Annotated in this window: 186 protein-coding genes and 3 pseudogenes (1 of these 189 cut by a window edge); 97 read left to right on the top strand and 92 right to left on the bottom strand. The window is 72.3% G+C overall.

Annotated features, from left to right (window positions below; genetic code table 11):
* Positions 1–236 precede the first annotated feature (236 nt).
* Complete coding sequence (locus tag ACIRD7_RS16705) at positions 237–1,661, top strand: Gfo/Idh/MocA family protein (protein ID WP_403453572.1); 1,425 nt, start codon at positions 237–239, stop codon at positions 1,659–1,661.
* Between the two features lie 5 nt (positions 1,662–1,666).
* Here ACIRD7_RS16705 and ACIRD7_RS16700 read toward each other — a convergent pair whose 3' ends face one another.
* Both ACIRD7_RS16700 and ACIRD7_RS16695 read right to left on the bottom strand, forming a co-directional pair.
* The gene (locus ACIRD7_RS16700; protein ID WP_403453571.1) at positions 1,667–2,179 is read right to left on the bottom strand and encodes a hypothetical protein; all 513 of its coding nucleotides are present in this window, start codon (positions 2,177–2,179) and stop codon (positions 1,667–1,669) included.
* Positions 2,176–4,650: a molybdopterin oxidoreductase family protein gene (locus tag ACIRD7_RS16695; RefSeq protein WP_403453570.1), complete on the bottom strand. Its 2,475-nt coding sequence runs from the start codon at positions 4,648–4,650 to the stop codon at positions 2,176–2,178. Before ACIRD7_RS16695 ends, ACIRD7_RS16700 begins: the two co-directional genes overlap by 4 nt.
* Positions 4,651–4,882: 232 nt before the next feature.
* Here ACIRD7_RS16695 and ACIRD7_RS16690 point away from each other — a divergent pair, with 232 nt between their 5' ends.
* On the top strand, positions 4,883–5,944 hold the full coding sequence (locus ACIRD7_RS16690) for a YihY/virulence factor BrkB family protein (protein ID WP_403453569.1): 1,062 nt from the start codon (positions 4,883–4,885) through the stop codon (positions 5,942–5,944).
* 9 nt (positions 5,945–5,953) lie between these two features.
* Here the strand turns inward: ACIRD7_RS16690 and ACIRD7_RS16685 are convergent, their stop codons facing one another.
* A complete protein-coding gene (locus ACIRD7_RS16685; RefSeq protein WP_403453568.1) occupies positions 5,954–6,682 on the bottom strand; it encodes a FadR/GntR family transcriptional regulator in 729 nt (242 codons plus the stop codon).
* Positions 6,683–6,914: 232 nt separating this feature from the next.
* Between ACIRD7_RS16685 and ACIRD7_RS16680 the strand changes: the two genes are divergently transcribed.
* The 5 genes from ACIRD7_RS16680 to ACIRD7_RS16660 all read left to right on the top strand — a co-directional run bounded on the left by ACIRD7_RS16680 (position 6,915) and on the right by ACIRD7_RS16660 (position 11,614).
* Positions 6,915–8,147: an aminotransferase class V-fold PLP-dependent enzyme gene (locus ACIRD7_RS16680; RefSeq protein WP_403453567.1), complete on the top strand. Its 1,233-nt coding sequence runs from the start codon at positions 6,915–6,917 to the stop codon at positions 8,145–8,147.
* Positions 8,144–9,445, top strand: coding sequence for an ABC transporter substrate-binding protein (locus tag ACIRD7_RS16675; protein WP_403453566.1), 1,302 nt, complete (start codon positions 8,144–8,146; stop codon positions 9,443–9,445). Before ACIRD7_RS16680 ends, ACIRD7_RS16675 begins: the two co-directional genes overlap by 4 nt.
* Positions 9,446–9,447: 2 nt before the next feature.
* Positions 9,448–10,428, top strand: coding sequence for a carbohydrate ABC transporter permease (locus ACIRD7_RS16670; RefSeq protein WP_403453564.1), 981 nt, complete (start codon positions 9,448–9,450; stop codon positions 10,426–10,428).
* The gene (locus ACIRD7_RS16665) at positions 10,425–11,261 is read left to right on the top strand and encodes a carbohydrate ABC transporter permease (protein WP_403453563.1); all 837 of its coding nucleotides are present in this window, start codon (positions 10,425–10,427) and stop codon (positions 11,259–11,261) included. Before ACIRD7_RS16670 ends, ACIRD7_RS16665 begins: the two co-directional genes overlap by 4 nt.
* A gap of 89 nt (positions 11,262–11,350) precedes the next feature.
* Positions 11,351–11,614 (top strand): GlsB/YeaQ/YmgE family stress response membrane protein, encoded by a 264-nt coding sequence (locus ACIRD7_RS16660; protein WP_403453562.1) that lies wholly within the window; start codon positions 11,351–11,353, stop codon positions 11,612–11,614.
* Between the two features lie 104 nt (positions 11,615–11,718).
* Here ACIRD7_RS16660 and ACIRD7_RS16655 read toward each other — a convergent pair whose 3' ends face one another.
* Positions 11,719–12,684: a YihY/virulence factor BrkB family protein gene (locus ACIRD7_RS16655; RefSeq protein ID WP_403453561.1), complete on the bottom strand. Its 966-nt coding sequence runs from the start codon at positions 12,682–12,684 to the stop codon at positions 11,719–11,721.
* A 298-nt stretch (positions 12,685–12,982) separates the two neighbouring features.
* Here ACIRD7_RS16655 and ACIRD7_RS16650 point away from each other — a divergent pair, with 298 nt between their 5' ends.
* Positions 12,983–13,489, top strand: coding sequence for a GNAT family N-acetyltransferase (locus ACIRD7_RS16650; protein ID WP_403453559.1), 507 nt, complete (start codon positions 12,983–12,985; stop codon positions 13,487–13,489).
* 35 nt (positions 13,490–13,524) lie between these two features.
* Here the strand turns inward: ACIRD7_RS16650 and ACIRD7_RS16645 are convergent, their stop codons facing one another.
* From ACIRD7_RS16645 to ACIRD7_RS16635, 3 genes are all read right to left on the bottom strand, one after another.
* Positions 13,525–13,752, bottom strand: a complete 228-nt coding sequence (locus tag ACIRD7_RS16645; RefSeq protein ID WP_403453558.1) for a hypothetical protein — start codon at positions 13,750–13,752, stop codon at positions 13,525–13,527.
* A 139-nt stretch (positions 13,753–13,891) separates the two neighbouring features.
* Entirely contained in the window at positions 13,892–14,311 is a 420-nt protein-coding gene (locus ACIRD7_RS16640) for a CBS domain-containing protein (protein ID WP_403453557.1), read from the bottom strand.
* Positions 14,312–14,324: 13 nt separating this feature from the next.
* Positions 14,325–15,941, bottom strand: a complete 1,617-nt coding sequence (locus ACIRD7_RS16635) for a phospholipase D family protein (protein ID WP_403453555.1) — start codon at positions 15,939–15,941, stop codon at positions 14,325–14,327.
* Between the two features lie 382 nt (positions 15,942–16,323).
* On the opposite strand from ACIRD7_RS16635, the gene ACIRD7_RS16630 reads away from it, so the two are divergent.
* Both ACIRD7_RS16630 and ACIRD7_RS16625 read left to right on the top strand, forming a co-directional pair.
* Positions 16,324–20,595 carry a HAMP domain-containing protein gene (locus ACIRD7_RS16630; protein WP_403453554.1) on the top strand — a complete coding sequence of 1,424 codons (4,272 nt, stop codon included), beginning with the start codon at positions 16,324–16,326 and terminating at the stop codon, positions 20,593–20,595.
* Positions 20,596–20,713: 118 nt separating this feature from the next.
* Positions 20,714–23,089 (top strand): SpoIIE family protein phosphatase, encoded by a 2,376-nt coding sequence (locus tag ACIRD7_RS16625; RefSeq protein ID WP_403453876.1) that lies wholly within the window; start codon positions 20,714–20,716, stop codon positions 23,087–23,089.
* Positions 23,090–23,178: 89 nt separating this feature from the next.
* On the opposite strand, the gene ACIRD7_RS16620 is transcribed toward ACIRD7_RS16625, so the two are convergent.
* On the bottom strand, positions 23,179–24,051 hold the full coding sequence (locus ACIRD7_RS16620; RefSeq protein WP_403453553.1) for a trypsin-like serine protease: 873 nt from the start codon (positions 24,049–24,051) through the stop codon (positions 23,179–23,181).
* Positions 24,052–24,214: 163 nt separating this feature from the next.
* On the opposite strand from ACIRD7_RS16620, the pseudogene ACIRD7_RS16615 reads away from it, so the two are divergent.
* A pseudogene (locus ACIRD7_RS16615) lies at positions 24,215–25,310 on the top strand (barstar family protein).
* Between the two features lie 34 nt (positions 25,311–25,344).
* On the opposite strand, the gene ACIRD7_RS16610 reads toward ACIRD7_RS16615, so the two are convergent.
* The gene (locus ACIRD7_RS16610; RefSeq protein WP_403453551.1) at positions 25,345–26,184 is read right to left on the bottom strand and encodes an endonuclease/exonuclease/phosphatase family protein; all 840 of its coding nucleotides are present in this window, start codon (positions 26,182–26,184) and stop codon (positions 25,345–25,347) included.
* A 368-nt stretch (positions 26,185–26,552) separates the two neighbouring features.
* Between ACIRD7_RS16610 and ACIRD7_RS16605 the strand changes: the two genes are divergently transcribed.
* Positions 26,553–26,987 (top strand): subtilase-type protease inhibitor, encoded by a 435-nt coding sequence (locus ACIRD7_RS16605; protein ID WP_403453550.1) that lies wholly within the window; start codon positions 26,553–26,555, stop codon positions 26,985–26,987.
* A gap of 129 nt (positions 26,988–27,116) precedes the next feature.
* Here ACIRD7_RS16605 and ACIRD7_RS16600 read toward each other — a convergent pair whose 3' ends face one another.
* The 13 genes from ACIRD7_RS16600 to ACIRD7_RS16540 form a co-directional block, all read right to left on the bottom strand.
* Positions 27,117–28,412 (bottom strand): ABC transporter substrate-binding protein, encoded by a 1,296-nt coding sequence (locus ACIRD7_RS16600; RefSeq protein WP_403453548.1) that lies wholly within the window; start codon positions 28,410–28,412, stop codon positions 27,117–27,119.
* On the bottom strand, positions 28,409–29,548 hold the full coding sequence (locus ACIRD7_RS16595) for a branched-chain amino acid ABC transporter permease (protein WP_403453547.1): 1,140 nt from the start codon (positions 29,546–29,548) through the stop codon (positions 28,409–28,411). Before ACIRD7_RS16595 ends, ACIRD7_RS16600 begins: the two co-directional genes overlap by 4 nt.
* Positions 29,541–30,440 carry a branched-chain amino acid ABC transporter permease gene (locus ACIRD7_RS16590; protein WP_403453546.1) on the bottom strand — a complete coding sequence of 300 codons (900 nt, stop codon included), beginning with the start codon at positions 30,438–30,440 and terminating at the stop codon, positions 29,541–29,543. The genes ACIRD7_RS16595 and ACIRD7_RS16590 overlap by 8 nt, the downstream gene beginning before the upstream one ends.
* Positions 30,437–31,240 (bottom strand): ABC transporter ATP-binding protein, encoded by an 804-nt coding sequence (locus ACIRD7_RS16585; RefSeq protein ID WP_403453544.1) that lies wholly within the window; start codon positions 31,238–31,240, stop codon positions 30,437–30,439. The genes ACIRD7_RS16590 and ACIRD7_RS16585 overlap by 4 nt, the downstream gene beginning before the upstream one ends.
* The gene (locus ACIRD7_RS16580) at positions 31,237–32,127 is read right to left on the bottom strand and encodes an ABC transporter ATP-binding protein (protein ID WP_403453543.1); all 891 of its coding nucleotides are present in this window, start codon (positions 32,125–32,127) and stop codon (positions 31,237–31,239) included. The genes ACIRD7_RS16585 and ACIRD7_RS16580 overlap by 4 nt, the downstream gene beginning before the upstream one ends.
* 251 nt (positions 32,128–32,378) lie before the next feature.
* Positions 32,379–33,689, bottom strand: coding sequence for a PucR family transcriptional regulator (locus tag ACIRD7_RS16575; RefSeq protein WP_403453541.1), 1,311 nt, complete (start codon positions 33,687–33,689; stop codon positions 32,379–32,381).
* 225 nt (positions 33,690–33,914) lie between these two features.
* Entirely contained in the window at positions 33,915–35,522 is a 1,608-nt protein-coding gene (locus ACIRD7_RS16570) for a LuxR C-terminal-related transcriptional regulator (protein WP_403453539.1), read from the bottom strand.
* Positions 35,523–35,693: 171 nt separating this feature from the next.
* A complete protein-coding gene (locus ACIRD7_RS16565; RefSeq protein WP_403453538.1) occupies positions 35,694–36,623 on the bottom strand; it encodes an alpha/beta hydrolase in 930 nt (309 codons plus the stop codon).
* Between the two features lie 401 nt (positions 36,624–37,024).
* Positions 37,025–38,317, bottom strand: coding sequence for an MFS transporter (locus ACIRD7_RS16560; protein WP_403453536.1), 1,293 nt, complete (start codon positions 38,315–38,317; stop codon positions 37,025–37,027).
* A 74-nt stretch (positions 38,318–38,391) separates the two neighbouring features.
* Positions 38,392–39,150: a GntR family transcriptional regulator gene (locus ACIRD7_RS16555; protein ID WP_403453534.1), complete on the bottom strand. Its 759-nt coding sequence runs from the start codon at positions 39,148–39,150 to the stop codon at positions 38,392–38,394.
* Between the two features lie 157 nt (positions 39,151–39,307).
* On the bottom strand, positions 39,308–40,132 hold the full coding sequence (locus ACIRD7_RS16550; protein WP_403453533.1) for a class I SAM-dependent methyltransferase: 825 nt from the start codon (positions 40,130–40,132) through the stop codon (positions 39,308–39,310).
* A 248-nt stretch (positions 40,133–40,380) separates the two neighbouring features.
* A complete protein-coding gene (locus tag ACIRD7_RS16545) occupies positions 40,381–41,199 on the bottom strand; it encodes an alpha/beta fold hydrolase (RefSeq protein WP_403453532.1) in 819 nt (272 codons plus the stop codon).
* A gap of 114 nt (positions 41,200–41,313) precedes the next feature.
* Positions 41,314–41,979 (bottom strand): DUF4097 family beta strand repeat-containing protein, encoded by a 666-nt coding sequence (locus ACIRD7_RS16540; protein WP_403453531.1) that lies wholly within the window; start codon positions 41,977–41,979, stop codon positions 41,314–41,316.
* Between the two features lie 235 nt (positions 41,980–42,214).
* On the opposite strand from ACIRD7_RS16540, the gene ACIRD7_RS16535 reads away from it, so the two are divergent.
* Complete coding sequence (locus tag ACIRD7_RS16535; RefSeq protein ID WP_403453530.1) at positions 42,215–42,970, top strand: helix-turn-helix domain-containing protein; 756 nt, start codon at positions 42,215–42,217, stop codon at positions 42,968–42,970.
* Between the two features lie 36 nt (positions 42,971–43,006).
* Here ACIRD7_RS16535 and ACIRD7_RS16530 read toward each other — a convergent pair whose 3' ends face one another.
* Positions 43,007–44,092, bottom strand: coding sequence for a DUF5937 family protein (locus ACIRD7_RS16530; protein WP_403453529.1), 1,086 nt, complete (start codon positions 44,090–44,092; stop codon positions 43,007–43,009).
* Between the two features lie 99 nt (positions 44,093–44,191).
* On the opposite strand from ACIRD7_RS16530, the gene ACIRD7_RS16525 reads away from it, so the two are divergent.
* Positions 44,192–45,433 carry an MFS transporter gene (locus ACIRD7_RS16525; RefSeq protein WP_403453528.1) on the top strand — a complete coding sequence of 414 codons (1,242 nt, stop codon included), beginning with the start codon at positions 44,192–44,194 and terminating at the stop codon, positions 45,431–45,433.
* 40 nt (positions 45,434–45,473) lie between these two features.
* Here ACIRD7_RS16525 and ACIRD7_RS16520 read toward each other — a convergent pair whose 3' ends face one another.
* From ACIRD7_RS16520 to ACIRD7_RS16490, 7 genes are all read right to left on the bottom strand, one after another.
* Positions 45,474–46,169: a DUF1275 family protein gene (locus ACIRD7_RS16520; RefSeq protein WP_403453874.1), complete on the bottom strand. Its 696-nt coding sequence runs from the start codon at positions 46,167–46,169 to the stop codon at positions 45,474–45,476.
* Positions 46,170–46,240: 71 nt separating this feature from the next.
* Positions 46,241–47,365: a PP2C family protein-serine/threonine phosphatase gene (locus ACIRD7_RS16515; protein WP_403453527.1), complete on the bottom strand. Its 1,125-nt coding sequence runs from the start codon at positions 47,363–47,365 to the stop codon at positions 46,241–46,243.
* Positions 47,362–49,527 (bottom strand): FUSC family protein, encoded by a 2,166-nt coding sequence (locus ACIRD7_RS16510; RefSeq protein ID WP_403453526.1) that lies wholly within the window; start codon positions 49,525–49,527, stop codon positions 47,362–47,364. Before ACIRD7_RS16510 ends, ACIRD7_RS16515 begins: the two co-directional genes overlap by 4 nt.
* Complete coding sequence (locus ACIRD7_RS16505; RefSeq protein ID WP_403453525.1) at positions 49,524–49,700, bottom strand: hypothetical protein; 177 nt, start codon at positions 49,698–49,700, stop codon at positions 49,524–49,526. The genes ACIRD7_RS16510 and ACIRD7_RS16505 overlap by 4 nt, the downstream gene beginning before the upstream one ends.
* 142 nt (positions 49,701–49,842) lie before the next feature.
* A complete protein-coding gene (locus ACIRD7_RS16500; protein ID WP_403453524.1) occupies positions 49,843–50,637 on the bottom strand; it encodes an SDR family NAD(P)-dependent oxidoreductase in 795 nt (264 codons plus the stop codon).
* A 122-nt stretch (positions 50,638–50,759) separates the two neighbouring features.
* Positions 50,760–52,178, bottom strand: coding sequence for an MFS transporter (locus ACIRD7_RS16495; protein ID WP_403453523.1), 1,419 nt, complete (start codon positions 52,176–52,178; stop codon positions 50,760–50,762).
* Between the two features lie 122 nt (positions 52,179–52,300).
* Complete coding sequence (locus tag ACIRD7_RS16490) at positions 52,301–53,224, bottom strand: aminoglycoside phosphotransferase family protein (protein WP_403453522.1); 924 nt, start codon at positions 53,222–53,224, stop codon at positions 52,301–52,303.
* 128 nt (positions 53,225–53,352) lie between these two features.
* Between ACIRD7_RS16490 and ACIRD7_RS16485 the strand changes: the two genes are divergently transcribed.
* Both ACIRD7_RS16485 and ACIRD7_RS16480 read left to right on the top strand, forming a co-directional pair.
* Complete coding sequence (locus ACIRD7_RS16485) at positions 53,353–54,042, top strand: GAF and ANTAR domain-containing protein (RefSeq protein ID WP_403453521.1); 690 nt, start codon at positions 53,353–53,355, stop codon at positions 54,040–54,042.
* Between the two features lie 308 nt (positions 54,043–54,350).
* Positions 54,351–54,551 (top strand): hypothetical protein, encoded by a 201-nt coding sequence (locus ACIRD7_RS16480; protein ID WP_403453882.1) that lies wholly within the window; start codon positions 54,351–54,353, stop codon positions 54,549–54,551.
* A 10-nt stretch (positions 54,552–54,561) separates the two neighbouring features.
* On the opposite strand, the gene ACIRD7_RS16475 is transcribed toward ACIRD7_RS16480, so the two are convergent.
* Positions 54,562–55,866, bottom strand: a complete 1,305-nt coding sequence (locus tag ACIRD7_RS16475; RefSeq protein ID WP_403453520.1) for a LuxR C-terminal-related transcriptional regulator — start codon at positions 55,864–55,866, stop codon at positions 54,562–54,564.
* A gap of 169 nt (positions 55,867–56,035) precedes the next feature.
* On the opposite strand from ACIRD7_RS16475, the gene ACIRD7_RS16470 reads away from it, so the two are divergent.
* The 6 genes from ACIRD7_RS16470 (at position 56,036) to ACIRD7_RS16445 (ending at position 61,939) form a co-directional block, all read left to right on the top strand.
* Positions 56,036–56,938, top strand: a complete 903-nt coding sequence (locus ACIRD7_RS16470; protein ID WP_403453871.1) for an NADP-dependent oxidoreductase — start codon at positions 56,036–56,038, stop codon at positions 56,936–56,938.
* A 157-nt stretch (positions 56,939–57,095) separates the two neighbouring features.
* Complete coding sequence (locus ACIRD7_RS16465) at positions 57,096–58,433, top strand: MFS transporter (protein WP_403453519.1); 1,338 nt, start codon at positions 57,096–57,098, stop codon at positions 58,431–58,433.
* A gap of 17 nt (positions 58,434–58,450) precedes the next feature.
* A complete protein-coding gene (locus ACIRD7_RS16460; RefSeq protein WP_403453869.1) occupies positions 58,451–59,110 on the top strand; it encodes a response regulator transcription factor in 660 nt (219 codons plus the stop codon).
* An 8-nt stretch (positions 59,111–59,118) separates the two neighbouring features.
* Positions 59,119–60,525 (top strand): ATP-binding protein, encoded by a 1,407-nt coding sequence (locus ACIRD7_RS16455; RefSeq protein ID WP_403453518.1) that lies wholly within the window; start codon positions 59,119–59,121, stop codon positions 60,523–60,525.
* Entirely contained in the window at positions 60,522–61,499 is a 978-nt protein-coding gene (locus ACIRD7_RS16450) for a TAXI family TRAP transporter solute-binding subunit (RefSeq protein ID WP_403453517.1), read from the top strand. Before ACIRD7_RS16455 ends, ACIRD7_RS16450 begins: the two co-directional genes overlap by 4 nt.
* A 44-nt stretch (positions 61,500–61,543) precedes the next feature.
* Positions 61,544–61,939: a molybdopterin-binding protein gene (locus ACIRD7_RS16445; RefSeq protein ID WP_403453516.1), complete on the top strand. Its 396-nt coding sequence runs from the start codon at positions 61,544–61,546 to the stop codon at positions 61,937–61,939.
* Between the two features lie 19 nt (positions 61,940–61,958).
* Here the strand turns inward: ACIRD7_RS16445 and ACIRD7_RS16440 are convergent, their stop codons facing one another.
* Positions 61,959–62,654: a type 1 glutamine amidotransferase domain-containing protein gene (locus tag ACIRD7_RS16440; RefSeq protein ID WP_403453515.1), complete on the bottom strand. Its 696-nt coding sequence runs from the start codon at positions 62,652–62,654 to the stop codon at positions 61,959–61,961.
* A gap of 262 nt (positions 62,655–62,916) precedes the next feature.
* Between ACIRD7_RS16440 and modA the strand changes: the two genes are divergently transcribed.
* From modA to ACIRD7_RS16420, 4 genes are all read left to right on the top strand, one after another.
* Complete coding sequence (gene modA / locus ACIRD7_RS16435) at positions 62,917–63,732, top strand: molybdate ABC transporter substrate-binding protein (protein ID WP_403453514.1); 816 nt, start codon at positions 62,917–62,919, stop codon at positions 63,730–63,732.
* A complete protein-coding gene (gene modB, locus ACIRD7_RS16430) occupies positions 63,729–64,592 on the top strand; it encodes a molybdate ABC transporter permease subunit (protein WP_403453513.1) in 864 nt (287 codons plus the stop codon). Before modA ends, modB begins: the two co-directional genes overlap by 4 nt.
* The gene (locus ACIRD7_RS16425) at positions 64,589–65,665 is read left to right on the top strand and encodes an ABC transporter ATP-binding protein (protein WP_403453512.1); all 1,077 of its coding nucleotides are present in this window, start codon (positions 64,589–64,591) and stop codon (positions 65,663–65,665) included. Before modB ends, ACIRD7_RS16425 begins: the two co-directional genes overlap by 4 nt.
* A gap of 120 nt (positions 65,666–65,785) precedes the next feature.
* Complete coding sequence (locus ACIRD7_RS16420; protein ID WP_403453511.1) at positions 65,786–66,205, top strand: molybdopterin-binding protein; 420 nt, start codon at positions 65,786–65,788, stop codon at positions 66,203–66,205.
* 41 nt (positions 66,206–66,246) lie between these two features.
* Here ACIRD7_RS16420 and ACIRD7_RS16415 read toward each other — a convergent pair whose 3' ends face one another.
* The gene (locus tag ACIRD7_RS16415) at positions 66,247–66,462 is read right to left on the bottom strand and encodes a tautomerase family protein (protein ID WP_403453510.1); all 216 of its coding nucleotides are present in this window, start codon (positions 66,460–66,462) and stop codon (positions 66,247–66,249) included.
* Positions 66,463–66,606: 144 nt separating this feature from the next.
* Here ACIRD7_RS16415 and ACIRD7_RS16410 point away from each other — a divergent pair, with 144 nt between their 5' ends.
* The gene (locus ACIRD7_RS16410) at positions 66,607–67,485 is read left to right on the top strand and encodes a helix-turn-helix domain-containing protein (RefSeq protein ID WP_403453509.1); all 879 of its coding nucleotides are present in this window, start codon (positions 66,607–66,609) and stop codon (positions 67,483–67,485) included.
* 48 nt (positions 67,486–67,533) lie between these two features.
* On the opposite strand, the gene ACIRD7_RS16405 is transcribed toward ACIRD7_RS16410, so the two are convergent.
* Positions 67,534–68,883 carry a helix-turn-helix domain-containing protein gene (locus tag ACIRD7_RS16405; RefSeq protein ID WP_403453508.1) on the bottom strand — a complete coding sequence of 450 codons (1,350 nt, stop codon included), beginning with the start codon at positions 68,881–68,883 and terminating at the stop codon, positions 67,534–67,536.
* A gap of 214 nt (positions 68,884–69,097) precedes the next feature.
* On the opposite strand from ACIRD7_RS16405, the gene ACIRD7_RS16400 reads away from it, so the two are divergent.
* Together ACIRD7_RS16400 and ACIRD7_RS16395 are read left to right on the top strand one after the other, a co-directional pair.
* The gene (locus ACIRD7_RS16400; RefSeq protein WP_403453507.1) at positions 69,098–69,835 is read left to right on the top strand and encodes a DUF4232 domain-containing protein; all 738 of its coding nucleotides are present in this window, start codon (positions 69,098–69,100) and stop codon (positions 69,833–69,835) included.
* 63 nt (positions 69,836–69,898) lie between these two features.
* Positions 69,899–70,258, top strand: a complete 360-nt coding sequence (locus ACIRD7_RS16395; RefSeq protein ID WP_403453506.1) for a VOC family protein — start codon at positions 69,899–69,901, stop codon at positions 70,256–70,258.
* Between the two features lie 12 nt (positions 70,259–70,270).
* Here the strand turns inward: ACIRD7_RS16395 and ACIRD7_RS16390 are convergent, their stop codons facing one another.
* Both ACIRD7_RS16390 and ACIRD7_RS16385 read right to left on the bottom strand, forming a co-directional pair.
* Entirely contained in the window at positions 70,271–71,200 is a 930-nt protein-coding gene (locus ACIRD7_RS16390) for a carbohydrate kinase family protein (protein WP_403453505.1), read from the bottom strand.
* On the bottom strand, positions 71,197–71,883 hold the full coding sequence (locus ACIRD7_RS16385) for a class II aldolase/adducin family protein (RefSeq protein ID WP_403453504.1): 687 nt from the start codon (positions 71,881–71,883) through the stop codon (positions 71,197–71,199). Before ACIRD7_RS16385 ends, ACIRD7_RS16390 begins: the two co-directional genes overlap by 4 nt.
* Before the next feature lie 57 nt (positions 71,884–71,940).
* Between ACIRD7_RS16385 and ACIRD7_RS16380 the strand changes: the two genes are divergently transcribed.
* The 3 genes from ACIRD7_RS16380 (at position 71,941) to ACIRD7_RS16370 (ending at position 74,263) form a co-directional block, all read left to right on the top strand.
* Positions 71,941–72,591: a TetR/AcrR family transcriptional regulator gene (locus tag ACIRD7_RS16380; RefSeq protein WP_403453503.1), complete on the top strand. Its 651-nt coding sequence runs from the start codon at positions 71,941–71,943 to the stop codon at positions 72,589–72,591.
* A 48-nt stretch (positions 72,592–72,639) separates the two neighbouring features.
* Positions 72,640–73,401: a YqjF family protein gene (locus tag ACIRD7_RS16375; RefSeq protein WP_403453502.1), complete on the top strand. Its 762-nt coding sequence runs from the start codon at positions 72,640–72,642 to the stop codon at positions 73,399–73,401.
* A 112-nt stretch (positions 73,402–73,513) separates the two neighbouring features.
* Entirely contained in the window at positions 73,514–74,263 is a 750-nt protein-coding gene (locus tag ACIRD7_RS16370; RefSeq protein ID WP_403453501.1) for an SDR family NAD(P)-dependent oxidoreductase, read from the top strand.
* Positions 74,264–74,378: 115 nt separating this feature from the next.
* On the opposite strand, the gene ACIRD7_RS16365 is transcribed toward ACIRD7_RS16370, so the two are convergent.
* The 3 genes from ACIRD7_RS16365 to ACIRD7_RS16355 all read right to left on the bottom strand — a co-directional run bounded on the left by ACIRD7_RS16365 (position 74,379) and on the right by ACIRD7_RS16355 (position 77,836).
* Entirely contained in the window at positions 74,379–76,385 is a 2,007-nt protein-coding gene (locus ACIRD7_RS16365) for a DUF1996 domain-containing protein (protein ID WP_403453500.1), read from the bottom strand.
* A 238-nt stretch (positions 76,386–76,623) separates the two neighbouring features.
* Positions 76,624–77,076, bottom strand: a complete 453-nt coding sequence (locus ACIRD7_RS16360; protein WP_403453499.1) for a flavodoxin family protein — start codon at positions 77,074–77,076, stop codon at positions 76,624–76,626.
* 28 nt (positions 77,077–77,104) lie between these two features.
* Positions 77,105–77,836: an anti-sigma factor antagonist gene (locus ACIRD7_RS16355; RefSeq protein WP_403453498.1), complete on the bottom strand. Its 732-nt coding sequence runs from the start codon at positions 77,834–77,836 to the stop codon at positions 77,105–77,107.
* Positions 77,837–77,965: 129 nt separating this feature from the next.
* Between ACIRD7_RS16355 and ACIRD7_RS16350 the strand changes: the two genes are divergently transcribed.
* Complete coding sequence (locus ACIRD7_RS16350) at positions 77,966–78,331, top strand: helix-turn-helix transcriptional regulator (RefSeq protein ID WP_403453497.1); 366 nt, start codon at positions 77,966–77,968, stop codon at positions 78,329–78,331.
* 44 nt (positions 78,332–78,375) lie between these two features.
* Here the strand turns inward: ACIRD7_RS16350 and ACIRD7_RS16345 are convergent, their stop codons facing one another.
* On the bottom strand, positions 78,376–79,257 hold the full coding sequence (locus ACIRD7_RS16345) for a YegS/Rv2252/BmrU family lipid kinase (RefSeq protein WP_403453496.1): 882 nt from the start codon (positions 79,255–79,257) through the stop codon (positions 78,376–78,378).
* Positions 79,258–79,355: 98 nt separating this feature from the next.
* On the bottom strand, positions 79,356–80,954 hold the full coding sequence (locus tag ACIRD7_RS16340) for an FAD-binding oxidoreductase (RefSeq protein ID WP_403453868.1): 1,599 nt from the start codon (positions 80,952–80,954) through the stop codon (positions 79,356–79,358).
* A 73-nt stretch (positions 80,955–81,027) separates the two neighbouring features.
* Between ACIRD7_RS16340 and ACIRD7_RS16335 the strand changes: the two genes are divergently transcribed.
* Positions 81,028–81,627 carry a TetR/AcrR family transcriptional regulator gene (locus tag ACIRD7_RS16335; protein ID WP_403453495.1) on the top strand — a complete coding sequence of 200 codons (600 nt, stop codon included), beginning with the start codon at positions 81,028–81,030 and terminating at the stop codon, positions 81,625–81,627.
* A complete protein-coding gene (locus ACIRD7_RS16330; protein ID WP_403453494.1) occupies positions 81,624–83,228 on the top strand; it encodes a glycerol-3-phosphate dehydrogenase/oxidase in 1,605 nt (534 codons plus the stop codon). The genes ACIRD7_RS16335 and ACIRD7_RS16330 overlap by 4 nt, the downstream gene beginning before the upstream one ends.
* A gap of 11 nt (positions 83,229–83,239) precedes the next feature.
* On the opposite strand, the gene ACIRD7_RS16325 is transcribed toward ACIRD7_RS16330, so the two are convergent.
* Positions 83,240–83,635, bottom strand: coding sequence for a VOC family protein (locus tag ACIRD7_RS16325; RefSeq protein ID WP_403453493.1), 396 nt, complete (start codon positions 83,633–83,635; stop codon positions 83,240–83,242).
* Positions 83,632–84,432, bottom strand: coding sequence for an ArsR family transcriptional regulator (locus ACIRD7_RS16320; protein ID WP_403453492.1), 801 nt, complete (start codon positions 84,430–84,432; stop codon positions 83,632–83,634). Before ACIRD7_RS16320 ends, ACIRD7_RS16325 begins: the two co-directional genes overlap by 4 nt.
* Positions 84,433–84,527: 95 nt before the next feature.
* On the opposite strand from ACIRD7_RS16320, the gene ACIRD7_RS16315 reads away from it, so the two are divergent.
* Entirely contained in the window at positions 84,528–85,262 is a 735-nt protein-coding gene (locus tag ACIRD7_RS16315) for a DUF899 domain-containing protein (RefSeq protein ID WP_403453491.1), read from the top strand.
* 18 nt (positions 85,263–85,280) lie between these two features.
* On the opposite strand, the gene ACIRD7_RS16310 is transcribed toward ACIRD7_RS16315, so the two are convergent.
* Positions 85,281–85,934, bottom strand: a complete 654-nt coding sequence (locus tag ACIRD7_RS16310) for a DUF1326 domain-containing protein (RefSeq protein ID WP_403453490.1) — start codon at positions 85,932–85,934, stop codon at positions 85,281–85,283.
* 161 nt (positions 85,935–86,095) lie between these two features.
* On the opposite strand from ACIRD7_RS16310, the gene ACIRD7_RS16305 reads away from it, so the two are divergent.
* Positions 86,096–86,911: a DUF2182 domain-containing protein gene (locus tag ACIRD7_RS16305; RefSeq protein WP_403453489.1), complete on the top strand. Its 816-nt coding sequence runs from the start codon at positions 86,096–86,098 to the stop codon at positions 86,909–86,911.
* A gap of 4 nt (positions 86,912–86,915) precedes the next feature.
* On the opposite strand, the gene ACIRD7_RS16300 is transcribed toward ACIRD7_RS16305, so the two are convergent.
* Together ACIRD7_RS16300 and ACIRD7_RS16295 are read right to left on the bottom strand one after the other, a co-directional pair.
* The gene (locus tag ACIRD7_RS16300; RefSeq protein ID WP_403453488.1) at positions 86,916–87,554 is read right to left on the bottom strand and encodes a class I SAM-dependent methyltransferase; all 639 of its coding nucleotides are present in this window, start codon (positions 87,552–87,554) and stop codon (positions 86,916–86,918) included.
* 171 nt (positions 87,555–87,725) lie between these two features.
* A complete protein-coding gene (locus tag ACIRD7_RS16295; protein WP_403453487.1) occupies positions 87,726–88,517 on the bottom strand; it encodes a maleylpyruvate isomerase family mycothiol-dependent enzyme in 792 nt (263 codons plus the stop codon).
* Positions 88,518–88,619: 102 nt separating this feature from the next.
* Between ACIRD7_RS16295 and ACIRD7_RS16290 the strand changes: the two genes are divergently transcribed.
* The gene (locus ACIRD7_RS16290) at positions 88,620–89,306 is read left to right on the top strand and encodes a lipoprotein (RefSeq protein WP_403453865.1); all 687 of its coding nucleotides are present in this window, start codon (positions 88,620–88,622) and stop codon (positions 89,304–89,306) included.
* A gap of 67 nt (positions 89,307–89,373) precedes the next feature.
* Complete coding sequence (locus ACIRD7_RS16285) at positions 89,374–89,547, top strand: hypothetical protein (RefSeq protein ID WP_403453486.1); 174 nt, start codon at positions 89,374–89,376, stop codon at positions 89,545–89,547.
* Here ACIRD7_RS16285 and ACIRD7_RS16280 read toward each other — a convergent pair.
* From ACIRD7_RS16280 to ACIRD7_RS16245, 8 genes are all read right to left on the bottom strand, one after another.
* The gene (locus ACIRD7_RS16280) at positions 89,526–90,164 is read right to left on the bottom strand and encodes an SRPBCC family protein (RefSeq protein ID WP_403453485.1); all 639 of its coding nucleotides are present in this window, start codon (positions 90,162–90,164) and stop codon (positions 89,526–89,528) included. The two genes, ACIRD7_RS16285 and ACIRD7_RS16280, sit on opposite strands and share 22 nt — an antisense overlap.
* Positions 90,157–90,510, bottom strand: coding sequence for an ArsR/SmtB family transcription factor (locus ACIRD7_RS16275; RefSeq protein WP_403453484.1), 354 nt, complete (start codon positions 90,508–90,510; stop codon positions 90,157–90,159). The genes ACIRD7_RS16280 and ACIRD7_RS16275 overlap by 8 nt, the downstream gene beginning before the upstream one ends.
* A gap of 83 nt (positions 90,511–90,593) precedes the next feature.
* Positions 90,594–91,373 carry an alpha/beta fold hydrolase gene (locus ACIRD7_RS16270; RefSeq protein WP_403453483.1) on the bottom strand — a complete coding sequence of 260 codons (780 nt, stop codon included), beginning with the start codon at positions 91,371–91,373 and terminating at the stop codon, positions 90,594–90,596.
* Between the two features lie 65 nt (positions 91,374–91,438).
* Positions 91,439–92,578, bottom strand: coding sequence for an alpha/beta hydrolase (locus ACIRD7_RS16265; RefSeq protein ID WP_403453482.1), 1,140 nt, complete (start codon positions 92,576–92,578; stop codon positions 91,439–91,441).
* A complete protein-coding gene (locus tag ACIRD7_RS16260) occupies positions 92,575–94,911 on the bottom strand; it encodes a thioester reductase domain-containing protein (protein ID WP_403453481.1) in 2,337 nt (778 codons plus the stop codon). The genes ACIRD7_RS16265 and ACIRD7_RS16260 overlap by 4 nt, the downstream gene beginning before the upstream one ends.
* A gap of 61 nt (positions 94,912–94,972) precedes the next feature.
* Entirely contained in the window at positions 94,973–108,580 is a 13,608-nt protein-coding gene (locus ACIRD7_RS16255; RefSeq protein ID WP_403453480.1) for an SDR family NAD(P)-dependent oxidoreductase, read from the bottom strand.
* Between the two features lie 128 nt (positions 108,581–108,708).
* Positions 108,709–110,442, bottom strand: coding sequence for a fatty acyl-AMP ligase (locus ACIRD7_RS16250; protein ID WP_403453479.1), 1,734 nt, complete (start codon positions 110,440–110,442; stop codon positions 108,709–108,711).
* A 397-nt stretch (positions 110,443–110,839) separates the two neighbouring features.
* Complete coding sequence (locus ACIRD7_RS16245; RefSeq protein ID WP_403453478.1) at positions 110,840–111,076, bottom strand: hypothetical protein; 237 nt, start codon at positions 111,074–111,076, stop codon at positions 110,840–110,842.
* A gap of 324 nt (positions 111,077–111,400) precedes the next feature.
* On the opposite strand from ACIRD7_RS16245, the gene ACIRD7_RS16240 reads away from it, so the two are divergent.
* The 6 genes from ACIRD7_RS16240 to ACIRD7_RS16215 are packed head-to-tail and all read left to right on the top strand — an operon-like array spanning position 111,401 to position 116,797.
* A complete protein-coding gene (locus ACIRD7_RS16240; RefSeq protein ID WP_403453477.1) occupies positions 111,401–112,951 on the top strand; it encodes a sensor histidine kinase in 1,551 nt (516 codons plus the stop codon).
* Positions 112,948–113,370, top strand: a complete 423-nt coding sequence (locus ACIRD7_RS16235) for a roadblock/LC7 domain-containing protein (RefSeq protein ID WP_403453476.1) — start codon at positions 112,948–112,950, stop codon at positions 113,368–113,370. Before ACIRD7_RS16240 ends, ACIRD7_RS16235 begins: the two co-directional genes overlap by 4 nt.
* Positions 113,367–113,729 (top strand): DUF742 domain-containing protein, encoded by a 363-nt coding sequence (locus ACIRD7_RS16230; RefSeq protein WP_403453475.1) that lies wholly within the window; start codon positions 113,367–113,369, stop codon positions 113,727–113,729. The genes ACIRD7_RS16235 and ACIRD7_RS16230 overlap by 4 nt, the downstream gene beginning before the upstream one ends.
* Positions 113,701–114,333: a GTP-binding protein gene (locus tag ACIRD7_RS16225; protein ID WP_403453474.1), complete on the top strand. Its 633-nt coding sequence runs from the start codon at positions 113,701–113,703 to the stop codon at positions 114,331–114,333. The genes ACIRD7_RS16230 and ACIRD7_RS16225 overlap by 29 nt, the downstream gene beginning before the upstream one ends.
* On the top strand, positions 114,330–115,568 hold the full coding sequence (locus ACIRD7_RS16220; protein ID WP_403453473.1) for a cytochrome P450: 1,239 nt from the start codon (positions 114,330–114,332) through the stop codon (positions 115,566–115,568). The genes ACIRD7_RS16225 and ACIRD7_RS16220 overlap by 4 nt, the downstream gene beginning before the upstream one ends.
* The gene (locus tag ACIRD7_RS16215; RefSeq protein ID WP_403453472.1) at positions 115,565–116,797 is read left to right on the top strand and encodes a cytochrome P450; all 1,233 of its coding nucleotides are present in this window, start codon (positions 115,565–115,567) and stop codon (positions 116,795–116,797) included. Before ACIRD7_RS16220 ends, ACIRD7_RS16215 begins: the two co-directional genes overlap by 4 nt.
* Before the next feature lie 141 nt (positions 116,798–116,938).
* Here ACIRD7_RS16215 and ACIRD7_RS16210 read toward each other — a convergent pair whose 3' ends face one another.
* Positions 116,939–118,471: a helix-turn-helix domain-containing protein gene (locus ACIRD7_RS16210; protein WP_403453471.1), complete on the bottom strand. Its 1,533-nt coding sequence runs from the start codon at positions 118,469–118,471 to the stop codon at positions 116,939–116,941.
* Between the two features lie 175 nt (positions 118,472–118,646).
* Between ACIRD7_RS16210 and ACIRD7_RS16205 the strand changes: the two genes are divergently transcribed.
* Positions 118,647–119,267, top strand: coding sequence for an L-threonylcarbamoyladenylate synthase (locus ACIRD7_RS16205; RefSeq protein WP_403453470.1), 621 nt, complete (start codon positions 118,647–118,649; stop codon positions 119,265–119,267).
* Between the two features lie 122 nt (positions 119,268–119,389).
* Positions 119,390–120,142: a dienelactone hydrolase family protein gene (locus tag ACIRD7_RS16200; protein ID WP_403453469.1), complete on the top strand. Its 753-nt coding sequence runs from the start codon at positions 119,390–119,392 to the stop codon at positions 120,140–120,142.
* Positions 120,143–120,152: 10 nt separating this feature from the next.
* On the opposite strand, the gene ACIRD7_RS16195 is transcribed toward ACIRD7_RS16200, so the two are convergent.
* Positions 120,153–120,596: a GNAT family N-acetyltransferase gene (locus ACIRD7_RS16195; RefSeq protein WP_403453468.1), complete on the bottom strand. Its 444-nt coding sequence runs from the start codon at positions 120,594–120,596 to the stop codon at positions 120,153–120,155.
* A gap of 152 nt (positions 120,597–120,748) precedes the next feature.
* Between ACIRD7_RS16195 and ACIRD7_RS16190 the strand changes: the two genes are divergently transcribed.
* Together ACIRD7_RS16190 and ACIRD7_RS16185 are read left to right on the top strand one after the other, a co-directional pair.
* Positions 120,749–121,549 carry a DUF899 domain-containing protein gene (locus ACIRD7_RS16190; protein ID WP_403453467.1) on the top strand — a complete coding sequence of 267 codons (801 nt, stop codon included), beginning with the start codon at positions 120,749–120,751 and terminating at the stop codon, positions 121,547–121,549.
* Between the two features lie 2 nt (positions 121,550–121,551).
* Positions 121,552–122,781, top strand: a complete 1,230-nt coding sequence (locus ACIRD7_RS16185) for an MFS transporter (RefSeq protein WP_403453466.1) — start codon at positions 121,552–121,554, stop codon at positions 122,779–122,781.
* 57 nt (positions 122,782–122,838) lie between these two features.
* Here the strand turns inward: ACIRD7_RS16185 and ACIRD7_RS16180 are convergent, their stop codons facing one another.
* Positions 122,839–124,272: an MFS transporter gene (locus ACIRD7_RS16180; RefSeq protein ID WP_403453465.1), complete on the bottom strand. Its 1,434-nt coding sequence runs from the start codon at positions 124,270–124,272 to the stop codon at positions 122,839–122,841.
* On the bottom strand, positions 124,269–125,414 hold the full coding sequence (locus ACIRD7_RS16175) for an FAD-dependent monooxygenase (protein WP_403453464.1): 1,146 nt from the start codon (positions 125,412–125,414) through the stop codon (positions 124,269–124,271). The genes ACIRD7_RS16180 and ACIRD7_RS16175 overlap by 4 nt, the downstream gene beginning before the upstream one ends.
* A gap of 151 nt (positions 125,415–125,565) precedes the next feature.
* Between ACIRD7_RS16175 and ACIRD7_RS16170 the strand changes: the two genes are divergently transcribed.
* Complete coding sequence (locus ACIRD7_RS16170) at positions 125,566–126,171, top strand: TetR/AcrR family transcriptional regulator (protein WP_403453463.1); 606 nt, start codon at positions 125,566–125,568, stop codon at positions 126,169–126,171.
* A 69-nt stretch (positions 126,172–126,240) separates the two neighbouring features.
* Here the strand turns inward: ACIRD7_RS16170 and ACIRD7_RS16165 are convergent, their stop codons facing one another.
* Together ACIRD7_RS16165 and ACIRD7_RS16160 are read right to left on the bottom strand one after the other, a co-directional pair.
* Positions 126,241–127,254, bottom strand: a complete 1,014-nt coding sequence (locus tag ACIRD7_RS16165; protein ID WP_403453462.1) for an alpha/beta fold hydrolase — start codon at positions 127,252–127,254, stop codon at positions 126,241–126,243.
* Positions 127,255–127,359: 105 nt separating this feature from the next.
* Positions 127,360–128,238 carry an arginase family protein gene (locus ACIRD7_RS16160; RefSeq protein WP_403453461.1) on the bottom strand — a complete coding sequence of 293 codons (879 nt, stop codon included), beginning with the start codon at positions 128,236–128,238 and terminating at the stop codon, positions 127,360–127,362.
* 214 nt (positions 128,239–128,452) lie between these two features.
* Between ACIRD7_RS16160 and ACIRD7_RS16155 the strand changes: the two genes are divergently transcribed.
* From ACIRD7_RS16155 to ACIRD7_RS16145, 3 genes are all read left to right on the top strand, one after another.
* The gene (locus ACIRD7_RS16155; RefSeq protein ID WP_403453460.1) at positions 128,453–129,313 is read left to right on the top strand and encodes an MHYT domain-containing protein; all 861 of its coding nucleotides are present in this window, start codon (positions 128,453–128,455) and stop codon (positions 129,311–129,313) included.
* A gap of 81 nt (positions 129,314–129,394) precedes the next feature.
* Positions 129,395–130,897 carry a metallophosphoesterase family protein gene (locus ACIRD7_RS16150; protein WP_403453459.1) on the top strand — a complete coding sequence of 501 codons (1,503 nt, stop codon included), beginning with the start codon at positions 129,395–129,397 and terminating at the stop codon, positions 130,895–130,897.
* A 91-nt stretch (positions 130,898–130,988) separates the two neighbouring features.
* Complete coding sequence (locus ACIRD7_RS16145) at positions 130,989–132,026, top strand: LLM class flavin-dependent oxidoreductase (RefSeq protein ID WP_403453458.1); 1,038 nt, start codon at positions 130,989–130,991, stop codon at positions 132,024–132,026.
* On the opposite strand, the gene ACIRD7_RS16140 is transcribed toward ACIRD7_RS16145, so the two are convergent.
* Both ACIRD7_RS16140 and ACIRD7_RS16135 read right to left on the bottom strand, forming a co-directional pair.
* Positions 131,971–143,874 (bottom strand): amino acid adenylation domain-containing protein, encoded by an 11,904-nt coding sequence (locus ACIRD7_RS16140; RefSeq protein ID WP_403453457.1) that lies wholly within the window; start codon positions 143,872–143,874, stop codon positions 131,971–131,973. The genes ACIRD7_RS16145 and ACIRD7_RS16140 overlap by 56 nt on opposite strands.
* A 200-nt stretch (positions 143,875–144,074) precedes the next feature.
* Positions 144,075–146,009, bottom strand: coding sequence for a BTAD domain-containing putative transcriptional regulator (locus tag ACIRD7_RS16135; RefSeq protein WP_403453456.1), 1,935 nt, complete (start codon positions 146,007–146,009; stop codon positions 144,075–144,077).
* A gap of 163 nt (positions 146,010–146,172) precedes the next feature.
* On the opposite strand from ACIRD7_RS16135, the gene ACIRD7_RS16130 reads away from it, so the two are divergent.
* The gene (locus tag ACIRD7_RS16130; protein ID WP_403453455.1) at positions 146,173–146,460 is read left to right on the top strand and encodes a hypothetical protein; all 288 of its coding nucleotides are present in this window, start codon (positions 146,173–146,175) and stop codon (positions 146,458–146,460) included.
* 201 nt (positions 146,461–146,661) lie between these two features.
* A complete protein-coding gene (locus ACIRD7_RS16125; RefSeq protein WP_403453454.1) occupies positions 146,662–147,540 on the top strand; it encodes an alpha/beta fold hydrolase in 879 nt (292 codons plus the stop codon).
* A gap of 14 nt (positions 147,541–147,554) precedes the next feature.
* Here ACIRD7_RS16125 and ACIRD7_RS16120 read toward each other — a convergent pair whose 3' ends face one another.
* Positions 147,555–148,529, bottom strand: coding sequence for a TauD/TfdA dioxygenase family protein (locus ACIRD7_RS16120; RefSeq protein ID WP_403453453.1), 975 nt, complete (start codon positions 148,527–148,529; stop codon positions 147,555–147,557).
* Positions 148,530–148,625: 96 nt separating this feature from the next.
* Positions 148,626–149,855: an RNA-guided endonuclease InsQ/TnpB family protein gene (locus tag ACIRD7_RS16115; protein ID WP_403453452.1), complete on the bottom strand. Its 1,230-nt coding sequence runs from the start codon at positions 149,853–149,855 to the stop codon at positions 148,626–148,628.
* A 28-nt stretch (positions 149,856–149,883) separates the two neighbouring features.
* On the opposite strand from ACIRD7_RS16115, the gene ACIRD7_RS16110 reads away from it, so the two are divergent.
* Complete coding sequence (locus ACIRD7_RS16110) at positions 149,884–150,093, top strand: Arc family DNA-binding protein (protein WP_403453451.1); 210 nt, start codon at positions 149,884–149,886, stop codon at positions 150,091–150,093.
* A gap of 19 nt (positions 150,094–150,112) precedes the next feature.
* On the opposite strand, the gene ACIRD7_RS16105 is transcribed toward ACIRD7_RS16110, so the two are convergent.
* Positions 150,113–151,663, bottom strand: a complete 1,551-nt coding sequence (locus tag ACIRD7_RS16105; RefSeq protein ID WP_403453863.1) for a glycoside hydrolase family 32 protein — start codon at positions 151,661–151,663, stop codon at positions 150,113–150,115.
* Positions 151,664–151,837: 174 nt separating this feature from the next.
* Here ACIRD7_RS16105 and ACIRD7_RS16100 point away from each other — a divergent pair, with 174 nt between their 5' ends.
* From ACIRD7_RS16100 to ACIRD7_RS16085, 4 genes are read left to right on the top strand one after another with little or no spacing between them, the layout of a single operon-like run.
* Positions 151,838–153,247: an extracellular solute-binding protein gene (locus ACIRD7_RS16100; RefSeq protein ID WP_403453450.1), complete on the top strand. Its 1,410-nt coding sequence runs from the start codon at positions 151,838–151,840 to the stop codon at positions 153,245–153,247.
* The gene (locus ACIRD7_RS16095; protein WP_403453449.1) at positions 153,244–154,197 is read left to right on the top strand and encodes a carbohydrate ABC transporter permease; all 954 of its coding nucleotides are present in this window, start codon (positions 153,244–153,246) and stop codon (positions 154,195–154,197) included. The genes ACIRD7_RS16100 and ACIRD7_RS16095 overlap by 4 nt, the downstream gene beginning before the upstream one ends.
* Before the next feature lie 15 nt (positions 154,198–154,212).
* Positions 154,213–155,067, top strand: coding sequence for a carbohydrate ABC transporter permease (locus tag ACIRD7_RS16090; protein WP_403453448.1), 855 nt, complete (start codon positions 154,213–154,215; stop codon positions 155,065–155,067).
* Positions 155,064–156,464, top strand: a complete 1,401-nt coding sequence (locus ACIRD7_RS16085; RefSeq protein WP_403453447.1) for a glycoside hydrolase family 32 protein — start codon at positions 155,064–155,066, stop codon at positions 156,462–156,464. Before ACIRD7_RS16090 ends, ACIRD7_RS16085 begins: the two co-directional genes overlap by 4 nt.
* Here ACIRD7_RS16085 and ACIRD7_RS16080 read toward each other — a convergent pair.
* Positions 156,427–157,491 (bottom strand): LacI family DNA-binding transcriptional regulator, encoded by a 1,065-nt coding sequence (locus ACIRD7_RS16080; RefSeq protein ID WP_403453860.1) that lies wholly within the window; start codon positions 157,489–157,491, stop codon positions 156,427–156,429. The two genes, ACIRD7_RS16085 and ACIRD7_RS16080, sit on opposite strands and share 38 nt — an antisense overlap.
* A 96-nt stretch (positions 157,492–157,587) precedes the next feature.
* On the opposite strand from ACIRD7_RS16080, the gene ACIRD7_RS16075 reads away from it, so the two are divergent.
* The 4 genes from ACIRD7_RS16075 (at position 157,588) to ACIRD7_RS16060 (ending at position 160,659) form a co-directional block, all read left to right on the top strand.
* Positions 157,588–158,418: an aldo/keto reductase gene (locus ACIRD7_RS16075; RefSeq protein ID WP_403453446.1), complete on the top strand. Its 831-nt coding sequence runs from the start codon at positions 157,588–157,590 to the stop codon at positions 158,416–158,418.
* Positions 158,419–158,474: 56 nt separating this feature from the next.
* Positions 158,475–159,083, top strand: coding sequence for a DNA polymerase ligase N-terminal domain-containing protein (locus ACIRD7_RS16070; protein ID WP_403453445.1), 609 nt, complete (start codon positions 158,475–158,477; stop codon positions 159,081–159,083).
* A 3-nt stretch (positions 159,084–159,086) separates the two neighbouring features.
* The gene (gene ligD / locus ACIRD7_RS16065) at positions 159,087–160,115 is read left to right on the top strand and encodes a non-homologous end-joining DNA ligase (protein WP_403453444.1); all 1,029 of its coding nucleotides are present in this window, start codon (positions 159,087–159,089) and stop codon (positions 160,113–160,115) included.
* Between the two features lie 109 nt (positions 160,116–160,224).
* A complete protein-coding gene (locus ACIRD7_RS16060; RefSeq protein ID WP_403453443.1) occupies positions 160,225–160,659 on the top strand; it encodes a cupin domain-containing protein in 435 nt (144 codons plus the stop codon).
* Here ACIRD7_RS16060 and ACIRD7_RS16055 read toward each other — a convergent pair whose 3' ends face one another.
* The 5 genes and pseudogenes from ACIRD7_RS16055 to ACIRD7_RS16035 all read right to left on the bottom strand — a co-directional run bounded on the left by ACIRD7_RS16055 (position 160,660) and on the right by ACIRD7_RS16035 (position 164,909).
* Positions 160,660–162,996, bottom strand: a complete 2,337-nt coding sequence (locus ACIRD7_RS16055; protein WP_403453442.1) for a SpoIIE family protein phosphatase — start codon at positions 162,994–162,996, stop codon at positions 160,660–160,662. It abuts the gene before it with no gap.
* Positions 162,997–163,050: 54 nt separating this feature from the next.
* Positions 163,051–163,509: a peroxiredoxin gene (locus tag ACIRD7_RS16050; protein ID WP_403453441.1), complete on the bottom strand. Its 459-nt coding sequence runs from the start codon at positions 163,507–163,509 to the stop codon at positions 163,051–163,053.
* Positions 163,506–163,886 (bottom strand): DoxX family protein, encoded by a 381-nt coding sequence (locus ACIRD7_RS16045; protein WP_403453440.1) that lies wholly within the window; start codon positions 163,884–163,886, stop codon positions 163,506–163,508. The genes ACIRD7_RS16050 and ACIRD7_RS16045 overlap by 4 nt, the downstream gene beginning before the upstream one ends.
* A gap of 74 nt (positions 163,887–163,960) precedes the next feature.
* Positions 163,961–164,185, bottom strand: a pseudogene (locus ACIRD7_RS16040) (helix-turn-helix transcriptional regulator); the annotation flags it as partial.
* A 73-nt stretch (positions 164,186–164,258) separates the two neighbouring features.
* Positions 164,259–164,909 (bottom strand): TetR/AcrR family transcriptional regulator, encoded by a 651-nt coding sequence (locus ACIRD7_RS16035; RefSeq protein WP_403453439.1) that lies wholly within the window; start codon positions 164,907–164,909, stop codon positions 164,259–164,261.
* 269 nt (positions 164,910–165,178) lie between these two features.
* On the opposite strand from ACIRD7_RS16035, the gene ACIRD7_RS16030 reads away from it, so the two are divergent.
* From ACIRD7_RS16030 to ACIRD7_RS16020, 3 genes are all read left to right on the top strand, one after another.
* The gene (locus ACIRD7_RS16030) at positions 165,179–165,865 is read left to right on the top strand and encodes a response regulator (RefSeq protein WP_403453438.1); all 687 of its coding nucleotides are present in this window, start codon (positions 165,179–165,181) and stop codon (positions 165,863–165,865) included.
* Positions 165,866–165,939: 74 nt separating this feature from the next.
* Positions 165,940–166,920: a non-homologous end-joining DNA ligase gene (ligD, locus tag ACIRD7_RS16025; RefSeq protein ID WP_403453437.1), complete on the top strand. Its 981-nt coding sequence runs from the start codon at positions 165,940–165,942 to the stop codon at positions 166,918–166,920.
* Positions 166,921–167,061: 141 nt separating this feature from the next.
* A complete protein-coding gene (locus ACIRD7_RS16020; protein ID WP_403453436.1) occupies positions 167,062–167,838 on the top strand; it encodes an NPP1 family protein in 777 nt (258 codons plus the stop codon).
* Between the two features lie 17 nt (positions 167,839–167,855).
* On the opposite strand, the gene ACIRD7_RS16015 is transcribed toward ACIRD7_RS16020, so the two are convergent.
* The gene (locus ACIRD7_RS16015) at positions 167,856–168,863 is read right to left on the bottom strand and encodes a DUF5937 family protein (protein ID WP_403453435.1); all 1,008 of its coding nucleotides are present in this window, start codon (positions 168,861–168,863) and stop codon (positions 167,856–167,858) included.
* A gap of 107 nt (positions 168,864–168,970) precedes the next feature.
* On the opposite strand from ACIRD7_RS16015, the gene ACIRD7_RS16010 reads away from it, so the two are divergent.
* A complete protein-coding gene (locus ACIRD7_RS16010; RefSeq protein ID WP_403453434.1) occupies positions 168,971–170,173 on the top strand; it encodes an MFS transporter in 1,203 nt (400 codons plus the stop codon).
* A gap of 17 nt (positions 170,174–170,190) precedes the next feature.
* Positions 170,191–171,126, top strand: coding sequence for a hydroxymethylbilane synthase (gene hemC, locus ACIRD7_RS16005; RefSeq protein WP_403453433.1), 936 nt, complete (start codon positions 170,191–170,193; stop codon positions 171,124–171,126).
* Positions 171,127–171,148: 22 nt separating this feature from the next.
* On the opposite strand, the gene ACIRD7_RS16000 is transcribed toward hemC, so the two are convergent.
* Both ACIRD7_RS16000 and ACIRD7_RS15995 read right to left on the bottom strand, forming a co-directional pair.
* Positions 171,149–171,670, bottom strand: a complete 522-nt coding sequence (locus ACIRD7_RS16000) for a hypothetical protein (protein ID WP_403453432.1) — start codon at positions 171,668–171,670, stop codon at positions 171,149–171,151.
* Positions 171,671–171,858: 188 nt separating this feature from the next.
* Positions 171,859–172,476: pseudogene (locus ACIRD7_RS15995) on the bottom strand (ABC transporter permease); the annotation flags it as partial.
* A gap of 206 nt (positions 172,477–172,682) precedes the next feature.
* Here ACIRD7_RS15995 and ACIRD7_RS15990 point away from each other — a divergent pair.
* The gene (locus tag ACIRD7_RS15990) at positions 172,683–173,474 is read left to right on the top strand and encodes a SigB/SigF/SigG family RNA polymerase sigma factor (RefSeq protein WP_403453431.1); all 792 of its coding nucleotides are present in this window, start codon (positions 172,683–172,685) and stop codon (positions 173,472–173,474) included.
* A gap of 16 nt (positions 173,475–173,490) precedes the next feature.
* On the opposite strand, the gene ACIRD7_RS15985 is transcribed toward ACIRD7_RS15990, so the two are convergent.
* On the bottom strand, positions 173,491–173,832 hold the full coding sequence (locus ACIRD7_RS15985) for an ANTAR domain-containing protein (protein WP_403453430.1): 342 nt from the start codon (positions 173,830–173,832) through the stop codon (positions 173,491–173,493).
* A gap of 159 nt (positions 173,833–173,991) precedes the next feature.
* Between ACIRD7_RS15985 and ACIRD7_RS15980 the strand changes: the two genes are divergently transcribed.
* Positions 173,992–174,789, top strand: a complete 798-nt coding sequence (locus ACIRD7_RS15980; RefSeq protein WP_403453429.1) for a VOC family protein — start codon at positions 173,992–173,994, stop codon at positions 174,787–174,789.
* Positions 174,790–174,810: 21 nt separating this feature from the next.
* Here ACIRD7_RS15980 and glgX read toward each other — a convergent pair whose 3' ends face one another.
* Both glgX and ACIRD7_RS15970 read right to left on the bottom strand, forming a co-directional pair.
* Positions 174,811–176,958 carry a glycogen debranching protein GlgX gene (gene glgX / locus ACIRD7_RS15975; RefSeq protein WP_403453428.1) on the bottom strand — a complete coding sequence of 716 codons (2,148 nt, stop codon included), beginning with the start codon at positions 176,956–176,958 and terminating at the stop codon, positions 174,811–174,813.
* Positions 176,955–177,467, bottom strand: coding sequence for a pep a2 (locus ACIRD7_RS15970; RefSeq protein WP_403453427.1), 513 nt, complete (start codon positions 177,465–177,467; stop codon positions 176,955–176,957). Before ACIRD7_RS15970 ends, glgX begins: the two co-directional genes overlap by 4 nt.
* A 298-nt stretch (positions 177,468–177,765) precedes the next feature.
* On the opposite strand from ACIRD7_RS15970, the gene ACIRD7_RS15965 reads away from it, so the two are divergent.
* The 6 genes from ACIRD7_RS15965 (at position 177,766) to ACIRD7_RS15940 (ending at position 187,505) form a co-directional block, all read left to right on the top strand.
* A complete protein-coding gene (locus ACIRD7_RS15965; RefSeq protein WP_403453426.1) occupies positions 177,766–178,071 on the top strand; it encodes a DUF5133 domain-containing protein in 306 nt (101 codons plus the stop codon).
* Between the two features lie 70 nt (positions 178,072–178,141).
* Positions 178,142–180,136, top strand: a complete 1,995-nt coding sequence (locus ACIRD7_RS15960; protein WP_403453425.1) for an alpha-1,4-glucan--maltose-1-phosphate maltosyltransferase — start codon at positions 178,142–178,144, stop codon at positions 180,134–180,136.
* A gap of 5 nt (positions 180,137–180,141) precedes the next feature.
* Entirely contained in the window at positions 180,142–181,860 is a 1,719-nt protein-coding gene (treS, locus tag ACIRD7_RS15955; RefSeq protein ID WP_403453858.1) for a maltose alpha-D-glucosyltransferase, read from the top strand.
* Between the two features lie 41 nt (positions 181,861–181,901).
* The gene (locus ACIRD7_RS15950; protein ID WP_403453424.1) at positions 181,902–183,263 is read left to right on the top strand and encodes a maltokinase; all 1,362 of its coding nucleotides are present in this window, start codon (positions 181,902–181,904) and stop codon (positions 183,261–183,263) included.
* A gap of 5 nt (positions 183,264–183,268) precedes the next feature.
* On the top strand, positions 183,269–185,485 hold the full coding sequence (gene glgB, locus ACIRD7_RS15945; protein WP_403453423.1) for a 1,4-alpha-glucan branching enzyme: 2,217 nt from the start codon (positions 183,269–183,271) through the stop codon (positions 185,483–185,485).
* A gap of 115 nt (positions 185,486–185,600) precedes the next feature.
* Positions 185,601–187,505 (top strand): AMP-dependent synthetase/ligase, encoded by a 1,905-nt coding sequence (locus tag ACIRD7_RS15940; protein WP_403453422.1) that lies wholly within the window; start codon positions 185,601–185,603, stop codon positions 187,503–187,505.
* Between the two features lie 6 nt (positions 187,506–187,511).
* Here the strand turns inward: ACIRD7_RS15940 and ACIRD7_RS15935 are convergent, their stop codons facing one another.
* Positions 187,512–188,063, bottom strand: a complete 552-nt coding sequence (locus ACIRD7_RS15935; protein ID WP_403453421.1) for a hypothetical protein — start codon at positions 188,061–188,063, stop codon at positions 187,512–187,514.
* 10 nt (positions 188,064–188,073) lie between these two features.
* Positions 188,074–188,676 (bottom strand): hypothetical protein, encoded by a 603-nt coding sequence (locus ACIRD7_RS15930; RefSeq protein WP_403453420.1) that lies wholly within the window; start codon positions 188,674–188,676, stop codon positions 188,074–188,076.
* A 320-nt stretch (positions 188,677–188,996) separates the two neighbouring features.
* Between ACIRD7_RS15930 and ACIRD7_RS15925 the strand changes: the two genes are divergently transcribed.
* The 4 genes from ACIRD7_RS15925 to ACIRD7_RS15910 all read left to right on the top strand — a co-directional run bounded on the left by ACIRD7_RS15925 (position 188,997) and on the right by ACIRD7_RS15910 (position 193,699).
* Complete coding sequence (locus ACIRD7_RS15925) at positions 188,997–190,367, top strand: NAD(P)/FAD-dependent oxidoreductase (protein ID WP_403453419.1); 1,371 nt, start codon at positions 188,997–188,999, stop codon at positions 190,365–190,367.
* Positions 190,368–190,440: 73 nt separating this feature from the next.
* Complete coding sequence (locus ACIRD7_RS15920) at positions 190,441–192,684, top strand: FUSC family protein (RefSeq protein ID WP_403453418.1); 2,244 nt, start codon at positions 190,441–190,443, stop codon at positions 192,682–192,684.
* A 36-nt stretch (positions 192,685–192,720) separates the two neighbouring features.
* A complete protein-coding gene (locus ACIRD7_RS15915; RefSeq protein WP_403453417.1) occupies positions 192,721–192,942 on the top strand; it encodes a hypothetical protein in 222 nt (73 codons plus the stop codon).
* A gap of 301 nt (positions 192,943–193,243) precedes the next feature.
* Complete coding sequence (locus ACIRD7_RS15910; RefSeq protein ID WP_403453416.1) at positions 193,244–193,699, top strand: cyclic nucleotide-binding domain-containing protein; 456 nt, start codon at positions 193,244–193,246, stop codon at positions 193,697–193,699.
* Positions 193,700–193,702: 3 nt separating this feature from the next.
* On the opposite strand, the gene ACIRD7_RS15905 is transcribed toward ACIRD7_RS15910, so the two are convergent.
* Positions 193,703–195,004 (bottom strand): MFS transporter, encoded by a 1,302-nt coding sequence (locus tag ACIRD7_RS15905; RefSeq protein WP_403453415.1) that lies wholly within the window; start codon positions 195,002–195,004, stop codon positions 193,703–193,705.
* A gap of 129 nt (positions 195,005–195,133) precedes the next feature.
* Positions 195,134–195,748 carry a LysE/ArgO family amino acid transporter gene (locus tag ACIRD7_RS15900; RefSeq protein ID WP_403453414.1) on the bottom strand — a complete coding sequence of 205 codons (615 nt, stop codon included), beginning with the start codon at positions 195,746–195,748 and terminating at the stop codon, positions 195,134–195,136.
* Positions 195,749–195,814: 66 nt separating this feature from the next.
* Here ACIRD7_RS15900 and ACIRD7_RS15895 point away from each other — a divergent pair, with 66 nt between their 5' ends.
* Positions 195,815–196,723 carry a LysR family transcriptional regulator ArgP gene (locus tag ACIRD7_RS15895; protein ID WP_403453413.1) on the top strand — a complete coding sequence of 303 codons (909 nt, stop codon included), beginning with the start codon at positions 195,815–195,817 and terminating at the stop codon, positions 196,721–196,723.
* Positions 196,724–196,743: 20 nt separating this feature from the next.
* Here the strand turns inward: ACIRD7_RS15895 and ACIRD7_RS15890 are convergent, their stop codons facing one another.
* Positions 196,744–197,445 carry a TetR/AcrR family transcriptional regulator gene (locus ACIRD7_RS15890; protein WP_403453412.1) on the bottom strand — a complete coding sequence of 234 codons (702 nt, stop codon included), beginning with the start codon at positions 197,443–197,445 and terminating at the stop codon, positions 196,744–196,746.
* 108 nt (positions 197,446–197,553) lie between these two features.
* Here ACIRD7_RS15890 and ACIRD7_RS15885 point away from each other — a divergent pair, with 108 nt between their 5' ends.
* Together ACIRD7_RS15885 and ACIRD7_RS15880 are read left to right on the top strand one after the other, a co-directional pair.
* Positions 197,554–198,771 (top strand): saccharopine dehydrogenase family protein, encoded by a 1,218-nt coding sequence (locus ACIRD7_RS15885; RefSeq protein ID WP_403453411.1) that lies wholly within the window; start codon positions 197,554–197,556, stop codon positions 198,769–198,771.
* 106 nt (positions 198,772–198,877) lie between these two features.
* Positions 198,878–199,111: a WhiB family transcriptional regulator gene (locus ACIRD7_RS15880; protein WP_403453410.1), complete on the top strand. Its 234-nt coding sequence runs from the start codon at positions 198,878–198,880 to the stop codon at positions 199,109–199,111.
* An 18-nt stretch (positions 199,112–199,129) separates the two neighbouring features.
* Here ACIRD7_RS15880 and ACIRD7_RS15875 read toward each other — a convergent pair whose 3' ends face one another.
* Genes ACIRD7_RS15875 through ACIRD7_RS15865 form a run of 3 tightly spaced genes read right to left on the bottom strand, consistent with a single transcriptional unit; the run spans position 199,130 to position 202,424 of the window.
* On the bottom strand, positions 199,130–200,953 hold the full coding sequence (locus tag ACIRD7_RS15875; protein WP_403453409.1) for a sensor histidine kinase: 1,824 nt from the start codon (positions 200,951–200,953) through the stop codon (positions 199,130–199,132).
* Positions 200,950–201,654 carry a response regulator transcription factor gene (locus ACIRD7_RS15870; RefSeq protein ID WP_403453408.1) on the bottom strand — a complete coding sequence of 235 codons (705 nt, stop codon included), beginning with the start codon at positions 201,652–201,654 and terminating at the stop codon, positions 200,950–200,952. The genes ACIRD7_RS15875 and ACIRD7_RS15870 overlap by 4 nt, the downstream gene beginning before the upstream one ends.
* Before the next feature lie 29 nt (positions 201,655–201,683).
* Positions 201,684–202,424 carry a hypothetical protein gene (locus tag ACIRD7_RS15865; protein ID WP_403453407.1) on the bottom strand — a complete coding sequence of 247 codons (741 nt, stop codon included), beginning with the start codon at positions 202,422–202,424 and terminating at the stop codon, positions 201,684–201,686.
* A gap of 59 nt (positions 202,425–202,483) precedes the next feature.
* Here ACIRD7_RS15865 and ACIRD7_RS15860 point away from each other — a divergent pair, with 59 nt between their 5' ends.
* Positions 202,484–202,834 (top strand): DUF488 domain-containing protein, encoded by a 351-nt coding sequence (locus ACIRD7_RS15860; protein WP_403453406.1) that lies wholly within the window; start codon positions 202,484–202,486, stop codon positions 202,832–202,834.
* 22 nt (positions 202,835–202,856) lie between these two features.
* Here the strand turns inward: ACIRD7_RS15860 and ACIRD7_RS15855 are convergent, their stop codons facing one another.
* Complete coding sequence (locus ACIRD7_RS15855; protein ID WP_403453405.1) at positions 202,857–204,530, bottom strand: FAD-binding dehydrogenase; 1,674 nt, start codon at positions 204,528–204,530, stop codon at positions 202,857–202,859.
* Between the two features lie 24 nt (positions 204,531–204,554).
* On the bottom strand, positions 204,555–205,181 hold the full coding sequence (locus ACIRD7_RS15850; protein WP_403453404.1) for a TetR/AcrR family transcriptional regulator: 627 nt from the start codon (positions 205,179–205,181) through the stop codon (positions 204,555–204,557).
* Between the two features lie 145 nt (positions 205,182–205,326).
* Here ACIRD7_RS15850 and ACIRD7_RS15845 point away from each other — a divergent pair, with 145 nt between their 5' ends.
* The 4 genes from ACIRD7_RS15845 to ACIRD7_RS15830 all read left to right on the top strand — a co-directional run bounded on the left by ACIRD7_RS15845 (position 205,327) and on the right by ACIRD7_RS15830 (position 209,405).
* Positions 205,327–205,956, top strand: a complete 630-nt coding sequence (locus ACIRD7_RS15845; protein ID WP_403453403.1) for an alpha-ketoglutarate-dependent dioxygenase AlkB — start codon at positions 205,327–205,329, stop codon at positions 205,954–205,956.
* 132 nt (positions 205,957–206,088) lie between these two features.
* Entirely contained in the window at positions 206,089–207,303 is a 1,215-nt protein-coding gene (locus ACIRD7_RS15840; protein ID WP_403453402.1) for an acyltransferase, read from the top strand.
* Positions 207,304–207,352: 49 nt separating this feature from the next.
* On the top strand, positions 207,353–208,099 hold the full coding sequence (locus tag ACIRD7_RS15835) for an MBL fold metallo-hydrolase (RefSeq protein ID WP_403453401.1): 747 nt from the start codon (positions 207,353–207,355) through the stop codon (positions 208,097–208,099).
* A gap of 40 nt (positions 208,100–208,139) precedes the next feature.
* Positions 208,140–209,405, top strand: coding sequence for a DUF4032 domain-containing protein (locus tag ACIRD7_RS15830; RefSeq protein WP_403453400.1), 1,266 nt, complete (start codon positions 208,140–208,142; stop codon positions 209,403–209,405).
* A 10-nt stretch (positions 209,406–209,415) separates the two neighbouring features.
* Here ACIRD7_RS15830 and ACIRD7_RS15825 read toward each other — a convergent pair whose 3' ends face one another.
* Entirely contained in the window at positions 209,416–210,288 is an 873-nt protein-coding gene (locus ACIRD7_RS15825; protein WP_403453399.1) for a universal stress protein, read from the bottom strand.
* 62 nt (positions 210,289–210,350) lie between these two features.
* Here ACIRD7_RS15825 and ACIRD7_RS15820 point away from each other — a divergent pair, with 62 nt between their 5' ends.
* The 5 genes from ACIRD7_RS15820 (at position 210,351) to ACIRD7_RS15800 (ending at position 217,339) form a co-directional block, all read left to right on the top strand.
* Positions 210,351–210,704 (top strand): VOC family protein, encoded by a 354-nt coding sequence (locus tag ACIRD7_RS15820; RefSeq protein WP_403453398.1) that lies wholly within the window; start codon positions 210,351–210,353, stop codon positions 210,702–210,704.
* A gap of 139 nt (positions 210,705–210,843) precedes the next feature.
* Positions 210,844–212,520 (top strand): FAD-dependent oxidoreductase, encoded by a 1,677-nt coding sequence (locus ACIRD7_RS15815; protein WP_403453397.1) that lies wholly within the window; start codon positions 210,844–210,846, stop codon positions 212,518–212,520.
* Complete coding sequence (locus ACIRD7_RS15810) at positions 212,517–213,956, top strand: ATP-binding protein (RefSeq protein ID WP_403453396.1); 1,440 nt, start codon at positions 212,517–212,519, stop codon at positions 213,954–213,956. The genes ACIRD7_RS15815 and ACIRD7_RS15810 overlap by 4 nt, the downstream gene beginning before the upstream one ends.
* Positions 213,953–214,306: a UBP-type zinc finger domain-containing protein gene (locus ACIRD7_RS15805; RefSeq protein ID WP_403453395.1), complete on the top strand. Its 354-nt coding sequence runs from the start codon at positions 213,953–213,955 to the stop codon at positions 214,304–214,306. Before ACIRD7_RS15810 ends, ACIRD7_RS15805 begins: the two co-directional genes overlap by 4 nt.
* 93 nt (positions 214,307–214,399) lie before the next feature.
* Complete coding sequence (locus tag ACIRD7_RS15800; RefSeq protein ID WP_403453394.1) at positions 214,400–217,339, top strand: ATP-binding protein; 2,940 nt, start codon at positions 214,400–214,402, stop codon at positions 217,337–217,339.
* A gap of 16 nt (positions 217,340–217,355) precedes the next feature.
* Here ACIRD7_RS15800 and ACIRD7_RS15795 read toward each other — a convergent pair whose 3' ends face one another.
* From ACIRD7_RS15795 to ACIRD7_RS15780, 4 genes are all read right to left on the bottom strand, one after another.
* The gene (locus ACIRD7_RS15795) at positions 217,356–218,516 is read right to left on the bottom strand and encodes an SGNH/GDSL hydrolase family protein (protein WP_403453856.1); all 1,161 of its coding nucleotides are present in this window, start codon (positions 218,514–218,516) and stop codon (positions 217,356–217,358) included.
* A 26-nt stretch (positions 218,517–218,542) separates the two neighbouring features.
* Entirely contained in the window at positions 218,543–220,918 is a 2,376-nt protein-coding gene (locus ACIRD7_RS15790) for a glycosyl hydrolase family 95 catalytic domain-containing protein (protein ID WP_403453393.1), read from the bottom strand.
* 62 nt (positions 220,919–220,980) lie between these two features.
* Entirely contained in the window at positions 220,981–222,801 is a 1,821-nt protein-coding gene (locus ACIRD7_RS15785; RefSeq protein ID WP_403453392.1) for an alpha-galactosidase D, read from the bottom strand.
* Between the two features lie 23 nt (positions 222,802–222,824).
* Positions 222,825–224,012, bottom strand: a complete 1,188-nt coding sequence (locus ACIRD7_RS15780; RefSeq protein WP_403453391.1) for an ROK family protein — start codon at positions 224,010–224,012, stop codon at positions 222,825–222,827.
* Positions 224,013–224,229: 217 nt separating this feature from the next.
* Between ACIRD7_RS15780 and ACIRD7_RS15775 the strand changes: the two genes are divergently transcribed.
* The 3 genes from ACIRD7_RS15775 to ACIRD7_RS15765 form a co-directional block, all read left to right on the top strand.
* Entirely contained in the window at positions 224,230–225,471 is a 1,242-nt protein-coding gene (locus tag ACIRD7_RS15775; protein WP_403453390.1) for a serine hydrolase domain-containing protein, read from the top strand.
* 100 nt (positions 225,472–225,571) lie between these two features.
* Entirely contained in the window at positions 225,572–226,939 is a 1,368-nt protein-coding gene (locus ACIRD7_RS15770; RefSeq protein WP_403453389.1) for a CAP domain-containing protein, read from the top strand.
* 65 nt (positions 226,940–227,004) lie between these two features.
* Positions 227,005–227,636: the 5' portion of an AIM24 family protein gene (locus tag ACIRD7_RS15765; protein WP_403453388.1), read on the top strand. Its footprint extends 46 nt past the window's final position; the window shows 632 of its 678 coding nt (coding positions 1–632); its start codon is at positions 227,005–227,007; its stop codon lies beyond the right edge, outside the window.

Here is a 227,636-nt window from a genome sequence, read left to right as displayed (position 1 = left end):
TCCCCTGGCCGGACCTTGCGTCCGCCGCTGTCGCGCTGCCGAATCAGCGCACCGACGGACCCGCCCGACATTGTGTCAGCCACTCGATGATGCTTGATGATGCTCGGAACTGCACTCTATCGAGCACATATTGACATGCACAGTGGAGCCCGCCAGAGTCATGTCCCGACAGTCCCCGCAGTCCCGACAGTGCACCGGCAGTGATGCAAGCCACCCCACCGAGGAGTGTTGCCGTCATGTCCGAAACACCCGCTGTCTCACGCCGCTTGCTTCTGGGCGGAGCCGTCGCCACCGGCGCTCTCGCGGCCGGGATGACCGGCGCGGCACCCACCGCGGCGGCCGCGACGGAACAGCCGCCCCGCCGCCGTCCCGGACAGAAGTCGATGATCGGCGCGCCGTTCGAGGTCCACAGAACCGTCCGGGTCGCGGTCATCGGCCTCGGCAACCGCGGCGGAGGGATGGTCATGGGGTGGGCGGCCGTACCCGGCTGCACCGTGACCGCCGTCTGTGACATCCGCGCCGAGCGCGCACGCAGCGCCGCCGACCGGCTGGTGAGCAAGGGCGAGCCCCGCCCCGCCGAGTACGGCGGTTCATCCGCCTCCTACGCCGAGATGCTGCGGCGTGACGACATCGACCTCGTGTACGTCGCCACACCGTGGGAGTTCCACCACGAGCACGGCAGAGCCGCGCTGCTGAGCGGCAGGCACGCCGTGGTGGAACTCCCCGTCGCGACCGAACTGCGCGAGCTGTGGGACCTGGTCGACACCTCCGAGCGCACCCGGAAGCACCTGCTTCTCGCCGAGAACTGCAGCTACGGCCGCAACGAACTGGCGATGCTGAGGATGGCGCACGCCGGTGTGTTCGGGGACATCACCAACGGCCACGGCGGCTACCTCCACGACCTGCGCGAACTCCTCTTCTCCGACACGTACTACACCGACTCCTGGCGTCGGCTGTGGCACACCCGCAGCACCGCGTCCCTCTACCCCATGCACGGGCTCGCCCCGATCGCGGCGGCCATGGACATCAACCGCGGCGACCGGATGACCACCCTGAGCGCCACCACCACCGCCCCCAAGGGCCTGGCCGACTACCGCGAGCGCTTCGTCCCCCGGGACCACCCGTCCTGGAAGGAGACGTACATCAACGGCGACCTGGTCACCTGCCTCATCGAGACCGAGCGGGGACGGGTCATCCGGGCCGAGCACGAGGTGAGTTCACCGCGGCCCTACAGCAGGATCAACTCCCTCGCGGGCAGCCGCGGGATCGTCGAGGACTACACCGGGCCCGCCCCGACCGGCGCACGCGTCTATCTCGAACCGGACCACGCCGGTCACACCTGGCGCGACTTCGCCGACTACCGCAAGGAGTACGACCACTGGCTGTGGCGGAAGGTCGGCGACGACGCCGCCAACAACGGCGGTCACGGCGGCATGGACTACGTCCTGCAGTGGCGCACCGTCCAGTTGATGCGCGCGGGACTGGTGCCCGACATCGACGTCTACGACTCGGCCGCCTGGTGTTCAGCGGTCCCGCTGAGCGCCGCTTCCCTGGCGAGGAACGGCCGCCCGGTCGAGATCCCGGACTTCACCCGCGGTGCCTGGGCCGGCAAACGGCCCGGACTCGACTCCAGCCCCACGGACATGCCGCCCCTGCGCTGAACCCCTCATGAGGAACCGTTCGCGCTGGTGATCAGTTGCGGGGCCAGCGTCTTGAGCATGGTGTTGGTCCAGCGCAGCTGCCGCAGGGTCTGCGGGTGGCAGGTGCTCGCGAGGGCGAGCAGGTCGCCGTCGCCCGTGGCCTGCGCCGCCTGGGCGAGCATCTCCCAGCTGAGGGAGTTGTCGGTGGCGGCGAGATGGAGCCCGCGCAGGTCGTCCAGCAGGCCGAGGTCGGGCCCGGCGGGCTCGCCGCCCGGGCGGGCCGGGCGCTCCGACATCAGCGGGAGGCCCGGCCGGCCGTCGTGGGACGCGTCGGCGGCGGGCTCCGGCCAGTGCAGGCCGTGAGGTTCGGCGGCGCGGGCGATGCGCTCGGCGTGCTCGTGGGACCAGCGGGCGAGGTCGGTGGCGACGTGGTGGACCTCGTGCTCGGCGGGGTGCCGTCCGGCCGTGGCGAGCAGTTCTCGCTCCAGTGCGCGTTCGCCGTCATGGAGGACGCGCAGCACAGCAGGGACCGCGCTCATGACCGCTCTCCTTCCGGGGCTACGACACTCTGGTGGGCCACGGCCGACGGGCCGCCGGTGGTGGCCGGGGCCGAACGTGGGTCGGTCGGGGCGGAGGCCGCGGTGGTCGGGGCCGGGCTGACAGCGCCCTCAGCCCGCTCGACGAGCGTCAGGCGCGCGGCGGCGGTCTTGAAGAGCGGCTGTTTGGAGACCGGGTCCCAGTCGGTGACGGTGGTCTCGTTCGCGGCCCGGCCGCCGTCCTTGCCGGGGCGGTCGCCCTCCGGGGTGTCCCAGTAGCCGTAGTGGAACGGCAGGAACACCATCCCGTCCCGGATGCCGGTGATCCGCAGGCGTCCGCGGACCGCGCCGCGCGTACTGGTGACTTCGACCAGATCGCCTTCGGCCACACCGTGCCGATGCGCCTCCGGGGCGGAGATCTCCACCCACACCTCGGGGGCGGCGGCGTTGAGTTGCGGGGTGCGGCCGGTCTTCGTACGGGTGTGGAAGTGGTACAGGGTGCGGCCCGTGTTCAGCTGCAAGGGATAGACGTCGTCCGTCGACTCGTGCGGCGGCAGGTACTCGGCCGCCTTCAGGACGGCCTTGCCGTCGGGGTTCAGCGCGCGGTACTCGGTCTCGGACACGGACGCGCCGGTGACCAGGTCCCTGCCGTAGGTCTCGCAGTCCTCCGGGGCGGCCCAGGTGACGCCGCCGGTGTAGAGGCGTTCGGTGCCGTCGGGTGCCGCCTCCGTGCAGGGCCACTGGATGCCGCCGGCGTCCCGTAGCCGTTCGTAGGTCAGACCGGTGTAGTCGCAGGGGCGGCCGCGGCTGCACTCCTGCCATGCCGCGAACGCCGACTCGGCGTCGTGCCAGCGGACGAGCGGCCGGCCGTCCTTGTCGCGGAAGTCCATCCTGCGGGCGAAGTCGAGCAGGATGTCCAGGTCCGGGCGGGCGTCCCCGGGCGGCTCGACGGCCTTCTCGGAGAGGTGGACGGTGCGGTCGGCGTTGGTGAACGTGCCGGTCTTCTCGGCCCAGGTCGCGGCGGGCAGGACGACGTCCGCCAGGTGCGCGGTCTCGGTGGGATAGAGGTCCTGGACGATGGTGAACAGCCGTTCCTGACCGAGGATTTCGCGGATGCGCCTGAGTTCGGGGAGGGAGACGGCCGGGTTGGTGCCGGAGATCCACAGCATCCGGATCGAGCCCTGTTCGGCGTAGCGGAGGATCTGCATGGCCGGAGTGGGCGGGGCGTAGTGCGGGATGCGGGACGGCTCGACGTTCCAGACGCGTGCGAGATCGGCGACGTGGGCGTCGTTCTCCCAGTTCCGGAACCCCGGCAGGTCGCCGTTGGCGCCGCACTCGCGGGTGTTCTGGGCGGTGGGCTGGCCGTTCATCTGCAGCACCCCGCAGCCCGGGCGGCCGAGCATGCCGCGGATCAGCTGGAGGTTGTTCACCTGGCAGGCGGCGGCGGTGGCCTGGTGGGACTGGTAGACGCCCTGGAGCACGGTGGACAGGAGCCGTTCGGCGCCGCCGAGGACCTCGGCGGCTTCGGCGATCCTGGCGGCCGGTACGTCGCAGATCCGGGCGGCCCAGGCGGGCGTGCGGTCGGCGACGCCCCGGGACAGTTCGTCGAAGCCGACGGTGTGGGCGTCGACGAAGTCGTGGTCGATCCGGTCGGTGCGGATGATCTCGTGCAGCAGCGCGTTCAGCAGGGCCACGTTCGTACCCGCGCGAGGCGCGAGATGGACCGTGGCATGTTGGGCGGCCGGTGTCGGACGCGGGTCCACGCACACCAGCCGGGGCGGGTCGCCGCCCGCCAGACGGTCCAGGACCCGCATCCACAGCACCGGCTGGGTCTCGGCCATGTTGTGCCCGAACAGGGCGATGGCATCCGCGTGGTCGACGTCCGTGTAGGAGGCGGGCTGGCCGTCGCACCCGAACGTCTCCTTCAAGGCCTCGGCGGCGGTCGCGGTGCACAGGCGGGTGTTGCCGTCCAGGTGGTTCGTGCCGAGCCCGGCGCGGGCGATCACCGTCAGGGTGTAGTACTCCTCCAGGAACAGCTGGCCGCTGGTGTAGAACCCGAGAGCGCCGGGCCCCTGTTCATCGAGCAGGTGCCGGGTCCGGTCCACGATCTCGGTCATGGCCGTGTCCCAGTCGCAGGGCACCAGGCGCCCGTCCCGGCGCACGAGCGGAGCGGTCAGCCGGTCCGCGGAGTGGTTCGCCTGCCAGGCGAACAGGTCCTTCGGCCCGAGGCGGCCGCGGTTCACCCGGTCCCGCGCGCGGCCCCGCACCCCGACGAGCCTTCCGTCGGCGACGGCCAGGTCCATCGCGTCCCCGTTGGAGTGCAGGAGGGACGCCGTCGGCACCCACCGCTGAACCGCTTCGGCCGTCATGCCGGACTCCAGGAACGAGTCGACCCGCACCGGCCAGGTCGTGTCCCGGTCGTACGGGGTGCGCTCTCCCCATGGCCGCGCGATCCGGTCCACGTCCGCTCGCATCGACGACCTCCGTGATCTCGGCCTCTTGGGTTGACGACGCGGCGGGTACCCGGCGATGTGGACCTGAAAGATCGCCGGATCGCCAGTTGCTGGAGACCGCTGCCGACACCGCGGGAAACATCCCAGGTCAGCCGCGTGCGGCGGGCCCGCCGAGAGACGTCCGACTCCCTGGTTGTTCGGGAATGCCGTGAATGCGTGTATGGAGTGCTCCGCGGCCGGTTACCCGTGCGGAATGGCATGGACGTTGAAAGGGCACGAACGGCGCGGCGGGCACGACGCGGCCGACCAGACGGTCGAGACCGCGCGGGCGCCAGAGGCCGGGCCGGATGAACAGGTGGAGCGGCAGGAGCCGGAGAGTCCCACGGACCTGCCGGGGCGCTCCTGGGGGGCGGTGCTGAAGGGCACCGTGAAGGAGTTCAAGAAGGACGAGCTGACCGACCGGGCGGCGGCACTCACGTACTACAGCATCCTGGCGCTGTTCCCGGCCCTGCTGGCGCTCATCTCGCTGCTCGGGGTCGTCGGGGAGTCCGCGGCGCAGCAGGTGCTGGACAACATCCAGAAGCTGGCCCCGGGCGCCGCGCGAGACGTCCTGACCAGCGCGGTGCAGCAGATGCAGGGCAACGCCGGCATCGGTTCGCTCATGGCCGTGGTGGGTCTGCTCCTCGCCGTGTGGTCGGCCTCCGGCTATGTCGCCGCGTTCATCAGGACGGCCAACGCGGTGTACGACGTCCCCGAGGGACGGCCGGTGTGGAAGGTGCTGCCGGTCCGCGTGGGTGTGACGGTGACCCTCATGGTCATGGCGGTGATCAGCGCGGTGATCGTCGTGTTCACCGGCGGTCTGGCCAAGGAGGTCGGCTCCGCGCTGGGTGTCGGCGACACGGCGCTCACGGTGTGGTCGTTCGCGAAGTGGCCGGTGCTCGTCGTCCTGGTCACGATCATGATCGCGATCCTCTACTGGGCGACCCCCAACGCGAAGGTCCGCGGCTTCCGCTGGATCACCCCGGGCAGCTTCCTGGCCCTGGTGATCTGGATGATCGCCTCGGCCGGCTTCGCGGTGTACGCGGCGAACTTCGGCTCGTACAACAAGACCTACGGCACTTTCGCCGGCGTGATCATCTTCCTGGTGTGGCTGTGGATCACGAATCTGGCGATCCTGCTGGGCCTGGAGTGCGACGCGGAGCTGGCCCGCCAGCGTGCCGTCGCGGGCGGCTACCCCGCCGACAAGGAGCCGTACGTGGAGCCTCGCGACACGACGAAGTGGGACGAGGACGATCGACGACGGCTCGAGTCCTGAACGGAAGACCTAGGTCGGCTCGCCGGGCCCTGAGGCCCGGTCCGGGCCGGCCGTCTCCTCCACCGGCGGTGTGAACGCCCGCAGCCATCGCTCCGTCTGGGCGACGTGCGCCTGCGCCGCGCCGGCCGCGGCGACGGGGTCGCGGTCGGCGATGGCGGTGGCCAGGACGCGGTGGTCGTCGTCGCTCTTCCTGCGCATTTCGGGGCCTTCGGGCAGGGTGAAGACCTGGTACTTGCGGGAGCGGGACCGGAAGACCGCCAGGAGCGAGGCGAGCGTGGGGTTGCCGCCGACGCGTGCGATCTCCGCGTGGAAGCGGTGGTCGAGTTCGGAGGCCTTGGTGGGGTCGCTCGTGGCCTCCATGTCCTCGATGAGCGAGAAGAGCGTGCGCACCGTCTCTGGCGTGCAGCGGGCCGCCGCCTGGGCGGCCACGTGCGCCTCCAGGACGCGCCGGATCTCGTAGACCTCCAACAGGCCCGACAGCGGCAGGAGTTCCAGGGTCAGGGAAAGGCTGCCGATCACGTCCTCGGGCCTGAGCTGGGAGACGTACGTCCCCGAGCCGTGCCGTGGCTCGATCACGCCCAGGGCGGCGAGCATCCGTACGGCCTCGCGCAGCGATCCCCGCGAGACGCCGAGCTCCTCGCAGAGGTCGCCCTCGGGCGGGATGCGCTCGCCCGGACCGAGGCGCCCGGTCGCGATCATGTGCCGTAGGCCGTGGAACGCCCTCTCGACTGCGGACATCCGTCCCCTCTTCCTCCCCTGAACGGGCCCTCGGTCACGCCGCGGTCCCCTCGGAGCACTGTAGCGAGTCCCGGATGTGTCGGATGCGTCTCGCCCGAAAGTCATCTGATGACTTTCACTGTACGACCCTTGTTTCCGCCCCGGAAGCCGTGCAGGATGCCGAGTCATCATATGAGTCCCGGGACGGGAGTCCGTCCTTCCACGGGACCGCCCTGCCCAGATGTGGAGTCCCGTGAGCGAGACCGAGGTGACCACCGCACCGCACCCGCTGCTGCTGGCGGACGGCCGGCCCGCCGACCGGGCATGGTCACTGGACCCTGCCCTCAAGCACCTCAACCACGGCTCCTTCGGGGCCGTACCCCTGGTGGCGCAGGAGCGGCAGGAGCTGCTCCGAGTGGAGATGGAACGCTCGCCCGTGGTGTGGTTCCCGGCGCTCCCCCAACGGCTCGCCGCCACCCGCGTCGAGCTCGCCGACTTCCTGCGCGTCAGCGCCGACGACCTCGCCCTCGTGCCGAACGCGAGCGCCGGAGCGAGCGTCGTCTACGCCGCTCTCACCCCGCGCCCGGGCGGCGAAATCCTCGTCACCGACCACGGCTACGGGGCCGTCACCATGGGCGCCGAGCGGCTCGCCCGGCGCTGCGGCGGCAGGGTCCGCACCGCCCGGGTGCCGCTCGACGCGGACGAGGACCGGGCGTACGAGGCCGTGGCCGGCGAGCTCAGCGACGCCACCGAGCTCGTCGTCGTCGATCAGATCACCTCGGCGACCGCGCGGCGGCTGCCGGTGGAGCGCATCGGGGCGGAGGCCCGGCGCCGGGGCATCCCCGTGCTCGTCGACGGCGCGCACGCCCCCGGACTGCTCGCCGCGCCGCTCGCGGACGCGACGTACGACTTCTGGACCGGCAATCTGCACAAGTGGGGCTGCGCCCCGCGCGGCACGGCGGCGCTGGTCGCCCGCGGTCCGCTGCGCGAGCGGCTCTATCCCCTGATCGACTCGTGGGCCGCGGCCGATCCCTTCCCCGACCGCTTCGACCAGCAGGGCACCGTCGACGCCACCGCCTACCTGGCCGCGCCGACGTCCCTCGCCTTCGTCGAGCGCACGTGGGGGTGGCCCGCCGCCCGCCGCTACATGGACGACCTGGCCGACTACGGCGCCCATGTCATCGGCACCGCGCTCGCGGAACCGACGGGCGCGGTCGACGTCGGCATGCCGGTGCCCGGCATGCGTCTGGTGCGCCTCCCGGACGGCCTCGCCGCCGACCGCGTCGAGGCCGACGCACTGCGCGACCGGGTGGCCCTCGAACTGGGTGTGGAAGCGGCCTTCACCAGCTTCGACGGCGTCGGTTACCTGCGCCTGTCCGCCCACGTCTACAACACCGCCGCCGACTACGAGTACTTCGCCGAGGAATGCGTCCCCGTCCTCAACAGGTGGGCACGAGAGAACACAGGGAAGAGGTCAGCACGATGAGAAGAAGGACGGCAGTTCTCGCGCTCGGCACCGCCGCCGCGATGGTCCTGACCGGCTGTTCCACCATGAGCCCCGAGGCGAGCGGCACCGTCACGCTCAACATGGTCGAGAGCCTGACGAACCCCACCCGCACCGATCTGCTCAAGGACCTCATAGCCGACTTCGAGCAGCAGAACCCCAAGGTCAAGGTCAACCTGGTCTCCCCGCCCACCGAACAGGCCGACCAGAAGCTCCAGCAGATGCTCCAGTCCGGCAGCGGGGTGGACGTCCTGGAGGTACGCGACATCACCGTCGGGCCCTGGTCGAACAACGGCTGGCTCTACGACATGAAGAAGGACCTCGACGGCTGGAAGGGCTGGGAGGCGATGACGGAGAACGCCGTCAACGCCTCGAAGGACGCCAAGGGCAAGACGTACTTCGTCCCGTACGGCTTCTACGGCCTGAGCCTCTTCTACCGCACCGACCTGATCAAGGAGGCGGGCTTCGACAAGCCGCCGGCCACCTGGGCGGAACTGGTGGAGCAGGCCACCGCCATCCACGACCCGGCCAAGCGCCGCTACGGCTACGCCTTCCGCGGCGGCGCCAACTCCAACAGCAACGCGACCGCCGCCATCGAGGCCTACCTCGCCGACCAGGTCGACCCGGCGAACGGCTTCAAGCTCAAGGACGGCCGTACGATCTTCTCCGCGCCCGGGGCGGAGGACGCCATCGAGAACTACCTCAAGCTCTTCAAGCAGGCGTCGCCCAAGTCGTCCGTCTCCTGGGGCTATCCGGAGATGGTCGAGGCCTTCTCCAACGGCTCCACGGCCTTCCTGCTCCAGGACCCCGAAGTGATCGCCACCGTCTCGGAGTCCAAGTCGATCACGAAGGACCAGTGGGGCACCGCGCCGCTCGTGGCCGGGCCCGGCGGCAAGACCGTGCAGCCGCTGGCCACCGCCGGGTGGGGCGTCGCCAAGGGCAGCACGCACAAGGCCGAGGCCGTCAATCTGGTCGAGTTCCTCTCGCAGGGCGAGGCGTCGACGACGTTCACCAAGAAGAACAGCCTGGTGCCCATCCTCAAGTCCGCGACCAGCGACCCCTTCTACAAGACCGGTCCCTGGTCGAGCTACGTCACCATGACCGAGCAGCCCGACAAGTACCTGGTCGTCACCCAGCCCCGAGGCGTGACCTGGTGGGCCGAGTGGCAGCAGAAGGCGGACGCCGACGTGCAGAAGCTGATCCTCGGCAAGACGACGCCCAAGAAGCTGCTCGCCGGGTGGGACGCGTACTGGACCGAGAAGTGGCAGCAGGAGCAGTAGACATGTCCGTCGCTTCCACGACCACAACGAAGACGTCCGCGCCGCACGGTGGGGAGGCCTCCCGCAAGCGGGGCCTCCCCCGGCGGGGCCGACGACGGGAGTTCACCACCCGGCGCGGCCTGAGCATCGCCGCCTTCATGGCGCCGGCCGCGGTCTTCGTGGCGGTCTTCACCTACTACCCCATGGTCGCGGGCGGCCAAATGGCCTTCCGCAACTGGAAGTTGACGGACCTGACCGACACGTCCTGGGTCGGGCTCAAGAACCTCCGCGATGTCTTCGCCGATCCCGCCTGGGGCACCGTGCTGGGCAACACCGCGGTCTGGGTGGTCGGCTCGATCGTCCCCCAGCTGGTGATCGGCTTCGCGCTGGCGCTGTGGCTGCGCCGCCGCTTCCGCTTCCGCGGCCTCTACCAGGCGCTGATCTTCTTCCCCTGGGCGATCTCCGGATTCCTCATCGGCATCCTCTTCCGCTGGCTGTTCAACAGCGAGTTCGGCGTCGTCAACGACCTGCTGCAGAAGGCCGGTCTGATCGACGAGCCGATCGCCTGGCTGGCGGATCCGAAGACGGCGATGGTGGCCGTGCTCGTCGCCAACATCTGGTACGGCGTCACCTTCTTCGCGATCATGATCCTGGCGGCGCTCCAGTCGATCCCCGACGAGCTGTACGAGGCGGCGGCGCTGGACGGCGCGGGCAAGGCGCGCACGCTCTTCCGGATCACCATCCCCTACATCCGCACCACCCTGGCGCTGACCGTGCTGCTGCGGGTGATCTGGATCTTCAACTTCCCCGACCTGATCTTCGGCATGACCGGCGGCGGGCCGAACAACGAGACGCACATCGTGACCACCTGGATGATCAAGATCACTCAGCAGGGCGACTACGGCAGGGCCTCCGCGCTCGGCCTCCTCGTGGTGGCCGCGCTGCTGGTGTTCGCGGTGTTCTTCCTCCTGGCCACGCGTGAGAAGAAAGGGGTGAGGCCGTGACCGGCAAGGAGACAGCGGCCGGCCGGGCCGTCAAGTTCACCTTCCTCGGGGTGTGGCTGCTCTTCACCGTCTTCCCGCTCTACTGGATCACCGTCACCTCGCTCAAGGCACCTGGCGACATCTTCCGCTTCCCGCTCGCCTACTGGCCCGAGCGGCTGTCGTTTGAGAACTACAGCGGCCTGTTCGGCACGGCCGACTTCGGGACCTACCTCACCAACAGCCTCGTCGTCGCCGCCGTGGCGGCGGTGACCGCCACGGCGATCTCGATGCTCTCGGCGTATGTACTGGCCCGCTTCGAGTTCCGCACCAAGTCCGCGCTGCTGATGGCCGCCCTGGTCACCCAGATGATCCCGGCGTTCATCGCGCTGGGACCGCTCTACCTGCTGATGACCGACCTGAAGCTGGTCGACAACCGGCTCGGCCTGATCCTCGTCTACATCGCGGTGTGCATCCCCTTCTGCACGGTGATGCTGCGCGGCTTCTTCGAGAACATCCCGGACGCGCTGGAGGAGGCCGCCATGATCGACGGCCTGTCCCGGTTCGCCGCGCTGTTCCGCGTCCTGCTGCCGGTGATGCGCCCCGGCATCGTCGCCGCGTTCATCTTCAACTTCGTCAACTGCTGGAACGAGCTCTTCCTGTCGGTGACGCTCATGAACAGCGACAGCAACAAGACCGTCCCCACGGCACTGAACGGCTTCATCTCCAGCTTCAACATCGACTGGGGCTCGATGTCCGCGGCGGCCGTGCTCACCATCGTGCCCACGATGCTCCTGTTCGCCTTCGCCAGCCGCCACATCGTCCAGGGCCTCACGTCCGGGGCGGTGAAGGGCTGAGCCGACCGGGCAGCCACGGCACGGAGGACTGAAATCAATTCGAACGGGCACTCGTACGCCACCAACGATTGAGGGGTGGTAAACCGCTCATGGAGATCTCAGGCGTCCTCAGCGCCCTTGTTATCGGCATTGTGATCGGTGTCCTCGGCCGGCTCGTCGTTCCCGGCCGCCAGCGCATCGGCGTCCTTTGGACCATCGCAATCGGCATCATCGCCGCGTTCATCGGAACCGGCATCGCCTCCGGCCTCGACGTCGCCGACACCGACGGCGCCGACTGGGTCGAGTGGCTGTTCCAGATCGCCCTCGCGGCGCTCGGTGTCGTCGCAGTCAGCAAGGTCAAGCTGCGCCGCTGACGGCTTGCCGCGAGCGCGTACGCGCCCACCCGCCTCGCCGGCGGCGGGACTTCCCGCCGCCGGCGAGGTCGTCCCACGCCGTCACACACCTGCTCCCGGGGCCGTCACACACCTGGTCCCGGATCCGGTTGGACAGCCGATTCGATGCCGGCGCGGGCCGCTTCGAGCTGGGCGGCGAACGCGATGCCGAGGAACAGCGCGACGCCGGTGAGGTTGGCCCACAACAGCAGGGCGATGAAGGCGGTCAGCGGCCCGTACACGGCACCGAAGGCACCGCTCTCCTCGACGTACAGCGCGAGCAGCCAGGTGGCAGCCACCCACAGCAGCAGGTGCACGGCCGAGCCGAACGCCAGCCAGGTGTAACCCGGCTGAACCCGGCGGGGCGACCAACGGAAGATCACGGCGGAGGCCACCCACGCCAGTGCGAGCCCCACGGGGATGTCGAGCACACCCCACCACCTCGGCCCGCCGCGCTCCCAGCCGGCTGACTGCGCCACCGCGTCGCCCACGGCCTCGCCGGCGACGAGTACGACGAACCCCAGCACCAGGGGCAGACCGGCGGCGAACGCCAGCACCATCCCCCGCCCGTACTTGCGCGGGAACGGACGGTCGCGCTCGATGCCGTAGATCCGGTTGGCGCCGCGCTCGATCTGACCCATCGCGGAGGCGAGGTTCAACAGCGCGAAGCCCAGGCCGAGCCACAGGGCGAGCGTGCTCCAGACATCGCCGTGCGCGGTGCGCCGGGTCCCCTGGAACGCGTCCTCGACGATCTCGGAGCTGGCGCCCGGCACGATCCGGCCGAGGGTGAGCTCGATGATCCGGCCCACGCCCTCCGTGTGCACCGACGTGGCCAGCCCGACAAGCGCCACGGTGCACGGCACCAGCCCGAGCACCACCTGGAAGGCGAGGGCCCGCGCGTTGGTGAAGCCGTCCGCGTAGCGGAACCGCGCGAAGGAGTCGGTCAGCAACCGCAGCCCGCCGTAGTGGCGCAGGGCGGCGAACGCCTCGTCTCCGGAGAGTTCGTCCCCGATCATGTCCCGGGTCTGCGGGACGTGGACGGCAGTGCCCATGGCGTCAACGCTCCTCGTTCGACGGCTGCTCCCTGTCCGGATGCCCCGGAAACCTTTCCGCCCGATCTCCGCGCAGGCTGCCCGCGCCCCGGGTACGCTGCTGACCGTTCGTGTCGGCAGGAGATCACAGAAACAGGGAGGTGGGGTTGATGACCGCGCTCAAGGCCACCGTGCGCCGTGTCCGGGTCTCCCTCACGTCCCGGGCCGTGGCCTGATCTCGTTCCGTATGTCCCCGCCGGGAGCGTGAGCTCGCGGGGCTCCCACACGAACACCACTGCGAAACGGATCTCCGTCCATCATGCGCAACTGGATCACGCGCGCTGAGGCCAGCGCCGACATCCCCGCCGTCCGTGACATCAACCTGACCGCGTTCGAGACCTCCTTGGAAGCCGACCTGGTCGACGCGCTGCGCGCCGACCCCTCCTGGATCGAGGGCCTGTCCCTCGTCTCCACGGACGACGACGGCCGGCCCGTGGGCTTCGCGCTGCTGACCCGCTGCCACATCGGTGACGTCCCGGCCCTGTGCCTGGCGCCGTGCGCCGTGCGGCCCGAGTGGCAAAGGAGCGGTGCCGGCTCGGCGGCCATCCGTGCCGCCCTCGCCGCGGCCGAGGAGATGGGTGAGCACTACGTCGTCGTCCTCGGGCACCCGGCCTACTACCCCCGGTTCGGGTTCACCCGGGCCTCGGCCCACGGCATCGGCCTGAGCATCGACGTACCCGACGAGGCCCTGATGGCCCTCACCCTGGACGCCGGCCACCCGCTGCCGAGCGGAACCGTGCGCTACGCGGCCCCGTTCGGCATCTGACCCCTCCTCAGCGGCCCGTCCGACGGGCGGGCCGCTCAGCCTGCCCACACTCCGGACAGGTTCAGCACCACGCTCACCGCCGCGACGAGCACCATGCTCAGGCGCAGCCACCGTACGAAGACGTTGCCGTCGTCTCCCGGCCCTGCTTCGGGCGAGTCGTCCCCGGCCCGGTGTGCGGCCAGGAGACACGCGCAGTAGGGGCAGGGCGCGGTATCGGGTCGGGTCTGGTGCGCGCCGTCCAGCGCTACGAACCAATCGTCCATACCCCGGTCAACCCACCTCCCGCCGGGCGGGCAACGCCCCCGGCGGCGTTCGCGGCCGGACCGCAACATCGGGTAGCCGCACGGCACATACCACCGACCACTGCCGGAACGACGTCGGCGACCACCCGTGCCCTACGTCCTACTGGTTCGACCTGGCCGCGCTGACGTCCCCGAGCGCCGACCTCTCGTCCCGTTCGATCGCCATGTCACCGAGGGAGACGATGCCCACCGGGCGGCCGTGCTCGACGACCGGCAGTCGGCGCACCGAGTGCTCGCGCATGAGTTCCACCGCCCGGTCGAGGTCGTCGTCGGGAGTGACGGTGACAAGATCGCCGCTGCACGCCGATGCCACGGTCTTCTCCTCCGGGGCACCGCCCTCCGCCAGCGCGCGGACCACGAGGTCCCGGTCGCTGACCAGACCGCGCAGCTCGTCGCCGTCGGTCACCAGGACGACGCCGATGTTCTGGTCACGCATCGTCCGGGCCACCGCGGTCACCGAGGTCTGTGGTCCCACCGTCACCAGTTGGCTGGTCATGATGTCGCGTACGTGCTGGGCCATGATGTCTCCCTCTTCAGTAGGCGTTGCGGCGCCGCAGTCCGAAGGGCCGGCCGTCCGGGTCGATCAGGAGCCGGTGCAACGGCGTGCAGAGCGTCTTGGTCGTACGCGAAAGGCTCGGCCGGTGATAGGTGCGCAGGCGTCCGGGCGGCCGGGTGCCGCGGCGGCCGTTGTCGTGCCAGGCGTCCAGGGCGGCGGCGCTCGCGGCGAAGGCGTCGAAGGCCTTCGCGGGATCGCAGAGCGGGTCGGGCAGGTGCGGGGCCGGCGGTTCTTCCAGGTCCAGGTGCTCGCGTGCGAGTTCCAGGCGCAGATCCCTGGCGAAGGCGCGGGCGCCGTCCCCGAGACCGGCGGGATCGCGCGGTTCGCGTGGGTCGACGGTCTCGTCCAGCACGGCACAGGTGAGTTCCGAGTCGTGGGTCCAGGAGCGGAGGTTGACGTTGTCCGATCCGACCGAGGCCCACACGTCGTCGATCACACACACCTTGGCGTGTACGTACACCGGAGTCCCGGCGTGGTTCTCCAGCCCGTACACCGCGACGCGTCCGCCGCCGGCCCGGCGCAGCCGGTCCAGGGCGGTGATCCGGCCGATCAGGTTCATGGGGAGGGTGAGCCGGCCGTCCTGTTCGGGGACGGAGGGGATGACCGCGATCAGGCGCAGGCCGGCGTTGGCGCTCAGCGCCTCGGCGAAGCACTCGACGACGTGCGGGGACCACAGGTACTGGTCCTCCAGGTAGATCAGGGAGCGGGCCCTGCCGATCGCCTTGCGGTAGCCGCGGGCGATGCTGCGCTCGCCGTCGGGGGCGAAGTCGTAGCCGCGCAGGAGCCGGTTGGGGTAGGTGCGCAGGACCTGGAGGGTCTGTGTGCCGCGCGGTGAGGGGTCGGGGCCCTGCGGTGGCAGACGGTCGGCCTCCGTGTCCTCGCCGTGGGCGAGTTCCCGCAGGCGCACGAAGGGGCTGCGGGTGAGCGGCGCGGGGTCTTCCCAGCGTTCCCGGAAGACGGTCTCGATGTCGCCGACGGCGGGGCCGTGGATCGCGAGCTGGATGTCGTGCCACGGTGGGTGCGGTCCGTACGCGGCGGCGATGCGCAGCGACTGCCGATCGCCGCGGTGGGTCGCGTCGTCGTTGCGGTTGTGGCACAGGTCGATGCCGCCGACGAACGCGACGTCGAGGTCGGGGCGGTCGACGTGGCGGAGCACCACGAGCTTCTGGTGGTGCGAGCCGCCGGGGCGCACCCGCATGTCGAGCAGGCATTCACCGCCGGCCGCTTCGATCTCCTCGCCGAGGTGGCGGTTCTCCTCCTCGCTGAACTGGAAGCGGTCCAGGTGGGAGCGCCACAGCAGTCCCTTGACGATCACTCCGCGCTCGGCCGCGTCGGCCAGGACCCGGCCGATCTCGCTGCCCGGCCCGTCGAGGCGCTCGTCCGGGTCTCCCCGCCAGTCGGTGAAGAGCAGCAGGTCGCCCGCGCGCTGCGCTCTGATCGCGCGGAGCAGTTCCCGGAAGTACGTCGCCCCGTGAACGAGGGGTCGCACCAGGTTGCCGCGCGACCACGCCACTCCATCTGACCGGCGGCTGTCCAGACGAGTGGCGCTGTTGCCCCGTTCGCCCGGGGCCAGCAGCCATTCGGTGAGTTCCACAGCCCATGCCCTCCAGACAGGGCACACGGGTACCCACTCCGCCCGGCGAGAAGCCCGTGGTCATGGCGTGCGTGGAGGGCCGAGGTCGTCAAGGCCGCCGAAAGCGGCCTCCGCCCGGGCTGCGAGCGGGGGCGGTCAACCCGTCCAAGTACCCTGATTCTCTCGGCGTATACGTCCGCGGTGGCGAGTTCACCGTCTTCCGGGAACCCCTGCGACGGGCTTTTGTTGTCACTCGACAACTGAGTTAACCTTCACCGGATCTTCTCATCCGGCCGAGCCCGTGAACAGCGGAAACCCGGACGGTGAGTGGGCCCTTCACGGGGCCCGGCGCGGTTCCGAGTCCTCGGCTGGAGGGCTCTTGGGGAGCGGAACGAGGGCGGGCATGACGAGCAAGACGATCGAGGCCGTCGACGGGGCCCCTGGCGAGCGGGAGCTGCGGCAGCTGCTGGCCGGACTGACCGCCGTACGGGACGGCGACTTCGGCACCCGGCTGCCGTCCGACGGCGAGGGCCTGCTCGGCGACATCGCCACGGTCTTCAACGGCATGGTGGACCAGCTGTCGGTGTTCACCTCGGAAGTGACCCGGGTGGCGCGCGAGGTCGGAACCGAGGGAACCCTGGGAGGTCAGGCCGAGGTGCCGGGCGTCTCGGGCACCTGGGCCGATCTGACCGACTCGGTCAACGCCATGGCGGGCAACCTGACCACCCAGGTGCGCGACATCGCGCAGGTGGCGACGGCGGTCGCCCGGGGTGACCTGTCGCAGAAGGTCGACGTTCCCGCGCGGGGCGAGATCCTTCAGCTGAAGGAGACCGTCAACACGATGGTCGACCAGCTCTCCGCGTTCGCCGACGAGGTCACCCGCGTCGCCCGCGAGGTCGGCAGCGAGGGACGCCTCGGCGGACAGGCGCAGGTGCCCGGTGTGGGCGGCGTGTGGCGGGACCTGACCGATTCGGTCAACTTCATGGCGGGAAACCTCACTTCCCAGGTCCGCAACATCGCCCAGGTGACCACCGCGGTCGCACAAGGCGACCTCTCACAGAAGATCACCGTGGACGCCCGCGGCGAGATCCTTCAGCTCAAGAACACCATCAACACGATGGTCGACCAGCTCTCCGCGTTCGGTGACGAAGTCACCCGCGTCGCCCGCGAGGTCGGCACCGAGGGACGCCTCGGCGGACAGGCGGACGTGAAGGGGGTGAAGGGCACCTGGCGCGACCTCACGGACTCCGTGAACTTCATGGCGGGCAATCTCACCGCGCAGGTCCGCAATGTCGCCCAGGTGGCCACCGCCGTCGCGCAGGGCGACCTCTCGCAGAAGATCACCGTGGACGCCCGCGGGGAGATTCTGGAGCTGAAGACCACCATCAACACGATGGTCGACCAGCTGTCGGCCTTCGCCGACGAGGTCACCCGCGTCGCCCGCGAAGTCGGCACCGAGGGCAATCTGGGCGGCCAGGCGATCGTCCGGGGGGCCTCCGGGACGTGGAAGGACCTGACGGACAACGTCAATGTGATGGCGTCGAACCTGACCGGCCAGGTCCGCTCGATCGCCAAGGTCGCCACCGCGGTCGCGCGCGGTGACCTGTCCCAGAAGATCACGGTCGAAGCCAAGGGCGAGGTCGCCGCCCTGGCGGACGTCATCAACACGATGGTCGACACGCTGTCCGCGTTCGCCGACGAGGTCACCCGCGTCGCCCGCGAGGTCGGCACCGAGGGACGCCTCGGCGGACAGGCGCACGTGCCGAACGTGGCGGGCACGTGGAAGGACCTCACCGACAACGTCAACTCCATGGCCAACAACCTGACCGGCCAGGTCCGCAACATCGCGCTGGTGACCACGGCGGTGGCGGGCGGCGACCTGTCGAAGAAGATCGACGTCGACGCCCGCGGCGAGATCCTGGAGCTGAAGACCACCATCAACACGATGGTCGACCAGCTGTCGTCGTTCGCCGCCGAGGTCACCCGGGTCGCCCGCGAGGTCGGCAGCGAGGGACGGCTCGGCGGGCAGGCGGAGGTCGAGGGGGTCGAGGGCACCTGGAAGCGGCTGACGGAGAACGTCAACGAGCTCGCCGGGAACCTCACCCGCCAGGTCCGCGCGATCGCCGAGGTGGCCAGCGCCGTCGCCGAGGGCGACCTGACCCGCTCGATCACCGTGGAGGCGTCGGGCGAGGTCGCCGAACTCAAGGACAACATCAACTCCATGGTGGGGTCCCTGCGCGAGACCACCCGGGCCAACCAGGAGCAGGACTGGCTCAAGACCAACCTCGCCCGGATCTCCGGGCTCATGCAGGGCCACCGCGACCTGCCCGTCGTAGCCGAGCTCATCATGGACGAGCTCGCGCCCCTGGTCTCGGCGCAGTACGGCGCCTTCTACGCCGCCGAGGACAGCGTGCGCGGGCCCGAACTGCGACTGGTGGGCTCGTACGGCTACCCCGACGACACCGACCGGCCCGAACGCATCCGGGTCGGACGCTCGTTGGTCGGACAGGCCGCGCGCAACCGCCGTGCCGTCACTGTGGAGGAGCTGCCGCCGGGCTACGTGACCGTCTCCTCCGGCCTCGGGCAGACCGTTCCCAAGGCCTTGGTGATACTGCCCATCGTGGTCGAGGACCTGGTCCTCGGTGTCATCGAGCTGGCGTCCGTCACCCGCTTCACCCAGATCCACCAGGACTTCCTCGCCCAGCTGATGCCGACCATCGGCGTCAACCTCAACACCATCGTGGCCAACGCCCGCACCGACGAGCTGCTGGACGAGTCCCAGCGGCTCACCGCCGAACTCCAGGCCAGGTCGGAGGAGTTGCAGGTCCAGCAGGAGGAACTGCAGCGCTCCAACGCCGAACTGGAGGAGAAGGCCTCCCTGCTGGCCTCGCAGAACCGCGACATCGAGGCCAAGAACCTGCAGATCGAGCAGGCGCGGCAGGAGCTGGAGACCCGCGCGCAGGAGCTGGCGCTGGCCTCGAAGTACAAGTCGGAGTTCCTGGCGAACATGAGCCACGAGCTGCGCACCCCGCTCAACAGCCTGCTGATCCTGGCCCAGTTGCTGGCGCAGAACCCCTCACGCAACCTCACGCCGAAGCAGGTGGAGTACGCGGGCATCATCCACTCGGCGGGCTCGGACCTGCTGCAGTTGATCAACGACATCCTCGACCTGTCGAAGGTCGAGGCCGGCAAGATGGACGTCACTCCGGAACGCATTCCGCTGCGCGAGCTGCTGGAGTACGTCGAGGTGACGTTCCGCCCGATGACGACGCAGAAGAGCCTGGACTTCGCGGTGGCCACCGCACCGGGCACGCCGGCCGATCTGCTCACCGACGGCTCCCGGTTGCGGCAGGTCCTGCGCAATCTGCTGTCGAACGCGGTGAAGTTCACCGAGCAGGGCGGTGTCGAGCTGCGTATCGAACCCGCCGCGGACCGGGAGGTGCCCATGGGCGTCCTCCGCGGCGGTCCGGTGGTCGCCTTCCGGGTCAAGGACACCGGGATCGGCATCCCCCAGCAGCAACTGGAGACGATCTTCGGGGCCTTCCAGCAGGCTGACGGCACGACCAGCCGCAAGTACGGCGGCACCGGACTGGGGTTGTCGATCACCCGGGAGATCGCCCATCTGCTCGGCGGCGCCGTCACGGTCGACAGCACGCCCGGCCAGGGCAGCACCTTCACGCTCTACCTTCCCGTGGCGCGCGCCGACTTCGAGGGCCTGCTCGACGGTGGCGGCCGGCCGGCCGACCAGCGGCACCCCTCCGCCGCCGAGCTGCCGCCGGCCTCCCCGGCGGACGCGCCTTCCGGCAAGGCTCCCGAGCAGCGCAGGCGCCGTCTGCTCGTCGTCGAGGGCCGGACGCGCGGACTGCTCAGCCTGGTCGCCGAACGCGCGGTCGCCGACCTCGCGCCGGACCCGGACAACCCGCTCGGGGCGATCGACATCATCACGGCGGTCGGGGCGCAGGAGGCGGCGAGCACCCTGGCCGCGGAGCCCTGCCACTGTGTCGTCCTGGAGCTCGGCATGCCGGACGACGAGGGCGCGCGTCTGCTGCGGGCCATGGAGGGCGACTCGGCGCTGGCCAGCGTGCCGGTGCTCGTGCACACCGGTCACCACGTGGACCTGGCCCAGGAGCAACTGTTGCGCTCCGGGGCCGACGGCCGCCCGCTCGACTTCCTCTCCAGCCTGGACGAACTGCGCGAGCGCATCACCCTGCACCTGTCCGCGGAGGAACCCGGGGACGTGTTGCAGCTGGTACGCGGCGAGGAACCCCAGCACGCGGTGGCGCAGGTCGTCGACAACGCCCTCGTCGGCCGTACGGTGCTCGTCGTCGACGACGACGCGCGCAACCTGTTCGCGCTCAGCGGTGCCCTGGAGCTGCACGGCTTCCATGTCCTGCACGCCGAGAACGGCCGCAAGGGCATCGAGACGCTGCTCGCCCACAAGGACGTCTCGCTGGTCCTGATGGACGTGATGATGCCCGAGATGGACGGGTACGCCGCCACCGCCGAGATCCGCTCGATGCCCCAGTACGCGGACCTGCCCATCATCGCGGTCACCGCCAAGGCCATGCCCGGGGACCAGGAGAAGAGCCTGGCGTCCGGGGCGAACGACTACGTCACCAAGCCGGTCGACACCAACGACCTCATCAGCCGCGTCCAACGCTGGCTGTCCCTGTGAGGGCCGGCCGAGCCGCCGTGCGCGGCAGCCGACCGTCCGGCGTCCTCGGACGTCCCGGCCGAGGAGCAGGTCAACCGTGAGCGACTCCCATCCTCCGGCAGAGCCGGAGACCGCCGAACTGCTGCCCGCCGACGGGCCTTTCTCGGGTCCTGTCGGCAGGCTGGCGGCGACCGTGGAACGGCTGCGCCGGGAGGTGCGGGCGGCTCAGGCCGAGGCGGACGGGCGTGCCCTGATCGAGCTGGCCAAGGGCATCCTCGTCGAGCGGCTCGGGTGCGGCCCGGCGCAGGCGGCCCGACAGCTCGCCGAGCTCACCGAGCAGGCCCGCCTGACCCCTCTCGAGTTCGCCGTCGAGGTCATCAACGAGGCCTCGCGCGACCGTCTCTCCGAGGTGACCGCCGCCTTCCTCGCCGGCACAGCGGGCCGTACCGAGGCCACCGAGCCGCCGGGCGGCGACTCCTCGGCCGTACGGCTGCGGGCCGCCGAGAGCGGTGCGCTGGCGGCTCCCGACGCCCAGGCTGTCGCCGAGTCGCTGATGGAACACGCGCTGCGTCCGCTCGGTGCGGAGGCGGTGGCCATCTGGGCGCTGGGCGGCGACGGCTCGCTCTCGCTGGCGGGCAGCGCCGGGTTCTCGGTCGGGGAGGCGGAACGCTGGCGGTACGTGCCGCCGGGTGTGGCGACCGTGGCGCGGCGCGGGCTCGGCGATCGGAGCGAGCACTGGATCGGCTCCCTCTCCGAGACCGGCCTGCCCTCCATCGGCCGGCACCAGCACCCCGACGGCGGCCGGGCCGCCGTACCGGCCGGAACGGGCGGCCGGATCCACGGCGTGCTGGAGATCGTGTGGCCCGCGCCGCTGGAGGCGCAGCCCCCGCAGATAGTCCGGCAAGTCGAGGCCCTGGCCGAACTGTGTGCGCACACGCTGGAGACCACGGCGCCGCCGCACCCCGACGGCGACGGGCGGCCCGGCGTCCTGCCGGACGTCACCGAGCTGACGGACCTGGCCGACGGGCTGCACGACCCCGCGCTGGTGCTCGTCCCGCATCTCGACAGCACCGGGGAACTCGTCGACTTCCGCATCCACCACGTCAACAACCGCTTCCTCGACCCGAGCGGCCGGCCCCGGGGCGTCGTCAACGGCTCGCTGCTGCTGGAGGCGTACCCGATGGCCGCCGACGAGAGCGAGCTCTTCGAGCAGATCGAACGGGTCTACGCCACGGGCGAGCCGTTCCGCGCCCGCCGGGTGCGGCTCACCACCCTGGTCGACGACGTCCCGCTGGCGGCGGTCGCCGACATCAACATCAGCCGGCACGGCGGCTGTGTCCTGCTCATCTGGCGGATGGAGGACGAGACCGCACGCCTGGCGAGCCTGCTGCAGCACGCCCAGCGCCTCGGCCGGATAGGCGGTTTCGAGGAGCATCTCCTCACCGGTGAGATCGCCTGGAACGTCCAGCTCTACGGCCTGTACGGCAGGCCCCCCACCAGCGGCCCGATCCCGCTGGAGGAACTGCCCGCCCACGCCCACCCGGACGACGCGGTCGCCATCGGCAGGTTCCTGCGCACGGTGCTGCATCACCGCCGCCCCGCCTCCGTCGCGTTCCGGCTCCAGCGACCCGACGGTGTCACCCGGCACATCCGCGTGGTGGCCGAACCGGAACTCGACTCCGACGGCCGGCTGTTCGTCGTACGGGGCGCCTACCAGGACATCTCCGCACACCACTGGACCGAGGTGGCGCTCGCCGCCACACGTGATCAGCTCGCCCACTCCGAGCAGCAGGCGAGCGAACGCAACCGGCTGGCCCTGCAGTTGCAGCACGCGATCATGCCTCCGGCCCAGGGCCCCCTGGACGCCCCAGGTCTCGAGGTGGCGGTTCGCTACCGCCCCGCGGAGACCCAGCATCTGGTCGGCGGTGACTGGTACGACGCCGTCGTGCTGCCGTCCCGGCTGGTGCTCCTGTGCGTGGGAGACGTCGCCGGACACGGCATAGACGCGGCCACCAGCATGGTCGTCCTGCGCAACGCGCTGCGCGGCCTGGCGGTGACGGGCGCCGGCCCGGCCCAGTTGCTGACCTGGCTCAACATGGTGACCCACCATCTGACCGGGGGCGTCACCGCCACGGCGGTCTGCGGCCTGTACGACCCCGAGCGCCACACGCTGCGCTGGGCGAGGGCCGGTCACCTGCCGCCCGTCCTCGTGCGCGGCACCGAAGCGACTCCGCTGCCCCTGGTGAAGGGCCTGCTGCTCGGCGCCGTCCCCGAGGCGACGTACGAGGAACATCAGGTCCAGCTCGCCGTCGACGACACCTTGCTGATGTACACGGACGGTCTGATCGAACGCCGGGACCGGCCCGTGGAGGAGTCACTGGCCCAACTGCTGGCGGCCGCGCGCACGGTCCGGCCCACGCTGGAACAGCAGTTGGACCGTCTGCTCACCTACAGCAGGTCGGACACGGACGACGACACGTGCATCGTGGGCGCGCGCGTGATCCAGCACGGGTGATCTAGCACGGGTGATCTAGCACGGGTGATCCAGAGAGCCCCGGCCGTCACGAAACGACCGGGGCTCCTCGGCTCTAGCCGGCCCGCGGATTACGGGAGTTGCACGAAGGGGGACAGGAAGGCGCGGGCGCCCGGGGTGTCCAGGCGGTAGGTCACATTCGTCGCGTAGCAGGGGGTGTCGCCGGTGATGGTGGTGGCGGCCAGGATCATCCTGCCGTTGATCGTGGCGAAGTTGGGGCCGCCCGAGTCGCCGTAGCAGGCACCTCCGTTGCCCTGCGGAGCGGTCATGGCCAGCCGTGCCCAGGAGTCGTTGAGAGCGTCGAAGGTGACGGGCGCCTTCATACGGACGCCGCCGCCCGGGTGGGTCTGCCCGCCGGGGCCGTTGACAGCCTCCTGCGTGCCGTACCCGGCGACGAGCCAGTCCGTGGCGTTCAGGGCCCGGGGGCCGAGCGCGCCGAGCTGGTTCTTGGTGGGCAGGGTGGCCGGAGTGAACGTCCAGCGGGCCTTGACCTGCGTTGCGGGCAGTTCGACCACCGAGATGTCGTGGGTGTCGGACGCGGGGCCGGGGAAGTCGGGGTGGCTGTGGGCCGTGCCCTGGACGGCCACGGCCTTGGCCTGGGCGGTCGGATCGCCGAGGTACTTCTTGGCGGCGGCGTCGAGACCGGCCTGCACGTCCTGGTCCAGCGACACGTAGAACTTCACGTTGTCGGGCCAGTCGGTGGTGCAGTGCGCGGCCGTCAGGAACGTGTTCGCGTCGATCATGGTGCCGGAACACACCCAGTCGACCCGGTCCGGTGTCGTGGGATCACCGTCGTTGTCCCAGGTGGCCACGAGCGCGCCGACCTCGGTGCGTTCGGGCGCGGGCGACGCGTTGTACGAGTTGATGGCCGAGGACGGCACCGCCGTGGCGAGCACGGCCGCACAGGCCGCAGCGGTGACGGCGGAGGCACGTATGGCTGACAAAAGAACTGACCCTTCTGCTGGTGAGCGTGGGTGTTCTCCTGCGGGGGGTGCGCACAGTGAAACGCCTGAGCGGGGCCGCGACAAGGGCGTGACCATGGCCTGAGGGTTTTCCCTACGTTCCCTGTGCCGAAAAAGAGCTCCCCCGTCTCCTGCGCGTCCAGGCATGATTCCCACCGGGCACGAGGAGGAGGCGCGACGCGTGCAGGAGCGGTACAGGCTGACGGATACGGGCGACGGCCATGTGTGGGGTGTGTGCGCCGAGGCGGAGGGGCTGTACAGGGAGCCGTCGCGCGGGACGTACGAAATGTTCGGCTGGGTTCCGGCCGGAGCCGAGGTGCGTGGCTGGGTCGGCAACCGGGTGTGGCTGGTGCCCGAGGACACGACACTCGATGCCTGGCTCCTGGAGGACGCCGAGAGCCTGGGGAAGTCCGCGGGATCGGACGGTCTCGTGCTCACGGGCCTGGACGACTACTCAGGCCCCCCCCGAGGGATACCGGGGTGCTGTCCGCCTGCATGACGGAGGACGGTGGCTGGGCTCGTGCCGGGAGTTCGCCCGCGTGCTTTCGCCCGAGGGGGTCGAACCCCCGCTCGTCCTGCGCGGGTTCCTCCCCAGTGATCGGCTCCGCCGGGCGCTGGCGACGGGGACCCGGCGGGCGCTTGACCTGGAGGAAGCCCGGCTGGAGGTGTGGGACGACCGGGGCGAGCCTCTCACCGACCGCCTCCTGCGGCCCAGGGTTCGCTCATGGCGCCCCTCCGCCCGCGGGACGGATCTGATCGATCTGGAGCTCGACGGAGACCTCGCGCCCGTGCCGGGCCACGCCCGCCCCGTCTGGGAGCGCTGGCTGGCCGGCCCGCCGGACGCTCCTGGCGCCTGGGCCGGGCTCGACACCCGGCAGCGCGGTGCCTGGCTCGACCTCGTCCGCGAGCGGGGCTGCCGGGTCGAGCACCAGGACCCGCCGGCGGGGCACACCTACGCGCTGGAGGGCCGCCACGTCACGGACGAACCGGGCCTCTATCTGGCGCTCGGCGAGGCCGTCAACGGGCCGGGCGGCTACTTCGGCGGCTGCCTGGACGCGCTCGTGGACTGTCTGCGCGGCACCTTCGGCTACACCGCCCCCGCAACGCTGCTCTGGCGGGACACCGCGGTCGCGCGCGAGCACCTGTCCCACGCCCTGACGCCGGAGGGCGAGCCGTACGACCTGATCGCCACCGTGCTCGAAGTCCTGGCCGAGGGCGGGATGCGCGTCACGCTCAGGTGAATCGGCGTCCGCCGTCGGCCGTGCGGATACCGGCTCACGTCGGGGCGAGGTCGCTGTGCACCATGTGGTGGTCCGAGACCAGGCTCCGGCGTACGTGGTGGTCGAGCGGCTCGAATCCGCGCAGGAAGATGTAGTCGAACTTGGTCTCCCAGTCGGTGGTCGGCGCGCAGCCGCTGGTCGGCGCGGGCCGGCACCGGGGGTCGGTGTCCGTGGCGAGGGCCCAGATCGGGGCGAGTTCGGGGGCGTCCGGTACGGCGTTGAAGTCGCCGAGGACGATGGCGCGGTCGTAGCGGGCGACATCCGCGGCGAGTACGGCGGTCTGGGCTGCCCGGAAGGTTTCCTGGCGTCGGTGGGCGAGGTGAGTGATGAAGACCCGGACGCGCTGGTCGCCCACCGTGGTCGTGACCGCCATGTACCCGCGGTCCTCGGATCCGCCGTCGGGGTACTCCACGCTGACCCGGTCCGTCATCGGCGCCGCCGACAGGACCGCCTGGCCGTAGCCCCCGGGACTCCACGGCACTCCCCCGCAGCGGCCCCAACTCCGAAGAACCGGCCCGTACTCGACGTCGTACACCAGCCCGTAGAAGGCCTCCAGATAGTGCCGGATCCTCTCGACGTCCCGGACGCACGCTTCTTGCAGCCCGATGACCTGGGGCGCGTAGGTGGCGATCTCCGCCGCCCGGTCGACGTTGCCCGTCTCGCAGGGGTTGCACATGTTCCACGTCATGACCCGGTTCGGTACGACCTCCCCGACGGCGTCGATCGGCAGTGGTCTCGCGAAGAGGCCACCGCTCGGCGCGCTCGGTCCGACGAGCGCCAGGAAGACCACGATCACGGCGCCCGCGAGCAGCCGCGAGCCTCTCTCCACCACCATCGCCTCCTCAACGGACGGACACCGCGTCCGACGTCGCCGAGCACGAGGCTATGAGATGGGGCTGTCAGCAACACGTGAGGTCCGTCGATGTGCCTGATCTCTCGCGGCGACGCGCGCAGACACACTCGCCACATTCAGGCCATTTCGCACCCCGGGCACCTCGGCCACCCCCGCACCCCGCGATCCGAGGGAAAGGCCCCTCACCTCCCCGACATCGCGGACCGCCCGGTCAATCAAGCCAGTGATTCAATAAGCAATTTGGTCCGAATTGAGGTCACGGTCGCGTTCTCTTTTATCCGCCCTGAAACGGAAGCGATATGACGGGTACTTCGAGTTCTTCAGCACCGCAACCAGAAGGGAGACACACCATGCGACCGATGACACGCTGGGCAATGACGGGAGGTCTGCTCACCGCAGCCCTGGCGGGTTCCATGAGTACGCCCGCCCACAGCGCCCCCGCTTCGCTGTACGCCCCCTCGGCCCTGGTTCTCACCACCGGCCAGGGCGAGAACGCCGCCACGGCGACGCCGGCCCGCGCGGTCACGCTGAACTGCGCGTACACCACCACGGGGACGCACCCCGACCCGCGCCGGGCCTGTGCGGACCTGGACCGTGTGAACGGGGACCTCGACCGCCTGGCCACCCTCCGCAGCGATGAGCCGGGACGGTTCTGTACGAAGGAATACCGGCCCGTCGTAGTCACCATCCAAGGGGTATGGCGAGGCACGCGGGTGAACTACGAGCACACGTTCGCCAATTCATGCCTCAAGGAAACCCACGGGGCTGCGGCACTGTCCTTCTGACCAGTGACGGCATCAGCGCCTCGCGCTGAACCGCCCGGTCCACAGGGCAGCGCCCTCGCCGAGAAAATCCTCTCGGCGAGGGCGCCGTGCAATTGCGCGGAATTCACTTACCACCGGAATTACCCGGGGTCAGGGGGTCCGGGACGCGAGGTACTCCTCCACCCCGGGCACGGTGTGCGCGTCCTCGACGTTCACCACCGCGCCCACCGCCTTGGCGTCCGGCTTGTGCACGTACGTCGACCTGCTGGCCGGCTGCGCCTTGTCGGAGAAGTCCTGTGCGGTGCCGAGGCCGACGTCGACGTTGGACTGTGCGCGGTGCGCCTTGACCACGTCCTCGCGGGCCAGGCTGCCCTTCTCGCAGGCCTTCTTCAGGTCGCCGCCCATCAACTGGGCGGCGCTGTAACCGGAGAGCACACCGGCGTCCACCAGGGAGTCCGGGTACTTCTTCTTGTACGCGGCGACCATCTTGCGGACCCCGTCCAGGTTGGAGCTGACGGCGGGCGCGGCGCTGACCACGTTCAGCATGGCGGTGAGGGCCGGCGCGGCCGGCGTCTTCATCAACTGCGGGGCGTAGCCGGGGGCGCTGCTGACGACGGGCACCTTCAGCCCCCGGGAGGCCGCGACCCCGACCAGCGAGGCGGTCTGGGCCGGTCCGGCGCTGATCAGGATCGCCTTCACGCCGTCCTTGCGCAGCGCCGAGACCTGTGCCGACAGGTCGGTGTCGGTCGCCTTGATCTTCTGTCCGACGACCTTCAGGCCCGCCTTCTTCGCGGCCCACTGCGAGCCTTCGAGGGCGTTCGCGCCGTAGTCGCCCTCGAAGTAGACGTGACCGATCATGTCGCCCTTGGCCAGGCCCTTGGTGCGGGTGAGGAAGTCGACGGCGGCGATCATGTCGATGTCGTAGGTGGTGCCCAGGACTTGCACGGACTCCCGGTCGAGCAGGGAGGCCGCCCACGCCTGCGGGAAGGTGAGCACCTTGTCCCGCTCGATGTCGTCGAGGAGGGCGGCCATCACGGGCGATCCGATGACCTGGGGCAGCGCCACGACGTCCGCGGAGATGTCTGCGTAGGCGGTGACAGCCTTCTGGACGTCGTAGCCGTGGTCCTTGACGACGATCTCCACGCGCCGGTCGCAGATGCCGCCGCGGGCGTTGACCTCGTCGGCCCACATCTGCTGCGCCTGAACGATGCTCTTGCCGAGGGTCGCGTAGGGGCCGGTGAGGTCCGTGAGGGCGCCGAGCTTGATGGTCTTGTCGGTGACTCCGGGGCCGGTCTTGACGCCGTCCGCGCTGTCGCCCGCGCTGTCTGAGGAGTCGGCCTTGGAGCTGCATCCGGTGCCGGCGAGCAGGAGGGCGGCGAGGGCCGCGGCCAGGAGCGTCCTGGTGCGCGGTGCGGCGCGGTGCGTGTGGTCGTGCGAGGGCTTCACGGGGTGGGCTCCTTGGCTCGTACGGCTGGCTCGGGTGAGGGTGTCGGGGAGGTGGCGTTCGGGGGTGGCGGGGCCGTCCGGGGGCGGCGCAGTCGGGCGCGCAGGCGCCGGACCAGTCCGTGCAGTCCGTCGGGGGCGAAGAGGAGGATCAGGACGATCGACGCGCCGTAGAGGTAGCGGGCCGCCTCGGTGGGACCGACCGTGCCGTCGGTGGTGCCGGGAGCGGCCACCAGCGGGAGTTGATCGGCGTAACGGGTCATCAGCAGGGGCAGTGCCGTGACGAACACGGCGCCGACGGTGGCTCCGGCGACCGATCCGAGCCCGCCGATGACGATCATGGCGAGGTAGTCCACCGAGAGCACGAGGCCGAAGTAGTCCGGCACGACCCGGCGGAAGGAGAGCGCGAGCATCACCCCGGCCAGGCCCGCGTACATCGACGACACCACGAAGGCCGCCGAACGGTAGCGGGAGACGTCGACGCCCATCACCGCGGCCGCGGTCTCGCTGTCGCGCAACGCCACCAGGGCGCGTCCTGGACGGCCGCGGAGCAGGCCGCGGGCGGTGAACCAGGTGACCGCGAACAGCGCGAGCCCCAGGTACCAGAGCCGTTCCTCGGCGCCGAACGGCACGCCCAGCAGGGTGAGTTCGGAGTCGGCGGAGAAGGAGAAGCCGCCCACTTCCAGCGGTGGCACCGAGCGGCCGTTGAAGCCGCCGGTGACGGAGTCGGCGGTGAGCAGGACGTGGTGGCCGAGGAAGACCAGGGCCAGGGTGGCGACGCCGAGGTAGATGCCGCGCACCCGGCCGGCGACGGGGCTGAACAGTCCGCCCGCCGCCCCTGCCAGCAGGACCGCGAGTACGGCGGCCAGCGGGGTCGGCAGCCCGGGGCCGGGTTCACCGGCCAGCCAGACGTAGCCGTAGGCGCCCACCGCCAGGAAGAAGGCGTGCCCCAGGGAGAGTTGGCCCGCGGTGCCGGACAGCAGGCCCAGGCCCACCGCGCCGACGGCCGCCGCCATCGAGAACAGTCCGATGCGCAGCCAGAACGCGTCGAGGTAGAACGGCAGCGCGCACAGGACGGTGACCGCCGCGATGGTCAGGCCGAGGCGGAGGGCGCGGGCTCGGGAGAGTGGCTCAGACACGGACCGCCGCCTTTCCGCCGAACAGCCCGGTGGGCCGTACGAGCAGCACCAGGACCATCACTGCGTAGGGGGCGACGTCGCCGAACCCCTCGCCCAGGACGTGCAGATCGGACTGGTAGCCGGCGACGAGCGCCTCGGTCAGGCCGATCAGCAGGCTGCCCGCGAGCGCGCCGGGCGGCGAGGCCATCCCGCCGAGGATCGCCGCCGGGAACGCCTTCAGGGCGATCTGCCCCGTCGTACGTTCCAGACCGGGCGCGGGGAACGCGGCGAGGAACACCGCCGCCAGGGCCGCCAGCGCTCCGGCCAGGCACCACGCGAGGGTGCGCACCCGCACCAGCCGTACTCCCATCAGGGCGGCCGCCTCGACGTCCTCGGCCGAGGCGCGCAGCGACAGGCCCCAGTTCGTGTACCGGAACAGGGCGAAGACCCCGGCGATGACGCAGGTGGACACCACGATCGCCGCGATCCGGCTGTCGGCGACGGTCACCGGGCCCAGCCCGCTCACCGCGTCGCCCCAGGGGTCGCCGAGCGAGAGCAGGTCACCGCCGATGCGCCGCGAGAGGTCGGTGAGGATGACGATGTCGACGCCGATGGTGACGATGGTCTGCACATGGGCGGCGTGCGGGTCCGCTCCCCCGCCCGCCTGGAGCAGGAAGCGGTCCATGGCACCGGCCACGGCGGCGGTCGCCAGGACGGAGACCGCGAGGGCCCCGGCGAAGCCGAGGTCGTCGTGGAGTACGGCGGTGAGGTAGCCGCCGAGCAGGAGCAGGGAGCCGTGGGCGAAGTTCATGACGCCGGAGGCCTTGAAGATGATCACGAAGCCCAGGGCGACCAGGGCGTAGACCGAGCCGAGGGCGAGTCCGTTGAACACGTTGTCCAGGAAGGTGGTCATGCCGCGTCCTCCTCTTCGGCGCCGGTGCCGAGGTAGGCGCGCAGCACCTCGGGGTCGCGGCGGACCTCGTCCGGGGTGCCGTGGGCGATGACGCGGCCGAAGTCGAGGACGGTGACCTCGTCGGCGAGCCGCATCACCAGCCCCATGTCGTGCTCCACCAGCACCACGGAGAGGCCGAGTTCGGCGCGTACGGCGTGGACGACCTCCACCGTGCGGGCGCGTTCGGCCGCGTTCATCCCGGCGACCGGCTCGTCCAGCAGCAGGACACTGGGCTCCAGGCACAGGGCGCGGGCGAACTCCACGCGCTTGCGGTCGCCGTAGGAAAGCAGGGTGACGGGGCTGTCGAAGTGCTGGGCGAGTCCGGTGAGTTCGGCGATCTCGCGGGCTCGGGCGAGGTGTTCTCGCTGCTCGCGGCGCGCCTGCGGCAGCCACAGCGCGCTGGCGGCGAACCCTGCCCTGGACAGGGCGTGGCGGCCGAGCATCAGGTTGTCGGCGACCGTGCCCTGGGTGGTGACGATGTTCTGGAAGGTGCGGGCGACGCCGAGGGCGGCGATGCGGTGGGGTGCGAGCCGGGTCAGATCGGCGTCGCCGAGGCGTACGGAGCCCGTGGCCGGGCGGCACAGCCCCGACAGCACGTTGAAGCAGGTGGACTTGCCCGCTCCGTTGGGTCCGATGAGTGCGTGGACGGAGCCTGGGGTCACGGTGAAGGACACCGCGTCCAGGGCGGTCAGCCCGGCGAAGCGGACGGTCACGTCCGTGACGGTGAGTTCGGGTGGTGGTGCGGTGGTACGGACGGTCACGCGGCTCCCTGCCCCTCGGTGGTTCCGGTGGCCTTGGCGACCCCGCTGGTCTCGGTGTCCTCGGGGTCCTCGATGTCCTTCGAGATGTCCGTGGGCTCTGCGGACTCTGTGGGCTCGGTGGACTCTGTGGATTCGCCCAGGTACAGCCGTCGTACGGCGTCCGTGCGGGCGAGTTCGTCGGCGGGCCCGGAGAGCCGGACCTCTCCGACCTCCAGGACGTGGGCGGTGTCGGCGAGGGACAGCGCCATGCCCGCGTTCTGCTCGACCAACAGGACGGCGGTGCCCTGGGTGTTGATCTCACGGATGACCTCGGCGATCCGGTAGACCATCTGCGGGGCCAGGCCCAGGGAGGGCTCGTCGAGCAGGAGCAGGCGCGGCGCGGCCATCAGCGCGCGGCCGATGGCGAGCATCTGCTGCTCACCGCCCGAGAGCAGCCCGGCGGCCTGCCGGGTGCGTTCGGCCAGTCGGGGGAAGAGCGCGAAGACCCGATCCCGGGCCTCGGCCACCTGGTCGGGGCGGCGCCGCCCGAGACCGAGGCCGCCGCTGCGCAGGTTCTCGTCGACGGTGAGCCCGGCGAAGACCCGGCGGCCCTCGGGAACCTGGACGACTCCGGCGCGCACCGCTGCGACCGGGTCGCGCCCGTCGAGTTCCGTGCCGCCGTAGCGGATACGGCCGGCCGTGACCGCGCCGCGGTGCAGGCGCAGGGTGCCCGAGACCGCCCGCAACAGGGTCGTCTTGCCGGCGCCGTTGGCGCCGAGCAGGGCGACGACCGAGCCGTGCGGGACGGTCAGGGACACGGAACGAAGGGCGGACAGGGCGCGCCCGTAGGTCACGTCGAGGCCCTCGACGTACAGGGCGGCCTCTTCGTCCGGTGGTGCTTGCGGCATCACGTCTCCTCGGGTCCGTGCCGTCCGGCACGGGTGGTTCGGGGGGAGGGGCAGCCCACGACAGCACGGGCGCGTGCGGCCGGTACAGGTGTTCGGACGAGGTCGCTGCGCGGTCCCAACGCGGGTGGCCATGGGTTGTGCGGCTGCCCAGGTGCGCAGGCGGGGTGCGGTGCGGACGTAGGCCTACGGGCGGGTAAAGCGGGCGCGGGCAGTCGCGTGGTTGCCGGACGCGATGTGCCGCCCGGGGACGGTCAGCCCCGCAGCAGCCGGCGTGCCGTCAGGGCGAGGCTGATCTCCACCACGTCGACCGGGCGGGCCAGGGAGCGCCCGGTGAGCTGCTCGCAGCGGCGCAGCCGGTTCAGGACGGTGTTGCGGTGGCAGTACAGGCGCTCACCGGCCCGCTGGGCGGAGCCGTCGCAGGCGAACCAGGCGGCCAGGGTGTCCAGCAGCACCTCCCGGTCGGCCGGTTCCAGCCGCAGCACGGGGCCGAGCACCTGCTCGGTGAGGGTCGCGCCCAGTTCGGGGCAGGAGACGACCAGGGCCTCGGGCAGGTGCTCGGCGAGCCGGACGGTGCCGCCCTCGGGCGCGCAGATGCTCAGGGCCAGGTCGGCCAGGCGCCGGGCGTCTCCCACCGCGGCGAGCCCGGCCACGGCACTGCTCACACCGATCCGGCCACCTGCCGAGCCGTCGTCGGGCAGGCCCAGCGCCTTCAGGGGGTCCCGGTCGTTCCCTTCACCGCCCTCCCCGCCCTCGTCCCCCTCCTCGCCGACCAGGACGATGCCGTAGTCCACTTCCACTCCCGAGTGCCAGTGCACGTGCGTGCCGGGTGGTACGGCGGTGGCGCGGGCGCCGGTGGTGAGCTGTGGCCGGTCGCCGGCGACCGCGACGACGACGTAGCGGCCGTACTCCGGCAGGCGCAGCCCCTCGGCGGTCTCGGGCAGGTCGGCGATGCGGCTCGCGCCGTCCAGGAGGGCGGCCGCGAGGAGTCGCACCCGGTTCTCGCGCCGCCAGGCCCGCTGCCGTTCGGCCTGCCGGTAGGCGTCGGCCACGAGGCTGCAGTGCTCGTCGACGAAGTTCCACACGTCGGTCGCCACGTGCACGAGGAGCCGGATGTCCTCCGGCGCCGAGCGGGAGGTCTCCTCGACCAGCCGCTGCCACACCAGGGACCCGCCCAGCCGGAACGCGTGCAGCAGGGCGTCCAGCGGCAGCCCCTGCTCGGCCCGGGTCACGCCGATCCGCCAGGTGCAGCGGTGGGCGGCGTCCCGGGTACCCCGCGGATCGAGCAGCGAGGCCACGCTGTGCCGCAGCGAGCGGTGCACCTCCTCCCAGGTGGCGGCGTGCTCGTTCTCCAGGGCGCTGCGGTAGGCCGGTTCCTGCTCGCTGAGGACCGCGAGCAGGCGGTCGGTCAGCTCCGGCAGGTCGTCGAGCAGGACGCGGGCCGCCCGGTGCAGGACATGCAGCGCGTCCGCGTCGATCAGCGACCGGACACGGCGTGTCCGAGGCTGCGGAACGGGCTTCGGTCCGCTGCGGATCGTCGTCCGTGCGCGTACGGCAGGATGCATCGCGGTCCTCCCCCAACCTCGGCCTGCCGGCGGTGCCCCGGCGCACGCCGGCTCAGCCGGGTCCGGCGGGGTGCGCTGCCGGCGCGGCGGTCGCCACCCAAGTCGTCCTGCCCCGAAGGATGGCATACCGTCCGGTCGGTCCCTAGGGGTGTGCAGCGGCATTCTTCCGAGCGGACGACGGAAATGTCCCGCCTGATACCGCGGTCTCAACCGGCGAGACAGGGCTCAGCGGACCTCCTGGTCGACCATGCGGGCCAGTTCGAGGCGCGAGCGCACGCCGAGGGCGGCGAAGACGTTGCGCAGGTGGTAGTCGACGGTGCGGGTGCTGACGGCCAGCCGCTGGGCCACCTCGCGATTGGTGGCACCCTCGGCCACGTGCCGCGCGATGCGCAGCTGCTGCGGTGTCAGGCAGGACAGCCCTCCGTCCACCCGCGTCCTGGACGCGGCTCCGTTGGCCCGCAGCTCGCCGCGCGCCTGGTCGGCCCAGGCGCGCGCACCGCAGCGTTCGAAGCCGACCAGAGCGGCCCCCAGCCGGCTCCGAGCCTCCCGCAGCCGGCGCCGCCGCCGCAGCCACCGGCCGTACAGGAGCTCCGTCCGGGCGCGTTCGAAGTCGCCGCCCGTTTCGTCGTGCAGGGCGAGCGCCCGCAGGTAGAGGGCGTCGGCACGGTCGTCGGGGGCGAGCAGGGCACGGCAGCGGGCGAGCTGGGCGGCGGCGTGCGGGTCGGCGCCGAAGGCGGCCCACCGGGCGAGGTCGGTGACCGACGTCCGTGCCTCCCGCGGGTGTCCGGCCAGCACCGCGGCCTCCACGAAGCAGGGCACCGCGAGCATCCACACGGCGAAGTGGCCGCGCCGGGGGCCGGGCCCGACGAGCGGGCCGAGCCGGTCGGCGGCGTCCAGGGGGCGCCCGCGGGCCACGTCGGCGCGAGCGACGGCCCACTCGGCCAGGGTCGCCACCTGGGCCAGGCCGTGGCGGCGGGCCATGGTCAGCGCGGCACGGGCGTGCTCCTCGACCTCGCCGGTGTCTCCCTCGATCGAGGCGGCCAGGGCGAGCATCGCGTGGTGACTCGCCGCCGTGTTGCGGTGCCCGGCCGAAAGCGCGGCCCTCACCCCCTCCTCGGCGTGGGCGCGCGCCTGCGCGTGGCGGCCGGCGCGCAGTTCGCCGTAGGCCAGGTACTCCAGGGCCCTGGCCTCGAACGCGGCACTGTCCGCGCTGCGCGCCGCCGCGAGGGCGCGGGCCCCTGCGGCACGTGCCGCGCGGACGTCCCCGAGCAGCAGCGCCGCCGACGCGGCGCGCAACAGCCGCTCGGGCCGGTCTCCGGTGCGCACGGGGTCCTGGACGCGCCGCAGCGGTTCGGCGGCGCGTTCCGGCTGTCGGGCCAGCAGGGCTCTCATACCGTCGATGTAGTCCCGCACGAACGCGTCGCGAGCCCATCCCCGACGAGGCGAGTGGTCGGCTGGGGGCCTCGGCGGGCGGTCGGCGTCTCCTACAGGGCTCGGGGCGGCCGGCATCCCCATGGCTTCGAGTCTGTCCGAACCGGCGGTGTCCGCGCCGTCCAGCGTGCGGAGGCAGGCCGTGAGGTCCCCCGCCGCCCAGGCGGCATCGGCTGCGGAGAGGCGCGCGGCCTCCGCCTGTTCGGGGTCGTCCGTGGCCAGCCGGGACGCGGCCCACAGCAGGCACTCGCGGGCGTCGTCCACCGAGCCGTCGTACAACAGCCGCCTGCCACGGGCGAGTTCGGCACGGGCGCGGTCGGCGACGGACGGCCCCGCGCCACCTTCTCCCTCTCGGCTCCGTAAGCGGGGAGCCGTCCGCACACTGCTCCTGTCTCCGGTCATTCGCTGGACGCTACTTGCGCGTACCGAGGACCGGAAGGCTGACCTCCGCGCCTCCCGGCTGCCAAATCGGCGGCGCCACCTGCGCGTTGGCCGCGTACGGCGGGCGGCCGGACTGTGCGTACGCCCAGCCGTCCGCCGTCGCGGCCGTGCCCCGGCACAACGCCGGTGGCGTCAGGAGGTGTGCGGGCAGTTACCTCGGTACTCCTCGATGGTCAGGCCCGGCCGGGGCAGCGGGCACAGGAACTGCTCGTAGCGGGTGTCGTCGTCGATGAACCGCTTGAGCCAGGAAATGCTGTACTTCGCGATCGTCGTGTTGGACGAGTTGGGCGTGAAGTGGGTCGCCGAGTTCAGCTCCAGGTAGGCCCGGTCCAGCGGGGAGGGGAGGCTGGAGTAGAACGGTTCGGCGTGGGAGGCGACCGGGGCGATGGTGTCGCCGTCGGCTCCGAAGATCAGGGTCGGGGTGGTGATCTCGGGCCAGGTCTTGTCGAGGTTCCACGGGGTCAGCGGAATCGCCGCCTGGAGGGCGGGACGCGACTTGGCGGCCTCAAGACTGCCCCCGCCGCCCATCGAGTGGCCCATGACGCCGAGGCGGCCGGCGTCGATGCGGCCCCGTACCGAACTGCGCTCGGTGAGGTAGTCCAGCGCGGCCAGCAGTTGACGGCCGCGGGAGTCGGGCTGGTCGAGCGTGGTCAGCGTGTCGATGGTGAACACCACGAAGCCCTGTGAGGCCAGGCGCGGTCCCAGCCACGCGATGGACGACTCGTAGGCGGTGTAGCCGGGCGAGACGGCCACCGCGCCGAAGGTGCCGTCGCTGGTACTGGTCGGGTAGTAGATGGTCCCGCCGCCGAATCCGGTGACCGACAGCGAGGAGACGGAGGTCTGCGACACGGCGTAGGGGCCGCGCAGGGCCTCGATGGTGGCCGTGGTGGGGGCTGGGCCGCGCTCGTAGGGGTTGTCCGCCGCGTGGGCACTCGGGCCGGTCAGGGTCCCGAGTGCGACGACCGCGGCGAATGCCGCCGCGGCACCGGCCAGTCGTCCGGTCCGGCGTCGGGGAGCGCCGGGAGCATGCGTACGTGGAGTGCTGTGGGGGTGGAGCTGCACGACGAGTCGTCCTCTCTGTCGTGGCGGACGGCCCGTGCCGGGGCACGCGGGACATGGGGCGTCTGTCGCGTGCCGGTGGCGGGGCACCGCCGTCGGGCTGGCCTGGCCACTGTCGGGGCCGGGCTGCCGCGCGGGGACCGGCAATGTCACCGGTCTTGTGGCGCCCCGCTCCGACCGGACTCGAAGTCACCGGTCTTGTGGCGCCCCGCTCCGACTGGACTCGAACGGTCGTGCTATATCGGGCGTACCCTGACATAGAGGTGGCGGACGAGCGTCACCCGGAACAGGGCGCACGCGATGGCGACTCCCCCGCCCCCGGTCACCGAGCCGGACCCGTCCGCACTCACCTGCGGCAGCGACCGGGTCGGCCCGTGCGCCGTGTGCCATCGCAAGACCCACCGCTACGGGCGCGGCGGATCCCCGCTGTGCCACTGGTGCCTCGGGCCGGTGCGGGAGGAGTGGGGCCCGAACGTGCGCTTCGTCAGCACGCGCGACGGATGAGGGCCGGCGCGCATGGTTCGCAGAGGTGACAGCAGGGCGGGGAGGACGCTCAGCGTCATACCAGCCGCACCGATCCACAAGGTGCCCGTCGCTCCGAACACAGAACCGACCGCTCCGCCCAGAAGGCCACCGAGGGGAATACCGCCCCAGGACACGTATCGAACGGTGGCACTCATCCGGCCCAGTAGCCGGTCCGGTGTCAGGGCCTGTTGGAAGCTTGATTGGGCCACCACGCGGACGACTCCGCCCAGCGAGAGAGACGCGAGCCCGATCGCTGCCGCGTACATGCTCCAGCCCGGTCGCGCCAACGGCATGAGGGCGGTCAACGGACAAGTGACCAGCGACGCGAGCCATATAACCGTTCCCTGCCCGACCCGCTTCGAGACCTTGGTCGCGAGCAATGCGCCCAGAAAGGCACCGCAGCCCATACCTGAAAGAACGAGGCCGATACCGAAGGACTGAAGACCTATCTCCCGCTTCAGAAAGACCAGCAGCATGGTCTGATACATGACCAGGAAGAGGTTGAATATCGCATCCCCGAGCATGATGGCACGCAGGGTCGGGTGCATGAGGACGAACTTCAACCCTTCCTTAACCTCTCGACCCAGTCGCGGACGCTCACTCAATTCCGGCTTCGGTTCCCGTTTACGGATCGCGCTCGCCAGTACTCCCGACATGGCCATCCCGACCGAACTGGCCACCACGGTTGCAGGGGCTCCGACCAGGCCGACCAGCGGGCCCGCCACCGCCGGCCCGCTGATACTGGTCACCGAACGCACTGCCGACAGCTTCGAGTTTCCCTCCAGAAGATTGCCGCGTCCGACCAAGTGCGGGAGATAGCTGACGTACGCGACATCGAAGAAAACCGTCAACACTCCATGGACCAGGGCAACCGCGTAGAGCCACCAGACGGTGAGAAGGTCCGCCCACCACGCCACCGGAATCGTCACCAGGACCAGCGCGCGTATGAGATCCGTGCTGATCATCACCGATCGCTTGCGCATGCGGTCCACCCACGCGCCTGCCGGCAGTCCGACCAGTAGTGAGCCCGCCGTGGTCATCGCGGCCAGCAGTCCGACCTGGAACTCGTCGGCGTGCAAGTCCGCCAGGGCGACCAGAGGCAGGGCCAGAAAGATGATGCGGTCGCCGAACTGGCCGAGCGCGGTGGCGGCAAACAATCGCGCGAAGTCCAACTCACGTAAAAGGCCAAGTCGGGCCGATTTTGACATTCTTCACCCCACTTTCGGATGTGCGAAATGTGCGACGACTACGGGCGGTCGACTCCGAATTCGTAGACCACTTCGCGGCGCGCGTCCGGAATTACCATGTCGGCCGTTTCCACCGGCCGTCCGTCCGTGTCGTAGATGGTCCGCTCGATCTGGAGCACGAGATCACCCACGCTGATCCCGAGGAGGTTCGCCTGCGCCTGGGTGGCACGGGCAGGGCGCGGAATCTCCGTCACGGTGGCGATGACCACGCCGATGGAGCGCATGCGCTCGACGACACCTTTTCCCGCGAGCGGACCTGTCTCGGGAAGAACGACCGGTGTTCCCTTTGTGATGACCATCGGCTCCCAGGACTCGGAAAGCTGGACGGGTTGCCCGTCGGCGAGAAACTCGTAGTGCGTCCGGACGCAGAGATCTCCGGGAGCGATGGCGAGCCGCTCGGCGACGGCGTCGGGGGCGGGGACACGCACCTGACTGTGTGAGTCCCAGGCGTCGGCCCTGCCCCGCTCCCTCAGGTCGGGTCGGCGGGCGGGGCCCTGCCCGCGTTCGCGGTGCCGCGAGCGGACCAGTCTCAAGCGCTCACGGGGCATGCGGACGTAGGTCCCCGAGCCGGCGCGTCCTTCGAGGAGACCATCGATGATCAAACGGTCCATGGCCCGCTGCACGACGTTGCGCCCGACCCCGTACTCCTCGGCAAGCCGCGCCCGGGACGGGAGGCGCTGCCCGATCCCCCACTCCCCCGCGAGGATCCGTGCGCGCAGCACGTCGGCCACTGCGAGGTACGGGGCCTCTCGGGGCATGGGCGATCCTCCGGTTGTCCTGCGCTGCGGCAGCTGGTCGTTCCCAGGGGGCGTTGGCAAGGTACTTCACCTGGGAAAAGCTGCTGGAGTAGCAATAGGCTGCGCGCTCATGCGCCGGCGGATCGCCCGACGCCGTCCGGGCAGGATCGGCACAGGGTCAGCGGGAAGCCGGTTCTTCGGGTTTCCGTCCCCAGACGGTGAGCATGCCGGCGGACAGCGCGGCGCACTCGTCGGAGGCCAGGTACCGCAGGCCCGCGTCGACGGCCGCGTCGTCCACCAGGCCGGTGGCGAGCATCGCCGGTCGGCTTCGCTCCCAGGTGTCCGCCCAGAAACGGCTGATGGGGCTGGCCGGGAGGAGCGGCGGCACGTGGATCTCCGCGCCCACCGCCTCGAGTCCGGCCCCGCGCAGCAGTTGCGGATACGACGGCACCCAGGAGACGTCGGTGCCGATGGTCGCCCGCAAGCCCTGCCACATCGCCCGCATCACGATGGTGTACGGCGTTTCGGGTGTGCGGTCGCTCGTCAGGTCGACCGCGTCGCTGAGCACCAGCACACCGCCGGGCTCGACGAGTTCGGCCAGCGCGGCGATCAGGCGGTCGCGCTCGGGCAGGTGCATCAGCACGAAGCGGGCGTGCACGAGCCGGAAGCGGCCGGCGACGGAGTGCGGGGCGGTGATGTCGGCCTGGAGCACGTCGAGTCCGGGCCGCTCGCCGAGGAAACGTACGTCGCGGTCCACGGCGAGCACGCCGTCCACTCCCCCCTCGTCCAGCAGCCGGCGCGAGACCGTCCCCGTGCCGGCGCCCACATCGAGGCAACGCCACCCCGGGCCGGCCCCCAGTGCCCGCAGCCTCGCCATGGTGATGTCGTCGTAGGCGAGAGCACCGAAGTCGATGCGCTCGCCCTCGCCCGCCTGTTCGGGAGGGAAGACGTCCTCGCCGTAGCGGCCGGCGCCCGGCGCGTCCCCACCCGGTGAGGCCGTCACGTCGCCGCCGGCGTGGTGTCGACGGTGCCGTCGAGCCGGGGGCACTTCAACAGCGGGGCATCGAAGGGAGTCATGTTCCGGACCTCGTCACGCGGCGGGGTGGGGCCGGGTGGCCCGTCCGAGGCCGCCGCCCCCACCGATCCTCCACCGGCCGCCGACCGCACGCCCGAGGCGCGCCGGGCCTGAGCCGATCGGCCCACCCGGTTCCGGGCAGGCCAAGAGGTGGTTCGGCAGCGTGTCGTGGACCGTCACAGGTCCCGGCGGTCCGCCCCGGCCGTCTCACGCACGGCCTCGGCGACGGCACGGAAGTCCTTGCGCAGGATGGCGCCGTGGTTGCCGGCGGTCTTCGCGCTCACCTTGATGTGCGCGTTGCGGGCGGTCACCGCGTCGAGGCCGGCGCGTATGCGCTCCTGCTCGTCTCCGCGGCTTCCGAAGGACGTTCCCGAAGCGACCACGTACCGGACCGGGACGGTGATGTTGTCCAGTACGGGGCCCAGTTCGGACTCGCGGGAGAGCCTGCCGAGCTCGATGTTGCTTTCCGCCTGCTGCTCGGCGCTCATCCGCGGGACCAGGCCCGTCGGGCGCAGCAACGGTGTGAACCAGGCCATCCGCCGGAACAGCTTGCGGATGCGCTGCTCCATCGCCTCGTCCAGCCAGTCGTACGGGAACGCGCCGTCCACCAGGACCGCGCCCACGGTGCGGTCCGGGTTCCGCTCGGCCCAGTGCGCCGCGACCACCGCTCCGTAGGACCAGCCCACCAGCAGCGCCCGTTCCACACCCCTGGCCGCGAGCACGGCGTCGACGTCCCGGACGGCCGCCTCGAAGGAGTAGTCCGCCGAACGCCGCGACTTCCTGCCGCGAGCCCGCTCGTCGTAGGTGATGTGCCGCCATTCCGTGCCCAGTTCGGCGATGACCCGCTGCCAGTATCCCTGGGTGGCGAACTGGCCGTTGAGGTAGACCACGGCAGTGCCTTCGCCGCCGGTGTCGGTGACGGCCAGGGCCGTGTCGTCGACCGGCACCATGCCGGTCCAGTTCGCACTGGTCGCGGGAGTGCTGTGCTTCGTCATGGTGTTCCACCTGTTCGCTTGAGGCGTGTGGCAACTGCTGCGGCTGGGGTGGGCGGCCCTGCGCGTGGAACGCGGGGCCGCCCGGAACGCGTGCGGGTGGCTGGTCCGGCCCGTTCAGAGGCTGCGGGCCGTGATGTCGCCGTGGGAGGTAGTGGCGCGGATCTCGAGTGCGGGGCTGCCGTCGTTCTTGAGGGCGTTGTTGACGCGGCCGTAGCCGGTGCCGGCGTCCAGTGCGGCCGAGACGCCCACGGCGGCGGCGAGCGAGATGTCGCCGGACTGGGTGGTGAGCACGACCGTGCCGCGCACGGCCTCGCCGATCCGGATGTTGCCCCGCGCGGTGGTGATCTCAGCGGGTCCGCCCAGCCGACCGACCTCGACATCGCCGTCGAGCGCGGTGAGACGGACGCTCGCGACCTCGTCGATCTTGATCTGGCGGTAGGCACCTTCGAAGACGACGTCGCCGAGACGGCCGACACCGCGGAGCTCGGAGCCGGCGGTCTTGCCCTCGACGCGGGAGCCGGCCGGGAGCTGGACGGTGACCTCCACGGAGCCGGAGGGACCGAACAGCTTGTTGTCGGGTTCGGGGGTGCGGATGTGCAGGACGCCGTCGGCGTAGTCGACGGTGGTCTGCTCGGCCGTCTTCACGTCACGGCCCTTGGCGGGGTCGGCGGGCAGGACCTCGACGGTGGTGTCGAGGCGGTCGGCGGCGATGAGCTGGATGCGCCCGGCGGGGATGTGCAGGACGGCGGAGATAGGGGCGCGGGTGTCGAACTTCTGCATCGTGCTCTCCCATGTTGGTTCGCTGTTTCCGATGCGGGAAACGCTACGTTGCTTTCCACATCCCGGCAACGCACTCGTTGCATCGGAACGCTATATGTGCAGTTCACAGCACACAAAGTGTTGCAACGACCTACCGTGCAACGCAACGACGATCGCCCGAGTCATTGCAATGGATGAGAAGTGAACGCTATGGTGGCCGCCGGGACCATCACGAAGGATCACCAAGGAGACCGCGATGCCGGGAGGCAGGCTCACCCAGTCCGAACGTCGGCAGATCGCCCTGGGGCTGGCCGACAGCCTCCCGTACGCCGAGATCGCCCGACGCCTCGACCGCCCGACCTCGACGGTCACGCGCGAGGTGATGCGCAACGGCGGTCCCACCGCCTACCGCGCCGACCTCGCCCACCGCGCCACCGAACACCGCGCCCGCCGACGCCGGCCCGCGCCTCCTCGTGGACCGGAGGCAACCCCCCAGCCGCACGGACGCGACGCCGAGGCGGTGGCCGGCTACGAGGAGACGCTCACCACCGTCCTCATGGCCTCCGGCCTGCCGAAAATGCCGGCCCGGGTGCTGACCTGCCTGTTCACCACCGACGCGGGCAGCCTGACCGCGTCCCAACTCGCCCAGCGTCTGGCGGTCAGCCCGGCGTCCATCTCCAAGGCGATCGCCTTCCTGGAGAGCCAGAGCCTCGTGCGCCGGGAACGCGACGAGCGCCGCCGTGACCGCTACCTGGTCGACGACGAGCTCTTCTACCAGGCGACGATCGCCAGCGCCCGCGCCAACGACCAGCTCGTCGAAACCGCGCGCCAAGGCGTCGCCGTCCTGGGCCCCCACACTCCGGCCGCCGCCCGCCTGGAGAACATCGCCCGTTTCCTCGACTTCATCAGCGAGAGCATCACGCGCGCCGCCGAGCAGGCACGCGCGGTCCTGCACACCAGACCCGCGGAAACCTCGGGCGACACCGCCGGAGCGGGCCCGGACCACGGATAGGCGACCCTCCCGGACCGCGAGTCGCCACCTCCCGCCTCAGCGCAGTACGGCCGCCAGCAGGTCCGTGCCCAGCGCCGTCAGGGCGGGCAGATCGAGGCCGTGCCGGACGTAGCGACCGTGCCGCCGGGCCGTGAGCAGCCCCGCGCGGCGCAGCACGGCGAGGTGGCGGGAGACCTCCGGGGGCGAGAGTTCCCAGGTGTGGGCGAGTTCGCCGGTGGTGTGCGGACCGCGGGCCAGGGTGCGCAGCAGTCGCAGCCGCACCGGGTGCGCGAGCGCTTCCAGCCGCAGGGTGACCGCTTCCAGCGAGACCGGCTCCGCCGGGCTCGGCTCGGCCACGGGGTACTGCATCACCGGCTGCCATCCGGGCGCGTGGACCACCGCCAGGTGCGGGCTGCCGAAGACGCTCGGGATGAAGGTGATGCCGTCGCCCTGGGCGGTGGTCGACTTGTCCTGGAGTTTGTCCACGACGATGCAGTCGTCGTCCGGTGCCAGTGTGATCGCGCCGGAGACCGACGTGAGCGCCGCCGCGATGCCCTGGCGCTTCAGCAGGTCGTTCTTCAGGCGCAGGTCGGTGGCGAGTTGCACGGCGACGCCCGTCCACGCGGCGTCGAAAAAGGCCTCGGCGCACTGTTCCAGGGTGCGGCGCACCCGCGCCCGCACCGCGGCCGGGTCCGCGAGGAGGCGTGCGGCGAACGCCTCCTGCCGCGGGCCGCGCGCCTGGGCCAGGTCGAGGGCCCGCTCGCGCGCGGTGGCGTCGGTGAGCGGTGACGGCGTGGCGAGGTGCGCCCGGTTGCCGCCGCAGGTGGTGACGAGCGCGGCGGTCGCGTAGCTCTCGTCATCGATCCGGTCGACGTCGTCCAACTCCTCGGCGAGGGTCGGCCGGGGGCGTGCGGGGAGCAGGAAGTCGGCCTGAGAGGAACGCCAGAGGAACTCCGCCTCCCTGAGCCGCTCGGCCAGCTGCGGACCCAGCCCGGCCCACACCTCGCGGGCCCAGTCGGCGAACTGCGGATGATGTCCGGGTTCGGCCAGCACGTGCAGCATCGCGGTCAGCTCCGCCAACGGAGAGGCGGCGAACCGCAGTCGGTCGGGCGGCAGGCCGCCGATGTCGATCCTCAAGGTCACCCCTCATCATCGCCGACCGTCTCGCCGCCGACGTCGTCGGTTGACGGGGTCCGTCAATTCACGTGCCCGACGGGCCGGCCGGACGCACCGTTTGACGCCATGACGACCACCCTCAAGATCCGGCCGCGCGCCCTCGTCCGTGCCTCCGGCGGCCCCCGCTACGCCGTCGCCCTGGCCGTGGACGCGCTCGGCACCGGCCTGCTGCGCCCCTTTCTGCTGCTCTACGGCGTGCTGGTGCTGAGGCTCTCCGCTCCGGTCACCGGTGTCGCCATGACGGTCGCCGTGGTCGCCGGTCTGGTGTGCATGCCCGCCGTGGGCCGATGGCTGGACCGGGGCGCGCGCAGCACGGTCGTGGCGGCCTCGATGCTCGTGCGGGTGCTGGGCGTGGTGCTGCTGCTGGCCACGCCCGCCGGGCAGGTCTGGCTGTTCGGGGCGGCGGCGCTCTTCCTCGGGATCGGCAACCAGGCCTGGCCGGCCGCCCACGCGGCACTCGTGGCCACGGTGTCCCACGGCCGGGAGCGCGACGCCGCGCTCGCGGGAGGCCGTGCCCTGCGCAACGCCGGACTCGGCGTGGGCGCCCTCGTCGCCACCGCGTCCCTCGCGGGCGGGACCGCCGCGTTGCAGGCGCTGGCGGCCGTCACCGGGCTCGCGTATCTCATCGCGGCGGCCCTGGCGTGGTCGGTCGGCCTGCGCGCGCGTCCTGCCGACGCCCCGGTGAAGGACGCCGAGACCGGGCCCGCACCCCGGATGCGCGCACTGCTGGCCGCCAACGTGATCTACGTCTTCTGTCTCAACGTCCCCGAAATCGCGCTTCCCCTGGTCCTGGTGACGCAGTTGGACGCGTCTCCCATGTGGTCGGCGGCCATCTTCGTGGCCAACACGGTGCTGGTGGTCACCCTTCAGGTCCCGCTCACCGTCGTGCTGTCCCGCTTCCCCCGGCGCAGAGTGCTGGCGCTCGCCGGTGTGGTCCTCGCCGCGTCCTATCTCGGCTTCCTCGCGGCCACTTCGCTGGGACCGGGCTGGGGTGCCCCGGCCGTCGCGGCGGTGTCCGTGGTCTGCACCCTGGGCGAGATCGTCTACGCCGGCAGCGCGACCGCGCTCGTCACCGCCCTAGCCCCGCCGCGCGTCCTGGGACGCACGCTCGCCCGCTTCGAGTTGTCCACGGGCTTCGGCCTCGCCGTCTCCCCCGCCGTCATCACCGCACTCGCACCCCACGGTCCGACCGCCCTCTGGGGCAGCCTCACCGCCGCGACACTCGCGTCCGCCTCCGCCGTGGCCACCGAGAAGGACCGGGCGACGGGGCTCGGTGGCGACTTCGGGCGGGCACGGGCGGGGTCGTAAGGGCCGTCCGCGTACGAACGGCCGGCACCCCTGCCGGCCCTCATCCCCCGGCCGTGGCGCGACGCATCCGGATCAGAGGGGCGGCGCCGATCAGGAGGGCGCACACGCCCAGCGCGACGGGCAGTGCTCCGGCCCACTCCCGGGCCTCCCGCAGCAGCGCCACGCAGGCTCCCGCTCCGACGATCAGGGCTCCCAGCCGGGCCGGTGCCCAGCGGTCGGGGTGGCGCGCTCCCACGCCCTTCACGATGTACGTGGCCAGGGTGCCGGTCAGGTAGGTGGTCGGCGCCGCCGCGCGGCCGGCCGCGACCATGGCCGCCGACTGGATGCCCATCGTCGCCGCGGCCCCGAACTGCAGGGCGTCCCGCGCCGCCCGTCCCGGTGTTCCGCCGATGGCACCCCAGATCACCGCGCCCACGGCCAGCAGGATCACCTCTCCGGCCAGGCAGTACATCACCGGCATGGGCCAGTGTGTGGCCGCGGGCGGGCAGCGGCGGGTGAGCCAGGCGGTGACGACCGCGCCCACGCCGAACCCCGCCAACGCCAGGACGGCTGCCGTGACTCCCGTTTCCTGCTCCCGGCCGACCGCCATGCCGAGCAGGGCGAGGTTGCTGGTCATGACACCGGCGAAGACGCCGTCCAACGCGGTGAAGGAGATGGATTCCACCGCTCCCGATGCCGCCACCAGGAGCACGACGGCGAGGTGGAGGGATCGCCCTGGCTCTGTCGGCGGTCGCATCGGATGCGGGGCGGCTTCCCCTCGCGATTGGTCACTCACGGCGACATAGAGTAACGCTGCGCATCCATCCCTTATCCCTCCCGCGTGTTGATCCTCAGCAGGGAGAGCGCGAGGACGGCCCGGTCGTCGTCGTCGGACGCGGCCGACCAGCGTTCCGCGTCGGTGCGGACGAAGGACACGACCGTCTCGGGGTCGGGTGCGCACTGGCCGGCGAAGCGTTCGCGGAGCCGGTCCAGGACCGGGTAGAACACGCCGTCGGCGTCGCGTGCCTCGCTCACCCCGTCCGTGTGCAGGACCAGCACCTCGGAGGGATCGAGCCGGTGCACCGTCGTGTCGTCCTCGTCCGAATTCAGTCCGCCCAGGCCGAGGGGCAGTCCGGGGGCCGTCATGAGCCGTCGGGCGCCCTGCGGGCCGACCACCAGAGGCGGGGGGTGGCCGCGGTCGACGATCCTCACCTCGTTGCCGTCGGGCGGGAACTCCAGCACCAGGGCGGTCACGAAGAGCTCCGGGTCCCCGTTGTCGCCGGCCGGGCTGTTGCGGGCGATGCTCAGCTCCAGCCGGTCGGCCAGACTGCTCAGGCTGCGCCATTCGTGGGCCGAGACCCGGAAGCTGCCCAGGACCGCGGCCACCGTCTGGACAGCGTCCAGCCCTTTGCCGCGGACGTCGCCGATGATCGCCCGCACCCCGAAGGGCGTCTCGCACACGTCGTACAGGTCGCCGCCGACGAGGGTGCCGCCCTCGCCCGCCTCGTAGAACCCGGCGGCCCGTAACCGACCGAGCGTGCGCGGTACGGGACGCAGCAGGGTCCGCTGCACCGCCTCGGCGACCGAGTTGGCCCGGATCAGGTGCTGCCGGGTCCGCTCCCGCTGCCGGGCCAGCGCGACGCTGGCGATGCCGATGAGGAGCGTGGCGATGTAGGCGGCGACGTGGTGTGCCTCGTCGAAGTGGCCGGGGCGGCGGGCGGCCATCCACAGTTCGAGCCCCAGGCAGACCACCGCCGACAGGGCGGTGCCCCGCGGGCCACGTGTCGCGGCGGCCAGCGGCGGTACGGCGATGAGCATGAAGCTCACCGGTTCGCGGCCCCTGACGATCAGTTCCGCGGCCACGTCCGCGACCACCGCGATCAGGGGCAGCCACCACACCCACCCGCGCGGTGTGGGTGGTCGCAGTTCGGGGCGCAGGGGCGGGCCGGTCATGGTGCGCCCCGTCCTCCGGGCTCGCCGGGGCCGGCTCCGGCCTTCAGGAGCGCGTCGGGCAGGCCGGCCTCGATCCGGGCGAGCTGGCGGGTGAGGCTGCGCAGCCACACGTCCAGGTCGACCAGGGCGGGCAGCGGCAACCCGGTCGGCAGGGTCGGCGCCCGCTCGTCGCCTCGCGGCGGCGGCCGGTCACCCGCGCACAGGGCGGCCAGCCGGTCGGTGGTCTCCGCGAGCGCGCGGGCTCCGGCGTGGGCCCGGTCCGCGGCTTCCCGGGGCAGCGCGGCCGTCGGCAGGTCGAAGCGGGGAAGCCACTGAGCGCCGATCAGGATGAGGTTGGCGGCGATGAGCACGGCGTGCCAGTCGACGCCGGCGGGTGTGTCGCGGCGCGGTTCGCTGCGGAACTGGAGGTACGCGGACTCGGCGAGACGCAGCCGGTGCAGCACGGCGAGCGTCGACGGGGCGGGGACCGAGCCCGGCGGCACAGCCGTCAGCATGTCGACGGTGCCCTTGATCAGGGGAGCGCATTCCCGCAGCAGGCCGGCCATGGTTCGGCGTACTTCTCTGCGGGCGCCGGCCGGCCAGGCGAGCGTCGCGCACAGCAGACCGATGGCGCTGCCGGTCACCACGTCCACGATCCGCGCCTCTGCCATGCGCCAGGAGACCGGCGCGATCTGGGCGAAGGCGGTGGAGACCACGAGCGTGAACAGGGCCTGCGCCCAGGCGAGGCCGAGCAGGGGCCCGACCGAGAAGGCGATCAGCATGGCGGGCGCGAGGATCGCGGCGTAGGCGTCAGTGTGCGTTCCGAGGCCGATCAGCAAGGCACCCGCGGCCACGGCGCCCACGAGGTTTCCGGTGACGGCCTGCCGGATGACCGACCAGGTCTCCACGACGGTGGTCCGGCTGAGCGTCAGCACCGTCAGCAGCACCCAGAAGCCGTGGTTCAGGTCGAGCGAACCGGCGACCAGCCGGGCGGCGGCGAGTGCCACGGCGATCCGTACGGCGTTCTGGCACTGCACCGAACGCAGGGTGATGTTGCCGGTGATCCGCCGCTCCCACAGGCGGGGCGTGGCGGCCCGGGTGTACCAGAACAGTTCCCTCGGCTCGATGGGCGGGGTGCGCCGGCCGTCCAGGGCGACCCGTACGGAGATCTCCAGGATGCGCACCGACTCGGCGATGCTCACCAGCGCCGCCTGCCGGCGCAGTACCGCCACCGGCGGTTCCTGGTCGGCGGACTCCGTCGCCTGGCGGAGGCGCGCCTGCTGGAAGCGGTCGATGGCCTCGTCCATCCGCTGCGGGCCGGGGGCGGCCCGGCCGGTGTGCAGGGCGGCGACGGTCTCGTCGCACAGGGACACCACCTGCGTCAGCAGCGATCCGGAGGCCGGGTCGGCGCGGCTCGTGCCGTGCTCGTCCGCCCCGGGTCTGTACCGGACGAGTTCGTGCAGCTCGTCGTCCTCGACCAGATGGGCCAGTTGTTCCAGCAGTCTGCGGGCGGCGGCCCCCGCCTGCGCCTGGCCGCGCACCGCCCGTCCGGGGCCGGCGGGGCGTTCGGCGGGCGGGAGGCTGGACAGGCGCAGTCGCGCGCCGGCCTCCCTCAGGTCCTGGGGAGTGAGGCTGGTGCGTCCCGCGATGGTGTCGCCCGCCGTCGCGAGGGCCTGGGCGAGAGTCGTCCGGTAGGTCGGGTCCGGTGGCTGGGGCAGCAGGAACAACTCCCCCAGCGCGAGCAGCACCACGCCGAAGGTGAGGCCCGCCAGGCGCAGCCACAGCGTGTCGGGTTCGTACGGCGGGAAGCAGGCGAGGATGTAGAAGAGCTGGAGTCCCGGTGCCGCGCCGGCCGGGCGTGGGCCCGCGATCGCCGCGAAGGCGAGGAGGAAGCCCACGACGAGCATGCCGAGCACGGCCGCCCAGGTCGTGACCGCCAGCACGGTCCCGAGGGCCACCAGGAGCCAGCCGACGGGCAGCGCCTTCAGCATCACCTCGGCCCGTTGCCGCCCGGATCCGGGGATGGGGGACAGCAGGCCGAGGGAGATCGGCGCGAACAGGGAGTACAGCGCCGGCACCGGTTCGTCGAAGCCGTACTCGAAGGTGTAGAAGCCCGCCGACGCGGCGAGGGTCACCCGCACCGCCCGGTACAGGATCAGGTTCCGCTCCGCCGGGCCCGTCACGGCACCCGCCCGCCTCGTGGCTCCCGTGCGCCGAGCGGCGGGACTCCGCCGAGGAGGACGAGCCGGTGGCGTACGGCCATGACGAGCGCGCAAGCGGCCAGGAGGACCGCGCCGGAGAGGCGGAGGATCGCGACGTACGCGGCCCGCGCGGCCTGCGAAGACTCAGCGCGCATGAGCACGTTCCTCTCGGGCCGACGCGCCACCCCGGCGTCGTGGCCGGGCCGGGCATGCGATCACCGCCCATTGTCGGGCGCCGCCGCGGGGACCGCAGCCCGACGATTGCCTACGTCAGCGGGGGCGCGGTCACGGTCACGGTCACGGCAGGATGGAGTCGACGTAGCCGCCGTCCACGCGCAGGGCGCCGCCGGTGGTGGCGGAGGCCTGGTCGGAGCTGAGGTAGACCACCATGTTCGCGATCTCCTCCGGTTCGATCAGCCGTTGCAGCAGGCTCTGCGGCCGGTACTGACGCATGAAGGCGCGCTGGGCCTCGTCCCAGGGCAGGTCGCGGTCCACGAGTTCGTAGACGAAGTCCTCCACTCCGCCCGTGTGGGTGGGCCCGGCGATGACGGAGTTCACGGTCACTCCGGTGCCGGCCGCCTGCTTGGCGAAGCCCCGGCTGACCGCGAGCAGCGCCGTCTTGGACATGCCGTAGTGGATCATCTCGGCCGGGGTGACGATCGCCGAGTCGCTGGCGATGTACTGCACGCGTCCCCAGCCGCGTTCGGTCATGCCGGGCAGGAACTGCCGCGTGAGGCGGACGGCGGACAGGACGTTCACCTCGAAGTAGCGCCGCCACTCCTCGTCGCTGATCTCCAGCGGGTCGGCGGCGCCGAAGACGCCGAGGTTGTTGACGAGGATGTCCACGTCCGGCAGCCTCTCGGCCACCGTGTCGGCGCCCTCCTGCGTGGACACGTCCGCCGGCACCGGCACCCATTCGGCGCCGGGCACCTGCCGGGCGAGGGCGGCGACGCCCTGCTCCACACGTTCCGGGTTGCGGCCGTTGACGCCCACGCGGGCGCCCGATCGGGCCAGGCCGACGGCGATCGCCGCGCCGATGCCCTGGGTGGATCCGGTGACCAGTGCGGTGCGGCCCTTCAGATCGATCTGCATGCCCGGCAGCCCCTCTCGCGTGTGGATGTGATCGACGAGTACCCGAGAGATTAGTTGCGCACACCCACTACGAGCTCACGCGGTCAATACACGCGCGCAACTGGCGGCGGCGAACCAGCTTCCTAGGCGCTCTCCCGCTTCGCGGGGACGCAGAGGTACGCCAGGACCGCGGCCGTCAGATAGGCGAGCGCGCCGATCGCCATGCTGGTGCGCAGGCCGGTGCCAGGGCCGGACGCGGTGGCGAGCAGGCTGCCGCCCAGCGCCACGCCGGTGGCGCTGCCGATCTGGCGAGTGGTGTTGAACAGGGCGGAGGCGGTGCCCGAGTAGGCCGGGGACACGGCGCTCATCACGGTGGCCGTCGAACCGGTGAGGGCGAAGGACGTACCGAATCCCGCGGCCATCATCGGGGCGACCAGCAGCGCGTAGGCGGGGTCGTCGCCCGCCGCGGCCCAGCCGGCCAGCCCGAGCGCGGCCAGGAGCATGCCGGAGATCACCAGCGGACGGTCACCGGTACGACGGGTCAGCCGCCCGGACAGGACGGAGGCGAACATCGTCATGGCCACCGCCGGGAACAGCGCGAGGCCGGTTTCCAGGGCGCTGTAGCCGCGCTGGTGCTGGAAGTCCAGGCTGGCGGTGAACACCATGCCGTAGAAGCCGAAGTTGAACAGCAGGCCGATGACGGCGCCGCCGCTCATCGCGCGCGAGCGCAGCAGTTGGAGCGGCAGGACGGGTGACCGGGCGAGCCGCTCGCGCAGCGCGAACGACGCGGCGGCGAGCACGGCCAGGCCCAGCCCGGCGAGAACGGCGGGATCGGACCAGCCCCGTCGTCCGGCCTCGTTGAGGGCCGCCGTGAGCAGTGCCACGGCCGCGACGACGGCGCACTGCGCCGGCCAGTCCAGGGCCCGGTCGGCACGCCTGGGCGAACGGCCGACGTGCCGCAGGGTGAGGGCGAGGCAGGCCGCGCCGACGGGCAGGTTGATGAGGAACACCCAGCGCCAGCCCACCGTGGAGACGAGCAGCCCGCCGAGCAGCGGGCCGGCGGAGGCGGCGATGCCGGCCATGGAACCCCACAGCCCGAAGGCCCGCGCGCGTGCGGCGGGCGCCGGATAGGCCTGCTGGAGCAGGGCGAGGGAGCCGGGCACGATCAGGGCCGCGCCGAGCCCCTCCACCAGGCGGGCCACCACCAGGAAGGGGGCGTTCGGCGCGAGTGCGCACGCGGCTGAGGACACCGTGAACACACCGACGCCGGAGCAGAAGACCCGGCGGTTGCCGAGCCGGTCGCCGAGCGCGCCGCCGGTCAGCAGGAATCCGGCGAAGACCAGGGTGTAGCCATCGGTGATCCACTGGATGCCGGTGAGCGAGGCCGACAGTTCCCGGCCGATCACCGGCACGGCCACGTTGATGACCGTCACGTCCAGGATCACCATGAAGTAGCCGGCGCACACCGCCAACAGCGGTGCCCAGGCGCGCCGTTCCGGCTCGGGGGCGGGCTGGGAGGGGGTCGTTGCTCCCCCGTCGCCGGCCGACTCCCCGAAGGCCACGGCCTCAACTCCATCCCGTCCACGGAGGTCCTGTATCGACGGCCAGAGTAAAGGATCTATCGGACATATCGGCGGATAGATCCCTCGCACTCACGCCGAAGCGACCAAGGACGCGTGTCACGTCACCGGCCGATCAGCGCCTCCGAAATCGTGACGGCCGAAGGGTCGAGGGCGGGCTCGCCGCCCTCGATGTCCCACAGCGCGTTCTGCAGCAGCCGCCCGAGCGTCCAGCCGGTCGCCCGGGCCCGGTCCAGGTCGAGGACCGAGGTGAGCAGGTCGAAGCGGCGGCGTACGACGTGCCGGGTATCGCCCCTCGAGACCAGGTCGTCCCAACGGCTGTTCAGGGCGGGCCACAGGTCGAAACCGGGGTCCCCGGCAAGGGGCTCGGGGTCGATGGCGAGCCAGGGCTCACGCCGGGCGGCGAGCACGTTGTCGTAGTGCAGGTCCCAGTGCAGCATCCGGTCGCCGGGCTCGTCGACCAGTTCGGCCACGGCGGCGGCCCAGGTGCGCAGAAGTCGCCGCGCCGCTGGGTCGGGCAACGCCGCGGCCGCCTCGGGGGCGCGCTCCAGCATCTCGGTGACGATGCCGCCGAGGCCGCGCAGCCCCGGTGGCGCGGGGACGCGGACCAGGCGGGCCTGGAGTTCGGCGAGGATGCCCATGGCGACGTCGTCGTCCTCGACCGAGGCCAGCGAGCGGGTGGCGTCCAGGCGCTCCAGGAGCATGCCGGCGCCCTCGGGGTCGTGGTCGAGCAGGCGTACCGCGGCCTCGCCGTTCCAGGCGCGCAGCCCGATGAGTGCGGAGGCGGTCTCCTCCCTGGGCATCTGGAGTTTGAGGGCGGCTGGGGTGCCGTCCTTGCGCAGCACCGGCAGCACCAGCGCGGCCTCCCCGGATGCCGCCGCGCCGTCCCTGCTCAGTGCCCAGCGGTCCAACGCCTCGGAGGCGAGCGCCGGGAGTGCGGCGATCCAGGCGCGCCCCTCGTCGCCGAAGGCTCTGGCGTACGACCTGGCCAGGGACGGCGGCACCTCGGCCGCTTCCAACGGGCTCACCTCGGTTCCCTTCGCTCGGCTGCGCGGTGTGCGCCGCAAGGTATCGGACCGCGGCAGGGCACCGCGCATCCCACGTGCCATGCTGGGAAGAGGGCCCGACCGGGGCGTACCGAGAGATGGAGTACGCGATGGACTGGTCTCGGTTCGCGCAGCAGATGGCGTCGCTGGCTCGCGATCTTCTTTCGCAGGAGTCGGTCGACGCCACTCTGGAGCGGATCACCGACTCGGCGACCGACCTGGTGGAGGGCTGCGACGCGGCCGGCATCCTGGTGCTGCGGGGCAAGAAGGTCCAGACGCTGGCACCCACCCATGACCTGGTCGTGGACAGCGACCGACTGCAGGAGCGGCTGCACCAGGGCCCGTGCTTCGAAGCGGCGAACACCAAGGACGGCGAGCGCGTCTTCCGCATCAGGGACTTCACCCGTGAGCAGCCGCGCTGGCCCGACTTCACCCCGCGGGCGCGCCGGCTCGGCGTGGGCAGCATGATGGGCTTCCTGCTGTACACGGAGGACGAGGACCTCGGCGCGCTGAACCTCTACTCCCATCGGCCGGGCGCCTTCACCGAGGCCAGCGAACTGGCCGGCTGGCTACTGGCCTCCCACGCCGCGGTCGCCTTCTCCAGCGCCCGCGCCCACGCGCAGATGGAGCACGCCGTCGCCACCCGCCACATGATCGGCGAGGCCATGGGCATTCTCATGGGCTCCCACAACCTCAGCGAGCACGAGGCCTTCGACGTGCTGCGCCGCTACTCGCAGGAGAACAACGTCAAACTCCGCGAGGTCGCGCGGCAGATCTGTGAGCGCGGCGCCCTGTCCTGACCGACCGGAGCCGCGGCTCCTCCGGCTCACGGTCTGAACCGGAGGAGCCTGGCCGGACCAGCCCCCACGGGGAACGCCGCTGAGCCCGGCCTTACCGCCAAGTCCCCCTCACCGTCGTTTTCACTCGGGCCGACGCCCCTGAACTGTCGCCTCACGCCGACTGCTGGAGAAATCCAATGGAGACGAGACGGTTCGTGTTGCCAAGGTAGGCGCATGGCTTTCTTCTACTTCCTCTGAGTCCGGGCACGGCCCCTGCCGCCGTCATCGCCGCCCGCCCGCAGACCCTTCGTACCCCCAGAGGAAGTCCCATGCGCGAACGCGCCCATACGGCCACGCCCGCTGCCGTCGCCCAGCTGTCCGCCAAGGACGTCACCAAGAGCCTGACCGGCACCGGCAAGGATCCCCGACAGGGCTTCGGCAAGCACCGGCGCTCCCACGAGGCGAAGCTCGGCGGGCAGGTGCGCGCGGCCCGAGAGCGCCTGGAGTTGCGCGGCGACCGCAGGTGCTGAGCCGATGAGCTCACCCAGCGGCGGCGCCCCACTCATGGGCGAGGGCGGCCGCCTCACCGCGTGAGGCGACGCCCAGCTTCTCCAGGATGTTGGCCACGTGGTACTTCACCGTGGACTCGCTGATGTGCAGCTCCTGCGCGATGTCCCGGTTGCGGCGGCCCCGCGCAAGATGGCGCAGCACCTCGAGTTCCCGCTCGCCCAGCGCGGTGAGCGGGTCCTCGCGCGGGGTCTGCGGCGGCGCCAGCGGCACACGGACGGTCACCGTCGTGCCCCAGCCGGGCACGGCGTCGAGGTCGACCCGCCCACCCAGAGCCGACAGGCGCTCCCCGACCCGGCGTCGGTCCAGCGCTGCACGGGAGAGGATGCCGGGCCCGTCGTCCCGTACGGTGGCGCGCAGTTCCCCGGCGTCGGCCTTCCAGGCGATGTGGACCCGCCGTACCCGCTGGTCGTCCCCGGCGTCGCCCGGCCCGGGACCGGGCCCCTGGTCGTCCAGGGCGGCGTGGACGACGGCGCGGACCACGGCCTGGGCGGTGTGGGACACGTCGGCGGGCAGCACCCGGTCGGCGCCCTCCTCGGCGCCGGGGGTGCCCAGGTCGAGGCGTACGCCCCGGGCGCGCAGCAACGGGCGCAGCGTGTCGGCGAGCCGGGCGAAGGCGTGGTCCGTCCGCTCCTCCACCAGGGCCTGGTCGCGCTCGCCGTGGCTGCGCAGGTCGACCATGGCCAGGGAGGCCAGCTCGATGGCACGGGACCGGGCCGTGGCGTCGTCGAGGTCGCGCCGGCGCAGGACGTCGAGGAGGGCGCTGAGCGAGGCGCCATGGGCGTCGTCGAGTTCGGCGATGGCCGCCGCGCGGGCCGCGGCCGCCGCCCGTGACGGTCCGAGCGTGCCCGGGACGGCCTCCATGACCATGCGTTCGCGGTGCGCGGTCACCAGGTCCCACATCGCCTGAGCGGCGGCGAGCCGGTCGGCGGGGACGGGCGTGTCGTCGGTGCGGACGAGCACGAGCCAGGCGCCCCGTTCGGTCATATCGCTGCCGAGCACCAGCACCGGGACCTCGGCGCCCGCCATCCGGACCCGCCCGTGCCAGGTGCCGCGGCCGGCGACGTGCCCCCGCGCCGCCTCCACGTCGCCGGTGGTGATGGCGGATCCGGGCCGGCCGGGAGACTCGCCGTGGGTCTTGAACGGCGAGTACGGGCAGTTGCTCGCCAGCTCGGCCACCGCCGAGTGCGGGATCTGCGCGTCGAGCGCGGCGGAGAGCCTCGGCAGTATCTCGCTCAGCGGTGCGCGGATCACGTCGACTGCTGCGGTGAGGTCCATGCGTCCCACCGTAACCAGCCGCTTTCCCGGGCGGCCTGTTCCTTCGGCGGGCCGGAACCGGCCGAAAGGACAGCCGGGTGGCCCGGAGTGCCGCTCAACCATGGAGCCGTTGTTCACGGTCCGCCCGGCACGGCGGGCCGCACGGTTACCGACCATGAGGATGAGTGACATGAAGGCGATCACCTACGACGAGTACGGCGGCCCCGAGGTACTGCGGCTCACGGAGATCGAGGAACCGCACGCGGGCCCCGGCCAGGTGCGGATCCGGGTGGCGGCCGCGGCGGTCAACCCGATCGACCACAAGATCCGGCGCGGCTGGCTCCCGGCCTTCGGCCCCGCCGCCTTCCCCGCGATCCCCGGCATCGAAGCGGCCGGAGTCGTCGACGAGGTGGGCGAGGGCGTCACCGGGGTCGCGGTGGGCGACGACGTGCTCGGCTGGACGGAGAGCGGCGCCTACGCGCCGTACGCCGTGCTGCGCCGGTTCGCCGCCAAGCCCGCCGGACTGGACTGGGAGACGGCCGCCGCGCTGCCCGTGGCCAGTGAGACGGCGGACAGTGTGCTGAACCTGCTCGGGCTCGCGCCAGGCGAGACGCTGCTGCTGCACGGGGCCGCGGGCGCGGTGGGTTCGCTCGCCGTGCAGCTGGCCGTGGCGCGGGGCGTGACCGTGATCGGCACCGCGTCGCCCGGCAACCACGACCACCTGCGTGCGCTCGGCGCGGTGCCCGTCACCTACGGCGAGGGGCTGGCCGACCGGGTCCGGGCGGTGGCCCCGCAGGGGGTGGACGCGGTGTTCGACGCGGCCGGCGCGGGCGATCTGCCCGTCTCCGTCGAGCTGCGCGGGACGACCGACCGCGTCGTCACCATCGCCGACCCTCAGGCCGGGGAGCTCGGCGTCACCTTCCACGAGGGCGGCACGCACCCCGCGGACACCCTCGCCGAGCACGCCCGGCTCACCGCGCAGGGGCACCTGCGGATCCGCGTCGCCGAGTCCCGTCCGCTCGCCGACGCCGCCCAGATCCACGCGCGCAGCGAGGCGGGGCACGTGCCGGGGAAGCTGATCCTGGTGCCCTGACGGGCTCTGCCGGTCGAAGGCGGTCCGTTCGACCGGCTCCCCTCCCCGTGCGGCGGCTTTGTCCTAAGGGACTGTTAGGACTTCGTTCGCGATCTTGAACCGCTCTGTCGTGCCGTCGACTCTGTGTGCTCCCGGGCCTCAGACAAGGGAGTTCTCGATGGCCACACAGACCACGACCGCGGGCGCGCGGGAGTCGCGCCGCGGCGAGCGCAGAGTCGTCAGCAACATCGTGCGCGGATCGATCGGCAACCTGATCGAGTGGTACGACTGGTACGCGTACACCGCGTTCAGCGTGTACTTCGCCGCGGCGTTCTTTCCGTCCGGCGACCAGACCGCCCAACTGCTCAACACCGCGGCCGTGTTCGCCGTCGGGTTCCTGATGCGCCCGATCGGCGGCTGGGTGCTCGGCCGCTACGCCGACCGCCGGGGGCGGCGGGCCGCGCTGACGCTGTCGGTGACCCTCATGGCGGCCGGCTCGCTGATCGTCGCGCTGACGCCGTCGTACGACGCGATCGGCGTCGTGGCGCCGGTGCTGCTCGTCACGGCGCGACTGCTGCAAGGGCTGTCGGTCGGCGGTGAGTACTCGACGTCCGCGACCTACATGTCGGAGGTCGCCTCGCCCGGCCGGCGCGGCTACTACTCCAGCTTCCAGTACGTCACCCTCATCGCCGGCCAGCTGACCGCGCTCGGCCTCCAGATCATCCTCCAGCAGCTGCTCAGCGGCACGCAGATGGAGTCGTGGGGCTGGCGAATCGCGTTCGTCGTCGGTGCCGCCGGGGCGATCGTCGTGCTGTGGCTGCGGCGCGGCATGGACGAGTCGGAGAGCTTCGAGCGCGCGGCCGCCGAGGGCGAGGAGGGCTCCGGTCCTGCTCGGGGCAGCCTGCGCATGCTGCTGTCGTACCCCAGGCAGTGCCTGATCGTCGTCGGCCTGACCATGGGCGGCACGCTGTTCTTCTACACGTACACGACGTACCTGCAGAAGTTCATGGTCAACACCAGTGGCATCGCCAAGCCGACGGCGGCCTGGATCAACTTCTTCGCACTGCTGGTGTTCGTCCTGCTCCAGCCGGTCATGGGGCTGCTGTCCGACCGGATCGGGCGGCGTCCGATGCTGATCGGGTTCGGTGTGCTGGGGGCGATCGTGGTGGTGCCCTCGCTGACCCTCCTGTCGCACACCAGCGATCCCGTGTACGCGTTCCTGCTCATGGTCGGTCCGCTCGCCGTCAGCTCCCTGTACACCTCGATCAGCGCGGTGGTGAAGGCCGAGCTGTTCCCGACGTCGATCCGGGCGCTGGGCGTCGGTCTGCCGTACGCGTTGACCGTGGCCCTGTTCGGCGGGACCGCCGAGTACGTCGCCCTGTGGTTCAAGGACGCCGGTCACGAGAGCTGGTACTTCTACTACGTCACCGCCTGTGTCCTGATTTCGCTGCTCGTCTACATTCGAATGCGCGAGACGTCGGACGGATCGCCGCTGGAGAGCGAGGCCAAGGACTGACCGGGAGGGTGGCGACCGTGCACGTGCTGCTGGCCGAGGACGACGACGGGGTGGCCGGTGCCCTGACCGAGGTGCTGTACGAGCACGGTCATCTTCCCACCCGGGTGCGGCGCGGCGAGGAGGTCCTCGCCCGCCACCGCCAGGCGGACCTGCTGCTGCTCGACCTCGGACTGCCGGACCTCGACGGCCTGGAGGTGCTGCGCAAGCTGCGTGCGGTGAGCGGGCTCCCGGTGGTCGTGCTCACCGCACGGGGCGACGAAAGGTCGGTGGTGCGCGGGCTGCGCCTGGGCGCCGACGACTACCTGGTCAAGCCGGTCCGGCTGGCGGAACTGCTGGCCCGGATCGAGGCCGTCACCCGCCGGGCGGCCACCCCGGCCGCGACGGCTGCGCGCACGGTGCGCGCCGGTGACGTCGAGGTCGATCTCGACGCGCGGCGGGTGACGGTGGGCGGCGCCGAAGTGCGGCTGACCACGAAGGAGTTCGCGGTGCTCGCCGCGCTGGCGGCCCGAGCCGGTACGGCCGTCAGCCGCCAGCAGCTGATGGACGAGGTGTGGGGCGACGCCTATCTGGCGGTGTCCCGCTCGCTGGACGTCCATCTCACGCAGCTGCGGGCCAAGCTCGGCCGGCCCGAGGCGCTGACGACCATCCGTGGCTTCGGCTACCGGTTCGGCGGCTGACTCCGGCCATGCGGACCCGGGTGCTGACCGTCGTCCTGGCCTTCGCGGTGCTTGCGGTGGCCGGGTTCGCCGTGCCCCTGCTCGGTGTCACCGCCACCCAGCGCACCGAGCAGCTCGTCGCGGCCCGCACCGGTGACCTCGACCGGTTCGCCGGGCTGGCCGAGCAGGCCGCGGAGAGCGGCGACACCGGCGTGCTGACCGCCGAGGTCACCCGGTACTCCGAGCTCTACGGCGAGGCGGTCGTGGTCGTCGACACCCGTCGCGCCCCGGTCGTGCAGACCGGCGGCATGCGCGCCGCGGACCCGGCCGTCGCCCGCCTCGTCGACGCGGCACTGCGCAACCAGCGGGCGGCACCCGGTGGCACGCTGCGCCCCTGGTCGCGCGGTGACAGGCTGCTCGCCCGCCCGGTGGGCACCGGCACCCGGGTGTCCGGCGCGGTGGTGCTGCGGGCGTCGGTGCGTGCCGCCGCCGACGACATCGCGCTGCGCTGGGCGCTTGTCCTGGCCGGGGCGGGCCTGTTCGCGGTGGCCTGCGTCCTGCTGGCCCGCGCCGCCACACGCTGGGTGGTTCGCCCCCTGCACCGCCTGGACCGGGCGGTCGGCGCGCTGGCCGCCGGGCTGCCGGCCGAGCACGCGCGGGCGGGCGGGCCGCCCGAACTGCGTCAGCTGGCCACCGGCTTCAACCGCATGGCCGACGCGGTGAGCACGGCCCTGGAGCAGCAGCGCCGGCTGGTGGCCGACACCTCCCACCAGCTGCGCAACCCGCTGGCCGCGCTGCGCCTGCGCATCGACTCCCTCCAGCCGCGCCTGCCCGAGTCCGCGACCCGCACGTACACGGGCGTCACGGCCGAGCTGGAACGCATGGAGCACCTCCTCGACGACCTGCTGGCCCTCGCGAACGCCGAGCACCGCGCCGGAGAGCTGGCCGTGACGGACGTGGCGGAGGCCCGCTGCGACGCGGTGACGGTCGCCGCCGCCCAGGCACAGCTGTGGCAGCCGGTCGCCGAACAGGCCGGAGTCCGCCTCGACCCGGTGCCCGGTCCCCCGGTCCTGACGGCCTGCACGGAGGCCGAACTGGCCCAGGTCGCCGACATCCTGCTCGACAACGCGATCAAGTACGGCGGTCAGGGCGCCCGGGTCGAGACGCGCTGCTTCGCCGACGGCCCCGACGCGGTGTTCGAGGTGCGCGACGACGGCCCGGGGCTCGGCACGGCCGAACTCCCGCAGGCCGGCGTCCGCTTCTGGCGCTCGGAGCGCCACCGGGAGGTGCGCGGCAGCGGGCTGGGCCTGGCGATCGCCGAACAACTGGCGGGCGGGCGCGGCGGACATGTCGAGTTCGCGCCGGTCGAACCCCATGGGCTGCGGGTCAGGGTCGTACTCCCGCGCGCGGAGCGGCAGCAGGGGCGTACACCATGACCGGCCCCACCCGTCGTACGGCCCTCGGGCTGGCGGGCGCGGGACTGCTCACGGCTGCCACGGCCGACGCGCGGCATGCCGACCGCGGCCCGCAGGGCCGGCTGCGGATCGCGACCGGCGAGGCGGGCAACTTCTACGCGGCGTTCGGCCGGTTGCTCGCCGAGCAGGTGACGGCGGCCTATCCCCGGCTGTCGTGTGAGGTGATCAACAGCGAGGCCACCGTGGCCAACATACGGCTGCTCCAGTCGGGGCGGGCCGAAGTGGCGCTGGCCCTGGCCGACATCGCGTGGGCCGCGCGGGCCGGGTCGGCGCCGTTCGGCCGCCCGGTCCCGCTGCGGGCGATCGGCCGGGTCTACGAGAACTACCTGCAGCTGGCGGTGCCCGCGGACACACCGATCCGCACGGTCGCCGATCTGGCGGGGCGCACCGTGTCGCTGGGCGCCCCGGCGTCCGGGGGTGCCGTGCTCGGCGACCGCCTGCTGCGCGCCGCGGGGCTGACGCCGGGCACCGACGTGCGGGTCCGCCGCCTGTTGCTGCCGCGGGCGGTACGGGCGATGCGGGACGGCTCGATCGACGCCCTGCTCGTCTCGGGCGGGATTCCGCTGCCGACGCTCACCGCACTCGACACCCGGCGGCGCATCCGCCTCCTGCCGCTGGCCGACCTGCTCCCCCGCCTGCGTCCCGGCACGGACCGCTCCGGACCGGGACTGGAGGCGGTGACCGTGCCGGCCGGGGCGTACCGGGGCGCGCCCGAGGTGACCACCATCGGCGTGGCCAACCTCCTGCTGTGCCGCCCCGACCTGCCCACGCCCGTGGCCGCCGCCCTCACCGACGTCCTGGTCCGCCGCGCCACGCATCTCGTTCCGGCCACGGCCCTGGGCACGCAGTTCCTCGACGCCCGAAGCCTGATCTCGACGGGCGCCGTGCCCCTGCATCCCGGGGCGGTCCTGGCCTATCGCGAGCTGCACGGATAGAGGCATGCCCGGCTGTCGCCCCGCGGCTGACTATCTTGGCCTGCATGCAGGCATACACGATCGGCCAGGCGGCACGGCTGCTCGGCGTGAGTCCGGACACCGCGCGACGGTGGGCCGACGCGGGGCGGGTGGCGACCCATCGCGACGAGGGCGGCAGGCGGCTCATCGACGGCAAGGACCTGGCCGCCTTCTCGGTGGAGCTGGCCAAGGGCGGCGGCGGTGAGGAGGACGCCTCCTACACCTCGGTCCGCAACGCCTTCCCCGGCATCGTCACCGCGATCAAGCTGGGTGACGTGGCGGCGCAGGTGGAGATCCAGGCCGGCCCGCACCGGCTGGTGTCGCTGCTGACGCGGGAGGCCGTGGAGGAACTGGGGCTGGAGGTCGGGATGGAGGCCACCGCCCGGGTGAAGTCGACGAACGTGCACATCGACCGCGTCTGACACCCCCGCGGGGTGCGGGTCAGGCCAGCTTCTTGAGGATCTCGTGCGCCGCGGGACGGGCGGAGGCGGGGTTCTGACCGGTGATCAGGTTCCGGTCGACGACGACGTTCGGCGCCCAGGGCTCGCCCTCCTGGTAGTCGGCGCCGACCTCGACCAGCCGGTCCTGCAGCAGCCACTTCGCCCTGGCCGCCAGACCGGCCTGGGTCTCCTCGGCGTTGCTGAAACCGGTGAGCCGGTAGCCGGCGAAGGCGTTGCCGCCGTCTTCCCGGGTGGCGGCCAGCAGGGCGGCCGGGGCGTGGCAGACCACGCCGAGCGGCTTGCCCGACGCAAGGGTGTCGACGAGGAGCTTGCCGGAGATGGGGTTGACGGCCAGGTCCTCCATCGGGCCGTGGCCGCCGGGGTAGAAGACGGCGGCGTAGTCGTCGAGGTCGACGTCTTCCAGCCTGATGGGTCGCTGGATCTCACCGATCGAGGCGAGGGCGTCCGCGATCTTCTTCGCACCCTCCTCGCCACCGTTGTACTGCGGGGCCAGGCTGACCTGATCCAGGGTCGGTACGACGCCCCCGGGTGTGGCGACGACGATTTCGTGGCCGGCGGCCGTGAGCACCTCGTAGGGGGCGACGGCCTCCTCGGCCCAGAAGCCGGTCGGGTGCTTGGTCCCGTCCGCCAGCGTCCAGTGGTCGGCACCGGTCAACACGAAAAGGATCTTCGACATGGTTCTGTCTCGCTTTCTCTTCTTGTGCCTCTGGGGCCGGTGGTGTCGAAACTAGGGCCGCTCAAGTTCCCACGCCAATGAAGGGGCATTCAGGGGTCCGGCCCGAGCCCGCACCTCCGTAGGAACGCACATGCCATGCCCACAGCCGACGTAGGCTGCTCATGCGATGAGACAGGAGACTTTCACCTCGCATCTGCGGCACTATCATCTGCAGCTGATTGCGTCCGTCAGGACCAGCAGGACCAGAGGGAGTGGACCCGTGATGACCCGTTCCGCGCGCCGGACCCGTCGGACGCTGCAGATGACCGGCGTGAGTGCCGCCGCCCTGCTGGCTCTGAGCGCCTGCTCGGACTCCGCCGCGAAATCGGACTCCTCCCCTTCGACCTCCGCCTCGGACAAGCTGTCCGGCGAGGTGACCGTGTTCGCCGCAGCCTCGCTCAAGGAGAGCTTCACGACGCTGGGCAAGGAGTTCGAGAAGGCGCACCCGGGGACGAAGGTGACCTTCAGCTTCGGGGGCAGCGACGCCCTCGCCGCGAGCATCACCGGCGGCGCTCCCGCGGATGTCTTCGCCTCGGCCAGCCCCAAGACGATGAAGATCGTCACGGACGCCCAGGGCAACGCCACCGAGCCGACCACGTTCGTCCGCAACCAGCTGGAGATCGCGACCCTGCCGGGCAACCCCGACAAGGTCGCCTCCCTGAAGGACCTCACCGCCTCCGGTCTGAAGGTCGTGCTGTGCGACAAGACCGTGCCGTGCGGTGCCGCAGCCGAGAAGGCCCTCACCGCGAGCAAGCTGAAGCTCACCCCGGTCTCCTACGAGGAGGACGTCAAGTCCGCCCTCAACAAGGTGGTGCTGAAGGAGGCCGACGCCGCGGTCGTCTACAAGACCGACGTGAAGGCCGCCGGTGACAAGGTGGAGGGCGTGGAGTTCCCCGAGTCCGCCGACGCCATCAACGACTACCCGATCACCCTGCTCAAGGAGTCGCAGAACCCCGAGCTCGCCAAGGCGTTCGTCGCGCTGGTGCAGTCCACCGAGGGCCAGAAGGTCCTGACCGAGGCCGGGTTCCTGAAGCCGTGAGCCGTCCGTCGTCCCCGCACTTCGGCAAGACAGGCGCCGCGGACACCCTCTCCGGTGGCCCGCGGCGCCGCCGTGGCCTGAGGACCGGCGCCCCGCTGCCGCTTCTCCTCCCCGCGCTGATCGGTCTCGCCTTCCTGGTCCTGCCGCTCGTCGCCCTGCTGCTCCGGGCCCCCTGGCGGAGCATGCCCGACCTGCTGACCAGCACCGAGGTGTGGCAGGCGCTCCAGCTGTCCCTGCTCTGCGCCACGGCCGCGACCGCGGTGAGCCTGGTGATCGGGGTGCCGCTGGCCTGGCTGCTGGCCCGGGTCGAGTTCCCGGGACGTGGTCTCGTACGGGCCCTCGTCACACTGCCGCTGGTCCTGCCACCGGTCGTCGGCGGCGTGGCCCTGCTGATGGCGCTCGGCCGCAACGGCGTCGTCGGGAAGTGGCTGGACTCCTGGTTCGGCGTCACCCTGCCCTTCACCACCACCGGCGTCGTGATCGCCGAGGCCTTCGTGGCCATGCCGTTCCTCGTCATCAGCGTGGAAGGCACCCTGCGCGCGGCCGACCCCCGCTACGAGGAGGCCGCCACCACGCTCGGCGCCTCCCGCTTCACCGCCTTCCGCCGCGTCACCCTGCCGCTGATCGCCCCCGGCATCGCCGCGGGTGCCGTCCTCGCCTGGGCTCGGGCGCTCGGCGAGTTCGGCGCGACCATCACCTTCGCCGGCAACTTTCCGGGCCGTACCCAGACCATGCCGCTCGCCGTCTACCTCGCGCTCCAGAACGACCCGGAGGCGGCGATCGCCCTCAGCCTGGTGCTGCTCGCCGTGTCGATCGCGGTGCTCGCCGGATTGCGTGACCGATGGATGACCACCTCATGACCGAGATCCGCGCCGTCCGCACCGACACCGCCGTGGCCGGCCTCGACGCCCGTCTCGTGGTCGAGCGCGGCTCCTTCCGCCTCGATGTGGCGCTCACGGCGGCGCCCGGCGACGTGGTCGCGCTCCTCGGCCCCAATGGGGCGGGCAAGACCACCGCCCTGCGGGCCCTCGCCGGTCTCGTTCCGCTCACCGACGGCCATCTGCGACTGGACGGCGCGGAGTTGGACCGTACGCCGCCGGAGTCCCGCCCGGTCGGGGTCGTGTTCCAGGACTACCTGCTCTTCCCGCATCTGTCCGCCCTGGACAACGTGGCCTTCGGGCCGCGCTGTCACGGTGCCTCCAAGGCCGAGGCCCGCGCGCAGGCCGCCGAGTGGCTGGAGCGCATGGGACTCGCCGAGCACGCGGGGGCCAGACCCCGCCGCCTCTCCGGCGGTCAGGCGCAACGCGTCGCGCTGGCCCGCGCCCTGGCCACCCACCCGCGCCTGCTGCTCCTCGACGAGCCGCTCGCCGCCCTCGACGCCCGCACCCGCCTCGACGTACGCGCCCAGCTCCGCCACCACCTGGCCGACTTCGAGGCGGTCGCCGTGCTCGTCACTCACGACCCGCTGGACGCCATGGTGCTGGCCGACCGGCTGGTCGTCGTCGAGGACGGCCTCGTCGTGCAGGAGGGCACGCCGGCCGACATCGCCCGGCATCCGCGCACGGACTACATCGCGCACCTGGTCGGCCTGAACCTCTACCGGGGCGAGGCCGAGGGGCACACGGTCCGCGTGGACGGCGGGCCCGCGATCACGACCACCGAGGACCTCACCGGCCCGGTCTTCGTCGCCTTCCCGCCCGGCGCGGTCACCCTGCACCGCGACCGCCCCACCGGCTCCAGCGCCCGCAACCTCTGGCGCTGCGAGGTCGCCGGTCTGGAGACGCACGGCGACCAGATCCGCGCCGCCCTGACCGGCGAACTGCCCCTGGCCGCCGACCTCACGACGCTCGCCGCCGCCGAGCTGGACCTCCGCCCCGGGTCCACGGTGTGGGCGACGGTCAAGGCGGCCCAGACGCACGCCTACCCGGCCTGACGGGCGGGCGCCTCGCGCCGGTGACGGGGGTTCCGGCGAGCGGCTGCCCCGGCCGATTACGGTGGACCCACAGCACTCCCAAAAAGGGCAAATCCCCCACAAAATGCGAGGCGTACGACCATGAGCCTGAGCATCCGCAACCAGATCCCCGGCACCGTCACCGCCGTCACCCCCGGAGAGGCGATGGCGACGGTCAAGGTCCGACTCGACGGCGGTCAGGACGTCACCGCCGCCATCACGCTCGACGCCGTGGAGGACCTGGGGCTTACGGCGGGCTCCGCCGTACGCACCCTCATCAAGGCCACGGAGGTCGCGCTGGCCACCGGACCGGTGGACGGCCTGTCCATCCGCAACCGGCTGCCCGGCACCGTGCGCGAGGTCGCGACGGGCGCCGCCATGGCCTCGGTGCGGGTCTCGGTCGACGGCGGCGAGGTGACCGCCGCGATCACCAAGGACGCCGTCGCCGATCTCGCCCTGGCGGCCGGTTCCGCCGTCACCGTCCTGTTCAAGTCGACCGAGGTCTCGCTCGCGACCGCGTGAGCCCGCAACGCCGTCCGAGCCGGGGAACCGGGAACCGAACGCTAGCTCCCCGGTTCCTGCTGGAGCTTGGCGAGGGTCAGGGCCCCGCCGCCGATCCCCCAGCCGCCGTCGGGCACCTCCTCGACGAGTACCAGCGTGGTGGCCCGGGCGCGCTCGCCGTACAGGCCGACGTACAACTCCGTGGCGGCGGTGACGATCTGCTCCATCTGCTCGGTGGTGAGGGTCCCGGCGGGGACCTTGAAGTTCGCGAACGGCATGGTGGTGCTCCCTCGACTCGGCTCCGGGAATGGGTGCTTGCGGGCTCCACCCTCGACCGGTGCCACATCCGCGGCCAGGGCTGCGCCCACCCTGGGGTTGCCGTCCCCTGGGTGAGCGGGGCGGCGGAAGGCAGGATGGGCGGCGTGGACCTTTCCGAACTCGCCGCGTTCCTCAAGTCCCGGCGCGCCCGTGTCCGGCCCCGCGATGTCGGGCTGACGGCCGGGCCCCGGCGCCGGGTGCCCGGTCTGCGCCGCGAGGAGGTGGCGCAGCTGGCCGGGTTGTCCGCGGACTACTACACGGAGCTTGAGCGCGGCCGCGGCGCCCAGCCCTCCGACCAGACGCTGGCGGCCCTGGCCCGCGCGCTACGGCTGACCAGGGACGAGCGCGACCATCTGTTCCACCTGGCGGACCGCCGCATCCCCCCGGCCGCACACGGTCCGGCCGCCCACGTCGAGCCCGGCCTGCTGAGCCTCCTCGACCGGCTCACCACGACGCCCGCCATGGTCATCACCGCCCTGCACGAAACCCTGGCGCGCAACGCACTGGCCACCGCCCTGCTCGGCGCGCACCCGGCGACCGGCGTCCCGGTGGCGGGCGGCCCCACGGCCGGGTTCCTGTACCGCTGGTTCACCGATCCGTCCTCGCGTTCCGTCTATCCGCCCGAGGACCATCCCCACCACTCCGCCGTCTTCGTCGCCGATCTGCGCGCGGTGGCCGCCCGGCGCGGCCGGGACGCCGAGATCGCCCGGCTGGTGGCGCGGCTGCGGCACTCCAGCGAGGAGTTCGCGGCCCTGTGGGACACCCGGGACGTGGCCGTGCGCCGGGCCGACCACAAGCGGATAGTCCACCCCACGCTCGGCATCGTGGAGGTGGACTGCCACAGCCTGCTCAGCGAGGACGGCCACCAGCGGCTGCTGTGGTTCACGGCACCACCGGGCACGGACGGCGCGGCCCGCCTGGAACTCCTCTCCGTCGTCGGGAGCCAGGACATGTCGGCGGCCGGTGAGGGACGGCCGGCCTGAGACGGGTGAAGGACGACCTGGCCGAGGCGCACCCGATCAGGTCGTCCCTCACCCCTTGACGGACTCGAGCCACTTGTCGCCGCCGAGCGGGAACTCGTAGGCCGGACGCCCGTTGTTGCCACTTGTACGGAACGGCCTGCCGTCGTCGTCGATGACGAACGTGCCCTTGCGGTCGCCGCTGGACCAGGCCAGCTCCAGATACCAGCTCACGTCGTACGCCGAGGCGTCGGCCGTGATCCGGAAGACCTCCGGGTCGGACTCGCTGACCGTGAAGGGGAAGTCCTGCTGTCCCGCCCCGGCGACGACGGCCGGCTGGGCGCCGTCGAGCGCCACCGTGAAGGGCCGGGGCGGTACGTTGCCTCCGCAGCCGACGCCCATGACGTAGTCGTTCCAGGCCAGCGGGGTGTCCCTGTCGACCACCCGGACCTTCAGGCTGTCGAGGACCACCGTCTCCCCGCCCCTGCCCTGCACGGTCACCGTCACCAGCTGTTCCCCGGCCGACACCGCCTTGTACCGCCCGATCCAGCCCGGCGCGTCCTGCTCCACCGGGGGCGGACGGACCGCGGACGCGGGCCGGTCGATCAGATAGTGCTGCTCGCAGGGGTGTTCCCAGCTGTAGGGACGGGTGTTCACGGTGAACGGAGGCTTCGCGTCCGGTTTCTCGGCCGGGCCGGCCGCGCCCTCGGTCGCGGGCTTCGTCGGAGTCGCCGAGGGGGACGGGGAGTTCGTGCCGTCGGGCTCCGCGCTCTTCGACGGGGACTCCGACGGGGTCTTCCTCGGCGGGGCGGCCACGTCCTTCGAGGCGGCGGCACCCACCGGGCCGCCGCGCCCGCCGTCGTCCCGCGTCCCGCCCGAGGGCAGGGTCACGGCCAGGGCGACGGCGCCGAGAACGACGGCCACACCGGCGGCGGCCAGGGCGGTGGTACGACGGCGAGGGTGGCGGCCGGGCCGCACCGGGTGCGAGGGCCGGACGGGTGCCGGGGTGTTGGCGGGGACCGGCTCGGACACCGTCACATCGGCAGAGGCGGGCTCGGACACGGTCGCGTCCTCGGAGGCGGTGTCCGCGACTTGCGGTACTCCCGGATCCCCCGCCGCTGACACCCCGCCGGCCACGGCACCCTCACCGGTCTCCCCCGCCGTCTTCCTCCCCCGCAGCGCGTCCGCCAGCACCCACCGGCGGTGCAGCTCCACCAGTTCCTCCGGCGAGGCCTTGCACAGCCGGGCCAGTCGCTCCACGGGCGCGTAGTCGGTGGGGACGGCATCCCCGTTGCAGTACCGGTGCAGCGTCGAGGTGCTCATGTGCAGGCGTTTGCCGAGGACTCCGTAGCTGAGCCCCGAGCGGTCCTTCAACTGCCGCAGCAGCGCCGCGAAATCGGCCCCCGCAGTGCCTTCCGACACCGTTCCTCCATCCCCCTCGTCCCGTTCCCCCGTTCCAGGGGGCGGACATCTCTCCAGGTCAGACGTACTTCAGCCGTTCCAGTGTCCCTGATCGCCCGTCACCCATGGCGGCCGGGACGGAAACCGGATCAAGCTCTGGTCATCCAAGCACGCCGCTCCCGCCGACCGGTCGAGCGGACGCGCCTCAGCCCTTTGCACGGACAAGGAATCAGCCATGCGCACCTTCCGCCACGCCCGCCTTCTCGCCGCCACCGGCGCCGCCCTCACCGCCCTGGCGCTCACCGCCTGCCAGAACGGCTCCGGCACCCGCGACGAGGGCGCCGCGCAGTCGGGGACGCCGAGCGCGAGCGCTCAGGCGTCGACGCCCACCCAGGACCAGGCGTCGGACCAGGCGGGGCAGAGCGCCGGGTCGGGGCAGAGCAGCGGGCAGTCGACCGGCCAGTCCGCGCAGCCGGGCGGGTCGACACCGAAGGACGGCGGCTCGGGCAGCACCGGCCAGGGCGCCGGGGACGACGGCTACCCGCAGGATCTGGCCATCTGCAACGGGTCCAACACCCGGACCACGGCCCAGCCGGTCCCCCGCCCGCTCAACCACATGCTGCTGACCGTCACCAACACCGGCTCGAAGCCGTGTGCCCTGTTGTACTACCCGGTGCTCCGTTTCGACGAGATGCAGTGGGTGCCGCAGGCGATCGAGGACACCAAGCCGCAGGCCGTGCCGATGCTGGACCCGGGCGCCTCCGGCTACGCGGGCGTCCGGCTGAGCGCGGCCGACGGCAGCGGCACGGGCGGTGACACGGGCCGCAAGCTCACCGTGGCCTTCCAGGGCAGGACCCCCGACAGTTCGGGCGGCCCGTCGGCGACCCCGCCGCTGTCGGCCAAGGGCGTCTACTACGACAGCGCTCTGAGCGTCAGCTACTGGCAGACGGACGTGGAGACGGCCCTCAACTGAGCACCGGTCGCCGGACGGCAGTAGCGTCGAGGGCGGGGCAGGCAGGCTCGGAAAGGAGTCCCGATGGAGCCCACCGGCATCACCGCCAACCTCCACGTCCCGGACATCGCGGTCGCACGCGACTTCTACATGGGCTATCTCGGCCTCAGCCACGAGGCCATGAACCTGGGCTGGGTCGCCCGCTACCAGTCGCCCGACGGGCGGGCGCAGATCCAGCTCGTGACCCGCGACGCCACCGCGCCGGAACTGGCGGTCGTGTCGGTCCGCGTGGGAGCGGGGGTCGACGCGGCGTACGCCGAGGCACTGCGGCGCGGGTACGAGATCGTGCACCCGCTCACCGAGGAACCGTGGGGTCTGCGCCGCTTCCTCGTGCGGGCGCCCGACGGCAATGTGCTCAACCTCGTCAGCCACCGCGACGACTGAAATCGGCTCGCCTCAGGCGCGCGGCTTGTTCGTCGCCGCGAACGTGTCCGCCCCCGCGAGATCGAAGTCCCCGTGATCGCTGCCGAGGCCCTGCGCCACCAGGGCCGCCGCCGCGCAGCCGAGGACGGCGGAGTCGTACGGCGTCCGGCCCAGGCCCGTGCCGCGCACGAAGCCGGCCGAGAACGCGTCGCCGCACCCGGTCGTGTCCACGACGTCGATCGCGAAGGCGGGCACCTTCTCGACGCCGTCGGCGGTCACCAGCAGCGCGCCGTCCCCGCCGCGCGTGACGGCCACCAGGCCGGCCCCGGCGGCGAGGAGTTTGCGCGCGCCCGCGACCAGGTCGCCCTCGCCGGTGAAGCCGAGGACCTGGTCCTCGTTGGGCAGCATCTGGTCGATGTACGGCAGCGCCGCCTCGATCTGCTCGAAGCCGCCGAGCACGCCGGGGGCGAGCAGGTCCACCGAGGTGGTCACGCCGTGCTCCTTGGCATACGACAGGATGCGCGTGGCGGTGTCGACGCCGATCAGTTCGGGCCCGCCGAGATGGAGGTGGGCGGCGTCGGCGATCGTGTCCCAGGGCACGTCGTCCGGGCCGTAGGTGATGTTCGCGCCGAGGAGGTGGAGCGAGGGGCGGTCGCCGTTCGGGCGGATGGGCAGGACGCTCGCCGAGGTGGCGGTGTCCGTGCGGCGGACCAGGTGCGTGGTGTCGATGCCAGCCGCGCCCAGCAGCTGGACCAGCATGTCGCCGGTGGGGTCGGACCCGATGGCGCCGGCACTGTGCACCGAGGCGCCGAGCTTGGCGAGGGTGAGCGCGGTGCCGCCGGCCGTCCCGGCGGCGGTCATCCTGATGTCCTCGACCAGGGTCGCGCCCTGTCCCTCGGGTATGGCCTCCACCGGCCGCACCAGCACGTCCAGCACATGCACGCCCAGCGTGACGACCTTCATCGGTTTCCCTCCTGCACGGGTGGTACGGGGTGGGTGGTGCCGTAGTTCCGGGCGAGCGCGGCCTCGACGACCGCGAGTTGCTGGTGCTCGTCGAGGACGCGGGGGGTGCCGAGGGCGGCCGCGCGCTGGTAGACGCCGCACGCCCACTCCAGCAGCAGCGCGTGCTCGACGGCCTTGTCCAGGGTCGGGGCGTGCGTGAGCGCGCCGTGGCTGGCCATCAGGGCGGCGCTGCGGCCCTGAAGTGCCGTCAGGACCGAGTCGGCGAGCTCCGGTGTGCCGAAGGTGGCGTACGGCGCCACGCGGACCGAGCCACCCAGGGCGAGCAACTGGTAGTGGATGCAGGGCAGTTCGTCGAGCACGCAGGACAGCGCGGTGGCCATCGGCGCGTGGGTGTGGACGACCGCGCCCGCGCCGTAGCGGTGGTAGACGCCGAGGTGCAGATCCAGCTCCGACGTGGGCCGTAGCCGGCCGGCCACGACGTTCCCGTCCAGGTCGACCACGGTCACCTGGTCGTCCGTGAGTTCGGCGAGCACCGCGCCGGTGGCGGTGATCGCGACACGGTCCTCCACGCGCACGCTGACGTTGCCGGCCGTGCCGATCAGCAGCCCCTCGGCTCCCAGCCGACGGCACGCCCGGGCCACGGCGGCGCGCTCCTGACCCAGCGCCGAGCTTGAGCCTGTCATGTTCGCGACGCTAGCCTAAACCTGAAACAAAGTCACGTTCACTTTCGGAGGCCGCACATGGGCGATCCCGCCCCGGAGCCCGACGGCACCTGGCAGGTCCCCCTGCGCCGCACCCCGCAGCAGGCGCGCAGCAGGGCGCGCCTCGCCCGGGTCCTTCAGGCCGCGGAGCGCGTGCTGATCAGCGAGGGCGCGCAGGCGCTGACGACCACCCGGATCGCGGCGGAGGCCAAGGTCTCGGTCGGCTCGCTGTACCAGTACCTGCCCGACCGGGACGCGATCATCGACGCCCTCGCCGCCGGGTACTTCGCCCGGCTGGAGGCGGCGATGGACGACCTGGTCCGGGCCGCGACGGCCGAGCGGTTGGACGACCCCGTGGGCGTGCTCATCGACGCCTTCGCCGCGATCTACCGCACGGAGCACGGCTTCCGCGCCCTGTGGTTCGGCAGCACCCTCACCGAGCAGACCCGCGCCGCCGACCGCGAGCACAAACGCCGGATGGCGGACGGCACCCGGCGGGTGGTGCTCGCGCTGGGTCTCGCCCGCGACGACGAGGCGCTCGCCCGCGCCTGCCACGCCGCCGTCCTCGCCGCCGACGCGCTCGCCCAGGAGGCGTTCCGCCGCGACCCCGAAGGGGATCCCGGGCTGCTCGACGAGGCCAAGCTCATGCTGCGCGGGTACCTCGACGCCGTCACCGCCCGCCCTCGCTGACCTCGGGGCCACGACCGGCACGGATCCAGGCTCTGTCATCCTGTGGTCGTGCTGGAACCCACCCCGGTCACCCCGGACGCACCGAGCCGGATACGCCTCCCGCTCCTCACCCAGGAGTGGCTCGACCTGGCCTTCATCCACTGGGCCGTCGAGCCGGACGTCGTGGCCGGGCTGCTGCCCAGGGGCACGGTCCCGGACACGCACGAGGGTGTCACGTACGTCGGCCTGGTCGCGTTCCGGATGCATCGGGTCGGCTGGCTGCGGCTGCCCGGGGTGCCGTATCTCGGGACCTTTCCCGAGACCAACGTGCGTCTGTACTCGGTGGACGAGCACGGGCGGCGCGGCGTGGTGTTCCGGTCGATGGACGCGGCACGGCTGATCCCGGTCGTGATGGGGCGTCTCGGCTTCCGGCTGCCGTATCTGTGGTCCCGGATGAGCGTCCGCACCGACGGCGACACCGTGGCCTACACCAGTTCCCGTCGCTGGCCGGGCCCGCGCGGCGCCGCCAGCCGCATCACCGTACGCACCGGCGAACCCATCGAGGAGCCCACCGAGCTGGAGCACTTCCTCACCGCCCGCTGGGGCATGCACAACGCGTTCTTCGGCGAGCCCGACCCGCTGGCCTACCTGCCCAACCACCACCCTCGGTGGCCGCTGTACCGCGCCGAGCTGCTGACCTGCGAGGAGGACCTGATCACGGCGGCCGGGCTGCCCGCCCCGAGCGCCGCCCCCGTCAGCGTCCTGTACTCCCCCGGCGTACCGGTCAGCCTGGGCCGTCCGGCGCGGCCGGCGGGCATTCCCACGCCCTGATCCGCGCGGCTCCGTCGAATTCCGGGTGCCGGCGACGACGTATCGGGTGAGGGCTGGGGCCGCGCCGGGCGGCCCGGTGGTCGGCAGCCCGATCGGAACGGAGATCGAGGTCATGTTGCTGAAGGACAAGGTCGCGGTGGTGTACGGGGCGAGCGGGCCCATCGGCGGAGCTGCGGCGCGTGCCTTCGCGCGCGAGGGGGCGCGGGTCTTCCTCACCGGCCGCGACGCGGCGCCGCTGGAGCGCGCGGCCGGGGAGATCCGGCGCTCGGGCGGGACGGCGGAGACGTCGGTGGTCGACGCCCGGGAGGAAGCGGCCGTGGACTCCTTCGTCGACGGCGTCGTGGCGCGGGCAGGGCGGATCGACGTCTCGTTCAACGCCATCGGGTACGGAGACGTCCAGAAACCGCTGATGGAGATCTCGGAGGCGGACTTCCTGCAGCCCGTCGTGACGGCGATGCGCTCGCAGTTCCTGACCACCCGGGCGGCGGCCCGGCACATGATCAGGCGCGGGTCGGGGGTGATCCTCGCCTTCGGCGGCGGCGGACCGCAGACGCTGCCCGGGCTCGGCGGTTTCAAGATCGCGCTGGACGCGCTGGAGGGGCTGCGCCGTCAGTGGGCCGTCGAGCTGGGCCCGCACGGTATCCGGGTGGTGACGCTGAAGTCGGGCGGCGTCCCGGAGGCCCTGCCCGAGGGGTTCCCCTGCAGGGAAGCGATCGTCGACAGCCTGGTCGGGGCCACCCAGCTCGGCCGGGGCGCGACCCTCGCGGACGTCGGCGACGTGGCCGCCTTCGTCGCCTCCGACCGGGCCCGGACGCTCACCGCGACGGATGTGAACATCTCCTGCGGCGCGATCGTGGACTAGCCGCGGTGAGCATCGCCGGAGGGTGCCGAGAACGCGAGGGGCCCGGACCGGTAAGACCGGTCCGGGCCCTGCGGGAGATCAGCGCGTCACACGCCGTTCCGTCGCGCCTGCGCCCCTATCGGGCACTGCGCCTGGCGCGGACCAGCACCAGGAGGCCGCCCATGAGGAGGACGGCGCCGGCCGCGGCCGGCCACAGCGTGGTGCCCGTCTCGGCGAGGTTGCCGCCGACAGCCTGCGGCTTCGTCCCGAGGCTGTCCTCGGTGTCGTCGCCGACGCCCGCGGGCTGGGTCTGCTCCGCGGCGCCCGCCGCGTTCTCGTCGTCGCCGGAGCCGCCCTGTTCCTGGCCGTTGCCCGCGCCGGTCGACGGGGTTCCGTACGCCTTGGGCGCCACCGTGCTGGACACGGTGGGCTCGTCGTCGTCGGCCGGGTCGGTGGCGGGTGCCTCGTCACCGGGCTCGTCGGTCGCGGGAGCCTCGGTGGCCGGCTCCTCGGTCGCGGGGGCCTCGGTCTCGGGGGCCTCGGTCGCCGGGTCGTCGTTCGCCGGCGGGTCCGTCTGCTCGCCCCCGCCGTTGCCCGGCTCCGGCTCGTCGTCGGCCGGCGGCGTGGTGGGTGCCTCGGTCGGCTCCTCGGTGGGCTCCTCCTGGCCCGGGTCGCCGCCCTCGCCGGCTCCGACGCCGCACTTTCGGCCGTCGTTGATGCAGTCGACCATCTCGCCCATCAGCTTCTCGTCGAAGACGTTGATGAAGTCGCCGTGGTCGGTGACCGCCTTGTGCAGCTGCTCCGGGAAGGAGTCCACCGCGAACAGCGGGACCGTCTTGCCGCCGTCCTGGAGGCTCGGCGCGTCGACGTCGTACACGATCCGCTGCACCAGCTGCGGAATGGCCTTGAAGCCGTTCGCGCAGCTGCCGTCCGCCGCGGCGAACGCCACGTGGGTGCGGTGGTTGGCGCTGTCGATGTTCGTCCCGTCCCAGCAGCTCTGGAACTTGAAGGTGCGCACCACGTCGCTGCCCTGCGGGCACAGCGGGTACTTGTCCTTCAGCTGCCGGTCCTCGAAGCCGGTGCAGCTCCAGGAGGCGTTGGCGTTGGCGGTGCCGTTGATGAACGCCTTGGCGTCACCGGTGATGATGCGCAGCAGGCGCGGCATCTCGGTGACCTTGCTGCGCGGGTTGCCCACGAAGTTCAGCGTCACCTCCTTGGGGGTGACGATCTCACCGGCGTTGCCCTCGATGCCGCCGCCGGGCGAGTTGGCGTCCTGCTCCTGCTTGCCGTTCTGCAGGCGGATCACGGGCCAGTAGTACGTGGACTTGTCACCCTGGTTCACACAGCTCGTCTCGGCGTTCGCCAGGTCCTCGTCGCTCGCGAAGGCGTCGTTGGACTGGTTGCCGATGTAGTCGTGGAAATGGTGGGCGCCGTTGGAGACGCCGGGGGCCACGATCACGTTGTCCGAGTTGAACAGGCCGTTCTCGTTGACGCCGCAGCTGGTGGCGAAGCTGCCGCGGGAGGCGTCGGACGTCAGGGCCGGGTTCTGGACGTTCGGCTGGACGGACTTGATGTCCTGGTAGTCCGCCGCGTTGGGGCCGTTGCCGGCCTGTCCGCCGTTGCCGGCGTTCTGGCCGCCGTCGCCCTGCTGTTCGCCGTCCTGGCCGGCGCCGTTCTGGTCGTCGCCGCCGTTGTCCTGGGCTGCGTCTCCGCCGTCGGCGCCGTTCGCCTGGTCCCCGCTGTCGGGCTCGGGGGCGCGCAGGGTGCAGTCGGCGAGGCCGTCCAGGCCCTCGGGACGGTCGCCGGTGCGGTCCACGGCGATGGCGATCCGTTCGATCGTGGCGCCGCGCTTCTCCTTCAGCGGCTTCATGATCGCGTTGTCGGCGAAGGCGGGGTCCTGCTGGATCGCCTGTGCCGCCTCCGTCAGCCGCTGGTAGGCGTCGGCGATCTGCTGGTCCAGGAGGGCGAGTTCCTTGGCCACGTCCTCCTTGGCGTCGTCCGGCACGTTCGTCAGCTTGTCGCCGACGTCGGGGCAGTCGATGGTGCCGGCCGGGGAGGACAACGTCTGAGCGGCGTCCGTTCCACCGTCTTCTGTCGCCGAGGCGTAGACGTTGGCCCCCACCAGGCCGCCGCCGCCCAACATCAGCGCGACCGCTGCAAAAGTCGCGCGCCGTGCGCCCGTTGGGCGTCTTCGCGTGCTGCGTCCCAAGGAAGTACTCCTACGCCTCGTGGTCGGTCAGGGCATGAAAATCCCCCGCTCCTATACGGAGGCCGACCGCGTGGTGTTCAACTGCCTCAGAAATTCTCAGAAATCTCTTATGAGCCTCGTAAACCTCGTCTGAGCCACGAGGTTCGGCCGCTCCCGCCACCGCGGCCGGCCCTCACTCCATCAGGCCGGCGGCGAGCGTCGCCCCCAGTTCCCAGCACGCCTCGATGTCCGCCTTGGCGGGCTCACCGGTCACTTTCACGGGCTGTGCGGTGCGGCGCCAGTCGAGGCCGGTCGTGATCGAGTCGATCGCCCGCACGGCGCCCGTCACATCGCTGCCGCCGTGCACGTAGTAGCCGAACGGGCGGCCTCGGGTGGCGTCCAGGCACGGGTAGTAGATCTGGTCGAAGAAGTGCTTGAGGGCTCCCGAGATGTAGCCGAGGTTCGCCGGGGTGCCCAGCAGGCAGGCGTCCGCGTCCAGCACGTCGGAGGCCGTGGCCGACAGGGCCGGCCGCCGCACGACGTCGACGTTCTCGATCTCCGGGGCGGTGGCACCGGAGACGACGGCTTCGAGCAGGGCCTGGCAGTTGGGCGAGGGGGTGTGATGGACGATCAGCAAGGTAGGCACATCCCGAACCCTGCCGTCGCGCCGCCGATCAGCGCAACCGCGACTCTCCGGCCAGTGAGTTGACCTTGGCGACCGCGGACGACAGCTGGTCTCGCACCCCTTCCGGCAGCGCCTCGCCCTTCACGGCGGCGACCAGGTCGCCGGCGAGGGTGTGCAGCTTGGTGTTGGTGTTCTGGGAGGCAGCGACGAGCACCGTCCAGGCGTCCTCGGAGGTCAGGCCGAAGGAGGCCATCAGGATGCCGCGGGCCAGGTCGATGGTCGGCCGGGTCTGCATGGCCCGGCGCAGCTGCGCGACCTCGATCCGCAGGTCCTGGTCGAAGTCCTCGGACTCCTCGGCGTCCTCGGCTGCCGCAGCCTGTGCCGCCGGGCCGGCGAACAGCGCCTGGGTGCCGGTCAGGGCGAGCAGGCGGTCGACAGCGGCACTGCTGGTGCGGATGGCCACCGTCTTGTCCTGCCGCAGCGCTCGTTGGCGCAGACCGAGCAGGATGTTGAGGGCGGCGCAGTCGCAGAAGGAGACACCCTCCAGATCGAGATCGACGCCCCGGACCGAGCGGCCGAGGCCTTCGCGCACAGCGCTGCGGAACACCTCGCTGGAGTCGAGGTCGATTTCCCCGCACACCTTCACGCAGACTCGGTCGCCGTCCGGGCGCAGTGCCGTGGTCAGGGCGCGCTCCGACCTCGCCTTCGGCCCACCCGAGGTGTGCGCGGTCCCGTCGTCGCCCCCGGCGCGAGGCTGCGTGAAGGACGTGAGCTCGGGCATGACCGCCTCTCTCCCAGAGTGCTCCTCGTCTCCGTCCAAGAGTGACCCGAACTGGCGAACACGTCAACCGATACGTGAAATCCAGTACGTGTTTTTGTATACGTGAACTTCACGTCCTAGTCTTGGGTTATGGACGCAGCCCCTGAGCCGCACACCGGGTGGACATTCCTGACCAACCACGCCCGCGTACTGGCGGCGATCGCCGACAATCCGAACGTCCGCATCCGGCACATCGCGGCCCACTGCCGTCTGACGGAACGCGCTGTCCAGAAGATCATTTCCGATCTGGAGCGGGACGGCTATCTGTCGCATGTCCGCGAGGGACGCACCAACACCTACCAGATCGAGCCAGGCATGGTGCTGCGTCATCCGGCCGAGGCGGGGCTGCCGGTGGCCGCGCTGCTCTCGCTGCTCCTCCAGGACGAGGTCGATCGCAGCACGGCCACCGACCAGTTGAGCGCGAAGCGCCAGCGGATCCCGGTCGAGGGCGGTTGAGCGGTCGCCGGAGCGCACCGGCGTCCCGGCGACACCCGAGGCGCTCAGCGGAGCACGCGCAGGGCTCCGGGCAGGACTCTGAGCGTGACCGGGAGGGTCGCCTCCACTTCGCCGTCGGCGCCGTAGGGCACCTCGCGGTCGGCGGCGATACGGATCTCCTTGCCCCGCAGGATCTCCACCTGGGGGCGGCGGACGTGGACTCCGGTCTTGAGCTCGTTCATCAGGGTGAAGAAGAGCCGGCGCGGCGCCTCGCGGATCATCACGACGTCCAGCACCCCGTCGTCCACGCGGGCGTCCGGGGCGATGAGCCGACCCGAGCCGTAGTAGCCGGAGTTGGCGGCCACCACCGTGTAGCCGGTGTGCGGGTGCTCCTGGCCGTCGACCGTGACCCGGTAGCGCGCGGCACGCCAGGTGGCGACGGCCCGCAGCCCGCCCGCGTAGTAGGAGGCGGCGCCGCGCAGCAGGGTGGCGTTGTTGGCGTGGCGGTTGGCCAGCGCGTCGACGCCGGCGTACACGCTGCCGAGGACCACGGTGCGGTGGTGGACGGCGGATTCGACCTCGATGGTGTCGACGGCGCGGGGCTCGTGGTGGAGCAGTACCTCGGCGAGGGCCGCCGGGTCGGTGGGCAGGTCCAGCGCACGGGCGAAGTCGTTCCCGCGGCCGGCGGGGACGAGGCCGAGCACGACGTCGGTGCCGCTGAGGGCGCCGCCGATGCCGCCGGCCATGCCGTCACCGCCGACGGCGAGCACCACCCGGCCCCGCTCCCCGGCGTCCCGCGCCAGTTCCTGGGCGTGGGCGAGGCTGCGGCTGTACTGGGTCTCCAGATCGGCCCCGGCCTCCCGCAGCGGCCGGGCGACCTCAAGCAGCGCGGCCGCGGAGGCGGATCCGCCCGCCGTGGGGTTGACGATGGCGGTGAACTGTCGCATCGGTGTGCCTTTCGGGCCGACGGGGGCGCTGCCGGAGGCGGGCGGGAGGGGGACGAGCGGGAAGGGTGCGGAGCGGGAGAGGCGGGGCGTGGGCCGGGTCAGTCGAGCGGCAGGAGGACACCCGGGTTGAGCAGGCCTGCCGGGTCCAGGCGGCTCTTGACGGCGCGCAGCGCCTCGATGCCGAGGGGGCCGGCCTCGCGGACGTACCAGTCCCGGTGGTCGGTGCCCACGCCGTGGTGGTGGCTGATCGTGCCGCCGGCCGCGAGGATCGCCTCGTTGGCGGCGTGCTTGGCCTTCTCCCAGTGCGGGACGGGGTCCTCGCCCTGCGCGGAGACGACGGTGAAGTACAGCGAGGCGCCGTTCTCGTAGACGTGGGAGATGTGGCACATGACCAGGGGCGGCGTGCCGGCCTCGGTGAGCGTGCCGGTGAGGGCGTCGCGGACGCCCGCGTACAGCTCGGGCACCCGTGACCAGAAGGTCGCCGTCTCCAGCGTCTCGACGAAGGCCCCGGCGTCCAGCAGGGAGTCCCGCAGATACGGCGCCGAGTAGCGGCCGTGCGCCCACCGCCGGCCGGGTTCCTCGCCCAGCGGCGTCCCCCCGCAGTCCCGCAGGACGGCGGCGGCACGCTCCCTGCGGTACGAGGTGTCCTCGTCCGTCCCCTCGTAGCCGGCGATCGCCGTGCACCCCGCGGACCCCTGCCCGTCGATCGAGGCGCCGATGGCGTCGGGCTGGGCGAGGCCGATCAGTGTCTCGGTCTCGTCGGACAGGCGCAGCACCGTCGGCCGCGGGCCGTCCTGGGCGAGGCGGCGCAGTGCGGCGGCGCCCGCCTCGAAGGAGTCGAAGCGCCAGCCCTCGTACACACAGGTCGCGGGGACGGGCCGGATCCGCACGGTGACGGAGGTGATGACGCCGAAGGCGCCCTCGGAGCCGAGCATGAGCTGACGCAGATCGGGGCCGGCCGCCGAGCGCGGTGCGCGGCCCGTGTCGAGGGTGCCCTCGGGGGTGGCGACGGTCAGGCCGAGCACCATCTCGTCGAAGCGGCCGTAGCCGACGGACGCCTGCCCGCTGGAGCGGGCGGCGGCGAACCCGCCGATGGTGGCCCACTCGTAGGACTGGGGGAAGTGCCCGAGCGTGAAGCCGTGTTCGGCGAGCAGCGCCTCGGCGTGGGGCGCGCGCAGACCGGGCTGCAGGGTGGCGGTGCGCGACACCGGGTCGAGGGCGAGCAGTTGGTCCATGCGGCGCAGGTCGAGTGCGACGAACGGGCCGCGCCGGGCGGGCGCGAGGCCGCCGACGACGGACGTGCCGCCTCCGAACGGGACCACCGTAAGGCCGTGTTCGGCGCAGGCGCGCAGCGCGGCGAGGACCTCGTCGTGGTCGGCGGGGAGTACGACGGCCGCCGGGATGTCGTCGACCTCGCCCTCGCGGATCCGCAGCAGGTCGGGGGTGGACTTGCCGCGGGTGTGCCGGACGCGGCTCTCCGCGTCGGTGCGGACGTGCTCCTCGCCGCCGACCGCCGCGGCGAGGGCCTGCAGCGCGGCGGGTTCGAGGGCCGGCTCGGGTACGGCGATGCCCTCGAGGGCGACCGGCTCGGCGGTGCGCGGCTTGACGCCGAGCCAGTCGCGCAGCAGCCCGGTCACGGTCTCGGGCAGCGGCGCCGCCTTGGCCGGGTCGCCCCAGCCGCTCCACAGCATGTCCATGGCTGTCGTCCTCACCGGTCGATTCGAGCGATGCCGTGTTCTCCGCGGCTCCGCAGGCGTTACACTGTTACACATGACGCCTATTCGTCACAACCACTCGGACGGCGACGCGGTGCTCGACGCGGTGCGCGACTGTGTCCTGGCCGTCGGTGTCCGCCGTACGACGCTGACCGACGTGGCCCGCCGCGCGGGCGTCTCCCGGATGACGCTGTACCGGCGGTGGCCCGATGTGCGCTCCCTGGTGGGGGACTTGATGACCCGCGAGTGGGTCGCGGTCGCCACCGGGGCGATGCCCGAACGGCGGCCCGGGACGGCCACCCGCGGCCTGATCGTCGACGGACTCGTGGCCGGAGTGGCCGCCTTCCGCGCGCACCCGCTCTTCCTGAAGATCGTCGACGTCGACCCGGAACTGCTTCTGCCGTACGTCCTGGACCGCCGGGGCGCCAGCCAGCAGGCGCTCCTCGCCCTGCTCGCCGACGCGCTGCGGGAGGGGCACGCCGACGGATCCGTACGTCAGGGCCATGTCGAACGGCAGGCGCGGGCCCTGCTGCTGATCGTGCAGTCCTTCACCCTGTCCCTGCGGACCATGACCGACGAGGACGACGCCGACCTGAGCAGTGCGGCCTTCCAGGCGGAACTGCGCGGCATCCTGGAGAGGACCCTCACGCCATGACCCCTGCCACTCCCCCGGTCCCCCGCTCGTCGCTGTCGGCGGCCCGGCGCTCCCGCGAACTGGCCGAGACCGTCGGCGGTCCGGCCGTGGACGTCCTGGTCGTCGGGCTGGGCGCGACGGGCGCCGGAGCCGCCCTGGACGCCGCCGCCCGCGGCTTGTCCGTGGCCGCCGTCGACGCCCACGACCTGGCGTTCGGCACCTCGCGCTTCAGCAGCAAGCTCATCCACGGCGGGCTGCGCTATCTCGCCTCCGCGCAGCTGGACGTGGCGCACGAGAGCGCCGTCGAGCGCGGGGTGCTGATGGAGCGCACGGCACCGCATCTGGTGCGTGCCCAGCCGTTCGTGCTGCCCCTGACACCGCTGGTCTCGCGCGCCCAGTCCACCCTCGCCTGGGCGGGATTCCGGGCCGGCGACGCGCTGCGCCTGGCGGCCCGCACGGCCCGCGCCACCCTGCCCGCACCGCGCCGCCTCTCCACGGTGGAGACCCGGCATCTCGCCCCGGCCCTGCGCACCCCGGGCCTGCGCGGCGGCCTGCTGTCCTGGGACGGCCGGCTCACCGACGACGCCCGTCTGGTGACGGCGATCGCCCGCACCGCCGCCGCGCGCGGCGCACGGATCCTGACCCGCGTCAGGGCGCTGGAACTCACCTCCTCCGGCGCCCGGATACGCGACGAACTCACCGGCGAGGAGGGCGAGATCAGGGCCCGCGCCGTCATCAACGCCTCCGGCGTCTGGGCGGACGGCCTGGTGGACGGCATCCGGATCCGCCCCTCGCGGGGCACCCATCTCGTCCTGCGCTCCGATCATCTGGGCCCCCTGCCCGCGGGGCTGCACGTCCCGGTCCCCGGCGAGACCAACCGCTTCGTGCTCGTCCTGCCCCAGGGCGACGGCCGGGTCTACGTCGGTCTGACCGACGAGCCCGTCGAGGGCGACGTCCCCGACGTGCCCAAGGTGCCGGAGACCGACATCGGTTTCCTGCTCGACGTCCTCGGCTCCGTGCTGGACGTTCCCGTCCGACGCGAGGACGTGGTGGGCGCTTTCGCGGGCCTGCGGCCCCTGCTCGACACCGCGCCGGCGGAGCGCTCCGGCGGCGCCCCGCGCACCGCCGACATCTCACGCCGGCACGCGGTCCTCACCTCGTCCGAGGGGGTGATCACGGTGGTGGGCGGCAAACTGACGACCTATCGCCGGATGGCGCAGGACGCGGTGGACAGCGCCGTCGCCACCCACCGCCTCACCGCCGGCCCCTCGCCGACCGCCTCGCTCCCCCTTGTCGGCGCCGCGTCACCCGAGGCCCTGGGCGCCGTCCGGGCACCCCGCCGCCTGGTCCAGCGCTACGGCACCGAGGCCCCGGCCGTTCACGCGCTCGGCGCGCACGACCCCCGGCTGGGCGAACCCGTGGTGCCGGGCCACCCCGTCACCGGCGCCGAACTCCTGTGGGCCGTACGCCACGAAGGCGCCCTCGACGAGTCCGACCTGCTTGACCGGCGCACCCGCATCGGGCTGGTCCCGGCCGACCGGGCGGCCGCGCTGGACGCCGTACGCGAGGTATGCCTGACGCACGCGTCCGACCTGCACCTTCCCGAGCCGAACCACCTCTGAGACCCGCCCTGTCAGGGCCGGCCTGTGTCGTGGGCCGGCTGGAACAGTTCGACGAGGTTGCCCGACGGGTCGGCCAGCAGGATCTGGCGTCCGCCCGGGCCGGAGACGACCTCGCTGCTGAAGGAGACACCGGCGCCGCGCAGCCGGGCGATCTCGGCATCGAGGTCGTCGAAGGTGAGGTGGATGCGGTTGCCGCCCGAGCCGGCCGCCTCCTTCGGGGTGGCCCGGGCGCCCGAACTCGGCGGACCCGACAGCAGCAGCCGCAGCCGGCCGCGGAGCACGTCGGCGAAGGCCGGGGCGGCGCTGGAGTGCAGCACGAACCCGAGGTGGGTGGTGTAGAAGTCGACGGCGGCCTGCACGTCGTCGACGAGGTAGCGGACGCTGACGTATTCCTCGTGAGGGGTCATGACTCGGACCTCGCAACGGTCTCGGGGAGGTTCAGGAGCGGCATCAGATGCCTGATGCGGGTGTCCATGTCTGCTGCCGTGCGCTGAAAGGCCGCGTAGCCGGCCCGGCCGGTGCCGTCCGCCGCGCCCGGGTCGGCCATGCTCCAGTGGACCCGGCGGGGGCCGAACTCCGGACAGACCTCGCGTGCCTTGTCGCACAAGGTGATCACGTGGTCGAAGCGGCGGCCCGCCAGGTCGTCCACGTGCTGGGTGCGCCTGCCGGAGACATCGATGCCGTACGACTCCCGCAGCACCCGGACGGCGTGCGGGTGCAGCCGCGCCTTGGGACGGGTCCCGGCGCTGGCCGCGGTGACGCCGTCGGCGGTGTGATGGCGCAGCAGGGCTTCGGCGATCGGCGAGCGGGCGCTGTTGCCGGTGCACACGAAGAGCACCGCGACCGGGCGGACCGGCGACAGGGCGCCGGGACCGCGCGGCGCCGATTTGGGTTCCTGGCGCAGCGCCGGGTGCAGGGCGGCACCGACGGCCGCCAGAGACCCGGCGCAGTGCTCCAGGTCCAGGTGGTGGTAGCTGTCGCGGCCGTCGAAACTGCTGCGTCTGGCCGTGACCAGACCGCCGTCGCGCAGCAACCGGAGGTGATACGAGACGAGGTTCTGCGGCTCACCGAGGCGTTCCACCAGTTCCCGCACCCGGTAGTCGCCCTCGGCGAGCACGGTCAGCAACCGCCAGCGCAGCGGATGCGCGGCGAGCCGGACGAATTCCGGCGGTGCTACGGCCGCAGCCGTGGGTCGGGGTCCCATACCTCGAAAATACATCAACCCCAATTGATGCACCACCGTCGACCCGGGCCGGGACTACGGTGGAGATGAGGCTCCCGCGCAGGAGGGAGAGGGCCATGCCCGAGCACAGGGTCGGCACGCAGGAGGAGTTCGAGGCGGCGCGCCAGGAGCTTCTCGCGGAGGAGAAACAGCTCACCCGGCGCAGCGACGAACTCGCGCGGAAGCGGCGCGAGCTGCCCTGGGTGCCGGTCGAGAAGGACTACGGCTTCGAGACCGAGGCCGGGACCAGGTCACTCGCGGACCTCTTCGACGGGCGCTCGCAGCTGCTCGTCTACCACTTCATGTTCGGTCCGCCGTACGAGGCCGGATGCCCGGTCTGCTCCTCGATCGCGGACACCCTCGACCCCAGCGCGGTCCACCTGAAGGCACGCGACGTGACGCTGATCTGCTCCTCACGGGCGCCGCTCGACAAGCTCCTGGCCTACCGGGAGCGCATGGGCTGGAGCTTCGACTGGGTCTCCACCGTGGGCGGTGACTTCCACCGCGACCTCGGCTTCCTGCACACCGAGGACGAGCTGAGGCCGTTCCTCGAAGGCGAGATTCCCGCGGCCGTGCGTCAGATGGCGGAGGCGTCCGGCACGGATGTGCTCGGGTACGTCACCGAGGGCCCCGGGCTCAGCGCCTACGCGCTCTCCGACGGCACCGTCCACCGGACCTACGTCACCACCGCGCGCGGCCTCGAACCGGTCATGGCCTACTACGGGCTCCTCGACCGGGCGCCGCTGGGCCGCCACGAGGAGGGTGAGGAGAGGCACTGGCTGCGCCGCCACGACGAGTACGGCAAGACCTGATCAGCGGCCGGTGCTCCGTCAGTCCGGGCCGCTCCAGTCGAACGGGAAATGCTTGCTGGACTTGCCGCTTCGGTCCCAGCTGAAGCCGAAGGCGTCGACCTGGTCGGTGGTGGAGCGCCCCCACGTGGCGACCTGCCCCGGGCCGACCTCGGCGCCACCGGGATTGTGGACCTGCACCCGCGCCCCGGCGGGCGTGGTGGGACCGGCCAGGGCCTCGACGCGGGCGGTGACCTTGCCCGGCACCTCGACGCTCCACGAGCCCAGGTCGTCGTCGATCTCCACGATGACCGGGGCGACTTCCATCCCGCGCACCTCGAAGGGCGCCATCTGTGCGAACTCTCTCGGCCAGCCCCCGACCTCACCGCTGAAGATCGTGCCCAGCGCGGCGCGCTGCTGGTCGTCGGCGCGCTCGTCGACGAAGAAGGCGGCGTACGGGTCGGTGACCGCACCGGCCCAGATGTTGCCTACGAAGGACCCGAGCATCAGGAAGTTCAGCCCGTCCAGCCGGACATCGCCGTAGTGGCCCTCGCGTATGTGCCAGACGAGGACGCCGTCGCAGTCGCCCTCCGTCGGGGGCTGCGCGAAGGTGCAGGGGCAGGGGATGGCGCACTTGCAGGCGTCGAACCAGTCACCGACCAGGCGCCAGGCCGGGCTGGTGGTCGCTTCGGTCATCTCACCGACCTCCTCCTCCCCACGGCGTAGCGGCCTCATCTCCAGCATGCGCCTGCCGAGGTCGAAACCCCAGCCCCGCCCGGCGGGAGCCGCTTCGCCCGCCCCAGCGCTTTCAGGCCCCGCGATTCCGTGCTCTGCTGGAGATGCCAGGGAGGCGTGCCATGCCCCATCTCCCGATCGCCCCGCCGGTGACCACCCGGCCCGGAGTGCTGCTGCCCAGGCAGGATCTGGCCCTCGGCTGGACGCTCCTCGCGCTGATCGCCGCACTGGCGTGGCTGCTCACGATCGCCCAGTCCCGGGACATGGAGATGGAGCCAGGCACCATGGGCCTGGCACTGCCGCTCTTTCTCCTCCTGTGGGTGGTCATGATGGCGGCGATGATGCTGCCGTCCCTGGCGCCCGTCGCCCTCACCTGGGTACAGGCGATCCGCCGCAGCACCACGGGACGCACCCGGACCCTGCGCACGGCGGAGTTCATCGGCGGATACCTGCTCGCATGGGCCGGGTTCGGGCTGCTGGCGTACGGGGCGCTGGCCGCCACCGGGCGTCTCGTCGACCGTGATCCGGACGCGGGCCGCTGGATCGGGGCGGGCGCGTTCCTGCTCGCGGGACTGCACCAGTTCGGCCCGCTGAAACGGGTCTGTCTGCGGCACTGCCGCAGCCCGATGTTCCAACTGCTGCGGTACGCGCACTTCCGGCCGTGGGCGAGGGATCTGCGGGTGGGCGCGCACCACGGGCTCTACTGCGTCGGCTGCTGCTGGGGCCTGATGATCGTCCTGATCCCCCTCGGTCTCATGAACGTGGCAGCGATGGCGGGGCTTGCCGCCGTGATCTTCCTGGAGAAACTGTGGCGTGGCGGCCCTTGGCTCAGCTGGGCGGTCGGGGGCGCATTTCTCGTACTCGCCGTGCTCGCCCCGTTCCACGAGTGGCTGCTGCCCGGTCTGCGGATGTCGGATCCGTCGATGGACCACATGTGAGGCGTCAGGCGTCACCCCGGCGAAAACACCAGACGTTGTCGTCCCGGAACCCCTCCACCCCGTCCGGCGAGACATGCGCGCTGCGCACCGTCTCCAGCGTCCGCACGGTCCAGTCGGCCTCGGGCAGGGCGAGTTCGTCGAGCACACCCCGCAGCGTCGGGAACTCCGCGTCGAAGGGCGGCTCGGTCTGCCAGGACGGCCAGCCGGCGTGCATGACGATCAGCAGGGTGCCGCTCGCCGCGACGGCGTCGGCGGCCCGCCGCAGGATCCGCCGCTGGTCCAGTCCGACCGGCGATTGCAGGTACTGCGCGTTCACCAGGTCGAAGGATCCCTCGGGGAACGTCTCTCCGAGCACATGGCGCTCCCAGACCGTACGGTCGCCCACACCGGCCTCGGCGGCGTGCAGCGCGGCCCGCTCCAGGGCCGTGTGCGAGATGTCGGCGCCGGTCGCCCGCCAGCCGCGCGAGGCGAGCCACACCGCGTCGGCCCCCTCGCCGCAGCCGAGGTCGAGCGCGCGGCCCGGCGCGAGGTCGCCGGCCTCACGGACGAGCAGCGCGTTGGGGCGGCCGCTCCACAGCCGGCCGCCGTCGCGGTAGCGGGCCTCCCAGAACTCAGCGGCCTTGAGGGGGTGGGTCTCGGTCACGGGGCCTCCCGGATGCGCAGGGTCGATGGCGGTGCCGGGGGAAAACCCGGCCCTTCGAGGAATCCTGCGCGGCCTTGGGCGGAGCGACAAAGAGCCTTGCCGATTCTGCAAATCGACGGCACGGGAGCACTGGCCGCGACGCGCTCGTCGGCTCCCGCACCGCAGGCTGGTTCAGGCCTCCGGTGCCTCCAGCCAGAAGCCGGAGCGGGTGCGCCAGAGCTCCAGGAGTGCCGTGTCGCCCTTCGCCTCGACGGCGGGGGCGGGCCGCTTGTAGAAGTACAGGAGCAGCTCGGTCACCGGGCCGCGCGCGGTCGCGGTCACGTCGTCGTTGCCGGGGCGCCAGACGGGCCGCTCACCGGTGAGGTCGACGACCCACTCCCTGGCGTCGGTCGCGTCGATGTGGAGCCTGCGGTCGGGGCCGAGCAGGTCGGGCAGGTCCGGGCGGGCCTCGAACGCCTCGGGGAACGTGGAGTATTCCAGCCACTCCTGAACCCCGTCCGCGGCGAGGTCGGTGTCGAGCGCGAACCGGGCTCCGGTCGCCAGGGCCGCGTCGGCCCGGTGCACGACGGTCTCGTACGTCATGCGCCGGGCCCAGAAGGCGACCGGCGCCGCGCGCTCCTCGGAAGGGTTCCAGGCCAGGGCGTCGGGCCCTGCGGCGCGCAGGGTGGCGCTGAGCCGTGACGCACCCTCGGTGAGCCACGGGACGAGGGTGGAGGCGTCCTCGTGGGTGTACGGCGTGAGGTCGTTGACCAGGTCGTCGGGGATCGGGCCGGTGGCGCGGGTGCGGACTATCTCCTCGGCCCAGCGGTGGTCGCCGCCGATGTGCCGCAGCAACTGGCCGAGGTTCCAGCCGGGACAGGAGTGCACGGGGACGGTCATGTCCGCGCCGCGCACATGGGCCGTGAGCCACGCGGTCTGGGAGATGATCTCGTCGCAGTGGCGGTCGAAGCTCAGCGAGGTCACCTTCTCATCATGCCGCAGGGCCCTGATCGGCCTGTCGGCGGCCTCTACTACTGTGTCCGCCTGCGCAAGATCAGGAAGCAGGAGCGGGTGGGGAGAGACACGATGCTGGTGGGGGCGGGGAAGACACGGCGGCGGCTGGCCCAGGCGGCTTTGCTGGCCGGGGTACTGACGGGGTGTTCGGGGGCGGCGGAGGGCGACGCCAAGCCGTCGCCGAGCGCGTCGGCGTCCGCCGACGGGAGCGGGCCGGCGGTGAAGAGCGGGGGCAGCGTGGGTGCGGCCGGCTCGGCGTGCGAGCTTCCCGTCACCTTCGACATCGCCGAGGACTGGAAGGCAGAGGCCGTCGACGCCGGGACGGACGGTGGTGACGGTTCCGCCGCGCCGGACGGCGAGTTGGCCCAGGAGGTGGCCGACGCGCTGCTGCACCAGGGTCCGGTCACGGCCGCCTGCGAGGTCGACGCCAAGCCGGCCGGGAACATCGGCTTCCTCCGCGTCTGGACCGGCGAACCGGCCGACGCCGACGCACGGGCCGTACTGGAGGCCTTCGTCAAGGCGGAGGACGGCGCGAGCAAGGCGAAGTACAGCGCCTTCGAGGCGGGAGGCCTCAAGGGTGTCGAGGTGAAGTACCTCTTCACCAGTGAACTGCTGGAGGAGACGAAGGAGGAGTCCGCGCTGGCCGTCGCCACGAAGCGGGGTCCGGTCGTCATCCACCTCGGCGGGATGGACACCGACGAGCACCGGGCGATGCTGCCGGCGTACGAACTCGCCAAGAAGACCCTGCGCGCGAGCTGAACCCCGGAGTTGCCGTCCGGCGCGGGTGTCCTTCACCAGACGCCCGCGCCGGACACGATCGCCCCGAGTGGGTCAGGACGCCGCGCAGGACCCGATAGCCGGGGCGGCGCTGCTGCCGTTCTTCCTGACCGTGAAGCCGAAGCTGGTGGAGGATCCGGCGGCCACGCCTGAGGGAGTCGAAAGTTTCGACCCCCTCTACGACTGTTCCGTGGCCGTGGCCTATGACTCGGCCCCGGTGTAGAACGCGATCGTCGCCGCGGTCGTGGCCGCCACCACCTGCTCGTCGGCTCCCGAGGCGGCGTAGGCCTCGCCCCACAGCTCGCCCGACCGGGTCGCGTACGCCTTCCCCTCGTCCGAGAGCTGCCAGGCCTCGGCCTCCTCCCTGCTCATCCCGCCGCCGGCGAGGTGCATGGCGAGGCCGAGCAGCGCGCCGTCCCAGCCGACACCCACGGCTCCGGGCCCGAACCGGTCCCAGAACTCGGGCGGCACCACGGCCACATGCTCCAGCTCCAGTACCGTCCGCTCCTCACCCTCCGGCGTGAGCCGCACCTCGACCTCGCTGAATCCCGGGTCGGGCCCGTACAGCCAGCTGACGCGCAGCCGCTCCGGCTCCCGGCACTCAAGGATCTCCCCGCCGGCGTTGCCCTCCAGCTGGTACCGCCCGCCGACCTTAAACTCCCCGCTGACGGGCAGGAACCAGCGGCCGATCCGCTCCGGTGACGTCACGGCGTCCCACACGTCGGCGATCTCGGCGTCGTAGGCGCGCCTCATCAGCACCGTACGGGCCTCGCCCGACTCGACCTGCCGTACACCGACCTGCCGGTGCAGGCGGTTCAACTCGTCGACGATCTCACTCATCCTCGCTCGCTTCCCTTCTCAGCCTGCGCTCGCGCTTGCCTCGCGCGAGCTCCGTCCCGAGGGCGTCCAGTCGCTGCTCCCAGAAACCCCGGAACCTCTCCAGCCACGCGTCCACCTCACGCAGGGGCGCGGCGTCGACGGCGTACAGCCGTCGCGTGCCCTCGGCCCGCACGGACGCGAAGCCGCTCTCGCGGAGCACCCGCAGGTGCTGCGAGACGGCGGGTTGGGAGATTCCGAACTCGTCCTGGATCACGGCACTGATGTCGCCCGACGCCTGCTCGCCCGAGGCGAGCAGCTCCAATATCCGGCGTCGCACCGGATCACCCAGCACATCGAAGGCGTGCACGGCTCCACTATGCCAGGCGCTGCTTATATAAGGCAAGGCTTAAATATAGGCCGTGGTCGGGCCGGGGCCCGATGGGTGCGCGCCTACGCGCGCTCGGTGAGGAAGCGGTCGAGTGCCGTCGTCAGCTCGGCGGGCTTCTCCACCGGCAGTTCGTGTCCGGCGTCCACGACGCGGACCACCGCGTCCGGGTAGGCCTTGGCCATCCGCAGCATCTGGGACAGGGGCAGCTGGATGTCGTGGTAGCCGTGCACGATCAGGGTGGGCGTCCGTATCTCGCCGACCTTGTCCAGGACGTCGAAGGCGCGCATGGCCCCGTAGAGCGTCATGACGACCTCCCGGGGGGTCTCGGCGGAGGCGCGGACATACTCCCTGATCTCCTCGCGCGGGTATCCGGGGGCGAAGGCGCGCTGGATGTTGGTGGCCATGAACAGCTTGAACGGCACGAGGGTCGAGGCGGCCATCAGCAGGGCGCGGCCGCGGCTGTAGGCCATCTTCCCGATGGTGTTGACCAGCACCATGCGCTCGACCCGCTCGGGGTGGGAGAGCGCGATGGTCTGGGCGATCATGCCGCCCATGGAGTGCCCGACGATCACGAAGCGCTCGATCTCCAGGTGATCGAGCAGGGCGAGGACGTCCTTGGCCAGGGCGTCGATCGTGCGCACGCCTGAGCCGGTGCTCTCGCCGTGTCCGCGCAGGTCGAGCCGGACGACGCGCCGCCGCTTCGCGAAGTGGGACATCTGGTGGTCCCAGCGGTGGCGGTCCGCCGTCCAGCCGTGGACGAACACCAGGGGCACCGCCTCGCCGTCGCGGGGGCCCTCGTCGTCGTACGTCAGTCTCGCGGCGTCGACTTCGAGCTGCGGCATGGCTGGCCTCCTGGTGTGCGCTACCGGTTACTGACCGGTACGGTATCCGGCCCTCCCTGCTGCCGTCACCGGCGTTCGCCCAGGAAATCGAGGATGTGACCGAACACGTCGAGGGCCGCTCCCCTGCCGAGGAACGTGTCCAGATGGCCGTAGCCGGGGATCTCGGTGTAGGTCACGTCCAGCTGTGGCTGACGGCGGGCGAGGACGTCGCGGCAGAGCCGCTGGGAGTCGAGCCACAGCCCGTTCTCGCTGCCGGCGAGGAGCAGCACGGGGGTGTCGATGCGGGCCGCGGCGTCCAGGGCGTTCTGCGGCAGGCCGCGGTAGCGGTGGTCGGTGTCGTGCCAGCGGACGACGGTGCGGGCCAGTTCGATGCGGCGCAGGTGCGGCAGGATCCACAAGGGGGCGGGGCCGAGGAGTTCGGCGAGCCGGTCGTGGGTGGTGTCGGTCAGGTGCTCGTGGACGAAGAGGGAGGCGCCGGTCCCCCAGGCCGAGTTGTGCAGGATCTGGCAGGTGGGGTCCGGGCAGTCCGCCTTGCGGGAGGCCAGGGCGAACAGCGGAGTGTACTTCGACCACAGGCCGACCTTGCGGAAGTCGACGGGAATGTGGTCGATCCGGGACTTCAGCAGTTCCCCGGCCAGGGACATGCGCAGGGAGGTGCGGCCGGCGAGCTTGGGGGTGAGGAAGACGCCCTGGGACACCACGCCCGCGAGGCCGGGGACCAGGCCCGCCGTCATGCTCAGGGAGAGGGCGAGCGAGCCGATGCAGTGGGCGACGACGAAGAGCGGGCGCTCGCCGACCCGGGTGCGGATGTGGCGGACGGCGTCGGGGATGTCGTACAGGGCGACGTCGTCGTAGGTGTAGCGCCGGCCGGTCTCGTTGTACGGCAGCCGGCGGCTGCCCCGCCAGTCGAGCAGCCAGGGTTCGTAGCCGTCGTCGAGCAGGACGTCCACCAGGTTGCGGGTCTCGGGCAGCAGGAACATGTCGGCCGAGGCGGTGTGCCCGTGCAGCAGCAGTACGGCGGGGCGGCCCTGTTCGCCGGGGTCGACGCGGGTGAGGCCGAGGCGCACGCCGTCGCCCGCCGTGAACGGGATCTCCTCGACCCGCGCCGGGTCGAGGCGGTGGCGCAGGGGGCGTAGGGCCGTGGTGGTCCTGACCCTGCGCAGGGCGGGCCTGGTGGTTCTCGGGTGCGGGGCGCGGAAGATCATCGGTGGTGCTCCGTGGGGGTCTGGGTGCGGCGCAGGTCGAGCAGGTCCGCGGCGGCGCGGGCGAACGGGCCGAGCAGACCCCGGCCCATCTCCAGGCCGAACCAGGCGAGCCAGGTGAGCTTCGCGGCGCGCTTTTCCTGGCTGGTCAACCGCGGGTCGACCTTGATGCCGTCGATCTGGTCGCGTACGTAGGAGTCCGCGGGGACCACGACTTCGCCGGCGAGGCTCGCGGGGGCGCCCTCGCGGCCGAGTTCCACCGTCAGGGCACGGGTCTGGCGCCAGACGTCGCGGCGGGCGCGGGCGTACTTGTGGCCCTCCAGCCACCAGCGGCCACCGTCGGCGTCGGTCAGCTCCAGCCGGTAGCGCAGGAGTGGGTGACTGAGGCCGTGCCGGTGCGGGATGCCTTCGTCGGGGCGGATCCAGATGTCGCCGTGTGCCACCGTCAGCGGCTCGGGGTGAAGGGCCGTGCAGGTGACCTCGCCGCTTACGTCGACCCGGCGGTCCGTGACCAGCTGGTGCATGCTCGCGATGGACAGGGTGAGCGACATCGAGCAGGGCGTGTCGGGGGTGCCGTCGACGGGGCCGACGCCGCCTCGGGTGGTCTCGGAGAACCACAGGTAGGGCTGGTCGTCCTTGTGCGGGAGGCGGGCCAGGCCGTCGGCGGCGAGGCGTTCGAAGGTCTTCACCTGGGCGCGGGCGTCGTAGCGGGCGGCGGGCGGCAGGCCCAGGGCCTCGACGAGGGCCGTGGTGCGGTCGGCGGTGGCGGCCGGGCCCTGCAAGGTCGCCTCGCACAGCTTCAGGGCGGTGGGGCTCCGCAACACCCGGGTGAGGAAGGCCAGTTCGGGGACCGGGTCGGCCTCCAGGCGGGCCAGGGCGTCCGTCCGCCACTCGTCCCAGTCGTGCACGCGGACGTGCATGCCGCCCAGGGCCATGTCCCGTACGACGTCGTCGAGGGTGTTGGGCACGCCGGTGAGGTTGTAGTCGAAGCCCCATGCGTCGGGCTCGCAGATGGCGGCGACCGCGACGCGGCTGACCCAGTCGACCGGGGCGGCGTTGAGGTAGCGGAAGGCGGGGACGGTCCGGAAGCGGCCGAACGCCGAGATGAGGCCGCTGCTGAGGTCCTGCGGGTTGTAGGCGCCGGTCCTGGTGTGACCGCCGATGCCGCCCGGCCGCAGGGCGGTGACGACCAGGCCGTGGTCGCGGGCGCGGCGCAGGGCGACCTCCGCGGCCCACTTGGTCTGGTCGTAGCCGGCGACGAGCCGGTCGGCGTGGGCGAGGGGGTCGTCCTCGCCCATGGAGGGGATGCCGACCTCGTTGAAGACGGCGATGGAGGAGATGTGGTGCAGCGGTTTGGGGCGGCCGGTCGCGGCGAGTTCGGCGAGGGTGAGGGCGCCGAGGACGTTGCCGGCGCGCAGCGACTGGTAGCCGCGCAGGAAGTCCACGGCGGCCGCGACACCGACGACGCTGTCCAGTTCGTGGGCGAGGGTGTTCCAGACGTCGTCGGACAGGCCCAGGCGGGGTTGCCGCAGGTCGCCGGGGAGCACGGTGACACGCCGGCGGACCTCCGACGACCAGGGCAGCCCGTAGCCCTTGAGCGCGTCGCCGAGCCGGGCGACGGCGGCCTCCTCGTCGGCGGCGCGGACCAGGCAGTGGACGTGGGCGTCGCTGTGCCGCAGCAGGTCCAGGAGCATATGGCTGCCGAGGAACCCGGTGGCGCCGGTCAGCAGGATGCGGCGGGGCGGCAGGGGGTCGGGCGAGGCGACGAAGGGGAGGCGGTCGGCGAGGGCCAGGTCGGCGAGGATCTGCGCGAGGTCCTCGGGGCGTGCCGTGGAGTCCGGCGCGGTGGTGGCGACCGGCACGGGCGGCATCGCCTGCCGCACCGCGCGAACGACCGTCTCCGGTACGGCGGTCGCGGCACCGCTGTCCGGCAGCGCGCGACTGGCCAGCGCGATCGGCCTGGCGTCGGCGAACACCTCGTCCAGGTCGACCGAGACATTCAGTTCGTCCTCCAGCGCCGAGACGAGTTCCACGGCGTTCACGGAGGTGCCGCCGGCGTCGAAGAAGTCGGCGTCGGCGGCCAGTCGGCCCGCCGGGACGTAGCGGCCCGCGACGGCCGCGATGGCGGTGGCGAGTTCGTCCACGTCTCGCGGCCGGGCCCGGGAGGCCGGTTCCGGCGCGGGCGGGAGGGGAGTCGGGGCAGGGGCCGACGCACCGGCTCCCGTGACCTTGGCCAGCAGGCCGGACACGGTCAGGCCGATGCCACCCCGCTCGATCTCCTCCGCGGTCGCCCGCTGGTCGGCGGCCGCCGACCCGTTCTCGTTCACCTCACGCATGAGAGCCCTTCACGGTGTTGCCCTGCCTTTCCTCGCTGCCGTCCGCCCGTTCCCCGGGCCGTCATGGCCGCCGCCAGGAGCGGAACGTCCGCAGCTGCTCCGGGGTGACGACGGTCTCCAGGCGGTCGTCGTCCTGATCGCCGCCGCCGAGCGCCGCCAGCAGACGACGGGCCGGAGTGTTGCGCGCGGTGCGTTCCGCCGTGAGGCGGACCTTGGCGCAGTCGAGTTCCTCGGCGCGGTCGGCGAGCCATGCCAGCAGACGTTCCTCCACGCCCCGGCCGAGGGCGCGGCAGCTCATCAGCCAGGCCAGGACGTCGAGTCGGTCGCCCTCGGGGCGCAGGGCGAGGAGGCCGATCTGGCCGTAGTCGCCGAAGCGGTCCCGGGCCGTCGCGGTCCAGACCTCGCCGTGCTCGCGCCACCTGGCGACGTCGCCGCCGTCGGCGGAGCGGGCGCGGAGGGTGAACTGGTTGGTGCGGCGCACGAGTTGCTCGGCACGTAGTACATCGGCGTCGGACAGGGCCCGGAGGTCCACCTCCAGTTCCAGCTGTGCCAGGAACTCCTCGAAGCTCGCCTGTTCCCGTACGGCGTCCCGCTCCCGTTCCTGTGCGTAGAACCGCGCCCGCAGCGCGTCCTCGGCCGTGGCCGCAGCGGGGACCAGCGGCCACAACCGGCCCAGGAACTCCGGCAGTTCGGGTGCGGCCGGGCAGGTCACCGACAGGACCTGCGGCAGCGCGGCGCGCATCCTGGCGATCTCGGCCGGGTTGTCGTCGAGGAACAGGAAGCTGTCCGGGCCGAGGTTGAGCGTGCGCGCCGCCTCGGCGAGCCGGGCGGGCTTCGGACCCCACTCGGCGGAGAGCACGCTGAAGTGTTCCGCCTTCAGCGGGCTGTCCGCGCGGTCCAGTACGGCGCGGACGGTGTCCTCGTCGTTGTTGCTGACCAGCGCCAGCAGCGCGCCCGCCGAGCGCCACCGCAGCAGCCGGCGGGCCAGCGCGGCCCGCGGGCCGGTCAGGTCCACGTTCTCCGGGCCGATCTCGCCGGCCACGCCGCCCCACAGGGTCTCGTCGCCGTCGATCGCGATGACCTTCGGCGCGGGGCGTCGTACCGCCCGGACGACCTCGGCGAGGCGCAGTGCCACGGCCGCCTGGAAGTGCGCGGTGAACGGCAGGTGGGCCAGGCGTTCGGTGCGCTCGTCGAAGGGTTCCTCGACGGGGTGGTGGCGGGCCCAGTCGTCGGGGCCGAGAACGGCGATGCCCTGAACCGCTTCCAGATCGGCGGCGACTTCCCGTTCCCACCGGCTCAGGCGGTCCTCGGGCTGTGCCGTGGGCAGGAAGCCGACGATCAGCGGCTTGCGGGTGCGCCCGGCGAGGTCGCGCAGTGCGGCCGGGTACGCGTTGCGCAGTTCGGCCAGGAGCGTGTCGTCGACCGCGCCGAAGCGTTGCAGGTCCGTGGCCCGCAGCAGGACTACGCCCGCGGTCGTGGCCGGGTCGGCGAACACGCCGGACGGGTCGCGCAGGCCGGCGAGCACGTGGTGGTACGGGGCTTCCGTGACGGTCGTCGCGCCGCCGTCCCGCATCGCCTCGTCGACCGCCGTACCGCACATCAGGGGGAGGTTGCCGAGGGCGAAGGTGGCGGCGAGGGCGAGCGTGCGGGGCGGCTCGGCGGACCCACCCGCCGGACGAACGGCTCCCGCCGGATCCTCCGCCGTCCGGGCGAGCAGCCGCAGCAGTTCCTCGCCCAACTCGGTGGCCGTGGCGGCGTCCAGGATGTCGAGGTTGTGGTCGAGCCGGATCCGTCCCGCGTCCGGCGTCATCGTGATCATCAGGTCGAGGTCGGAGTAGCCCGTCCCGGCCGGCAGCACCTCAAGGCCCGTCAGCCCGCGGGCGGCGCGCACGTAGTTGAAGTACACCTCCACCAGGGGCGCGTTCGCCCGGTACAGCCCCTGTTGGGCCAGCACCGGCAGGACGTCGGAGAACATGGCGCCCTTGGTCAGCACGCGTTGCAGGCGGCCGTCGGTGCGGCGCAGCACCTCCTCGATCCGCTCCCCCGCGTTCGCCTCGGCCGGGAAGGGCACCGGCACACCGAAGAAGCCCACCGCGTCGTAGGCGTCGGCTTGGATGCGGGTGTCCACGGGCACGGCGAGGACGAACCGCTCACGGTCGCGCTTCCTGGCCAGCAGGACGGTCAGGGTGCCCAGGCAGAAGGCCGCGGGCGTCACCGCCAGACGGCCGGCGGCGGCCGCGACGCGATCCATCAGCCCGTCCGGGATCGGCACGGTGACGCTGCCCGCCCGGTACGTGCGGTCCTGCGGGCGCGGCCGGCTCAGGGTCAGGTCGAGGCGCGCGCAGCCGTGGAAGGCCTCGCGCCAGTCGGGCGCGTCCACCGGGCTGTCGGCCCGGTCGTCGAGCTGCTGTGCCTCGATCAGCAGGTGCACGTCGCGGTTGGTGACGGTGTCCCCGAGCCTGTCGCCGGACAGCTCGGCGTCGATCTCGCCCGCCACAAGGAGCAGCGACTGGAGATCGCTGACGGCGTGGTGGGCGCCGTACACGAGGATCTGGCCGCGCTCTGCGCCGTCGAGCAGCTCGAAACGCCACAGGGACGCGACCGCGAGGTCGAACGGCGGCTCCAGGAGGGCGCGCAGCCGGTCGGCGGCGTCGAGGGCGGTGTCCTCGGGCACGACCGTCCAGCGCAGGGGCGGTTCGGGCAGTTCGCGGTCCACCCGCAGGTGCCGGCCGCCCTCGGTGGCGGTGCCGATGGCGGTGCGCAGGGCCGCGTGCCGTGCGGTGAGGCGGGCGATGATGCCGCTGAGCGCCTCGCGGGTGGTCGGCGTGGTGAGGCGTACGGCCAGGCCGACGGCGTGGGCGGCGTCCGGCATGCCGGGCCGGGCGCTGCGCAGGAGCCGTACGACATCTCGGGTCGCGGGGTGCGGTTCGGTGGCCGGAACCTCGGTCGTGGGCTCGGGTTCGGCGTCCGCCGCGGTCTCGTGTTCGGGCAGGGCCGCGGCGAGGGTCCGGGCGAGGCCGCGGATGTCGGCGGCGGAGAAGACGGTGGCGGCGGGGAGTTCGACGCCGAGTTCGCGGGCGAAGGAGTTGCGCAGGCGCACGAGCATGAGGGAGTCGAGGCCGAGTTCCTTCAGGGCCGCGGTCGCGGACACCTGGACCGCGCCGCCGGAGACCTCGCCGACCCGGGCGCGTACGTAGGCTTCGAGCAGTGCGGCCCGTTCGGCGTCGGTCGTCGCCGCGAACACCTTCCTGACCAGTTCGTCCGTGCCGGGTGTGCCGGTGGGGGCGGTGATCAGGTCGGCTAGGATCGGACGGCTGCGGGCGGCGTCGGGGTCGAGGGCCAGCATCTCCCAGTCCAGGGCCAGCGGGGCGAGCTGGCGGCGGTCAGTGCTCAGCACCCGCTCGAAGAGCTCGCCGCCGTCCTGTGCGGAGAAGGCGACGAGGCCCGAACGGGCCGTCTCGGCCGCGCGGGTGCCGGACTCGGCCACCATGCCGACGCCCGACCAGGCACCCCAGTCCAGGCTCAGCGCCCGGCGGTCCGTGCGCGCGAGGTGGTGGGCCCAGGCGTCGAGGAAGGCGTTGGCCGCCGAGTACGGGCTCTGTCCGGCCGAGCCGAGCAGACCGGCCGCCGACGCGAAGAGCACCAAGTCGGCCGTGTCCGGGGTCAGTTCGGTGAGCAGGGCGGTGCCCAGGACCTTGGGGGCGAGGACACGCAGGACACGCTCGTCGGTCAGGTTGGCGACGGTGGCGTCGTCCAGGACGCCGGCCGCGTGCACGACGCCGGTGATCGGGCCGAGTGCGTCGCGTACGGCGTCCAGGGCGGCCGCCAGTGCCTCGCGGTCGGCGACGTCGGCGCGCGCCAAGTGCACGGTCACGCCCCGCTGTTCGAGGCGTCGGATCCAGCCGAGGGCCTCCTCGGTGGGCGCGCCGCGGCTCATCAGGGCCAGCCGCCGGGCGCCTCGGCGCACAAGGCGCTCGGCGACGACACGCCCGAGGCCGCCCAGTCCACCGGTGATCACATAGGCGCCCTCGGCGGTGACCGTGCCGTGTCCGCCGTCGTCGGGACGGGTTCGGCTCATCCTGGGCACCAGCCGTCCGCTGCCGCGCAGCGCGACGAGCCGTTCGTCGTCGGCGTGCAGCAGCTGGGTCCACAGGGCGTCGGCGCCGTCCGTCGGCGCCAGGTCGACGAGGGTGGTCCGCAATTCCGGGTACTCCTGGGCCACGGCGAGGCCGAATCCCCAGGCCAGGGCCTGCTGCGGGTGGCTCACCCGCGTGCTGTCGCCGGCGGCCTGGCTTCCCCGGGCGACGACGAAGAGGCGGGGCGGCGCGCCGTAGGCCCGGTCGGTGAGCGCGCGGACCAGGTGCAGGGTGCTCAGGCAGCAGAGCCGGGCCGCGTGCTCGGCCGTGCGGTCGTCCTCGATCGCGGGAGCGTCGAGGGCGGTCAGCTGGACGATTCGGGCCGGGGGTTCGCTCGCGAAGGCGTCCTCGAGGAGGCGGGCGAAGTGCTGTGGGTCGGCCGGGTCGAGGACGTAGCGGCCGGGGCCTTCGACGGCGAACGACTCGCCCCTGCGGGCGATCACGAACGGGGACTCCGCCGAGTCGCCCAGCCGCTCGACGAGTTCGGCCGCCACTCCCGACTCGTCGGCCAGGATCAGCCAACTGCCCTTGGCGGGCGGTTCGTCGGCGGCCGGGCGCGGCTGCCAGCGGGTCTCGAAGAGCGCGCCGTCCAGCGGCGAGAGCGCGGCCAGCGCGAACTCCGTCGCCTCCAGCAGCAGTTGGTCGCTCTCGTCGTACAGCCGAAGGTCGAGTGTGGCGCTGTCACCGGACACGGACCGCAGCTCGCAGGTGACCCAGGTGGGAGTGGTGCGCAGCCCGGTGTGGCGCAGGCGTCCGACCCCGGCGGGCACGAAGGCCCTGCCCTCTGGTGCGTCGCCGGGCAGGGCGGCGGTGTGGAAGGCGGCGTCGAGGACGGCCGGGTGGAGCAGATGTCCGGCGGCGGGTGTGTCGGTCAGTCGGGCGAGGCCGGCCGCGTGGGTGCGGTGGCCCGACGCCAGACCCCGGAAGGCGGGCCCGTACTCGATGCCGAGGGTGGCCAGCGTGCCGTACACGGCGGCGAGGTCGACCCGCTCGGTGCACTTCTCGCGCAGCGCGGCAGGCGTTTCGCTCGGGTCGGCCGTGGGTTCGGCGGGGCCCGTCGCGATGCGTCCGGTGACATGGCGTTCCCAGCTCGGCCGCTGCCCGCGTCCGGTGGGCGCCGAGGCGACGGTGAAGTCCCGGAAGCCGTCGGCGGCCGGGTGCAGGACCAGTTGCAGCCGCGTCGGCCGGAACTCGTCGAGCCGCAGCGGCCGCAGGAACCGTACGTCGGCGAGTCGTGCGTCGGCGGTGTCCTGGACGGCGTAGACGGCTTCCAGCGCCATGTCGAGGAACGCGGCGCCGGGCAGCCACACCTCGCCGGTGACGCGGTGGTCGGTGAGATAGGTGAAGCGGCTGTCGCGCAGGTCGACTTCGCACTGGAAGATGTGCCGGTCGGCTTCGTCGCTGGCCTCGACGTGGGTGGCCAGGAGCGGTGAGGCGCCGGGCGCAGCGGCCGGGGCGGGGGCGAGCCAGTGGCGTTCACGGGCGAAGGCGTAGGTCGGCAGGTCGACGCGGCGGCCCGCCGGGAACAGTGCCGACCAGTCGGGGGTGTGACCGGCCGCGTACAACTCCCCCACTCTGCCGAGCAGTGCGTTCCCTCCGCCGTGCCGGCGGCGCAGCGAGCCGACGCTCACCGCGTCGATTCCGGCGTCGGCCGCCACCGCCTCGATGGAGGACCCGAGGGAGGGGTGCGGGCTCAGCTCGACGAAGTACCGGTAGCCGTCGTCCAGCATGCGGGTGACGGTGTCGGCGAACCGGACGGGCTCGCTGAGGTTGGCGTACCAGTACTCGGCGTCCAGGCGGTCCCCGGGCACGGGTTCGGCCAGCACCGTCGAGTACAGCGGGGTCGGGACCCGTGTGCCCAGGATCCCGGAGAAGCGGTCGAGGAGTTCCTCCCGCAACGGGGCCATCAGCGGGGTGTGCGAGGCGAACGGGGTCGACAGCGACCTGGCCTCGATGCCCTGTTCGTGGAGGACGCGGCGCAGTTCCGCCAGGGCGTCGCCGTCGCCGGAGACGGCCGTGGAGTGCGGGCTGTTGACGGCGGCGACGAAGAGGCGTCCGGCGTAGGGAGTGAGCAGTTCCTCGACCCGGGGGCGCGGCAGGTCGAGGGAGAGCATGCCGCCCTTGCCCGCGAGCGGCACGACCGCCCGGGCCCGCCCGGTCACCACGGCGACGGCGGCGTCCAGGGTGAGCGCGCCCGCGCCGTAGGCGGCGGCGATCTCACCCAGGCTGTGCCCGGTCACGGCGTCCGGGGTGACGCCCAGGGCGCGCCAGGCGGCGGTCAGCGCCGCGTTCACCGCGAACAGCGTCGGCTGGAGGTACTCGGTCCGCTCCAGCGGCGAGAACTCCTCGGGCGCCCGCAGCGCGTTGAGCACCGACCAGCCGGCCTGTCGCTGTACGGCCTCGTCGATCCGGGTGAGCTCGTCGCGGAACGCCTCCGACTGGCCCATCAGGTCCAGCCCCATGCCGGGCCACTGACCGCCGTGTCCGGGGTAGACGAAGGCGACCTTGCCAGCCTGCTCCTCCCTGAGCGGGGGAAGCGGGGCGCGTCCGGCGGCCAACTCGGCCAGTGCGGAACGCAGTTCCTCCCGGTCGTCGGCCACGACCGCCGTGCGCCGTTCGAAGTGGCTGCGGTGGCGCGCAAGGGTGTGGGCGACGTCCGGCAGTGCGGCGGAGTCCTCGGCGAGGTGGCGTGCGAGCGCGGCGGCCTGCCCGCGCAGGCCCGTCTCGTCCCGGCCCGACAGGAGGAACAGACCTGCACCCGGGGGCAGTTCAGCGACTGTTGCCGCTGCCTCGGGTTCGCCGGCCTCCTCGACGATCACATGCGCGTTCGTCCCGCTGATGCCGAAGGCGCTGACGCCCGCGCGCCGGACCCGCCCGGCCGACGCGGGCCAGGCCACCTCCTCCCGCAGCAGCCGCAGCCCGCTGTCGGCCCAGTCGACGTGCCGGGTGGGCGTCTCGGCGTGCAGGGTGCGCGGGAGGGTCTCGTGCCGCAGGGACTGCACGACCTTGATCAGACCGACCACACCCGAAGCCGCCTGGGTGTGCCCGACGTTGGACTTCAGCGAGCCCAGGTACAGCGGACGCCCCTCGGCGCGGGAGCCGCCGAAGACCTCCGCGAGGGCGTTCGCCTCGATCGGGTCGCCGAGGGTCGTGCCCGTGCCGTGCGCCTCGATGTGATCGATGTCCTCGGGCCGCAGCCCGGACAGCTCCAGCGCACGGCGGATCACCTGCTCCTGCGCGGGCCCGTTCGGCGCGGAGAGGCCCTGGCTGCGGCCGTCCTGGTTGACGGCGCTGCCGCGCAGCACGGCCAGGATCCGGTCACCGTCGCGCCGGGCGTCGCTCAGTCGCTTCAGTACGACCATCCCGGCGCCCTCGGCCCAGATGGCGCCGTCGGCCGCGTCGGAGAAGGAGCGGCAGCGTCCGGTCGGTGACAGGCCGCGCAGGCGGCTGAACTCGACGAAGGTCTGCGGCGTGACCATCAGCGTGACACCGCCGGCCAGCGCCAGATCGCACTCGCCCGCGCGCAGCGCCTGCGCCCCCAGATGTACGGCCACGAGCGACGACGAGCACGCCGTGTCCACGGTCATCGCGGGCCCGTTCAGGCCGAGCGTGTACGCGAGCCGCCCGGAGGCCACGCTCAGCGCCGAACCGGTGCCGACGTAGCCGTCGAGCTGGTCGAGCCGGGTGCCGGACAGGTAGTCGCTGCCGAACATCCCGACGTACACGCCGGTGGTGCTGCCCGCCAGTTCGGCGGGCACGATTCCGGCGCGCTCCAGCGACTCCCAGGCCGTCTCCAGCAGCAGGCGCTGCTGCGGGTCCATGGCGGCCGCCTCCTTCGGGGTGACGCCGAAGAAGCCCGCGTCGAAGGACTCGATGTCGTCGAGGAAGCCGCCCTCACGGGCGTAGGACTTGCCGGGGGCGTCCGGGTCGGGGTCGTACAGCGCGTCGACGTCCCACCGCCCCGCCGGGAACGGCCCGACCGCGTCCCGCCCCTCGGCGACGAGACGCCACAGCCCCTCGGGGTCGCTGACTCCGCCGGGCAGCCGGCAGGCCATGGCGACGAGGGCCACCGGCTCGTCCGCCGAGCGCGTGGGCGCGGGTGGGGTCCGCCGGCTCTCGCGGCCGGCTGTCGCGAGCGCGCCGGTGAGCAGGTACTCGGCGAGGCGGGTCGGCGTGGGGTGGTCGAAGAGCAGCGTGGCGGGGAGCTTGGTGCCGATGCGGCCGCTGATGCGGTTGCGCAGTTCGACCGCCGTCACCGAGTCCATGCCGAGATCGCGCAGCGGCTGGTCCGTGCGGACGGATTCCGCCGAGCGCAGACCGAGCGCGTGGGCGGCCTCCTCGCGGACCAGCGCGAGGACACGCGCGGCGCGTTCGGGCTCCGGCAGCCCGGCCAGGCGGTCGGCGAAGGCGCGGCCGCCGGCGTGGGCGGGCCGGGGTGCAGGGAGCAGCGTGCGCCACAGGGCGCCCGTCGGTGCGGCGGCCCGCAGCCGGGGCAGGTCCAGCGCCCAGGCCACCAGGTGCGGGGCATCGCGCCGCAGGGCCAGCTCGGTGAGCTCCCGGCCCTGGTCGGTGGTGAGGGCACGATGGCCGAGGCGGGCCATGCGTTCCAGGTCGGCGTGCTCGGCGGCGAGCCCCTCCCCCGCCCAGGCGCCGAAGGACACGGAGACGCCGGGCAGCCCCAAGGCGCGGCGATGGTGGGCGAGTTGGTCCAGGAAGGTGTTGGCCGCCGCGTAGTTGGCCTGGCCCGCGTTGCCGACGACGCCCGCGGCGGAGGAGATCATGAGGAAGAGGTCGAGCCGGTGGCCGGCGGTGAGCCGGTGCAGGTGGGCGGCGCCGTCGACCTTGGGCCGCAGCACCTGCGCGAGACGCTCGGGACTCAGCTCCCCGACCACCCCGTCGGCGAGGACGCCGGCGCAGTGGACGACGCCGCGCAGCGGTGACTCCTCGCCGACACGGGCCAGTACGTCCGCCACCGCCCCCGCGTCGGCGACGTCGCACGCGACGACCTCGACCTCGGCGCCGAGTGCGGTCAGTTCGGCGGTGACGTCGGCCGCGCGGGGGTCGTGGGGTCCTTGACGTGATGTCAGTAGCAGACGCGGGACGCCGTTCTCGGCGAGCATGCGGGCGACGTGCCTGCCCACCGCGCCGAGTCCGCCGGTGATCAGCACGGTCCCGTCGGCGGGAATCCGGACGGGCCGCTCGGGCGGGGCGGGGCGGGCCCGCACCAGCCGTGGCGCGAACAACTCGCCGCCCCGCAGGGCGAGTTCGGGCTCGTCGGCACCCGCGGCGACGGTGTCCGGCGGGGCCTCGTCACCGTCGATGTCCAGCAAGGTCAGCCCGAGGCCCGGGTGTTCGGCACGGGCACTGCGCGCCAGACCCCACAGCACCGACTGCGCGAGGCCGTCAACCGTGTCCCCGTCGGCGACTGCGACCGCCCCACGGGTCACCCAGATGGTGCGTGTGGGCGCCTCGTCCGGCGGAAGCGCGATCAGCGTCTGCAGCTCGGCGAGGGCGGTAGCCGCCAACTCATGGGCCGCGGCGGCCGGTTCGGTGTCCGCGGCCGTCCGGGGCCAGAACCGTACGACGGTGTCGGTGTCGGTGTCGGTGTCGGTGCCGGTGCCGGTGCCGGTGCCGGTGCCGTCGACGGTGGCCTGGGCGTTCGCCCCCGGTACGGCCGTCCACGCTACCTCGTACAGGTGGCGCGCGTTCTCCGATCCGCTGTGCAGGTCGGCCGGGTTCACGGCGCGCAGCCGTACGCCCTCCAGGCGGCCCGCGAGAAAGCCGTCGGCGTCCCACAGGGTGACGTCCAGCGTGCGGTCCGTGTCGGAGGCGCCGGTCCGGTGGACGGACACGGTCAGTTCCGTGGACCCGCCGGGCGGGAGGAAGCAGCGGGCCACCGCGACCGGCAGCAGAACCCGCCGGTCGGAGGCGTCCAGGGCGGCCGCCACATGGAGGGCGGCGTCCAGGAGTGCCGGGTGGAGGGGGTAGGCGTCGGCGGTGTCGCGGGCCGCGCGCGGCAGCGAGAGCCGGGCCAGCAGCGTCCCGTCGCCGGTCGCGACGGCATGTTCCACACCCTGGAAGGCGGGGCCGTAGCCGAGGCCGAGCTCGGCGAGCCGCTCGTAGGTGTCCTCGTGCCAGGCCGGTTCGGGCGTCGCGGGCCACGCCGGTGGCTCGACGGCGGGCGGGGCGACGGGGTCGGCCGCGGAGGCCGTGGCGTGCAGGGTCCAGTGCGCGGCGTCCTGGCCGCGTGGGCGGCTGTGGACCGTGATCTCCGGTGCGGCGCCCTCGGTGACGACCTCCACGGACACCTCGACCGTGCCGCTGCCGGGCAGGACCAGGGGTGTCAGGAGGAGCAGGTCGGTGACGTCGGCGGGGGTGCCGGGGCGGGCCACGGCGAGGGCGGCTCGGCACAGTTCCATGAGGCTGGTGCCCGAGACGACGGTCCGGCCGAAGACGCTGTGGTCGGGCAGCCAGTCGGCGGTGGCCGGCGACCACTCGTTGCGGAAGGTCCAGCGGGTCTCGTCGGCGGACTGGAGCTGGACGCCGAGCAACGGGTGCGCCGCCCGGTCGAAGAGGCCGGGGGCGCCGGTGGAGTCGGCGGGCTCGGTCCAGTGGCGCTGCTCGTCCCAGGCGTACGTCGGCAGGTCCGCCGGTGCCGTGTGCGGGACCAGGCGGCGCCAGTCGATCCGCCGACCGTGGACATGGAGTTCGGCCGCGGCCCGGTCCAGGCAGGCGGGCCCGTCCTCGTCGCGGCGCAGGGAGCCGACCGCGACCAGGTCCTCGTCGATCGTGCGCAGGGCGGTGAGCAGGGACGGGTGCGGGCCGAGCTCGACGAAGTGACGGTAGCCGTCGGCCACCATGCGTGCGACGGTGGGCGCGAAGCGGACGGGTTCGCGGAGGTTGGTGTACCAGTAGTCGGCTTCGAGTTCGGCGGTGACCGGTTCGCTCGTGACGGTGGAGTACCAGGCGACGGGGGCCGGGTAGGTGGTGACTCCGTCGAGTTCGTCGAGGATCGTGGTGCGGATCGGCTCGACCTGGGCGCTGTGGGAGGCGTAGTCGACGTCGAGGCGGCGGACGAAGACCTGCTGCCGTTCGAGGTCGGCGAGCAGGGCCTCCACCGCGTCGACGGCACCGGCGATCACTGTCGAGCGGCCGCTGTTCACGGCTGCCACGCCGATCCGGCCGTCGTGGGCGGCGAGTTGTGCCTCGACGTCCGTGTGCGGCAGGGCGACGACGGCCATGGTGCCGGTGCCCGACAGCTGGGTCAGGGCCTGGCTGCGCAGGGCGACCACCGCGGCGGCGTCGTTGAGGCTGAGTGCCCCGGCGACGCAGGCCGCGGCGACCTCGCCCTGGCTGTGCCCGACGACGGCGTCCGGGCGGATGCCGCGAGCCCGCCACACGGCGGCCAGCGACACCATCACGGCGAAGAGCACCGGCTGGACGACGTCGACACGCTCCAGGGCCGGTGCGCCCGAGTCGCCGCGCAGCACGGACGTCACGGACCATTCGGTGAACGGGCGCAGGGCGGCGTCGCAGCGGTCGAGTTCGTCGGCGAACACCGGGTCGCGGTCGAGCAGATCGCGTGCCATGCCGGGCCACTGGGAGCCCTGGCCGGGGAAGACGAACGCCAGCTTGCCCGCGGGGAGCGCCTGTTGGGGGCCGACGGTGAGATCGGTGTCCGGCCGGTCGTCGGTGAGTGCGCGCAGAGCCGTACGGAGGTTGTCGCGGTCGGTGGCCCGGACGACGGCGCGGTGCTCGAAGTGGGTGCGGTGGTGGGCCAGGGTGGCGGCCACGGCGGGGAGCGGCAGCTCGGGTCGTTCTTCGAGGGTGTGGAGGAGTCGGCCGGCCTGTCCGCGCAGTGCCGCGTGGGAGCGGGCGGACAGCGGGAAGAGGGTCGCGCCGGGCGTGTCGGCGGCTGACGGCGGCTGCTCCTCGGGGGCCTCCTCCAGGATCACGTGGGCGTTCGTGCCGCTGATCCCGAAGGCGCTCACGCCGGCCCGCCGGGTCCGAGCGGGGTCGCGCGGCCAGGCCTGGGCCGCGCTCAGCACGCGCAGACCACTGTCCGCCCAGTCGACGTGCGGGGTCGGGGTGTCGGCGTGCAGGGACGCCGGCACGCGTTCGTGGCGGAGCGCCAGCACGGTCTTGATGACACCGGCGATGCCCGCCGCGGCCTGGGTGTGGCCGATGTTGGACTTGAGGGATCCGACGCCGAGCGGGCGCTCCGCGGGGCGGTCGGGTCCGAAGACGGCGGCCAGGGCGCGGCCCTCGATGGGGTCGCCCAGGCGGGTGCCGGTGCCGTGTGCCTCGATGTGGTCGAGGTCGTGCGGCCGGAGACCGGCCGTGTCGAGGGCGGCGCGCAGGACGCGTTCCTGGGCGGGGCCGTTGGGTGCGCTCAGGCCCTGGCTGCGGCCGTCCTGGTTGATCGCGGAGCCCTTGACGACCGCGAGGATCCGGTCGCCGTCGCGGCGCGCGTCGGCGAGCCGCTTGAGCAGCACCACGCCGCAGCCCTCGGCCCACACCACGCCGTCGGCGTCCGCGGAGAACGGTCCGCACCGCCCGGACGGGGACAGCCCGCGCATCCTGCTGAACTCCACGTGCCCGCGCGGCGTCACCAGCAGGGTCACCCCGCCGGCCAGCGCGAGATCGCACTCGCCGCCCGCGAGGGCCCGCGCCGCCAGATGCAGGGCGACCAGGGAGGACGAGCAGGCGGTGTCGACGGTGACGGCCGGACCCTCCAGGCCGAGGGTGTAGGCGAGGCGGCCCGACGCCACGCTGGCCGCCGTGCCGGTTCCCACGTGCCCGTCGAGCTGGTCCAGTGCGGCCGAGGCCAGGTATCCGCTGTCGTACAGGCCGATGTAGACGCCCGTGGAGCTGCCGTTCAGCGTCGCGGGGACGATCCCGGCGCGTTCGACGGCCTCCCAGCCGGTCTGCAGGAGCAGCCTTTGCTGGGGGTCCATGGCGGCGGCCTCGCGCGGCGAGATCCCGAAGAAGGCCGCGTCGAAGCGGTCGATCGACGAGAGGTAGCCGCCGTGCAGGGAGTACGCCTTGCCGGCTGCCTCCGGGTCCGGGTCGTGCAGTCCCTGGGTGTCCCAACGGCCCGCCGGCACCTCGGTGATGGCGTCGCCGCCCTCGGCGAGCAGCCGCCACAGCGCCTCGGGGCTGTCGACGCCTCCGGGGAATCGGCAGGCCATGGAGATGATCGCGATGTCGTCGCCCGGCGGTGGAACCGGGGCCGGCGCGGGTGCGGCCGCGGGAGGGCCGGCGAACACCGCCTCGGCGAGCGCCGCGATGGTGGGGTGGTTGAAGACCAGGGAGGGGTCCAGGGTCCGGCCGGTCGCCGCGGACAGCTCGGCGGCCAGGGTCACCAACTGCCTTGATCCCAGCCCGAGTTCGGCGATCGGCCGGTCCGGGTCGACTCCCACCCGGTCGAGCCCGGCCGCCTCGGCTACGGCCGACTCCAGCCAGACCCGCACGCCCTCGGGTGTGGTGAGGAACGGCTCTGGGGACTGCTTCGTGGACTCGTGCGCAGGCATCTGGAACAGGTGTCCTCGGGGGATTCGGGCAGGGGAAGGGGCGGCTGTACGGCCCGTGGGGCCCGTCGGCGGCCGGCCCCCGCGGCGATACGGCGGAGTCGGGGCGGTGCGCCGGCCGGTCGGGGGTGTCAGCTCAGGGCGGGCTCGGCGATCACCGCGAGGGTGCCGTCCAGGTAGGCCGCGCGGGTGGCGCGGCGCTGGATCTTGCCGCTGGACGTCTTGGGGATGGTGCCCGGCCGGACCAGCACGACATCGCGCACGGACAGGCCGTGGGCCTCCCCGATCCCGCTCCGGATGACGTCGGTGATCTTCTCCGCCTCGGAGGCCGCGTCCGGGGGGATCTCGGCGACGACGACGGGCTGCTCGCCGCCCTCGCCCAGGTGGTCCCCCTCGACGGCGAACGCGGCCGTGCACCCGGGACGCAGCGCCGGATGGGCCATCTCGGCGGTCAGTTCCAGGTCCTGGGGGTAGTGGTTGCGTCCGTCGATGACGATGAGGTCCTTCAGGCGGCCGGTGACGAACAGTTCGCCGTCGCGCAGGAATCCGAGGTCGCCGGTGCGCAGGAAGCGGCCCTCGTGGCCGGCCAGGGTGGCACGGAAGGTCTCGCGGGTGGCGAGGGCGTTGCGCCAGTAGCCCTTGGCGACGCTCGCGCCGCGCACCCAGATCTCCCCGGTCTCCCCCTCGGGCAGTTCCTCGCGCCGTTCGGGGTCGGCGATGGCGACGGTGACGTCGGGGCCGGGGCGGCCGGAGCTGACGGCCGCCGCGTCGGTCCGGCCGGCGTGCGGGCCGGTCTCGGCGGCCTGGAGCAGGGTGGGCGGGGTGTGGACCGTACCGCCGGTGACCATCAGGGTGGCCTCGGCGAGGCCGTAGCAGGGGTAGAGGGCCTCGCGGCGGAAGCCGGCCGGGGCGAAGATGTCGGCGAAGCGTCGCAGGGTGGCGGCGCGCACGGGTTCGGCGCCGTTGAAGGCGACCTTCCAGCTGCTGAGGTCCAGGTCGTCGAGGAGCGCGGGGGTGGCGTGCCGGAGGCACAGTTCGTACGCGAAGTTGGGGCCGCCGCTGGTGTGCGGGCGGTAGCGGTTGATCGCGGTGAGCCAGCGCTGGGGCTGTTGCAGGAAGTGCAGCGGTGAGAAGAAGGTGGCGGTGACACCGAGGTGGACGGTGTTGAGGACGGGGCCTATGAGGCCCATGTCGTGGTACACGGGCAGCCAGCTGACGAACATCTCGTGGTCGTACTCGGCGATGACGTCCGGGGTGTGCCCCATGCGCTCGGTGATGACCCGCTCGTTGTCCAGCAGGTTCCCGTGGGTGACCATCACGCCCCGCGGGGCGGCCGTGGAGCCGGAGGTGTACTGGAGGAAGGCGACCGAGTCGGCGGTGAGGTCGGGCTCGCGCCAGGACGCGGCGGCCTCGTCGGGGATGTCCTCGGTGGCGGCGCAGGTGACTTCGGTGAGTTCCGGAAGATGCCGTGCCGAGGCGTGGAGGGTGCCGATCACCTCGCGGCCGCCGAGGATCACCTTGGCGTCGGCGTCGGCGATCAGGCGCTTCATCCGGGTCAGGGCACGGTGGTTCTGCGCGCGGCCCTGCGCGGGGACGCCGGGGACGGCGACGACTCCGGCGGCGAGACAGCCGAGGAAGGCGCAGATGAACTCCAGGCCGGGCGGATACAGCAGCATGGCCCGGGAACCGGCCAGGTCGCGCTCCTGGAGCCAGGCGGCGACGGCCCGGGACCGGTCGGCGAGACGGCGGTAGGAGATCTCCTCGATCTCGCCGTCGCAGTCGCCGGTGACGAGGTAGCGGTAGGCGGTTCGGTCGGGGTGGTGGGCGGCGTGCTGGAACAGCAGATCGACCGGGGATCGAACCATGGGCGGGAGTCTCACCTGTCTGCATCGATGGACGATGAACCGGAGTTCGAGGGTGAGGTGCCGTCCGGGCACGGACGCCCCGGGCGGCCCGGCCCCCTTGCCCGACCCCCGCCGCGACGACCCGCCGCGGTCTCATGGCACCGATGTGCCGACCCCCGACCCCCCGCTCGGCTTGCTACCGGGCTCGGCCGACCACGGGCTCGGCTGGCTACCGGCCCCGGTTGCTACCGGCGAGTAGCACCATAGCAACCCGCTCGGTTCGACAAGCCGAACATATGTAAACCCTACGTGTCCAAAGTGAGTTGACGTGACGGGGGCCCCGAAAAGGTCCCGCAGGCAGGCGAAAGCCCGGACACTCGGGCGTCACCGGTGTCCGGGCCGTGGCAGCGGGCTCGATTCAGCCGTCGCTCAGTCGCTTGCGCAGCAGCGTCTTTCCCAGCTCGGCGCCCTTGCGGCTGTCGGCCTGGGCCTTGCGGAACAGGTCGGCCACCTCGGTGTCCTTCCCGCGCTCCGCGTCCTCGATGTAGGTCTCCAGCCGCAGCGCGTTGCTCAGACACGCCTCCACGTACCAGATCAGGTTGTAGTCCTTGTCCTGCGTGCCGGTGACGCCACCGGCCTCGGTGCCGCTCGTCATGCGGGGCTCCTCCCAGCGCTCTCGTTCCTGACCCGCCCCGAGTACCCGCCGTCCGGCCCGGCACACGACGCCGGGGCCGCCGATCCCGCACCGGCGCCGACGCCCGCGAACACGTCCGGTTCACGCCAACTCGGCGCAGCCGTAAGGCAATTCAGACAGTCGGCTCAGAAGCGAACAGAGCCCCTTCACTTTCGAAGCGAAGTATCCGTCGACCGTGCGAGATCGATCGATGACGGTGTGTACTGTGCTCCGAGCGGCTCGCCCGACGGCCCTCGGAGCCGGCCCTGCCCGACTGCCCCGAACCGACCTCTGGAAACCGACTCGATGATCGAACTACCGGACCTGGCCACCGGCGGTCTCGCCGTCGGCATGGTGTCCGCACTCGCCTTGGGCGGCGGGCTGCTGCGCGCGCAGCGACAACTGGCGCGCCGGCGTGCCGAGATCGCCTTGCTGCGCCGGCAACTCAAGGACGTGGTCGCGGCGTTCACGGCGGAGACGGAGCATCTGGCCACCCAGCGGGTCCCGGCCGCCGCCCAGCAGCTCGCCCATCCCCATGTCCCGGTGCCGGGCCCCCTGCATCCCCAGACCGCCGCGTCACCGCTCGGCCCGGCCCTTGAGCACGTGCTGACCGGGCTGCGCACCGAGCTGGCCAACCAGCGCACGCGGATCGACGCGGCGGCACAGGCCGGCATGCGCGGCGCGACACGCGAGATCCAGGCGGCCCTGTACCGGCTCCAGGACGCGCTGCGCGGGCTGCAACAGAAGTACGACGACCCCGAGTTGACGCAGACCCTGTTCGAGCTGGATCACGAGAACGAGCAGTCGCTGCGGCGGGCGCAGGTCGCCGCCGTGGTCTGCGGAGCCTGGGTCGGACTCGCCCGCGAGGAGTCGCACCTGGTGGACGCGGTGACCGGCGGTCAGGCCCGGCTCGCGGGCTACCACCGGGTCCGGATCCACAACCACCTCGACGCCGGCACCGGGCTCGTGTCCCACGCCGTGGAGCCGGTCGCGATCATCGTCGCGGAGCTCCTGGACAACGCCCTGCGGCACTCCGCGCCGGACACCGACGTCGTCGTCAACCTCGAGCACGTCCACCACGGCGTCTGCGTCACGGTCGACGACGCCGGCCTGGGCATGACCCAGGACGAACGCGCCCGCGCGCAGTGGCTGGTGGCGGGTTCCGAGCCGATCCTCCTGACCGAGCTCGGCGATCCGCCCCGCATGGGCCTCGCCGCGATCGGGCAGCTGACCAGGCAGTTCGACCTCGGCGTCGATCTGTCCTCGCCCTCGCCGTACGGCGGGGTGCGGGCCGTACTGCGGGTCGACAGCCACCTGCTCAGCCGTATCGACCCCGAGGAACGCCCGCCGGCGGCCAGCGCTCCGCGCTCCACACGTCCGGCTTTCCGGGAACCTGAGGCGGGCGAGTCCAGGGGCGGCGACCCCGACGAAACCCAGGTCGGCGCGTCCGGTGAATCAAAGGCCGGCTCGTCCGGCACCTCCCACGGCTACGGGAACGACCCCGACGACGACACCTCCCGCGCCCCGTCCCGGCATCACGCGACACAGGACACCGGCGGCCTGCCGCAGCGCAGACGCCGCACCCGGATGACCGCGCCGTCCGGCGACACCCCGGCGCCGCGACCGGCGCCCCGCCGCCCGGAGCGGGCCGCGGCGGCACTGGGCGCGCTGCAGGCCGGCACCGAGGCCGCCCGGTCGAAGGCGGGCGAGCCGGCGGGCGACGACGACGCCACCGCCGTACCGGAACCGACGCGGCAGCGAGCCGAGGCGACCGCCTCCACGACGGATCGGACGGACCACGACTCCGACAACCAGCATGACCACGACCACGACCACGAAGGGGGAACGGGCCGATGACCAGCCGCGATGCGGGGGACACCGCATGGGTGCTCGATCCGATCGTGCAGGTGCCGCATGTGGTGGCCGCCGTACTGCTGACGCGGGACGGGCTGGTGACCGGGTACACGGACGCGCTCGACCAGGCCTCGGCGGAGCGGGTGGCGGCGATCACCAGCACCGTTCAGGGCGCGTGCCGGACGGCGGCGGCCGCTTTCGCCGACCGGGACGGGGCCGAGGTCCGGCAGGTCGTCATCGAGTCGGACGACGGGTACGTGCTGATCGTGCCGACGGACCACGGCACCTGTGTGGCCGCCTACGGGGACGCGGAAGTGCGCCTGGACCTGCTCGCGCACCGGGTGCACTCGCAGGTGGCGCGGCTGGGTGAGAAGGCGATGGCCGCCGCGCCCCGAGGTGCCGACGGCGGCGCGTCGGCATGACCGGGCGCCGTGCCGGCCGCCCTCTGGTTCCCGCGTATCTGTCGACCGGCGGGGTGGCCCGGCCCAGCCGGCCCCAGCTGGAGCGGCTGTCGGTGCTCACGAGGACCGGCACGCCCGCGCCCGCCGGTCTGCCCGCCGCCCAACTCGCCCTGCTGGACGCCCTGGACGGCGGCTCCCTGACGGTCGTGGAGGCCGCGGCGCTGCTGCGGCTGCCGGTGTCCGCCGTGCGCGTCCTGGCGGGTGAGCTCATCGACCGGGACCTGGCGTCGGCCCGCCCGCCGATCCCGCCCGCCGAACGCTTCGCCCCCGACCTGCTGGAGAGAGTCGCCGATGGCCTTCGCGCCCTCAAGCACACCTGACGCTCCCCCGGGCCCGCCCGGGGACGTCGTCCGCCTGCCCGACACCGCCCGTGACCTGGTCAAGATCCTGGTCGCCGGCCCGTTCGGCGTGGGCAAGACGACCCTGATCGGTTCCGTCTCCGAGATCCGCCCGCTGCACACCGAGGAGCCGATCAGCGAGGCGTCCGCGCCGCTGGACGATCTGGCCGGGGTGCGGGACAAGGCGACGACGACCGTCGCGGTCGACTTCGGCCGGATCAGCCTGCCCGGCGGGGTGGTGCTGTACCTGTTCGGCACACCGGGCCAGGAGCGGTTCCGGGCACTGTGGGACGACATCGCGTACGGCGCGCTGGGGGCGCTGGTCCTGGTCGACAGCCGTCGGCTAGACGCGTCGTTCGACGTGCTCGGGCTGGTCGAGGAGTCGGGGCTGCCGTACGCCGTCGCTCTCAACGCCTTTCCGGACGCGCCCCGGCATCACACCGCCGAACAGCTGCGCGCCGCCCTGGATCTGGAGGCGGGCACGCCGATGGTGACCTGTGACGCGCGGGACGCCGACTCGTCCGTCGACGCGCTGCTCGCGCTGGTCCAGCACCTGATCGACCGTCACGCTCCGGAGGACCGGTGACCACGCACTCCCCCGACCGGCAGACCTTCACCCGCTCGGCCCCCGTGCGGCTGTGGGAGGACGGCTTCGCCCTGGATCCGTACCGTTACTACGACGCCCTGCGCGCCCAGGGCCCGGTCGGCTGGGCCGAGTTGGCGCCGGGTGTGCCCGCGTACGTGGTCACGGACCGGCGGGCGGCGCTGGATCTGCTGCACGACACGGAGACGTTCTCGCACGACCCGCGCCCGTGGGAGGCCACGGTCGCCGACGACTCGCCGGTGCTGGGCATGATGCGCTGGCGGCCCAACACGCTGTTCGCCGACGGCTCGGCCCATGTCCGGTACCGGACGACGCTGATCGACACCTTCGACCGGATCGAGCCGCACGACCTGCGGGCCCGGGTGCACCGGGCGGTGCGGGTGCTGGTGGGCCGGTTCGGGCCGAAGGGCGAGGCGGATCTGGTGGCCGACTTCGCCCGGCCGCTGATGGCGCTGGTGTTCAACAGCCTCTTCGGGCTGCCCGACAGCCAGAGCGACCGGCTCGACGCGGCGCTGGGCAAGATGATGGAGGGCGGCGCCGATGCGGCCGAGGGCGAGGCGGAGTTCGGCGGTTACGTGCTGGAGCTGATCGCGGCGAAGACGGAGCGGCGGGGCGACGACCTGCCGAGCCGGCTGCTGGACCACCCCGCCGGACTGACCCCGGAGGAGGTCACCTGGCAGGTGTTCCTCACCCTGGGCGCCGGTCACGAGCCGACGGCGAACCTGGTGTCCAACGCGCTGTCCCGCATCCTCGGCGACCCGCGCTACTACTCCACCCTCACCAGCGGGGCGCGTCCCGTGACGGACGCGGTGGTGGAGGTGCTGCGCCACGAGACACCGCTGGCCAACTACGGCATCCACTACGCGCGCGGCCCGGTGTCCTTCCACGGCTCCTGGCTCCGGGCGGCGGTACCGGTGGTCGTCTCCTACGGGGCGCTGGCCCACTTCGCCGAGCGGGAGAACACCGGCGCAAGCCACCCCCGGGACGCCTCGCACCTGTCGTGGTCGGCGGGCCCGCACGCCTGTCCGGTCCGGCAGCACACGCTGCTCATCACCACCGAGGCGATCGAACGGCTCACGCAGTGGCTCCCCGACCTGGAGCCGGTGCTGCCCCGGTCGCGCCTGACCTGGCGGCCCGGGCCGTTCCACCGTTCGCTGACCTCCCTGCCCGTCCGGTTCAGCCCCCGCTCCCCCGACCAGCCAGGAGTTCCCTCGTGACCGTGTCCGACCGTATCGACCGCGTCGCCATCGACCCGTTCGGCGCCGACATCCCCGCCGAGAGCGCCCGGCTGCGTGCCCTCGGCCCGATCGTGCCGGTGGACCTGCCCGGCGGCATCCCCGCGTGGGCGCCCACCGGCTACGACACGCTGAAGGACCTCATCCTCGACCCCAGGGTCAGCAAGGATCCGCGCCAGCACTGGCGGTTGTGGCCCGAGATCCCCGAACACCCCTCCTGGGGCTGGATCCTGGGCTGGGTCGGGGTGGTCAACATGCTGTCCACCTACGGCGCCGACCACGCGCGGCTGCGCAAGCTGGTCGCGCCGAGCTTCACCCAGCGGCGTACGGAGAAGATGCGGCCGCGTGTGGAGGCGATCACCGCGGAACTGCTCGACGACCTCGACAAGGGCGATGCCGAGGTGGACCTGAAGGCCGGGCTCGCCCATCCCCTGCCGATGCGGATGATCTGCGAACTGTTCGGTGTGCCCGAGGAGTTGCGGCAGGCGACCGGGGTCCTGATCGCGGCGATCATGGACACCTCCGACCCGAGCCCGGAGCACGCCGCGTTCGTGCAGGAGCAGATCGGCACGGTACTGCCCGCGCTGATCGCGTACCGCAGCGAGCACCCCGGGGACGATCTGACGACCGAGCTGATCCGGGTCCGCGACGAGGACGGCGACCGGCTCAGCGACGAGGAGCTGCTGTACACCCTGCTGCTGGTGATCGGCGCCGGGTTCGAGACGACGGTCAACCTCATCGGCAACGCGGTCGTCGCCCTGCTCACCCACCCCGAGCAGCTGGCGGCCGTGCGGTCCGGCCGGATCGGCTGGGACGCGGTGATCGACGAGACGCTGCGCGTCCACCCGTCGATCGCGACGCTGCCGCTGCGGTTCGCCGTCAGCGACATCGAGGTCGGGGGCGTGACCGTCGCGGCCGGCGACGCCATCATCACGACGTACGCCGCCGCGGGGGTGGATCCCGCGCACTACGGCCCGGACGCGGAGGCCTTCGACGCGACCCGCGGCGCCGACGACCATCTGGCCTTCGGGATCGGGGTGCACCGGTGCATCGGCGCGCCGCTGGCCCGGGTCGAGGCCCTGACGGCGCTGCCCGCGCTGTTCGACCGCTTCCCCGGCCTGGAGCTGGCGGTCGAGGAGGGTGAGCTGCGTCAGGTGCCGTCGTTCATCGCGTTCGGCTGGCAGGAGATCCCGGTGCGGCTGCGGGTGTGAACCGCCCCCGGCCGGGCAGACGAGCGACGCGGGGACGCGACCGGTCCCCCGTTCCGGTCGTGTCCCCGCGGAGAGTCGAACTTACGTCTGCGACGGAGGCCTTGGGTATCGCGTCGATGCCCACTGCGCCGCCGTCGGGACTCACCCGTGCACAAGTGAGTCCGGAAGGCCCGATTTCGTACCGTGCAGGGCGTGCTGATCAAGGTCGCCCAGCGCGAGATGGGCCAGGACGACCTCGTACAGGTCGGTGCCGCCGGCCAGCAACTGGCGTTCGAGGACGGGTTCCGCGCTGCGGACGTGCTCGCGGACGGTCTGGGCGTGCACGCCGAGGGTCTGTGCCGTCCGCTCGGCGTTGCCGCCCGCGGTGATCCAGGTCCGCAGGGTGCGACGCAGGTCCCGGTTGTCCTGGTCAAGGCGGGCGAGGAGGTCCTGCGCCCAGGTGCGCATGGCGGGCCCGGCCAGCAGGTCGCACAGTGAGGCGGGGGCGGCGTCCGGTGGGGCGGTGCCGGCCGGTGTGTCGGTGAGGTGGACCTGGATGTTGAGCGCGAGGTGGACCACGGCACGGACCGTCAGATCGGTGAAGTCCGCGTGCAGCAGGGACTCCACGCGTTCCATGCGGGCGCGCACGGTGTTGCGGCTGACGCCGAGGACCTTGGCCGTGTTGACTGCCGTGAACTCCAGGCCCAGCCGGGTGGTGGCGAGCAGTTCGGCCCGGGTGTGGTGGGGCAGGGTGTCGAGCGGGCGCAGCACGCGGTCGGTCCAGTCGCGCAGGGCGAGCGGGTCGATGAGGCGCTCGGGGTGGGTGCGTTCGGCGTACACCGCGGCCTTGTCCGGGCGGAAGTGCGCGACGGCGAGGGCGCTCACGGCCTGCCCGTACGCGGTGGCGGTGCGGGCCAGGCTGTGCCGGGCGCTGCCGCCGAGGAAGGTGCGCGGGCGCGGACCTATCAGCCGGCGCAGTTCCCGGGCCTCGGCCTCGCCGGGCGTCACGACGATCACGTGCTCGTCGACCGCCGGGCAGAGCACGACCAGCGCCCGCTCTTCGGTCACGTCGATGCAGTCCTGGGCGAGCCGGTCGCGCCCCTCGGCGGTGCCCTCGACGACGTGGACGCTGGCGGTGTCCGTGTCCAGCAGGCCGGGCCACAGGCCGGCGGCGACCCGGCGCGCGGAGACGGTGTCCTCGACCATCAGCAACTGCAGGATGGCCAGCCGGAGATCGGACGTGGCCCGTTCGAGCCGGAGTGCGGCGGTGGTCGTCTCCTCGGCCTTGAGCAGGAGTTCGACGACCTGGACGGTGTGGGTGAGGATGTCGGCTGCCCGGCGGTCAAAGGGGGTCGCGCGCGACACGGCGAGGACGCCGGCCGTCGCGGGGTTCGGGCACACCACCCTGACCAGCCGCAGGTGGCGGCCCTGGCCCTCCCAGGCGGCCGACGCGATACGGCCGGCGGTCACCGCCTCGACGAGGTGCTCGTCGAGTGACTGCGGGGTGCCGGCGAGAAGTGTGCCGGTGCCGTCCTGCAGCGAGGCGACGCCCTCGACGGCGTCGGCGAGCCAGGCGACGACCTGGCGGACGTCCCGCCCGTTCGGACGCAGGTGCTCCAGGAGCTGCTGAGCCCATGCCGGGCCGTCGGTGCCCCTCGTCCCCGCCTGCCGGCTCCCGTCCTCTCCGCCAGCCATGTCGGCCTTCACCTCGTCCTGCGCTTGCCATGACATACCGGTCGGGACGTTACCTCACGTGTGAGCGACCGCGGGTTGGCCGAATACCGGCTCGTACCTCTTCGTGACCTCCCTGCCCCACCCGTCCTGCCCCGGCCTGCGTGGCCATCGGGCGTGCAGGGCATAGGCTCGTGCAATGGCGAAGTACTTCGACGTGCACCCCGACAATCCCCAGCCGCGCACCATCGCTCAGGTCGCGGACAGCGTCCGCTCCGGTGCGCTCATCGCGTACCCGACGGACTCCTGCTATGCCCTGGGCTGCCGGCTGGGCAGCCGTGACGGCATCGACCGGATCCGGAGCATTCGCCGTCTGGACGACCGGCACCATTTCACCCTCGTCTGCCAGGACTTCGCGCAGCTCGGCCAGTTCGTGCGCATCGACAACGACGTGTTCCGCGCGATCAAGGCGTCGACGCCCGGCAGTTACACGTTCATCCTGCCCGCGACGAGGGAGGTGCCGCGCATGCTCCAGCATCCGAAGAAGAAGACGGTGGGGGTGCGCATCCCCGACCACGTCGTCACCCAGGCGCTGCTCGCCGAGCTCGGGGAGCCGCTGCTGTCCAGCACGCTGCTGCTGCCCGACGAGGACGAGCCGATGACCCAGGGCTGGGAGATCAAGGACCGGCTGGACCATGTGCTGGACGCGGTGGTCGACTCCGGGGACTGCGGCACCGAGCCGACGACGGTGATCGACTTCTCCGGCGGCGAGGCCGAGATCGTACGGAAGGGAGCGGGCGACACGTCCCGGTTCGAGTAAAGCCGCGCCCAAGCGGGCGGGGGTGCCTCGGCCCATCCGGATGGTGCTTGCAACTATGCGTGCGGCCCGATTCCGCCGGGTCGGCGACCCTTTCGCCGTGGACTGCGCAGAGAGGCACCCCCATGACCTCCGTACTGGCAACAGACCTGGACATCCCCACCGAGGACGGCGTAGCGGACGCCTATCTGGCCCATCCGGCTGACGGGCCCCGGCCGGGCGTCCTGCTCTACCAGGACGCCTTCGGGCTGCGTCCGCACCTGCGGTCGATGGCCGACCGGCTCGCCGCCGCCGGTTACGCGGTCGTCGTGCCGAACGTCTTCTACCGGCACGGTCGCAGCCCGGTCTTCGAACTGCCCGACTTCATCGACCCGGCGGCACGGCCCGAACTGTGGGAGAAGATCGTCCCGGTCATGCAGTCCCTGACCCCCGAGCTCGCGATGCGGGACGCCGGCGCCTATCTGCGCTGGATGGCCGAGCGGCCCGAGATCGCCGACGGCCCCGTCGCCCTGACCGGTTACTGCATGGGCGCCCGGCTCGCGCTGCGCACCGCCGGCGCCTATCCGGAGCGGGTGGCCGCGGCGGCCGGATTCCACGGCGGCCAGCTGGCGACGGACGCCCCGGACAGCCCGCACCTGGCCGCCGAACACATCACCGCGGAGCTGTACTTCGGTCACGCCGACGCCGACCAGTCGATGCCGCCCGAACAGATGGAACGCCTTGCCACCGCGCTGACCGCGGCCGGGGTCCGCCACCAGTACGAGGTGTACGAGGGCGCGCACCACGGTTACACCCAGGCCGACACCGCCGCGTACGACCATGCCGGCGACGAGCGGCACTGGGAGGCACTGCTCGATCTGCTGAAGCGGGCCTTCTGAGGCACCCGGTTCAGCGAGGCGGCTCGCGCACCATGAAGACGTCCACCGGGTCCTCGGCCTGGACCCGGAACCCGTGCCGCTCGTACAGGCGCCGGGCCGGGCTGCCCCGCAGGACGTTCAGCCGGACGGGGACGGCGTGGCGATCGCAGCGCCCGAGCAGCTCGCGCAGCACGCCCGAGCCGATGCCGCTGCCCTGGAGCCGGGGAGCGAGGTAGAAGTGCTCCAGCCAGTGGCAGTCCTCGGCCGGGCGCAGCGCGACACAGCCGGCGAACGCGCCGTCCACCTCGATCACCCAGGTGTGGTCCGGGTCGAATCCGTCCCGCAGCCGCTGCCGTACCCGCCGCGCGTCGTACCGCCCGAGCCGTTCCAGGTCCGAACGCAGTACGACGGCACGCAGTTCGGCCACCGCCTCCACGTCCGTCGCCGACGCCGGCCGCAGCTCCCAGGACTCCATGATCGTCACGCTACCTGGCGGGGCGAAGGCACTCGCCAGGTGATCCGAGGCAGCGGACCCGTCCGGCCGGCGATGTGCGGCATCCATCGCGCTGGCGCAAGCTGGAGGCGTGCCCGCTCTGCCCGTCGCGCGAACCCATGGGGAGGATCCGGATGACCTCGATGGCGAACCTGCCGGACGTGGTGTCACGTGAGGAGTGGACGGCCGCCCGCAAGGAGCTGCTGGCCAGGGAGAAGGAGCTCACCCGGGTTCGGGACCTGGTCAATGCGGAGCGGCGGCGGCTGCCGATGGTCCGGGTCGACAAGCCGTACCGATTCGAGGGGCCGAACGGACGGGCCGGTCTGCTGGACCTCTTCGAAGGGCGGCAACAACTGGTCGTGCACCACTTCATGTGGACGTACGACATCGACGACGACGGCACCGAGCACCCTCGTGACACGGGCTGCACGAGCTGCTCCTCGGCGGCCGACCAGATCCCGGCCCGACTGCGCCAACTGCACGCCCGCAACACGGCCCTGGTCGCGGTGACCCGGGCGCCGTACGCGAAGCTCGCCGCCTACGGGCAGCGGATGGGGTGGACGTTCCCCTGGTACTCCTCGGCCGGCAGCGACTTCAACTACGACTTCCACGCCACCGTCGACGAGCGCGTCGCCCCGGTGCAGGTCGCCCTGCGCGACGAGGCCGAACTCGCCGACGTGGGACAGCCGTGGGAGGAGTGGATGCGCGGCGACTATCCGGGGATCAGCGCGTTCCTGCGGGTGGGGGACGCGGTGTTCCACACGTACTCCACGTTCGGCCGGGGCATCGAGGAGTTCCACAACGGCTATCCGTGGCTCGACCTCACCGCGCTCGGCCGCCAGGAGGAGTGGGAGGAGCCGAAGGGCCGCGCGGATCCGCTGGGCCTGCAGGTCGGCGGGCCCGGGCTGCGGTTCCCCGACGAGTACGACGTCTGAAGATGGCGCGCAGCGACACCGCCCGGGGCACGGACGTCGAGGTGCGCCGGGGGTGGCGTGCGTGTCTGCTCGGCGGGGCGGTGTTCGCGGTCGGCATGGCCGGCACCACGCTGCCGACGCCTCTGTACGGCCACTACCAGGACAAGTTCGGGTTCTCCGAGCTGACGGTCACCGTCGTGTACGCCGTGTACGCCTTCGCGGTCATCGGTGTGCTGCTGCTCGCGGGGAACGCCTCGGACACGGTGGGCAGACGCCCGGTGATCCTGGCGGCCCTGGGGTTCGCGGCCGCCAGTGCCGTCTGTTTCCTGCTGGCCACCGCGCTGGGCTGGCTGTACGTGGGGCGGTTGCTGTCGGGGCTGTCGGCGGGTCTGCTCACCGGGGCCGCGACGGCCCATGTGATGGAGCTGGCACCTCGTGACGGTGCCGCGCGGGCCACGTTCGTCGCGACCGCCGCCAACATGGGCGGCCTGGGCTGCGGTCCGCTGCTCGCCGGGTTGCTGGCGCAGTACGCTCCCTGGCCGCTGTACCTGCCGTTCGCCGTGCATCTCGCGCTGGTGGCCTGCTCGGCCGCCGTGGTGCTGCGGCTGCCGGAGACCGTGGCGCGGCGGCGGCCGCTGAGGACGGTACGGCCGCAGGGGGTGAGTTTGCCCGCGCAGGTGCGGTCGGTGTTCGGGCCGGCGGCGACCGCCGCGTTCGTGGGTTTCGCCCTGCTCGGCGTGTTCACGTCCGTCAGCCCGGCGTTCCTCGCGGAGTCCTTGCACGAACGCAACCACGCCGTGAGCGGGCTGATCGTGGCCCTCGCCTTCTTCGCCTCGACCGCCGGTCAACTGGTCGTCGGCCGGGTCGGGGTGACCCGGTCGCTGCCGCTGGGCTGCGCCGCGCTGCTGGCCGGACTGGTGCTGCTCGCGGGGGCGCTGTACTGGGATCTGCTGCCCCTGGTGGTGGCGAGCGCGCTCGTCGGCGGGGCCGGTCAGGGGCTCTCCTTCCGCGCGGCGCTGTCGGCGGTGGCCGGGGCGTCTCCGGCGGACGGGCGGGCGGCGGTCATCTCGACGCTGTTCGTGGTCGCGTACGCCGGCATCTCTCTCCCGGTCATCGGTGTGGGGGTGCTGACGGACCCGCTCGGCCTGGAAGGCGCCGGGCTGGTGTTCATCGCCTGCATGGCGGTCCTCGTCTCGACGGCGGCCGCGTATCTGCTGCGACGCCCGGTGCCGTCGGCCGGCCGGTCCGCCTAGGCGAACGGGTCCCCCTGGGAACTGCGGTGGATGGCTGTGCGCCCCGCTGAGGTTCGGTCAGCGGGCAGGCCGGTCGCGGGTCAGCATGATCGCGGGTATCGCGGCGAGGACGAAGAGCACTCCCGCCATCGCGACGTAGAGGTGTACGCCGGTCGCCGTGCTGACCGGCGCGCCGTCGGCCAAGAGCCCGGGCACGAGGGTCGCCTTGAGCACCTCTCCCCCCGCGAAGTTGAACACGACCGAGCCGAGAGCGAGTACGACCGACACCAGCCCCGCGATGGTGCCCTGCCGTTCGGGCGCTTCGATGCTCGTCGCCAGGTTGTAGCCGGAGGCGCCGATCGCGCCCGCGGCCATGCCGACCATGGCACCGCAGGCGATCGCCAGCGGGAGCACGGACACGCCCGCCAGCATCGCGAAAGTCGCCGCCGCTCCGACGGTGATGCCGCCGAGGAGGGGTAGTGCGGGACCGTACCGCCCCGCGATCCACCCGGCGCAGGTGCCGCCGATCACGATGCCCAGATTGGGCGCGGCGAGCAGCACCGCGACCGCCTCGCCGTCGCCCAGCCCGTAACCGAGCCCCAGGTCGGGCGGCACTTGGGCGACGATGCTCGTCAGTTGCAGCATGCTCCGGAAGGAGCCTGCCGCCAGCACCAGGGCCAGCAGCGTCAGCAGGATCGGGCGGCTGAGGGCCCGGATGTCGATGATGGGTTCGTCCACCCGCAGCGCGAGGTACGCCCAGCAGGCCAGCGCGGCGGCACCGGCGGCCAGGAGTGCGACCATGCCCCCGGACAGCCACCCGACGCTGCGCCCGAGGCTGACGTAGGCGAGCACCGCACCGAGGCCGCCGCCGAGCAGGAGCGCCCCGCGCAGGTCGATCCGACCGGGGCCGCGGATCGGCGACTCCGGGATGAAGGAACGCACGCAGAGCGCGGCGGCCGCGGCGAGCAGCGCCGCCACCACGAACACACTCCGGTAGCCGAACACATCGATGACCGGCTGCATCAGGAAGGGCTCGACGATGCCGACGACCGACGAGCCGGAGGTCACGAGCCCGACCAGGGCCATCGCCACCCGAGGGGTGCAGATCTGGCGTGCGAGGGCAACCGTGATGAAGACCGCGGCGAAGGCCGCGCCCTGGAGGAAACGCCCCACCAGGAACACCCAGACGTTAGGGGCGACGAGGCAGACCAGCGCTCCCGTGCAGGCGAGGGCCAGCGTGCCGATGAGTATCCGGCGCTTGCCCAAGATGTCGGCGCTCTTCGCGAGCAGGGGCGACCAGATGGCTCCGGCCAGCATCGCGCTCGCGTTGAGCCACGCGGCCTGGTCGGTGTCGAAACGGTCCAGCAACTGGGGCAGGACCATCATGGGCGAGCCGATGGCGACGTCGGCCAGGACGTTGGCGAGGGTGAGTACGGCCGCCCAGATGACGAGCCGCTTGCTCCAGCGGTGCTCCTGGGCGCCGGGGGCGGGCTTTTCCAGCGTGTCCTTCACGGTGCGTTCTCTCCAGCGCGTCGGGGGTGGGGGCCCGGTAATGCCCGCAGCGCCTCGTTGCGCGCGGCGATGGCGGCCCAGGTGGTGGGCAGCATGCGGTCGCGACCGCTGTGGACCCGGTCCTGGGCGAAGGTGACGTAGGGGCGCTGCCGGGCCTCGTACCGTGCGAACGCGGCGGTGTGGTCGGGGCCGGACCGCTGCAGTTCCTCGGCGAGAAAGCGGGCGCCGGTGAGCGCGAGTGAGGTGCCCCGGCCGGACAGGAAGGCCGGGCTGTACCCGGCGTCGCCGACGAGGACGACCCGGCCGCGGTGCCAGCGGGGCAGGTGGATCTGGCTCGCGGACGTGAGGAAGAAACCGGGATCGACGCGGGCCGCCTCCAGCAACTCGGGGATCCGCCACGACCGGTGGCCCTCGAAGGCGTCGAAGAGGATCTTCTTCTGGGCGTCCAGGTCGTGGTGGTCGTAGTCGATCGGTTCCGAGCGGAACTGGAAGACGGCGACCGCCTTGCCGCTGTACCGGAAGATGCCCGCCATCCGGCTGGGGACGTTGTAGATCGAGTTGGCGCCCTCGGCCTGCGCCTCGGCGGGGTGGTCGGCGAGGGCGAGGTAGACACCGAGGTGCCGGAGGTGGTCCTCCTCGGGCCCGAACACCAGCCTGCGCACGGCGGAGTGCTGGCCGTCGGCACCGACCACCAGGTCGTACCGCCCGGTTCGGCCCGATGCGAAGCGCACGTCGACGCCGCCCTCGGCGCCGCCGTCGGTCAGTGCCTCGATCGAGTCGCCGAAGCGGATCGCCACGGTGGGCGGGAGCGCGTCGGCGAGGATGCGCAGGAGGTCCTCGCGCAGGAGCTCGATGTCGTCGTCGGAGTCGCTGATCTCCGCGAGGGGGAAGCGGGCCACCGGTTCGCCGTCGCTGTCCACGAACTGGGTGAGCTCGGACATCCGGACTCGTCGTTTCTGGATCGCCGCGAGCAGTCCCATCCTGTCCGCGGTCTCGATCGCGTCGCCGCGGATGTCTATGGGGGTGCCGGTGAGCCGCAGTTGGCGGGCGTACTCGACGACCGTGACGTCGTTGCCTCTGGTCCCGAGCTCGAGTGCGCAGGCGAGCCCTGCGACACCGGCTCCGGAAACAAGGATGTTCACGTGTGCGCTCCTGGTTTCGCTGAGGTGGGCGTCCCTCGTTAAAGAAACAGTCTGTCGCTTTTAGCGAGCCTACTGAACCATCGGCTTGCACCGCAACGCCGCACCTGGCGAGAATCGGGATCCGAGCAGAGAACAGGAGATGAGCGCGGCGATGGCCAACGGGACCGCTGACCGGCCGCCCGCACGGCGCCCCGGGGGCCGCAACGCGCGGGTGAGGGCGCAGATCCTCGCCGCGACCGTCGAACTCGTGGCGCGCGACGGCATCGCGGGCTTCCGCTACGAGGAGGTCGCCGAGACCGCCGGCGTCCACAAGACCAGCGTCTACCGCAACTGGCCCGACCGGGAGGAGCTGGTGGTCGAAGCCCTGCTGCGCTACGCCGAGGACCTCGCCTCCGTCGCCGACACCGGCGACATCGACCGGGACCTGGCGGACTTCCTGCTGGCGCTCGCCGGTGCCCTGGAAACGCCGTTCGGCCGGACGCTCGAACAGGCCATCCAGCCCGCCCGTCAGGCCTCCACCGTCCAGGCGCTGACGAGGATCCTCGACCAGCGCGTGGCCGCCATGCGGCGGCGGGTGGACACCGCTGTGGAGCGAGGCGAACTCCCCCCGGTCGACAGCGCCTTCCTCGGCGAGATGATCTCCGGCCCGGTGCACCTCATCGTCAACCGCGGCATGCGCACGTTCACCCGCGCGGACGCGGAGCGCATCGTCGGCGTGGTACTCGCCGGCATCCGGGCCACGGCACCGCGCGACTGAGCGAGCGCCCCGGCCCGGCTGGTCCGGCAGTGAGCCGGTCCGGCTCAACCGCCCCTTGGAGCCGCCTCGTCAGGGGAGTTCAGCGAGGCGGGAGCCTGCCGACGGCAGGGAATCGAGCCAGTCGACGAGCAGCCGGTTGGTCTCCCACGGCCGTTCCTGCTGGATCCAGTGACCGCAGCCGTCGAGGACGTGCGAGGACAGCAGGCCGGGCAGGGTCGTGGGGAAAGCGGCGATCGCCTCGGTGAGCCAGGTGGTCGACGCGTCCAGCGCGCCCCCGAGGAACAGTGCGGGCTGGGTGATGGGGGCGCCGCCGCGGTCGGCCAGGTCGGCCCAGTCGCGGTCCATATTGCGGTAGCGGTTGAGCGCTCCGGTCATGCCGGTGCGCTCGAACTCCCCGGCGTAAAGGTCCAGGTCCGTCTCGTCGAGCCATGCGGGCAGGCGGCCGGCGGGGAATCGGTCGCGCAGGGTGCCACCCGGGGTGACGAAGTGCGGGTCCGGGGCGCCGGGGGCGGGCATGGTGGCGGCGGACAGGGCGGCGTAGAAGCCCGCGAGCCAGCCGCGGACGTCGGGCTCGATCTCGGCCTCGGCCCGCCCCGGCTCCTGGAAGTACGAGACGTAGAACTCCTCCGGGCCGCCCATACTCGCGAACACCTCGCTCGGCTTCGGGCCGCCGGGCGGGGTGTACGGCACGCTGAGCAGCCCGACCGCCCGGAACACGTCGGGACGCAGCAGCGCGGAGGTCGCGGCGATGGTCGCGCCCCAGTCGTGCCCCACGATCACCGCGGGCCGCTCACCGAGGGCCTCCACCACGGCGACGTTGTCCTCCACCAGGTCCAGCATCCGGTAGGCGGCCACCGACTCGGGTTTGGAGGACCGGCCGTAGCCCCGGACGTCCAGGGCGACCGCTCGGTATCCGGCCGCCGCCAGCGCCGGCAGTTGGTGGCGCCACGAGTACCAGCACTCCGGGAAGCCGTGGACGAGGAGCACGAGCGGTCCCGTCCCCTGCTCCGCGAGGTGGAGCCGGCCGGCGGGGGCGGGGACCATGCGGTGGGTGACGTCCGAGCCGTGGGCGGGGTGCGGCATGTTTCCTCCTGAGCTGCGCGGGGCTGCCGCCATCGTGCGCCGGACCGGAGCGGCGTCGCGACGCGTGTTGCCGGTTCGGCAAAGTCGCGGTCGTGTTCGGCGCCGTCACACCGACAGCGCCCGTCGCAGGCACTCCGCCAAGCGGTAGGCGATGCTTCCGTCCGGATCGAGGCGGGGGTTGAAGATCGTGACGTCGAGGCCGACGGCCGCTGGGTCGCCGAGTGCCGTGCTCAGTACGGTCTCCAACTCCTCCCAGGTCAGCCCGTCCGGCTGCCGGTAGTCGACGGCGGGCATGACCGCGTCGTCCAGGACGTCGACGTCGAGGTGAATCCAGAACCCGGTGCCCGGGCGGGCGGTGAGCCGCTCGACGGCCCGGCGCGCGGCCGTGGCCGCACCCGAGGCGCGCACCCCGGCGAGGTCGATCGCGTGGAGGCCGGCCGGCAGCGGCTGCATCCCGGCCTCGGCGGACTCGTCGGCGTCACGGAAGCCGAGGGCCACTACGTCCTCGTCCCGCAGCAGGGGGCCGCGGCCCTCCAGGTCGGTGAGCAGCCGAGGGCCGCGCCCGGTGGCCAGGGCCAGTTCCATCGAGGCCGCTTCGCCGTTCGGCTCCGCCGAGGGCTGGTAGAAGTCGGTGTGCCCGTCGAGGAACAGCAGTCCGGGCCGGCCCCGGCGGCGCAGGGCCACGAGGTTGCCGAGCAGCACGGTGCAGTCACCGCCGAGGACGACCGGGAACCGGCCGACGTCGAGGACGGGGCCGACGGCATCGGCCAGTCGGACGGAGTACTCCGCGATGCCGTGGGGGTTGAGCACCCCGGTCTCGGCGTCCCGCGTCGGGTCGTAGGCAGGCGGCTCGACCACGGCGAACCGTACCGGGTCGAGATCGGCGAGCGGTCCGGCCGCCAGCAGGGCCGCCGGCAGCTCCTGGACCCCGGACGGGCGCAGGCCGAGCACGGACGGTGCCTCGATGATCGCGAGTTGCCGCATGCCGGGCCCTTCCGCCGACGTCCGCCGCCCTCGCCCTCACTCCATCACCTACCGCCCCCGGCCGCCATCTGGCCGAATCTCATCCATCCGTGACTGGAGTTGACTCACGGTAATACAGAGTTAAACGGCTACCGGCGGTAAAGGCTTGCTTCCAGGCCCGTTGCCCCGTACACATTTGCTTCACAACTGGCCATGACTCTGGGGGGAGTTGGCTATGCAAGGCACGATCGACGGGTTCCGCTACGGTGCGGTGACCCCGGTGGCGGCCTATCTGATGGCCTGCCTGGGAGGGGCGCTGGGGCTGCGGTGCATCGTGCGGTCCCTGCTCGACGGACAGGGGTGGAAGCCGGGCTGGCTGGCGCTGGGCGCCGCCTCGATCGGCTGCGGCATCTGGACGATGCACTTCATCGCCATGCTCGGCTTCCAGGTCGAGGAGGCCCGGATCGGCTACGACGTGGGACTCACCGTGCTGAGCCTGGCCGTGGCGATCGTCGTCGTCGGCATCGGCGTGTTCATCGTCGGCTATCTCGGCGCCGGCAAGGGCGCGCTGACCGGCGCCGGTGTGATCACCGGGCTCGGTGTGGCGGCCATGCACTACTTGGGGATGGCGGCGCTGCACGTCGACGGAGACATCCGGTACGACGCGCTCACCGTCGGGCTCTCCGTCCTGATCGCGATCGTCGCCGCGACCACCGCGCTGTGGGCGGCCGTCACCATCCGCGGTTTCCTGACCAGCCTGGGCGCGAGCCTGGTCATGGGTGTGGCCGTCTCCGGCATGCACTACACGGGCATGGCGGCCGTCAGCGTGCACCTGCACGGCACGACCGGCGGGTCCTGGGCCGGCGACTCGGCCGGCTCGCTGCTGCTCCCGATGCTCCTGGGGCCGGTCGTCTTCCTCGTCCTGGCCGGAGTGGTCGTGATGTTCGACCCGCTGCTGGTCCTCGGCGACGGCGGGCGCGGCCGCTCCGACGCGCGGGCCGGAAGGGTCGCCCAACAGCCGCGGCGCGGCCCGGAGTTCAGGACCGTCACCGACGGGCGGAAGTCCCGCTGGGAGTCGTACGCCCGCAAGGGGTGACGCGGGGGGGCGGGTTCCGGGCGACGCGCCACGACCGGAACCCCCACTCCGCGTTCTCTAGATCATTGTTACGGTGCACCGGTGTCTGACTCCTCACGCGATACCGCCGAAGGCGCCGGCTGGGGCGCCGCCGAACTCGGCACGTACAAGCGGCTGATGCCGCACCGGGTAGAGAAGATCTCCTGGCTCAACCCGAAGATGCTGTGGGCGGCCCGCAACGGTGTGCTGGCGTCCTGGTTCGGTGACCCCACGGGAGGCATCCGCAGCCGCTGGGCGGCACAGCGGACGGCGGCCGGCGCACCGGCCGACAAGGTGATCCGGCGGGACGACCCCGACCGGTTCTCCTTCCTCGTCATCGGGGACACCGGCGAGGGCGACGACCCTCAATACGCGGTGGTGCCCGGGCTCTTGAAGGTGGGTCAGGACACGAGCTTCGCGGTCCTCGCGAGTGACGTGATCTATCCGGTCGGCAGCGCCGACGACTACGACGCCAAGTTCTTCCGCCCCTACCAGGACTATCGGGCGCCCATCTACGCGATACCGGGGAACCACGACTGGTACGAGGACCTCGGCGCGTTCATGCGCGTCTTCTGCGACGACGCCCCTCCCCTCGCGCCCGAGCCCGCCCCGCGCCCGCTCGGCCGGGCCTGGCTGCGGCAGTTGCTGTGGCACCGGCCGCGCAAGGGCGACGGCGAGCGGCTGGACGAGGCACGGCGGTTGCGGGCGGACGCCGCACAGCGGGCCGTCCAGCCCGGGCCGTACTGGGCGATCGACGCCGGACCGGTGCGGATCGTCGGCATCGACACCGGGCTGCTCGGCACGATCGACGCCGAGCAGGGCGCATGGCTGCGCGAGGTGTCCAAGGACCCCCGCCCGAAGATCCTCATCACGGGCTCACCCCTGTACGTGGACGGCGAGCACCACCCCTGCGCGATCGAGGGCGGCGGCACGGTCGACGAGATCGTCCGGGACCCGGCCCACCGCTATGTCGCGGCGATCGGCGGCGACATCCACAACTACCAGCGCTACCCGGTACCGGTGGACGGCCGCACGATCCAGTACGTCGTCTCGGGCGGCGGCGGTGCGTTCATGCACGCCACCCACACCATCCCCCGGGTCGACATCGCGAACGTCACCGAGAAGGAGTTCCGCTGCTACCCGCTGCGCGGCGACTCCCTGGCCTTCTACAGCACGCTCTACGGCCGCCGGCTGGGCCTGCGCCGCTTCTTCACCCTCACCGAGGCGCAGGCCACGGCCGTCGTCGCCGAGCGGCTGGAGATCCAGCCGGGCCGCGCGGCGGCCCCCGACGCCGCCGTCACCCGGCGCACCCGCCTGGTCGCGGGCCTGCTGGGCACCGGGCGCCGGCCCGACCGGGCCAATCGGTTCCGCCTCCCGGTGCGGAAGATCTACACCCAGCTGTTCTCGCCGAGCTCGGCGACGTACAGCCCGCCGTTCTTCAAGCAGTTCCTCCGCCTGGACGTCACGCCGGAGACCGTACGCCTGCGCTGCTACGCCGCCACCGGGGCCCGCGCGCAGGAGATCGAACCGCCGGTCGAGGACGAGGTGACGATCCCCTTGCACTAGCCGCGGAAGTCGCCGACGGCGGGAACAGCGCGGGACGTGATCCAGTTGGCAAGGGAGCACGCCCATTGAAGGTTCAATGACGGAGGAGCCCATGCCGCCCACCCCACGCCCGCTTCGCAAGCTGGGCTTCCTCACCATCGGGCTCTTCGACGAGGCGGATCCGCGCCGGGGCCACGAGACCACGCTGGAGATCGTCGAGCTGGGCGAACGGCTCGGCTTCGACAGCGCGTGGGTCCGCCACCGTCATCTGCAGTACGGCATCTCCTCCCCCGTCGCCGTCCTGGCGGCGGCCTCGCAGCGCACCAGCCGCATCGAGCTCGGCACGGCGGTCATCCCGCTGGGCTGGGAGAACCCGCTGCGGCTCGCGGAGGACCTGGCGACCGTGGACCTGCTGTCCGGCGGCCGCCTCAATCCGGGTGTGAGCGTGGGCCCGCCGATGCACTTCGACCGGGTCAAGGACGCCCTCTACCCCGACACGGCCGACGTCGAGGACTTCGGGTACGAGCGGGTGCGGCGGCTGCTGGACCTCGTGCGGGGCAAGCCGGCCACGGACTTCGCCGGGGTCGAGGGGTTTGAAATGTTCTCCGACCGGGTGCAGCCGCAGTCCCCCGGTCTGGGCAGCCGCATGTGGTACGGCGGCGGCAGCCTGCGTTCGGCTCAGTGGGCCGGCGAGCACGGCATGAACTTCCTGACCAGCAGCGTCGTCAAGGCGGAGGGGCCCGAGGACGCCGCCCAGGCACCGGACTTCGCGGAGATCCAGCTCTCCCACATCCGCGCCTTCCGCGCCCACCACCCCGACGGCGACGACGCCCGCGTCTCCCAGGGCCTGGTCGTCATCCCCACCGACTCCGCGACGCCCGGACAGCGCGCGAGGTACGAGGAGTACGTCGCCAAGCGCACCCCCCGCACCACCTCGCCCCAGGGCCCGGCACGGCTGCTGTTCGCACCGGACCTCGTCGGCACCTCGGCGGAGATCGCCGAACGCCTGCACGCCCACGCCGGGTTCCGCGAGGTGGACGAGGTGGCGTTCGCCCTGCCGTTCACCTTCGAGCACGAGGACTACGTCCAGATCCTCACCGACCTCGCGAACGGGCTTGGTCCGGCGCTGGGGTGGCGCCCGGCGGCCTGAGCGGCAGCCCGCGGCCTTCGGTGACGACTCGGTCGAGCAGGTGCAGCGGGGCGGCTCCGATCCCGGCCGCCTCGGCCGCGTTCCAGTGGGCGAGCGCCCGGGGAAGGTCCACCAGGCCGTGGATCAGGGGCAGTTCGCGTGAGGGCCGACCGGACTCCGTGAGGTGGGCGTGGAGCAGTGACTCCAGGCGGCAGGAGGCCAGGGTGCCGGGGATCCCGGGCCGCATGGCGAACCCCGCGCTCGCGGCTTGCGGCAGGTCCTCGCCGAGCCGCGTCCGCGTGGAGCCGACGGACAGCAGGCCGCCGCCGACGACCAGGACGTCCTGGTCCCGGCTCATCCGGTCCAGCGCGCTCGCGGTGTCGAAGCAGTGCGGGAAGGAGTCGTCGACGACGATCGTGCCGGGGCGCAGCCGGTCGACGTCGAGGATCGCCGACGCGCCGCTGACGGCGGTGACGATCACGTCGGCCGCGTAGACGCCGGCGGGCAGCGTCCGCCGCGATTCCACGACCTGGACCGTCGTCCCCGGGTGCTCGGACGACAGCTCCCCGGCCAGCCGTCGCAGGCGCGCGGCGCTGCCGGGCAGGTCGCACAGCAGAAGGCGGGCCGGCGGGGCGGGAGCTGTCGCCAGCAGCAGTCGTAGCGAGGACGTCCCGATCGAGCCGCAGCCGACGACGGCGAGCGAGAGCCCGTCGAGCCGGCGGCCGGTCGCCGCGAGCGCGGCCTGGACGGTCCTCACCACGGCGACGGTCGTGGACGCGTGCCCGGTGGTGAGCGCCGCGCCGGTCGTGGTCTCCCGCAGGACGTCGTAGCCGTAGCCGGTGAGGGACGGGATCATGCCCGCGAGCGAGACGCAGCGGGCGCCGAGCGAGGCGGCGTGCTCGACGGCTCGGGCGGTGCGGGCCGCCAGGTCGCCGGCCGGGGCCAGTTCGTCGGCGAACAGCGGCAGGGCGACGAACCCGGAGTTCCCCAGCGGGGTCCCGGTCTCCTCCAGCAGACGGGGGCGGCCGTCCGGGAAGAGCAGCGCGCGGATCTCCTCGCGGCCGAAGCCGGGGCCGGCGGAGGTGAGTCCGGCGAGGGCGGCGAGGTGTTGCGGCGCCGGCAGATATCCGACGAGGGCTGCGTCGAGCCGGGACGGCCGACGGCGACCGGACCCGCGGACGGCATCGTCCAGCTCCTTGCGCATCTCCCGTGCGAAGGCGCTCACTTCACCGGAGGTGAGGGCGGCGGCCGAGGCCCGCACGGTGACACGCATCCCCTCACCGTCGGCCAACGGCCGCACGGCCAGGAACACGTCGGTACCGAGCGGCGGCGGAGCGAGGGCGGTGTCGGACTCGTCCGCGCGCAACGACAGGGCACCGTCCGTCTCGGAGCCCAGCGAGGTGAAGTCGAGGAAGGTGAAGAAGTACTGGGCGTGGTACGGCAGTCCCGCCGGCGTGCGCAGCTCACTCGGGCCCTCGGACCGGGCCAGGTCCGCCTCGGCGGCGAGGCGCCGCAGATCGTCGCCGAAGGATGACGCCTGCCGCGGCGCGGGGCGCAGGGCCACCGCCTCCGCGAACGGGCCGAACACCCGATGCGCGTCCCCCGTGGACTCCTCACGTCCAGTGACGGCGAGCCCGAGGATCAGGTCGCGTCGGCCGGTGAGTCCGGCGAGCCCACGGTAGTAGGCGGTGAGCAGCGGCGCGTACAGGGTGCGCCGCTCCGATCGGGCGAGACGGCGCAGCCCGCCGGTCGTGGCCGCGTCCAGGGTGAATCCCGTGGTGTGGAACGCCGGTTGCGCGTCGGCGTCGCCGGCGGATCGTCGGCGAAGCGCGGGTGGTGTGTAGGGCGCGTGGAGGCGAGTGCGGTACTCCTCGGCCTCGGGCCCCTGCGGGCGGAGGCGTACGGCGGACCGGGCCACGTGGTCGCGGAAGGTGCTGTCGAGCGGCGGCAGGCCGTGCGGCAGGCCGCGGTCCATGCGGTCGTAGGCGGTGAGGAGTTCCCGGGTGAGGAGTGCGGCGCTGTAGCCGTCGCCGATGAGGTGGTGGGCGTGGACGACGAGGACGTGCTCGGTGGGCGTCAGGGTGAACAGCCGCAGCCGGAGCAACGGCCAGGCCCACGGCTCCAGTCGGCGCCCTGCCTCCTCGGCGATCCGCTGCTCCAGCAGGCCGGGGTGCGCGAGGGTCTCCGACTCCACCGGCAGCCGCAACGAGTCCGGCAGCTCCTGCTGCACGGGCGGACGGGCCCCGGCCGGGAAGACCGTACGCAGCATCGGATGCCGGGCCATCAGCACGTCCACGGCCCGCTGGAGGACGTCCTGGCGCAGCGGTCCGCTCAGCCGGAACCGGGCGAGCCAGCCGGAGCCCGCCTCGGGGTCGAGGGTGTCGGCGAGCAGGAAGCCCCGTTGGGAGGGGGTGAGCGGGTAGGGGTCCGCGGGCCGTGCGGTGGCGGTGTCCGGCGTCGGGGCGGCCGGGGCGGTGGCGGCCGCGTCGAGTGCCGCCGCGAGCGCGCTCACCGTGCGGTGGGTGTAGACGGTCGTCGGGCGGGGCACCGCGGGAAGTTCCCCGCGCAGGCGGGCGAAGAGTTCCAGTACGAGGATGGAGTCGCCGCCGAGCTCGAAGAAGTCGTCCTCTCGGGCGACCTCCGGCGCGTCCAGCAGGGTTGACCAGATGCGAGCCACGAGGTGCTCTGTCGGCGTTGCGGGCAGGGTGCGGTGCTCGCCGCTCCCGCTCTCCGGGCGCGCGGGCTCGTCGGCCGGCTCGTGCTGTCGGGCCAGCAGGTTCCGGTCGATCTTGCCGGTGCCGGTCAGGGGCATCGGCGACAGCGTGCGGACGCGTCCGGGAAGCATGTACGGCGGCAGGACCCGGGACAGGAAGCCGCGGACCTCGCGCGTGCCGAGCTGGGCCGTCACCCCGGAGCGGGGCTCGATGTACGCCACCAGGCGTCCGTCGGCGAGCAGGACGGCGGCGCGGGCGATGTCCGGGTGGGTGAGCAGCGCGGCCTCGACCTCGCCGGGCTCCACTCGGTGGCCGCGGACCTTGACCTGGTCGTCGCGGCGGCCGAGGAACTCCAGGACGCCGTCCGGCCTTTGGCGGACCCGGTCGCCGCTGCGGTACCAGCGGCGACCGTCGCGTTCGACGAAGGCCTCGGCGGTGAGGTGCGGGTCGCCGAGGTAACCCGGTGTCAGCCCGGCCCCGGCGATGAGGAGTTCGCCGTCCTCGCCGGGGGCGCACAGGCGTCCGCCCTCGGCGACGACGGCGAGTTCGGTGCCGGCCACGGGGCGGCCGATGGGCAAATGCCGTACGTCGTCGGCCGGGCGGGTGTCGATGATGTGGCAGGTGGCGTTGATGGTCGCCTCGGTGGGCCCGTACAGGTTGGAGATCCTGTGCCGCGCTCCCCCGCGGGTGCCGAGCAGGTCGAACCACCGGCGCACGTGCGCAGCGGGCAGTGCCTCGCCGCCGACGTGCACCCAGCGCAGCGCCGACAGGTCCGGCGGGGTGCCGTCCCGCCCGGCCCGTGCCTCGGCGGCCGTCAGCAGCCGCTCCCACAGGGTCGGCACAGAACTCCACACCGTGATCCGGTCGTCGACGAGCCGGTCCAGCAGCGCCTCGGGGTCGCGCAGCAGGTCCCGGGGCAGGGTGTGGACGGTGGCCCCGGCCAGCAGCGGTGCGAGCAACTGGCGTACGGAGGCGTCGAAGCACACCGACGCGGTCTGCACGAGGCGGTCGCCGGGGCCGTAGCCGAAGGTGGTCAGTGACCAGTCGAGGTAGTTCAGCATGGACCGGTGGGTGATGGGGACCGCCTTGGGGCGACCCGTGGAACCCGACGTGAAGATCACGTAGGCGATCGCGTCCGGGTCGGCGGGCGGGGGTTCGGCCGGGCCCGGCGAGGCCGCGGGCCGGTCGTCGACGGTGACGGGCGTGACGCCGTCGAGGGCGTCGGCGCTCTCGCGTGTCCCGGCGTGGCAGACCACCGCTGTGACGCCGGTGCGGCTCACCTGGTCGCGCAGCCGGGTCACCGGGTGGCCGGCGTCCAGGGGCACCCAGCCCGCGCTCGCCCGCAGGATGCCCACCACGCCCACGACCGTGTGCGCGCCGGGTTCGGTGAGCAGGCCGACCAGATCGCCGGGGCGGACACCGTTCGCGCGCAGCCGGGTGGCGAGGGACGCGGTGGCGGCGTCGAGTTCGGCGTAGGTGAGGGTGGCTTGGCCGGTGTGCACGGCGACGGCGTCAGGTGTCGCCCGGAAGCGGGCGCACAGGCGGTCCACGATCCCGTCGGCACCGTCACGCCGCTGCCGGGGGACGGACGGCTGGGTCACCGCTCGAAGTTCCCGCACGTACTCCGCCGCGAGCCGCTCGACGGTCTCGGGGCGGAAGAGGCGCGCGGGGTGGTTCCAGGAGAAGTGCAGGGCGTCGTCCGACTCCCAGCACAGCAGCCCGAGCCTGGTCGCGGCGGAGGCGGTGGCCGCCGCGGTCGGGGTCACGGTGACCGGCCAGTCGCTGCCGTGACTCACGGGGAAGCGGGCGAAGCTGAATCCGGCCGGGGCGACCGTGCGGGGCGCGGGGCCGGTGGCGGGCAGCAGGGCGGCGATGTCGGGGCTGGTGAGCGTGGCGTGGGACTCCGCCTCGCGCCACAGGTGCCGCAGGCGCCGCGCCAGCGCGGTCACGGGCTCGTCCGGGTCGATGCCGACGAACACCGGGAGGGTGTCGGCGAGCGGCCCGACGAGGCGGTCGATGCCGGGCAGGGGAGCCTCGCGCCGGGCCCGTGCCACGTTCACGGCGATGTCCTGTCGGCCGCCCCAACGGGCCAGGCAGCGGCCGTACACCGCGAGGAGCAGATGGAAGAGGGAGACGTCGTTGCGGGCCGCCATGTCCCGCAGGGCCGCCGTGAGCGGGGCGTCGGCGGTCGAGTGGTGGTGGGTGAGCGGCGGCGCCGGGACGGCTTCCGGGTCGCCGTCGTACGGCAGTGCCGGAGCCGTGGTCCTCGCCGCGTGGTCGGCGACGCGCTGACGCCAGTACCGCTGGTCGCGCGTGAACGCCGCGGACTCGCGGTCGGCGGTGACGAGGGACGCGTAGTCGGCGAACTCGGTTCGTGGCGGCAGGAGTTCGAGGGAGCGGCCGTGAGCGAGCGCGCTGTAGAGGGACCAGAGGTCCTCGCACAGGATCTTGAGGCTGAAGCCGTCCGCCGCGCTGTGGTGGACGACGAGCAGCAGGTGGGCGAGGTGCGCGTCCCCTCGGTCGCGGACCAGGAGGGCGCGGACCGGAGCTTCGGCGGTCAGGTCGAACGGACGGTTGTACAGCCGTCGTTCGAGGTCGGACAGGGGCGTCTCGGCGCCCTCGGGCTCCCGCACCTGGTACCAGCGCGGCGGGGCGTCCGGCGGCTCGGCGGGCGCGGTGTACTGACGCTGCGGTGTGCCGTCCTCGGTGATGCGCAGGCGCAGCATGGGGTGGCCTACGGCGAGGTGGGCGAAGGCCCGGCCGAGGAGGTCGGGGTCCAGGGGGCCGCGGACGGTCTGGCGGAGGTAGCCGTAGGCGGTAACGCCTTCGTAGAGCGCCTCGGTGGTGAGGAAGGCGCGTTGGAGGGGGGTGAGGGGGCCGGGGGTGTCGGTCCGGGCGCGGTTCGCGTCGGCGGCTACGGCGGGGGCGGGCTCTTGCCGCCGGGTGCTGAGGTGTGTGGTCAGTTCGCCGATCGTCCGGTATTCGAAGAGCAGCGTGGCGGGCAGGGGCGACCCGAGTTCCGACTCCAGGCGGCGCGCGAGGTCGACGGCGGTGAGCGAGTCCAGGCCCAGGCTCAGGAACTGCTCGTCGTCGCCGATGTCCTCGGGCGCACGGTGCAGGGCCTCGGCCAGCAGGCGGCGTATGAGGTCGGTGATGCGCGAGGGGTCGGTCGCCTCGCCTCGGCCGCCGAGGGAGGGGGGAGTTGTCGTGGTCGGACGCGGTGCGGGAGTTCGCGGAGTCGGGACCGGGAGGTCCCTGGTGACGGCCGGCGTCTCCGCGGACGTCACCAGCACGTGCGCGGCCTCGGTGGCGACGGCCGTCCGCAGGGCCGTGACGGCCTCCCGCGCGGTCATGGGACGCGGGCCGCGGACGGGCGGGCGTGCGGCGGCCGCGAGTCCCGCGTCGGCGACGGGCCCGAAGCCGACCGCCTGCCACGGTCGGCCCGCGGCTCGCTCGGCGGCGGCGAAGGCGTCCAGGAAGGCGTTGGCCGCCGCGTAGTCGCCGAGCGCGCCCGCGAGGCCGGGCAGGACCGAGGAGACGGAGGAGAAGGCGACACGTACCGCCGGTTCGTGGCCGTGTCGGCGCAGGGCCTCGGCGAGCAGCACCGCGCCACGCACCTTCGCCGCCAGCACCTGCTCGATCTCCGCGTCCGACTTGGCACGGAGGGTTCCGGGCCGGACCGTCCCGGCGGCGTGGAAGACCCCGTCCAGCGGGGGCAGTTCGGCGAACAGCGCGTCTACGGCGGCCGCGTCGGACACGTCGGCCGCGTGGTAGCGGGCCCGTGCGCCCTGGTCACGGAGTTCGGTGAGCAGCGCGTCGGGCACGTCCTCGGAGCGTCCGGTCAGGATCAGCTCGCACGGGCCGCGCTCAGCCAGGTCACGCGCGAGCTCGGAACCGAGCCCTCCGGCACCCCCGGTGATCAGATAGGTGCCGTTCGGCGGCAGGACTCCGGGAACGGCGGGTGTCACGGCGACGTCGGCGGGCGTACGGCCGAGCCGTCGTCCGGCGCGCCACGCGACCGTGCCCTGCGCGCCCGGCTCGGGGGGCGCGTGCAACTCCTGTACCAGGGCGTCGACTTGGTCCGCGAGCGTGTCCCCGGAGGACAGGTCCACCGCACGCGCGGCGAGCCCTGGGTGCTCATCCGGGAGTGCCAGTGCGAAGCCGTGCGCCAGTGCCCGCGCCGGGTTCGGCTGTTCGGTCTGCGACGTGCCGGTGACGTAGGCGTCCTCGGTGACCACCAGAAGGTGCGAGCAGTCGCGGACCAGGTCGAGGACCCGGCGCAGCGCCGTGACGGTGGCCTTCGTGATGGCGTCCGGGCCGTGCGGGTCCCCCTCTCCCAGCCACACCACGGTGTCCGCCGGCGTCGCGAGCCCGGTTTCGTGCTCCCCGACCACTGTCATCCCACGGCTCGCCAGCCGCTCGGCCAGCGCCCGGCCCAGCACTGAGTCGCCACCGAGCAGCCGGGCCACGCGGGGCCCGGCGCCCGGCGTGAGCGGTGCGTCCCGCCAGTCGAGGCGTCGTACCGAAGGCGTCGCGTCGGACGGGCGTGGCCAGTGGCGGGTGCGCTGGAAGGGGTACGTCGGCACCGGCACCCTCGGCCGCCCGGCGGCCGGGGTCGTCCGGTCCAGGGTCGCTCCGCGCGCCCAGAGCCGGCCGGCGGTCTCCAGCAGCGCTCGTGCCGGGCACGCGTCCGCGTCGCCCTTGGCCGCCTGGGTGACGCCTGTCGACAGCACCGCCACGTCCGAGGCGTCCCGCGCGCCGGCGACGGAACGGACCGCTCCGCCCAGGGTGTTGCCGGGCCCCAGTTCGAGGAACGTGTCGTAACCCTCGTCCAGAAGCCGGGCCACCGTCGCCCCGAACCGCACCGGCCGCACCGCGTGGGCCTGCCAGTGGGCGGGCGTGAGACCGGGCTGCCACTCCCCCGTGACCGTGCTCAGCATGGGTACGGTGGCCGGCTTGACGGTCAGGGCCTTCGCGGCCTCCCCCAGCGGATCGAGGACCGGCTCCAGCAGGGGTGAGTGGAAGGCGTGGGAGACACGGAGCCGGCGGGTCGCCACCCCGCGTCTCGTCAGCTCGGCGAGGGCTCGGTCAATCGCCTCCTCGGTGCCTGAGATCACCACCTGTCCCGGGCCGTTGACGGCGGCCACGCTCACCGGGCCGAGGATGCCGGCGACGGTGTCCTCGTCGCCCCTCACCGCCGCCATCGCACCAGGGAGGGCCAGTTCGCCCACCAGCCGCCCGCGCTCGGCGGCGAACGCGACGGCCTCGGCCATGGTCAGCGAACCGGCGACGCACGCCGCCGCGATCTCGCCCACGCTGTGCCCGGCGACCGCGTCGGCGACCACGCCCCACTCCGTCAGCTGGCGGGCCAGACCCACCCCGAACGCGACGAGCAGCGGTTGCGCGACCTCGGTCCTGGCCAACTCCCGCGGATCCATGCCGGGATCGAGGCACCACTCGGCGAGCGAGCGACCGAGCACGGGACCGGTCAGCGCGGACGCCTCGTCGATGACCTCACGGAACACCGGAGCCGACCGGTACAGGGCACTCCCCTGGCCGGGTCGCTGGGCTCCCTGCCCCGGCAGCAGGAACACCGTCCGGGGCCGGGACCGGGCAACCGTGAGGTCCGTCGCGCGGACGGCTTCGAGACGGTCCGCGAGATCCCCGTCGGCGACCACGGCGAGACGGTGAGGACCGTCGTCGCGGGCGGTGTTGACCGTCGCGCAGATGTCCGCTTCCGGCGTGTGCGGGTGCGTACGCACGTGTGCGGCCAGGTCTGCGGCGGCCGCGCGCAGGGCGTCAGCGCTGTGGGCGGAAACGGTGAGCAGGTGCGGGCCTGCGGCCGCAGCGCGCGTCTCGGGCGTGTGGCGGGGGGCCTCCTCCAGGACGGCGTGTGCGTTGGTGCCGCCGAAGCCGAAGGCGTTCACGCCCGCGATCAGGGGCCCGTCGGCCCGCCATTCCCGTTGTTCGGTGACGAGTTGGAAGCCGGGGGCGACGTGTTGCAAGTAGGCGGCGGGCGTGGTGGCTTCAGGGCCCGGCGGGACTTGGCGGTGCTGCAGCGCCAGGACCGTCTTGACCAGGCCCGGCAGGCCGGCGGCGTTGAGCAGGTGCCCGATGTTCGCCTTGACCGAGCCGAGCAGGCGCGGCAGCCCGTCACCACGGGGCGGGAAGGCATGGCCGAGCGACTGCGCCTCGACGGGGTCGCCGACCGGGGTGCCGGTTCCGTGTGCCTCGACGTACGTCACCGTCTCGGGGTCGATGCCGCACTCGTCGTAAGCCTGGGTGATGACCTCGCGCTGGGTGCGCGGGTTCGGGGCGAGCAGGCTCAGGGACCGGCCGTCGTTGTTGACTGCCGTGCCCCGCACCAGGGCGAGGACTTCATCGCCGTGTCGCCGCGCGTCGTCCAGGCGGGTGAGGACGAGGGCCGCTCCGCCCTCGCCGGGCACTATTCCGTCGGCTGCGGCGGCGAAGGGGCGGCTGCCGCCCGTCGGGGACAGTGCGCCGGCGCGGGCCAGCAGGCGGTGACCGGTCGGGGTGAGGGCGAGCTGGACGCCGCCGACGACGGCGATGTCGCACTCGCCGCTCTGGAGGCTGCGGCGTGCCAGGTGGAGCGCCACGAGCGCCGAGGAGCAGGCGGTGTCCACGGCCAGGGCGGGGCCGTCGAGGTCGAGTGCCTGGGAGAGGCGGGCGGCGATCAGGTTGGGCAGGTTGCCGGTGAGGGCGCCGGGGTGGGCGGCCAGGTCGCCGTCGGCGGCCGAGGCGAGGATCTCGCGGTATCCGCTGTCGCCGACGGCGGCGAACACACCGATCCGGCGCCCGCCGCGGCGCGCTCCCGCGTACCCCGCGCGCTCCAGCGCCTCGTGCGCCAGCTCCAGGAAGATCCGCGCCTGGGGGTCGGTGGCGCGGGCCTCCTCGTCGTCCATGCCGAAGCGGTCGGCGTCGAAGGCCGCGGGGTCGGGCAGGAAGGACCCGTGGAAGCCGGCGGTGTCGGTGTCCGGCGTGCTGTCCCAGCGGCCCTCGGGAACGGGGGCCGTCGTGTCGCGGCCGGAGACGAGCAGCTCCCAGAAGGCGTCCGGTGTCTCGGCGCCGGGGAAGCGGCATGCCATGCCGAGCACGGCCAAGGGACCGTTCCCCCGGCCCTCGGTGGGCGGCTCCGGGGCGCGCCCTCCCGCCGACGGCTTGTCGCCATCGGCATCGGCGAGGAGGGCCAGCGCGTGGCCCGCCAGGGCGGCGACCGTGTCGTGGTCGCGCAGCGCACGAGGCTCCACCGTGACGGAGAAGGCGTCCTCGATCCCGGCGAGCACGGCCATCGCCTTCAGGGAGGAGCCGCCGAGGGCGAAGAAGGGGGCGTCTCGGTCGATGTCCGAGGGGGCAAGGTCCAGCGCTTGTGCCCAGATCCCCCGGACCACGTCCTCGACATCGCTGCGCGAGCGCGGGGGCGACGCGCGGTGAAGGCCGTCGTCCTCCGGGCGGCCGGCGGCGCGAACGGCGGCCGCCAGCCGCCCCTCGACCGCCCGGTAGCCGCCCGACTCGAAGCGCTCGCGCATCAGCGCCCGCCGCAGTTTTCCGCTGGTCGTCCGGGGAAACGCGCCCGGCGGCAGGGGCAGCACCCGTACGTCGTCGTGGCCGAGCGCCTCACGGACCCGGGCCGCTGCCGCGTCCAGCACCGGAAGTGCCGTGGCCAGGGCGGGCCTTGCCCACTGCACGAACACCACCACCCGGTCGGCGCCGGTGTCCGGATCGGTGGACCCGACCACGGCCACCGCGCCCTCGGGCAGCCCCGGCGTCGCGGCGGCGGTCTCCTCGAGATCGGGTGCGTGGAAGGTGCGGCCGCCGACGAACACGACGTCCTTGTGCCGGCCGGTGACACACAGCCGCCCGTCGTTCAGGAAGCCCAGGTCGCCGGTGCGCAGCCAGCCGTCGGCGAACGCGGCGGCGCTCGCCTCGGGCGTGCGGTGATAGCCGCGGGCCAACTGGGGGCCGCGGACCTCGATGTGCCCGACCCGTCGGTCGCCGAGCGGGTCGCCGCAGCCGTCGGTGACACGGACCTCGCAGTCCGGGACGGGACGGCCCACGTCCATGAACTCGACGGTGTCCGGGCCGGGGTCCGCGGGGACGGCCCGCCCGCGGCTGAGGGCCTTCCGGTCGAGTCGCAGGGGCGCGGCGACCTCCCCGAGCGGGGGCACCGTCACGGCGAGCGTCGCCTCGGCCAGTCCGTACACGGGAAGCATGGCCGCGGCGTCCAGCCCGGCAGGCTCCGCCTTGGCGGTGAAGTCCCGCCACACGCGCGGCGCGATCGGCTCGGCGCCCACCAGCATCAGACGCACGGAGGTCAGGTCCAGTGCGGCCCAAGTGCTCTCCGGCACGCGCCGCACGGCGAGCGCCAGTGCGAAGTTCGCCGCCGAGAGCAGGGTCGCGCGGTGCCGTGCCACCGTCTCCAGCCACAGTGCGGGGCGCTTGGCGAAGGTCAGGGGCTCGAGTCGTATCTGCTTCAGGCCGGCCGCGAGCGGGACGAGGTGGGTGCCTATCAGGCCCATGTCGTGGAAGTACGGCATCCAGGTGGCCACGACGTCGTCGGGGGTGATCGCCATGGCGGTGCGGATCTGCCGGAGGTTCGCGAGCACGGCCTGGTGGGTGAGTTCCACGCCCTTGGGGGCGCCGGTGCTGCCCGACGAGAACTGGAGGAACGCCACGTCCCGCGGGTCCGGGCGGGGCAGCGTGGCCGGCGGCCTGCCCTCGCGCAGCGCGGCCACCCGCAGGGCGCGCACCGGCCCGGGAAGTTCCGTCAGCAGGTCCGCGGTGGTGTCGTCCACCATGACGGCGGGCCTGCCCAGGAACTCCCACACGGGTCCCACCCGTCGCGCCTGCGGAGCGAGCGGCACCGGCACGAGCCCCGCCGCCAGCGCGCCCCAGAACATCGGCTGGAAGTCCTCGCCGTGAGCCGCGAGGAGAGGGACGGGGGTGCCGGGCTCCAGTCCCGCCGCCCGCAGGCCGCCCGCCACGCACAGGGCGTCGTCGCGGAGCCCGGCGTAGGTCACGGCGTGCTCGCCGCCGTCCCCGCGGACGTGGACGACGACCTGACCGGGTGTCTCCTCCGCCGCGCGCAGCAGGATGTCGAGGAGCGTGACGGCGGTGCGAGGGCCCGGAGTCGGCATGTGCTTCCTTCCTCGTCGCACGCGGCGAGGGGCACGCGGGCGCGCTCTGCCGACGGCGGGTACCCGGCGGGAGCGATGTCGATCATTCACCTGTACGACGACGAGTCTCGTACATCGGTTCACCGGTGCGTTCATGGACCGGCCGGCCGTTCGTGGTCCGTAATCCGGTGAACCAGCCCCCTACCGGTCGGACCCGGCCCTCACAGGTAGGCCGAGACCGGCCCCAGGGTGAGCAACCCGCTGCCCGCGCCCGCCAGTTCGTGCACGGCCGGGGCGAGCGCGGCACGCGCACGGGCCGTGATCCGCCGGTCGCCGAGGTTCTCCGCCGCGCGGGCGGTGAGGCACCACAGGGCCTCCTGGAGGAGGTCGCGCGGCGGTTCGGGTGTCGCGCGCAGGGCGTCGGCGGCTTCCGTACGGCGGCCTTGGTCGAGCAGGAGCAGGGGGCGCGCCCAGGGTGCGTACAGTCCCCAGTCCGTGTCCGCGTCGAAGTCGAGCGGCAGGGCGTGCCGTACCCGCAGGCACAGCAGCGCGAGCGGCAGCAGGCCGTGGGCCAGGCCGGGCATGCCCGCGCCGTTCAGCAGCGCGGCGGCGTCACGGTAGGCCGCCTCCACCTCGGTCACGGGGGCCCGGCCGGTGGCGTCCAGCCGCAGCGCCGCGTACCAGCCGGTGAACACACCGACGAGCGGCCGTTCGTGCCGTGCGGCCAGGGCGTCGGCGGCGGTCGCGTGATGGTCGGCGGTGGTGAAGTCGCCGAGGGCGCTGCGGGCCTGGAGGCGGACGAGATGGCCGAGGGTCTCGAAGGCGGACAGGCCGTGCCTGGCGGAGAGGGCGACCAGCTCGGCGCCGATCCCGTCGCGGCGCGCGGCCAGCCCGGTGCGGTCGAAGGACTGCATGAAGGCCGCGTTGAGTGCGAACGCGAGGAGTGCGGGGTCGTCCAGTCGGCGGGCGATCTCCTCGGCCCGGCGGGCGGCCTGCGGGCCACGGGCGAGCCGGGTGCCGCGCGACTCCAGGGCGATCGTGGCGAGCAGGCGGGCCTTGTCCGCGTCGTGCCCTTCGGCGGGCAGGGCGGTCAGGGTGCGCTCGGCGGCGGCCACGACTCGTGCCGCCTGCTCCGGGTCGTCGAGGCGGGTCCACAGGGCGGGGACGTCGTAGGCGCCGACGACCCGGGCGGTCAGTTCGGGGTCGCCCAGTTCCTCGGCGGCCTCGACGGCGGCCACGCGGTGCTCGCGGGCGGCCAGCAGTCCGCCGCCGCCGGTCACGGCGAGGCTGCGCAGCAGGCCGGCGGTGGACTCCAGGCGGGCGCGGGCACCGGGGGCGACGGTCCGGTCGTAGGCGGCGGCGACCCGCTCCCACACCAGGTCGGCGGGGTGGTCCGCCCGGCCCAGGTGGTCGGCCTGCCGGAGGATGTCGGTCTCCAACGAGCGAAGGCCGGGGCCGGGATCGATGCCCAGGTCGTCGGCGAGCAGCACCCGCGCCCTGCGCAGGACGTCCAGCGCGTCGGCCTGCCGGCCCGCGCGGTACAGGGCCAGGGCCAGCAGCCGCCAGGCGTTCTCCCGCCAGGGGTGTTCGGCCGCGTGCGCCCGCAGGTCGGCGGCCGCCCGGTCGGCTTGGCCCAGGGCCAGCAGCGACTCGGCGCGCAGCTCCACGGCGTGCCGGCGCAGCTCGGCCAGCCGACTGCTCTCGGTGCGGGCCCATGGCTGCTCGGCGAACTCCGCGTAGGCCGGGCCGCGCCACCAGCCGAGCGCCTCGTCCAGGCGCGCGACCGCCTCCTCGGCCGGCAGCGCCGGGGCGCCCGCGACCGTTCGCTCGAAACGCCAGGCGTCGACCGCCTCAGGCGCGGCGCGCAGGGCGTAGCCCGGGCCGTCGGTGACCAGCAGCCGGGCCGGAGTGCGGGGCGGGCGATCGGGTTCGAGGGCTCGGCGCAGGGCGGCGACGAAGGTGCGCACCGCGCCGACGGCGTCGGCGGGCGGGTCGGTCCAGAGGTCGTCGACCAGGCGGGAGACGGGTACGACACGCCCCCGGGCGACGATCAGCCGGGCCAGCACCGAACGATGCCTCGGCCCCTTCAGGGCGATCGTTTCGCCGTCCGCGTCCCAGGCGGTCACCGGCCCGAGCACACCGAAGCCGGGGCCCACGTCTGCCTCCCTGTTCCAGGATCCCGTGGCGCTACCAAGATACGGCGGCTCATCTCGGACCGACGAACCGCACGAGGGGCGGATGGGGCCGGTGTGAAGTGAACGTCCGCGGCCCGGCCCGCGTCTACTCCGGTGACCACGACACGCACAGGAGCAAAGGGCCATGACCGACAAGGACGTTGAGAGCGGCAACCGGCAGTATCACGCCCAGGAGCCCTGGTGGGCGGGGCTCGGGACACGTGGAGCTGTCGTCCTGATCGTCCTCGGGGGCCTCGCGGCGGCGTGGGCCGGCGCCGCCCCCTCCCTGGGGCTCGGCTCGCTGCCCTTCACCCCGGACAACCCGGCGACCGCCTTCTACCAGTCCGGCACGATCATCGCCATCGGCGCGGTGATCCTGGTGACCGGCTTCCTGAACCGCCGGCGCGAGGGGAGCGAGCGGGACCGGGACTGAAGGACCGGGTGCGGCGGCTCGGGGACGCGGACCGGGACTGAAGGACCGTGCCCGGCGGCTCGGGGACGCGAGCCGCCCCCCGGCTGCTCATCCGTTGCTCATCCGCCCTCGGGAGGATCAAGAGGAACCCGAGAGGAATCCCGAGGAGCCCGACAGGAATCCCGAGGGAATCCCCAGATGCTCAACGGAAGGAGCGAAGCCATGGCCCCTGTCATCCCCGGCTTCGACCAGCACCGCGTCCCCGTCGCCGACGGCGTGTCCCTGCACACGGCAGTCGGCGGTTCCGGACCGCCGGTCGTCCTGCTGCACGGCTTCCCGCAGACCCACCTGATGTGGCGCCATGTGGCCGCCGATCTCGCCGCCGACCACACGGTCATCTGTCCGGACCTGCGCGGCTACGGCGCCAGCGACAAGCCGGCGGAGACCGACGGCACCGTCTACGCGAAGCGGACCATGGCCGCGGACGTCGTGGCCCTGGCCCGCGCGCTCGGGCACGAGCGCTTCGCCCTGGCCGGGCACGACCGCGGGGCCCTGGTGGCCTTCCGCGCCGGGCTCGACCACCCGGCGGCGGTGTCCCATCTGGCCTGTCTCGACGTGCTGCCGACGCTGGACATGTGGGACGTGATGCACGGCGTCACGGCCGCCGTCGGCTTTCACCTCTATCTGATGGCCCAGCCCCCGGGCCTGCCCGAACGCATGATCGGCGCCGACCCGGACGCCTTCTTCGGCCACTTCCTCGACATCTGGACGGCCGACCGGCGGGCGGTCCCGGACGACGTGCGCGCCGCCTACCTGGCTGCCTGCCGCGAGGCGGTGCCCTCGATCGTCGCCGACTACCGGGCCTCCGCCGGCGTCGACATCGAGCACGACCGGGCCGACCGGGAGGCCGGAGCCACGCTGCGCATGCCGGTGAGCGTGCTGCAGCAGGACTGGGGCACGGCGCTCGGCTTCGACGCGGCCGGGGTGTGGCGCGCCTGGGCACCGGATCTGCGGCACACCACGGTCGGCTGCGGCCACTTCATGGCCGAGGAGGCGCCGGACGACATCGCGAAGGCGCTGCGGGAGCTGCTCGCCCGCTGAAGCGCCGCCCTCGGCTACCAGCGCCCCGGTTCGGTCCCGGTCACCGCCTCGGACGGCTTCCCGTCCACCCCTTCGGGCACGTCACCGGCGAGCATCACCCGGTGCATGATCCGGGGGAAGTCGAGGTGGGCGTTGTCGCTCGGGGCGAGGTGGATGGTGGCCCGGTTGTCCCAGAAGGCCACGCTGCCGGGCTCCCAGCGGAAGCGGACGGTGTACTCGGGCCGTACCGCCTGCTCCAGCAGCATGTCGAGGATCGCCCGGCTCTCGGGTCGCGAGAGCCCGGCGATCTGCTCGACGTAGTAGCCGTTGACGTAGAGCACCCGCTCGCCCGTCTCCGGATGGACCCGCACCAGGGGATGCAGCGAGGCGACCTGATGGTCCAGCAGATGACGGACGTAGGCGTCCTCGCCGGGCCGGGGCTGGTAGCCGACGCCGAGGCGGTGCTCGGCCCGCAGTCCGTCCACGAACTCCCGCACCGGAGCGGAGAGTCCGGCATACGCGGCGGCCAGGTTGGACCAGGTCGTGTCGCCGCCGTAGGGCGGTACGGTCTCGGCGCGCAGGATCGTCGCGGCGGGCGGGTCGACGCGGGCCCCGTGGTCGCAGTGCCAGCCGCGCAGCAGCGTGTGCCGTCGCCGTCGCAGCCACTCGTCGTGCTCCATCCCGAACCGCCCGCCCAGCTCCAGCCGGTCGGCGGTCGTCTCGACCTCGGGGAAGTCCGCCGGTGACGCACTCCCTCGCTTGCGCGGCACGACCGGTTCCCCGAACCGCCGCGCGAACGCCACATGCCCGGCGTGGTCCAGCCGCTGCCCCCGGAAGAAGACGACCTTCCAACGCAGCACCGCCGCCCGGATCGCGGCGACCTGGGCGTCGGCGAGCTCCGCCGCCAGGTCGACGCCCGTGATCTCGGCCCCGATGTACCCGGCGACCGGTTTCACCTCGATCCCCGCGACCGGTTCCGTTCCGTCCGCGGTGGCCCTGTCCCTCGTCATCCGCACGCTCCGTCGGTCGTCCGGACCGGCTGCGGTCCGAGCCGGTTCCAGGAAGATCTTGAATCCTCCCCCTCGTGAACGAGGGGGATTCCTGGCTCAGGCTGCCTCCGGGAGCAGCGCTCCCGGAGGTCTTACGCCCTCAGCACCAGCCGGGGTGAGACCAGCCCGGACGAGCATCACGCGGGCGGAGTTCTTGTCTCTGGAGGAGACGGCTCCGCATGCGGTGCAGATGTAGGTACGTTCCGACAGCGGAAGTGCGTGCTTGGTTCTCGCTCCGCAACGTCCGCAGTCCATGGTGGTGTGCGCGGGATGCACCATGCGGACGTCTCGCCCGTGCTTGCGGCCCATCTCGACCAAGGCCTGCTTCGTGGCGCCGATCGCCGCGTCAGCGGCTTTGCGGGCCATCGTGGTCTTCGCGAGGAACTTCGGCCGGAAGTCCTCGACCGCGATGGCGTCGTGGTCGGTCACTACGCGCTTCGCCCACTTGCGCGCCGCGTCCTGCCGCTGCCGGGCGATTCTCGCGTAGACCTTGGCGCGCGACTTCTTCGCCTCACGATGGCCCTTTGACGATGTCTGTCCGTTCTGCGGCTTGCGGCGGGCCACCATCCGGTCGTACCGGGTCAGCTTCGCCTGGGCCTTGCGGCCGTGATGCCGGTGAGGGAAGTCGTGGGCGTCGGATGTGGTGGTGGCGGTCTCCTTGACGCCCCAGTCAACGCCGAGCACCCGGCCCGTGGCGGGCAGCGGCTCGACGGTGGCAGCGACGACAAACGAGACGTACCAGTGGCCGAGGCTGTCCTGATAGACCCGCACCGAGGACGGGGCGGCGGCCAGCTCCCGCGACCACACCGGAGTCAGGACAATCCCGCCCGCCAGATGCAGGCGACCGTCCTTCAGGCGGAAGCCGCGCCGGGTGTAGTTGAGGCTCGGCAGCGCTTCGCGCTTCCTCTTGTGTCGGGGCATCCCTGCCCGGCGGTGCACGGGCAGACGTTCCTTGATGTCCCTCTGTGCCTTGGCGCGGGACTTGGCGAAGTCCCGGATGATCTGTTGCTGCGGAACGCTGCTGCCCTCTCGTAGCCATGTGTTCTTGCCGCGGGCCTCAGTCAGCATCCTGTCGAGCTGCGCCGGACCGCACGTGAGCTTATCCATGCCCTCGGGGCGATTCCGGTTCCAGAGGTGCGTTTCCTTGGACTTGGCCACGGACTCGTTCCAGATCCACCGGCACCGGTCCCACTCCGCCATCAGTGCACCGTGGGCGGTGGACGACACGCGGGCGCGGAAGGTCCACCGGGCGCTCCCGGCGTCCTCCGTAACCTGCCGTGTCACCATAGCTACATAATAGCTATAAAATGGCTACATGGTCAACTTCAACGTCCGCTTCCCCGACGACCTCCACGCCCGCGTACGCGCCCAGGCGGCTGCGGACCGGCGATCCATCAACTCCGAGATCCTGCACTTGATCGAGGTCGGCCTCACAGCTATCGCCGCGGAAACGCCGGATCGCCGTGGCGGCGATCCGGCTACCCCTGCCCCGCTACGCAGGAAGCCGGATTCCTCCCCGGCGTGAACGCCGGGGCATCCTCCGGTTACCAGGTGAACTCCCGTATCACCGTGTTCCGGAACACCGCCGTCCCGTCGATCGTGAAGAGGGCGAGCCCGGTGTCGATCAGATACGGGAAGACCTCCGAGGAGTGCACGTACCGTCCGTCGTCCACGAACATCTCGACGGACGTGCGGTCGACGAGGATGCGCAGGCGCACGGTGCGGGCGGACGGGTCGAAGGGGCTGTGGCTCTCCTGCCATCTGCCGGAGGCGTCGGGGTTGACGGTGGGACGGCGGTTGAGGAAGGCGTAGTCGCCGTAGACACCGGCGTCGACGTGGCGGCTGCCGTCGGACGACCGGCGCAGCTGGAGGCCGGCGCCCTTGAGCTGGTCCCAGGTGATCTCGCAGGTCACCTCGTAGGCCGTGCCCCGGTAGTCGAGCACCCGGGTGCCGCTGACCGACACGTCGCCCAGGTTCACCGTGCGGGAGACGTGGTCGTCCAGCGCGGCGACGGGCTGCGAGGCGAGGTGGTAGGTCCCGCCGGAGTCCCGCCGCAGCGTGACCTCACGGACGATCGAGTCGGTGCCGTTGAAGCCGTCGCAGTCGATGGTGGGCGTGATGTTGGCGTAGTCCCAGTTGTTGAGCCAGCCCATCGCGTAGCGCACCGAGGGGTCGACGGAGCCGTCGCGGCGGTGCTTTTCGAAGGTGACGGCCGCGTACCAGTCCCAGCCGTGGTCGAGCCACTGCGGTTCGTTGGCGTCGGCGGTGAAGGAGGTGCCGTCGAAGTGGCCCGTCCAGTAGGCGTACGTGTTCGGCAGCCCGGCGCCCTTGCCGTTCGCGCTGACGCCGAGCACCCACTTCGCGGTGCCGTCGGCGGCGGTGATGCGGAACAGGTCCGGGCACTCCAGGACGCCGATGCCGCCCTTGACGAAGCCACTGACGTAGGACCACGACTTGAGGTCGGTGGAGTGGTAGAAGCCCACCTTGTCGTTCTCGGCGAGCGCCATCACCCACCGCCCGCGCTCCTCGTCGCGGATCACCTTGGGGTCGCGGAAGTCGCGGACCCCGGGGTTGGGCAGCACCGGGGCGGTGCCGTGGTTCACGAAGGTCCGGCCCCCGTCGGTCGAGTAGTACAGGTACTGGGCCTGTGTGACCTCGTCCGGTGCCATGGTGGCGATGACGATCACCGCACCCGGCCCGAAGCCCGCCGTGTCGTCCGTGTCGATGACCGCCGAACCGGACCACACGTCGCCGTTGGGGGTCGTGTCCTTCGGCACGGCGATCCCTCGGTCGGTGAAGGCGACCAGGTCGCTGCTGGCGGCCAGACGCCATGCCGTGCCGGTGGTGGTTCCGCCGCTGAAGTAGTCCGGGTTGTACAGGTAGAAGTAGCGATACTCCCCGTCGATCCAGACCGGGCGCTGCGGGTCGTTCTTCCACTGGTCGGGGACCGTGAAGTGGTACTCGGCGCGGTAGCTCGCGCACGCGGCGGCGGCCTTCCGCGGCTTCGCGGCGGCCGGGGTCGCGGTCGGCAGCAGCACGGCCGAGGCCCCGGCGGCCGAACCGGCGAACAGGGCTCTTCTGGTCATCGGGCGCATCACGCGTCGGTCCTCTCGTCGGACGTCCCAGGCGTCGGGTGGGCGGCTCATGGGACCAGGACTGTGGGACCTAACTCGTTAAAGGTCAAGTGGTTCACGACTCTTGACAGGGTCGTGACGCGCTTCTCATCATCTGGGGCATCACTTCTCGACTAACACGAGTTAGGCGTCTGCATGACCGACTCGCATCTCACCCGCCGCACCGTGCTGCGGTCCGGCGCCTACGGCGCGGCAGCCGCCGCGGTGGCCGGCACCGCCGCGAGCTGGGACCGGCTCACCGGAGCCGACATCCCCGGCCGGGACGACGGCTCGCTCGTCGTCGCCACGCTCGGCCCCGCCTACGGGCCGGAGGCCGTCCGCACCCTCACCGAGGGGTTCAAGAAGGTCCACCCCGACATCAAGCTGCGGATCAACGCGGTGCAGGCCGTCGACTGGTCGGACTTCTTCGCGAAGATCCTCACCCAGATCGCGGCCGGCACCGCGCCCGACCTCGTGTACGTCGCCACCGAGGGCGTCCAGCTCTTCGCGCAGCGCCTCGGTGTCCCGCTGGACGACTGGGTGAAGCGGGACGCCGAGGAGCTGCGCGAGTACTTCGCCGACGTCCACCCCTCGCTGGTGGAGTCGATGATGTACGAGGGGAGCCTCTATCAGCTGCCGGTCGAGTTCAACGCGGCCGACATGTATCTCAACGACCAGGTGCTGAAGCGGGCGGGAGCCGGTTTCCCGGCGGCCGACTGGACCCGCGACGACTTCACCGCGCTGCTACGGGACATGAAGAAGTCCAGCGGCTCCCAGTTCACCCCGTACTTCTGGACCAACCGGCTGTGGGGCGGCGTGGTGCCGTGGCTCTTCGCCAACGACACCAACCTGCTCGCCGAGTACAAGGCGCCCGGCGGGTCCTGGCTGTGGGACTCCTTCTACCCGGCCGCCGCGCGGGAGGGACGCGGCGGCGGCTTCCGGTGGACGACCCCGCAGGCCACCGACGCCCGCGTGGAGGAGGCGTACGACTATCTCGCCTCCCTCGTCCAGGAGGGCCTGTGCAGCCGGCCCGAGGGCGGCAACGGCCAGAACCTCATCGGCGTGTTCTCCACCGGCCGGGTCGGCGTCACTCCCGCGGGCGGCTTCTGGGCGGGCGGTCTGCACTTGGCCGGGATGAAGGCGGACTCCTTCGACGTGCAGTACTTCCCGCGCTGGCGCACCCAGCGCATGCAGTACGGCGCCGCCGGCTACGCGCTGCTGCGCACCTCGAAGCGGCAGGAGGAGGCCTGGGAGTTCATCAAGTACGCCGCCCGCCGCGACACCCTGATGCGGCTGTTCGAGACCAACCAGACCACCCCGGCGCGCCGCTCGATGCTGACCGCCGACCGCTACCGGGAGACCGGCCCGAACCACTGGCAGGTCTTCTACGACACCCTCGACAAGTTCCCCGACACCGGACCGATCCCCGCGCCGCCGCAGGTCGCCGAGGTCGAGCAGGTGCTGCTCAAGCACACCGGTACCGCCCTGGCCTCGCGGCGCTCGGTGGGTCCCGCGCTGCGCCGGATGCAGAGCGACCTGGAGAAGGCCATGGAGCGTGACGTATGACGAACACCCAGATACCCGCCGTACGGCCGAAGCCGCCGGCCGCGCCGTCCGCTCCCGCGCCCCGGCCGTCCGCCCGCGACCGTGGCGCCCGGCTGCTGGCCACAATGTTCCTCGCTCCGACGATCGTCGGCATCGTCGTCTTCACGGTTGTCCCGATCGTCGGATCGGTGGTGCTGAGCCTGTTCCACTGGAACGTGATCGACGACCCGACGTTCGCCGGGGCCGCCAACTACCGTGAGGTCTTCACCGATTCCACGGTGCTGGTCTCCTTCGGCAACACCCTGGTGTTCATGGTGTTCGCGGTGGCGCTCCAGCTGCTGATCGCGCTCACCCTGGCGCTGGCCGTGAACGGGCGGATGCCGGTGTGGCTGCGCTCGGTGTTCCGGTCGGCGTTCTTCTTCCCCCTGGTGCTGTCCGCCGCCTCGATCTCGGTGGTGATGAAGTACCTGTTCAACCAGGACTTCGGGGTCGTGAACTGGCTGCTGGGCCTGGTCGGGATCGCTCCGGTGCCCTGGCTGACGTCCGAGAACGCGGCGATGGCGACGGTGGTGCTCGTCTACGTCTGGCAGCAGTTCGGGTTCTCGTTCCTGCTGTTCGTGGGCGGGCTGAACAACATCCCGAAAGAGGTCCACGAGGCCGCCTCCCTCGACGGCGCGACGGGGCTGCGCAAGCACCTGAGCATCACGCTGCCGCTGCTGTCCCCCACGCTGCTGGTCGCGTCGGTGGTCGGCATCATCAACGCGCTCCAGGTCTTCGAGCAGCCGTACGTCCTCACCAACGGCGGTCCCGGTGACGCGACCCGCACCGTGGTGATGGTCATCTACGAGAGCGCGTTCGAACAGCTCCGCTTCGGTGCGGCCTCCGCGGTGGGCGTGCTGCTGTTCGTGCTGATCATGGCGGTCACCGCCCTGCAGTTCCGGCTCAGCCGGCGTTTCGTCCACTACCAGTGAGCCGGTGAGCCTCCCATGAGCCAAGCAACCCTCTCCCTCAGCCGCACCCGGCACTCCCTCGCGCCGTGGGCCCGGATCGCCGGCCTTGCGGTGTGCGCGCTGCTGACCCTGGGACCGGTCATCTGGACCGTCTCGACGTCGCTGCGCACCCCGGCCGAGGCGTTCGACCTGCCGCCGAGCATCATCCCGACGAACCCGTCCACCGAGGCCTACCGCGGGGTCTTCGACCAGATCGACGTCTGGCTGCTCGCCCTCAACTCGACCCTGGTGACCGCACTGATCGCCGGGGGCCAGATGATCACCGCCGGGCTCGCCGGATACGCCTTCGCCCGCCTCGATTTCCGGTTCAAGAAGCCGCTGTTCGGGCTGGTCCTGGCGACCATGATGGTGCCGCTCCAGGTGACCATCGTGCCGGTGTTCCTGGTCCTGAAGTCGATGGGCCTGACCGACACCCTGCTCGGTCTGATCATCCCGGCCTTCCCGACCGCGTTCGGCACCTTCCTGATGCGCCAGTACTTCCTGGGCATGCCCAAGGACCTCGGCGAGGCGGCGATGCTGGACGGCTGCGGGCCCTGGCGGATCTTCCGGTCCGTGTACGCCCCGCTGGCCGCGCCCGGTCTCGCGATCGTCGGCGTGCTGGCCTTCAACTACCACTGGAACGAGTTCTTCCGGCCGCTGATCCTGGAGACCTCCGGCCAGAACTACACCCTCCCCCTCGGCCTGGTCTCCCTCCAGGGCAACCTCGGCACCGGCTCCATCTCGGTGGTCCTCGCCGGTGTCGTGCTCTCCATGATCCCCGCCGTCGCCGTGTTCGTCGTCGGCCAGCGCCCTCTGCGTGAGGGCATCACGTCCGCAGGAGTCAACCGTTGAGCCTCGCAGCTCGGTCCACGGATCCCAACGCCCCGCGTCTGCGGGTCCGTCCGCCCGCCAACTGGATCAACGACCCCAACGGGCCCTTCCGTTGGCGTGGCCGCCACCACCTCTTCTACCAGCACAACCCGGCCGCGCCCGTGCACGCGAACGTCCACTGGGGCCATGTCTCCAGCCCCGATCTCGTCCACTGGGAGCACCATCCGATCGCGCTCACCCCGACCCCCGGCGGCCCGGACGAGGCCGGCTGCTGGTCGGGCTGTGTGGTCGACGACGACGGTGTGCCGACGGCCGTCTACACGGGCGTCGACCGGCACCACACCGGCCTCGGCTCGATCTGTCTGGCGCGGGCCCTGATGCCCGAGGACGAGACGCTCACCGACTGGCGGCCGCTGCCCAAGCCGGTCGTGACCGGCCCGCCGCCCGGCCTGGACGTGGTGATGTTCCGCGACCCGTTCGTGTTCCGCGGCCACGGGCGGCGGTGGGCGCTGGTCGGCGCCGGGCACGCGGACGGGACGCCGTCGGTGCTGCTGTACGACTGTGACGACCTGGCCGACTGGCGGTTCGCCGGGGTGCTCCTCGACGGCGCCGACCCGGTCGCCGCGCGGTACTTCGGCGACGGGGCGGTGGGCTGGGAGTGCCCGCAGCTCTTCGAGACCGCGGGCGGGGACTGGGTGCTGGTGCTGTCGCTGTGGGACGGGAGCCCCTGCGACACCGGCTATCTGACGGGCAGTCTGCGGCCGTACGGCGAGGGCGGGTTGAGCTTCGAGGCCCGCACCGGCGGGCGGCTGGACCACGGCCGGGACTTCTACGCCCCCGCCGTGCTCCAGGCACCGGACCGGACGTTGATGTGGGGCTGGTCGTGGGAGGCCCGCCCGCAGCGGGAGGTCGATCGCGCCGGGTGGGCCGGCGTCCTGACCGCGCCGCGCGTGGTGGACGTCCACCCCGACGGTTCCCTGCGTGTCGAACCCGCGCCGGAGCTCCGGCTGCCGCGTGCCGCCGAGCCGTTCGTCACGGCACCGGGCCGTGGTGCGGCGCTGCCGGAGGCGTACGACCTGACGGTGACCGCGTCCGGCCGCACCACCGTGAGTCTGCTGCGGTCCGCCGCGGGGGCGGAGCTGACGGTCGTGCTGGACCCGGAGGCCGGGACCGTGACGCTCGACCGACGTGACTGGCCGCGCAGCCGGCCCGACGGATCGGGGCCGGTCGTGGTGCCGGCGCCGGCCGGTGAGGTGCGGATCCTCGTCGACGGCTCGCTGTTCGAGCTGTTCGCCGGCGACCGGGCGACGGTCACCGAGCGGGTCTACCGCCGGCCGGACGACGTCGCCGAACTCGTCGTGACCGGAGCCGGGGCCGCGGTCACCGGCTGGGAGCTGGTCCCACCGACGCCCTGCTGACCACCGGGCAGGCCAGGCGCCGTACCGTCGCGGGCGGCGTCCGGCCGGTGTCGATGGTGTCGAGGAGCAGGCGCGCGGCGGCGTCGCCCATCGCCCGGTGCGGCAGCGCCACGGTGGTGAGGGGCGGGGTGAGGAACCCGGCCATGTGCTCCTGGTCGTCGTACCCGACCACCGACAGGTCGGCGGGGACGGCGATGCCGAGCCGGGCCGCGGCGTGCAGGGCTCCCGCCGCGACGCGGTCGTTGTAGCAGAAGATCCCGGTGGGCCGCCGGTCGGCGGGGACGCCGTCGAGGAGGCGCATCGTGCCCTCGTACCCGCCGGAGATCTCGCCGCCGCTGCGCACGACCCACTCCTTGGGCACGGTGATCCCCTCGGCGCGCAGCGCGTCCCGGAAGCCGCGCAGCCGGTCGACGGAGGCGATGTCGTCCTGGCCGCCGACCACGGCGACCCTGCGGTGCCCCTCGTCCAGCAGCAGCCGGGCCGCCGTACGGCCGCCCGCTCGCTCGGCGGGGACGACGGCGGGCAGGGAGTCGTCCTCGGGCATGCAGTTGGCGAGCACGGAGTGGGTGCGGTGCAGGCCTTCGGGGACGCGGACGCGGCGCAGCGACATGGCCGCGTAGATGATGCCGTCCACGCGCCGGTCGAGGAGCTCGGCGACGGCCGCGTCCTCCTTGGCCGGGTCGCCGCCGGAGTCGATGGTCAGCACGAGGTGCTCGCTGGCCCAGGCGGTCTCCATGGCGCCGCGCAGCAGCCGTCCGGCGAAGGGCGAGGAGGCGATCTCGTCGGTGACCAGGCCGATCACGGCCGTACGGCGGCGGCGCAGGCCGCGGGCGACGGGGTCGGGCCGGTAGCCGAGCTCCGCGGCGGCGCGGCGGATGCGCTCCTGGGTGGCGGGCGAGAGGTTGCCCTCGGCGCGGCCGTTGAAGACGAAGGAGACCGCCGTGTGGGACACCCCGGCCAGCCGGGCGACGTCGCGGGACGTGGGACGCGCCGCTCCCGCCGGCTGCTTCTCCTCGGTGCCGTCCATGCCGTCCGCCGCTCTCATCCCCCACCCGTCCGGTTGATCGATCCTCACCCTATCCGTGACGCTGGGTGTACGGCACAGTCGAGGGAAGGTCCCACAGTGACCAGCATCGCGCTGCACACGCTCAACGACGGCACGACGATCCCCGGTATCGGTCTGGGCACCTGGCCGATGGACGACGACCAGGCGGAACGGGCGGTCGCCGACGCCCTGCGGACTGGCTACCGCCTCGTCGACACCGCGACCAACTACCGCAACGAGACGGGCGTCGGCCGGGGCGTGGCACACGCCGGCGTTCCGCGCGAGGAGGTGGTCGTGACGACGAAGCTCCCGGGCCGGCACCACGGCTACGAGGAGACCCTCGCCTCCTTCGAGGAGTCCCGGCGCAGGCTGGGCCTGGAGTACGTCGACCTGTACCTGATCCACTGGCCGCTCCCCCGCGTCGACAAGTACGTCGACTCCTGGCGGGCGATGATCAGGCTCCGCGAGGACGGCCTGGTCCGCTCGATCGGCGTCTCCAACTTCACGCCGGAGCACATCGGGCGGCTGGAGCGGGAGACCGGGGTGCTGCCCTCCGTCAACCAGATCGAGCTGCACCCGCTCTTCCCGCAGGACGAGCTGCGCGCCTTCCACGCGGACAAGGGCATCGTCACCGAGAGCTGGAGCCCGCTGGGCCGCGGTTCGAGCCTGCTGGACGACCCGGTGATCAAGGGCATCGCCGACACCCTGAAGGTCACTCCCGGCCAGGTCGTCCTGCGCTGGCACACCCAGGTGGGAGCCGTCCCCATCCCGAAGTCGGGCGACCCGGAGCGGCAGCGCGAGAACCTCGACGTCCACGGCTTCACCCTGGACGCCACCCAGATGGCCGCCGTCGCCGACCGGGCGCATCGGCGGCTCGGTGGGGATCCGGAGGCGCACGAGGAGTTCTGAGCGGGAGTCGCCGCCGCCCTCGCGGGGTACCCGGGGCGCTCGGGAAGGAGGCCCACGTGGGTGAGAAGGACCGTCTGCGGGAGTACCACGGCAAGCGTGACTTCGGCCGGACCCGTGAGCCGGAGGGGCGCTCGGGCGCCGCCGGTGAGGAGCCGCGGTTCGTCGTGCAGATCCATGACGCCAGCACCCTGCACTTCGACTTCCGGCTCCAGGTCGACGACGTGCTGAAGTCCTGGTCGGTGCCGAAGGGGCCCTCCGACGATCCGCACGACAAGCGGCTCGCGATGCCCACCGAGGACCATCCGCTGGAGTACGAGGAGTTCGAGGGCGTGATCCCGAAGGGCGAGTACGGCGGCGGCACGGTGATCGTCTGGGACAGCGGCACCTACGAGCCGCTCAGCCACGACCGCGAGGGGCGGCCGGTGGACTTCGGGGAGTCGCTGGAGCACGGTCACGCCACGTTCCGGCTGAGCGGGTCGAAACTGCACGGCGAGTACGCCCTCACCCGGATCCGCGGCCGTCAGGACGACCGGGAGGCGTGGCTGCTGGTGAAGGCCGGCAAGGCGCGGGCCCGCCCGCACGGCACACCCGATCCCTACCGGGCCCGCTCGGTCCGCAGCGGCCGCACCCTGGCCCAGGTCGCCGCGGACGGCGACGCGGGGTGAGCGGTGCCGACCGGACTGCTGGACACGCTTCCCGCCGAGCAGCGTCGGCTGCTGCGGACGGCGCGCCCGGGGGCGGACCTGGCCGCGCGGCCCATGCTGGCCACGCTGAGCGACCGGCGGGACTTCTCCGGCGAGGACTGGCTCTTCGAGCGGAAACTGGACGGGGTACGTGTGCTGGCGGTGCGTGAGGACGGCCATACCTCGCTGCTGTCCCGCTCGGGCCGCCGGATCGACGCCACCTACCCGGAGGTCGTGGACGCGCTCGGCGGGCAGTCCTGCGGGGACTTCACCGTCGACGGGGAGATGGTGGCGTTCTCCCGGGGCCGCACCGACTTCTCCCGGCTCCAGCAGCGGATGGGCCTGACCCGGCGCCAGGACGTGGAGGCGAGCGGTGTCGCTGTGACGTACTACGTCTTCGACCTGCTCAGGCTGGACGGCCAGGACCTCACGCGGCTGCCGCTGCGGACCCGCAAGTCCCTGCTGCGCCGGGCCCTGGCGTACCGGGCGCCGCTCAGGCTGTCGGCGCACCGCAACGAGGGCGGGGCCGAACTGCTGGCCGACGCCTGTGCCCGGGGGTGGGAGGGCCTGATCGCCAAGCGGGCCGACGGGGAGTACCTGCCGCGCCGGTCCCGGGACTGGCTCAAGCTCAAGTGCGCTCAGGGGCAGGAGTTCGTCATCGCCGGGTTCACCGAACCGGCCGGGAGCCGGGTGGGGCTCGGCGCGCTGCTGCTCGGCTACTACGAGCGCGGGCGGCTGCGGTACGCGGGCAAGGTCGGCACCGGCTTCGACCGGCGTACGCTGCTCGATCTGCGGGAGCGGCTGGAGGGGCTGCGGGTCTCGCGCTCGCCGTTCGACGGGCCGGTGCGGGAGCGGGGCGCGCGGTGGGTGCGGCCGGAACTGGTCGCGCAGATCGACTTCACCGAGTGGACCCGCGACGGCCTGCTGCGGCATCCGCGGTATCTGGGGCTGCGGGACGACAAGCAGGCCGAGGACGTCGTACGGGAGCTTCCCGCGGGGCGGGCCGGCGCCTGAGCGGAGCCAACGTCCCGGAGCACCGGCGGATGTTGTGGTTCCGGGTTCAACTTGCCTTGTGTGCCTCTATGTTCACGGCGACAGCAGCTCTCGCCTCAGGAGGCTTCGTATGCGCTCCGCCCTCCGCACCGCCGTCACCGGCACCGTGGCCGCCGCCACCGTCCTCCTCGCCACGCCCGCCCAGGCGACTCCGCCCGGACCGGGTGTCGTCGGCCGGACGATCAGTCAGAAGACCGTCGGCGGCACCGACTACATCCTTCGCGAGATCACGATTCCGCCGGGTCAGGCCACCGGCTGGCACTACCACGACGGCCCGCTGTACGCGTTCGCACAGCAGGGCACGCTGACCCACTACGACTCCACCTGCGTCTCCGACGGCGTCTACCCCGAAGGCAGCTTCATCCAGGAGCCGGCCGGACCGGGCAACGTCCACATAGGCCGCAACGAGGGCACCACGCCGGTGGTCCTCGACGTCCTGTACGTGCTGCCACACGGTGCGCCGTTCTCGCAGGACGCGCCGAATCCCGGCTGCCCCTTCGAGTGATCACCCCGACGGCAGCGGCTGTTCCGCCCAGATCGTCTTGCCGCTGCCGGTCTGCCGGCTGCCCCAGCGCCGGGTGAGCTGGGCGACCAGCAGCAGTCCGCGGCCGCCCTCGTCGTAGGCGTGGGCCCGGCGCAGATGCGGGGAGGTGGAACTGCCGTCGGAGACCTCGCAGATGAGGGCGCGGTCCCGGATCAGCCGGAGCTGGATGGGTGGGGCGCCGTACCGGATGGCGTTGGTGACGAGTTCGCTGACGACGAGTTCGGTGACGAAGGCCGCCTCGTCCAGGCCCCACGCGGCCAGCTGGTCCGTGGCCGCCTGCCGGGTCGCCGCCACGTGCTCGGGGTCGGGCGGCACGTCCCAGGTGGCGATGCGGTCGGTGCCCAGCACCCGGGTGCGGGCCAGCAGCAGGGCCACGTCGTCGCTGGGGTCCTCCGGCAGGACGGCCTTGAGCACGCCGTCGCACAGCGCGTCGAGGGACTCGGCGGGCGCGGTCAGCGCGCGGCACAGTTCGGCGGTGGAGTGGTCGATGTCGCGGTCGCGGTCCTCGATGAGACCGTCCGTGTACAGGGCGACCAGGGCGCCCTCCGGCAGCTCAACCTCCATGGCCTCGAAGGGCAGTCCCCCGACCCCGAGGGGCGGCCCGGCGTTCATCTCGATGACCTGCGCGGTGCCGTCGGGCAGGACGACGGCCGGGGGCGGATGGCCTGCGGCGGCCAGGCTGAGGCGGCGGGTGACGGGGTCGTAGACGGAGTAGAGGCAGGTGGCCCCCAGTTCGGCGACCTCGTCGGAGTCGTCCCCGGCCAGGTGGGTGACCAGGTCGTCGAGGTGGGTGAGGAGCTCGTCGGGCGGCAGGTCGACGTCGGCGAGGGTGCGTACGGCCGTGCACAGCCGGCCCATGGTGGCCGACGAGGGGATGCCGTGTCCGACGACGTCGCCGACGACGAGGGCGACCCGGCTGCCGGACAGCGGGATCACGTCGAACCAGTCGCCGCCGATGCCGGCCTGTGAGCCGGAGGGCCGGTAGCGGTGGGCGACTTCGACGGCCGCCTGTCCGGACAGGCCCCGGGGCAGCAGGTTGTGCTGGAGGGCCAGCGCGGTGGTGCGCTCCCGGGCGAAGCGGCGGGAGTTGTCGATGCAGACCGCGGCCCGGCTGGCGAGTTCCTCGGCGAAGACGGCGTCGTCGCCGCCGTAGTCGTCGGACTGTCTGATCCGGACGAGGACCGCGACGCCGAGCGTGGTGCCGCGGGCCCGCAGCGGCACCGCCATCATCGAGTGGGCACCCACGCGGTGGCGCCGGCCCTCCGGGGCGCGGGCGTTGCGTTCCGCGATCCACCGCATGAACGCCGGCTCGCCCGCCTGGCCCTGCATGACCCGGCTCTCCATGATCGCCCGCGCGGGCGGCGAGAACGGCGGGTAGTAGTCCACCTCGCCCAGGTGAACGGCCGCCTCGGGGGTGCCCTCGGTGCCGGAGCCGTGGGCGATCCGGCGCAGGGCGATGTCGGTGCCGGACAGGGCAGGGGGCTCCTCCGAGTCCAGGACCCAGTCGAAGAGGTCCACGCTGGCGAAGTCGGCGAACCGGGGCACCACGACCCCGATCAGCTCCTCGGCGGTGCGCACCACGTCCAGGGTGGTGCCGATGGCCGCGGCGGCCTCGTTCAGCAGGGCCAGCCGCTCGCGCGCCCAGTACTGCTCGGAGCTGTCGAAGGCCGCGAGGGCCGTGCCCACGACCTCGCCGTCTGCGTCCCGCACGGGCCACATCTGGATGCTCCAGGCGTGCTCCCGGTTCAGGGCCGGGGCTCCGGTGAAGCTCTCGTAGCGGATCGGCCGGCCCGTCTCGGCGACCTGGCGCAGGTGCCAGTGGAAGCCGCGGCCGTGCTCGGCCTCCTCCACGGTCTCCGGGAAGTGCCGGCCGATCAGGGCGTCCTCCGGTAGGCCCATCACCTGGCAGGCCACGTCGTTGAGCCGCAGATAGCGCTGCTCGGTGTCGAACACCGACATGGACATCGACGCCTGCTGGAAGGCCCGCTCGCCCAGGTCCGGCTCCGGTCCGCCCGGCGGTTCGCCGGTGACCACGTATCCGTCGGGCGCGCCGTCCTCGCCCAGGACGGTCTCCGCCCGCAGGGCCAGGGGCACCCGCGAGCCGTCGTGACGGCGCAGGACGACGGTGCCGCTCAGGGCGGCGACGGCGGCCGGCGGTGGTTCTTCGGCGAGCAGGTCCCGCGCGGGCCGTCCGACGACCTCCTCGGCGCTGTGGCCGCTGAGCCGCCGGGCACCCTCGCTCCACCCCCTGACCACACCCTGGGCATCGAGGATCACCGAGGCGGAGACGTGCTCCATTCGTCCAGCATGAGTCCTCCGCCGCAGGGCATCAACCTGCGACGCCCCCGGCGGTCACCCGCGCAGCGCGGCGAGGGCCCGGTCGGCGTGGGTGTTCATCCGCAGTTCGCTGCGGACGACCTCCAGGACGGTGCGGTCCTGCCCGATGACGAAGGTGGCCCGCTTCGTCGGGGCCAGCGAGAAGCCGCGGGCCACCCCGAACAGCTCGCGGATCTTGCCGTCGGCGTCGGACAGCAGCGGCATGCCGAGGCCGTGGCGGTCGGCGAACTGCTGCTGGCGTTCGACCGCGTCCCCGCTGATACCGACCGGCCGCGCGCCGACGGCGGAGAACTCGGCGGCGAGATCACGGAAGTGGCAGGCCTCCGCGGTGCAGCCGGGGCTGAGCGCCGCCGGGTAGAAGAAGAGGACCACGGGTCCCTCGGCGAGCAGCTCGGACAGGCTGCGGACGGTACCGGTCTCGTCCGGCAGCTCGAAGTCCTCGACCTTGTCGCCCGCCTTCAGCTGTGCGCTCACGCCCTGCCCTCCGTGTTCTTCGCGACGCCTCGGGCCCACAGCACGAGGGGGATCTGCAACGGCAGCCGGCCGAAGGCGGCGGCCTTCTGCGGGGCCGGGCGGTGCCGCCAGTCGACGGCCATCTTCACGTTGGCGGGGAACACACCGACGAAGAAGGCGGCCGTGGCCAGCGCGGCGGCCTTGCGGGTGCGCGGCAGCGCGACTCCGGCAGCCAGCGCGAGCTCGGCGACGCCACTGGCGTACGTCCAGGTCCGGGGCGTCCCCGGCAGAGAGGTCGGCACCAGCGCGTCGTACTGACGGGGGACGGTGAAGTGAGTGACGCCGGCCGCGGCCAGCAGGCCGGCGAGCAGCAGGGGCGAGCGTTCGGACCGGGGCACTGATCCTCCTTGGATGGCCTGCCGCCGGATGCTACCGGAGGGTAGATCCGGGTCCGCCATCCGCCCCCGCCTCTTCATTCGCCCTGGTGCGCACGGCGGTTGTGGGTTCCCGGGGTGTACCCGAAGGAGCGGCGGAAGACGTCGATGAAGGCGCTGGCGGAGGACCAGCCGCAGCGGTGGGCGACGGCGGTGACGGGGGTGTCCTCGGCGAGCAGGCGCAGCGCGTGGTGGAGGCGTGACTGGGTGCGCCACTGCGGAAAGGTCATGCCGAACTCCCCGCGGACTCTGGACCCGGCCCGCGGCACCGGCGCCCATGACCCGCCCCGTCCGCCGAGTGTCGGTTCCACGGTCGCGACTCCTTGTGCGGTGGCGTCAGCGGGCGGTGGTGACGGGCGCGGACCACATGCCGACGACGGCGTCGGTGAGGCCGGTGGCGGCGTCGTCCCAGGTCGACCGCGGGGTGGGGGTCTGCTCGGCGAGGGCGCGCTCGCGCTCGGCGGCCACGTGGACGATCAGATGGCGGACCATCTCGCCGCGCTCGGCGCGGACCTCGACGGGGAGGTCGGGCAGGCACCGGTTCAGCCCCTCGATGATCGCCTGGAGGGACGGGGCGGTGAGTGCCTCCTCGACCATGATCCGGTGCAGCGCGGGATCGGCCACGACCTGGGCGCAGAACCGCGCGTACCAGGTGGGGCTGCCGAGCGCGGCGAGATGTTCGAGAGAGGGGCGGACCAGACAGTCCACCCAGCCACGCACGTCGTCCGGGTCGGCCAGGTCGGCGACCAGCCGGGCGCGGATCTCCTCGATGCGCGCGGAGTGGCGCCGGACGATGGCGCGGACCAGGTCGGTCTTGGTGCCGAAGTGGTAGCCGACGGCGGTGTTGTTGCCCTGCCCGGCGGCCTCGCTGACCTGGCGGTTGGACACCGCGTACACGCCGTGTTCGGCGAAGAGCCGCTCGGCGGCGGTCAGCAGCAGCTCCCGGGTCGCGCCCGCCTGTTCCTCCCGCAGCGTCCTGCCTGCCATGATCACCACCGCACCGGGACCGCGCGCACCGTCTGCCGGCGGCCGGTCCCTCGAGCCGCCGTGGCTTCGCCTCCGTACAATCTAAGTCACGTGACTGAACGGGGCGCGAGCGTGGTGGGCGGGCGGCGCCCCCTCCCCCTGGGGGATGACCTCGAGCCCGGCGCACTACTGCGTTGCGAGTACCGGCTTGTCGGCACAGGTACGACGACACCGCGTGACATTCCCTGCAAGCTTGTCCGACCGCCCCGGAACCGGAAGAACCCCCGCTCATGACCATCCGCGTCCTGCTCGCCGACGACCAGGCCCTGTTGCGGGCCACCTTCCGGATCCTGATCGACTCCTGCGCGGACATGGAGGTGGTCGCCGAGGCCACCGACGGCGCGGAGGCCGTCGAACTCGCCCGGTCCCACCGCCCCGACCTGGTCCTGATGGACATCCGCATGCCCGGCACCGACGGTCTGGCCGCCACGTCGACGATCTGCGCGGACCCGGGCCTGGCGGCGGTGCGGGTGCTGATCCTCACCACGTTCGAGATCGACGAGTACGTGGCCCAGGCGCTGCGGGCCGGGGCGAGCGGCTTCCTCGGCAAGGACGTCACCGCGGACGTGCTGCTCGACGGCATCCGCACCGTGGCCGCCGGTGAGTCCCTGCTCTCCCCCACCGCGACCCGCACGCTGATCACCCGGTTCCTGGCCTCCCCGGCCGAGAGCTCCCAGTCGCCCGCCCCTGGGGACCTCGCGGCCCTGACCGCGCGGGAGCGGGAGGTCATGGCCTGGGTCGCCGAGGGGCACTCCAACGAGGAGATCGCCGAGAAGCTGTTCGTCAGCCCGCTGACCGTGCGCACCCATGTGCACCGCGCCATGACCAAGCTGGGCGCCCGCGACCGTGCCCAACTCGTCGTGATCGCCTACCAGTCGGGCCTGGTCCGAGCCCTGCCGCCGGCCGAGGAGCAGTGACGGCCGGGCCGCCGATCAGGGGAAATCGGCGGCCCGGGCGCGTGACGGAGGGCGGGGACGTCGAGAACTGACCCGTGACCCTGCCGCTGATCCCTCCCATGCTCGCGACACCCGGCACCCTGCCGCCCGTCGCGCAGGACGCCCGCTGGGCGTACGAGACCAAGCAGGACGGCCAGCGCGCGGTGGTCTATCTGGAGGGGGACGGCACACTGCTGCTGCGCGCCCGTTCCGGGGAGGACATCACCGCGGCCTACCCCGAGCTGCGGCCGCTCGCCGAGGCGCTCGGCGAAACCCCGGCCGTCCTGGACGGGGAGATCCTCGCGCTGGACGAACAGGGCCGCGCCGACTTCCAGTTGCTCCAGTCCCGCATGGGCCTCGCGCACGCGCCCGCCCGGGCCGCCAGGATGGCCGCGCGCACGCCCGTCCAGCTGGTGCTGTTCGACGTGATGCACCTCGCGGGCCGCTCCCTCCTGAAGGTCCCCTACTCCCGGCGCCGGGGGCGGCTGGAGGAGCTGGGCCTGGACGGGCCGTACTGGTCGACGCCGGGCGCCCTGGTGGGACGGGGGGCCGAGGCGCTGGAGGCGACCCGCGAGCACGGGCTGGAGGGGCTGGTCTGCAAGCGGCTGGACTCGCTGTACGAGCCCGGGGCGCGCTCCCGCTCCTGGATCAAGATCCGCAACATGCACAACGAGGACGTGATCGTCGGCGGCTGGCTCCCCGGCAAGGGGCGCATCGCGGGCCTTCCGGGCGCGCTGCTGGTCGGGCAGTTCGCGGCCGACGGCCGGCTGCGGTACGTCGGCGGGGTGGGCACCGGCTGGAGCGAGTCCGAACGGACCGAGCTGGCCGCGCTGCTGCGGACCGCCGCGTCGGACGTGTGCCCCTTCGATCCCGTGCCCCATGTGGCGGGCGCGCACTGGGTGCTGCCCCGGCTGGTGGGCGAGGTGCGCTACAGCGTGCGTACCCGGTCCGGGCTGCTGCGCCAGCCGTCGTGGCAGCGGCTCAGGCCGGATCTGACGCCGCGTGACGCGTCGGCGGTGCTGCCCGACGACGCCTGACGCACAGGTCGGCGGCAATTATTGCGCTGCCCTTCACCGCTGGTACGCCCGTGACTCTTGGCACGTAAGGGAATTCCCGGGATTCTGAACTCCCCTTCCCCCCACAGCCGTTGGGCTGGGTCAGAATCCCGAGGAGACGCTGTGCCGTCACAGACGTTCCGCACGCACCGCAACAGATTGCTCACCGGTCTGGCCGGTGCAGCCGCGCTCGTCATCGCCTTCCCCAGTGTCGCCCTCGCCGCTCCGCCCACGGCGCTGCCCGCCAACGCCGAGGCGGCCGAGAACACGTACCAGCCCGCCTTCGACTACGACACGGACGGCTGCTACTCCACGCCCGCCATCGGCCCGGACGGCACCCTGAACGGCGGCCTCAACCCGACCGGCGCGCTCAACGGCAGCTGCCGTGACGCCTCGGACCTGAACAACACCAACGGGTACTCCCGCTTCAAGTGCAACAACGGCTGGTGCGCCTACATGTACGGCCTGTACTTCGAGAAGGACCAGGCCATCGCGGGCAGCAGCATCGGCGGGCACCGGCACGACTGGGAGCACGTCGTGGTGTGGGTGCAGGACAACGCGGTGCGCTACGTCTCGACGTCCAACCACGGCTCGTTCACGGTGCACGCCGCGTCCTCGGTGCGCTTCGACGGCACGCACGCGAAGATCGTGTACCACAAGGACGGCATCAGCACGCACTGCTTCCGGCTGGCCAACTCCAACGACGAGCCGCCGGAGAACCACGAGGGCACCTGGCAGTACCCGCCGCTGGTCGGCTGGAACGGCTACCCCTCGGGCATCCGTGACAAGCTGGTCGCGGCGAACTGGGGCAGCGCCAACTTCGGTCTGAAGGACGGCAACTTCGCCTCCCACCTCGCGTCGGCGAAGCCGTCGGGCATCTCGTTCGACCCGAACGCCTGACACACCCGCGGTCCACGTCACACGGCCCCTGGGCCGACGTCCCCCTCGACGAGGGCGTCGCCCAGGGCCGTTCGCGTGTACAGGACGTAGTGGCCCTGCCGCCGGGAGACCAGCAGGCCGGTCTCCCGCAGGACCGACAGATGGACGGACACGGTCGACGCGGCCAGGCCGTGCCGACGGGCCAGCTCCGTCGTAGAGGCGGGCGCGCCGAGCCCGGCGAGCAGAGCGGCGCGCTGCCCGCCGAGCAGCCGGCCGAGCGCCTCCGGCGGACGCGGGGCCGACGCGGCGTGGAGACGGCCCATGCCGCGGGCCGGATAGATGACCGTCGGCTGCCAGGGCCGTGCGAAGCCGCTCACCACGTCCGGCCACACGAAGACGCTCGGCATCAGCAGGAGGCCTCTGCCGTCGGGGCGTTGCGCGTCCGCCAGATCGTCGTACCGGCGCAGGGTGAGTGTGCGGTCGGCCCAGTCGACGGCCGGGTGCAGACCGGTCAGCAGCGCGTCGAGGCCCTCGTCGGCCGCCCTGCGGGAGCGCTGCGCGATGTCCGCCTCCAGTACCGCGCGGTGGCGGGCCCAGTCCGGGGCGAGCAGGGCCTGCCAGGCCCGCTCGGTGAGGTCGGCCAGGCGCCGGACGGTGGCGGCGGGGTCGTCGAGCGCGGCCCGCCCCCGCGGGGATTCCATGAGGCCGGGGGTGCAGGCGAGGGAGCGGGTCATCTCCGCATGGGCGAGCGCGGGGTCGGTGGCGCGCAGGCGGGCCAGTTCGCCGTCGAAGGTCGGGTACGGCTCCTCGGGAGGCGCGCCGAGGAAGTCCGGCGTGTAGGCACCGGGCGGCGGGATGAACAGCCACAGGAGTGCCAGGTCGAGGCGGGCGACCGTACGGCGGACGCGGTGCAGCCAGCTTCGGTGGTAGCCGTGCCGACCGGGCCGGCGCAGCAGCCGCAGCGCCTCGTGGGTCTGGCACAGCGGTGAGATCGCGAACCGGCAGCGCGCGAGGTCGTCGGTGCCGAGGTGCAGGGCGAGCGGCATGGCGACCCCCGTCGTGAGCGTCGATTCGTCCCGGGACGAAAGAGTGGAGGCCCCGCCCCGCGGCCCCGCACGCTGGCCCCGACTTCCCCTGGGCGAAAGGCGGTTGGATGGACAGCGTACGTCCGGCACCCTGGCGGCGTGCCGCCGTCCTCGCGGCGCTGATGCTGGCGGCGTTCACCTTCAACACGACCGAGAACCTGCCGGTCGGCCTGCTCACGCTGATGGCGGACGATCTGCGGGTGTCGCTGACGGCCGTCGGCGCCCTGGTCACCGGCTACGGCCTGACGGTGGCGGTCGCCTCGTTGCCGCTCGTCCACGTCACCCGGTCGGTTCCGCGCCGTTATCTGCTGACCGGCGTTCTGGGGCTGCTCGCGCTGGCCAGTTGGGTTTCCGCACTGGACGGTGTGCCGTACGGGGCGCTGCTGGCGGCGCGGGTGGCGACCGCGCTCGGGCAGGCGGTGTTCTGGTCGGTGATGGGGCCGGTCGCGGTCGGCATGTTCCCGGCCGAACGCCGGGGACGGGTCATAGGGCTGCTGTCCGTCGGGGGTTCCCTCGCCACGGTGGCCGGGGTTCCGGCGGGGACCTGGCTGGGCGGACACACCGACTGGCGCACGCCGTTCGCCTTGCTCGGCGTGCTGGCGCTGCTCTCGCTCGTGACCATCGGGATCCTGCTGCCGTCCTCCCGCCCCCAGGACGGCCACGCGGCGTACGGCTCCGCGCCCGACCGGCGCGCCTTCCACGTCGTGCTGGCCGTCACGGCCCTGTCGGTGACCGGTGCCTTCGCCGGGTTCACCTACGTGGTGGCCTTCCTCACCGAGGTGAGCGGATTCAGCGCGGACGCCGTCAGTGCCGTCCTGCTCGCCTTCGGCGGGGCGGCACTGACGGGGGTCGCGGTGACCGGGCCGCTGCTCGACCGCCGTCCGCGAGCCACGCTGCGGGTGCCGGTGGCGGCCCAGGCGGTGGCGCTGCTGGGCCTGTGGGCGGCGGGACAGTCCCGGGTGGCGAGTGTCGTGCTGATCATGGTGCTCGGTGCCTCGGTCGCGACGGTGTTCATGGCGACGCAGAGCCGGATGCTCCAGGTGGCCCCCGGCCGCACGGAGACCGCCCTCGCGGCCAACTCGGCGGCCTACAACATCGGTATCGCCGCCGGCGCGCTGCTCGGGGGCGCGCTGCTGCCCGTGGTCGGGCTGCGGGGCACGTTCCTGGTCGGAGGGCTGTTCACGGTGGCCGCGTCGGTGGTGCTGTGCTCGCCGGTCCGGGGGCGGGGCGCCGCGCGAATCGGGCGGAGGCGTGCGAACGCGGGCTTGTGACGGACTATCGTGGCCGCATGTCCGTCCCTGAACTGATCCGTATCGTCTCCCGCGACTCGCCGATGGCACTCGCCCAAGTGGAGCGTGTCCGTGCCGAGTTGGCGGCCCTGCACCCCGGTGTGCGCACCGAGGTCGTGCCCGTGAAGACGACCGGTGACAAGTGGATGGGCGACCTCTCCCAGGTCGAGGGCAAGGGCGCGTTCACCAAGGAGGTGGACGCCGCGCTGCTGGCGGGCGAGGCCGACCTCGCCGTGCACTGCGTCAAGGACATCCCCGCCGACCGGCCGCTGCCCGCGGGGACGACGTTCGCCGCGTTCCTGAAGCGGGACGACATCCGCGACGCGCTGATCCATCCGGGCGGCCTCACGCTGGACGAGCTGCCGGACGGGACGCGCATCGGCACCTCGTCGGTGCGCCGGGTCGCGCAGCTGGCCGCCACCCACCCGCACCTGGAGTGCGTGCCGTTCCGCGGCAACGCCAACCGGCGGCTGGCCAAGCTCGCGGCCGGTGAGGCCGACGCGCTGCTCCTGGCGGTGGCCGGCCTGGAGCGCATCGACCGCCGTGACGTGATCAGCGAGGTCCTCTCCCCCGAGGTGATGATGCCGCCGATCGGCGCGGGCATCCTCGCGCTGCAGTGCCGGGAGGGCGACACCGAGCTCATCGACGCCGTCAGCGGGCTCGGGGACCCGGACACCCACCGGGAGGCCACCGCCGAGCGCATGTTCCTGCACGTCCTGCAGGGGCACTGCAACAGCCCCATCGCCGGGTACGCGCGCGTGGACCGCAGCGGCGAACTGTCACTGCGGGCGTGTGTGTTCACCCCGGACGGCAAGGTCCGGCTGAACGCCCACGAGTGGGCCGGCCGGCTCGACCCGGCCACGCTGGGCACGTCGGTCGCCGTGGCGCTGCTGCGTCAGGGCGCCCGCGAGATCATCGACGGCATCCCGCACTGAGCCGCCCAAGGGCACCGACCGGTCAGGCGGTGCCCTCTTCGGCCTGCTCCCGCAGGAAGTTGCTCACCTGGAGCGCGAGGCCGTCGCGCAGGGTGGCGGCATGGGCGCCGGCGGAGCCCTCCTGGAGGCCGACGCCACCGGTCCACAGCCGGCGGTCCGCCCACTCCTCCTCGACCCGCAGCTGGATCTGCACGTCGACCTGGCTCAGGCTCGCCTCCGGGCCGGCCGCGTAGAGCACGGCGGTGGCCCGGCGCAGGGGGTAGACGTCGAAGCCCTCGATGAACTGCGAGTTGCGCCAGTCGATGAACGCGGCCTCGCCGTCCTGGCCGATCCGCACGTCCATCTGGCCGTCCTCGAGGTGGATGCCGAGGTGCCGCTCGCCGCGGTTCTCGACGGTGACGCGGACCCGGAAATAGGTCAGCCCCTCGGCGGCGTCGTCCCGTCCGCGCGGCGGCTCGGCGGCTTCCAGGCGGTGGACGCGGACACGCAGACCGGCATGCTCGTCGTACTCGTGCCAGTCCCCGACCACGTTCGGCTCGTACACAATCCACCTCTCGACCCAGAGAGCTGCTTCCTATCTTTGTGCTCAGTGCACTGTCAAATGAGCAGAATGCGCTGTGGCCAGCCCATTCGCCCCCTTGATCACCGATCAAGCCGTGGGCAGGAAGAATCCGCCCCCGAGCCGTTCGGCCGTGTTCACCCACGTGCCGCACATCACGTTCTCCCCCAAGATCAGCGAGCCGGCCGGCCGAGCAGTGCGGAGGCGGCGGTGATGCCGAGCGCGGCGGCCACGAGCAGGACGGCGAAGTCGAGCGCGAGATGGGCGGGGGTGCCCAGGAGGAGGCCGCGCAGGGCGTCGACCTGGTAGCTGAGCGGGTTGGCCGTGCTGACCGCCTGGAGCCAGCCCGGCATCACCGACAGCGGGTAGAGGGCGTTGGAGCCGAAGAACAGCGGCATCGTGATGGCCTGCCCGAAGCCCATCAGCCGGTCGCGGTTGAGGACGATGCCGGCGATGGTGATCGACAGGCAGGAGAAGAAGGCGGAGCCGAGGACGACGACCGCGGCTACACCGAGCAGCTTCAGCGGGTTCCAGGTCAGCGCGACGCCGAGCACCGCGGCGATGAGGGTCACGACGACCGCCTGGATCGGGGACTTCACCCCGGCCGTGAACGCCTTGCCGGTGATCAGCGCCGAGCGCGGCGTCGGTGTGACGAGCAGCTTGTCGGGGATGCCGGCGTCACGCTCCCAGATGATCTGGATGCCGTAGAAGATGGCGATGAACATCGCGGACTGGGCGATGATGCCGGGGGCCAGATAGTCGATGTAGGGGTCGCTCACCTGGCCGTTCGGACGGACAGTCACGCCGGTGCAACACGTAGTCGCATTCACGAAATCCGTTTCAGGTACACTTAGGGCGGGAATACGTTCCTATGTGCTTCGGACAGGAGGCACGTCCGTGGGAGCCGGCCCTCCCCCCTGGGTGTTCTCCTGAGGTCCGAGTCCGCGCCTCCCATGGTGTCTGTCCAATCAGCACCTGCTTGAGGAGGTGCACTCGGATGAGTGCCACCACCAGGACGAAGCAGCACCCTCACGACGACGCACCCGACACCGCCGCAGCCTTCGACCGGCTTGTCGGCCTGTCCGACGGGCCGGACCGCAAGGCTCTCAAGGACGAACTGATCGAGCTGTGGCTCCCCATGGCGGAGCGGATCGCCGTGCGGTTCAAGGGCCGCGGGGAGTCCCTCGAGGACCTGTACCAGGTGGCCGCGCTGGGTCTGGTCAAGGCCGTCGACCACTACGACCCGGCACGTGGCCACGCCTTCGAGGCGTACGCGGTTCCCACCATCACCGGCGAGATCAAGCGGCACTTCCGCGACCACATGTGGACGCTGCACGTGCCGCGCCGTGTGCAGGACCTGCGCAACCGGGTGCGCGCCTCGGTCAAGGAGCTGTCGCAGCAGGCCCCGGGCAAGCCGCCCACCGTGGCCGAGATCGCCGAGCACGCGCACCTGAGCGAGGCCGAGGTGCGCACCGGCATGGAGGCCCTGGAGTGCTTCTCCGCGCTGTCGCTGGAGGCGGAGATGCCCGGCACCGACGGTTACGCCCTCGGTGACGCGATCGGCGGTCCGGATCCGGCGTACGAGGTGGTCATCGACCGCGTGTCCGCGTCGCCGTGCCTGCAACGGCTCCCGGAGCGCGAGCGGACGATCCTCTATCTCCGCTTCTTCGTGGGGATGACGCAGAGCCGTATCGCGCGGCAGCTGGGCATCTCGCAGATGCATGTCTCCCGGCTGCTGAGCGGCTGTTTCGCCCAGCTGCGCGAGGAACTGCTCGCCGAGGCACGCTGACCCCGAACGGGGTGGGTCACCCCTTGGCCGACCCCGGAATCTGCGTCGGGCCGTGACGCTCGAGGGCCTCTTCGAGCTCGACGCGGATTTCGGGCGGCATCTCGCCCTCGCGGCCCCAGATGAGGATCAGTTCCGCCACCCGGCGGAGCTTGATGTTCGTGTGCTGGGAGACGTCCTTCAGCACCGTCCACCCCTGATCGGGGGAGAGCCGGCCGAGTGCGACGATCATTCCGATCGCCTGGTCCACCACGGCGTGCGAGACCACCGCCTGCTTGAGCTGGTCGACTTCCTCTTCCAGCTCAACAATGCGTTCCGTCTCGTCGGCGGGCTCGTTCGGTCGCGGTGCCACGGCTCCCATCCTCGCGCCTTCGCCGGTGGCGTGCCAGTGACACGAGCCCGGACGTGGCCCGTTTCGGCACCCTGCCGGGGGTACTCGGCAGGCCCGTGAGCGGATCCGGCCGGACACTGGGAGCAGACCGGTGGCCCGCCGGTAGGGCGAGACCAGGACGCGACTGCCATGAACAATGCGAGAACCCCCGGGAGCACGGCCGATGTCGTGTCCACACACTCCGTGTTCGGCGCACCCTGCTGGGTGAGCCTGACCAGCCGTGACCTGGAGGCCACCCAGGCGTTCTACTCCGCCGTGCTGGGATGGCGCTGGCGGCCGGCCAAGCTGGGGGACCGCTTCCGGGTGGCGCTGGCGCACAACGTGCCGGTGGCCGGTATCGCCGCGGTCGCCACCATGTGGCAGATGGCCGTCGCCTGGACGCCGTACTTCGCCGTGCGCAGCGCCGACGAGGCCGTGGCGCGGGTGCAGGAACGCGGCGGCACCGCGGCCGTCGGACCGCTCTCCCTGCCGCCGGGGCGGGCGGCCCTGCTCGCCGACCGGGACGGGGCGACGTTCGGCATCTGGGAGGGCGAGCTCATCTCCAACTGGGAGTCCTGGCGCCGGGCCGCGCCCACCTTCATTCGCCTGCACACCCGTGACGCCTTCGACGCCGCCCTGTTCTACGGCGAGGTCTTCGACTGGGCGTCGGGCGAGGGCGGCTGCGAGGTCCACTACGAGGGCGGCGAGGTCGTGCTGCGCAGCGGCGGTGACGCGGTGGCGCGGATCGAGTCGGGGGCGCTGGAGGCCGCGCCCGATCCGACGATCCGGCCGCACTGGCAGGTGCACTTCGCGGTCGCGGACGTGGCGGAGTGCGCGCGGGCCGCGGAGCTGAACGGCGGGAGCGTGCTGTCGAAGGGGAACGAGGAGGCGGTGCTGCGGGATCAGGACGGGGCGCAGTTCACCGTTACCTCGCGCCGCGAACGATAGCGGCGCGGCCGCCCACCCTGATCAGGGCTTCTTGCGGGACGGCCTCGACAGCAGGACCAGGCTGCGGCGCTCGATGAGAAGGGCCGTGCCCGCCTTGTGCTCCGTCTCGTCGGGCGGCCCCTGCTGGGCGGCCGTGTCGATCAACGTGGTCCAGCGTTCGCCGAAGCCGCGATCGGGGAGCTGGAACTCCAGCGGCTCCCAGTGGGCGTTGAGCAGCAGCAGGAACGAGTCGTCCACGACCGGCTGCCCGCACCAGTCCGGCTCGGCGATGGCATCGCCGTTGAGGAAGGCGGCGACGGCGTGCGCGTCGGGGCGCTCCCAGTCGTCGTCGGTCATCTCGCGTCCGTCGGGACGGAACCACACCAGGTCGGGCAGCGGCTGCTCGGGATGGGTGGGTGTCTCGCCCTGGAAGAAGCGGCGGCGGCGCAGGACGGGGTGGGCAGCGCGCAGCCCGATGACGTATCGGGTGAAGTCGGCGAGCGCGCGCTGCCCGTCGGTGAGACGCCAGTCGACCCAGGACACCTCGTTGTCCTGGCAGTAGGCGTTGTTGTTGCCCCGTTGGGTGCGGCCGATCTCGTCGCCGTGGCCGAGCATCGGGATGCCCTGCGACAGCAGGAGCGTGGCGAGGAAGTTGCGCTGCTGCCGGGCCCGCAGCGCGAGCACGGCCGGGTCGTCGGTCTCGCCCTCGGCACCGCAGTTCCAGGACCGGTTGTGGCTCTCGCCGTCCCGGTTGTTCTCGCCGTTGGCCTCGTTGTGCTTGTCGTTGTACGAGACGAGGTCGCGCAGCGTGAACCCGTCGTGCGCGGTGACGAAGTTGACGCTGGCGCGCGGCCGGCGCCGGCTGTGCGCGTACAGGTCGGAGGAGCCGGTCAGCCGGGAGGCGAACTCGCCGAGCGAACCTGGCTCGGCCCGCCAGAAGTCCCGTACGGCGTCCCGGTACTTGCCGTTCCACTCCGACCACAGCGGCGGGAAGTTGCCCACCTGGTAGCCGCCCTCCCCCACGTCCCAGGGTTCCGCGATCAGCTTGACCCGGCTGATCACCGGGTCCTGTTGGATCAGGTCGAAGAACGCGGAGAGCCGGTCCACCTCGTGGAACTGCCGGGCGAGCGTGGCCGCGAGGTCGAAGCGGAAGCCGTCGACGTGCATCTCGGTGACCCAGTAGCGCAGCGAGTCCATGATCAGCTGAAGCACATACGGGTGGCGCATCAGCAGGCTGTTGCCGGTGCCGGTGGTGTCGTAGTAGTGCGCCCAGTCGCCGTCCACCAGGCGGTAGTACGAGGCGTTGTCGATGCCCCGGAAGGACAGCGTCGGGCCGCGCTCGTTGCCCTCGGCGGTGTGGTTGTAGACCACGTCCAGGATCACTTCGAGGCCGGCCGCGTGCAGCGCCTTCACCATCGACTTGAACTCGTCGACCTGCTGGCCGCGGGTGCCGTGGGCGGCGTAGGCGTTGTGCGGCGCGAAGAAGCCGATCGTGTTGTAGCCCCAGTAGTTGGACAGACCGCGGTCGAGGAGCACACCGTCCTGGACGTACTGGTGCACCGGCATCAGCTCGACGGCGGTCACGCCGAGGGAGGTGAGGTGCTCGACGACGGCGGGGTGCGCCAGTCCGGCGTAGGTGCCGCGCAGTGCGGGCGGGACGTCGGGATGGGCGCGCGTCAGGCCCCGTACGTGCGCCTCGTAGATGACCGTGTCGGCGTACGGCCTTCTGGGCGGGCGGTCGTCGCCCCAGTCGAAGTAGGGCTCGGTCACCACGCCGAGCATGGTGTGCCCGGCGCTGTCCGCCGGGGACGGGGCGCCCGGGGTGCGCTCGAAGAGGGAGGCGTGGTTGTCGACCTGCCCGTCCACCGCACGGCTGTACGGGTCCAGCAGCAGCTTCGCCGGGTTGCATCGGTGGCCGAGGCCGGGGTCCCAGGGGCCGTGCACCCGGTAGCCGTAGCGCTGGCCGGGTCCGACGCCGGGAAGATAGCCGTGCCACACGAAACCGTCGACCTCGGTGAGCGGCACGACGTCCGGTCTGCCCTTGTCGTCGACGAGGACCAGCTCGACGCGTTCGGCGACCTCGCTGAACAGGGCGAAGTTGGTGCCTTGCCCGTCGTGGGCGGCACCCAGTGGGTAGGGGTGCCCGCTCCACGCGGGCACCCCTTTCCGGTTGCGGCGCACCGCCGTCACCGGGCCTCCTCCAGGACCTCGTCCCGGACGCCCGCCGCGTCGGCCACGGCCGTGACGGGCATCTCGCGGGGAACCCCGCGCGCCTCGCGCAGGCTGGGCGCGGGCGCCGCCGGGACGAGCGGGGCGCGTTCGGCGGAGCGGACGCGCTGCGAGAACCAGATGACCTTGCTGCCGGACTCGGCTGCGCAGCAGCCCCAGCCGTCGCTCATCGCGGCGAGGTGCTGAAGGCAGGCCCGCAACTCGTGGTCCGGGCGCAGGGCGCGGTCGTTGTCACCCACGGCGGTGATGAGGTGCTGGCCGTTCCACCACATCTCGATCGAGGTGTTCTTGTCCGTCGCGTGCTCGTCGATGGCCCGCAACAGCATCTCCGCGCCTCGGCGGACGGGCTCCACAAGCGTCTCGAGGTCCCAGTACCGGAGGTGGGCGGCCAGAATTCGGCTGACCTGACCCACCCGTTCGGGGCTGACTTCCACGTCGAGGTGGTAGTAGCAGGGCACTGCGGTCTTCACCGTCGTTCCTCCTCACCGCGAAAGCTCCCGCTCTCCTCGCCCCTGCGGGACGGGCCCCGAGCACGGAGCGTGAGCGCCGATCGCTTCTGAGTCACTTCAGGGTGAGGGCGGTACGCCATTCGTGCAACACGAGACACGCGGACACGATGGTTGAAGATCCAACAGGACGCTGAGTCGTCGACCGTGCACCATGTGTGAAGACCTCGATGCCCGTAACGGAACCCGTGCGTGTGCGCGCACGGCCTTTCCGCCCGACGGTCGGGAGACGCGCCATCGAGCCCGGAAGGTGAACGGGGTCATGCTGCTACCGGCCAAAGCCGAAGTCGCCCGGCAACTGCGGCGATACCGGGCCTGGGAACGAGCCATGCTCGCGGCCCCGGCCGACCTCACGGTGCGAGCCACCTTCGAGGACACCGGCTACACCCTCTGCGTGCTGATGGGAAAGCGCTGCGCCCGTGAGGCCGCGGACGCCGCCGAGCGCTTTCTGCGCATCACCCCGGCCGCCTATCTCCGCGAGCAGGACGAGCGGCCCCGCACGGCGAGCGTGTCCGCACGGCGGGGCCCGCCGAGGTCGCGGCGGCGGCGTTTCCATGCCGGGAAGTAGCCAGCCCCCGGCACAGATCGAACCCCCGGCCGGGCCTTGTGCCCGGCCTCGAGCACGGTGGAGGTGAACCATGGGCAGGACCAAGGGCAGGACCGGTGCCGGCACCGGGACCATCGGTCGTATCCCGGTACGGGACGTACGGCCGGCCGTGGATGGCGGCAGGCTCCCGGCGAAGGCGGTCATGGGAGAGACCTTCGAGGTCACCGCCACCGTGTTCCGCGAGGGCCATGACTCCGTGGCCGCCAATGTCGTGCTGACCGATCCGGACGGCCGTCCCGGCCCGTGGACGCCGATGCACGAGCTGTCCCCCGGCTCCGACCGCTGGGGCGCCAGGGTGACGCCGTCGGCGGTGGGCCGCTGGACGTTCCATGTGGAGGCCTGGAGCGATCCGGTGGCCACCTGGCGGCGCACCGCCCGCATCAAGGTCCCGGCCGGGATCGACGTCGGACTGGTGCTGGAGGAGGGCGGCGAACTGTACGAGCGCGCGGCCTCCGGTGTGCCCGAGAAGGCGGAGCGGGCGACCCTGATGGCCGCCTCGGAGGCGCTGCGGGACGACTCGCTGCCGCCCGTGTCGCGGCTGGCGGCGGCGTTCGCGGCGAACGTGGACGCGGTGCTGGGCCGGTATCCGCTGCGGGACCTGGTCAGCGCGTCCGATCCGCTGCCCCTGCTGGTCGAGCGCGAACGCGCCCTGTACGGCTCCTGGTACGAGTTCTTCCCCCGCTCCGAGGGCACCCCCGCCCAGCCCCACGGCACGTTCACCACGGCCGCCCGCCGGCTGCCCGCCATCGCCGCGATGGGCTTCGACGTCGTCTACCTCCCGCCGATCCACCCCATCGGGACGACCTTCCGCAAGGGCCCCAACAACACGCTCTCCGCCGGCCCCGACGACGTCGGCGTGCCCTGGGCCATCGGCTCCCCCGAGGGCGGCCACGACGCCGTCCACCCGGGCCTCGGCACCCTCGACGACTTCGACCGCTTCGTCGCGAAGGCAGCCGAACTCGGCATGGAAGTCGCCCTGGACTTCGCCCTGCAGTGCTCGCCGGACCACCCGTGGGTGGACAAGCACCCCGAGTGGTTCCACCACCGCCCGGACGGCACGATCGCGTACGCGGAGAACCCGCCGAAGAAGTACCAGGACATCTACCCCATCGCCTTCGACGCCGACCTGGACGGCCTGGTCGCCGAGACACTTCGCGTGCTGCGGCACTGGATGGACCACAGGGTGCGGATCTTCCGGGTCGACAACCCGCACACCAAACCGGTGGTGTTCTGGCAGAGGGTGATCGCCGACATCAACCGCACCGACCCCGACGTCATCTTCCTCGCCGAGGCCTTCACCCGGCCGGCCATGATGCACACCCTGGCCCAGATCGGCTTCCAGCAGTCGTACACGTACTTCACCTGGCGCAACACCAAGCAGGAACTGACGGAGTACCTCACCGAGCTGTCCGGGGAGGCCGCCGCCTACATGCGGCCCAACTTCTTCGCCAACACCCCCGACATCCTGCACGCCTACCTCCAGGAAGGCGGCCGCCCCGCCTTCGAGGTCCGCGCCGTCCTGGCCGCCACCCTCTCCCCCACCTGGGGCATCTACAGCGGCTACGAACTGTGCGAGAACACCCCCCTGCGGCCGGGCAGCGAGGAATACCTCGACTCCGAGAAGTACCAGCTACGCCCCCGCAACTGGGACACCGCCGACACGATCGCCCCGCTGATCACCCAGCTCAACACCATCAGGCGGTGCCACCCCGCCCTCCACCGGCTGCGCAACCTGCGCTTCCACCACACCGACAACGACGCGCTCATCGCGTACAGCAAGCGCACGGGTCCGGACACGGTTCTGGTGGTCGCCAACCTTGATCCACACCACACCCAGCAGGGCACGGTCTCGTTGGACATGCCGCAACTCGGCCTGGACTGGGACGCCTCCCTGTCCGTGCACGACGAACTGACGGGTGAGGCCTACCGCTGGGGCAGGAGCAACTACGTACGCCTCGACCCCGGCGGGGCGCCCGCGCACGTGTTCCACGTCCAGGCATCGCCGCCGCAGATCGGAGGGTCGTGAGCGCCATGACCGTCAACGAGCCCGTGCTGGACACCTTCGAGGACACTCCTGCCAAGGATCGTGATCCCGACTGGTTCAAACGCGCCGTCTTCTACGAGGTCCTGGTCCGCTCCTTCCAGGACAGCAACGGCGACGGCGTCGGCGACCTCAAAGGCCTGACCGCCAAACTCGACTACCTGCAATGGCTCGGCGTCGACTGCCTGTGGCTGCCGCCCTTCTTCAAGTCACCACTGCGCGACGGCGGCTACGACGTCTCCGACTACACCTCGGTCCTCCCAGAGTTCGGCGACCTCGCCGACTTCGTGGAATTCGTCGACGCCGCCCACCAGCGCGGCATGCGCGTCATCATCGACTTCGTCATGAACCACACCAGCGACCAGCACCCGTGGTTCCAGGAGTCGAGAAAGGACCCCGACGGTCCCTACGGCGACTACTACATGTGGGCCGACGACGACTCGGCCTATTCCGACGCCCGCATCATCTTCGTCGACACCGAGCCCTCGAACTGGACGTACGATCCGGTCCGCAAGCAGTACTTCTTCCACCGCTTCTTCTCCCACCAGCCGGATCTCAACTACGAGAATCCAGCTGTGCAGGAGGAGATCCTGGCCGCCCTCCGCTTCTGGCTGGACCTGGGAATCGACGGCTTCCGGCTGGACGCCGTGCCCTATCTGTACGCGGAGGAGGGCACGAACTGCGAGAACCTCCCCGCCACCCACGAGTTCCTCAGGCGCGTCCGCCGCGACATCGACGCGATGTATCCGGATACGGTGCTGCTGGCGGAAGCGAACCAGTGGCCGGAGGACGTGGTCGACTATTTCGGCGACTACTCCAGCGGTGGCGACGAGTGCCACATGGCCTTCCACTTCCCGGTCATGCCGCGCATCTTCATGGCCGTGCGCCGGGAGTCCCGCTACCCCGTCTCGGAAATCCTCGCGAAGACACCGGCCATTCCCTCCGGCTGCCAGTGGGGCATCTTCCTGCGCAACCACGACGAGCTGACCCTCGAAATGGTCACCGACGAGGAACGCGACTACATGTGGGCGGAATACGCCAAGGACCCCCGCATGCGCGCCAACATCGGCATCCGACGGCGCCTCGCCCCGCTCCTCGACAACGACCGTCACTCGATCGAACTCTTCACCGCCCTGCTGCTCTCCCTGCCGGGCAGCCCGATCCTCTATTACGGCGACGAGATCGGCATGGGCGACAACATCTGGCTCGGCGACCGCGACGCCGTCCGCACGCCGATGCAGTGGACCCCGGACCGCAACGCCGGATTCTCCACCTGCGACCCCGGACGGCTCTGCCTGCCGACGATCATGGACCCGGTCTACGGCTATCAGGTCACGAACGTCGAGGCGTCGATGGCCTCGCCGTCCTCGCTGCTGCACTGGACCCGGCGCATGATCGAGATCCGCAAGCAGAACCCGGCGTTCGGACTCGGCTCCTACACCGAGCTGCAATCCTCCAACCCGGCGGTTCTCGCCTTCCTGCGGGAGTACGAGGACGACCTGGTGCTGTGCGTGCACAACTTCGCGCGCTTCGCGCAGCCCACCGAGCTCGACCTGCGTGAGTTCAGCGGACGCCATCCGGTCGAGCTGTTCGGCGGGGTGCGTTTCCCGGCCATCGGCGAACTGCCGTATCTGCTGACCCTCGGGGGCCACGGCTTCTACTGGTTCCGGCTCACCCGAGTCGCATCCCGCATCGGCAGACGACTTTGAGCGTGAGCTTCGAGCGTGTGCCGAGGAAAGGACGCGTCACCATGCAGAAGACCGCATCTCCCCGAACGACCCGTACGGTCGACGCCAGCCCGATGGCCTCACTGGCCGGACTGCTGCGCGAGTGGCTGCCACGGCAGCGCTGGTTCGCGGGCAAGGACAGGCCCGTCACGGACCTGGTGCTGCTGTCGATGACGGAGCTGTTCCCGGGCTGTCTGCATCTGCTGGTGCACGCCGGTCACTCGGCGGTGCCCTCGCCCGGCGGCGCTCCCCCGGCCGGCGACTGCTACCAGCTGCTGCTCGGCATGCGACAGCATCCGTCGCCGCGCCTGGGCAAGGCCCTCATCGGCCGGGCGGAGAAAGGTCCGCTCGCCGGTCTGACGGTCTTCGACGCGCTGCAGGACCCCCGCTCGGCCCAGCTGCTCCTGGACCGGCTGCGGCACCCCGGCACGGCCGGCCCGCTCCGGTTCGAGGCGGACCCGTCGGTGTCGTTGCCGGCCGGGCTGGTGCCCCGGGTGCTGGACGCCGAGCAGTCCAACTCCTCGCTGGTGTACGGGGACGCGTTCATCCTGAAGCTGTTCCGGCGCATCCAGCCCGGTGTCAATCCCGACCTGGAGCTGTCCGGCGCGCTGGCCCAGCAGGGCTGCGGACGGGTGCCGGCCCCGGTGGCCTGGTTCCGGACGACGCATCCCTGGGAGGCGACGCTCGGGGTGCTCCAGCCGTTCCTGCGGGACGCCTCCGACGGCTGGACGCTGGCGCTGGACGCGCTGGCCTCCGGTCACGACTTCACCGCGGAGGCCCGTCAGCTGGGGCAGGCCACGGCCGAGGTGCACCTGGCCCTGGCGTCGGCGTTCCCGTCCGGGGCGCACGCCGAGAACGGCCGTACCGCCGCGGCGATGACCGAACGCCTGGAACTCGCCGCGCACTTCGTCCCCGCGCTCCAGCCGTACGTGCCCGGACTGCGCACCGCCTTCGGCGCGCTCGCCGCCTGCGACCCCGGGCCGCCCGCCCAGCGCATCCACGGCGACCTGCACCTCGGGCAGGTGCTGCGGGCCGGCCGGGAGTGGTTCGTCATCGACTTCGAGGGCGAGCCGTCCCGCCCGCTGGCCGAGCGGCGCGGTGTGCACTCCCCGGTGCGGGACATCGCCGGCATGCTGCGTTCCTTCGACTACGCCGCCCGCCAGCGCCGGCCGTGGCGTCCGGAGTGGGCGCGCCGCTGCCGGGAGGCGTACTGCGCGGGCTATGCCGGCCGCGCCGGCTGGGACCCCCGCAAGAAGCACGGGTTGCTCCGTGCCTACGAGACCGACCGCGCCGTGTACGAGGTGCTGTACGAGGCCCGGCACCGCCCTGACTGGTTGCCCGTACCTATGGCGGCGATCGAACGCCTCGCCGTGAGAGGAGCCTGACCCCCATGGCCCTGCACGAGACCTCGCGGCCCGAGTCGGCCGGACCCGGCCGGCTCGCCACCGCGCCCGCCCTCGATACGGCCGAGCGTGAGCGCCTGCTGTCGGGCGCCCACCACGATCCGCACGCACTGCTGGGGGCGCATCCGGTCCCCGGCGGGATCGCGTTCCGGGCGCTGCGCCCGTTCGCGCGTGCGGTGAGCGTCGTGGTCGACGGCGAGCGCACCGCGCTGGTCTCGGAGGGCGGCGGTCTGTTCTCCGCCGTCCTGGCGCTGGACGCGATCCCCGCGTACACGCTGCTGGTGTCGTACGCCGAGGACGGGTCGGACGAGCGGGAGGTCCACGACCCGTACCGCTTCCTGCCCGCCCTCGGCGAGTTCGACCTCCATCTCATCCGGGAGGGGCGGCACGAGGAGCTGTGGAAGGCGCTCGGCGCCGAGCCGATGACCCATCAGGGCGTGGCCGGCACCCGCTTCACCGTGTGGGCGCCGAACGCTCAGGGCGTGCGGGTCGCCGGGGACTTCACCTGCTGGGACGGCACGGCGTTCCCGATGCGCTCGCTCGGGGCGTCCGGCGTGTGGGAGCTGTTCCTGCCCGGCATCGGCGAGGGCACCCGGTACAAGTTCGAGATCACCTCGCGGTACGGTCACCGCTTCCTCAAGGCCGACCCGATGGCACGCCGTGCGGAGGTCCCGCCGGACACGGCGTCGATCGTGCACGCCTCCCACTACGAGTGGGGCGACGAGCAGTGGATGGCGCACCGGGGCGACGTCCCGGTGCACCAGGCCCCCTTCTCGGTCTACGAGGTCCACCTCCCGTCGTGGCGGCCGGGCCTGACGTACCGCGAACTGGCCGAGCAGCTGCCCGCCTACGTCAACTACCTCGGCTTCACGCACGTCGAGTTCATGCCGGTCGCGCAGCACCCGTTCGCCGGATCCTGGGGCTACCAGGTCACCGGTTTCTATGCGCCGACCTCGCGGCTCGGCACGCCCGACGACTTCAAGTACCTGGTCGACGCCCTGCACCGGGCCGGCATCGGCGTGATCATGGACTGGGTGCCGGCCCACTTCCCCAAGGACGACTGGGCGCTGGCCCGGTTCGACGGGGACCCGCTGTACGAGCCCGGGGACGCGCGGCGGGCCGAGCATCCGGACTGGGGGACGTACGAGTTCGACTACGGCCGCACCGAGGTGCGCAACTTCCTCATCGCCAACGCCACGTACTGGTGCGAGGAGTTCCACATCGACGGGCTCCGGGTCGACGCGGTCGCCTCCATGCTCTACCTCGACTACTCGCGCGAGTCCGGGCAGTGGGCGCCGAACCGGTTCGGCGGGCGGGAGGACCTCGCCGCGATGGCGTTCCTGCAGGAGATGAACGCGACCGTGTACCGGCGCAACCCCGGGGTCGTGACGATCGCGGAGGAGTCGACCGCCTGGGACGGGGTGACCCGGCCGACCGACAGCGGCGGCCTGGGCTTCGGGCTCAAGTGGAACATGGGCTGGATGCACGACTCGCTCCAGTACATCGCCAAGGAGCCCGTACACCGCAAGTACCACCACAACGAGATGACGTTCTCGATGGTGTACGCCTACAGCGAGAACTACGTGCTGCCCATCTCCCACGACGAGGTCGTGCACGGCAAGCAGGCGCTGGTGTCGAAGATGCCGGGCGACTGGTGGCAGCGCCGCGCCAACCACCGTGCGTATCTCGGCTTCATGTGGGCCCACCCGGGCAAGCAACTGCTCTTCATGGGTCAGGAGTTCGCCCAGGGCGCCGAGTGGTCGGAAGCACATGGTCCGGAGTGGTGGCTGCTCGATCCCGGGTACGCGTCGGCCGGCGACCACGAGGGCGTGCGGGACCTGGTCGCGGATCTGAACGCGCGCTACCGGGCGACTCCGGCGCTGTGGGAGCGGGACACCGACCCGGGCGGGTTCCGGTGGGTGCTCGGCGACGCCGGCGACGACAACGTGTTCGCCTTCCTGCGGTTCGGTGCCGACGGCACGCCGCTGCTCGCCGTCAGCAACTTCTCGCCCGTGGTCCGCCACGACTACCGTCTCGCCGTGCCGGCCTCGGTGATCGCCTGGCAGGAGGTCCTCAACACCGACGCCGCGCGCTACGGCGGGAGCGATGTCACCAACCCCGGTCCCGTCAAACCGGAGGACGGGCACATCCGCCTGACGCTGCCTCCGCTGGCGACGGTGTGGCTGCTGCCTGAACGGATGTGACACCGGAGTTCTCCGTTCCCGACACCATCCGGTCCGGGCTGGGCTAGATTCGGGCAGCGCCGATAACGGAACTCGTCGGTGACGTCACACCCGGTACACATCTGGAGCAGTGCACATGCGCGACCTCGGCCTCGCTCCCCCCAGTGTCACACCCATGATCGGCGGGCTCGCCGACAGCGTCTTCGAGACGGCCGCCGTCAACCCCACCTTGCCGATGCTCGCGCGCCGTCCCGACCCCTCCTCCAGCGCATGGGAGGAGGTGACGGCCGTGGAACTGCGCGACGAAGTGGCCGATCTGGCCAAGGGGCTGGTCGCGTCCGGCATCTCACCGGGACACCGCGTGGCCATCATGGCGCGCACCCGGTACGAGTGGACGGTCTTCAGCTACGCGCTGTGGACGGTGGGCGCCGAGGTGGTCCCGATCTATCCGACGGCCTCGCGCGACCAGGTCGAGTGGATCCTGCGGGACGCCGAGTGCGTGGGTGTGGTGGTCGAGGACGAGCAGGCCGTCATGACGGTCGGCTCCGTGTGCGGATCGCTGCCGCGGCTGCGCCACGTCTGGCAGCTGGACGCGGGAGGGCTCGGGCAGCTCGTGGAGCGCGGCGAGTTCGTCCCGCTCACCACGGTCGAGTCGCTGCGCCGCATCGTGCTGCCGGACTCCACCTCGGTGGTCGCCTACACGTCCGGCACGACGGGGCGGCCCCTGGGCTGCGCGCTCAGTCACCGCAATCTGGCGAGCCCCTGCGACACCCTGCTCGCGGGCTGGGGCCACAAGGTGGTGCCCCCGGGAGGCCAGGCGTCCGTCCTCGCCTTCCTGCCGTTCTCCCATGTGTACGGGCTGCTGCTCCAGACCCTGTGCATCCGCGGCGGCATGATGATGGGGCACGAACCCGACCTGCGCGAGGAGGCGCTGTCGGCCGCCCTGCGCACCTTCAGGCCGACCTATTTCTGTGCGGTGCCGTCGATCTTCGAGAAGATCTACAAGAACGCGCTGCGGGTGGCCCAGCAGGCGGGCCGGGGCGCCCTGTTCGAGCGGGCCGCCGACACCGCGCGGGACTTCGCGGCGGCTCTGGAACGGCAGCGGCTGGGCGGCGGTCCGGGGCCCGGTTTCGATCTGCGGCTGCAACACGCCCTGTACGAGCGGACGGTGTACCGCAAGTTCCGCACCGCGCTGGGCGGCCGGGTGATGCTGGGGACGTCCGGCGGCTCCTCCCTGAACCGCGAGCTGTCCCTCTTCTACGAGGGTGTCGGCATCTACGTGAACGACGGGTACGGGCTCACCGAGACCAGCGGCGGGGTCACCGCACAGCCGCTAGGCCGGGAGATGTCGGGGACGGTGGGGCAGGCGCTGCCGGGCATGGACATCCGGGTCGCCGACGACGGGGAGATCCTGGTGCGCGGCCCCTCGGTGTTCCAGGGCTATGTCAACGACGACGCCTCGACGCGGGCCGCGCTGCGCGGCGGCTGGCTGGCGACCGGGGATCTGGGACGGCTGGACTCCGAGGGCTATCTGACGATCACGGGGCGCAAGAAGGACGTCATCGTCACGAGCAGCGGCAAGAGCGTCTCGCCGGCCCTGCTGGAGCAGCGGCTGAGGATGCATCCGCTGGTCCACCAGGCGGTGGTCGTGGGCGACAACCGGCCGTGTGTGGGGGCCCTGATCACCCTGGACCCCGACTTCCTGGCCTACTGGCGCGACTCCCTCGCGGTGCGCAGCGACGCGCGGATCCGGGAGGCGCGCGAGGAGAACGCGCTGCGGGAGGAGGTCGCCCGGGCCGTGGCCGCCGCCAACAGCGCGGTGTCGCGACCGGAGTCGATCCGGGTGTTCCGGGTGCTGGCGCAGCCGTTCGACGTGGCCAGCGGTCTGCTGACGCCGTCGATGAAGCTGCGGCGGGACGCGATCGTGCGGCACTACGCGCTCCAGATCGAGGCGATGTACCAGGCCCGCTCGCGGGCGCCACGGGAGCAGCTGGCGGACGAGTTCGCGCACTGGGACGACGCGGACAACGTCTTCGGCTGAGCGCCGCTATTCGCCGGTCGTCAGGCGCACGACGTTCGACCGCTCCCCGAGGACGAAGGCGCGGACGCGGTAGGCGGCGTGCCGTTCCTCGGGCAGCGGGACGAAGTCGGTGGCCTCGGTGTCCGGACCGAGGACGGCGACGGGGTCGTAGGCCTTGCCGCCCTTCTTGCGGATCTCCAGGAGGTATCCGTCCTCGGCTGATGAGTCGTCGGTCCAGGTGAGGCGGATGCCGTCCGGCCGCTCGGTCAGGTGCGGCCGGGCGGTGGGGCCCCGGTAGGAGGTCAGCCGGTAGTGGAAGGTGGTGTGGGGCATCAGGTCGGGGTGGCGGTAGCCGGTCACCTGCGGCGCGAGGTACTGCAAGGCCGTGTACGGACCCTTCTCGTCGGTCGCGAACTCCAGGACGTGGCCCGCGATCCCGGGGCGCTCGTCACGCCAGGTCAGGTGGATGTCGACGGGCGTGGTGAGGGCACCCCGCAGCGGCTGTTCCGGGTCGGCGGAGCAGGCCGGCAGCGCCAGGATGAGCGCTGCCGACGCTGCGATGCGCGCTTTTCCTCGCATCCGGCGTCCGCTACTTGCGCCAGAAGCGGATGTTGCTCCACTCCACGGTGGCCGTCCCGTTGCCGCTGTTGGTGCGGTAGGCGCCGAACTTGTCGTAGAAGCTGCCGCCGGGGCTGGCGTAGGTGTGCTTGAGCGAGCCGTTGATGTAGGTGCGGTGCTCGGAGCCGACCTGGTGGACGGTGTTGACGCGGACGGTCGCGCCGACGGTTCCGGCGTTGGAGAGCGTGGTGCCGCCGTGCACGGCGTAGAGCCTGCCGCCGCGTTCGACGGCGAGCATGAAGTACGGGCCGGAGCCCGACTCGTGGAAGGTCTGCTTGAGGCTGATCCGGGTGCCGCTGAGGCTGGTGATGCGGAAGTAGCCTTCGAACTGGCGCGTTCCGCCGGTGTAGGTGGCATAGCGGCGTTCAGCCCGCTGGTCGCCGCTGGCCGTGGAACAGGTGAGCCGGAAGGTCAGGCCGTCGATCTGGCCGCAGCCCCGCTCCTGCTCGGTGAAGCTGGGTGACACCGACTGCCAGCCGCCGGGCTCGACTTCGGCGAAGGCGTGCGGGGCGGCGAGCAACGAGGTGGCGCACAGCGCCGTGGTGACGGTGAAGGTGCGCAGGCGTGGGAGCATCCTGCCTCCTGTCTGCTGTGGGGGGTGGGACCGCATCCCGAGTTGGTCACGTACATGAACTGTGGTCCCTCATATGGATGAGCGCTTCGGACGTTAGGTTCAGACCAATCACCCGTCAAGAGATCCTGCGGACATGTCTTTCACTTCCGAACCGGTGTGCCCCGGCGCAGGTTGGGGCAGGGTGGCACTCGACGGGTTCATCTGCCTGCCGCACCCGGCTGGCGGAACGACCGGTGGCGCGGTGGGATCGAGGCGTGCGAAGCCGCGATTCAGGGGCAGGCGAACGTCGTCGAGGCAGACCGCCTGGAGCCGCAGAAGGGATGATCACCGTGACACGACCCAGGATCCTGGTGGTTGGCGCAGGCTTCGCCGGAGTTGGATGCGTTCGCCGTCTGGAACGCAAACTCTCCGCCGACGAAGCCGAGATCACCTTGGTGACGCCGTCCTCCTACCAGCTCTATCTGCCGCTGCTGCCCCAGGTCGCCTCCGGCGTCCTCACCCCCCAGTCCATCGCCGTCTCACTGCGCCGCAGCCGCCGGTACCGCACCCGGATCATCCCGGGCGGTGCCATCGGCGTGGACCTCGCCGCCAAGGTCTGCGTCGTGCGGACCATCACCGACAAGGTCGTCAACGAGCCGTACGACTACATCGTGCTGGCCCCCGGCAGCATCACCCGCACCTTCGACATCCCGGGGCTGACGGACAACGCCTACGGCATGAAGACCCTCGCGGAGGCCGCCTACCTGCGCGACCACGTCATCTCCCAGCTGGACCTGGCCGACGCCAGCCAGGACCCGGACGAGCGGGCGGCACGGCTGCAGTTCGTGGTGGTGGGCGGCGGCTACGCCGGCACGGAGACCGCCGCGTGCCTGCAGATGCTGACCCACAACGCGGTCAAGCGCTATCCGCGGCTCGACCCGCGCCTGATCAAGTGGCATCTGATCGACATCGCGCCGCGGCTGATGCCCGAACTCGGGGAGAAACTCGGCAACGACGCCCAGAAGATCCTGCGCAAGCGCGGTGTCGAGATCTCCCTGGGCGTGTCCATCGCCAAGGCCGGCCCCGACGAGGTCACCTTCACCGACGGCCGGGTGGTGCCCACCCGCACGCTGATCTGGACGGCCGGAGTGGTCGCCAGCCCGCTGATCGGCACGCTCGGCGCGGAGACGGTGCGGGGCCGGCTCGCGGTGACGGCCGAGATGAACCTGCCCGGGCACGACGGTGTCTTCGCGCTCGGCGACGCCGCCGCGGTGCCCGACGAGGCCAAGGACGAGGAGGGCGCCGTCTGCCCGCCCACCGCCCAGCACGCGATGCGCCAGGGCAAGGTCGTGGCCGACAACGTCATCGCCGCACTGCGGGGGCAGCCGATGCGGCCGTACCGGCACAAGGACCTCGGCCTGGTCGTCGACCTCGGCGGTCGCGACGCCGTCTCCAAGCCGCTCGGCGTCGAGCTCAAGGGCCTGCCCGCGATGGTTGTCGCCCGCGGCTACCACTGGTCGGCGCTGCGCACCAACGTCGCCAAGACCCGTGTGATGACGAACTGGCTGCTCAACGCCATCGCCGGCGACGACTTCGTGCGCACCGGATTCCAGTCCCGCAGCCCGGCGAAGCTGAAGGACTTCGAGTTCGTCCACGCGTATCTGACGCCGGAGCAGCTCCGCGCGCAGATCGGCGCGGGCGGGGACGGATGAGGGAAGGTGACGGCCTCGGCCGGGCCGGGGTCCGCGGCGTGAACGCGAAGAGAGCGGGAGCGAGTACGGCGGCGTGAAGGTGGCGGGAGGCCCGGACCGGGCGCGGCTGCGCGACCGGGTCGCGGCGTCGGACCCCGGGCTGCTGCGGCTGACGGCGGGGCTGCGCACGACCGGCTCGATCGCCCTGGCCGTCGCCGTGCTCGCCCTGCTGGACACCGACGTGCCCCATCTGGTCGCGGGGGCGCTGGCCGCGATGGTCTCCACCTTCGCCATCCGGGAGAAGGAGCGCGGGCAGCAGGCGATCACGCTCGCCCTGGGCCTTCCGTCGGCACTGGCGTCCATGGCCCTGGCGGCCGCCCTGCACAGCAACCTGCTGGCCGGCGACCTGGTCTTCGTCGCGCTCATCTTCTGCGCCGTCTACGGCCGGCGGTTCGGCGACCGCGGCACGGCGCTCGGTCTGATCGGCTTCCAGATCTACTTCGTGTCCCTCTTCGTCGGCGCCACCGTCGGCGATCTGCCCGAGCTGTGCTCGGCGGTCGCCGTGGCCTTCGGGTGCAGCGCGCTGGTGCGCTTCGTGCTCGTCCCCGAGACGCCGACGGGTGTGCTCCAGCGGCTGCGGGAGGCCTTCCGCGCCCGGCTGGCCCAGCTGCTGACCGCTCAGCTCGACCTGCTCGACGCCGGCCCGCAGGAGGCCGACCGGGCCCTGGAGCATGTCCGTGAGGGCACCGCGCGCCTGCACGAGACGGCGCTGCTGATCCAGGGCCGGCTGGAGGCCGGGACCGCCGACGAGGCCGTGGCCAGGCTCGTCCAACGCCGGGTCGCGGACGCCGAGATCGCCGCCGAGCGCCTTGGGCTGTCGCTGCTGCGCGCCCGCGGCGCCGAGCGGGTGGACACGCTGGCCCTGCATCTGCCGGGCGCGCCCGTGCCCTCCGGCGGGCGGCAGCCCGTGCGGGACGCGGCGACCGAGACGCTACGGCGTGACCTCGCCGCGCTGCGCCTGCTGGTCCTGCTTCCGGTCGACCAGGCCACCGGCTCCTCGGTGGCCCAGCTGCGCAACCGGCTCCTCGGCTACCGCGACGAGGAGAACCTGCCCGCCGCCTCGCCGGCCGTGCAGGACGTGTTCCGGGCCATCGGCGAGGCCGCGCGCGCCGTGCTCGGGCTGCGCATCGCGCTCGGCGGGGCCCAGGACGAGTCGGACGACTCCCCCGCCACGGCCCGCTCCCGTGAGGAGCTGGACGCGGAGGACGCCGTGCTCGACGCCGAGGACGAGGCCCCCGCCGAGGAGCCGACGGGACTGCGCCGGCCCACCACCCGTGCCGCCGTCCAGGTCGCCGTCGGCTCGACGCTGGCCATCGTCGGAGGCGAGCTGCTGTCCCGGGACCGCTGGTACTGGGCGGTGCTGACCTGCTGGATCGTGTTCCTCAACACCGCCTCCACGGGCGAGATCCTAATCAAGGGCTATCGCCGGCTGCTGGGCACCGTGCTCGGCGTGCTGGCCGGCATCGTGCTGGCGGGCGCCGTCGGGCACCACACCTGGACGGCGTTCGCGCTGGTGCTGGTGTTCGTCTTCGCGATGTTCTACTCGGCACCGCTGTCCTACACGCTGTCGTCGTTCTTCGTCACCGCGGCGCTGGGACTGCTCTACACCCTGTTGCACACCTACAGCCTCTCGGTGCTCCTGCTGCGCATCCAGGAGACCGCGCTCGGCGCGGCCTGCGGAGTGATCGCGGCGGCCTTCGTGCTGCCGGTGCAGACGGACCGGCGTACCAACGAACTCCTCGCCACCGTGCTGGAACGCCTCCGTGACGTCACCCGCAGCGCCGTCGACCAGCTCAGCGGCGGGCCGCCCGTCGAACTGCTCGACGAGGCGCGCGATCTGGACCAGGCGCTGGCCGACCTGCGGGCCGCCGTCCAGCCACTGACGCACCCGGTGACACCGCTGCGGGCCCGGCGGGAGACCGCCCGCTATGTCGTGGCCCTGCTGGAGACGTGCGCCTACCACGCCCGGTCGCTGGCGGCCACCGCCGAACTGCTGCCCACCCATCCCTCGATCGCGGCGGACCCCCGGCTGCGCCGGGCCGCGGGGCGCATCGCGCACAACCTCGACGCGATCATCGCGCACGTCACCGACGAGCACGCCAAGGACGAGATCGAGACCGGCCCGAGCATCGCCTCCCTGCTGGGACCGGCCGGTCCCGGCGCCCCGCGCTACGGCCGGGTCACCGATCGTGTCCTGCGGCATCTGCAACGCCTCGACGAGGGGGTGACCGGTCTGGCCCGCCCGCTGGGCGTGCCGGTGAAGGCACCGGAGAGATGACCGCACGTCGGCGCGATATCTGGGTAGGCGGATCTCATGACCGATGTCGTGGACTCAGACGAACTGCTGCGGCGGATGCAGCGCGCCAGGGCCAGTGCCCGGCAGGAGGAGCGGACGTGGCGGGCACGGAGCGAGACGCTGCGGTCGACCGACCCCGAGGCGGCCCGTGACGCCGCCGTGCGGACGCTGGCGTACGAGACCGTGCTCACGGTGCTGGACGAGATCCTGACCCCGGGCAGACACTCCGACCAGCGCTGAAACCTGCTGCGGAGTGAAACCGGTCACGTACCTCGCCCCCGGTTACGCGAAATCCTCCCAGATGGTTTACGGTTCATCCATACGTGGTCATGGGGTAGACCGAAGCAGTCCCCCTGAACCACCACAAACGGCCCTGGCTGGCCTCCCCCGTCCAGCCAGGGCTTCTTAATGCCCTCGTCGGCCCCTGGAAGGGGCTCCGGCCGAAATCGTGCTCCGCCGAGGTGCTCAGGACGGCGGCAGCGGCTGAAATGGACGCAGGGAACGCACCGGAACCTCCGTCGTCGGCGAGGAGCCCCGTGTCATGACCAAAGCGATCAAACTGCTCACCGCCCTTCCGCCGCCTCAACGCGAGCACCTGATGTCACTCGCCCGCGAGGTCTCCTTCCCGGAGGACGCCCGGATCTTCGAGGCGGGCGGCACGGCCGACCGCTTCTGGGTCATCCGCTCGGGCGCCGTCTCCCTCGACCAGCGTGTGTCGTCCCTGCACCGGGTCACCGTCGCCAGCCTCGGCGCGGGCGACCTGCTCGGCTGGTCCTGGCTGTTCCCGCCGTACCAGTGGGACTTCGGCGCGGAGGCCTTCAGCCCGGTGCGCGCCTACGAGTTCGACGCGGCGGCGGTGCTGCGGCTGTGCGAGGAGGATCCGCGGCTCGGGATGACGCTGGTGCGGCATGTCGCCGAAATCCTCGCGCACCGGCTGGAGATGACCAGAGGCAAGCTGATGGAGCAGTACGGGCAGCGCCGGCGCAGTGCGCTCTGAGCGTCAGACGCGGTAGCGGCGCAGCGCGGGGACGGCGACGGCCAGGCCCAGCATGAGCACGACGACCAGCACGCCGCCGCCCACGGTCGCGGTGCGCGCGCCGAAGGCCGAGCCCGCCGTGCCGTGCAGCACGTCGGCCAGGCGCGGACCGCCCGCGACGACGACCGTGAAGACGCCCTGCATCCGCCCGCGCATCTCGTCACTGGCCGCGGACAGCAGGATCGCCCCGCGGAAGACCATCGAGACCATGTCGGCGACCCCCGCGAGGGCCAGGAACGCCACCGCGAGCCACAGGCTGCCGCTCAGCCCGAAACCGGTGATGGCCGCGCCCCAGGCGACGACCGCCCCGATCACCATCCAGCCGTGCCGGCGGGCCCGGGAGAACGTGCCGGAGAACAGCCCGCCGGCCACCGCGCCGATCGGGATCGCCGCGAACAGCAGGCCGAGGGCCAGCCCTTCGCCGTACGACGCGTAGGTCTCGCCGGCCAGCTGCGGGAACAGGGCGCGGGGCATGCCGAAGACCATCGCGATGATGTCGGCCAGGAAGGACAGCAACAGCACCTTGTGCAGGGCGATGTAGCGAAAGCCCTCCGCGATCTCCCGCACGCCCGCGCGGCGTTGGACGGTGGCCGCCAGGGGCGGCAGCGCGGGCAGCCGCAGGACCGCCCAGACCGTGACGCACAGGGCCAGCGCGTCGATGAGGTACAGCTCCGCCAGGCCGATGACCGGGATGAGCACGCCCGCCAGCAGCGGGCCCATCACCTGGCCGATCTGCATCACGGTGGAGCCGAGGGCGTTGGCCGCGGGCAGTTCGCCGGCCGGCACGAGGCGGGCGATGGAGGCGTTGCGGGCCGGGGCGTTGATCCCCCAGAACGCCTGCTGCAGGGCGAGCAGCACCATCAGCACGGCCACCGATTCGAGGCCGGTGACGGCCTGGAGCCAGAACAGCAGCGAGGTCACGGCGATGCCGCTGTTGGTGATCAGCAGCAGCTTGCGGCGGTCCATGCTGTCGGCGATGGCGCCGCCCCACAGCGCGAACACCGCCAGCGGCAGCAGTCCGGCGAGGCTCGCGGCGCCGACCCAGGCCGAGGAGCCGGTGATGTCGTAGACCTGCTTGGGCACGGCGACCGCGGTGAGCTGGCTGCCGACGGCCGTGACGACGGTCGAGGACCACAGGCGGCGGTAGGCCGGGCGGCGCAGGGGCCGGGTGTCCATGGCCCAGCGGCGCCAGCCGCGCCGAGCGGGTATCGGGGCCTTGGCGCCGGCCGCCGACTGCTCTTCGGTACTGCTCTCGCTCGTGTCCACGGATGTCCTGGTTGCTCGTTACACCTATCGGGAACCAGAGATCACTATGGCACCACCGGTCAAGCATGTGGGACGCGCGGTCTCGGTTTTTGGACAGGGCGGGAGAGTCCCGCACCGGGCCGGCGCGGGTCAGGCGCCCGCGATCAGGCTGATGCCCAGCCCGATCATCGTCGCGGCGACCAGTGCGTCCAGCACGCGCCAGGCCTTCGGCTTCGCGAGAGGGCGGCTCAGCAGGCGCGCCCCGAAGCCGAGCGCGGCGAACCAGCACAGGCTGGCGCACGCGGCGCCGAGGCCGAACGTCCAGCGCAACGGGCCGCGGTCGGCGGCGACCGTGCCGAGCAGGAAGACGGTGTCGAGGTAGACGTGCGGGTTGAGCCAGGTCATGGCGAGGCAGGTCAGCACGGCTCGCCGTCGTGAGCCCGGCGCGTCGCCCTCGGTCACCAGGGCGCCGCCGGGCCTGAGGACCCGGCGGGCGGCGAGCGCGCCGTAGCAGAGCAGGAACGCCCCGCCGATCCACGCGACCGCCGTGAGCACTCCGGGCCACGCCACGACCACCGCGCCGACGCCGGCCACGCCCAGGGTGATGAGGAGCGCGTCGGACAGCGCACAGATGCCGACGACGGCGAGGACCGCGTCCCGGCGGATCCCCTGGCGCAGGACGAAGGCGTTCTGGGCTCCGATGGCGACGATCAGGGTGAGGCCGGTGCCGAATCCGGCGACGGCGGTGGTCAAGGCACTTGTCATGCCATTGACGCTAGGGAGGCGATTTCCCTGCGTCCAGCTAAAGATTCTTACGTATCCTTAGCTGTCGTGAAGACCGAGCTGAACGAGCTGCCCCTCGACCAGGTCCGGACGCTGCTGGCGGTGGTGGACGAGGGCACCTTCGACGCGGCGGCCGCCGCCCTGCACGTAACGCCGTCGGCGGTGAGCCAGCGGGTGAAGGCGCTGGAGCGACGCACGGGACGCGTGCTGCTGGTGCGCACGAAGCCGGTGCGGGCCACCGAGTCGGGCCAGGTGGTCGTCCGGTTCGCCCGGCAGCTCGCCCGGCTGGAGCGCGACGCGCGGACCGAACTGGGGATGAGCGGCGCCGGGGAGGCGACGCGGGTGTCGATCGCGGTCAACGCCGACTCGCTGGCGACCTGGTTCCTGCCGGCTCTCACCCGGGTCCCCGAGGAGCCGCGGCTCTGCTTCGAGCTGCGCCGGGAGGACGAGAGCCGTACGGCCACGCTGCTGCGGGAGGGGCTGGTGATGGCGGCGGTGACCTCCTCGGCGGACCCGGTGGCGGGCTGTTCGATCGTTCCGCTGGGGCGGCTGCGCTACCGGGCGGCGGCGAGTCCGGAGTTCGCCGAGCGTCATCTGGGTGGCTCACTGCGGGAGGCGCTCGCGCACGCTCCGGTGATGACCTTCGACCGCGGCGACGATCTCCAGGACGCCTTCGTCCGCGCACTGCGGCACACCCGCACCGGCGCGAGCGCGGTACGGCACCACGTCCCCACCTCGGAGGGCTTCCTGGCGGCCGTGACCGCCGGACTGGGCTGGGGCCTGATCCCCGAGACCCAGGCGGAACCTCTCCTGCGGGAGGGCCGCCTCGTACCGCTCGCTCCGGACCGCCCGGTCGACGTCCCGCTGTACTGGCAGCAGTGGAAGCTGGACTCGCCCGCGCTGGCCGCGGTCACCGAGGCGGTCACGGCCACGGCGGCGCAGGCGCTGCGCGGCTGACACCTTCCGCCCACGGGGCGCTACCGCGCCGCCAGCTGGGCCGCGGCGCTGTCCAGCAGCATCTCCAGGGCCGTCGGGTAGGCGCTGTGCACCATCCGGGCGGCCAGCAGCGGGGCCGCCTCGGCGATCCGCGGATGGGTGCCGCTCGGGAGCCGGGCATAGGTCGAGCGCCACATCTCCTCGTCCGCGCGCAGCGCGTCGCTCGGCAGCGCCAGCGACGCCGCGTCGAGCGCCGCGAAGGCCAGCGTCTGGTCGATGAAGGCGTGGTAGATGCGCACGGTGTCCGACAGCGGGAAGCCGGCCCGGCGCAGGACGTCCAACACGGCCTCGTCGGCGGCGAGTTCGTTGGCGCGGCCGGTGACCCGGCTGGTGGTCAGCACGGCGGCCTGCGGATGGTCCAGGTACGCGGCGTGGATGCGCAGTCCGACGGCGCGCAGGTCCTCCCGCCACTCCCCCGTCGGCTCCCAGCCCTCAAGCGCCTGACCGATGAGCGCGTCGCCGATGGCGAGGGTCAGGTCGTCCATGCCGCGGAAGTACCGGTACAGCGTGCTGGGGTCGGCGTCGAGGGCGAGGCCCAGGCGGCGGGCGGTGAGACCGGCGCTGCCGTGCTCCCGCAGCATGCGCAGCGCCGTGTCGACTATCAGCCGTTCCGACAGCACGGTGCCACCGCGGGTGGGGCGACGCCTGCGCCGCTTTTCCTCCGGTACGACCGGTTTGGGCATCGCGTCTCCATTCTTATGCCAACGCCATTGACCTTACGTGAGGGGGCGGCGTTGTATCTGCGGCGGGGCCCCACCACGTCGTAGACCTTCAGTCGAGGGAGTCTTGTCATGCGTGTACTGCTTGTGGGCGCCGGCGGGGTCGGCACCGCCGTCACCCGGATCGCCGCCCGGCGTCCGTTCTTCGAGGCGATGGTCGTCGCCGACTACGACCTCGCGCGCGCCGAGGCGGCCGTGGCGGCGCTCGGCGGCGACGCCCGGTTCCGCGCCGAGCGCGTCGACGCGAGCGACGAGGCGGCGGTGGCCGCGCTGCTGGAGAAGCACGCGTGCGACGTGCTCCTCAACGCCACCGACCCGCGCTTCGTGATGCCGCTGTTCCAGGCCGCGCGCACGGCCGGGGCCACTTATGTCGACATGGCGATGTCGCTGTCGCGCCCGCATCCGCAGCGGCCGTACGAGGAGTGCGGGGTCAAGCTGGGCGACGCACAGTTCGAGCAGGCGGCGGACTGGGAGAAGGCGGGCGCGCTGGCGCTGGTCGGCATGGGCGTGGAGCCGGGGCTGTCGGACGTGTTCGCCCGGTACGCGGCCGACGAGCTGTTCGACGAGATCGAGGAGATCGGCGTCCGCGACGGCGCGAACCTCACCGTGGACGGCTATGACTTCGCCCCGTCCTTCAGCATCTGGACCACGATCGAGGAGTGCCTCAACCCGCCGGTGGTCTACGAGGCCGGGCGCGGCTGGTTCACCACGGAGCCCTTCAGCGAGCCGGAGGTGTTCGACTTCCCCGAGGGCATCGGCCCGGTCGAGTGCGTGAACGTGGAGCACGAGGAGGTGCTGCTGATGCCGCGCTGGGTCGACGCGCGCCGCGTGACCTTCAAGTACGGCCTGGGCGAGGAGTTCGTCAGCACCCTGAAGACGCTGCACCTGCTGGGCCTGGACGGCACCGAGCCGGTGACCGTGCCGAGCGCCGGCGGACCGGTGCGCGTCTCGCCCCGCGACGTCGTCGCCGCGTGCCTGCCGGACCCGGCGACCCTGGGCGAGCGGATGCACGGCAAGACCTGCGCGGGCACCTGGGTGCGGGGCGTGAAGGACGGGAAGCCGCGCGAGGTGTACCTGTACCACGTGGTCGACAACCAGTGGTCGATGGCGGAGTACGGCAGTCAGGCGGTGGTGTGGCAGACCGCGATCAACCCGGTCGTCGCCCTCGAACTCCTCGCCACCGGCGCCTGGTCGGGCGCGGGCGTGCTCGGGCCGGAGGCGTTCGAGGCCCGCCCCTTCCTGGATCTGCTGACCGCGTACGGCTCTCCGTGGGGCATGCGCGAACAGTGACCGGATCCGCCTGGGTCCGACGGGGTTTCACTTGCGCATCGACAGGCGACTCGAAAACGAGTAATGCATCCACCGAGGGCACGTACGACGATCGCAGGTGACTTTGATGGACGACTGGCGAGACCACGCCGCCTGCCGCCATGAGGACCCCGACCTCTTCTACCCGATCGGCACATCGGGTCCGACCGTGTTGCAGACCGAGCAGGCGAAGGCCGTCTGCCGGCGCTGCTCGGTCCGGGAGCAGTGTCTGCGCTGGGCGCTGGAGATGGACCAGTTCATCGGGATCTGGGGCGGCACGAGCGAGACCGAGCGAAGGGCGCTGCGGCAGCGCGCCGGATGACGCGGCCCCGCGCACGGCTCAGTCGGGCGCGGCGGCGGCCGGCAGCCGAAGCGTGAACACGGCACCGGCGCCCGGCTCGCTCGCCGCCTCGGCCGTGCCGCCGTGCGCGGCGAGAAGGTGCCGCACGATCGGCAGGCCGAGCCCGCTGCCTCCGGTACGCCGGCTGCGGGACTTCTCCGCACGCCAGAACCGGTCGAACACGTGCGGCAGATCCTCGGGGGCGATACCGCTTCCCGAGTCGGTGACGTCGAGGACGACGTCGTCGCCGTCGCGCCGGGCGGCGAGCGTCACGGTGCCGCCGGACGGTGTGTGGCGCAGGGCGTTGGAGACGAGGTTGCCGAGCGCCTGCCGCATCCGCACGGGGTCGGCGTCGAGCCAGGGCGTGCCGGTGGCCGTGGTGCGCAGGGTGACGCCGGCCGTGTCGGCGGCGACGCGGTGGGCGGCGGCGACCTGGCCCAGGAGTTCGTCGGCAGGCACGGGCTCGCGGTGCAGACGCAGGGTGCCGGCGTCGGCGGCGGCGAGGTCCTGGAGGTCGTCGATGACGCGCTGGAGGACGAGGGCCTCCTCGTGCAGGGAGGCGAGCAGGGCGGGATCCGGGTCGACGACGCCGTCGCGGGTGATTTCCAGCCAGCCGCGGATGTTGGTGAGCGGGGTGCGCAGTTCGTGGGCGACGTCGCTGACCATCGCCTTGCGCTGCGTCTCCAGCTTCTCCCGGCGCTCCGCGAGTTCGTTGAAGGCCGCGGCGAGGATGCCGGTCTCGTCCCGGGTGGTGACGGGAACGCGTACATGCAGTTGGGGCGGCTGTTGGGCGGCCGCGGTCAGCGCCCTCAGCGGCCGGACGAGGCGGGTGGCGACCACGGCGGTCACGGCCACGGTGACGGCCAGGACGAGTCCGGCGACGCCGACGACCTTGGCCTTGTTGGCCGGGGACATGTCGAAGCGGACGGCGGTCGGGTCCCCGCCGCCCAGGAACAGCTCGGCGACAGGGGCGACGTACGGGTCGAGCTGGGCGCGGCGTGCCTTGTCGACGCAACTGTCCGCCTCCCGCCGGGCCGTACGGTCGTCGGCCCCCTGGGTCTTCCCCAGGAGATAGCGGGCGCCGAGCCGTTTCTCCGTCACGTCGACGGTGACGAACGGCTGCGAACCGGGGTTCAGTCCGCGCAGGTCGAGGCACTTCCGGGCGCGCTCGGACAGGTCGGCCAAGGCCTTGTTCTCGGTCGGTGTCGCGGTGTTGAGCAGGCCGTCGGCGCACTCGTCGGGGACGACCCCGCCCGCGACGGGGCCGTCGTGGTCGGTGACGACCGGCCGGCCGCTGGGCGTCTGGACGACGACGGCCTCGTAGCCGTTGCGGGCGAAGCACCGCTGCCGGGTATCGGCGAGCTTCTCCAGCTTGGCCCGCTCCTCGTCGGTCACCCGGTACGGTCCCACGACCCGGGGGTCGACGCCGCCGCGCTGCGCTCCGCGTTCCGTGTAGGTGTCGATGTGCAGGGGGTCGACGGTGGCGGCGGCGCGCGGCGGCAGGGAGGTGCCGGCCGGGGCGGAGTCGGCGATCGTCCTGCGGTCGGTGGTGGTGAGGGCGATACGGCGGCCGGTTCGCGCGGACAGCTCGCGCACCGTGTTCTCGACGCCGGTCCAGTCCGCGTGGGTCGCGGCGTACCCGCTGAGCCGGGCGAGGACGTCCATGTCCTCGGCGAGGACCTGGCCCTGTTCCGCCCGCAGTGCCCGGGTGGTGGTCTCCACCGCCAGCCAGGCGGTCGCCGCCACCGAGCAGATGGCGATCAGCACGGAGGCGATCAGCAGCCGGACCAGAAGACGCTTGCGCACCGGTATCCGCGGGCTCATCCGCGGCCGCCGCTGAGCTTGTAGCCGACGCCGAACACGGTCAGCAGCCGCGCCGGCCGCCGCGGATCGGCCTCGATCTTCCTGCGCAGGTTCATGATGTGCACGTCCACGGCCCGCTCGGTGGAGGCCCGGTCGGTGCCCCGGGTGCACTCCAGCAACTGCCGCCGGGAGAAGACCCGTTCGGGTTCGGCGACCATGGCGAGCAGGATCTCGAACTCGGCCGGCGTGCACTCCACCGCGGCCCCGTCGCACCGCACCTCGTGCCGTACGGGGTCGACGGCGATCCCGGCCGCCCGCAGGACGGGTTCCTCGCGCCGCCCGGCGGACCGGCCGCTGCGCCGCAGCACCGTGCGGATGCGGGCCATCAGCTCGCGCGGGCTGTACGGCTTGGTCATGTAGTCGTCGGCGCCGAGTTCGAGGCCGAGCAGTACGTCGTCCTCCGTGGAGCGGGCCGTCAGCATCAGCACGGGGATGTCCGGCTCCTCGGGGTTCCGGCGCAGCACCCGGCACACCCCGAAGCCGTCGATCACCGGGAGCATCAGGTCCAGGACGACCAGGTCGGGCCGTTGCCGCCGGACCGCGTCGAGGGCGGCCGACCCGTCGTGGACGACGGTGGCGGTGTGGCCCTCCGCCAGCAGGGAGCGGCGTATGAGTTCGGCCTGCATCTCGTCGTCCTCGGCGACCAGCACATGTGCGCACACCCGGCGGATCCTAAGCGGTCGGTGGGTTTTCAGCGGGCGAGCGACTTGGCGTCGCCCATGACGACGACGGGATGCAGGTCGGGGTCCAGCGCCAGCAGCAGTTCCCTCATGTGCTCGCGCGCGATGCTGACGCAGCCCTGTGTCGGGCCGTCGTGGTCGACGTGCAGCCATATGCCGCCGCCCCGGCTCGCACCGAGCGGGCGGGTCCAGTCGAGGGGTGAGGTGCCGGGCTCGCGGTTGTAGTTGATGGCGATCACGTAGTCGAAGGAGCCGGCGAGGGGCTCGCCCTCGAAGCCGGCGCCGGTGGCGGTGAACCCGACGCCGTGGTCGTACGGCAGCCTGGTCCCGGGGTCGCGGAGCAGGCCCCCGGCGTCGGTGAGGGTGAAGACGCCGACGGGTGAGCGCAGATCGCCGGCGCGGTGGTGGTCGGTCCAGCCGCGCAGGGCGTTGTGGGCGGGCCACTCGGCGCCCGCCTCCCAGCCGATGTCGCTGCGCTCGTACAGGACGACCGTGGACTGCGAGGAGTTCCTGCCGCGTCCGGTCACGACAACGGCCTGCCGCGCCTCGGAGGGCACCTTCGCCCAGGTCCCGGGGCCCAGACCGGGCAGTTGCTGCGGGGCCACCTCGAGCGCGATGTCGGGCATGGGCGAGCCGGTCGTGGTCCTGGCGGGCGCCGGCTCACGGTCCGGTGTCGCGGCGGCACCGCCGCCACAGCCGGTGAGCAGCAGGGAGGCGGCCAGCAGTGCGACACGGGGCTTGTGCGTGATCATGCGTCGACCTTGGCGGAGACTTGTGAGGAACTCGTCAGGTCCCCCAGAAAGGCCCGGCCATGACCGTGCGCATCCGTCGCGTCTACGAAGCACCCGAGCCCGAGGACGGTGTGCGCGTCCTGGTGGACCGGCTGTGGCCGCGCGGTCTGTCGAAGGACGCGGCCCGCGTGGACGAGTGGCCCAAGGGGCTCACCCCGTCGACCGAGCTGCGGCGCTGGTATCACGCGGGCGGGAGCTCGTACGAGGAGTTCGCGCGCCGCTACGAGGCGGAGCTGGCCGAGCCCGAGGCGGCCGAACTCCTGGACCGGCTGAGGGAGTTGACGAGCAAGGGCGACGTGACGCTGCTGACCGCGTCGAAGTCGCCCGAGGAGAGCCACGCCGCCGTGCTGGCCCGCCTCCTCGAAGCCTGAGGAGACGGGCCGTACGTCCCTCTCAGGCCGTCTGCCGCGCGGCCGCCCGGCCCGCCGCCCGTCCCGAGAACAGGCAGCCGCCGAGGAAGGTGCCCTCCAGGGCGTTGTAGCCGTGGACGCCGCCACCGCCGAACCCGGCGACCTCTCCGGCCGCGTACAGGCCGTCGATGGCCGTGCCGTCGGCCGTGAGCGCGCGGGAGTCGAGGTCGGTCTGGATGCCGCCGAGGGTCTTGCGGGTCAGCACGTGCAGCTTGACGCCGATCAGAGGGCCGGCCGCCGGGTCGAGGATGCGGTGCGGGGTGGCGACGCGGCCGAGCCGGTCGCCGATGTAGCGGCGGGCGTTGCGGATGCCCTGCACCTGGGCGTCCTTGCTGTAGGGGTTGGCGATCTGCAGGTCGCGGGCCTCGATCTGGCGCCGGATGGTCTCCGCGTCGAGGAGCGGCTTGTCCGTCAACTCGTTCATCTTGCCGACCAGTTGGTCCAGGCCGGAGGCGGTCACGAAGTCCGCGCCGTTGCGCAGGAACGCCGCCACCGGGCCCGGGGCGCCCTTGCCGAGCACGCGCTCCTTGAGGAACCCGGTGCGGTCCTTGGCCGTGATGTCGGGGTTCTGCTCGGAGCCCGACAGCGCGAACTCCTTCTCGATGATCTTCTGGGTGAGGATGAACCAGGAGTGGTCGTAGCCCGCGATGTCGGCGTCGGTGCGCAGGTGCTTGAGGGTGCTGAGGGTGTCGTAGCCCGGCAGGCAGGGGTCGGGCAGGCGGCGGCCGAGGGCGTCGAACCACATCGAGGACGGGCCGGGCAGGATGCGGATGCCGTGGCCGGGCCAGATCGGGTCCCAGTTCTGCAGGCCCTCGGTGTAGTGCCACATGCGGTCGCGGTTGACCAGGCGTACGCCCGCCTCCGCGCTGATGTCGAGCATGCGTCCGTCGACGTAGGCGGGGACTCCGGTGACCATCTCGGTGGGCGGGGTGCCGAGCCGCTCGGGCCAGTAGCGGCGGACGATGTCGTGGTTGGCGCCGATGCCGCCGGTGGTGACGATGACGGCCTGCGCGGTCAGCTCGAACTCGCCGACGCGGTCGCGGTTGGAGGCGACGCCGCGGGGCGAGGGGTCGTCGGCCAGGACCGTGCCGCGCACGCCGCGCGCCGCCCCCTCCTCGATGACCAGTGAGTCGACCTGGTGCCGGTGGTAGAAGGTGAGCAGCCCGTCGCGCGAGGCCTGCTTGGCGTACCGCACGAACGGCTCGACGACGCCGGTGCCGGTGCCCCAGGCGATGTGGAAGCGGGGCACGGAGTTGCCGTGGCCGTCGGCGCGCAGGTCGCCGCGCTCGGCCCAGCCCACCGTGGGCAGGAACTTGATGCCGTGCGTGTCCAGCCAGGTCCGCTTCTCGCCCGCCGCGAACTCGACGTACGCGCGCGCCCAGCGCACCGCCCACGAGTCCTCGTCGTCGGTCCGGTCGAACCCGGCGCTGCCCTGCCAGTCGCTCCAGGCCAGATCGAGGGAGTCCTTGATGCCGAGACGCCGCTGCTCCGGGGAGTCGACGAGGAAGAGCCCGCCGAAGGACCAGAACGCCTGGCCGCCGAGGTTGGCGGCGTTCTCCTGGTCCACCAGCGCGACCCTGCGGCCCCGGCTGGTCAGTTCGCTCGCGGCGACCAGGCCCGCGAGTCCCGCTCCGACGACGATGACGTCGGCATCCATGGCGACCGTCCCTTCCTCATGTCCTCATCGGGTGGTGTCGCTGCCGTCGGTGAGCAGCGCGGTGAGCAGTTGTCCCAGCCAGGCGCGGGCGTGCTCGACGTCCTTGTCCAGCAGCAGTTGGGTGGTGACCCCGTCGTACGCGGCGACCACGGCGTGCGCGGCGCCGTCGATGTCGCCGAGCACGGTGGGCAGTGCGGTGTGGCCCCGGGCGCGGGCGAGCCGGTCGGCGATCGCCCCGCGCAGCCGGGCGCGGTGTTCCAGCAGGGTCTGTGCGACGGCCGGGTTACGGGCGGCGTGCACCAGGAAGTCGGTCTTCACCAGCAGCCAGTCGCGGTCCAGCAGGAGCACGTCGGTGACCCGGTCCACGGCGGCGGGCACGTCCAGGTCCGGCCCGTCGAGGGCGAGCGCCCCGGCCACCTGCTCCGCGATGAGGTCCGCGCGCTGCGCGTAGAGGGCGAAGAACAGCTCGTCCAGGCTGTCGAAGTTGGAGTAGAAGGCGCCCCTGCTGTAGCCGGCGGCCTCGCAGACCTCCTCGATGGAGACACGGCCGAACCCCTTGGCGGCGAACACGGCGAAGGCGGCGTCGAGGAGGTTGGCCCGCGTGCGGACGCGGCGCTTGGTGACGCGCCTGGTCGTTTCCTCCACCGCCATGCCGGGACCTCCGTTCGATACGTGAATGTATCCGATACAGGAATGTATCGAAAAGGGGGACGGGAATCCCGGTCCAGAACGGGGGCGGACGACCCGACCGGAATTAGATGGGAACAGATTTTCGATTCAGGGGTACGCTGGAACCATGGCCACGCACCTCCAGGGCTCCCTGTTCGACCAGACCGACGAGCTGCGGCTCGGCTCCCTCGCCGGGATCCGCCGCACCCCGCTCGCCCATGGCGCCTGGATCGACGTCCTTCCCGGCTGGCTCGGCGGGGCCGACGCCTTGTTCGAACAGCTCGCCGCCGAGGTGCCGTGGCGGGCCGAGCGGCGCACGATGTACGACCACGTGGTCGACGTCCCGCGACTGCTCGCCTTCTACGGGGCCGACGACGTACTCCCGCACCCGGTGCTCGACGAGGCCCGCGACGCGCTCACCGCGCACTACCGCGAGGAACTGGGTGAGCCGTTCACCACGGCCGGGCTCTGCTACTACCGGGACGGCCGGGACAGCGTCGCCTGGCACGGGGACCGCATCGGACGCGGCGCCCGTGAGAACACCATGGTCGCGATCCTCTCCGTGGGCGCGCCGCGCGATCTGCTGCTGCGCCCGGTGCGGGGCGGCGGCGAGACGGTACGGCGTCCGCTGGGGCACGGCGACCTCATCGTGATGGGCGGCTCCTGCCAGCGGACCTGGGAGCACTCGATCCCCAAGACCACACGCGCCGCGGGGCCGCGCATCAGCGTGCAGTTCCGCCCGCAGGGGGTGCGCTGAGGCACACGGACGGCGTGCCCCGCGGCGGAGAGGCGGCCGCTTTCGGGTGCACGCGGGGGCTGCCTCCGGCGGACGGTGCCGGAGGCAGCCCTTCCTCTGGGCGCGGCCCCGCTGCGCCCCCACACTGTCCGGATGAGCGCGCGGACGCAGCCCCCGGCCACCGCTCCCCGGCGCACCGAACTCGACGCGCTGCGGGTGTTCGTCGTCCTCGGCCTGGTCTTCTTCCACTCGGCCCTCGTCTTCTCGCCGGACGACGACTTCTACGTCAAGAACACGCAGACGAGCGAGGCCGTCACCGTGCTGGCCGGGTTCGGGGTCGTGTGGGCGATGCCCATGCTGTTCCTCGTCGCCGGACTCGGCTCCCGGTACTCGATCCGCCGCCGCGGAGCGCGCCGGTTCACCCGGGAACGCCTGCTACGCCTGGGCGTTCCGCTGGTCGTCGCGACACTCCTGCTGTGCCCGCTCCCCCAGTGGCTGCGACTGCGGGCGGCCGACCCCGGCTACGACGAGTCGTACCGGCGCTTCTGGCCGCGCTTCCTCTCCGTCCGTCCGGACGCGGCCGACTTTCCCTTCGTGCTCGACGGGGAGTACTTCGAGACAGGCCATCTGTGGTTCGTCGTGCTCCTGCTGACCTTCAGCCTGCTGCTCGCCCCGGTCGCGGCGCCGCTGGCCGACCGGGCGCGGCGGGTGGGGCAGGCGGTCGAGCGACGCCCGGCGCTGCTTGTGCTGCCCGCCCTGCCGCTCGCCGCGACCAACGCGTTCCTCGGCATGGAAGAGGGCTTCGCGGGCTGGAACCGCTGGGCCTACCTGGTGTTCTTCCTCTTCGGGTACGCCCTCGCGGACGACGACCGCGTGCGTGCGGCCCTGCGCCGGCTCGCGGTGCCGACGGGGGTGGCCGGGCTGGCCCTGTTCGCGGGGACGGCGCCCGGATTCATGGCGCTGGACGACCCGTTCACCGAGTGGAGTCCGTTCGCGCTGGTGACACGGGCACTGTTCGGGGCGGCGGGCTGGTGCTGGGTGGCGGCCATTCTCGGGCTGCTGGACCGGCCGCGCGAGGTCCGGCCCGCCTCCCGCGTAATGAGCTACCTCGGGACCGCCGCGCTGCCCGTGTACGTGCTGCACCAGCCGGTCGTGGTCGCCCTGGCCTACGGCGTGGTGGGCTGGCCGGCGCCGATCGTGGTCGAGTACGCGGTGATCGTGGCCGGTTCGCTGGCGGTGATCCTGGTGCTGTACGAGGGTGTGGTGCGGCGGACGCGGCTGACGCGGTCGCTGTTCGGGATGCGTTCCGGTCCGGCGGTGGCCCTTCCCGTCCAGCCTCCGGACCCCCCGGTCACACCGGCCCGTTGATCTGCTTTGCTGTGTCCGTCGGGCACGGACCTCATCACGCGGGACGATCATGCGGGCAGATGCGCAGCAAGTCGCGGACGGCACCTATCTGGTGCACGGCAGCAACACGAACTGGGTGATCCTGACCGAGGGGGACGCGGTCACACTGATCGACACCGGATACCCCGGCGACCGGGCCAAGCTGCTCGCCTCGCTCACGGAGGTCGGCAGTGCGCCGGAGGCCGTCGAGGCCGTCCTGATCACGCACGCGCACACCGACCACCTGGGCAACGCCGAGTACCTGCGCGCCACCTACGGCACACCGATATACCTCCACGAGGCCGAAGTGCCGCACGCCCGCCGGGAGTTCCTGCACCAGGTCAACGTCGGGACGGTCCTCAAGAACGGCTGGCGGCCGGGTGTGCTGCCCTGGGCGATCCACGCGATCCGCTCCGGCGGCACCGCGCACGTCCCGGTGACCTCCCCCGAGGCGTTCCCGTCGGCGGGCCCGCTGGACCTGCCCGGCCGGCCGGTCCCGGTGCACACGCCCGGCCACACCGACGGCCACAGCGCCTACCACCTGCCGGACGCCGGCGTGGTGATCGCCGGCGACGCGCTGGTGAGCGGGCATCCCACCTCGCGGCTCAAGGGGCCGCAACTGCTGCCTGACATGTTCCACCACGAGCGGGCCCAGGCCATCGCCTCGCTGGACGTCTTCGAAGCCCTCAAGGGCGACGTGCTGCTGCCCGGGCACGGGCCGTTGCACCGCGGCCCGGTGCGGGAAGCCGCTCTTCAGGCCCGCGAGCGCGCCGTCTAGGGTGAGCTGACGATCACAGCGAGGCGAGGACGAACGGCCCATGGCACTCCAGATCAGCGCGACCAATCCGGAGCACCCCGCCCTGCTGCTGGAGCTGCCCTGGCAGCTGCCCCTGGAGAAGTGGCCGGACGAGGTCCTGGTCCCGCTGCCGCGCGGCATCTCCCGGCACATCGTGCGCTACGCCCGGGCCGGCAGCGAGGTGATCGCCGTCAAGGAGCTCGCCCAGCGCCCGGCGCTGCGTGAGTACGAGCTGCTGCGCGACCTCGACCGCATCGGCATCCCGGCGGTCGACCCGCTGGCCGTGGTGACCGGCCGCACCGACGCGGCCGGCGCCCCGCTGGAGTCGGTCCTGGTCACCCGGCACCTGCGCGGCTCACAGCCGTACCGCTCGATGTTCGAGACGACCATGCGCCCCGCTACCATGCACCGTCTGATGGACGCGCTGGCCGTGCTGCTGGTCCGCCTCCACCTCGCCGGGTTCGCGTGGGGCGACTGCTCGCTGTCCAACACGCTGTTCCGGCGGGACGCGGGCGCCTATGCCGCCTACCTGGTGGACGCCGAGACCGGCGATCTGCATCCGCAGCTCAGCGACGGCCAGCGCGACTACGACCTGGACCTCGCCCGGGTCAACATCAGCGGTGAGCTGCTGGACCTGGAGGCGTCCGGGGCGCTGCACCCCTCCGTCGACCCGATCGAGTTCGGCACCGAGATCTGCGCCCGCTACCGGAGCCTGTGGGAGGAGCTGACCCGCACCTCGGTCTATCCGGCGGGCGAGTACCACTACATAGAGCGCCGGATACGCCGCCTGAACGAGCTCGGCTTCGACGTGGCCGAGATGCAGATCGAGCACGCCGCGAACGGCGACACGGTCACCTTCGTGCCCAAGGTCGTCGACGCCGGTCACCACCAGCGTCAGCTGCTGCGCCTGACGGGCCTGGACACCGAGGAGAACCAGGCCCGGCGGCTGCTGAACGACCTGGAGAGCTGGATGGCCACCCAGGACGACTACGACCCGGGTGACCCCCTCGGCGCCCGCCCTGAGGTGCTCGCGCACCGCTGGGTGCGCGATGTCTTCCGCCCCACCGTGCGGGCCGTGCCGCTCGAACTGCGCGGTGCCATGGACGCCGCCGAGATCTACCACGAGCTGCTCGAACACCGCTGGTACCTGTCCGAGCGGGCGCAGCACGACATCGGCCTGGACACGGTGGTCGAGGACTACATCAGCAACATCCTGCCGACGGCCCGGGAGACGCTCCAGCCGACGATGTCCGAGGACGGGGCCGGGCTGACTCGGACGTCCGACTGACTCACCTGCCTCATTCGTGCGGCACCACGGCCACCGGGCAGTCCGCGTGGTGCAGCATGCCGTGCGCCACCGAGCCGATCCGGACGCCCACGGCGCTACGGTGGGCCCGGCGCCCGACGACCATCAGCTGGGCCCGCCCGGCGACCGAGAGCAGCACCTGTCCGCCGCTGCCCATCTCCACGTGCTCGACGACATGGACGTCCGGGAACCGCTCCCGCCACGGCTTCAGCGCGTCGGCCAGCGCCTTCTTCTCGTACGGCTCCAGTCCCCCGGCCTCGTCGAGCAGCTTCAGGGAGCCCGGGCTGTAGGCGAACAGCGGCGGCAGGGTCCACGCCCGTACCGCGCGCACCGCCGCACCGCGCGCCGCGGCGGTCTCGAACGCGAACCGCAGGGCGGCGGCGCTGTCCTCCGGGTCTCCCTGCTGGCCCACGACGATCTCGTGTCCGGCGACCTCGTTGGAGGCCTGGTCACCGGAGCGTACGAGCACGACGGGCCGGGTGGCCCCGGCGATCACCTGCTGTCCGACCGAGCCCAGCAGGAACCCGATGACCCGGCCGTGGCCGCGTGAGCCCAGCACCAGCGTCTCGGCCTCGGCCGCGGCGGCCACGAGCGCCTCGGCGGGCGTGCCCTCGACGACATCGGTGGTCACCTCCAGACCCGGATGTTTCTCGGTGACGGACCGGGCGGCCTCGGCCAGCCCGTCGCGCACCCACTGGGCCTGGGTGTCCTCGTCGCCCGCGTCGATCGCGTCGTGCTGCTGGAACCGCCAGGCGTGCACCACCCGCAGGGGGAGCCCCCGGCGGACGGCTTCGCGGGCGGCCCAGGCCAGCCCGGCGAGGCTCTCCTCCGATCCGTCCACCCCTGCCGTGATCGGGCGCGTCATTCCGGCTGCCTCCTTGTGTCGCGGTCACATCCCTGGGGCCCAGTCTTCACTACGCTGCGACCATGCCTTTGGAGTGGGAGCAGGTGAACGTGGACGCGGCCGACGCCGTGGCCCTGGGGAGCTGGTGGGCGCGGGCGCTCGACTGGGTCGTGGTGAACGACTCGGCCGAGGAGTTCGAGATCCGGCCGGAGCGGGACCGCCTGCCCGGACTGCTCTTCGCGCCCGTCCCGGAGGGCAAGACCGTCAAGAACCGCCTCCACCTCGACTTCCGCCCGGACGACCAGGACGCCGAGGTCGACCGTCTCCTGGCACTCGGGGCGCGGCGCGCGGACATCGGCCAGGGCGACCAGCCGTGGGTCGTGCTCCTGGACCCGGAGGGCAACGAGTTCTGCGTGCTCGGCCCCCGGCACCGCTGAGCGTGCTCGCGGGCGGCCGTCCGCGTACCTGAGCGAACCGCGCGGATCGAACATACGATGGCCGGGAGTCGGCTCGGCGACCCGCGCCCTGGGGACGCTCGCCGCCGCGCCGAGAAGCGACGCCCGGGGTGGGAGACGTATGGCACAGGCCGCCGAAGCAGCGCGGACCGTCATCCTGACCGTGGACGACGACCCGGGAGTCTCCCGGGCGGTCGCCCGCGATCTGCGGCGGCGCTACGGCGAGTCGCACCGGATCGTGCGCGCGGAGTCGGGCGAGTCCGCGCTGGAGGCGCTGCGCGAACTGAAGCTGCGCGGCGACCTGGTCGCGGTGATCCTGGCCGACTACCGCATGCCGCAGATGAACGGCATCGAGTTTCTCGAACAGGCCCTGGACGTGTACCCGGGCGCACGGCGGGTGCTGCTGACCGCGTACGCGGACACCAACGCCGCGATCGACGCGATCAACGTCGTCGACCTCGACCACTACCTGCTCAAGCCGTGGGACCCGCCGGAGGAGAAGCTCTACCCGGTCCTGGACGACCTGCTGGAGGCGTGGCGGCGCAGCGACTACCGGCCGGTGCCCAGCACCAAGGTGGTCGGGCACCGCTGGTCGGCGCGCTCGTCGGAGGTGCGCGAGTTCCTGGCCCGCAACCAGGTGCCCTACCGCTGGTACTCGGCCGAGGAGCCGGAGGGCGAGCGGCTGCTGGCCGCCGCCGGGCACGACGGGCAGCGGCTGCCGCTGGTGGTCACACCCGACGGGACACCCCTCGTGGCACCCGAGGCACCCGAGCTGGCCGCGAAGGTGGGCCTGGCGACGACGCCGACCGCCGACTTCTACGACCTCGTCGTCATCGGCGGCGGACCCGCCGGGCTCGGCGCGGCCGTGTACGGGGCGTCGGAAGGGCTGCGGACCGTGCTGGTGGAGCGGTCGGCGACCGGCGGGCAGGCCGGACAGAGCTCCCGGATCGAGAACTACCTCGGTTTCCCGGACGGCGTCTCGGGCGCCCAGCTCACCGACCGGGCCCGGCGGCAGGCCGCCAAGTTCGGCGCCGAGATCCTCACCGCGCGCGAGGTGACGGGACTGGAGGTCAGCGGCGGCGCCCGGATCGTACGGTTCTCGGACGGCTCGGCGGTCGCCGCGCACAGCGTGATCCTCGCGACCGGCGTGTCCTACCGGCAGCTCCAGGCGCCGGGCTGCGACGACCTGACCGGATGCGGGGTCTACTACGGGTCGGCGCTGACCGAGGCCCCGGCATGCCAGGGGCAGGACGTGTTCATCGTCGGCGGCGCCAACTCCGCGGGGCAGGCGGCGATGTACCTGTCGCGGGGCGCGAAGTCGGTGACGCTGCTGGTGCGCGGGTCCTCGCTGTCGGCGTCCATGTCGCACTACCTGATCCAGCAGATCGAGGAGGCGCCGAACATCTCGGTGCGCCCCCGGACCACCGTAGAGTCCGCGCACGGCTCCGACCATCTGGAGCAGCTGACCCTGCGTGACGTGGACAGCGGGCACACCGAACGCGTCGACGCCCAGTGGATGTTCGTGTTCATCGGCGCGGCCCCTCTGACCGACTGGCTGGACGAGACGGTGCTGCGGGACGAGCGCGGGTTCATCCTGGCGGGGCCCGACCTCACCGCCGACGGGCGGCCGCCGGCCGGCTGGGAGCTGGACCGGCCGCCGTACCACCTGGAGACCAACGTGCCCGGTGTGTTCGTGGCGGGCGACGCGCGCTCGGAGTCCGCCAAGCGCGTCGCGTCCGCCGTCGGAGAGGGAGCCATGGCCGTGATGCTCGTCCACCGATACCTGGAGCAGTCATGAGCGGGCCGGTGCTCCCGTGCGAGCCCGCGGAGATCGGGTCGCTGTTCCTGTTCGAGAAGCTCACCCCAGAGCAGCTCGCCCGGCTGTGCGGCGAGGGGCGGGTGGAGACGTACGAGCCCGGCCCGGTGTACACCGAGGGTGACCCCGCGACCTGCTTCTACGTGATGATCGAGGGCACGGTCGTGCTGTACCGCCGGGTCGGCGGGGACGACGTCGAAGTGACCCGGACGTCCCAGCGCGGGGTGTACGCCGGGTCCATGCAGGCGTACCTGGGCGACCGGGTCCGGCAGGTCTACAACAACTCCATGCGGGTCACCGAGCCGACCCGCTTCTTCGTGCTGCCCGCCGACACGTTCGCGGACATCATGCGCGAGTGGTTCCCGATGGCGGTGCACCTGCTGGAGGGCCTCTTCTTCGGTTCGAAGAGCACCCAGCAGGCCATCGGGCAGCGCGAACGGCTGCTGGCGCTGGGCTCGTTGTCCGCCGGGCTCACGCACGAGCTCAACAACCCCGCCGCGGCGGCCGTACGCGCGACCGCGACGTTGCGCGAGCGGGTGGGCAAGATGCGGCACAAGCTGGCGATCATCGCGCAGGGTTCGTACTCCCCCGAGGTCATGGCCAACCTCATCGACCTTCAGGAACGCACCGCGGAGCGGGTCGCCAAGGCGCCCACGCTCAGTCCGCTGGAGGCGGCCGACCGGGAGGACACGGTCACCGACTGGCTCGACGACCACGACATCCAGGACGGCTGGCGGATCGCGCCCACCTTCGTGCAGGCGGGGCTCGACGTGGACTGGCTGGACCAGGTCGCGGCGGCGGTGGACGAGGAGATCCTGCCGAGCGCGATCGGCTGGCTCAACTACACCGTCGAGACCGAGCTGTTGATGGACGAGATCAACGACTCGACGACCCGCATCTCGCACCTGGTCGACGCGGCCAAGCAGTACTCGCAGCTGGACCGCGCGCCCTTCCAGAACGCCGACGTCCACGAACTCCTCGACAGCACCCTGCTGATGCTGTCGGGCAAGATCGGCCCGCGGATCGACGTCGTGAAGGACTACGACCGCACGCTGCCGAGGATCCCGGCCTACCCGGCCGAGCTCAACCAGGTGTGGACGAACCTGATCGACAACGCGGTCGCCGCGATCAACAGCGCGGGCGGCGAAGGGACGCTGACGGTGCGGACGGCGCCGGATCACGACCGGTTGCTGGTGGAGTTCCGTGACACCGGGGTGGGGATCCCGGCCGACAACAAGAGCCGGATCTTCGATCCCTTCTTCACCACCAAGCCCGTGGGCGAGGGCACGGGGCTCGGACTCGACATCTCCTGGCGCATCGTGACCAACAAGCACCACGGCACCATCCAGGTGCAGTCCGAGCCGGGCGACACACGGTTCCAGGTGCTGCTCCCGCTCACCTCCGAGGAGGCCTCATGACCGGCATCAACGGTATCGACGAGAGCGTGCCGCCGAGCGGCAGCGGGTGCCCGGAGTGCGACGCGGACGGCGGATGGTGGTTCCATCTGCGTCGCTGCGCGCAGTGCGGGCACGTGGGGTGCTGCGACAGTTCGCCCGCCAAGCACGCCACGGCGCACTTCCGGGAGACCGGGCACCCGCTGGTGCAGAGCTTCGAGCCGGGTGAGGCCTGGTACTGGAACTACGCCACGAACGAGTTGTTCGAGTCCGGGCCCGAACTGGCGCCTCCGGCGAGCCATCCGGCGGACCAGCCGACGCCGGGTCCGGCGGGGCGGGTTCCGGCGGACTGGGCGAAGACGTTGCGCGCCTAGGATCCTGGAAGAGCCTGGGAGCCGGGAAGAGCCCGGGAGCCGGGAAGGCAGGAGCGGAAAGCCCCTGTCAGTGGTGAGTGGCAGGATGTCTTCGTGTCGCAAGCCTCCTTCATTACGCCGCTCATCGGGCGGGACAGCGAGTTCGCCCGGCTCTCCGGGGTCTTGGAGCGTGCCCGGGGCGGCGAGGCCCGGGCCGTCCTGGTGGCCGGGGACGCGGGGGTCGGCAAGACGCGGACGCTGGACGAGGTGGCGGGGCGGGCGGCCGCCGACGGCATGACCGTGCTCACCGGGCACTGTGTCGATCTCGGCGATGTCGGGCTGCCGTATCTGCCGTTCACCGAGGTCCTGGGCGTGCTCGCCGGGGACGAGCGGTTCGCGGGTGTCCTCGACGCGCATCCCGTCGTCGGGCGGCTGCTCGGCGGCGGGACGGACGCCGTCAGTGACCGGCTGCGGCTGTTCGAGGGCATCGCCGGGCTGCTGGCCGATCTGGCGGACCTCGCTCCGGTGCTGCTGGTCCTGGAGGATCTGCACTGGGCGGACCAGTCGTCCCGTGATCTGCTGCGGTTCCTGCTCAGCCGGGGGATCCTGCAGCGCACGGCCGGCGGGGCGCCCGGTCACCGGCTGGCGGTGTTCGCGTCGTATCGCGCGGACGATCTGCACCGGCGGCATCCGCTGCGGCCGCTGCTCGCCGAGCTGGTGCGGCTGCCCGCCGTCGAGCGGCTGGAGCTGCGGCCCATGGCCGACACCGAGGTGGCTCAGCTGGTGCGGGCCGTGCAGGAGCGGCCGCTGCCGGACACCACGGTCCGCCGGATCGTGGAGCGGGCCGAGGGCAACGCCTTCTACGCCGAGGAGCTGGTCGCGGCCACGGACACGGAGGCGGGCGGGGTGCCGAGCGGACTGGCCGACGTTCTGCTCATCCGGTTCGAGCAGCTGTCCGACACCGCCCAGCAGGTGCTGCGTACGGCCGCGGTCGCCGGGCGGCGCGTCGAGCACGCCCTGCTGCGCGGTGCGGTCGCCATCGCGGAGGACGAGTTGGAGTCGGCTCTGCGCGAGGCCGTCGGGCGGCAGTTGCTGGTGCCGGGCGACGGCGACACGTACGCGTTCCGGCACGCCCTGGCGCGCGAGGCGGTCTACGCCGACCTGCTGCCCGGCGAACGGGCCCGGCTGCACGGCACGTTCGCGCGGCTGCTCGCCGGGCGCGGCCGTCCGGACGAGACGGCGGCGGAGCGCGCCCACCACTACCGCGAGAGCCATGACCTGGCCGAGGCCCTGGCCGCCTCCCTGGAGGCCGCCGCCCACGCACGCCGGGTCGGCGCGCCGGCCGAGGAACTACGCCATCTGGAGACCGCCCTCGACCTGTGGTCGTCGGTGGAGCCGGCGGCACGGCCTCAGGGCGAGGGCAACGACCGGGTGACGCTCACCCTGCGCGCGTCGGCCGCGGCGGCCCACGCCGGCGAGTCGCACCGGGCGGTCTCCCTCACCCGCTCCGCGCTCGCGGGCGTCGGCCGGGACACGGACACCGAACTGGCCGCCCGGGTCCGCTACACACTGGCCGGCAACCTGCTCGGCGTGGACAGCCTGTCGGCGGCCTACGCCTACAGCAGCGAGGCGCTCGCCCTGATCCCGGCGGAGCCTCCGTCGCGGACGTGGCTGTGGGCGGCGGCCACCCATGTCCTCGCGGCGCGTCAGGTCGGGGAGTACGAGACGGCGCTGCGGGTCGCCCACAAGGCCCTCGGCATCGCCGAGGAGCTCCAGGTGACGGACGCCCGAGCGGATCTGCTCATCTCGCTGGCGGTGCTGGAGGGCGGCGGCCGGCGCACCCCGGAGGGCCGTGAACGGCTATGCGAGGCGCGGGAGTTGGCCCGGGGTTCGGGAAACGCGCCGGTCGAGATGCGCGCCCTGTTCAACCTCGCCGTCGGCTGTTTCGAGGCCGGTGATCTGGAGGGCTGCCTGCCCTGGCTCGCGGAGGGCCTCGACCGGGCGCGGCGTGCGGGGCTGCTGTCCTCGCCGTATCCGCTGGAGATGCGGTATCTGCAGTTGCTGGTGCTGTACACCCTGGGCCGCTGGGACGAGTGTCTGGCCGTCGCGGCGGCCGACGCCGAGGTGCTGCCCGCCGCGGGCGGTTACACGGTGGGTCCCGCGCTGTACGTCGCTCTCGCACGGGGTGACTTCGCGCCCGTGGAGCGCGCCCGTGCCCTGCTGGCGGGGCCGTTCGACTGGATGGCCACGCTGGTCGCGGGCATCGCGCTCACCGACGCCGCCGCGCTGCGCGGTGACGCGGAGGCGGCCGTGGAGCGGATGCGGTCCACCGTCGCGGCGCTCACCGACGAGGCGGGCACACCGCCCGACGCCACGGTCCGGCTGGCCGCCCTGGCGCTGTCCGCGGTCGCCGACCGGGCCGCCGGACTGCGGCAGAGCGGGGACGCGGCCGGGGCGCGCCGCTGGGCGGACACGGCGACCGAGCTGGTCGAGGCGGCACGGGCGACGGCCGTACGCGGCGACGGCACACCGCAGGGCCCGGAGGGCATGGCGTGGCTGGCCCGCGCCGAGGCGGAGTGGAGGCGGGCCGTGACCGGTGCGGACGCCGAGGTGTGGGCGAAGGCGGTGGCCGCGTTCGACTACGGCGACGACTACGAGCGGGCCCGGTGCCGACTGCGGTACGCCGAGGCCCTGTTGGCGGCGGAGGACCGCGAGGCGGCGGCCGCCGAGGCCCGGGCCGCGCGCGAGACGGCGGCCCGGCTGGGCGCGACCCCGCTGGTGGAGCGCCTGGACGCGCTGATCCGCCGCGGCCGCCTCGCGGAGCCCGCCGCCGACCGGTCCTCCCCGCTCACGGCCCGCGAGCAGGACGTCCTGCACCTGCTCGCGCTCGGCCGCAGCAACCGGCAGATCGGCGAGGAGCTGTACATCACCGGCAAGACGGCGAGCGTCCATGTCTCCAACATCCTCGCGAAGCTGGGCGCCGCGAGCCGTACGGAGGCGGTGGCGATCGCCTACCGGGAGGGGCTGATCTCCCGCGAGGAGGCCGTGGGCTGACGCGTGGTGCGGCCGGTCAGCCGCCGGCGTCGCAGTCCAGCGCCGTCAGGTCGACGGCGTCGGCCATCGCCTGCATGCCCTTGTCGTTGGGGTGTATGTGGTCGCCGCCGTCGAGGGCGGGAAGCATCCTCTCCTTGTCGTAGGGGCTGCGCAGGATGCGGTCGAAGTCGGTGACCGCGTCGAACTCGCCCCCGTCGCGGATGAAGGTGTTGACCTCCTGGCGTACGGCCTCGGCGGCCGGGTCCCATTCGTGCCAGCCCTTGAAGGGGGCCACGGTCGCGCCGACGACGCACTTGCCGGCCGCGTGCGCCCGGTCGACGATCTCGCGGTATCCCTCGATCAGGTCGTCGGCCGTGACACCCGAGTGGGCCTTGATGTCGTTCACGCCCTGGAACAGGAACACCGTCCGTACGCCGGGCTGGGACAGGACGTCCCGGTCCAGCCGGTTCAGGGAGCTCTGGCCGGGGCCGTCCGCGAGGACCTTGTTGCCCGAGATCCCCTCGTTGGCGACGCCCTTGACCGCGGTGTCCGCCTTCCGCAGGCGGCGGGCCAGGTAGTCCGGCCAGCGCCGGTTCAGCTCGGACGTGGACTGCCAGCCGTCGGTGATGGAGTCGCCGAGGGCGACCACGGCTCCCGTGCCCTTGGGGGCCTGTACGGAGACGGCGTCGAGGTAGAACCAGGAGCCGGTGGGGATGGTCCACGCGGCTCCGCTCTCCTCGGCGGTGTGGTCGCCCTGGGTGGCGTAGGACGTCTGCATGGCCATCCAGTGACCGCTCGCCGGGCCGCCCGCGTCCGGGCTGTGCAGGCTGACGACCAGGTTGGTCGCCGGAGCCAGCCTGCCGGGCAGCGGGTCGCTCCACACGGTCTCCCCCGCCGGCACGGTGACGGACCGTTCGCCCCCGAAGGCCAGGCGCCGGTTGCTGCCGGGTCGCAGCTCGGCGCCGCGCAGCTGGATGCCGGCGTGGACACTGTCGAGGGTCAGCGGGCGGTCGCCGAAGGCGTTGGAGAGCCGGACCCGCACACCGGTGCCGCCGACGCTGGTGTGCACGACGAGCCGGTAGCTGCGGCCCGCGACGCCGTCGCCCATGCCGTCGGCACTCGCCGCCCAGGTGACGACGCCGGTGGGGTCACCGGTCGCCTCGGGGGGCGCGGACTGGCAGGCGACGAGCGTCAGCAGGGCGGCTGTCAGCGGGAGCGCGGCCCTCACCGGGTGAATTCCTTCAGCGTGACGGACTCGCCGGGCTCAAGGGTGACCGAGCGGGACACCGCGCCGTACCGGACCGTGGTGGTGCGGCCGCCGACGCTGCGGATCTCGGCCTCGGCCGGTTTCCCGTCGCGCCAGCGCAGGTCGACCTCGAAGCCGCCGCGCGCGGGGACGCCCTGGACGTGACCGGAGGCAGCCCAGGCGTCGGGCAGGGCGGGGAGGAGCTCGATGTGTCCGGGCCGGGAGTACAGCAGCATCTCGACCATCGCGGCCGGGGTGCCGAAGTTGGCGTCGATCTGGAAGATGCCCCGGCCCCGCTCCACCTCGTAGATGTCGAAGAGGTTGAACGCCGTGCCGTTGCTGCCGTCGGTCGAGGGGCGCAGGTTGTTGACGATGAGCTGGTAGGCCTTGTCGGCGTCCTTCAGGCGGGCCCAGCACAGGCTGCGCCAGGCGTTGGCCCAGCCGAAGCTCTCCATGCCGCGCGCGGCGAGCAGGGCGGTGGCGCCGGCCACGACGCCGGCCGGGGTGGAGCCGTCGGGTCGGATACGGTCCCCGGGGAACAGGCCGTAGAGCGGGGACAGGTGGCGGTGCGTCGTCTCACCCAGGTTGTCCGGCGACATCCACTCCTCCAGCCACCCGGTGGTCGGGCTGACCTGCGGCAGGTACAGCTTTCTGCGCAGTGAGGCGATCGTGTCCGCGTAGTCGGTGTCCTTCCGCAGCTCGGCCGCCGCGGTGCAGTAGTTCCCGAACAGCGCCCACACCAGTTCCTGAGCATAGGTGATGCCCTTGGCGTCCAGCGGGCCGTGTTCCGGAGACCAGTCGCTGTCGGCGATGAGCACCTCCCTCGAGGTGCCGGGGAGGGTGGTGGTGAGCAGCCGCGCCTCCCAGAACTCGCACGCGCCCTTCAGGAGGGGGTAGATCCGCTTCAGGTGCTCCCGCGAGCCGGTGTACTCGTAGTGCTCCCACAGGGTGGTGCACAGCCACGCGTTGCCCGCCGGATGCCACCACCAGCCGCCACCGCCGTACGGGTTGGTGGAGATGGCGACCGTCCAGCCGGCGTTCTTGCCGGTGGAGTTGCGGTAGCGGTTGCGCGGGTCGTTGAACAGGCGGCGGGTGGTGTCGGTCCAGGACGGCAGCTGGGCCAGGCAGTAGTCGGTGAGGGCGTCGAAGCAGGGGGACAGGCCGGTGCGGTCGGCCATCCAGTAGTTCATCTGGATGTTGATGTCGGTGTGGTAGTCACCCATCCAGTCCGGATCGTTGCCGTCCAGCCACAGGCCCTGCAGGCCCATCGGCAGGCTGTCGCGCGAGCCGGTGATCATGAGGTAGCGGCCGTACTGGAGGTAGGCCGCCTCCAGTTCCGGGTCGGGTTCGGGGCCGAGGGTACGGGCGTGCAGGCGCTCCCAGGTGTCCAGTGCGCGCTGTGCCTCGGTGGAGGTGCCGAGGGAGATGTCGAGGCGGCCGTACAGGGCGCGGTAGTCGGCGACGTGGGTGCGGCGCAGGGCGTCGGCGGACTCCGCGGCGGCGGCGCGGACCTTCGTCCGGGCCAGTCGCTCGGGGTCGAGGGAGGGGTCGCGGAAGCCGGCCTGCGCGTCGGGCGCGTAGTTCGTGCCGGCGCTGACGACCACGGTGAGGTCCTTGCAGCCGGAGAAGTCGATGCGGGTGCCCTCGAGGGTGACCTTGCCGCCGGTGCCGCGGGCCTTGACGGCGGCGCCGTAGCGCAGGCCGTTGGGGAGGGCCGCGCCGAAGGACTCGGCGGCCGTGGGCTGCTCGCCGTGGGTGCCGGTGAGGGTGATGCTGCCGGTGTAGCGGCCGCCGCCGCTCTGCGTGAAGCGCAGGACGATGACGTCGTCGGGGTGGCTGGCGTACATCTCACGCCGGTAGGTGACGCCGGAGCGGACGTAGGAGCTGGTGACCAGGCCCTGGGCCAGGTCGAGGGTGCGGCGGTAGCCGTTGACGCCGCCGAGGTCGTGGTCGGGGATGTCGACGGCGAGCTTGGCGAGCAGGGTGAACGAGCCGAAGTCGGAGCGGCCGTAGGGGAACTGGCCGTCCTGGTCGAGGGTGTCGTTGAGGCCGCCGGTCCACATGGTGGCGTCGGTGATCAGGAGGAGCTCGCGGCCGGGGTCGTTGCTCGCGAGGGCGCCGATACGGCCGTTGCCGACGGGCAGGCCCTGTTCGATCAGCGAGCCCTCGTCGCCCGGTGCCTGCCACCACAGCCGGTGCCGGGCGGCGTCGGCGGGCAGCGGGACCTCGGCGGGGCGGACCGGCGCGGCGGAGGCGGTGAACGTGGGCAGGGTGCCGAGGGCGGCGGTGAGGCCCGCGGTGGTGGCGAGGGAGAGAAGGGTTCTTCGGCTCGGCCGGTTCGGGTCGGCGTTCATGAGGGCTCCGGGTACGTCCGGGGCCGGGGCCCGGCGCACGGCCGGGCCCCGACTGAGGGAGGTCAGAGGGACTTCGGTACGTCGATCCGGTCGATGTCCGGCGCGTAGCCGGTGCCGCTGTCGAAGGTGACGGTGTTGGCGCCGGCCTTGAGCTTCACCGGCACGTAGACGCTGTTGACGGTCCCCCAGTCGCCGGTGGACGCGAACTTGTGCGAGGTGGCGCCACCGCCGTTGGCCGAGACGAGGACGGACCGGGCGTCACCGCTGACGTAGGCGACCTTGATCTGGTAGGTGCCGGACTTGGCCACCGTGACGTCGTTGACGGTGACCTTGCCGCCCGTGTAGAGGTTGCCGACCTTGCGGCCGTCGGAGCAGGCGGAGCAGTCGGCCACGGAGGCGTTGCCGCTCAGGGTGTTGGTGCCCGCCTCGGCCTCGTGGGCGGTCCAGGCGAGGGCGGTGCCGCGCGGGGTGACGGTGAACAGGCGGGAGCCGTGGGCCGGGAGGGCCTGGGTGATCTTGTCGGTGTAGGTGCCGAGGCCTTCCTTGTTCCATACGTCGCGCACGGAGGCCTTGCCCTTGAAGCCGAGCGTGGACCAGTCGGCGGTCACCGAGGCGGGGGCGTCGGAGAGGTTGAACAGGGCGACGGCGTAGGTGCCGTCGGGGTTCTTCGCGGCCCACACCTGCTGCGGGTCGGAGGCGGTGACGGGCTCGGCGGGCGGGGCGCTGCTCTGGTTGATGCCGATGACCTCACGGTTGGTCAGCAGCGACAGGCCGTAGGAGTCGAGCTTGGTGAGGTCGTCGCCGGTGAACAGCGGGGACTTGGCGATCGCCCAGAGGGTGGCGTAGCTCTGCCGTTCGGCCTTGGTGAGGCCGTCCATCTCGCCGTTGCCGACGTTGAGGGAGTCGAGGTCGTTCCAGCCGCCGGGGCCGGCGTGGCCGGTCCAGGCGGGGGCGTCGTCCCAGCGGTCGTCGACCGAGTTCTCCCAGGTGACCAGGGTGTTGCAGTAGCACTCGACGTCGGTGTCGATGCGCCAGCCGTTGGAGTACTTCTTCCAGTCCTCGACGTGCCCGTAGGCGAGGGACCAGGACAGCTCCAGGTGGATCGGGCGGCCGGCGGTGGCGATGGCCTTCTGCCAGGCCGCGACGTCGGCGACGTTGTTGTAGTTGTCGCCGTCCTTGAACGAGCCGGGGCCCACGCCGTCGAGCTTCAGGAAGTCGTAGCCCCAGTCGGCGAACATCCGCGCCTGGGAGTCGATGTACTTCTGGGCGCAGGGGTTCGAGAAGTCGATCTTGTACGCGCTGTCCCAGCCGTTGGTGGTGCGCAGGTCGTCGTAGACGATGTCGCCGGTCGTGCAGCCGTCGGCGTTCCAGATCGGGTTCCTGCCGTCGTTGTACGCCCCCTTCTCCAGGCCGACCGGGAGGTAGATGCCGGCCTTGAGGCCCTTGGAGTGGATGCGGTCGGCGACGGCCTTCATGCCGCTGGGGAAACGCACCGGGTCGGCCTTCTGCCGTCCGTACTCGTCGAACTGCGACTTCCAGGACCAGTCCATCCACCAGCCGGCGTCTATGTTGACGTACTCGTAGCCGTACTTCTTCAGCTTGGCGGCCATGGCGTCGGTCTGCTTGTCGACGTTCGCCTCGGAGAGATAGCTGTAGTCGCCCTTCGGGTTGAGGCCCGGGTACTTCGACGACTGCATGGTCCAGCTCGTCCAGCCCATGTAGGGCTCGGCGGCCACGCCGGTGGTGGTGGTCGGGGCGGCCGGGGGCGTGGTGGTCCCGGCCTGTGCGGCGGGGACGGCGGCGGTGACACCGGCGGTGAGGGCCAGGACCACCACGGCTCTCAGGGCGCGTGCGGGCATGGCGGAGTACGAGGATGACCTCATGGGTCGGGCCTCCCTGGGTTTGTTCAGCGGTTCTGGCGCTGGTCGTCGGCTCGGATGAAGGACTGGATGGCGGTGGCCGCGGCTCCGCGCGCCCACTCCTCGAAGGGCAGCGGGCGGGTCTGTACGTCGCACCGGTCGGCGGAGCCGAACGCGGCCGCGGCGAACGCGTCGCGGATCTGCTCGGCGAACAGGTCATGGGCGGCGAGGCCCTCGCCGGAGATGATCACCCGCTCGGGGCCGAGCAGGTTGGCCACGGTGGCGATGCCGCGGCCGATCGCCTCGCCCGCGCGGGCGTAGGCCTCGCGTGCCCCGGCGACCCCCTGGTGGGCGAGCGCCACGGCCTCGGCGGTGTCGGCGACCTCGACGCCGGTGGTCTCGCGGATCCGCCGGAGGATCGCGGCATCCCCGGCGATGGCCTCCACGCAGCCGCGGTTGCCGCAGTGGCAGGGCGGGCCGGCCGGATCGACGGTCACATGGCCGATCTCCCCGGCCACGCCGTGCGCCCCGGCGACCACCCGGCCGTGCACGACGAGGCCGCAGCCGATGCCGGCGCCGACGGTCACCACGGCGAAGTCGGACAGGCCGACACCGGCGCCGAACCACTGCTCGGCGACGGTGAGGGCGCGCACGTCGTTGTCGACGGTGACCGGCAGTCCGGTGGTCGCGGCGGCGAGTTCGGCGAGCGGCACGTCCCGCCACTCCAGGAACGGTGAGTAGCGGACGACGCCCGCGGTGCGGTCCACGTCTCCGGAGACGGCGATGCCGAGGCCGAGGACGGGGATCCCCAAGTCGGCGGCCCGCGCGAGCAGTTCGCCCGTCAGCTCGGCGACCGAGGCCAGCACGCCCTTGGGTTCGGGGTCCGGCAGCGGGGCGTGGCGGGCGACGCGGATCCGGCAGCACAGGTCGGTGAGGACACCGATGATCTCGTCGCCGGTCACCTTGACGCCGATGAACAGCGCCCGTCCCCCGTCGACCCGCACCGGGTTGGCGGGCCGGCCGAGCGTGGGGCGGGTCGACTCGTCCACGTCCTCCACCAGGTAGCCGGCCTCGATCAGGGGCCGTACCGCCTTGGTGACGGCGGCCGGGGACAGTCCCGCCCGCCGGGCCACCTCCAGGCGGGTGAGGGGCCCGTGGCTGAGGACCGTGGTGAAGATCTGCGAGGCGGCCGGCGTGTTGGCCGGGAACGTCTCGGCGCGGTGGGTCGAGGACATGTGCGGAACCTATGGCCCTTATTTTCCGCCGTCAATAAAAGAAGCAGGATTAGTTGACCCGCTGCGGATCCCTGCGCTCCAGGGCTCCTACCCGGTGATCGGCGTCTGTCCAACTGTGCGTCGTCTGTGGCGATGTGACGGGATGCGAGAAGGTTGCCCCGCACGCAGATGATCGTTCTCGTATCGACAGCACATCGAAGGAACGGGAGGAACCCGCATGGTCTCGACAGCGGTGGTCAGAGGTACGGCGGTGGCGGCGGCCCTGGTGTCGCTCCTGGCGGTCCCCGCGCACGCCACGCCTCTGGAACCCGGCACGACCAGGGCCGAAGTCGCGGCGGCCGCGGCGGCCGCCCCGGACATGGCGGGCCTGCGGAACACCCTGCGAGCGGCGACGCGGCAGGGCGCGCCGGGCGCGATGGCGCGGCTCGACGACCACGGCTCCGTCCAGTGGGCGGCCGTGGGGGTGGCCGACCGGGGGACCGGACGGGTCCTCAGCAACGCCGACCGGTTCCGCATCGGCAGCGTCACCAAGATCTTCTCGGCCGTCGTCCTGCTGCAACTGGCCGACGAGAAGAAGCTTGCGCTCGACGCGCCGGTCAACCGCTATCTGCCGGGGCTGCTGCCCGACGACCGCATCACGGTGCGCCATGTGCTCAGCCACCGCAGCGGCCTGCACGACTACACCAACGAGATGTTCGCGCGGACGGTTCCCGGCTTCGAGGCGGTCCGCAACAAGGTCTTCACCTACCGGCAGTTGGTGAACCGCTCCCTCAGCAAGCCTCGGACCACCGCGCCGGGCGGCCCGTACTCGTACTCCAACACCAACTTCATCGTCGCCGGAATGCTCATCGAGAAGCTGACCGGGCACGCCGTGAGCACGGAGTACCAGAACCGGATCATCGATCCGCTGGAGCTCAGCGACACGTTCTACGTGCACCCCGGCACGAAGATCCCCGGCCGGCACGCCCGCGGTTATCTCACCCCGGACACCGCCGGCGGGGCGCTGGTCGACGCCACCGAGCAGACGGTGTCCTGGGCGCAGAGCGCGGGCGCGGTCATCTCCAGCACGCGGGACCTCAACACCTTCCTGTCGGCGCTGCTCGGCGGCCGGCTGACCTCCCGCGCCCAGCTGGCCCAGATGCAGCGGTGGGTGCCGGCGGGCAGCGCACAGGCGTACGGGCTCGGGCTGCGGCGGCGCGATCTGTCGTGCGGGGTCTCCGTCTACGGCCACACGGGTGCCGTACAGGGCTACTACTCGTACGCGTTCGCGTCAAAGGACGGCAAGCGCGCCTTCTCCGCGCTCGCCAACGCCTCCAACAGCGGCACGGTGCACACCACGATGCTGGGCTCGCTGGACTCCGCGTTCTGCGGCAAGCAGACGAAGAAGTCGCGCGGCACCGCAAGGTCGGCCGACCCGCAGGAGGACAGCGAGCCGGGGAAGGCGCCGGCCCGCCCCTGACGTGGACCAGCGGCCGCACCTCGGGTGGGAACCCTCGGGATCCGGTGTGCGTTTTCCGGACATCCCCACCGGATCCCGAACCACCCACCAGGACGGCCCGATGAGCGAGTTGGTCCCCGGCGGCAATCTGCCCCTCCCGGGCGGCGGCGTGATCGTCCGGGTACCCGGCCCCTTCGACGTGTCCGCGCTCATCACCGACGACGGCGGCAAGGTCGGGGGCGACGCCGACTTCGTGTTCTACAACCAGCCGTCCGCGCCGGGCGCCCGGCTGCACGGCGACACGCTGACGGTCGACCCACCGCGGCTGCGTGCCGGGGCGAGCCGGATCACGGTGGTGGTCAGCCCGGCCGATCCCGGCACTCCCCTGGGCCGGCTGCCCGCCCCCGCGCTGCTCGTCACCGACTCCGGCGGCCGCCTGGTCGCCCGGTTCACCCCGCCGCGCCCACGCCAGGAGACCGTGCTGCTGCTCGCGGAGCTCTACCGGCGCGGCGCCGGCTGGAAGGTGCGGGCTCTGGGGCAGGGGTACGCCGACGGGCTGGCGGGGCTCGCGCGCGACTTCGGGGTGGACGTGATCGAGGACGCGACACCGGCGCCGCCCCAGCGGACACCTGCGCCGCCCCTCGCGCCGACCGCACGGCCGACGACGATGCACACGCTGGCCGACTTCAGCGTCCCGCACGCTCCCTCCCCCGATCCCGACGGCTTCCTGGGCCTGGTCAACTCCGCCCGCGCGGGCGCCGGTTCGCCGCCCGTCACGCTCGACAGCCGGCTCGCGTCCGCGGCCCGGGCGCACGCCGCCGCGATGGCCTCGGCGGGACGGCTGGGCGTCGAGGGCCCTGACGGCGTCTCCGTGTACCAGCGCATCACCGCCGCCGGGTACACCTACGTCACCGTCGGCGAGCACCTGGTGTCCGGCCCCCGCACCCCGGCCGAGTTCGTCGCGTACTGCCTGCGCACCGACGGCCCGCGCCGCACCCTGCGCGACCCGGCCTTCAGGCACGCCGCCCTGGCCCAGGTCACGGGCGGGCGCCCGGGCGACACGTACTGGACGGCGCTGTGGGCCAGGCCGCTCACGCCCGGCGACCTGCCCCGCACCGCGGCCGAGGTCGTCGACCTGACCAACCGGGAGCGGGCCCGGGCCGGTCTGCACCCCCTTGCCGTCGATCCCGCGCTCACCGGCGCCGCGCAGGCCTACAGCACTGACATGGCGGTCCGCGCCTTCTACTCGCACACCTCGCCCGAGGGCACCCAGCCCTGGGACCGGGCGGCCGCTGCGGGCTCCCGGATGCGCACGATCGGGGAGAACATCGCGTGCGGACAGCGCTCCGCCGGCGAGGTCGTGGACGGCTGGATGAACAGTCCGGGCCATCGCGCCAACATCCTCAAGCGGGACTTCACCCACATAGGCATCGGCTTCGCGGGCGGCGGCCCGGCGGGCACGTACTGGACCCAACTCTTCGGCGGCTGACGGCCGGTGACGGGCGACACGCCGCGATCTAGGCGGAAGGATGCCGTCCGGGACAGGATGCCCCCATGAAGGGTGACCTCTTTTCCAGCGAGCACATGGTCCAGCCCGCCACCGCGCCGGGCATGACGACAGAGAACGCCAAGTGCATCAAGTACGCGGTGAACGGCGAGATGCACGCACGTCAGGGTGCGATGGTCGCCTACCGCGGCAATCTCCAGTTCGAGCGCAAGGGCCAGGGCGTGGGCGGGATGCTCAAGCGGGCGGTGACGGGCGAGGGCCTGCCGCTGATGGCGGTGCGCGGGCAGGGCGAGGCGTGGTTCGCGCACGAGGCGCAGAACTGCTTCATCGTCGACGTCGACCCCGGCGACGAGTTCACGGTCAACGGCCGCAACGTCCTGTGTTTCGACGCGTCGTTGTCCTACCGGATAGCGACGGTGAAGGGTTCGGGCATCGCCGGTGGCGGCCTGTTCAACAGCGTCTTCACGGGCCAGGGCAGGCTCGGGCTGGTCTGCGACGGCAACCCCCTGGTCATCCCGGTCTCGCCGGAGTACCCGGTGTACGTCGACACGGACGCGGTGGTCGGCTGGACCGCCGGGCTGCAGACCTCGCTGCATCGTTCGCAGTCCCTCGGCTCGATGCTGCGCGGCGGTTCCGGGGAGGCCGTCCAGCTGATGCTCCAAGGTCAGGGGTATGTCGT

Source organism: Streptomyces sp. NPDC093568, assembly GCF_044764945.1.
In the GTDB taxonomy this organism is placed as follows: domain Bacteria; phylum Actinomycetota; class Actinomycetes; order Streptomycetales; family Streptomycetaceae; genus Streptomyces.
This window is presented reverse-complemented; position numbering and strand designations above follow the sequence as displayed.

Bases quoted from the DNA above. Each gene is read 5' to 3' on its own strand.
- ACIRD7_RS15885 (WP_403453411.1), top strand. From the start codon at position 197,554: ATGCGTGTACTGCTTGTGGGCGCCGGCGGGGTCGGCACCGCCGTCACC.
- ACIRD7_RS16520 (WP_403453874.1), bottom strand. From the start codon at position 46,169: ATGCGACCGCCGACAGAGCCAGGGCGATCCCTCCACCTCGCCGTCGTG.
- ACIRD7_RS16200 (WP_403453469.1), top strand. From the start codon at position 119,390: ATGACCTCCGTACTGGCAACAGACCTGGACATCCCCACCGAGGACGGC.
- ACIRD7_RS16290 (WP_403453865.1), top strand. From the start codon at position 88,620: ATGCTGGTGGGGGCGGGGAAGACACGGCGGCGGCTGGCCCAGGCGGCT.
- treS (WP_403453858.1), top strand. From the start codon at position 180,142: ATGACCGTCAACGAGCCCGTGCTGGACACCTTCGAGGACACTCCTGCC.
- ACIRD7_RS16480 (WP_403453882.1), top strand. From the start codon at position 54,351: ATGCGCGAACGCGCCCATACGGCCACGCCCGCTGCCGTCGCCCAGCTG.
- ACIRD7_RS16570 (WP_403453539.1), bottom strand. From the start codon at position 35,522: ATGACCGGAGACAGGAGCAGTGTGCGGACGGCTCCCCGCTTACGGAGC.
- ACIRD7_RS15785 (WP_403453392.1), bottom strand. From the start codon at position 222,801: ATGAGGTCATCCTCGTACTCCGCCATGCCCGCACGCGCCCTGAGAGCC.
- ACIRD7_RS16395 (WP_403453506.1), top strand. From the start codon at position 69,899: ATGGAGCCCACCGGCATCACCGCCAACCTCCACGTCCCGGACATCGCG.
- ACIRD7_RS16700 (WP_403453571.1), bottom strand. From the start codon at position 2,179: ATGAGCGCGGTCCCTGCTGTGCTGCGCGTCCTCCATGACGGCGAACGC.
- ACIRD7_RS16125 (WP_403453454.1), top strand. From the start codon at position 146,662: ATGGCCCCTGTCATCCCCGGCTTCGACCAGCACCGCGTCCCCGTCGCC.
- ACIRD7_RS15865 (WP_403453407.1), bottom strand. From the start codon at position 202,424: ATGATCACGCACAAGCCCCGTGTCGCACTGCTGGCCGCCTCCCTGCTG.
- ACIRD7_RS16240 (WP_403453477.1), top strand. From the start codon at position 111,401: ATGATCGAACTACCGGACCTGGCCACCGGCGGTCTCGCCGTCGGCATG.
- ACIRD7_RS15880 (WP_403453410.1), top strand. From the start codon at position 198,878: ATGGACGACTGGCGAGACCACGCCGCCTGCCGCCATGAGGACCCCGAC.
- ACIRD7_RS16610 (WP_403453551.1), bottom strand. From the start codon at position 26,184: ATGGTGGTGGAGAGAGGCTCGCGGCTGCTCGCGGGCGCCGTGATCGTG.
- ACIRD7_RS16130 (WP_403453455.1), top strand. From the start codon at position 146,173: ATGACCGACAAGGACGTTGAGAGCGGCAACCGGCAGTATCACGCCCAG.
- ACIRD7_RS16165 (WP_403453462.1), bottom strand. From the start codon at position 127,254: ATGCCGCACCCCGCCCACGGCTCGGACGTCACCCACCGCATGGTCCCC.
- ACIRD7_RS16315 (WP_403453491.1), top strand. From the start codon at position 84,528: ATGCCCGAGCACAGGGTCGGCACGCAGGAGGAGTTCGAGGCGGCGCGC.
- ACIRD7_RS15925 (WP_403453419.1), top strand. From the start codon at position 188,997: ATGATCACCGTGACACGACCCAGGATCCTGGTGGTTGGCGCAGGCTTC.
- ACIRD7_RS16705 (WP_403453572.1), top strand. From the start codon at position 237: ATGTCCGAAACACCCGCTGTCTCACGCCGCTTGCTTCTGGGCGGAGCC.
- ACIRD7_RS16225 (WP_403453474.1), top strand. From the start codon at position 113,701: ATGGCCTTCGCGCCCTCAAGCACACCTGACGCTCCCCCGGGCCCGCCC.
- ACIRD7_RS15990 (WP_403453431.1), top strand. From the start codon at position 172,683: ATGAGTGCCACCACCAGGACGAAGCAGCACCCTCACGACGACGCACCC.
- ACIRD7_RS15965 (WP_403453426.1), top strand. From the start codon at position 177,766: ATGCTGCTACCGGCCAAAGCCGAAGTCGCCCGGCAACTGCGGCGATAC.
- ACIRD7_RS15780 (WP_403453391.1), bottom strand. From the start codon at position 224,012: ATGTCCTCGACCCACCGCGCCGAGACGTTCCCGGCCAACACGCCGGCC.
- ACIRD7_RS15775 (WP_403453390.1), top strand. From the start codon at position 224,230: ATGGTCTCGACAGCGGTGGTCAGAGGTACGGCGGTGGCGGCGGCCCTG.
- ACIRD7_RS16500 (WP_403453524.1), bottom strand. From the start codon at position 50,637: ATGCAGATCGATCTGAAGGGCCGCACCGCACTGGTCACCGGATCCACC.
- ACIRD7_RS16475 (WP_403453520.1), bottom strand. From the start codon at position 55,866: ATGGACCTCACCGCAGCAGTCGACGTGATCCGCGCACCGCTGAGCGAG.
- ACIRD7_RS16670 (WP_403453564.1), top strand. From the start codon at position 9,448: ATGTCCGTCGCTTCCACGACCACAACGAAGACGTCCGCGCCGCACGGT.
- ACIRD7_RS16255 (WP_403453480.1), bottom strand. From the start codon at position 108,580: ATGCCTGCGCACGAGTCCACGAAGCAGTCCCCAGAGCCGTTCCTCACC.
- ACIRD7_RS15930 (WP_403453420.1), bottom strand. From the start codon at position 188,676: ATGCTCCCACGCCTGCGCACCTTCACCGTCACCACGGCGCTGTGCGCC.
- ACIRD7_RS16195 (WP_403453468.1), bottom strand. From the start codon at position 120,596: ATGGAGTCCTGGGAGCTGCGGCCGGCGTCGGCGACGGACGTGGAGGCG.
- ACIRD7_RS16540 (WP_403453531.1), bottom strand. From the start codon at position 41,979: ATGCAGAAGTTCGACACCCGCGCCCCTATCTCCGCCGTCCTGCACATC.
- ACIRD7_RS16060 (WP_403453443.1), top strand. From the start codon at position 160,225: ATGCGCTCCGCCCTCCGCACCGCCGTCACCGGCACCGTGGCCGCCGCC.
- ACIRD7_RS15950 (WP_403453424.1), top strand. From the start codon at position 181,902: ATGCAGAAGACCGCATCTCCCCGAACGACCCGTACGGTCGACGCCAGC.
- ACIRD7_RS16235 (WP_403453476.1), top strand. From the start codon at position 112,948: ATGACCAGCCGCGATGCGGGGGACACCGCATGGGTGCTCGATCCGATC.
- ACIRD7_RS16090 (WP_403453448.1), top strand. From the start codon at position 154,213: ATGAGCCAAGCAACCCTCTCCCTCAGCCGCACCCGGCACTCCCTCGCG.
- ACIRD7_RS15860 (WP_403453406.1), top strand. From the start codon at position 202,484: ATGACCGTGCGCATCCGTCGCGTCTACGAAGCACCCGAGCCCGAGGAC.
- ACIRD7_RS16095 (WP_403453449.1), top strand. From the start codon at position 153,244: ATGACGAACACCCAGATACCCGCCGTACGGCCGAAGCCGCCGGCCGCG.
- ACIRD7_RS16630 (WP_403453554.1), top strand. From the start codon at position 16,324: ATGACGAGCAAGACGATCGAGGCCGTCGACGGGGCCCCTGGCGAGCGG.
- ACIRD7_RS16320 (WP_403453492.1), bottom strand. From the start codon at position 84,432: ATGGGACCCCGACCCACGGCTGCGGCCGTAGCACCGCCGGAATTCGTC.
- ACIRD7_RS16655 (WP_403453561.1), bottom strand. From the start codon at position 12,684: ATGGGCACTGCCGTCCACGTCCCGCAGACCCGGGACATGATCGGGGAC.
- ACIRD7_RS15825 (WP_403453399.1), bottom strand. From the start codon at position 210,288: ATGACGCGCCCGATCACGGCAGGGGTGGACGGATCGGAGGAGAGCCTC.
- ACIRD7_RS16010 (WP_403453434.1), top strand. From the start codon at position 168,971: ATGGACAGCGTACGTCCGGCACCCTGGCGGCGTGCCGCCGTCCTCGCG.
- ACIRD7_RS16030 (WP_403453438.1), top strand. From the start codon at position 165,179: ATGACCATCCGCGTCCTGCTCGCCGACGACCAGGCCCTGTTGCGGGCC.
- ACIRD7_RS16155 (WP_403453460.1), top strand. From the start codon at position 128,453: ATGCAAGGCACGATCGACGGGTTCCGCTACGGTGCGGTGACCCCGGTG.
- ACIRD7_RS16590 (WP_403453546.1), bottom strand. From the start codon at position 30,440: ATGACCACCTTCCTGGACAACGTGTTCAACGGACTCGCCCTCGGCTCG.
- modA (WP_403453514.1), top strand. From the start codon at position 62,917: ATGACCCGTTCCGCGCGCCGGACCCGTCGGACGCTGCAGATGACCGGC.
- ACIRD7_RS16120 (WP_403453453.1), bottom strand. From the start codon at position 148,529: ATGACGAGGGACAGGGCCACCGCGGACGGAACGGAACCGGTCGCGGGG.
- ACIRD7_RS16305 (WP_403453489.1), top strand. From the start codon at position 86,096: ATGCCCCATCTCCCGATCGCCCCGCCGGTGACCACCCGGCCCGGAGTG.
- ACIRD7_RS15810 (WP_403453396.1), top strand. From the start codon at position 212,517: ATGAGCGGGCCGGTGCTCCCGTGCGAGCCCGCGGAGATCGGGTCGCTG.
- ACIRD7_RS16370 (WP_403453501.1), top strand. From the start codon at position 73,514: ATGTTGCTGAAGGACAAGGTCGCGGTGGTGTACGGGGCGAGCGGGCCC.
- ACIRD7_RS16685 (WP_403453568.1), bottom strand. From the start codon at position 6,682: ATGTCCGCAGTCGAGAGGGCGTTCCACGGCCTACGGCACATGATCGCG.
- ACIRD7_RS16015 (WP_403453435.1), bottom strand. From the start codon at position 168,863: ATGCCGCTCGCCCTGCACCTCGGCACCGACGACCTCGCGCGCTGCCGG.
- ACIRD7_RS16575 (WP_403453541.1), bottom strand. From the start codon at position 33,689: ATGCATCCTGCCGTACGCGCACGGACGACGATCCGCAGCGGACCGAAG.
- ACIRD7_RS16605 (WP_403453550.1), top strand. From the start codon at position 26,553: ATGCGACCGATGACACGCTGGGCAATGACGGGAGGTCTGCTCACCGCA.
- ACIRD7_RS16230 (WP_403453475.1), top strand. From the start codon at position 113,367: ATGACCGGGCGCCGTGCCGGCCGCCCTCTGGTTCCCGCGTATCTGTCG.
- ACIRD7_RS15770 (WP_403453389.1), top strand. From the start codon at position 225,572: ATGAGCGAGTTGGTCCCCGGCGGCAATCTGCCCCTCCCGGGCGGCGGC.
- ACIRD7_RS16055 (WP_403453442.1), bottom strand. From the start codon at position 162,996: ATGGAGCACGTCTCCGCCTCGGTGATCCTCGATGCCCAGGGTGTGGTC.
- ACIRD7_RS15790 (WP_403453393.1), bottom strand. From the start codon at position 220,918: ATGAACGCCGACCCGAACCGGCCGAGCCGAAGAACCCTTCTCTCCCTC.
- ACIRD7_RS16350 (WP_403453497.1), top strand. From the start codon at position 77,966: ATGGACGCAGCCCCTGAGCCGCACACCGGGTGGACATTCCTGACCAAC.
- ACIRD7_RS16140 (WP_403453457.1), bottom strand. From the start codon at position 143,874: ATGCCGACTCCGGGCCCTCGCACCGCCGTCACGCTCCTCGACATCCTG.
- ACIRD7_RS16465 (WP_403453519.1), top strand. From the start codon at position 57,096: ATGGCCACACAGACCACGACCGCGGGCGCGCGGGAGTCGCGCCGCGGC.
- ACIRD7_RS15845 (WP_403453403.1), top strand. From the start codon at position 205,327: ATGGCCACGCACCTCCAGGGCTCCCTGTTCGACCAGACCGACGAGCTG.
- ACIRD7_RS15850 (WP_403453404.1), bottom strand. From the start codon at position 205,181: ATGGCGGTGGAGGAAACGACCAGGCGCGTCACCAAGCGCCGCGTCCGC.
- ACIRD7_RS16555 (WP_403453534.1), bottom strand. From the start codon at position 39,150: ATGCCCCGAGAGGCCCCGTACCTCGCAGTGGCCGACGTGCTGCGCGCA.
- ACIRD7_RS15960 (WP_403453425.1), top strand. From the start codon at position 178,142: ATGGGCAGGACCAAGGGCAGGACCGGTGCCGGCACCGGGACCATCGGT.
- ACIRD7_RS16675 (WP_403453566.1), top strand. From the start codon at position 8,144: ATGAGAAGAAGGACGGCAGTTCTCGCGCTCGGCACCGCCGCCGCGATG.
- ACIRD7_RS15985 (WP_403453430.1), bottom strand. From the start codon at position 173,832: ATGGGAGCCGTGGCACCGCGACCGAACGAGCCCGCCGACGAGACGGAA.
- ACIRD7_RS16505 (WP_403453525.1), bottom strand. From the start codon at position 49,700: ATGCGCGCTGAGTCTTCGCAGGCCGCGCGGGCCGCGTACGTCGCGATC.
- ACIRD7_RS16330 (WP_403453494.1), top strand. From the start codon at position 81,624: ATGACCCCTGCCACTCCCCCGGTCCCCCGCTCGTCGCTGTCGGCGGCC.
- ACIRD7_RS16390 (WP_403453505.1), bottom strand. From the start codon at position 71,200: ATGAAGGTCGTCACGCTGGGCGTGCATGTGCTGGACGTGCTGGTGCGG.
- ACIRD7_RS15835 (WP_403453401.1), top strand. From the start codon at position 207,353: ATGCGGGCAGATGCGCAGCAAGTCGCGGACGGCACCTATCTGGTGCAC.
- ACIRD7_RS16035 (WP_403453439.1), bottom strand. From the start codon at position 164,909: ATGGCAGGCAGGACGCTGCGGGAGGAACAGGCGGGCGCGACCCGGGAG.
- ACIRD7_RS16190 (WP_403453467.1), top strand. From the start codon at position 120,749: ATGACCTCGATGGCGAACCTGCCGGACGTGGTGTCACGTGAGGAGTGG.
- ACIRD7_RS15940 (WP_403453422.1), top strand. From the start codon at position 185,601: ATGCGCGACCTCGGCCTCGCTCCCCCCAGTGTCACACCCATGATCGGC.
- ACIRD7_RS16280 (WP_403453485.1), bottom strand. From the start codon at position 90,164: ATGAGTGAGATCGTCGACGAGTTGAACCGCCTGCACCGGCAGGTCGGT.
- ACIRD7_RS16535 (WP_403453530.1), top strand. From the start codon at position 42,215: ATGCCGGGAGGCAGGCTCACCCAGTCCGAACGTCGGCAGATCGCCCTG.
- ACIRD7_RS16580 (WP_403453543.1), bottom strand. From the start codon at position 32,127: ATGCCGCAAGCACCACCGGACGAAGAGGCCGCCCTGTACGTCGAGGGC.
- ACIRD7_RS16660 (WP_403453562.1), top strand. From the start codon at position 11,351: ATGGAGATCTCAGGCGTCCTCAGCGCCCTTGTTATCGGCATTGTGATC.
- ACIRD7_RS16645 (WP_403453558.1), bottom strand. From the start codon at position 13,752: ATGGACGATTGGTTCGTAGCGCTGGACGGCGCGCACCAGACCCGACCC.
- ACIRD7_RS16260 (WP_403453481.1), bottom strand. From the start codon at position 94,911: ATGCGTGAGGTGAACGAGAACGGGTCGGCGGCCGCCGACCAGCGGGCG.
- ACIRD7_RS16420 (WP_403453511.1), top strand. From the start codon at position 65,786: ATGAGCCTGAGCATCCGCAACCAGATCCCCGGCACCGTCACCGCCGTC.
- ACIRD7_RS16650 (WP_403453559.1), top strand. From the start codon at position 12,983: ATGCGCAACTGGATCACGCGCGCTGAGGCCAGCGCCGACATCCCCGCC.
- ACIRD7_RS16380 (WP_403453503.1), top strand. From the start codon at position 71,941: ATGGGCGATCCCGCCCCGGAGCCCGACGGCACCTGGCAGGTCCCCCTG.
- ACIRD7_RS15840 (WP_403453402.1), top strand. From the start codon at position 206,089: ATGAGCGCGCGGACGCAGCCCCCGGCCACCGCTCCCCGGCGCACCGAA.
- ACIRD7_RS15900 (WP_403453414.1), bottom strand. From the start codon at position 195,748: ATGACAAGTGCCTTGACCACCGCCGTCGCCGGATTCGGCACCGGCCTC.
- ACIRD7_RS16110 (WP_403453451.1), top strand. From the start codon at position 149,884: ATGGTCAACTTCAACGTCCGCTTCCCCGACGACCTCCACGCCCGCGTA.
- ACIRD7_RS15830 (WP_403453400.1), top strand. From the start codon at position 208,140: ATGGCACTCCAGATCAGCGCGACCAATCCGGAGCACCCCGCCCTGCTG.
- glgB (WP_403453423.1), top strand. From the start codon at position 183,269: ATGGCCCTGCACGAGACCTCGCGGCCCGAGTCGGCCGGACCCGGCCGG.
- ACIRD7_RS16325 (WP_403453493.1), bottom strand. From the start codon at position 83,635: ATGACCCCTCACGAGGAATACGTCAGCGTCCGCTACCTCGTCGACGAC.
- ACIRD7_RS15820 (WP_403453398.1), top strand. From the start codon at position 210,351: ATGCCTTTGGAGTGGGAGCAGGTGAACGTGGACGCGGCCGACGCCGTG.
- ACIRD7_RS16445 (WP_403453516.1), top strand. From the start codon at position 61,544: ATGCAGGCATACACGATCGGCCAGGCGGCACGGCTGCTCGGCGTGAGT.
- ACIRD7_RS16455 (WP_403453518.1), top strand. From the start codon at position 59,119: ATGCGGACCCGGGTGCTGACCGTCGTCCTGGCCTTCGCGGTGCTTGCG.
- ACIRD7_RS16210 (WP_403453471.1), bottom strand. From the start codon at position 118,471: ATGGCTGGCGGAGAGGACGGGAGCCGGCAGGCGGGGACGAGGGGCACC.
- ACIRD7_RS16470 (WP_403453871.1), top strand. From the start codon at position 56,036: ATGAAGGCGATCACCTACGACGAGTACGGCGGCCCCGAGGTACTGCGG.
- ACIRD7_RS15890 (WP_403453412.1), bottom strand. From the start codon at position 197,445: ATGCCCAAACCGGTCGTACCGGAGGAAAAGCGGCGCAGGCGTCGCCCC.
- ACIRD7_RS15915 (WP_403453417.1), top strand. From the start codon at position 192,721: ATGACCGATGTCGTGGACTCAGACGAACTGCTGCGGCGGATGCAGCGC.
- ACIRD7_RS15815 (WP_403453397.1), top strand. From the start codon at position 210,844: ATGGCACAGGCCGCCGAAGCAGCGCGGACCGTCATCCTGACCGTGGAC.
- ACIRD7_RS16250 (WP_403453479.1), bottom strand. From the start codon at position 110,442: ATGGTTCGATCCCCGGTCGATCTGCTGTTCCAGCACGCCGCCCACCAC.
- ACIRD7_RS16185 (WP_403453466.1), top strand. From the start codon at position 121,552: ATGGCGCGCAGCGACACCGCCCGGGGCACGGACGTCGAGGTGCGCCGG.
- ACIRD7_RS16690 (WP_403453569.1), top strand. From the start codon at position 4,883: ATGGCATGGACGTTGAAAGGGCACGAACGGCGCGGCGGGCACGACGCG.
- ACIRD7_RS16440 (WP_403453515.1), bottom strand. From the start codon at position 62,654: ATGTCGAAGATCCTTTTCGTGTTGACCGGTGCCGACCACTGGACGCTG.
- ACIRD7_RS16545 (WP_403453532.1), bottom strand. From the start codon at position 41,199: ATGACGAAGCACAGCACTCCCGCGACCAGTGCGAACTGGACCGGCATG.
- ACIRD7_RS16515 (WP_403453527.1), bottom strand. From the start codon at position 47,365: ATGACCGGCCCGCCCCTGCGCCCCGAACTGCGACCACCCACACCGCGC.
- ACIRD7_RS16425 (WP_403453512.1), top strand. From the start codon at position 64,589: ATGACCGAGATCCGCGCCGTCCGCACCGACACCGCCGTGGCCGGCCTC.
- ACIRD7_RS16205 (WP_403453470.1), top strand. From the start codon at position 118,647: ATGGCGAAGTACTTCGACGTGCACCCCGACAATCCCCAGCCGCGCACC.
- ACIRD7_RS15805 (WP_403453395.1), top strand. From the start codon at position 213,953: ATGACCGGCATCAACGGTATCGACGAGAGCGTGCCGCCGAGCGGCAGC.
- hemC (WP_403453433.1), top strand. From the start codon at position 170,191: ATGTCCGTCCCTGAACTGATCCGTATCGTCTCCCGCGACTCGCCGATG.
- ACIRD7_RS16105 (WP_403453863.1), bottom strand. From the start codon at position 151,663: ATGCGCCCGATGACCAGAAGAGCCCTGTTCGCCGGTTCGGCCGCCGGG.
- ACIRD7_RS15935 (WP_403453421.1), bottom strand. From the start codon at position 188,063: ATGCGAGGAAAAGCGCGCATCGCAGCGTCGGCAGCGCTCATCCTGGCG.
- ACIRD7_RS16400 (WP_403453507.1), top strand. From the start codon at position 69,098: ATGCGCACCTTCCGCCACGCCCGCCTTCTCGCCGCCACCGGCGCCGCC.
- ACIRD7_RS16265 (WP_403453482.1), bottom strand. From the start codon at position 92,578: ATGATCTTCCGCGCCCCGCACCCGAGAACCACCAGGCCCGCCCTGCGC.
- ACIRD7_RS16245 (WP_403453478.1), bottom strand. From the start codon at position 111,076: ATGACGAGCGGCACCGAGGCCGGTGGCGTCACCGGCACGCAGGACAAG.
- ACIRD7_RS16365 (WP_403453500.1), bottom strand. From the start codon at position 76,385: ATGTTGGGCGGCGGCGGCCTGGTGGGGGCCAACGTCTACGCCTCGGCG.
- ACIRD7_RS16640 (WP_403453557.1), bottom strand. From the start codon at position 14,311: ATGGCCCAGCACGTACGCGACATCATGACCAGCCAACTGGTGACGGTG.
- ACIRD7_RS16485 (WP_403453521.1), top strand. From the start codon at position 53,353: ATGGACTGGTCTCGGTTCGCGCAGCAGATGGCGTCGCTGGCTCGCGAT.
- ACIRD7_RS16160 (WP_403453461.1), bottom strand. From the start codon at position 128,238: ATGCGGCAACTCGCGATCATCGAGGCACCGTCCGTGCTCGGCCTGCGC.
- ACIRD7_RS16385 (WP_403453504.1), bottom strand. From the start codon at position 71,883: ATGACAGGCTCAAGCTCGGCGCTGGGTCAGGAGCGCGCCGCCGTGGCC.
- ACIRD7_RS16450 (WP_403453517.1), top strand. From the start codon at position 60,522: ATGACCGGCCCCACCCGTCGTACGGCCCTCGGGCTGGCGGGCGCGGGA.
- ACIRD7_RS16100 (WP_403453450.1), top strand. From the start codon at position 151,838: ATGACCGACTCGCATCTCACCCGCCGCACCGTGCTGCGGTCCGGCGCC.
- ACIRD7_RS16080 (WP_403453860.1), bottom strand. From the start codon at position 157,491: ATGGACGGCACCGAGGAGAAGCAGCCGGCGGGAGCGGCGCGTCCCACG.
- ACIRD7_RS15875 (WP_403453409.1), bottom strand. From the start codon at position 200,953: ATGAGCCCGCGGATACCGGTGCGCAAGCGTCTTCTGGTCCGGCTGCTG.
- ACIRD7_RS16270 (WP_403453483.1), bottom strand. From the start codon at position 91,373: ATGCCGCAGCTCGAAGTCGACGCCGCGAGACTGACGTACGACGACGAG.
- ACIRD7_RS16355 (WP_403453498.1), bottom strand. From the start codon at position 77,836: ATGCCCGAGCTCACGTCCTTCACGCAGCCTCGCGCCGGGGGCGACGAC.
- ACIRD7_RS15980 (WP_403453429.1), top strand. From the start codon at position 173,992: ATGAACAATGCGAGAACCCCCGGGAGCACGGCCGATGTCGTGTCCACA.
- ACIRD7_RS15855 (WP_403453405.1), bottom strand. From the start codon at position 204,530: ATGGATGCCGACGTCATCGTCGTCGGAGCGGGACTCGCGGGCCTGGTC.
- ACIRD7_RS15910 (WP_403453416.1), top strand. From the start codon at position 193,244: ATGACCAAAGCGATCAAACTGCTCACCGCCCTTCCGCCGCCTCAACGC.
- ACIRD7_RS16525 (WP_403453528.1), top strand. From the start codon at position 44,192: ATGACGACCACCCTCAAGATCCGGCCGCGCGCCCTCGTCCGTGCCTCC.
- ACIRD7_RS16340 (WP_403453868.1), bottom strand. From the start codon at position 80,954: ATGGACATGCTGTGGAGCGGCTGGGGCGACCCGGCCAAGGCGGCGCCG.
- ACIRD7_RS16695 (WP_403453570.1), bottom strand. From the start codon at position 4,650: ATGCGAGCGGACGTGGACCGGATCGCGCGGCCATGGGGAGAGCGCACC.
- ACIRD7_RS16170 (WP_403453463.1), top strand. From the start codon at position 125,566: ATGGCCAACGGGACCGCTGACCGGCCGCCCGCACGGCGCCCCGGGGGC.
- ACIRD7_RS16345 (WP_403453496.1), bottom strand. From the start codon at position 79,257: ATGCGACAGTTCACCGCCATCGTCAACCCCACGGCGGGCGGATCCGCC.
- ACIRD7_RS16145 (WP_403453458.1), top strand. From the start codon at position 130,989: ATGCCGCCCACCCCACGCCCGCTTCGCAAGCTGGGCTTCCTCACCATC.
- ACIRD7_RS16335 (WP_403453495.1), top strand. From the start codon at position 81,028: ATGACGCCTATTCGTCACAACCACTCGGACGGCGACGCGGTGCTCGAC.
- ACIRD7_RS16115 (WP_403453452.1), bottom strand. From the start codon at position 149,855: ATGGTGACACGGCAGGTTACGGAGGACGCCGGGAGCGCCCGGTGGACC.
- ACIRD7_RS16310 (WP_403453490.1), bottom strand. From the start codon at position 85,934: ATGACCGAAGCGACCACCAGCCCGGCCTGGCGCCTGGTCGGTGACTGG.
- ACIRD7_RS16415 (WP_403453510.1), bottom strand. From the start codon at position 66,462: ATGCCGTTCGCGAACTTCAAGGTCCCCGCCGGGACCCTCACCACCGAG.